At 51.2% G+C, this 230,686-nt stretch carries 225 protein-coding genes, 3 tRNA genes, 1 other RNA gene, 1 pseudogene and 1 riboswitch (1 of these 231 running past the window's edge); of the genes and pseudogenes, 131 read left to right on the forward strand and 99 right to left on the reverse strand.

Features of this window, described 5'->3' with window-relative positions; all coding sequences use genetic code 11:
• Positions 1–269: 269 nt before the first annotated feature.
• The 4 genes from GEOB_RS19390 to GEOB_RS13185 all read left to right on the forward strand — a co-directional run bounded on the left by GEOB_RS19390 (position 270) and on the right by GEOB_RS13185 (position 5,504).
• Positions 270–728 (forward strand): hypothetical protein, encoded by a 459-nt coding sequence (locus GEOB_RS19390; RefSeq protein WP_049764376.1) that lies wholly within the window; start codon positions 270–272, stop codon positions 726–728.
• A 52-nt stretch (positions 729–780) separates the two neighbouring features.
• Positions 781–2,100, forward strand: coding sequence for a cohesin domain-containing protein (locus tag GEOB_RS13175; RefSeq protein WP_012647735.1), 1,320 nt, complete (start codon positions 781–783; stop codon positions 2,098–2,100).
• A 219-nt stretch (positions 2,101–2,319) separates the two neighbouring features.
• Complete coding sequence (locus GEOB_RS13180) at positions 2,320–4,863, forward strand: bifunctional aconitate hydratase 2/2-methylisocitrate dehydratase (RefSeq protein ID WP_012647736.1); 2,544 nt, start codon at positions 2,320–2,322, stop codon at positions 4,861–4,863.
• Positions 4,864–5,099: 236 nt separating this feature from the next.
• Positions 5,100–5,504 carry a hypothetical protein gene (locus GEOB_RS13185; RefSeq protein WP_230198942.1) on the forward strand — a complete coding sequence of 135 codons (405 nt, stop codon included), beginning with the start codon at positions 5,100–5,102 and terminating at the stop codon, positions 5,502–5,504.
• Positions 5,505–5,522: 18 nt separating this feature from the next.
• Here the strand turns inward: GEOB_RS13185 and GEOB_RS13190 are convergent, their stop codons facing one another.
• Both GEOB_RS13190 and GEOB_RS13195 read right to left on the reverse strand, forming a co-directional pair.
• Positions 5,523–6,593: a type IV pilus twitching motility protein PilT gene (locus GEOB_RS13190; protein WP_012647738.1), complete on the reverse strand. Its 1,071-nt coding sequence runs from the start codon at positions 6,591–6,593 to the stop codon at positions 5,523–5,525.
• A 38-nt stretch (positions 6,594–6,631) separates the two neighbouring features.
• A complete protein-coding gene (locus tag GEOB_RS13195) occupies positions 6,632–8,389 on the reverse strand; it encodes a DUF4388 domain-containing protein (RefSeq protein ID WP_012647739.1) in 1,758 nt (585 codons plus the stop codon).
• Between the two features lie 232 nt (positions 8,390–8,621).
• Between GEOB_RS13195 and aspS the strand changes: the two genes are divergently transcribed.
• From aspS to GEOB_RS13300, 21 genes and pseudogenes are all read left to right on the forward strand, one after another.
• On the forward strand, positions 8,622–10,403 hold the full coding sequence (gene aspS / locus GEOB_RS13200) for an aspartate--tRNA ligase (protein WP_012647740.1): 1,782 nt from the start codon (positions 8,622–8,624) through the stop codon (positions 10,401–10,403).
• Positions 10,404–10,409: 6 nt separating this feature from the next.
• Complete coding sequence (locus GEOB_RS13205; protein ID WP_230198943.1) at positions 10,410–11,126, forward strand: LysM peptidoglycan-binding domain-containing protein; 717 nt, start codon at positions 10,410–10,412, stop codon at positions 11,124–11,126.
• A 287-nt stretch (positions 11,127–11,413) separates the two neighbouring features.
• Positions 11,414–13,645, forward strand: coding sequence for an NADP-dependent isocitrate dehydrogenase (locus GEOB_RS13210; RefSeq protein ID WP_012647742.1), 2,232 nt, complete (start codon positions 11,414–11,416; stop codon positions 13,643–13,645).
• 40 nt (positions 13,646–13,685) lie between these two features.
• A complete protein-coding gene (gene mdh, locus GEOB_RS13215) occupies positions 13,686–14,642 on the forward strand; it encodes a malate dehydrogenase (RefSeq protein WP_012647743.1) in 957 nt (318 codons plus the stop codon).
• Positions 14,643–14,849: 207 nt separating this feature from the next.
• On the forward strand, positions 14,850–15,044 hold the full coding sequence (locus GEOB_RS13220; protein WP_011939078.1) for a 4Fe-4S binding protein: 195 nt from the start codon (positions 14,850–14,852) through the stop codon (positions 15,042–15,044).
• A 23-nt stretch (positions 15,045–15,067) separates the two neighbouring features.
• The gene (locus tag GEOB_RS13225) at positions 15,068–16,201 is read left to right on the forward strand and encodes a 2-oxoacid:acceptor oxidoreductase subunit alpha (protein ID WP_012647744.1); all 1,134 of its coding nucleotides are present in this window, start codon (positions 15,068–15,070) and stop codon (positions 16,199–16,201) included.
• A gap of 2 nt (positions 16,202–16,203) precedes the next feature.
• On the forward strand, positions 16,204–17,022 hold the full coding sequence (locus GEOB_RS13230) for a 2-oxoacid:ferredoxin oxidoreductase subunit beta (protein WP_012647745.1): 819 nt from the start codon (positions 16,204–16,206) through the stop codon (positions 17,020–17,022).
• Positions 17,023–17,046: 24 nt separating this feature from the next.
• The gene (locus GEOB_RS13235; RefSeq protein WP_012647746.1) at positions 17,047–17,592 is read left to right on the forward strand and encodes a 2-oxoacid:acceptor oxidoreductase family protein; all 546 of its coding nucleotides are present in this window, start codon (positions 17,047–17,049) and stop codon (positions 17,590–17,592) included.
• Positions 17,593–18,123: 531 nt separating this feature from the next.
• Positions 18,124–18,255, forward strand: a pseudogene (locus tag GEOB_RS20610) (2-oxoacid:ferredoxin oxidoreductase subunit gamma); the annotation flags it as partial.
• A 356-nt stretch (positions 18,256–18,611) separates the two neighbouring features.
• Positions 18,612–19,580, forward strand: a complete 969-nt coding sequence (locus GEOB_RS13245; protein ID WP_230198944.1) for an HD-GYP domain-containing protein — start codon at positions 18,612–18,614, stop codon at positions 19,578–19,580.
• 79 nt (positions 19,581–19,659) lie between these two features.
• Positions 19,660–20,613 (forward strand): hypothetical protein, encoded by a 954-nt coding sequence (locus GEOB_RS13250; RefSeq protein WP_012647749.1) that lies wholly within the window; start codon positions 19,660–19,662, stop codon positions 20,611–20,613.
• Between the two features lie 26 nt (positions 20,614–20,639).
• Positions 20,640–21,371: a hypothetical protein gene (locus GEOB_RS13255; protein WP_012647750.1), complete on the forward strand. Its 732-nt coding sequence runs from the start codon at positions 20,640–20,642 to the stop codon at positions 21,369–21,371.
• 129 nt (positions 21,372–21,500) lie between these two features.
• On the forward strand, positions 21,501–21,971 hold the full coding sequence (locus tag GEOB_RS13260; RefSeq protein WP_012647751.1) for a deoxycytidylate deaminase: 471 nt from the start codon (positions 21,501–21,503) through the stop codon (positions 21,969–21,971).
• The gene (gene nrdR / locus GEOB_RS13265; protein ID WP_012647752.1) at positions 21,968–22,420 is read left to right on the forward strand and encodes a transcriptional regulator NrdR; all 453 of its coding nucleotides are present in this window, start codon (positions 21,968–21,970) and stop codon (positions 22,418–22,420) included. The genes GEOB_RS13260 and nrdR overlap by 4 nt, the downstream gene beginning before the upstream one ends.
• A complete protein-coding gene (gene ribD / locus GEOB_RS13270) occupies positions 22,417–23,523 on the forward strand; it encodes a bifunctional diaminohydroxyphosphoribosylaminopyrimidine deaminase/5-amino-6-(5-phosphoribosylamino)uracil reductase RibD (RefSeq protein ID WP_012647753.1) in 1,107 nt (368 codons plus the stop codon). The genes nrdR and ribD overlap by 4 nt, the downstream gene beginning before the upstream one ends.
• On the forward strand, positions 23,508–24,155 hold the full coding sequence (locus GEOB_RS13275; RefSeq protein ID WP_012647754.1) for a riboflavin synthase: 648 nt from the start codon (positions 23,508–23,510) through the stop codon (positions 24,153–24,155). Before ribD ends, GEOB_RS13275 begins: the two co-directional genes overlap by 16 nt.
• Positions 24,156–24,217: 62 nt before the next feature.
• Positions 24,218–25,420: a bifunctional 3,4-dihydroxy-2-butanone-4-phosphate synthase/GTP cyclohydrolase II gene (locus GEOB_RS13280; protein WP_012647755.1), complete on the forward strand. Its 1,203-nt coding sequence runs from the start codon at positions 24,218–24,220 to the stop codon at positions 25,418–25,420.
• Positions 25,421–25,439: 19 nt separating this feature from the next.
• Positions 25,440–25,907 (forward strand): 6,7-dimethyl-8-ribityllumazine synthase, encoded by a 468-nt coding sequence (gene ribH / locus GEOB_RS13285; protein WP_012647756.1) that lies wholly within the window; start codon positions 25,440–25,442, stop codon positions 25,905–25,907.
• Positions 25,907–26,344 carry a transcription antitermination factor NusB gene (gene nusB, locus GEOB_RS13290; RefSeq protein WP_012647757.1) on the forward strand — a complete coding sequence of 146 codons (438 nt, stop codon included), beginning with the start codon at positions 25,907–25,909 and terminating at the stop codon, positions 26,342–26,344. The genes ribH and nusB overlap by 1 nt, the downstream gene beginning before the upstream one ends.
• Before the next feature lie 39 nt (positions 26,345–26,383).
• Positions 26,384–27,694: a homoserine dehydrogenase gene (locus tag GEOB_RS13295; protein ID WP_012647758.1), complete on the forward strand. Its 1,311-nt coding sequence runs from the start codon at positions 26,384–26,386 to the stop codon at positions 27,692–27,694.
• A 173-nt stretch (positions 27,695–27,867) separates the two neighbouring features.
• Positions 27,868–28,254 carry a hypothetical protein gene (locus tag GEOB_RS13300; protein WP_012647759.1) on the forward strand — a complete coding sequence of 129 codons (387 nt, stop codon included), beginning with the start codon at positions 27,868–27,870 and terminating at the stop codon, positions 28,252–28,254.
• Here GEOB_RS13300 and yrfG read toward each other — a convergent pair.
• The 7 genes from yrfG to GEOB_RS13335 form a co-directional block, all read right to left on the reverse strand.
• Entirely contained in the window at positions 28,247–28,960 is a 714-nt protein-coding gene (yrfG, locus tag GEOB_RS13305) for a GMP/IMP nucleotidase (protein WP_012647760.1), read from the reverse strand. The two genes, GEOB_RS13300 and yrfG, sit on opposite strands and share 8 nt — an antisense overlap.
• Before the next feature lie 108 nt (positions 28,961–29,068).
• A complete protein-coding gene (thrC, locus tag GEOB_RS13310) occupies positions 29,069–30,451 on the reverse strand; it encodes a threonine synthase (protein WP_012647761.1) in 1,383 nt (460 codons plus the stop codon).
• Positions 30,452–30,564: 113 nt separating this feature from the next.
• On the reverse strand, positions 30,565–31,491 hold the full coding sequence (locus GEOB_RS13315; protein WP_012647762.1) for a tetratricopeptide repeat protein: 927 nt from the start codon (positions 31,489–31,491) through the stop codon (positions 30,565–30,567).
• Entirely contained in the window at positions 31,484–32,458 is a 975-nt protein-coding gene (locus GEOB_RS13320) for an MlaD family protein (protein WP_012647763.1), read from the reverse strand. Before GEOB_RS13320 ends, GEOB_RS13315 begins: the two co-directional genes overlap by 8 nt.
• Positions 32,455–33,030, reverse strand: a complete 576-nt coding sequence (locus GEOB_RS13325) for a P-loop NTPase family protein (protein WP_230198945.1) — start codon at positions 33,028–33,030, stop codon at positions 32,455–32,457. The genes GEOB_RS13320 and GEOB_RS13325 overlap by 4 nt, the downstream gene beginning before the upstream one ends.
• Positions 33,031–33,138: 108 nt before the next feature.
• Positions 33,139–33,912 carry an ABC transporter permease gene (locus tag GEOB_RS13330; protein WP_012647765.1) on the reverse strand — a complete coding sequence of 258 codons (774 nt, stop codon included), beginning with the start codon at positions 33,910–33,912 and terminating at the stop codon, positions 33,139–33,141.
• Between the two features lie 15 nt (positions 33,913–33,927).
• A complete protein-coding gene (locus tag GEOB_RS13335) occupies positions 33,928–34,683 on the reverse strand; it encodes a 3',5'-cyclic-nucleotide phosphodiesterase (RefSeq protein WP_012647766.1) in 756 nt (251 codons plus the stop codon).
• A 303-nt stretch (positions 34,684–34,986) separates the two neighbouring features.
• Here GEOB_RS13335 and rimP point away from each other — a divergent pair, with 303 nt between their 5' ends.
• The 15 genes from rimP to GEOB_RS13410 all read left to right on the forward strand — a co-directional run bounded on the left by rimP (position 34,987) and on the right by GEOB_RS13410 (position 55,709).
• Positions 34,987–35,466, forward strand: a complete 480-nt coding sequence (gene rimP, locus GEOB_RS13340) for a ribosome maturation factor RimP (RefSeq protein WP_012647767.1) — start codon at positions 34,987–34,989, stop codon at positions 35,464–35,466.
• 46 nt (positions 35,467–35,512) lie between these two features.
• Positions 35,513–36,655, forward strand: coding sequence for a transcription termination factor NusA (nusA, locus tag GEOB_RS13345; protein ID WP_012647768.1), 1,143 nt, complete (start codon positions 35,513–35,515; stop codon positions 36,653–36,655).
• Positions 36,652–37,263, forward strand: coding sequence for a DUF448 domain-containing protein (locus tag GEOB_RS13350; RefSeq protein WP_230198946.1), 612 nt, complete (start codon positions 36,652–36,654; stop codon positions 37,261–37,263). The genes nusA and GEOB_RS13350 overlap by 4 nt, the downstream gene beginning before the upstream one ends.
• Before the next feature lie 3 nt (positions 37,264–37,266).
• On the forward strand, positions 37,267–39,993 hold the full coding sequence (gene infB, locus GEOB_RS13355) for a translation initiation factor IF-2 (protein ID WP_012647770.1): 2,727 nt from the start codon (positions 37,267–37,269) through the stop codon (positions 39,991–39,993).
• A gap of 34 nt (positions 39,994–40,027) precedes the next feature.
• Complete coding sequence (locus GEOB_RS13360) at positions 40,028–40,399, forward strand: ribosome-binding factor A (RefSeq protein WP_012647771.1); 372 nt, start codon at positions 40,028–40,030, stop codon at positions 40,397–40,399.
• On the forward strand, positions 40,380–41,336 hold the full coding sequence (locus tag GEOB_RS13365; protein ID WP_041267150.1) for a DHH family phosphoesterase: 957 nt from the start codon (positions 40,380–40,382) through the stop codon (positions 41,334–41,336). Before GEOB_RS13360 ends, GEOB_RS13365 begins: the two co-directional genes overlap by 20 nt.
• Positions 41,336–42,292: a tRNA pseudouridine(55) synthase TruB gene (gene truB / locus GEOB_RS13370; protein WP_154650578.1), complete on the forward strand. Its 957-nt coding sequence runs from the start codon at positions 41,336–41,338 to the stop codon at positions 42,290–42,292. The genes GEOB_RS13365 and truB overlap by 1 nt, the downstream gene beginning before the upstream one ends.
• 68 nt (positions 42,293–42,360) lie before the next feature.
• The gene (gene rpsO / locus GEOB_RS13375) at positions 42,361–42,627 is read left to right on the forward strand and encodes a 30S ribosomal protein S15 (RefSeq protein ID WP_012647774.1); all 267 of its coding nucleotides are present in this window, start codon (positions 42,361–42,363) and stop codon (positions 42,625–42,627) included.
• Between the two features lie 198 nt (positions 42,628–42,825).
• Positions 42,826–44,916, forward strand: a complete 2,091-nt coding sequence (gene pnp, locus GEOB_RS13380) for a polyribonucleotide nucleotidyltransferase (protein WP_012647775.1) — start codon at positions 42,826–42,828, stop codon at positions 44,914–44,916.
• A 39-nt stretch (positions 44,917–44,955) separates the two neighbouring features.
• Positions 44,956–46,212 (forward strand): M16 family metallopeptidase, encoded by a 1,257-nt coding sequence (locus tag GEOB_RS13385; RefSeq protein ID WP_012647776.1) that lies wholly within the window; start codon positions 44,956–44,958, stop codon positions 46,210–46,212.
• Positions 46,213–46,218: 6 nt separating this feature from the next.
• Positions 46,219–46,668: a dUTP diphosphatase gene (dut, locus tag GEOB_RS13390; protein ID WP_012647777.1), complete on the forward strand. Its 450-nt coding sequence runs from the start codon at positions 46,219–46,221 to the stop codon at positions 46,666–46,668.
• Between the two features lie 129 nt (positions 46,669–46,797).
• The gene (locus GEOB_RS13395) at positions 46,798–47,901 is read left to right on the forward strand and encodes an aminopeptidase (RefSeq protein ID WP_012647778.1); all 1,104 of its coding nucleotides are present in this window, start codon (positions 46,798–46,800) and stop codon (positions 47,899–47,901) included.
• Positions 47,901–48,509 carry an L-threonylcarbamoyladenylate synthase gene (locus GEOB_RS13400; protein WP_012647779.1) on the forward strand — a complete coding sequence of 203 codons (609 nt, stop codon included), beginning with the start codon at positions 47,901–47,903 and terminating at the stop codon, positions 48,507–48,509. The genes GEOB_RS13395 and GEOB_RS13400 overlap by 1 nt, the downstream gene beginning before the upstream one ends.
• Positions 48,510–48,520: 11 nt before the next feature.
• Positions 48,521–48,874 carry a hypothetical protein gene (locus tag GEOB_RS13405; RefSeq protein WP_012647780.1) on the forward strand — a complete coding sequence of 118 codons (354 nt, stop codon included), beginning with the start codon at positions 48,521–48,523 and terminating at the stop codon, positions 48,872–48,874.
• Between the two features lie 520 nt (positions 48,875–49,394).
• Positions 49,395–55,709, forward strand: a complete 6,315-nt coding sequence (locus GEOB_RS13410; RefSeq protein ID WP_012647782.1) for a cadherin-like beta sandwich domain-containing protein — start codon at positions 49,395–49,397, stop codon at positions 55,707–55,709.
• Positions 55,710–56,032: 323 nt separating this feature from the next.
• On the opposite strand, the gene GEOB_RS13415 is transcribed toward GEOB_RS13410, so the two are convergent.
• Complete coding sequence (locus GEOB_RS13415; RefSeq protein ID WP_012647783.1) at positions 56,033–56,383, reverse strand: hypothetical protein; 351 nt, start codon at positions 56,381–56,383, stop codon at positions 56,033–56,035.
• A gap of 323 nt (positions 56,384–56,706) precedes the next feature.
• On the opposite strand from GEOB_RS13415, the gene GEOB_RS13425 reads away from it, so the two are divergent.
• The 17 genes from GEOB_RS13425 (at position 56,707) to GEOB_RS13505 (ending at position 70,641) form a co-directional block, all read left to right on the forward strand.
• Positions 56,707–57,165 (forward strand): NfeD family protein, encoded by a 459-nt coding sequence (locus GEOB_RS13425; RefSeq protein WP_012647784.1) that lies wholly within the window; start codon positions 56,707–56,709, stop codon positions 57,163–57,165.
• On the forward strand, positions 57,165–58,016 hold the full coding sequence (locus GEOB_RS13430) for an SPFH domain-containing protein (protein ID WP_012647785.1): 852 nt from the start codon (positions 57,165–57,167) through the stop codon (positions 58,014–58,016). Before GEOB_RS13425 ends, GEOB_RS13430 begins: the two co-directional genes overlap by 1 nt.
• A gap of 165 nt (positions 58,017–58,181) precedes the next feature.
• The gene (locus GEOB_RS13435; RefSeq protein ID WP_012647786.1) at positions 58,182–59,162 is read left to right on the forward strand and encodes a TIR domain-containing protein; all 981 of its coding nucleotides are present in this window, start codon (positions 58,182–58,184) and stop codon (positions 59,160–59,162) included.
• Entirely contained in the window at positions 59,159–59,791 is a 633-nt protein-coding gene (locus GEOB_RS19395; protein ID WP_012647787.1) for a hypothetical protein, read from the forward strand. The genes GEOB_RS13435 and GEOB_RS19395 overlap by 4 nt, the downstream gene beginning before the upstream one ends.
• A 25-nt stretch (positions 59,792–59,816) precedes the next feature.
• Positions 59,817–60,704: a hypothetical protein gene (locus tag GEOB_RS13445; RefSeq protein WP_012647788.1), complete on the forward strand. Its 888-nt coding sequence runs from the start codon at positions 59,817–59,819 to the stop codon at positions 60,702–60,704.
• Positions 60,704–62,221: a serine protease gene (locus GEOB_RS13450; RefSeq protein WP_012647789.1), complete on the forward strand. Its 1,518-nt coding sequence runs from the start codon at positions 60,704–60,706 to the stop codon at positions 62,219–62,221. Before GEOB_RS13445 ends, GEOB_RS13450 begins: the two co-directional genes overlap by 1 nt.
• A gap of 67 nt (positions 62,222–62,288) precedes the next feature.
• Positions 62,289–62,810, forward strand: coding sequence for a TIR domain-containing protein (locus GEOB_RS13455; protein WP_012647790.1), 522 nt, complete (start codon positions 62,289–62,291; stop codon positions 62,808–62,810).
• A gap of 79 nt (positions 62,811–62,889) precedes the next feature.
• Positions 62,890–63,501, forward strand: coding sequence for a TIR domain-containing protein (locus tag GEOB_RS13460; RefSeq protein WP_012647791.1), 612 nt, complete (start codon positions 62,890–62,892; stop codon positions 63,499–63,501).
• Positions 63,502–63,539: 38 nt separating this feature from the next.
• Positions 63,540–64,757: a carbohydrate kinase family protein gene (locus GEOB_RS13465; RefSeq protein ID WP_230198947.1), complete on the forward strand. Its 1,218-nt coding sequence runs from the start codon at positions 63,540–63,542 to the stop codon at positions 64,755–64,757.
• A gap of 13 nt (positions 64,758–64,770) precedes the next feature.
• The gene (locus GEOB_RS13470) at positions 64,771–66,174 is read left to right on the forward strand and encodes a toll/interleukin-1 receptor domain-containing protein (RefSeq protein WP_012647793.1); all 1,404 of its coding nucleotides are present in this window, start codon (positions 64,771–64,773) and stop codon (positions 66,172–66,174) included.
• Complete coding sequence (locus GEOB_RS13475; protein ID WP_012647794.1) at positions 66,171–66,875, forward strand: 8-oxoguanine DNA glycosylase; 705 nt, start codon at positions 66,171–66,173, stop codon at positions 66,873–66,875. The genes GEOB_RS13470 and GEOB_RS13475 overlap by 4 nt, the downstream gene beginning before the upstream one ends.
• Entirely contained in the window at positions 66,872–67,462 is a 591-nt protein-coding gene (locus tag GEOB_RS13480) for a 7-cyano-7-deazaguanine synthase (protein ID WP_012647795.1), read from the forward strand. Before GEOB_RS13475 ends, GEOB_RS13480 begins: the two co-directional genes overlap by 4 nt.
• A 1-nt stretch (position 67,463) precedes the next feature.
• Positions 67,464–67,928: a TIR domain-containing protein gene (locus tag GEOB_RS13485; protein ID WP_012647796.1), complete on the forward strand. Its 465-nt coding sequence runs from the start codon at positions 67,464–67,466 to the stop codon at positions 67,926–67,928.
• Positions 67,928–68,515: a hypothetical protein gene (locus GEOB_RS13490; protein WP_012647797.1), complete on the forward strand. Its 588-nt coding sequence runs from the start codon at positions 67,928–67,930 to the stop codon at positions 68,513–68,515. Before GEOB_RS13485 ends, GEOB_RS13490 begins: the two co-directional genes overlap by 1 nt.
• A gap of 117 nt (positions 68,516–68,632) precedes the next feature.
• A complete protein-coding gene (locus tag GEOB_RS13495; protein ID WP_012647798.1) occupies positions 68,633–69,484 on the forward strand; it encodes a hypothetical protein in 852 nt (283 codons plus the stop codon).
• A gap of 129 nt (positions 69,485–69,613) precedes the next feature.
• Positions 69,614–70,216 (forward strand): hypothetical protein, encoded by a 603-nt coding sequence (locus GEOB_RS13500; RefSeq protein ID WP_012647799.1) that lies wholly within the window; start codon positions 69,614–69,616, stop codon positions 70,214–70,216.
• A 128-nt stretch (positions 70,217–70,344) separates the two neighbouring features.
• Positions 70,345–70,641, forward strand: a complete 297-nt coding sequence (locus tag GEOB_RS13505) for a DUF167 domain-containing protein (protein WP_012647800.1) — start codon at positions 70,345–70,347, stop codon at positions 70,639–70,641.
• A gap of 109 nt (positions 70,642–70,750) precedes the next feature.
• Here the strand turns inward: GEOB_RS13505 and GEOB_RS13510 are convergent, their stop codons facing one another.
• Both GEOB_RS13510 and GEOB_RS13515 read right to left on the reverse strand, forming a co-directional pair.
• A complete protein-coding gene (locus GEOB_RS13510; RefSeq protein ID WP_012647801.1) occupies positions 70,751–71,056 on the reverse strand; it encodes a HigA family addiction module antitoxin in 306 nt (101 codons plus the stop codon).
• Between the two features lie 10 nt (positions 71,057–71,066).
• A complete protein-coding gene (locus GEOB_RS13515; protein ID WP_012647802.1) occupies positions 71,067–71,348 on the reverse strand; it encodes a type II toxin-antitoxin system RelE/ParE family toxin in 282 nt (93 codons plus the stop codon).
• Positions 71,349–71,425: 77 nt separating this feature from the next.
• Between GEOB_RS13515 and GEOB_RS13520 the strand changes: the two genes are divergently transcribed.
• From GEOB_RS13520 to GEOB_RS20470, 3 genes are all read left to right on the forward strand, one after another.
• Entirely contained in the window at positions 71,426–72,256 is an 831-nt protein-coding gene (locus GEOB_RS13520; RefSeq protein ID WP_012647803.1) for a hypothetical protein, read from the forward strand.
• A gap of 40 nt (positions 72,257–72,296) precedes the next feature.
• A complete protein-coding gene (locus tag GEOB_RS19970; RefSeq protein ID WP_012647804.1) occupies positions 72,297–72,815 on the forward strand; it encodes a hypothetical protein in 519 nt (172 codons plus the stop codon).
• Between the two features lie 212 nt (positions 72,816–73,027).
• The gene (locus tag GEOB_RS20470) at positions 73,028–73,174 is read left to right on the forward strand and encodes a hypothetical protein (protein ID WP_230198948.1); all 147 of its coding nucleotides are present in this window, start codon (positions 73,028–73,030) and stop codon (positions 73,172–73,174) included.
• Between the two features lie 149 nt (positions 73,175–73,323).
• Here GEOB_RS20470 and GEOB_RS13530 read toward each other — a convergent pair whose 3' ends face one another.
• The 6 genes from GEOB_RS13530 to GEOB_RS13555 form a co-directional block, all read right to left on the reverse strand.
• The gene (locus GEOB_RS13530; protein ID WP_012647806.1) at positions 73,324–74,238 is read right to left on the reverse strand and encodes a transporter; all 915 of its coding nucleotides are present in this window, start codon (positions 74,236–74,238) and stop codon (positions 73,324–73,326) included.
• A 109-nt stretch (positions 74,239–74,347) separates the two neighbouring features.
• The gene (locus GEOB_RS13535) at positions 74,348–75,097 is read right to left on the reverse strand and encodes a cytochrome c biogenesis CcdA family protein (protein WP_012647807.1); all 750 of its coding nucleotides are present in this window, start codon (positions 75,095–75,097) and stop codon (positions 74,348–74,350) included.
• A gap of 13 nt (positions 75,098–75,110) precedes the next feature.
• A complete protein-coding gene (locus GEOB_RS13540) occupies positions 75,111–75,617 on the reverse strand; it encodes a TlpA disulfide reductase family protein (RefSeq protein ID WP_012647808.1) in 507 nt (168 codons plus the stop codon).
• Between the two features lie 96 nt (positions 75,618–75,713).
• A complete protein-coding gene (locus tag GEOB_RS13545) occupies positions 75,714–77,501 on the reverse strand; it encodes an aryl-sulfate sulfotransferase (protein ID WP_230198949.1) in 1,788 nt (595 codons plus the stop codon).
• Positions 77,502–77,650: 149 nt separating this feature from the next.
• Entirely contained in the window at positions 77,651–78,364 is a 714-nt protein-coding gene (dsbI, locus tag GEOB_RS13550; protein ID WP_012647810.1) for a protein-disulfide oxidoreductase DsbI, read from the reverse strand.
• Positions 78,365–78,376: 12 nt separating this feature from the next.
• Positions 78,377–79,042: a thiol:disulfide interchange protein DsbA/DsbL gene (locus tag GEOB_RS13555; RefSeq protein ID WP_012647811.1), complete on the reverse strand. Its 666-nt coding sequence runs from the start codon at positions 79,040–79,042 to the stop codon at positions 78,377–78,379.
• Positions 79,043–79,760: 718 nt separating this feature from the next.
• Here GEOB_RS13555 and GEOB_RS13560 point away from each other — a divergent pair.
• The 3 genes from GEOB_RS13560 (at position 79,761) to GEOB_RS13570 (ending at position 82,725) form a co-directional block, all read left to right on the forward strand.
• Positions 79,761–81,491, forward strand: a complete 1,731-nt coding sequence (locus tag GEOB_RS13560) for a sensor histidine kinase (protein ID WP_012647812.1) — start codon at positions 79,761–79,763, stop codon at positions 81,489–81,491.
• Entirely contained in the window at positions 81,491–82,150 is a 660-nt protein-coding gene (locus tag GEOB_RS13565) for a response regulator (RefSeq protein WP_012647813.1), read from the forward strand. Before GEOB_RS13560 ends, GEOB_RS13565 begins: the two co-directional genes overlap by 1 nt.
• 275 nt (positions 82,151–82,425) lie before the next feature.
• Positions 82,426–82,725: a DUF167 domain-containing protein gene (locus GEOB_RS13570; protein WP_012647814.1), complete on the forward strand. Its 300-nt coding sequence runs from the start codon at positions 82,426–82,428 to the stop codon at positions 82,723–82,725.
• Between the two features lie 111 nt (positions 82,726–82,836).
• On the opposite strand, the gene GEOB_RS13575 is transcribed toward GEOB_RS13570, so the two are convergent.
• On the reverse strand, positions 82,837–83,178 hold the full coding sequence (locus GEOB_RS13575; RefSeq protein WP_012647815.1) for a hypothetical protein: 342 nt from the start codon (positions 83,176–83,178) through the stop codon (positions 82,837–82,839).
• Positions 83,178–83,714 carry a DUF1579 domain-containing protein gene (locus GEOB_RS13580; RefSeq protein WP_012647816.1) on the reverse strand — a complete coding sequence of 179 codons (537 nt, stop codon included), beginning with the start codon at positions 83,712–83,714 and terminating at the stop codon, positions 83,178–83,180. Before GEOB_RS13580 ends, GEOB_RS13575 begins: the two co-directional genes overlap by 1 nt.
• A gap of 464 nt (positions 83,715–84,178) precedes the next feature.
• On the opposite strand from GEOB_RS13580, the gene GEOB_RS13585 reads away from it, so the two are divergent.
• The 8 genes from GEOB_RS13585 (at position 84,179) to GEOB_RS13620 (ending at position 91,062) form a co-directional block, all read left to right on the forward strand.
• A complete protein-coding gene (locus GEOB_RS13585; protein ID WP_012647817.1) occupies positions 84,179–84,730 on the forward strand; it encodes a hypothetical protein in 552 nt (183 codons plus the stop codon).
• A complete protein-coding gene (locus tag GEOB_RS13590) occupies positions 84,718–85,329 on the forward strand; it encodes a hypothetical protein (protein ID WP_012647818.1) in 612 nt (203 codons plus the stop codon). Before GEOB_RS13585 ends, GEOB_RS13590 begins: the two co-directional genes overlap by 13 nt.
• 5 nt (positions 85,330–85,334) lie before the next feature.
• On the forward strand, positions 85,335–86,378 hold the full coding sequence (locus GEOB_RS13595; protein WP_012647819.1) for a hypothetical protein: 1,044 nt from the start codon (positions 85,335–85,337) through the stop codon (positions 86,376–86,378).
• 143 nt (positions 86,379–86,521) lie between these two features.
• Entirely contained in the window at positions 86,522–87,145 is a 624-nt protein-coding gene (gene pssA / locus GEOB_RS13600) for a CDP-diacylglycerol--serine O-phosphatidyltransferase (RefSeq protein WP_012647820.1), read from the forward strand.
• A gap of 170 nt (positions 87,146–87,315) precedes the next feature.
• Positions 87,316–87,588 (forward strand): hypothetical protein, encoded by a 273-nt coding sequence (locus GEOB_RS13605; RefSeq protein WP_012647821.1) that lies wholly within the window; start codon positions 87,316–87,318, stop codon positions 87,586–87,588.
• Between the two features lie 87 nt (positions 87,589–87,675).
• Positions 87,676–88,548: an AIM24 family protein gene (locus GEOB_RS13610; RefSeq protein ID WP_083767152.1), complete on the forward strand. Its 873-nt coding sequence runs from the start codon at positions 87,676–87,678 to the stop codon at positions 88,546–88,548.
• Between the two features lie 152 nt (positions 88,549–88,700).
• Positions 88,701–89,078, forward strand: a complete 378-nt coding sequence (locus GEOB_RS13615; RefSeq protein ID WP_041267152.1) for a hypothetical protein — start codon at positions 88,701–88,703, stop codon at positions 89,076–89,078.
• Between the two features lie 139 nt (positions 89,079–89,217).
• Positions 89,218–91,062 (forward strand): carbon starvation CstA family protein, encoded by a 1,845-nt coding sequence (locus GEOB_RS13620; protein ID WP_012647823.1) that lies wholly within the window; start codon positions 89,218–89,220, stop codon positions 91,060–91,062.
• Positions 91,063–91,246: 184 nt separating this feature from the next.
• Here the strand turns inward: GEOB_RS13620 and GEOB_RS13625 are convergent, their stop codons facing one another.
• Positions 91,247–92,587: a DEAD/DEAH box helicase gene (locus GEOB_RS13625; protein WP_012647824.1), complete on the reverse strand. Its 1,341-nt coding sequence runs from the start codon at positions 92,585–92,587 to the stop codon at positions 91,247–91,249.
• 197 nt (positions 92,588–92,784) lie between these two features.
• Between GEOB_RS13625 and GEOB_RS13630 the strand changes: the two genes are divergently transcribed.
• Entirely contained in the window at positions 92,785–93,138 is a 354-nt protein-coding gene (locus GEOB_RS13630; RefSeq protein ID WP_012647825.1) for a hypothetical protein, read from the forward strand.
• 97 nt (positions 93,139–93,235) lie between these two features.
• On the opposite strand, the gene GEOB_RS13635 is transcribed toward GEOB_RS13630, so the two are convergent.
• Both GEOB_RS13635 and GEOB_RS13640 read right to left on the reverse strand, forming a co-directional pair.
• Positions 93,236–93,907 carry a C40 family peptidase gene (locus GEOB_RS13635; protein ID WP_012647826.1) on the reverse strand — a complete coding sequence of 224 codons (672 nt, stop codon included), beginning with the start codon at positions 93,905–93,907 and terminating at the stop codon, positions 93,236–93,238.
• Between the two features lie 109 nt (positions 93,908–94,016).
• A riboswitch (cyclic di-GMP riboswitch) is annotated at positions 94,017–94,092 on the reverse strand.
• Positions 94,093–94,296: 204 nt separating this feature from the next.
• Positions 94,297–95,037, reverse strand: coding sequence for a type 1 glutamine amidotransferase domain-containing protein (locus tag GEOB_RS13640; protein ID WP_012647827.1), 741 nt, complete (start codon positions 95,035–95,037; stop codon positions 94,297–94,299).
• Positions 95,038–95,276: 239 nt separating this feature from the next.
• Between GEOB_RS13640 and GEOB_RS13645 the strand changes: the two genes are divergently transcribed.
• The 5 genes from GEOB_RS13645 (at position 95,277) to GEOB_RS13665 (ending at position 100,762) form a co-directional block, all read left to right on the forward strand.
• The gene (locus tag GEOB_RS13645; RefSeq protein WP_012647828.1) at positions 95,277–96,626 is read left to right on the forward strand and encodes an alpha/beta hydrolase family protein; all 1,350 of its coding nucleotides are present in this window, start codon (positions 95,277–95,279) and stop codon (positions 96,624–96,626) included.
• 117 nt (positions 96,627–96,743) lie between these two features.
• Positions 96,744–97,211, forward strand: a complete 468-nt coding sequence (locus tag GEOB_RS13650; protein WP_012647829.1) for a DUF3015 family protein — start codon at positions 96,744–96,746, stop codon at positions 97,209–97,211.
• Positions 97,212–97,393: 182 nt separating this feature from the next.
• Positions 97,394–99,202: an Lnb N-terminal periplasmic domain-containing protein gene (locus GEOB_RS13655; RefSeq protein WP_012647830.1), complete on the forward strand. Its 1,809-nt coding sequence runs from the start codon at positions 97,394–97,396 to the stop codon at positions 99,200–99,202.
• Positions 99,203–99,406: 204 nt separating this feature from the next.
• Complete coding sequence (locus tag GEOB_RS13660; RefSeq protein WP_012647832.1) at positions 99,407–100,237, forward strand: FkbM family methyltransferase; 831 nt, start codon at positions 99,407–99,409, stop codon at positions 100,235–100,237.
• A 60-nt stretch (positions 100,238–100,297) separates the two neighbouring features.
• Positions 100,298–100,762 (forward strand): YaiI/YqxD family protein, encoded by a 465-nt coding sequence (locus tag GEOB_RS13665; protein ID WP_041267153.1) that lies wholly within the window; start codon positions 100,298–100,300, stop codon positions 100,760–100,762.
• Positions 100,763–101,085: 323 nt separating this feature from the next.
• Here the strand turns inward: GEOB_RS13665 and GEOB_RS13670 are convergent, their stop codons facing one another.
• Positions 101,086–102,069, reverse strand: coding sequence for a serine/threonine protein kinase (locus tag GEOB_RS13670; RefSeq protein WP_012647834.1), 984 nt, complete (start codon positions 102,067–102,069; stop codon positions 101,086–101,088).
• 371 nt (positions 102,070–102,440) lie between these two features.
• On the opposite strand from GEOB_RS13670, the gene GEOB_RS13675 reads away from it, so the two are divergent.
• A complete protein-coding gene (locus GEOB_RS13675; RefSeq protein WP_195892550.1) occupies positions 102,441–103,514 on the forward strand; it encodes a mechanosensitive ion channel family protein in 1,074 nt (357 codons plus the stop codon).
• A gap of 47 nt (positions 103,515–103,561) precedes the next feature.
• Here the strand turns inward: GEOB_RS13675 and GEOB_RS13680 are convergent, their stop codons facing one another.
• Both GEOB_RS13680 and GEOB_RS13685 read right to left on the reverse strand, forming a co-directional pair.
• Positions 103,562–103,699, reverse strand: a complete 138-nt coding sequence (locus GEOB_RS13680; RefSeq protein WP_012647836.1) for an entericidin A/B family lipoprotein — start codon at positions 103,697–103,699, stop codon at positions 103,562–103,564.
• A 104-nt stretch (positions 103,700–103,803) separates the two neighbouring features.
• A complete protein-coding gene (locus GEOB_RS13685; protein ID WP_085950221.1) occupies positions 103,804–104,415 on the reverse strand; it encodes a thermonuclease family protein in 612 nt (203 codons plus the stop codon).
• A gap of 441 nt (positions 104,416–104,856) precedes the next feature.
• Between GEOB_RS13685 and mutS the strand changes: the two genes are divergently transcribed.
• The 8 genes from mutS to GEOB_RS13725 all read left to right on the forward strand — a co-directional run bounded on the left by mutS (position 104,857) and on the right by GEOB_RS13725 (position 116,659).
• A complete protein-coding gene (gene mutS / locus GEOB_RS13690) occupies positions 104,857–107,469 on the forward strand; it encodes a DNA mismatch repair protein MutS (RefSeq protein WP_012647838.1) in 2,613 nt (870 codons plus the stop codon).
• Positions 107,470–107,473: 4 nt separating this feature from the next.
• Positions 107,474–108,871, forward strand: a complete 1,398-nt coding sequence (locus tag GEOB_RS13695) for an N-acetylmuramoyl-L-alanine amidase (protein WP_012647839.1) — start codon at positions 107,474–107,476, stop codon at positions 108,869–108,871.
• Between the two features lie 42 nt (positions 108,872–108,913).
• Positions 108,914–111,607, forward strand: a complete 2,694-nt coding sequence (gene glnD / locus GEOB_RS13700; protein WP_012647840.1) for a [protein-PII] uridylyltransferase — start codon at positions 108,914–108,916, stop codon at positions 111,605–111,607.
• Positions 111,604–112,491, forward strand: coding sequence for a site-specific tyrosine recombinase XerD (gene xerD / locus GEOB_RS13705; protein ID WP_012647841.1), 888 nt, complete (start codon positions 111,604–111,606; stop codon positions 112,489–112,491). The genes glnD and xerD overlap by 4 nt, the downstream gene beginning before the upstream one ends.
• A 42-nt stretch (positions 112,492–112,533) precedes the next feature.
• Positions 112,534–113,736 (forward strand): cofactor-independent phosphoglycerate mutase, encoded by a 1,203-nt coding sequence (locus tag GEOB_RS13710; RefSeq protein ID WP_012647842.1) that lies wholly within the window; start codon positions 112,534–112,536, stop codon positions 113,734–113,736.
• A 104-nt stretch (positions 113,737–113,840) separates the two neighbouring features.
• The gene (locus tag GEOB_RS13715; protein WP_012647843.1) at positions 113,841–114,782 is read left to right on the forward strand and encodes a class 1 fructose-bisphosphatase; all 942 of its coding nucleotides are present in this window, start codon (positions 113,841–113,843) and stop codon (positions 114,780–114,782) included.
• A gap of 19 nt (positions 114,783–114,801) precedes the next feature.
• The gene (locus GEOB_RS13720; protein WP_012647844.1) at positions 114,802–115,077 is read left to right on the forward strand and encodes a hypothetical protein; all 276 of its coding nucleotides are present in this window, start codon (positions 114,802–114,804) and stop codon (positions 115,075–115,077) included.
• A gap of 130 nt (positions 115,078–115,207) precedes the next feature.
• Positions 115,208–116,659 (forward strand): sigma-54-dependent transcriptional regulator, encoded by a 1,452-nt coding sequence (locus GEOB_RS13725; RefSeq protein ID WP_012647845.1) that lies wholly within the window; start codon positions 115,208–115,210, stop codon positions 116,657–116,659.
• 95 nt (positions 116,660–116,754) lie between these two features.
• On the opposite strand, the gene GEOB_RS13730 is transcribed toward GEOB_RS13725, so the two are convergent.
• Both GEOB_RS13730 and GEOB_RS13735 read right to left on the reverse strand, forming a co-directional pair.
• Complete coding sequence (locus tag GEOB_RS13730) at positions 116,755–117,801, reverse strand: response regulator (protein WP_012647846.1); 1,047 nt, start codon at positions 117,799–117,801, stop codon at positions 116,755–116,757.
• A complete protein-coding gene (locus GEOB_RS13735) occupies positions 117,798–119,744 on the reverse strand; it encodes a response regulator (RefSeq protein WP_012647847.1) in 1,947 nt (648 codons plus the stop codon). The genes GEOB_RS13730 and GEOB_RS13735 overlap by 4 nt, the downstream gene beginning before the upstream one ends.
• A 382-nt stretch (positions 119,745–120,126) precedes the next feature.
• Here GEOB_RS13735 and GEOB_RS13740 point away from each other — a divergent pair, with 382 nt between their 5' ends.
• The 5 genes from GEOB_RS13740 (at position 120,127) to GEOB_RS13760 (ending at position 126,252) form a co-directional block, all read left to right on the forward strand.
• Positions 120,127–121,170 carry an efflux RND transporter periplasmic adaptor subunit gene (locus GEOB_RS13740; RefSeq protein ID WP_230198950.1) on the forward strand — a complete coding sequence of 348 codons (1,044 nt, stop codon included), beginning with the start codon at positions 120,127–120,129 and terminating at the stop codon, positions 121,168–121,170.
• Between the two features lie 50 nt (positions 121,171–121,220).
• Positions 121,221–124,337 carry an efflux RND transporter permease subunit gene (locus GEOB_RS13745; RefSeq protein WP_012647849.1) on the forward strand — a complete coding sequence of 1,039 codons (3,117 nt, stop codon included), beginning with the start codon at positions 121,221–121,223 and terminating at the stop codon, positions 124,335–124,337.
• A gap of 15 nt (positions 124,338–124,352) precedes the next feature.
• Complete coding sequence (gene fliK, locus GEOB_RS13750) at positions 124,353–125,381, forward strand: flagellar hook-length control protein FliK (protein ID WP_230198951.1); 1,029 nt, start codon at positions 124,353–124,355, stop codon at positions 125,379–125,381.
• Positions 125,378–125,698, forward strand: a complete 321-nt coding sequence (locus GEOB_RS13755) for an EscU/YscU/HrcU family type III secretion system export apparatus switch protein (protein WP_012647851.1) — start codon at positions 125,378–125,380, stop codon at positions 125,696–125,698. Before fliK ends, GEOB_RS13755 begins: the two co-directional genes overlap by 4 nt.
• A 110-nt stretch (positions 125,699–125,808) precedes the next feature.
• Positions 125,809–126,252, forward strand: coding sequence for a tetratricopeptide repeat protein (locus GEOB_RS13760; protein ID WP_012647852.1), 444 nt, complete (start codon positions 125,809–125,811; stop codon positions 126,250–126,252).
• A 16-nt stretch (positions 126,253–126,268) separates the two neighbouring features.
• On the opposite strand, the gene purN is transcribed toward GEOB_RS13760, so the two are convergent.
• Together purN and purM are read right to left on the reverse strand one after the other, a co-directional pair.
• A complete protein-coding gene (gene purN, locus GEOB_RS13765) occupies positions 126,269–126,883 on the reverse strand; it encodes a phosphoribosylglycinamide formyltransferase (protein WP_012647853.1) in 615 nt (204 codons plus the stop codon).
• Positions 126,884–126,891: 8 nt separating this feature from the next.
• Positions 126,892–127,938, reverse strand: coding sequence for a phosphoribosylformylglycinamidine cyclo-ligase (gene purM / locus GEOB_RS13770; protein WP_012647854.1), 1,047 nt, complete (start codon positions 127,936–127,938; stop codon positions 126,892–126,894).
• 119 nt (positions 127,939–128,057) lie between these two features.
• On the opposite strand from purM, the gene rimI reads away from it, so the two are divergent.
• The 4 genes from rimI to GEOB_RS13790 all read left to right on the forward strand — a co-directional run bounded on the left by rimI (position 128,058) and on the right by GEOB_RS13790 (position 131,416).
• Entirely contained in the window at positions 128,058–128,513 is a 456-nt protein-coding gene (gene rimI / locus GEOB_RS13775; protein WP_012647855.1) for a ribosomal protein S18-alanine N-acetyltransferase, read from the forward strand.
• A gap of 19 nt (positions 128,514–128,532) precedes the next feature.
• On the forward strand, positions 128,533–129,348 hold the full coding sequence (locus GEOB_RS13780) for a dihydroorotate dehydrogenase electron transfer subunit (protein ID WP_012647856.1): 816 nt from the start codon (positions 128,533–128,535) through the stop codon (positions 129,346–129,348).
• A 33-nt stretch (positions 129,349–129,381) separates the two neighbouring features.
• Positions 129,382–130,299 (forward strand): dihydroorotate dehydrogenase, encoded by a 918-nt coding sequence (locus tag GEOB_RS13785; protein WP_012647857.1) that lies wholly within the window; start codon positions 129,382–129,384, stop codon positions 130,297–130,299.
• 73 nt (positions 130,300–130,372) lie between these two features.
• The gene (locus GEOB_RS13790; RefSeq protein ID WP_012647858.1) at positions 130,373–131,416 is read left to right on the forward strand and encodes a KamA family radical SAM protein; all 1,044 of its coding nucleotides are present in this window, start codon (positions 130,373–130,375) and stop codon (positions 131,414–131,416) included.
• Here GEOB_RS13790 and epmA read toward each other — a convergent pair.
• The 3 genes from epmA to infA all read right to left on the reverse strand — a co-directional run bounded on the left by epmA (position 131,411) and on the right by infA (position 133,232).
• On the reverse strand, positions 131,411–132,334 hold the full coding sequence (gene epmA / locus GEOB_RS13795) for an EF-P lysine aminoacylase EpmA (protein WP_012647859.1): 924 nt from the start codon (positions 132,332–132,334) through the stop codon (positions 131,411–131,413). The two genes, GEOB_RS13790 and epmA, sit on opposite strands and share 6 nt — an antisense overlap.
• A gap of 4 nt (positions 132,335–132,338) precedes the next feature.
• Positions 132,339–132,902, reverse strand: a complete 564-nt coding sequence (gene efp, locus GEOB_RS13800) for an elongation factor P (protein ID WP_012647860.1) — start codon at positions 132,900–132,902, stop codon at positions 132,339–132,341.
• 111 nt (positions 132,903–133,013) lie between these two features.
• Positions 133,014–133,232: a translation initiation factor IF-1 gene (infA, locus tag GEOB_RS13805; protein ID WP_012647861.1), complete on the reverse strand. Its 219-nt coding sequence runs from the start codon at positions 133,230–133,232 to the stop codon at positions 133,014–133,016.
• Positions 133,233–133,506: 274 nt separating this feature from the next.
• On the opposite strand from infA, the gene GEOB_RS13810 reads away from it, so the two are divergent.
• The 20 genes from GEOB_RS13810 (at position 133,507) to GEOB_RS13905 (ending at position 153,313) form a co-directional block, all read left to right on the forward strand.
• On the forward strand, positions 133,507–133,818 hold the full coding sequence (locus tag GEOB_RS13810) for a hypothetical protein (protein ID WP_230198952.1): 312 nt from the start codon (positions 133,507–133,509) through the stop codon (positions 133,816–133,818).
• Entirely contained in the window at positions 133,806–135,119 is a 1,314-nt protein-coding gene (gene rlmD / locus GEOB_RS13815; protein WP_012647863.1) for a 23S rRNA (uracil(1939)-C(5))-methyltransferase RlmD, read from the forward strand. Before GEOB_RS13810 ends, rlmD begins: the two co-directional genes overlap by 13 nt.
• Positions 135,120–135,135: 16 nt before the next feature.
• Positions 135,136–136,161 (forward strand): tetratricopeptide repeat protein, encoded by a 1,026-nt coding sequence (locus GEOB_RS13820; protein ID WP_012647864.1) that lies wholly within the window; start codon positions 135,136–135,138, stop codon positions 136,159–136,161.
• Between the two features lie 37 nt (positions 136,162–136,198).
• Positions 136,199–136,474 (forward strand): HU family DNA-binding protein, encoded by a 276-nt coding sequence (locus tag GEOB_RS13825; protein ID WP_012647865.1) that lies wholly within the window; start codon positions 136,199–136,201, stop codon positions 136,472–136,474.
• Between the two features lie 64 nt (positions 136,475–136,538).
• A complete protein-coding gene (locus tag GEOB_RS13830; RefSeq protein WP_012647866.1) occupies positions 136,539–138,131 on the forward strand; it encodes an OmpA family protein in 1,593 nt (530 codons plus the stop codon).
• A gap of 81 nt (positions 138,132–138,212) precedes the next feature.
• Positions 138,213–138,557, forward strand: a complete 345-nt coding sequence (locus tag GEOB_RS13835) for a hypothetical protein (protein ID WP_154650498.1) — start codon at positions 138,213–138,215, stop codon at positions 138,555–138,557.
• Between the two features lie 33 nt (positions 138,558–138,590).
• Positions 138,591–139,226, forward strand: coding sequence for a hypothetical protein (locus GEOB_RS13840; protein WP_012647868.1), 636 nt, complete (start codon positions 138,591–138,593; stop codon positions 139,224–139,226).
• A gap of 21 nt (positions 139,227–139,247) precedes the next feature.
• Positions 139,248–140,933 carry a Na/Pi cotransporter family protein gene (locus GEOB_RS13845; protein ID WP_012647869.1) on the forward strand — a complete coding sequence of 562 codons (1,686 nt, stop codon included), beginning with the start codon at positions 139,248–139,250 and terminating at the stop codon, positions 140,931–140,933.
• The gene (locus tag GEOB_RS13850; RefSeq protein WP_012647870.1) at positions 140,930–141,835 is read left to right on the forward strand and encodes a Ppx/GppA phosphatase family protein; all 906 of its coding nucleotides are present in this window, start codon (positions 140,930–140,932) and stop codon (positions 141,833–141,835) included. The genes GEOB_RS13845 and GEOB_RS13850 overlap by 4 nt, the downstream gene beginning before the upstream one ends.
• Positions 141,836–142,080: 245 nt before the next feature.
• A complete protein-coding gene (gene iorA, locus GEOB_RS13855; protein ID WP_012647871.1) occupies positions 142,081–143,835 on the forward strand; it encodes an indolepyruvate ferredoxin oxidoreductase subunit alpha in 1,755 nt (584 codons plus the stop codon).
• On the forward strand, positions 143,832–144,413 hold the full coding sequence (locus GEOB_RS13860; protein ID WP_012647872.1) for an indolepyruvate oxidoreductase subunit beta: 582 nt from the start codon (positions 143,832–143,834) through the stop codon (positions 144,411–144,413). Before iorA ends, GEOB_RS13860 begins: the two co-directional genes overlap by 4 nt.
• 35 nt (positions 144,414–144,448) lie before the next feature.
• Positions 144,449–145,753, forward strand: coding sequence for a phenylacetate--CoA ligase family protein (locus GEOB_RS13865; RefSeq protein ID WP_012647873.1), 1,305 nt, complete (start codon positions 144,449–144,451; stop codon positions 145,751–145,753).
• Between the two features lie 49 nt (positions 145,754–145,802).
• Positions 145,803–146,234 carry an ACT domain-containing protein gene (locus GEOB_RS13870; protein WP_012647874.1) on the forward strand — a complete coding sequence of 144 codons (432 nt, stop codon included), beginning with the start codon at positions 145,803–145,805 and terminating at the stop codon, positions 146,232–146,234.
• A gap of 18 nt (positions 146,235–146,252) precedes the next feature.
• Positions 146,253–147,392, forward strand: coding sequence for an ABC transporter substrate-binding protein (locus GEOB_RS13875; protein WP_012647875.1), 1,140 nt, complete (start codon positions 146,253–146,255; stop codon positions 147,390–147,392).
• A gap of 35 nt (positions 147,393–147,427) precedes the next feature.
• Complete coding sequence (locus GEOB_RS13880) at positions 147,428–148,567, forward strand: ABC transporter substrate-binding protein (protein ID WP_012647876.1); 1,140 nt, start codon at positions 147,428–147,430, stop codon at positions 148,565–148,567.
• An 85-nt stretch (positions 148,568–148,652) separates the two neighbouring features.
• Positions 148,653–149,534, forward strand: a complete 882-nt coding sequence (locus tag GEOB_RS13885) for a branched-chain amino acid ABC transporter permease (RefSeq protein WP_041267154.1) — start codon at positions 148,653–148,655, stop codon at positions 149,532–149,534.
• Position 149,535: 1 nt separating this feature from the next.
• On the forward strand, positions 149,536–150,498 hold the full coding sequence (locus GEOB_RS13890) for a branched-chain amino acid ABC transporter permease (protein ID WP_012647878.1): 963 nt from the start codon (positions 149,536–149,538) through the stop codon (positions 150,496–150,498).
• The gene (locus tag GEOB_RS13895) at positions 150,491–151,246 is read left to right on the forward strand and encodes an ABC transporter ATP-binding protein (protein ID WP_012647879.1); all 756 of its coding nucleotides are present in this window, start codon (positions 150,491–150,493) and stop codon (positions 151,244–151,246) included. Before GEOB_RS13890 ends, GEOB_RS13895 begins: the two co-directional genes overlap by 8 nt.
• Positions 151,247–151,990, forward strand: a complete 744-nt coding sequence (locus tag GEOB_RS13900) for an ABC transporter ATP-binding protein (protein ID WP_012647880.1) — start codon at positions 151,247–151,249, stop codon at positions 151,988–151,990. It begins immediately after the preceding gene.
• A gap of 18 nt (positions 151,991–152,008) precedes the next feature.
• Positions 152,009–153,313, forward strand: coding sequence for a phenylacetate--CoA ligase family protein (locus tag GEOB_RS13905; protein WP_012647881.1), 1,305 nt, complete (start codon positions 152,009–152,011; stop codon positions 153,311–153,313).
• A 532-nt stretch (positions 153,314–153,845) separates the two neighbouring features.
• On the opposite strand, the gene GEOB_RS13910 is transcribed toward GEOB_RS13905, so the two are convergent.
• The 17 genes from GEOB_RS13910 to GEOB_RS13990 form a co-directional block, all read right to left on the reverse strand.
• A complete protein-coding gene (locus GEOB_RS13910) occupies positions 153,846–154,538 on the reverse strand; it encodes a carbonic anhydrase (protein ID WP_012647884.1) in 693 nt (230 codons plus the stop codon).
• Between the two features lie 147 nt (positions 154,539–154,685).
• Complete coding sequence (gene vapC / locus GEOB_RS13915) at positions 154,686–155,123, reverse strand: type II toxin-antitoxin system VapC family toxin (protein WP_230198953.1); 438 nt, start codon at positions 155,121–155,123, stop codon at positions 154,686–154,688.
• Complete coding sequence (locus GEOB_RS13920) at positions 155,083–155,292, reverse strand: hypothetical protein (RefSeq protein WP_012647886.1); 210 nt, start codon at positions 155,290–155,292, stop codon at positions 155,083–155,085. The genes vapC and GEOB_RS13920 overlap by 41 nt, the downstream gene beginning before the upstream one ends.
• A gap of 75 nt (positions 155,293–155,367) precedes the next feature.
• Positions 155,368–156,159, reverse strand: coding sequence for a hypothetical protein (locus GEOB_RS13925; RefSeq protein ID WP_012647887.1), 792 nt, complete (start codon positions 156,157–156,159; stop codon positions 155,368–155,370).
• Between the two features lie 9 nt (positions 156,160–156,168).
• Entirely contained in the window at positions 156,169–157,020 is an 852-nt protein-coding gene (locus GEOB_RS13930; RefSeq protein WP_230198954.1) for an HNH endonuclease, read from the reverse strand.
• 177 nt (positions 157,021–157,197) lie between these two features.
• Complete coding sequence (locus GEOB_RS19400) at positions 157,198–157,848, reverse strand: DCL family protein (RefSeq protein WP_012647889.1); 651 nt, start codon at positions 157,846–157,848, stop codon at positions 157,198–157,200.
• Positions 157,849–157,996: 148 nt separating this feature from the next.
• Positions 157,997–160,450, reverse strand: coding sequence for a DEAD/DEAH box helicase (locus GEOB_RS13940; RefSeq protein WP_012647890.1), 2,454 nt, complete (start codon positions 160,448–160,450; stop codon positions 157,997–157,999).
• A 4-nt stretch (positions 160,451–160,454) separates the two neighbouring features.
• Positions 160,455–161,228 carry a hypothetical protein gene (locus GEOB_RS13945; protein ID WP_012647891.1) on the reverse strand — a complete coding sequence of 258 codons (774 nt, stop codon included), beginning with the start codon at positions 161,226–161,228 and terminating at the stop codon, positions 160,455–160,457.
• Entirely contained in the window at positions 161,189–161,602 is a 414-nt protein-coding gene (locus GEOB_RS13950; RefSeq protein ID WP_085950222.1) for a L,D-transpeptidase, read from the reverse strand. The genes GEOB_RS13945 and GEOB_RS13950 overlap by 40 nt, the downstream gene beginning before the upstream one ends.
• Before the next feature lie 415 nt (positions 161,603–162,017).
• The gene (locus GEOB_RS13955; protein WP_327049832.1) at positions 162,018–162,248 is read right to left on the reverse strand and encodes a L,D-transpeptidase family protein; all 231 of its coding nucleotides are present in this window, start codon (positions 162,246–162,248) and stop codon (positions 162,018–162,020) included.
• Between the two features lie 72 nt (positions 162,249–162,320).
• The gene (locus tag GEOB_RS13960) at positions 162,321–163,070 is read right to left on the reverse strand and encodes a hypothetical protein (RefSeq protein ID WP_012647892.1); all 750 of its coding nucleotides are present in this window, start codon (positions 163,068–163,070) and stop codon (positions 162,321–162,323) included.
• A 169-nt stretch (positions 163,071–163,239) separates the two neighbouring features.
• The gene (locus GEOB_RS13965) at positions 163,240–163,764 is read right to left on the reverse strand and encodes a L,D-transpeptidase family protein (protein WP_012647893.1); all 525 of its coding nucleotides are present in this window, start codon (positions 163,762–163,764) and stop codon (positions 163,240–163,242) included.
• Between the two features lie 336 nt (positions 163,765–164,100).
• On the reverse strand, positions 164,101–164,394 hold the full coding sequence (locus GEOB_RS13970) for a nucleotidyltransferase family protein (RefSeq protein ID WP_012647894.1): 294 nt from the start codon (positions 164,392–164,394) through the stop codon (positions 164,101–164,103).
• A 134-nt stretch (positions 164,395–164,528) separates the two neighbouring features.
• On the reverse strand, positions 164,529–164,798 hold the full coding sequence (locus GEOB_RS13975) for a BrnA antitoxin family protein (RefSeq protein ID WP_012647895.1): 270 nt from the start codon (positions 164,796–164,798) through the stop codon (positions 164,529–164,531).
• Positions 164,782–165,066 carry a BrnT family toxin gene (locus GEOB_RS13980; protein ID WP_012647896.1) on the reverse strand — a complete coding sequence of 95 codons (285 nt, stop codon included), beginning with the start codon at positions 165,064–165,066 and terminating at the stop codon, positions 164,782–164,784. The genes GEOB_RS13975 and GEOB_RS13980 overlap by 17 nt, the downstream gene beginning before the upstream one ends.
• A gap of 60 nt (positions 165,067–165,126) precedes the next feature.
• On the reverse strand, positions 165,127–165,846 hold the full coding sequence (locus GEOB_RS13985; protein ID WP_230198956.1) for an RES family NAD+ phosphorylase: 720 nt from the start codon (positions 165,844–165,846) through the stop codon (positions 165,127–165,129).
• Complete coding sequence (locus GEOB_RS13990) at positions 165,806–166,192, reverse strand: XRE family transcriptional regulator (RefSeq protein ID WP_012647898.1); 387 nt, start codon at positions 166,190–166,192, stop codon at positions 165,806–165,808. The genes GEOB_RS13985 and GEOB_RS13990 overlap by 41 nt, the downstream gene beginning before the upstream one ends.
• A gap of 100 nt (positions 166,193–166,292) precedes the next feature.
• On the opposite strand from GEOB_RS13990, the gene GEOB_RS20175 reads away from it, so the two are divergent.
• Complete coding sequence (locus GEOB_RS20175; protein ID WP_154650499.1) at positions 166,293–166,451, forward strand: hypothetical protein; 159 nt, start codon at positions 166,293–166,295, stop codon at positions 166,449–166,451.
• Between the two features lie 415 nt (positions 166,452–166,866).
• Here the strand turns inward: GEOB_RS20175 and GEOB_RS14000 are convergent, their stop codons facing one another.
• The 13 genes from GEOB_RS14000 to GEOB_RS14060 all read right to left on the reverse strand — a co-directional run bounded on the left by GEOB_RS14000 (position 166,867) and on the right by GEOB_RS14060 (position 178,018).
• On the reverse strand, positions 166,867–167,472 hold the full coding sequence (locus tag GEOB_RS14000) for a PEP-CTERM sorting domain-containing protein (RefSeq protein ID WP_012647899.1): 606 nt from the start codon (positions 167,470–167,472) through the stop codon (positions 166,867–166,869).
• Positions 167,473–167,800: 328 nt separating this feature from the next.
• A complete protein-coding gene (locus GEOB_RS19825) occupies positions 167,801–167,974 on the reverse strand; it encodes a 6-carboxytetrahydropterin synthase (RefSeq protein WP_012647900.1) in 174 nt (57 codons plus the stop codon).
• Entirely contained in the window at positions 167,971–168,762 is a 792-nt protein-coding gene (locus GEOB_RS14005; protein ID WP_230198957.1) for an HD-GYP domain-containing protein, read from the reverse strand. The genes GEOB_RS19825 and GEOB_RS14005 overlap by 4 nt, the downstream gene beginning before the upstream one ends.
• Before the next feature lie 374 nt (positions 168,763–169,136).
• Entirely contained in the window at positions 169,137–169,547 is a 411-nt protein-coding gene (locus GEOB_RS14010; RefSeq protein WP_012647902.1) for a (deoxy)nucleoside triphosphate pyrophosphohydrolase, read from the reverse strand.
• Positions 169,548–169,728: 181 nt separating this feature from the next.
• Positions 169,729–170,448, reverse strand: coding sequence for a creatininase family protein (locus tag GEOB_RS14015; protein WP_012647903.1), 720 nt, complete (start codon positions 170,446–170,448; stop codon positions 169,729–169,731).
• 10 nt (positions 170,449–170,458) lie between these two features.
• A complete protein-coding gene (locus tag GEOB_RS14020) occupies positions 170,459–171,208 on the reverse strand; it encodes a 7-carboxy-7-deazaguanine synthase QueE (protein WP_012647904.1) in 750 nt (249 codons plus the stop codon).
• Positions 171,201–171,569: a 6-carboxytetrahydropterin synthase QueD gene (gene queD, locus GEOB_RS14025; RefSeq protein ID WP_012647905.1), complete on the reverse strand. Its 369-nt coding sequence runs from the start codon at positions 171,567–171,569 to the stop codon at positions 171,201–171,203. Before queD ends, GEOB_RS14020 begins: the two co-directional genes overlap by 8 nt.
• A gap of 109 nt (positions 171,570–171,678) precedes the next feature.
• A complete protein-coding gene (locus tag GEOB_RS19405; protein WP_012647906.1) occupies positions 171,679–173,616 on the reverse strand; it encodes an ATP-binding protein in 1,938 nt (645 codons plus the stop codon).
• Positions 173,617–173,807: 191 nt separating this feature from the next.
• Positions 173,808–174,839: an ABC transporter substrate-binding protein gene (locus GEOB_RS14035; RefSeq protein WP_012647907.1), complete on the reverse strand. Its 1,032-nt coding sequence runs from the start codon at positions 174,837–174,839 to the stop codon at positions 173,808–173,810.
• A gap of 221 nt (positions 174,840–175,060) precedes the next feature.
• Entirely contained in the window at positions 175,061–176,224 is a 1,164-nt protein-coding gene (locus tag GEOB_RS14040; protein WP_012647908.1) for a Na+/H+ antiporter NhaA, read from the reverse strand.
• A gap of 410 nt (positions 176,225–176,634) precedes the next feature.
• A tRNA-Cys gene (locus GEOB_RS14050) sits at positions 176,635–176,709 on the reverse strand.
• A 108-nt stretch (positions 176,710–176,817) separates the two neighbouring features.
• Positions 176,818–177,411 carry a CDP-diacylglycerol--glycerol-3-phosphate 3-phosphatidyltransferase gene (gene pgsA, locus GEOB_RS14055; protein ID WP_012647910.1) on the reverse strand — a complete coding sequence of 198 codons (594 nt, stop codon included), beginning with the start codon at positions 177,409–177,411 and terminating at the stop codon, positions 176,818–176,820.
• 10 nt (positions 177,412–177,421) lie between these two features.
• Positions 177,422–178,018 carry a lytic transglycosylase domain-containing protein gene (locus GEOB_RS14060; RefSeq protein ID WP_012647911.1) on the reverse strand — a complete coding sequence of 199 codons (597 nt, stop codon included), beginning with the start codon at positions 178,016–178,018 and terminating at the stop codon, positions 177,422–177,424.
• 195 nt (positions 178,019–178,213) lie between these two features.
• On the opposite strand from GEOB_RS14060, the gene nadB reads away from it, so the two are divergent.
• From nadB to GEOB_RS14075, 3 genes are read left to right on the forward strand one after another with little or no spacing between them, the layout of a single operon-like run.
• Complete coding sequence (gene nadB, locus GEOB_RS14065; protein WP_012647912.1) at positions 178,214–179,809, forward strand: L-aspartate oxidase; 1,596 nt, start codon at positions 178,214–178,216, stop codon at positions 179,807–179,809.
• Positions 179,810–179,832: 23 nt separating this feature from the next.
• On the forward strand, positions 179,833–180,132 hold the full coding sequence (locus GEOB_RS14070) for a chorismate mutase (RefSeq protein ID WP_012647913.1): 300 nt from the start codon (positions 179,833–179,835) through the stop codon (positions 180,130–180,132).
• The gene (locus GEOB_RS14075; RefSeq protein ID WP_012647914.1) at positions 180,126–180,335 is read left to right on the forward strand and encodes a hypothetical protein; all 210 of its coding nucleotides are present in this window, start codon (positions 180,126–180,128) and stop codon (positions 180,333–180,335) included. The genes GEOB_RS14070 and GEOB_RS14075 overlap by 7 nt, the downstream gene beginning before the upstream one ends.
• 128 nt (positions 180,336–180,463) lie before the next feature.
• On the opposite strand, the gene GEOB_RS14080 is transcribed toward GEOB_RS14075, so the two are convergent.
• Positions 180,464–180,539 (reverse strand) — tRNA-Ala (locus GEOB_RS14080).
• A 109-nt stretch (positions 180,540–180,648) separates the two neighbouring features.
• On the opposite strand from GEOB_RS14080, the gene GEOB_RS14085 reads away from it, so the two are divergent.
• A tRNA-Leu gene (locus GEOB_RS14085) sits at positions 180,649–180,735 on the forward strand.
• Between the two features lie 56 nt (positions 180,736–180,791).
• Here the strand turns inward: GEOB_RS14085 and GEOB_RS14090 are convergent.
• The gene (locus GEOB_RS14090; protein WP_012647915.1) at positions 180,792–182,765 is read right to left on the reverse strand and encodes an AsmA family protein; all 1,974 of its coding nucleotides are present in this window, start codon (positions 182,763–182,765) and stop codon (positions 180,792–180,794) included.
• A 127-nt stretch (positions 182,766–182,892) separates the two neighbouring features.
• On the reverse strand, positions 182,893–184,110 hold the full coding sequence (locus tag GEOB_RS14095; RefSeq protein WP_012647916.1) for a glycosyltransferase: 1,218 nt from the start codon (positions 184,108–184,110) through the stop codon (positions 182,893–182,895).
• 418 nt (positions 184,111–184,528) lie between these two features.
• Here GEOB_RS14095 and GEOB_RS14100 point away from each other — a divergent pair, with 418 nt between their 5' ends.
• The 7 genes from GEOB_RS14100 (at position 184,529) to GEOB_RS14130 (ending at position 188,708) form a co-directional block, all read left to right on the forward strand.
• Positions 184,529–185,176 carry a hypothetical protein gene (locus tag GEOB_RS14100; protein ID WP_012647917.1) on the forward strand — a complete coding sequence of 216 codons (648 nt, stop codon included), beginning with the start codon at positions 184,529–184,531 and terminating at the stop codon, positions 185,174–185,176.
• Positions 185,177–185,389: 213 nt separating this feature from the next.
• Positions 185,390–185,596: a GSU3473 family protein gene (locus GEOB_RS14105; RefSeq protein ID WP_012647918.1), complete on the forward strand. Its 207-nt coding sequence runs from the start codon at positions 185,390–185,392 to the stop codon at positions 185,594–185,596.
• Positions 185,597–185,879: 283 nt separating this feature from the next.
• Positions 185,880–186,737: a zinc metalloprotease HtpX gene (gene htpX, locus GEOB_RS14110; RefSeq protein WP_012647919.1), complete on the forward strand. Its 858-nt coding sequence runs from the start codon at positions 185,880–185,882 to the stop codon at positions 186,735–186,737.
• Positions 186,731–186,955, forward strand: a complete 225-nt coding sequence (locus GEOB_RS14115) for a PGPGW domain-containing protein (protein ID WP_012647920.1) — start codon at positions 186,731–186,733, stop codon at positions 186,953–186,955. Before htpX ends, GEOB_RS14115 begins: the two co-directional genes overlap by 7 nt.
• A 219-nt stretch (positions 186,956–187,174) precedes the next feature.
• Positions 187,175–187,477, forward strand: a complete 303-nt coding sequence (locus GEOB_RS14120) for a TFIIB-type zinc ribbon-containing protein (RefSeq protein ID WP_012647921.1) — start codon at positions 187,175–187,177, stop codon at positions 187,475–187,477.
• A gap of 43 nt (positions 187,478–187,520) precedes the next feature.
• Positions 187,521–187,745, forward strand: a complete 225-nt coding sequence (locus GEOB_RS14125; protein WP_012647922.1) for a ribbon-helix-helix protein, CopG family — start codon at positions 187,521–187,523, stop codon at positions 187,743–187,745.
• Between the two features lie 15 nt (positions 187,746–187,760).
• The gene (locus tag GEOB_RS14130; RefSeq protein ID WP_012647923.1) at positions 187,761–188,708 is read left to right on the forward strand and encodes a Tim44 domain-containing protein; all 948 of its coding nucleotides are present in this window, start codon (positions 187,761–187,763) and stop codon (positions 188,706–188,708) included.
• Between the two features lie 77 nt (positions 188,709–188,785).
• On the opposite strand, the gene GEOB_RS14135 is transcribed toward GEOB_RS14130, so the two are convergent.
• From GEOB_RS14135 to GEOB_RS14150, 4 genes are all read right to left on the reverse strand, one after another.
• Positions 188,786–189,064: a peptidylprolyl isomerase gene (locus GEOB_RS14135; protein ID WP_012647924.1), complete on the reverse strand. Its 279-nt coding sequence runs from the start codon at positions 189,062–189,064 to the stop codon at positions 188,786–188,788.
• Between the two features lie 108 nt (positions 189,065–189,172).
• On the reverse strand, positions 189,173–189,871 hold the full coding sequence (locus GEOB_RS14140) for a spermidine synthase (protein ID WP_012647925.1): 699 nt from the start codon (positions 189,869–189,871) through the stop codon (positions 189,173–189,175).
• 88 nt (positions 189,872–189,959) lie between these two features.
• Entirely contained in the window at positions 189,960–190,430 is a 471-nt protein-coding gene (locus tag GEOB_RS14145; RefSeq protein WP_012647926.1) for an SRPBCC family protein, read from the reverse strand.
• An 84-nt stretch (positions 190,431–190,514) separates the two neighbouring features.
• The gene (locus GEOB_RS14150) at positions 190,515–191,819 is read right to left on the reverse strand and encodes an aminotransferase class I/II-fold pyridoxal phosphate-dependent enzyme (protein WP_012647927.1); all 1,305 of its coding nucleotides are present in this window, start codon (positions 191,817–191,819) and stop codon (positions 190,515–190,517) included.
• 517 nt (positions 191,820–192,336) lie between these two features.
• On the opposite strand from GEOB_RS14150, the gene GEOB_RS14155 reads away from it, so the two are divergent.
• On the forward strand, positions 192,337–193,632 hold the full coding sequence (locus tag GEOB_RS14155) for an L-lactate MFS transporter (protein ID WP_012647928.1): 1,296 nt from the start codon (positions 192,337–192,339) through the stop codon (positions 193,630–193,632).
• A 333-nt stretch (positions 193,633–193,965) separates the two neighbouring features.
• Entirely contained in the window at positions 193,966–195,141 is a 1,176-nt protein-coding gene (locus GEOB_RS14160; RefSeq protein ID WP_012647929.1) for a Tad domain-containing protein, read from the forward strand.
• Positions 195,142–195,221: 80 nt separating this feature from the next.
• On the opposite strand, the gene GEOB_RS14165 is transcribed toward GEOB_RS14160, so the two are convergent.
• The 26 genes from GEOB_RS14165 to GEOB_RS14285 all read right to left on the reverse strand — a co-directional run bounded on the left by GEOB_RS14165 (position 195,222) and on the right by GEOB_RS14285 (position 222,388).
• On the reverse strand, positions 195,222–195,623 hold the full coding sequence (locus GEOB_RS14165) for a type II toxin-antitoxin system PemK/MazF family toxin (RefSeq protein WP_012647930.1): 402 nt from the start codon (positions 195,621–195,623) through the stop codon (positions 195,222–195,224).
• Complete coding sequence (locus GEOB_RS14170) at positions 195,617–195,874, reverse strand: AbrB/MazE/SpoVT family DNA-binding domain-containing protein (RefSeq protein WP_012647931.1); 258 nt, start codon at positions 195,872–195,874, stop codon at positions 195,617–195,619. Before GEOB_RS14170 ends, GEOB_RS14165 begins: the two co-directional genes overlap by 7 nt.
• 121 nt (positions 195,875–195,995) lie before the next feature.
• Complete coding sequence (locus GEOB_RS14175) at positions 195,996–196,364, reverse strand: helix-turn-helix transcriptional regulator (protein WP_230198958.1); 369 nt, start codon at positions 196,362–196,364, stop codon at positions 195,996–195,998.
• A gap of 55 nt (positions 196,365–196,419) precedes the next feature.
• Positions 196,420–196,644, reverse strand: coding sequence for a helix-turn-helix domain-containing transcriptional regulator (locus tag GEOB_RS14180; RefSeq protein WP_230198959.1), 225 nt, complete (start codon positions 196,642–196,644; stop codon positions 196,420–196,422).
• Between the two features lie 547 nt (positions 196,645–197,191).
• Positions 197,192–197,548, reverse strand: a complete 357-nt coding sequence (locus tag GEOB_RS14185; protein ID WP_012647933.1) for a hypothetical protein — start codon at positions 197,546–197,548, stop codon at positions 197,192–197,194.
• A 369-nt stretch (positions 197,549–197,917) separates the two neighbouring features.
• Positions 197,918–198,736: an AbiJ-NTD4 domain-containing protein gene (locus GEOB_RS14190; RefSeq protein WP_012647934.1), complete on the reverse strand. Its 819-nt coding sequence runs from the start codon at positions 198,734–198,736 to the stop codon at positions 197,918–197,920.
• A 21-nt stretch (positions 198,737–198,757) separates the two neighbouring features.
• On the reverse strand, positions 198,758–199,627 hold the full coding sequence (locus GEOB_RS14195) for a GIY-YIG nuclease family protein (protein WP_012647935.1): 870 nt from the start codon (positions 199,625–199,627) through the stop codon (positions 198,758–198,760).
• 9 nt (positions 199,628–199,636) lie between these two features.
• Positions 199,637–200,257 carry a hypothetical protein gene (locus tag GEOB_RS14200; RefSeq protein ID WP_012647936.1) on the reverse strand — a complete coding sequence of 207 codons (621 nt, stop codon included), beginning with the start codon at positions 200,255–200,257 and terminating at the stop codon, positions 199,637–199,639.
• 134 nt (positions 200,258–200,391) lie between these two features.
• Positions 200,392–201,453 carry an HNH endonuclease signature motif containing protein gene (locus GEOB_RS14205; protein WP_012647937.1) on the reverse strand — a complete coding sequence of 354 codons (1,062 nt, stop codon included), beginning with the start codon at positions 201,451–201,453 and terminating at the stop codon, positions 200,392–200,394.
• Positions 201,446–203,170, reverse strand: a complete 1,725-nt coding sequence (locus GEOB_RS14210) for an AAA family ATPase (protein WP_012647938.1) — start codon at positions 203,168–203,170, stop codon at positions 201,446–201,448. Before GEOB_RS14210 ends, GEOB_RS14205 begins: the two co-directional genes overlap by 8 nt.
• On the reverse strand, positions 203,170–205,104 hold the full coding sequence (locus GEOB_RS14215; RefSeq protein WP_012647939.1) for a restriction endonuclease subunit S: 1,935 nt from the start codon (positions 205,102–205,104) through the stop codon (positions 203,170–203,172). Before GEOB_RS14215 ends, GEOB_RS14210 begins: the two co-directional genes overlap by 1 nt.
• Entirely contained in the window at positions 205,101–207,557 is a 2,457-nt protein-coding gene (locus tag GEOB_RS14220) for a type I restriction-modification system subunit M (protein ID WP_012647940.1), read from the reverse strand. The genes GEOB_RS14215 and GEOB_RS14220 overlap by 4 nt, the downstream gene beginning before the upstream one ends.
• A gap of 18 nt (positions 207,558–207,575) precedes the next feature.
• Entirely contained in the window at positions 207,576–210,302 is a 2,727-nt protein-coding gene (locus GEOB_RS14225) for a type I restriction endonuclease subunit R (protein ID WP_012647941.1), read from the reverse strand.
• 42 nt (positions 210,303–210,344) lie between these two features.
• Positions 210,345–211,040 carry a DUF2726 domain-containing protein gene (locus GEOB_RS20480; RefSeq protein WP_327049833.1) on the reverse strand — a complete coding sequence of 232 codons (696 nt, stop codon included), beginning with the start codon at positions 211,038–211,040 and terminating at the stop codon, positions 210,345–210,347.
• Between the two features lie 82 nt (positions 211,041–211,122).
• A complete protein-coding gene (locus tag GEOB_RS14235; protein ID WP_012647943.1) occupies positions 211,123–211,953 on the reverse strand; it encodes a nucleotidyl transferase AbiEii/AbiGii toxin family protein in 831 nt (276 codons plus the stop codon).
• On the reverse strand, positions 211,950–212,732 hold the full coding sequence (locus GEOB_RS14240) for a type IV toxin-antitoxin system AbiEi family antitoxin (protein WP_012647944.1): 783 nt from the start codon (positions 212,730–212,732) through the stop codon (positions 211,950–211,952). Before GEOB_RS14240 ends, GEOB_RS14235 begins: the two co-directional genes overlap by 4 nt.
• A 362-nt stretch (positions 212,733–213,094) precedes the next feature.
• Positions 213,095–213,447, reverse strand: a transfer-messenger RNA (tmRNA) gene (gene ssrA / locus GEOB_RS19830).
• Between the two features lie 82 nt (positions 213,448–213,529).
• Positions 213,530–213,985 carry an SsrA-binding protein SmpB gene (smpB, locus tag GEOB_RS14245; protein WP_012647945.1) on the reverse strand — a complete coding sequence of 152 codons (456 nt, stop codon included), beginning with the start codon at positions 213,983–213,985 and terminating at the stop codon, positions 213,530–213,532.
• Between the two features lie 50 nt (positions 213,986–214,035).
• Positions 214,036–214,548 (reverse strand): ComEA family DNA-binding protein, encoded by a 513-nt coding sequence (locus GEOB_RS14250; protein ID WP_012647946.1) that lies wholly within the window; start codon positions 214,546–214,548, stop codon positions 214,036–214,038.
• An 11-nt stretch (positions 214,549–214,559) separates the two neighbouring features.
• Positions 214,560–215,795 carry an amidohydrolase family protein gene (locus tag GEOB_RS14255; RefSeq protein WP_012647947.1) on the reverse strand — a complete coding sequence of 412 codons (1,236 nt, stop codon included), beginning with the start codon at positions 215,793–215,795 and terminating at the stop codon, positions 214,560–214,562.
• 46 nt (positions 215,796–215,841) lie between these two features.
• Positions 215,842–216,690 carry a pantoate--beta-alanine ligase gene (gene panC, locus GEOB_RS14260; protein WP_012647948.1) on the reverse strand — a complete coding sequence of 283 codons (849 nt, stop codon included), beginning with the start codon at positions 216,688–216,690 and terminating at the stop codon, positions 215,842–215,844.
• On the reverse strand, positions 216,690–217,493 hold the full coding sequence (gene panB / locus GEOB_RS14265; RefSeq protein WP_012647949.1) for a 3-methyl-2-oxobutanoate hydroxymethyltransferase: 804 nt from the start codon (positions 217,491–217,493) through the stop codon (positions 216,690–216,692). The genes panC and panB overlap by 1 nt, the downstream gene beginning before the upstream one ends.
• A gap of 258 nt (positions 217,494–217,751) precedes the next feature.
• Positions 217,752–219,731, reverse strand: a complete 1,980-nt coding sequence (locus GEOB_RS14270) for a methyl-accepting chemotaxis protein (protein WP_012647950.1) — start codon at positions 219,729–219,731, stop codon at positions 217,752–217,754.
• 95 nt (positions 219,732–219,826) lie between these two features.
• Positions 219,827–220,912, reverse strand: coding sequence for a 6-phosphofructokinase (locus tag GEOB_RS14275; protein ID WP_012647951.1), 1,086 nt, complete (start codon positions 220,910–220,912; stop codon positions 219,827–219,829).
• A gap of 25 nt (positions 220,913–220,937) precedes the next feature.
• Positions 220,938–221,894: an ROK family protein gene (locus GEOB_RS14280; protein WP_012647952.1), complete on the reverse strand. Its 957-nt coding sequence runs from the start codon at positions 221,892–221,894 to the stop codon at positions 220,938–220,940.
• The gene (locus tag GEOB_RS14285) at positions 221,891–222,388 is read right to left on the reverse strand and encodes an HIT family protein (protein WP_012647953.1); all 498 of its coding nucleotides are present in this window, start codon (positions 222,386–222,388) and stop codon (positions 221,891–221,893) included. The genes GEOB_RS14280 and GEOB_RS14285 overlap by 4 nt, the downstream gene beginning before the upstream one ends.
• 251 nt (positions 222,389–222,639) lie before the next feature.
• On the opposite strand from GEOB_RS14285, the gene GEOB_RS14290 reads away from it, so the two are divergent.
• Both GEOB_RS14290 and GEOB_RS19410 read left to right on the forward strand, forming a co-directional pair.
• Entirely contained in the window at positions 222,640–224,892 is a 2,253-nt protein-coding gene (locus tag GEOB_RS14290; protein ID WP_012647954.1) for an NADP-dependent malic enzyme, read from the forward strand.
• Between the two features lie 132 nt (positions 224,893–225,024).
• A complete protein-coding gene (locus GEOB_RS19410) occupies positions 225,025–225,738 on the forward strand; it encodes an energy transducer TonB (RefSeq protein ID WP_012647955.1) in 714 nt (237 codons plus the stop codon).
• On the opposite strand, the gene GEOB_RS14300 is transcribed toward GEOB_RS19410, so the two are convergent.
• The 3 genes from GEOB_RS14300 to GEOB_RS14310 form a co-directional block, all read right to left on the reverse strand.
• On the reverse strand, positions 225,724–228,087 hold the full coding sequence (locus GEOB_RS14300) for a tetratricopeptide repeat protein (RefSeq protein WP_041267158.1): 2,364 nt from the start codon (positions 228,085–228,087) through the stop codon (positions 225,724–225,726). The genes GEOB_RS19410 and GEOB_RS14300 overlap by 15 nt on opposite strands.
• Before the next feature lie 98 nt (positions 228,088–228,185).
• Positions 228,186–230,093, reverse strand: coding sequence for a transglutaminase family protein (locus GEOB_RS14305; RefSeq protein ID WP_012647957.1), 1,908 nt, complete (start codon positions 230,091–230,093; stop codon positions 228,186–228,188).
• Positions 230,080–230,686, reverse strand: partial view of a DUF58 domain-containing protein gene (locus GEOB_RS14310; RefSeq protein WP_012647958.1) — the 3' portion only. Its footprint extends 224 nt past the window's final position; 607 of the gene's 831 nt are visible here — the last part of the coding sequence; its start codon lies beyond the right edge, outside the window; the stop codon is at positions 230,080–230,082. Before GEOB_RS14310 ends, GEOB_RS14305 begins: the two co-directional genes overlap by 14 nt.

Genomic DNA, 230,686 nt, shown 5'->3' on the forward strand with positions numbered 1-230,686 from the left:
CCAGCCCCAGTCCCAGTCCTAGTCCCAGTCCTAGTCCTAGTCCTAGTCCTAGCCCCGGTCCTGCTGTAACTGCTTCCAAAGGTATCGGCCTTGCGAACAATGCCGACACTATTACCATAACAACCACCTTTACGGGAACTGTTCCGGCGGATGGTACAGTTGTCAATTTCTCGGTCACTCCTGCGACTGCAATACTGGGAAACACTACTGCAACTACGACTAACGGTGTTGCAACGACAACAGTCAAATCTGCAACGGCCGGAGCAGTTGTGATTACTGCTGTCTCTGGCGCCGCAACGGCTAACACTACTGTTAAATTTATAGCCCAACCGACCGCCATGGATGTTTTCATTGCTTTAAACCCAGCTGTAAGCGGGCTGGCAAGTCTGCAATTTTCTCTGGTCAACGGTTCAGGAGCAACTTTCAGCTCTGGTTCCGAGAGTGCCGTCAATGGGGCGACAGGGTCCCTTATTGTTGCCAACCAGGCTTCCGGCAGTGACACCACGGTGATTGCCCTGATCAGCGCCGCCGGTTTCAATACCGGGACTACGCCCATCATCAAACTTTCCTATGGTATAACTTCGGGTCTGCCGGGCATGCAGGTGAGTTCTTCAGGGATTTCGGCGACCAGGCTGGCCAATCCAGCTGATCCGTTGAGTGGTGTGCCCTTGGCTCTTACTCCGCAGAATTTCGTAGTCACCATCAAATATAACACAGACACGTTTTGAAACTGACTGAAGGGGCCTTTTCGCCCCTTCAGTATTAAAGGAGAAGCTTTACATGAAATTATTTGATTCTGTAGTGATGTTTATGCTTAGTCTCTTTTTCGCTGCATCCGCTTTCGCCGCTGCAAATGTGTCAATGGTCTCAGATGACGGCAAATCATGGACTCTGCAGGCAAGCGATTTCGAAAACATTAGCGGAATTGATCTCACCATCACCTACGACCCTTCCATCCTCAGCAATCCCAATGTCACGCAGGGCTCCTTTGTTGCCGGCTCAATGATGGTTCCTAATGCTGATGTCGCAGGAGTTGTTCGTATCGGGATTGTTACAGCCAAGCCCCTGACCGGCTCCGGGCCGATAGCTACAGTGACTTTTCAACGTAAGGCCAGCGGTTCAGCCAAGCTCAAGCTTGCAGCGAAAATTGTCAACAAAGATCTTGCTCCTACACCGGTAATTCCCGTGAGCCCCACGGATTCAGAGGCAGAAGCTACCGATACTTCTTCAGGCAGAAAAGCCAACCAGCAAGTACAGACGCCTCAACAATCTGGAAATCAGTCACAATCTAACGGCTCATCCACAGTTGTAGTTGGAGGTCATGTCACCCTGCCGTCCGACATGACAGCGTCAACCGAGGAGAAAAAAGCTCAGCAGACAACGCCCGAATACAGGGAAGAGCAGCAACGCGAAGCACCTTCCGTTCACAGACCAACGTCTGCACCTGAGGCTAAGCAGGAGGCGGAGGCAAAAGCATCTGCGCTCAAGATCGAGCCACCAGAGAATATCCTTGGTCGGTTCAACGGATACAAGGGGGAGATGACAAGCAAGGCTTTGATCCAGTTGTTCGCCGTGGATGAAAAGGCCACAGTTAAACAGGACCCGCCCATACTTTTGGCTGATGGCAAGGCAAATCTCAAATTAACCGTACGAAACCCGCAAGGTAAACATGCTCCCAATTTTGCACTGAAGAAGGCCAAGCTGGTGAGTCTGAAGGTAGCTTCCAACAACACCTGGGTTGTGGTGGCCAAGCCTGAAAAAGGGGTATATGACGCATCCATAACCATGCTTGTTGATGATACCGCAGTTGAAATGCCCTTGACTGTTGCGCCAAAGGTAGACATTGACCTTGACAAATCCGGGAAGATCGATGACAACGACTTCAAGATCTTCCTTAAGGACCGCGGCAGCAACAAAGCGCCTAAACATGACCTGGATAAGGATGGTCGCCGTAACCATATTGATGATTATATATTTACCGCCAACTTTCTCGTGCTCAATCAAATAGCAAACGAAAAACCAATGGCAGGCAAGGTTCCGGTGGAAACCAAACAGAAGTCTGATACTGTCCGGGGGAGCAGTAAACCCCAGGCAAAATAAAAATTTATCTTTTATATGAAAGAAGTGCCTTTTTAAGGTCGGCTTGTTTTTCCGAAAGCCGGCCTTTTTTGTCCATTGGACAACATTTCAATAATTGACAAAACAGCTTAAAAATTGTATACAGTATGCCATTTGATCGTCGGCATCTGCAGTGTTCTTAAGAGTTTCTACGTATTGTCTGTAAAAAAGACGACAATAAAATAACCGGAGGATTGAAAAATGATCGAAGCCTATCTGGCCCATGAAGCCGAACGTAAAGCGCAAGGCATTCCTGCGTTGCCGCTGAATCCTGAGCAGACAACAGGGTTGTGCAAGTTGCTGGAAAACCCGCCCGCAGGCAAGGAAGAATTTCTCCTCAACCTCCTGAAAGAGCGTGTTTCTCCTGGTGTTGATCCTGCAGCAGAAGTTAAAGCGGCCTTTCTGGCAGAGATTGTCAAAGGTTCCAAGAAATCCCCGCTGGTGAGCCGCAAGGAAGCAGTGCAGATACTGGGTACCATGATGGGTGGGTACAACGTCACTCCTCTCATCGAAGCCCTTGGCGATGCAGAGCTTGCTGACGTAGCCGCAACTGCTCTCTCGGGCATGACTCTCGTTTACGACGGCTTTGACAAGGTGGTTGCACTTTCCAAATCCAATGCTGCGGCCAAAAAAGTACTCGAGTCCTGGGCCAATGCGGAGTGGTTCACCAAGCGTCCGGGGGTTCCCGAGACCATAAAGGTCAAGGTTTTCAAGGTGGAAGGGGAGATCAATACCGACGACTTTTCTCCTGCCGGTGATGCCTGGAGCCGTCCCGATATCCCGCTCCATGCTCTGGCAATGGGCAAGACCCGCTTTCCGAACCGCCTTAAGGACATCGCCGCATGGCGTGCTGCCGGCAATCAGGTAGCCTTCATCGGCGACGTCGTCGGTACCGGTTCTTCCCGTAAATCCGCCTGTAACTCCGTCCTTTGGCACATCGGTAACGATATTCCTGCTGTCCCCAATAAGAAGACCGGCGGTGTCATCATCGGCGGCGTCATCGCTCCGATTTTTTTCAATACCGCCCAGGATTCCGGGGCACTGCCTCTGAAAGCAGATGTAACCAAGATGAATGACGGTGACGTCATAACCATAAACACCAAAAAAGGTGAGATTTCAAACGAGAAGGGTGAAGTTATCTCCACCTTCAAAATTGCACCCAATACCCTGGCTGATGAATTCCGTGCCGGTGGTCGCATTCCTCTGATCATCGGTCGTGCTGTTACCGATAAAGCCCGTGCCGCCCTCGGCCTTGGCGCTACCGATATCTTTACCCTTCCTGTTAATCCCGAGCCCAAGGCTGGCCAGGGCTACTCCCTGGCACAGAAGATGGTTGGCAAGGCCTGTGGCGTTACCGGAGTTCTTCCGGGAACAGCCTGCGAGCCAAAGATGACAACGGTCGGCTCCCAGGACACAACCGGACCTATGACCGCCGACGAACTGAAGGAACTAGCCTGTCTCAAGTTCCTCTCACCCATGTTCATGCAGTCTTTCTGTCACACTGCCGCCTATCCCAAGCCTGCTGACGTTAAGATGCACAAGAACCTGCCCAATTTCATCACCGACCGCTGCGGCGTGCCCCTCAAGCCGGGCGACGGGGTCATCCATTCCTGGCTGAACCGCCTGCTTCTTCCTGATACTGTCGGTACCGGCGGTGATTCACATACCCGTTTCCCGATCGGCATCAGTTTCCCGGCCGGTTCCGGTCTGGTGGCATTTGCCGGCGCCATGGGCTTCATGCCGCTTGATATGCCAGAGTCTGTGCTGGTGCGGTTCAAGGGCAAGCTGAACCCAGGCATAACCCTGCGCGATGCGGTCAATGCCATTCCCTACTGGGCCATAAAGCAGGGCAAACTCACTGTGCCGAAGAAAAACAAGATCAATATCTTCAATGGCCGTATTCTTGAGATGGAAGGTTTGCCTGAATTGACCGTTGAACAAGCTTTCGAGCTTACTGATGCTGCTGCCGAAAGAAGCGCCGCGGCAGGCTGCATCCAGCTCTCCAAAGAGTCTGTTGCAACCTATCTCCGTTCCAACGTGGCACTGATGAAAAAGATGATCAAGGATGGCTATCAGGACGCAAAGACGCTGCAGAACCGGATTGATGCTGTCAATGCCTGGTTGGCCAAGCCCGAGCTGCTTGAAGCTGACAAAAATGCCGTTGAGACCGGTGCCTATGCCGATGTAATCGAGATCGATCTGGCCCAGATCACCGAGCCGATCCTGGCTTGCCCCAATGATCCCGATGATGTCAAGCTTCTCTCCGAAGTGGCTGGTACGCCGATTCAGGATGTGTTCCTCGGTTCCTGTATGACCAACATCGGTCATTTCCGTGCAGCTGCTGAGATATGGCGCGGACTGAAGTTTAACCCCAATGTTCGTACCTGGATCTGTCCTCCTACCCGGATGGATCAAGCTCAGCTCAAAGACGAAGCTTACTTCTCGGTCTACAGCGCCTTTGGCGCCCGGATTGAGATAGCCGGCTGTTCCCTCTGCATGGGTAACCAGGCTCGCGTTCCCGATGGAGTCAATATGTTCTCCACCTCGACACGCAATTTCGATGACAGGATCGGGGATGGCGCCAAGGTATTCCTGGGCTCCGCCGAACTTGGTGCGGTAGCTGCCACAATGGGTAAACTGCCTACCGTTGCAGAGTTCATGGCTGCCTACAAGGAAAAGGTTGAGCCTAAGAAAGATGTAATTTACAAGTACCTGCAGTTTGATGAGATGCCTGAATACAAATAGTCACTCTGCATAATAAGCCACAAAAAACCCTTCGCCTGAATTTCGGTCGAAGGGTTTTTTTGTAGGTGTTGCGAGTGGTTCGGAAGAAATGTCAACTGAGTAAAGGGTGCTATAATAATGATAAACAAATAATGTAGAGGAGGATTGAAATGCTTTCTGATACCTATCGTATTTCCATTAATGCTCAAGCGGACACTGTCTGGAACTTGCTGCCAAGCTTGCTGGAGAGGCCAGATATGTATATTCACAAAATAGATTCGATGAAAACGATCGAAAAATCCCAGGATATCCTTGTCCGGGAGATGTCGTGGCGAGGAACGCTGTTCAGGGAAACGGCAACCTTTGACTCAAACAGCAGGAGTATCAGGCATGTGTTGCAGGAACATCCCCTTTACCAGGGAAGGTATGGCACCAGTATCGTGCCGACTTCTGTTCAGAACCCCATGTCACCTGTGGAACTTCAGATTTACCTGGAGCTGGAGCGAAGATCGTTCAAGGTAGAAAGAATGGTGCAGACTGAAGCAGAGCTGGCTGCAGACATAGAAAAGGTGCTGAAGTCTTTAAAAGTAATGGCTGAGGAACGGGAACATGAACTGGAGGGTAGGGGGCAACACCTCAGCGAGGGTGTGACACATCGTTGAGGTGTTGTTTTGTTTGTTCTAGCTGGTATACATGAACTTGCGTTCCAGATCCATGGAATGTGACAGTCGTTTGGCATCTTCCAGCGTTATGAGATCCTGTTCATACATCTGCAACAGATGCTGATCCAGTGTCTGCATATGGTACTGGGTCTGTCCATTCTCAATGTGCTTTTCAATCTCATCGAGCCGCCCTTCGCGGATACAGGCCTGTATGGTCGTAGTGGAACGCATTATCTCAACCACAGGGAAAATGTTATCTCCTGTTTTGTCTTTGACAAGCCGTAACGAAACGGTAGCGACGAGGATGTCTGCCAATCGCTGGCGGATGATCTCCTGGGCATCGGGTGGGAAATGTCCGACAATTCGGTTTATGGTGGAAACTGCGCTCTGGGTGTGCAGGGTAGACAGGACCAAATGCCCGGTTTCTGCCGTTTTTATGCAGGCATCGATAGTCTCCTTGTCACGCATCTCTCCAACCATTATCACATCCGGATCCATTCTAAGGGCTGATTTGAGTGCAGAGTTAAAGCTATCCGTGTCAATCCCCACTTCTCTCTGAATGATGCAGCTTTTTTGTGAAGTAAAGAGAAATTCAATCGGATCTTCAATGGTAATGATATTGTGGTTGAAATTTTCATTTAGGAATCTCAACATCGAGGCAAGGGTGGTTGACTTTCCGTTACCGGTAGGGCCGGTGACCAGGATCAATCCATTGGGAGCAGTCGCTATTTCCGAAAGAACAGTCGGTAGGTGCAATTCCGAAAATGTGCCGATATTAGGCGGGATGACACGCATGACGACACCGAAATTGCCCCTCTGGCGGAATAAGCTAACCCTGAAACGACCGCCGCTGGATAAGGAGTATGATGCATCGAATTCACGCAAATCGGCGTTGAATTCACGACCATTATGCTCCATCACTGTTTTGGCGATAAAAAGGGTGTCATCTGCCGAAAGGTTGGGCATCTTAGCTCGGATCAGCTGCCCTCTTGCCCTGAAAAACGGGGGATTGTCCACTTCGAAATGGAGGTCGGATACCTTCTTCTGAAAGGCGATTTCTAATATCTGGTGTAAAGTTCTCGCGTCCATAATAAGCCCTTTTCGTTGAAATGTATTTTTATCTATTGCTATTGAGCTTGTTTTTCAAGTTTTTTTCGCATCAGAATATTATCAAAAATAAGGCTTGCATGTTTTGACAGAGAGGCGATCATATCTGTCGGAGCCGGTGTTGCGGCCTTGGCGCCAAAATCGGCGTAGGTAAGGGCGATGACACGGCCAAAACTCACTATGGGCACGACCAGTACCCTTGTTTCGGCTGGTGGGCCGATTTCTTCGTATAGAGATATCAATGCCTCATCCTCACCATGTTCAAAGGATATCTTTAAGTCATCTATGGCTTTCTGGAAAACGGAGATGGGCGCAAGCGAAACTTTAAAACGCAATGGAGCCGTTGCCCCGGTGCTTTTGTCGGATCTTATGCCAATACCGCGTTCAGCTATCAATTCTCCGTTGGCAACAATAAAAGTTATCGATCGTTCAAAAATTTCCGAGATAAATTTAAGCAGGGCAAATGAGAGGTCAGGTATCTCCTGGGCGATTCCCAAATCATGTATGCACCTGTTAAAAGCATCAAGTGGGATATTTGCATCGGATGAAAAAGAATTTTTCTGCATGTAAGAGCGGAAGGACTCTGTGAAATTAATGCTTCCTTCTGCGAAACCGACTTTGGATTTATTTATATCCGGTTTGGGGAATATGGTGCGAACACCATCTTTCAGAGCCGCCAAAGAGGAATTTATGTCACCTGACACCAGTTTTATCACAGACAATGTCTTGTAAGCTGTAAGCTTCGAGTTTATGAGTCGTGAGTATTTCTCATCAGTTCCAAAACTATCTATTATCAGAACAGGTGAGGCCTTTTTGGCTAGAGTCTGATCGATGATAGGGTCAAGATCAGTTTCATTGTCGGTTGTAAAAACTGCCAATTCATCAGCCTTGCAGGCAGCTGACAACAGGTTCGTGATCAGCCTGTCGCAGCTGAATATTATAACGACAGGTCCGGGGATTCGGGGCGAGCCTGGATCTTTTTTGGGTGCGTTTCCGCACAAATCAACCATGTATGAAACAAGCTTTTGTTGTTGGTCTGCCGGTACGTCAAGAAGTTCTTCCTTCAGTCTCTGGCGCAAGTCTTCAGCCGGATCGAAAAATTTTACCCCTGTAAATACCTCAGGGATTTTTTTATCAAGGCTATCCAGATCATCCAGGCCAAGATCGCTTGCCGAGATCAGAGGAGCGTCGCTTTCACATTCAAGAAAACCGGGTTGTTCCGCATCACTCGTAACAAATGTAGGTTCATTCAACGTCCCGTCACGTTTTTTCTCATCGTAGATGCGGAGTGCGTCCATGAGAATGCTTTGGGTGTTAAGGTTCAGGGTTTCTTTCAGCGTATCGGGAAAATACCTATATTCGTCAGAAACTGTCAACTTGTCGATTTCCAGTTCAAATGTACCGGTGGTCCAAGTCAAAACATCGACGATAGTCATCTCTATCAACATCTCCAGCCCTTTGAAAGCTGTGTCCCTGTTGATCAGACCATTTTCTATCAGTGTGGCAATTAAAGGCTTGCGGTTGTTACCAGCATTCTTCTGTTCCTGCAGAGCGTTTTCCAACTGCGCGGCACTGATGGCATTCAGGTCCACCAGTATCTGGCCAACTTGTATGCTGTTGTTATGGTGATTTGCACTGACAATGTAGCCTTCATTGAAGACAATCTGACTCTGGCCCCGTTTGCTTTTCAGCCCAAGGGTGCCGGATTTCTTGGTAGAGTGAAGCAGTTGAATCAAATCGACAATGGGGAGATGTTCAAGATCGCCGACAAAGGACATGCAGCACCTTCACTTTCTGTAGATTTTGAATTTTCCTTCCATACTTCCCTTTGGGACTGGGATTATAACCAAAATTTTCCAGAAAATCCTCAAATATTATTATTTGAAAGACCAGACCAGTGTTTTTTTGAAACTTTTATTGTTTTCATGGCTTTAATCCTTGAAGCGTTAAAGCTTTTTGAGTATAATTTGCAGGTTTTTTTAACTGAGACAGGACAGGGGGATTCTTTAAATGATAGATTTTCTGGGCGATTGGAAGAGAACACACTACTGCGGTACTCTGACTGCAGATGATACAGGAAAAGAAGTTGTCTTGATGGGATGGGCTCATCGGCGCAGGGATCATGGCGGACTGATTTTCGTTGACTTGCGCGATCGAGAAGGTTTGGCGCAGATAGTTTTCGATCCTGATAACAGTGCTGAAGCTCATCACAAAGCCGAAGCCATTCGCAATGAATATGTCGTTGCTGTGAAAGGCAAGGTTATCCCCAGGCCCCAAGGGACTGTAAACACTAATCTTCGGACCGGAGCTGTTGAAATACTTGTATCGGCATGCAAGATCCTCAGTCGCTCCAAGGCACTTCCATTCACCCTGGACGATTATGTCGATGTGGCTGAAAACCTGCGCCTTAAACATCGATATCTTGACCTGCGCCGTCCTGTCTTGCAGGATAATCTCATCCTACGCTCCAAAGTGGCTCAGGTTACGCGCCAATATCTGACCGGCAATGGGTTCCTTGAACTTGAAACCCCCTTTCTCACCAAATCGACCCCTGAAGGTGCCCGGGATTTTCTCGTTCCATCACGCATCAACCGCGGCGAGTTCTATGCGTTGCCGCAATCGCCTCAACTGTTTAAGCAAATTTTGATGATCTCCGGCTTTGATCGCTATTTTCAAATTGTCCGTTGTTTCAGGGACGAAGATCTTCGTGCCGACCGACAGCCGGAGTTTACCCAGATCGACTGCGAAATGTCGTTTATAGACCGTGAAGATATCATCACGGTTATGGAAGGGCTTATTGCCCGCATCTTCGCCGATGTGAAAGATATGTCGGTAAGCCTTCCCATCAAGCGCATGACCTATGCCGAATCAATCAACCGTTTCGGCGTTGACAATCCGGACCTTCGTTTCGGTCTCGAACTGGTTGAACTCTCCGATATTGTCAAGGGCTCAGGGTTTAAGGTCTTTGCCGATGTGGTCGCCGGCGGCGGAATTGTCAAAGGACTCAATGCGAAGGGCTGTGGTGGCATGTCCCGCAAGGAGATCGATGATCTCACTGAATTCGTGAAAATTTACGGGGCTAAAGGTCTGGCCTATGTAAAAGTGACCGAAGATGGCTGGCAATCCCCTATAACCAAGTTCTTTACCGGTGAAGAAATATCGGCAATGACAAAAACTTTTGCCGCTGAACAGGGAGACCTGCTCCTGTTCGTTGCTGACAAGCCCAAGGTAGTCAATGATTCGCTGGGGAAATTGCGAAATCAGCTGGCTAAAATTCTTGGTCTGTTGGACAAGAATACCTTTAACTTTGTCTGGATTACCGATTTCCCCCTTCTTGAATGGGACGAGGAGGAGAAGCGGTGGGCCGCTGTGCATCACCCCTTTACCGCCCCTATGGATGAAGACCTGGAATATGTTGAAAACGACCCGGGACGTTGCCGTGCCAAGGCTTACGATCTCGTATTGAACGGAAACGAAATTGGTGGAGGAAGCATAAGAATCCATCAGGAAAAAGTTCAATCTCTCATGTTCAAGATGCTTGGCCTTAGCGAAGAGGATGCAAAAGCAAAATTTGGATTCCTTCTTGATGCCTTGGAGTATGGTACACCTCCCCATGGGGGAATTGCTTTTGGTCTTGACCGCTTGATCATGCTGCTCACTGGCAGCGATTCCATCAGGGATGTAATTGCTTTTCCAAAGACTCAAAAAGGAGCCTGTCTCATGTCGGAGGCACCTTCTCCGGTGGATTTGAAACAATTGAGAGAACTGGGTTTGAAAACGACCGGCAAATGAAGGTAAATGATGTACCGTTTTCATCTAATAAAGTATCTGCAGACTCTCATGCTCATCTGCCTGTTCGCCGGGTGTTCAACCCCGGCTCCGGTATGGAGGCAGGATGCCCTCAGCCTCTTGGAAAGGGTCAGGATTCATGACGGGCAGAAGATTCTTCCCGCAGAATACAAGAGTATTGAGGATCTTGTTTTGAGAGGCGATGCCCTGGTGAGGAAAGAGGAGATCGAGGCGGCCGACAAGCTATTTCTACTCGCCTGGTCAAAGGCGAATCTCCTCGAAAAAAACCTCCTGCTGGAAAAACGAAGGCTATCCGAGGAGAAACTGCGCAAGGAACAGGCAGAGCGTCTTGAAGCTGATCGCAAGCGAGCCATGGAAGAAGAGAGTCGTAAGCAGGCGGAGCAAAAAATAGCGGAAGAAAAAGCCGCCCGAGCAGCAGAGACACGCAGGCTTGCAGAAAAAACCGAAAGAACCAAACAGACCAGAGAAAGGCAATCCCCCGCATATCACACTGTCAAAAGAGGGGAGAGCCTACCGTTTATAGCTTCACAGCCTGAGGTTTACAATGATCGGAATCTTTGGCCTCTTCTCTACCGCGCAAACCGTGATCAGATCAGTAATCCTAAGCATCTATGGCCTGGGCAGGTGTTGCGTATCCCTCGAAACCCAAGTCGAGATGATATTGCAGAGGCAAGGAAATATGCCCAGGATCGGCCTCTTCATTAGTTTACTTCCCCTGTAGCCACCGATGATTCCTTAAAGATGCAGGTGTCTTAAAAGTCGTAAATTACACCGTTTTCCCCTATATTTTTCCTTGACACTGAAATCGCTTTTGTATACTGTATACAAAATTTCTCGTGACTATAATGATATTTGTCTAATTTGATCTGCTGAGTGATAATTTTCCCGCGATGTATGCTTCTGGCTCAAATTTTCAACTACGGCGTCAAAGCATGAACTGCATTATTTTCCATTATAGCCTCCGGCGATGGCATAAAAACTAAGGAGAGAATATGACAACAGAAACAGCAAAGATTATCTGGTCGAAAATTGATGAAGCCCCCGCACTGGCAACATACTCTTTACTGCCGATCGTAAATGCTTTCACCAAGGCAGCTGGTGTTGTAGTTGAAACCAGAGATATATCCGTTGCCGGCCGAATTATCGCAAACTTTCCTGATTATCTGACCGAGAGCCAGAGAATGCCGGATTATTTGGCTGAACTGGGCGAGCTCACCCAGAAGCCTGAAGCGAATATTATTAAGCTGCCGAATGTTAGCGCTTCTATTCCCCAGTTAAAAGCCGCTATCAAGGAATTGCAGGAGCAGGGTTACAAGCTCCCGGATTATCCTGAGGAGCCGAAAAACGATGCCGAAAAAGAGTTGCATGCACGTTACGCTAAATGTCTTGGAAGTGCTGTAAACCCTGTTTTGAGAGAGGGTAACTCCGACAGAAGATCGGCACGCGCGGTAAAGGAATATGCAAAGAAGCACCCGCACAAAATGGGAGCATGGACCCCTGAGTCAAAGACGCATGTATCGCACATGGACTGCTGCGATTTCTTCCACAATGAAAAGTCCATTACCCTGGAGAAAGCCGGTAACGTAAAGATCGAGCTCGTCGATAAGGCCGGCAAGGTCACTGTTCTGAAAGAGAAGCTCTCACTCCAGGCGGGTGAGGTGTTTGACGGCACGTTCATGAGCGTGCGTGCCCTGCGCAAGTTCATTGAGGAGCAGATCGAAGACGCCAAGGCAAAGGGTATTCTGTTCTCTGTTCACCTCAAAGCTACGATGATGAAGATCTCTGATCCCATCATGTTCGGTCACTTCGTCTCCGTCTACTTTAAGGACGTTTTCGAAAAACATGCCGCTACCTTCAAGGATCTTGGAGTCAATCCGGACCTGGGACTGGGCGACCTTTACCTGAAACTCCAGAAACTGCCAGACGCTAAGCGCGCCGAGATCGAAGCTGACATCAAGGCTGTTTACGCTAAGAGACCACCACTGGCGATGGTTGATTCTGACAAAGGGATCACTAACCTGCATGCCAGCAATGACATCATTATCGATGCTTCCATGCCGGTTGTTATCCGTGATTCCGGCGGCATGTGGGGCCCCGATGGGAAGCTGCACGATGTAAAATGTGTGATCCCCGATACGTCTTATTCGGAGTGGTATCAGGTCTGCATCGATTTCTGCAAGAAAAACGGCCAATTCGATCCGACTACCATGGGCAGTGTCTCCAACGTCGGCCTCATGGCGCAGAAAGCTGAGGAATATGGCTCCCACGACAAGACATTCAAAGTCTCGGCCAACGGAACGGTACGCGTAGTTGACGAATCAGGCGCTGTGCTGATGCAGCATGATGTGGAAGAGGGCGATATCTGGCGCGGATGTCAGGCCAAAGACCTGCCAATTCAGGACTGGGTAAAGCTTGCGGTGAGAAGGGCACGGGCGACCGGTGCTCCTGCTGTCTTCTGGCTGGACAAGAACAGGGCACACGACGCCCAGATGATCGAAAAGGTGAACAAGTATCTGAAAAATAATGATACCAATGGCCTGGATATTCGCATCATGGGGCCAGTCGATGCAATGCTTTTCACCTGTCAGAGAGCAAAAGAAGGTAAAGATACCATCACAGTAACCGGCAACGCACTGAGGGACTACCTGACCGATCTCTTCCCGATCCTGGAACTTGGCACCAGTGCAAAGATGCTCTCCATCGTGCCGCTTTTGGCAGGTGGTGGGCTTTTCGAGACTGGCGCAGGCGGCTCGGCACCCAAGCATGTTCAGCAGTTTATTCAGGAGGGGTACCTGCGCTGGGATTCCCTGGGTGAATTTCTTGCTCTAGCCGTTTCTCTGGAGCATCTGGCTGCAACCTTTAAAAATGAAAAAGCTCAATTGCTTGCTGACACCCTTGACCAGGCAAACACCAAGTTCCTCGAAAACAACAAGAACCCGGCACGCAAAGTTGGTCAGATAGACAACAGGGGAAGCCACTTCTACCTCGCCATGTATTGGGCTGAGGCGTTGGCCGAACAGACTAAGGACAAGGACCTTGCGACGCGTTTTGCCAAGGTCGCTCAGCAGCTTAAGGATAACGAGGTGAAGATCAACGAGGAGCTGATCGGCGCCCAGGGAAAACCTCAGAATATCGGTGGCTACTATATGCCGGACCCGGTAAAAACGGAAAAGGCAATGCGGCCCAGTGCTACTTTGAATGCAATAGTGGACTCTATAGCATAAGGTGCAGTAATAAACCCTAAAACTACTCAAGGAGGAAATCATGGCAAGAAAGAAAATTGCATTAATTGGTGGTGGGCAGATTGGTGGCGTGTTGGCTCAGCTTTCAGCCCTGCGTGAGTTGGGCGACGTGGTTCTTTTCGATATCGTCGAAGGCCTGCCACAAGGCAAGACCCTGGATATCGCTGAGGCATCACCTGTCGATAACTTTGATGCAGCTCTTACTGGAGCAAACGATTATGCAGACATCAAAGGCGCAGACATCGTCATCGTCACTGCCGGTCTTCCCCGTAAACCAGGCATGAGCCGTGATGACCTCATTGCTACCAATGCTAAAATCATGCAGTCCGTTTCTGAAGGCATCAAGCAGTATGCACCCAACTCCTTCGTCATCGTCATCTCCAATCCCCTTGACGCCATGGTCACCCTCTGCCAGAAAATTACCGGTTTCCCCTCCAGCCGTGTCATGGGTATGGCCGGAGTTCTCGACTCCGCCCGCTTTGCTGCTTTCATCGCTTGGGAACTGGGCGTATCTGTAAAAGACGTCAACGCAATGGTTCTTGGTGGCCATGGAGATACAATGGTCCCCATCATCCGCTACGCCAACGTAAACGGCGTTCCGGTCATGGAATTGATTGAGCGCAAGTACAATGGCGACAAAGCCAAGGCCAAGGAAGTCATGGCTGCTCTTGTCAAGCGTACCCAGGGTGCAGGCGGCGAAGTTGTCGGTCTGCTCAAGACTGGTAGCGCTTTCTACTCACCTGCTTCCAGTGCCATTGCCATGGCTGAAGCCATCCTCCGTGACCAGAAGCGTCTTCTCCCGGTATGCGCACTACTGAATGGTGAGTTCGGTGTCAAAGGATACTATGTTGGCGTACCTTGCATTCTCGGCGCCAATGGCATCGAGAAAATTGTCGAATTCTCTCTGGATGCGGAAGAGCAGGCCATGTTCGACAATTCGGTTGCAGCAGTCAAAGAACTCGTCGACAGCATGAAATAATAAGTTTTAAGGGATGTAAGCTGGGAAAGAAGGGCAACAACAGCTGCCCTTCTTTTCTTTTTTTAGCGTCCCGAAAAGACCATAAAACGTTGTTACATGGCTGAAGAGGGTTAGTAAACAACTCTTTCTTGCTTTTTGTATACAGTATGTGCTATACAAGCACAGTTTTGCCTGAAAAGGCATATTCCAGCAAAGGAGTGTACGTAGATGGATAAGAAGCTTCCGACAATTGAGATCATCGAGAAGTACTGCAAGGGATGTCACATCTGTGTCGAGTTCTGCCCGACCAAAGTTCTCGAAATGAAGGGCTTTGTGGCGTCGGTTAAAAATCTTGAAGCCTGCATTAAATGCATGCAGTGTGAACTGAGATGTCCGGATTTCGCAATTAAAGTCACCGCTTAATAATCAATCAGGAGGTAGAGAAAGTGGCAAAGAAAGTTGCTTTTATGCAGGGTAACGAAGCTGGCGCCCAAGGCGCACTTTATGCCGGCTGCAAGTTTTTCGCCGGTTACCCGATTACTCCGTCAACCGAGGTTGCGGAGGTTATGTCGGCAGAGCTGCCTAAGATAGGTGGAAAATTCATTCAAATGGAAGATGAGATTGGTGCAATGGCTGCGGTCATCGGTGGTTCACTCGCCGGCTCCAAGGCTCTTACTGCTACTTCCGGCCCTGGCTTGTCATTGAAACAGGAGCTGATCGGCTATGCCTGCATCGCTGAGACACCTGTTGTCATTTTTAACGTTATGCGTGGCGGCCCTTCAACAGGTATGCCGACAGGCCCGAGCCAATCGGACGTCATGTCTGCCAAATGGGGAACCCACGGTGACCATCCGGCCATCTGCCTTGTTCCTGCGTCGGTTCAGGAGATATTTGAAGAAACCGTCCGTGCCTTCAACCTTGCTGAAAAATATCGTACTCCTGTCATGATTATGCCTGATGAAATCGTTGCCCATATGAGGGAAAGAATCGTTTTCCCCGAGCCGGGCGAACTCAAAGTTATCGACCGCACTGCTCCTTCCGTTTCCCCTGATCAATATAAACCTTACGATACCAAATTCGGCGATGTTCCTCCCTTGGCTGCTTTCGGCTCCGCCTATCGCTTCCATGTGACCGGCCTCAATAAAGCAGAAGACGGCTTCCCCACCACCAAGGCTGCTCTTGTTCAGGCCGAAGAAGAGCGTCAAGTGCGTAAGGTGGATGCAAACATCGACGATATCGTCACCTTCGAAGAATACATGCTTGACGATGCCGAAGTTGCCATTGTCGCTTTCGGTTCCACTTCACGTTCCGCACGTTTTGCAGTTAACGAAGCTCGCAAGGCCGGTATCAAGGTGGGCTTGTTCAGAATCAAGACCTTCTGGCCATTCCCTGACAAGCAGATTAAAGCACTTGCTTCAAAGGTAAAAGCAATCATAACACCCGAGATGAACCTTGGCATGTGCACAGTGGAGGTTCAGCGTTGTGCCGAAGGCAAGGCACCGGTTCACGGCATTTTCCGCGTAGATGGAGAGCCGATCAACCCTGGTCAGATCCTCGATAAGATCAAGGAGGTTAAGTAAAAATGGCTTTTGATTATGATAAATATATCCGTCCCGGCAAACTGCCGCATATCTGGTGCCCGGGCTGCGGCCACGGCATAATTATGAAAGGGCTGATCCGGGCCATAGATACTCTTGGCCTTGAAAAGAACAACACTGCTATCGTTTCAGGTATCGGTTGCGCTTCCCGGCTTCCCGGTTATTTGGATTTCTGTACGTTGCATACTGCCCATGGGCGTGCTGCAGCTTTCGCTACAGGCGTAAAAATGGCCAAACCAGAGATGAACGTCATAGTAGTCGGCGGTGATGGCGACGGTACTGCCATCGGCGGCAACCACTTCATCCATGCCTGCCGTAGAAACATCGACATGACCTACATCATCATGAACAACAACATCTACGGCATGACCGGTGGTCAATTCTCTCCCTGTACGCCTACCGGCGCCAAGGCTTCCACAACTCCTTATGGAAACCCTGACCCTGCATTCGACATAGCCAAGCTTGCTATCGGCGCAGGTGCTACTTTTGTTGCCCGTGGCACTGCCTACCATGCGACCCAGATCGACAAGCTCATTGCTGAAGCAGTTCAGCATAAAGGCTTCTCTGTCGTCGAAATCCTTGACGACTGTCCGACTACTTACGGTCGTCGTAACAAGTTCAAGTCCGTCATTGAAATGATGAACAGATTGAAGGACATCGCCGTTCCCATCAAAGCTGCCGAGAAAATGACCCCTGAGCAGCTCCAGGGCAAGATTCTTACCGGCGTGCTTTACAAGGAAGAAAAGCCGGAATACACAACCGAGTATGCAAAGGTTATCGATCGCGCCAAGGGCGGCAAGTAATTAAATCCTAAAGGAGAAAGTCAGATGTCACAAAGATATGAAATCAGATTCTCCGGGGCAGGCGGACAGGGTTTGATCCTTGCCGGAGTTATCATGGCTGAAGCCGCCTCGATATATGATGGAAAGCAGGCTGTTCAGTCCCAGAGCTATGGCCCCGAGGCTCGCGGTGGTGCATCCAAGTCCGAGGTTATCGTTTCGGACTCCCTTATCGACTATCCCAAGGCCACTGTTGTTGATGCGCTTCTGGCACTGACACAGGAAGCCTGCGACAAGTATTCCCATGACCTTAAAGAAGGCGGTGTGCTGCTTATAGACTCCGACCTGGTTACGAGACAGCCCAAGGGCAACTTCAAGGTGGTTTCATTTCCCATCATCAATACGGCGAAGAATGACGTTGGCCGTGAGATCGTTGCCAACATAGTAGCGCTTGGCGCGATGGTGGCACTGACCGGGGTCGTCACCAAGGAAAGTGCAGAGAAGGCAGTTCTTGCCCGTGTTCCCGAGGCATTTGTGGACCTGAACAAGAAAGCTTTCCAGATGGGTTATGACAAGGCTATTGCCGCAAAATAATCCAGTTTTGTATCAGCTGAAAAAAAGCCCGATATTGTCATCGGGCTTTTTTTTTATCTTGAAAGACATACAATGTAGGATGACAGAGATTTTTCAGTCTGGAACATGAACATCTATTAGTAGGAATACTTATGTCTGACAATCTTTGTGAAATGTCCTTACAGCAGACATTGTCTTTATTACACCTCACGGACCTCGCGTTGCGCGATATCTGCTGCAAAAGATTTACCCGCGACACTCTTTACCAGGAAGTGTTGGGCAAAGTTCTAGGCGGGAAAGGCAGACGGGGGCCGGCCAGCATCTTTCTGGTTTTTCAGGATGCGAGCGGCGTTCTTCAACCCGGCCGTGTTTTTCACATGAAAGACGGTTCTTTGGTGGAGAGGTCTGATGAAATAGCTCTAGATCCGTTGTCCGGGTATGCTGTCAATCTGCTTGAAGCTCAGTCCCAGGAGGAAGTAGTTTTAGTCAACTGGGCGGACAGCTACGAGAGCATCGAAGACTTCCAGTCCTATTTCCATCCGGCAGTTAAAAATTTTATTTACCGGGGTCGTCACCAAGGAAAGTGCAGAGAAGGCAGTTCTTGCCCGTGTTCCCGAGGCATTTGTGGACCTGAACAAGAAAGCTTTCCAGATGGGTTATGACAAGGCTATTGCCGCAAAATAATCCAGTTTTGTATCAGCTGAAAAAAAGCCCGATATTGTCATCGGGCTTTTTTTTTATCTTGAAAGACATACAATGTAGGATGACAGAGATTTTTCAGTCTGGAACATGAACATCTATTAGTAGGAATACTTATGTCTGACAATCTTTGTGAAATGTCCTTACAGCAGACATTGTCTTTATTACACCTCACGGACCTCGCGTTGCGCGATATCTGCTGCAAAAGATTTACCCGCGACACTCTTTACCAGGAAGTGTTGGGCAAAGTTCTAGGCGGGAAAGGCAGACGGGGGCCGGCCAGCATCTTTCTGGTTTTTCAGGATGCGAGCGGCGTTCTTCAACCCGGCCGTGTTTTTCACATGAAAGACGGTTCTTTGGTGGAGAGGTCTGATGAAATAGCTCTAGATCCGTTGTCCGGGTATGCTGTCAATCTGCTTGAAGCTCAGTCCCAGGAGGAAGTAGTTTTAGTCAACTGGGCGGACAGCTACGAGAGCATCGAAGACTTCCAGTCCTATTTCCATCCGGCAGTTAAAAATTTTATTTCTTCTCCAATTATCAACTTCATTATTTGCCGCATAAGCGGCGAGGTGCCGGGTGCCATTGTTGCTATCAACTACCCTGGAAAGGCGACTACTTACGACGCAGAGGTTCTCAAAAGCATGGCAGTGGTGATCGGCTCATTGCAGACCATATCGGATGAGGTACAGGAGACAGAGAAGGCATTCAGATACACAATAGAGGCCCTTGCCAGAGCCTGCGAAGCTGCCGAGGAAGATACGGGGAAACATATCCAGAGGGTGAACCGGTATGCCGGTGCCCTTGCTGCCAACATGGGACTTCCCAACGATTTTGTGGAAACGGTTTCCTTTTCGGCGCAGATGCATGATGTGGGGAAAATCAAGATTCCGGCTTCCATTTTACTTAAAAATGGGCCTCTTGATGATGCGGAAACAGCGCTAATCCGCATGCACCCGGTCTATGGCCGGCAGATTTTAGGTGACTCGCCCAGGCTACAGGTGGCACGGGATATTGCCATTTCCCATCATGAAAACTGGGATGGCAGCGGTTATCCAAATCGCCTTGCTGGCGAGAATATCCCGCTGGCTGGAAGAATCGTCAAGTTAGCCGATGTTTATGATGCCCTTAGATCAAACAGAAGCTACAAGACCCCTCTCACCCATCAGGCCACCCTGTCCATTTTCCGCAATGGTGATGAAAGGATCAACCCGGAGAAACACTTTGATCCTGTGCTTCTCGGGGTATTTTTCAAGATCGAGCATATCTTTGACAAGATTTATGAGAGCTTCAACGTTAATCCTGCCAATTGATACTTTTATTTCCACCCATTTTGACATATAGTATCAACATTTTATTTCCCGGATATTCCTGCCGAAGAAGGAGCCTCGGATGTTTCTCTTGCCAAAGGGAAATCCATTGTATGAAAACGTTGCTGCTGCCAAAGTCAAGCTGCCGGAAATACTGGACAAGCTGAAAAACGGCGGTTTCACTGGATATCTCAACTTTGTTTTTCCATCTTCAAACATGATTCTTTTCTTTGAGGGGGGAAAACTTATCAGCACCATGTGTGAGCAGGGCAATACCAGATTGTCGGGCTTTGAGGCCTTAGCGGCATTGTGCAGTCATATTTTCGCTGGGGGCGGCAGCCTTTCCGTCTACAGGCTCTCCCGTGACCTGGTTATGGGACTGCACGCACTGTTGCACGGCGAAGTTCTATACAAAGGGCAGGAACTGAAACTGATCGATGTGAAGGGGCTCCTTGAAAAGATGAGGGCGCAACAGCTCAACGGCTGCCTGAGAATTTACACCGAGGACAGGTCGGCTCTCATTTTTTACAAGGAGGGGGCACCACTGGGTTTTTTCCATGATGGATCCAATGATATAGAGACCTCCGCCACCGAATCACAGAAGATTGCCGGGTTACCGGGGGCAAAGGTAGACATTCTTTCCACAAAAAGCGCAGACGAGTTGATGCTCCTTGACCTACTCGAAATGGTCAATATCGATAAAATATGGGAATCGACCAAAATCCGCCATGAGGCTCAGCTGCAGCAGCAAAACAAGGAAGCCCGTGAGCGGGACAACAGGCAACAGGATGCGAAACTGCTGGAACTGGAGGAAGATCTGAAAGAAGTCGCCGCAGCCTACCTGGGCAAAATGGGGCGGACTCTGATCGATAAGGAACTTGCGGACTGCGGCGGCAGAAGGGGCCTGCTTGATGCAGATCAGGTGGCAAAGTTCCTGGCAGGGGTGGAAAAATCATCGAAGCTGCTTACCAGTCTTTCCAAGTTGAAGGAGATGACCGATCTTTTGCGGAAGGAAATCAGCCGTCTTTCCATTTAATGTGACGTTTTGCAGGAGGAGCAGCAATGGATTTATTTTCTAATGTCAGTACCATTTCACTGATCCAGACCGTTTTCTGGTTTCTGGCAGGCATCATCAGTTTTTACTTCAGTATCGGCAACGCCCGCATCTGGACCAGCATTTCCCTTGGGTTTTTTCTGATCTTCATCAGTCAGGCATACATGCTCGCCCCTTGGAGTGATTATCCTCGGCTGGCTGCCATTCATTATATAATCGGCACCGTCTCCATAATGGTCATGACCCATGGCTTTCAGGAATACTATGTTTTCAGCCGGACGCTGGAGGTGGGGGGGAGCAAGGCCATGGTATACTTGACCTGTCTGGCCGTCATCCTGCTTTCGGCCGCATTCGTCTTTATAAACCCGGAACCCACCTACAACATTCTGCGTAACATACGCATGATCGAAAATGCCAACTGGGTCTTTCTCTCTCTCATAAATATCGACATGATCAGAAAGATATATCTGCAGGTTCGGGACTCCGTCATAGCCAACGGCTTTATTGCCTTCGGCATCGTCTTTGTCTGCATTTTTCTCTGGAAAGGATCGGAGCTTTACCTGCAGGTGTTCTGCTGGGATAATGACTGGCACCTGTTCATGCAAAGCATCGGTGCCTATCACAACATAGACTATCCGGGTCGAGTCAACTTCTCGTTACTGGTTAACCAGGCTGCAGGCCTTCTATCGGGTCTTTCTGTGGGAGGAACCTTCATCTATCTGCTAAGGCTGTTGCGCTGATAACGTTTCTGCAATTGGCTTTCCTCGGAAAAGCGTCATTATCGGCGCTTTTCTTTTTCATATGCAGACCGCCTGTCCTTGACCTCTCACTTCATATCAGTTATCTTATCAACCTCAACGGAGCTATTTATGAGCCGTCCCAGCTGGGATGAATATTTTATGGGGATTACCCACCTGGTTGCCAAAAGATCGACCTGTCTGCGCCGTCAGGTTGGGGCCATTATCGTCAAAGACAAGAACATTCTGGCAACCGGTTATAATGGAGCTCCGTCAGGTGTTTCACATTGTTTGGACGTGGGGTGTTTGCGGGAGAAGCTAGGTATTCCGTCCGGGGAACGCCACGAGCTTTGCCGGGGCCTGCACGCCGAGCAGAATGCCATAATACAGGCGGCAAAGCACGGCACTGGTATCGAAGGGTCAACTTTGTACTGCACGACCATGCCATGTATCATCTGCTCCAAGATGATCATCAATGCCGGGATCAAGCGGATTGTCTTCGAAATGGGATACCCTGACCAGCTGGCCGAAGAAATGATCAGGGAGTCGGGGATCATCGTGGACAGCTTTCAGAAAAGGGACTCTGAGCAGGAGGAACGATGAAGTGTCCATTTTGTGCCTTTGCCGACAGCAAGGTGGTCGATTCCCGTCCTGATAAGGAAGGTTCGACAATCCGCAGAAGGCGGGAATGCGAATCGTGCAGCAAAAGGTTTACGACCCATGAACGGGTAGAAGAGATACTTCCGCTGGTGATCAAGAAGGATGGCCGCCGCGAGCCGTTCGACAGGATGAAGCTGGTGGCCGGCGTCATGAAGGCATGCGAGAAGAGACCGGTGTCGGTGGAAACAATCGAGCGGCTCATTGACCGCCTTGAAGTACAGATGCAGGAGAGCGGAGAAAAGGAAATTCCCAGCAAATCCCTGGGGGAATGGGTGATGACGGAACTTCATGCAATCGATCAGGTAGCCTATGTGCGTTTTGCCTCGGTCTATCGCTCCTTCAAGGACATAACCGAATTCATGTCCGAATTGCAGGAACTGTTGAAGAAGTGACGGACTTTGCCGAAAACATGATGAAACGTGCCGTGTCCCTGGCGCGGAAAGGTGTGGGAAAAACCGCACCCAATCCGGCTGTGGGCTGTGTAATCGTCAAGGATGGCGCAATAGTAGGTGAGGGGTGGCATAGGAAGGCAGGTACACCCCATGCCGAAATTCATGCCTTGAGGCAGGCAGGGGCTTTGGCAGAAGGTGCCGATGTCTTTGTCACGCTTGAGCCTTGCTCCCACTTCGGCAAGACCCCGCCGTGCGCCGACGCCCTTATCGCCGCCAAGGTTGCCCGCGTTTATGTGGGTATGGTCGATCCGAACCCGAGGGTTTGCGGCAAGGGAATTTCAAAGCTGCGTGCTGCCGGTATTCAGGTGGAGGCGCCGCTGTTGGAAGAAAAATGCCGCGCCCTTAACGAACCCTTCATCAAGCATGTGACTACCGGACTTCCCTTTGTCATTTTGAAAACCGCCATGACCATGGATGGGAAGATTGCCACTGCCGGGATGGACTCAAAATGGGTAACGTCTGAAAAGTCACGACGATATGTTCATAAACTTCGATCAGAACTTGATGTTATCATGGTGGGTGTGGGAACCATCATCAAAGATGATCCTCTTCTGACTTCCAGGATCCCAGGCGGCAGAAATCCCCTTCGGGTTGTTGTCGATTCAAAGCTGAGAATTCCTCCGGACGCTCATGTTTTGCATTGCGATTCCACTGCAAAGACTGTCGTTGCCACCATCTCTTCAGATGAGGCACAGGTCTCCCGCTTGGCAGGTTTGGGCGCTGAAGTGCTTTCTTGCGGCGAAGATGGCGATCGGGTCGACCTGTGCTGCCTGATGGCGAAGCTGGGAAAACGAGGGGTGCAGTCAGTCCTTTTGGAGGGAGGGGCTGAACTGGCCGGCGAGGCACTCCGCAAGGGCATCATTGATAAGTGCATGTTCTTTTATGCCCCCAAACTGGTTGCCGGCGACGGGCTCGGGCCATTTGCAGGCAATGGGGCAGGTAAAATGGCTGATGCGCTCAAGCTTCAATGGGTGACCGTGACGAAAATCGGTGTCGATATCCTGGTGCAGGGGTATCCGGAGAAGATATGTTTACAGGGTTGATTGAAGAGATCGGTACGGTTGCAGGGATGGAGATGAAAAGCAATGCGGGTATCTTGAGCGTTTCCGCCGCATTTCCATCTGACCGGATCGCCATAGGCGATTCTATCGCTGTAAATGGAGCTTGTCTGACGGTCGTCGGCAAAGGAGCCGGCACCTTTTCCTTTGATGTTTCGCCGGAAACAGTTAACAGAACCTCTCTAAAGGAACTGAAAAAAGGGACGCCGGTAAACCTGGAACGTGCTCTTGCCGTTTCGGGACGGCTTGACGGCCACCTGGTTTCAGGCCACGTGGATTGTCTGGCCGTGGTCCGTGATCGACGCACTGTTTCGGGCAACACCGTCTTTTTCTTCCGCATGCCGGCAGAATATCTCAGATATGTGGCGGCAAAAGGCTCCATTGCCATCGATGGCGTAAGTCTGACCGTAAATACCGTCGATGATGACGGTTTTTCAGTGAACATCATTCCCCATACCCTCGCAAAGACCACTCTTGCTGGGAAAAAGGCCGGCGATGTTGTCAATATAGAAACGGACATACTGGCTAAATATGTGGAACGGCTGTTGAGGCATCGCGACAGGGGGGACAGCACTGGCATCACATTGGAACTGCTTGCAAAAAGCGGCTTTATGTGACATAAGGTTATGCTGTCCGATATAATGTCGTTTTATTACTTTGAAAGAAGGAAGGTTTGGTTATGACCGTAGCAAAGATAGAGGATGCCATCGAGGATATCAGGCAGGGAAAGATGGTTATTCTGGTTGACGATGAAGACCGGGAAAATGAAGGTGACTTGACCATGGCGGCTGAAAAGGTCACGCCTGAAGCTATCAACTTCATGGCCAAATACGGCCGTGGCTTGATCTGCCTGACCCTGACCGGGGACAAATGCGATCAGCTAAATCTACCGCCCATGGTTTCCACCAATACCTCCTCATTCGGCACAGCCTTCACTGTCTCCATAGAGGCGAAGAAGGGGGTCACCACCGGGATTTCCGCCGCTGATCGTGCCCATACCATACTAACGGCGGTTGCTGATGATGCATCGGCCGATGACCTGGCCAGACCGGGCCATGTTTTCCCCTTGCGTGCAAAGGCTGGCGGCGTTCTTGTCAGGGCAGGGCAGACTGAGGGCTCTGTTGATTTGGCCAGGCTGGCCGGGCTTAAACATGCAGGGGTCATCTGCGAGATAATGAATGATGACGGGACCATGTCCCGAATGCCCGAACTGAAAAAATTCGCCAAGGAACACGGTATCAAGGTCTGCACCATTGCCGACCTGGTTGCATACCGGCTGAAACACGAATCGCTGGTGCGCAGGGCTGCCGAGGTAAGGCTTCCCAGCCAACTTGGTGAATTCAGTGCCATTGCCTTCGAAAATGACATCGACAAACTGGAACATCTTGCCCTGGTCAAAGGGGAGATTCGCGGTGACGAGCCTGTGTTGGTCCGTGTCCACTCCGAATGCCTTACCGGAGATGTCTTCGCCAGCATCCGTTGCGATTGTGCCGAACAGCTGCATCGTGCCATGGAAATGGTCGAAGCTGAAGGAAAAGGGGTTGTCCTCTACATGCGCCAGGAAGGGCGTGGCATAGGCCTGATCAACAAGCTCAAAGCCTATGCACTCCAGGATCAGGGAAAGGATACCGTAGAGGCCAATCTTGCTCTTGGCTTCAAGGCCGACCTGCGCGATTATGGCATTGGCGCCCAGATTCTCGTCAACCTCGGGATTAAAAATATCAGGCTGATGACCAACAATCCTAAGAAAATAGTCGGCCTCGAAGGATACGGTATCAACATCGTTGAGCGGGTACCCATAGAGATTGCCCCTTCCATGAGCAACAAGAAGTATCTGAAGACAAAAAGGGAAAAAATGGGGCACCTGCTGGAAAACATCTGAGATTAAAACGGAGGGAGTCATGCCTAAATTTATAGAAGGAAAATTGGATGCCAAGGGCCTTCGCTTCGGCATCATTGTCGGACGTTTCAACAGCTTCATAGGTGAGCGGCTTCTGGAAGGTGCGCTGGACGCCCTGATCCGCCATGGGGCTGACGACAAAAACATAGAGGTTGCCCGGGTCCCCGGTGCCTTTGAAATTCCCCTGGCCACCAAGAAAATGGCTGCAACTGGCAAATACGACGCCATCATTTGCCTCGGCGCAGTCATCCGTGGGGCAACACCACACTTTGATTATGTGGCTGCCGAGGTTTCCAAGGGTGTTGCCCATGTCTCACTGGACAGCGGCGTTCCGGTCGCCTTCGGCGTTCTTACCACCGACACAATCGAGCAGGCCGTGGAGAGGGCAGGTACCAAGGCCGGCAACAAGGGCTTCGATTCAGCCATGACGGCAATTGAAACGGCCAATCTGTTCAAGGGGATAAAGTAGTGAGCAGCAGAAGAGAAGGGCGTGAGCTTGCCCTGCAGGCACTTTATTCATCCGATGCGGAATCCCTCGGCGGAACTTTTGCTCTGAAGAAGATCATGGATAATTTTGCCGATGGTTCGGAACCCTCCCTGGATGTCCATGGACGATCCTTTACCTTTGCCACCGAACTGGTCAATGGGGTACTCTCCAACAGCGAGGCGATCGACCGCAAAATCGAAGAGAAATCCAAGAACTGGTCCATAGCCAGAATGGCGAAAGTGGACCTGAATATCCTGCGGCTTGCCGTATTCGAGCTTTTTTACCGGCCGGATATACCGAAGAACGTTACCATCAACGAAGCGATTGAAGTGGCGAAAAAATTCGGTGCCGAAGACTCACCAGCCTTTATCAACGGCATACTTGATGAAATAGCGTCATCGTTGCCCGACAAGGAATGACGTGCAGTGGCAAGATATGTTATCTGTTAGCGAGGGAATATGAACGAGATCAAGATTGGTCTGATCGGCTTCGGCACCATTGGTGCTGGTGTCGTCAAATTGCTGGATAAAAATGGCAGCCTTCTGGAGGAAAAACTCGGAACAAGACTCTTCCTGAAAAAGATCGCCGATCTGGACATCAGTACCGATCGTGGCGTGGAGGTGGAGCCTGGAGTTCTCACTACCAATGTGGACGAGGTCCTGTGTGATCCGGAAATAGCCATAGTCATCGAATTGATCGGCGGTTACGAACCTGCCCGCAGTTTTGTCCTCAAGGCCATTGCCAACGGCAAGCATATCGTCACCGCTAACAAGGCTCTTCTTGCAGTACACGGCGAGGAGATATACGCCGCTGCCGAAAAGAAAGGAGTAGAGGTCCTTTTCGAGGCTGCAGTAGGAGGCGGAATACCAGTCCTCTCTTCCATCAGGGGAAACCTGGCCGGCAACAATTTCAGCACCGTGCTCGGTATTCTCAACGGCACTTGCAATTACATCCTCACCAGAATGACACAGGAAGGGGCCGACTTCGCCGAAGTACTGAAAAACGCCCAGCAGCTGGGCTATGCAGAGGCTGATCCCACCTTTGATGTGGAAGGGATCGATACCGCCCATAAGCTGTGCCTTCTCCTTTCCCTTTGTTTCGGCACCAGGGTTGATCTGAAAGAGGTCTCCACTGAGGGAATAAGCTCCATTGCAGCGGTCGATATCAATTTTGCCAGGGACTTCGGCTACAAGATCAAGCTGCTGGCCATCGGCAAGCGTGATGGTGAACGCATCGAGGCCAGGGTACATCCGACAATGATTCCGGTAAATTATCCCTTGGCGGATGTGAACGGTGTCTTCAACGGCATCAGGTTGTCAGGTGACTTCGTGGGCCCGGTTATGTTCTACGGGCGCGGTGCCGGGATGGAACCCACTGCCAGCGCAGTAATCGGCGATGTGGCAGATATCGCCCGAAACCTTGTGGCAGGAATCTCCAGACGCTCAGCTCCTCTGGGTTTTGGTGACGACAAGGTGAAGAACCTTACCATAAAGCCCATGGGAGAGATCACCAGCAAATATTACATCCGTTTCAATGCATTTGACAGACCGGGGGTTCTGGCCAAGATTTCGGGGGCGCTGGGTGACAATAACATCAGCATCGAGTCCATGATGCAGACGGCGCGGAGCACCAATTGCACCGTACCTATCGTCATCATGACCCATGAAGCCCGGGAAATGGATATACGCAAGGCGCTTTCAGTGATCGACACCTTTGACGTTATCAAAGAAAAGAGCAACGTCATCAGAATAGAGGATAACCTGGAATAGGTCATCTTCCATTTGGATTGCACCCCAATCGCCTGTTCGGCCACCTGCCGACGGGCGGTTTTTTTTTGTGCTTAAAGAAGGCAAAGAATGCCAGCCTTGAGGATGGAAAGATGGCTGTTAAGATTAATAATAACAACTTGTGACCAAAGGCGATACCTCAAAGGAGGTTAACAATGCTACTTAACGCGGGTTTTTTCAATCGTTTTCGTGCAAACAAACGGAAAAGGGCAGATATAGAGCCGAACAGCGACAAGCCACTTAATTTCAACCGGGATCAACTGCCTAATATCAAAGGAAAACTAAGGCATTTAAACATGGAGCGAGGCCTGGACATGGCGATGACTTCCACAGCGCTCATGTTGCTGGGGAGTGGTCTGGGCTTCCTGATGACGCGCAGATACAGGCTGGCATCTTTTTTGGGTGTCGCTTTTATCGTCCAGCAAGTTTTGGAAAACCGTCGGATCGACCGTCATGACCCCAACGAGATCGAGTTTGAACGTCGCGCCTTGAAATTAGAGAGGGGAGATTTCGGCAAGCTGGAGGTGATTCCGTTCAAATAAAATCAGGCGGCAACATCTTTATCTTTGCCAGATCCACCCCCGTAGAACCTTCCTTGGGGATCAGCTGGCTGAAATAGTGAATGGATGAGAAGTTGGCAGAGGGTTTCGGTGTGAGGGCGGAACTGAAACGGCTTACGTAGATCAGATATTTGATGCCGTACTGGGCCGCTGTGGACAAGTTTGTCTCGCTGTCTTCACCAAGTAGCGTCCTTTCAGGATCGTAGCTGATGCGGGAGGCCAACGCAGGCCAGAAAGCCGCATCTTCCTTGGGCAGGCCAAGATCGTGGGCGGAAATGATGCCGTCAAAGTAGGAGCCGATGCGGGTTTTTCTCATCTTCAGGGTCAAAGTTTTGCTGTGGGCATTGGTCACCAGGTAAATGGCCTTGCGCTGCTGTCTGAGATAAAGCAGGAACTCGACGACAAAGGGGTGGACGGCGATAAGATGATCCACCTCTTCCTTCAGCAGCGGTATATCCAGACCTAGCTGTTCGGTCCAGTAATCCAGGTCGGTCCAGTTGAGGGTGTTTTCCTGGGAGCGGAAACGGCTGATTAGCATGGCCTTGGCATCTTTCAGCGCAATACCGTGCTTGTCGGCATAACGTCTCGGCACATGTTCCAGCCAGAAATGATCGTCGAAATGGCGGTCCAGGAGGGTTCCGTCCATATCCAGCAGGACCGTATCTATGTCTTTCCAGTTCAGTACCATGGATTGTCTGGTTACCTTAAGTCAATATCTTGTTTTAAATAACACCATTAAAGAATTGGAAATGAAAAACCCCGCCTGGAAAGACGGGGTTCTCTTGTCATTACTTATTTAAAGAGCCTTCTCAGCCACGTAGTTCTGTATTGTTGCCCGGTCCGCAGGCATAACTTCGCAACGGGTCGGCAGCTGTTCTATCCCTTCCAGGGAGCCTGGCAGGGGAGGGCGATTGCCGGTGGCCTTTTCTACTGCTTCGGCAAATTTGGCCGGGTGGGCCGTAGCCAGGCATACTACTGTGCTGCCTGCGGCGCAATCCTGAGCGGCCTTGACCCCGACCGCGGTATGGGGATCCAGGATATAGGAAGTTTCCAAGTGAAATGCGGCAATGGTTTCAAGGGTTTCCTCTTCGTTGACAGAGCGGGAAGCAAAGTCTTTGCGCACCCTCTCCAATTCTTCGGCAGTAAAGGTCATCCTGCCTGTTGCGGCAAATTGACTGAAACATTCGCGGACCCGGGCAGGGCTTTCATCGAACAGGTAGTAAAGGTAGCGCTCGAAGTTGGATGCCACCTGAATGTCCATGGATGGAGAGACCGTCTGGACTACCGATCCTTTGGAGTAGTCGCCATCATTGATGAAACGGGTAAGAATGTTGTTCTCATTGGTTGCCAGCAGCAGTTTTGCTATGGGGAGTCCCATACGTTTTGCCACATATCCGGCAAAGATATCGCCGAAATTGCCGGTGGGAACGGAAAAAACCACCGGGCTTTCCTGGGAATCGGTTACCCGGAACCATGCGTAGAAATAGTAGACGACCTGGGCCAGGACCCGTGCCCAGTTAATGGAGTTAACGGCGCCCAAGGCATACTGTTCCTTGAAGGGAAGGTCGTTGAACAGGTCCTTGACAATATTCTGGCAGTCATCGAAGGTGCCATTGACCGCGATGTTGAAGACATTTGCGTCAAGAACGGTGGTCATTTGCCGCGCCTGAATGGGAGAAGTCTTGCCGTATGGGTGGAGGATGAAGATATTGATGTTTTCCTTGCCCCTGACGCCATAGATGGCAGCGCTTCCCGTATCGCCGGAGGTGGCACCGACGATGTTCATTTTTCTGCCGCTCTCTTTCAGCAGATATTCGAAAAGGTTGCCGAGAAGCTGAAGGGCAACATCCTTGAAGGCCAGGGTAGGTCCATGGAAAAGCTCCAGGATATGGACGCCGTTTTTGGCTACGACCGGGGTGATTTCTTCGTGGGCGAAGCTGTCATATGATTTATCGATGAGGTTTTTCAGGTCGGCGGCGGGAATATCGTCCACAAAGCGGGAGATTACCTGAAATGCCAGTTCACGGTAGGGGAGAGAACGCCATGCAGAAAGGGTTCCGTCGTCTATGACCGGAAAACGTTCAGGTAGAAGGAGGCCGCCATCTGTGGCAAGGCCCATCATTACAGCGTCTTTGAAGCCAACCGGGGCGATATTTCCCCTGGTGCTGATGTATTTCATGGTCTTGTTCTCTCTGTGGAAATTGATTGTGTAGCCATTGAATCCAGGCATCTTAGCAGGTAAGAGGCGAAAAGTGAAGGGTTGCAAGGCCGTTTTTATTCCTGTGGCCGAAATTATTGTTTTTCTGTCTCCTTGAGCAGTGATTCCCGCTCTTCCATGAGCTGCCGGAATTTCTTATGGTTACCCATCTTGTCATGGAGCCTGGCCATGAGGAGCAGGTCTTCTGCCGCCGCTTGCCGATCTCCATCGTTCATGCTTACGCTCTGGGCACGTCCGTAGAAGGAGATGGCTTCTGCATTACTATTCGTATAAGCATAAACATCGGCAATACCACGCAGATCAGCGGCGATTTTTCGACTTTTGCCGAGAGTCTTGTCCAGTTGGAGAGCCTTGCCAAAAGCATCAAGAGCTTCAGTGGTGCGTTTACTGTTTGAATGAAGAATGCCCAAAAGGCGTAGCGCATTCGCCTCTTCTTCTGTCTGGCTGTTATTTCTACTTAAAATAAGCGCCTTATCAGCCTGCTCTTTTGCCGCATCATGCTGTTTTCCCAAGTACAGTATCCTGGCAAGCAGGTTGGTTGCCGCCGTTGTCTTGCTGCCAGTTGCTGCCGCAATTGACTTTGCTGCCCATTCCTGTGCGCCGGCCAGGTTCTTCAACTGGAGTTCGACGCTACTTTTTTCGAAGGCTACTTCAGAAAAGATATCTGATTTAGGCGTTACCAGTTCCAGTGCCTGATTTACTGCTTTCAGGGCCGAGTCTGCATCTCCCGTGTGGCGATTGACCCTGGAGATGTTCACCAGTGCCACTAACTTGCCTTCCGTATTATCGACGGACCCGTTTATTCTCAGTGATTCACTAAACTCTTCCAGGGCCAGCTCGTGGTTTCCCCGGGCCTCGGCCTTGATCCCTCGCAGGTTGTGATTGACAGCCTCCAGCTGAGGCCCTGACAGACGCGGCAGGTCCTTACTGCAACCGGGACCGATAAATACCAAGAGTAAAAGCACGATATAACAGAAGGTGAATATTCTGGGGCTAATCATGGCTGTCACCTGGGACAAACTGACGTTGATCCGCAGCCGGGACGTGATTTTTAAATGGCCACATATCCTTAACGGCATTCAGCACCGTATCTGCCCCCTCCATGACGTCTTCAGCCTTGTTTATCAGCTTCGGAACCCTCGGCATGGCTTTTTCCGATGTTTTCTGCAACTGCAGCGTGGTCTTTTCCAGATGATCCATGCTTGCATCGACCTTTTGCAGTAATGGGGGAAGGCTTTTTTCCAAATTGGCCATTGACCTGTCCACCTTTTCCAGGGTAGGACCCAGGGCTGAAACCTTGGCGTTGGTATTGTTCAGAACATCGACTCCGCTTTTGGTCAGGGAGCTGACATTATCCCTGGAGGAGACGAGCAGGTCGTCCACCTTTTCCCTGGTATCCTGCAACTGCTGAGTCAGCAGCTTTATATTGCCCAGCGACTGCTTGATATCACCATTGGGATCATTGATATAGCTGATGATTTCCTTGACCTCAATCAACACCGGCTTGACCTCTTCGGCTATATCATTGGCAACTTCTTCCAGGCCTTTGCTTTTTTCAAAATTTATCGTATCGCCGTTCTTGAGGACCATTGCCTTGGCGGAACCTGCTGTTACCTCGATGATGCTGTCACCAACCAGCCCTTCCTTTACCAGTCTTGCACTGGAATCGCTCTTGATCCATTTTTGATATTTCTTGTTAACCTCTATCTCGATATCAACCATAGCCTGTTCGTTGAGGTTTATGCTTTTGATGCGCCCTATCCTGAACCCCGAAAGTTTCACGGGCATTCCTTTGGCGAAGCCGGTGCCCTTTCCAGTAGTAAACTTCAGCTTGTACTTGGGGGTGAGAAGGTCCTTGTCGGCCCCAATGAACAGTACGACTGCCAATGCGCCTACTATGGCAATAGCTGCAAACAGCCCGATCTTCTTTTCCAGATGTTTGAAACGGACATCTTCTTCTTTTATCATGAGAGCAGTCCCTGATTTATGTGGATGACCCTGGCAGCCTTCATCATGGGAAGGATATCAGGGCTGGATGAGATGAAAAGGGAGGTTCTCCCGTCTTTTTCCCCATGGAATTCCATGGCTGTATTTATATAAAGACGTCTTTCCTCATGGTTAAGCCCCAGAAGTGGGGATTCATAGACCATCAGTTCAGGATCCATGAGCATGGCCCTGGCAAAACCTGCCATTTTTTTATGATGGAACGGCGTGTGACCGGGCAGTTGCATCAACTTTCCCGGATAACCCACCCTTTTCAGAGCAGAACTACCAATCTTTTCAATCTCGGCGTCGTTCAGTCTGGTCATGTATGAAAGGGGCAGGGTGACGTTTTCCCATATTTTCAGATTCGAGATGAGACCACCGTTGGCATAGACAAGGCCGATCCGTTTTCGAAATTCATACAGCTTGTTCCCGGTCAAGGAAGACGGGGTGTTGCCGAAGACGGAAAATTCTCCCCGGTCCGGATCGATGAAACCAAGGATCAGCCTTGCCAGCCAGGCATCAACTTCTTCCTTGGCAGTGATGATGACGGTCATGGATCCTTTTGTTACTGAAAAAGAGACATCATACAGCAGGTCGCTCCACGCGATCTTCTCAGCTTTTATTATCTCAGGCACATTGTCCATAATTGATGTATTTGCACTTTATAAAAGAGATATCAGCGTTATGACACCATCAAGCACGAATACGAGAAAGAGACTCTGCATGACCCCCTTAGTCGCCGCCTGGGGAATCTGTGTCGCACTTTTCCCTACGCCGAGTCCGTGTCTGCAACAGGCGGCAGAGAGAAAAAGACCGAAAAACAGGCTCTTGATGAAAGACATCCCCAGCTCTTTGATGGTCAGTATTGAGAATATGCTCTGGGCGAATTTGTCGAAAGGGACATGCCAGCCGATTGCAGCGACAATAAAACCTCCCAATATGGCGGCAATCTCAAAATAGATCGTCAGTATTACTACAGATGTGGTTACGCCGATGATCCTGGGCATTATAAGGTAACGGTCAGCAGGAATCCCCAGGGATTCGATGCTTTCAATCTCATTGTTGATCTTCATGTAGCCAAGTTCTGTGGCGATAGCAGTGCCACTTCTGGCAATGATAATGATGGCCGTCAACACAGGGCCCAGCTCTCTGATAATCACCCACACCAGAACGCGTCCGGTCAGTGTCTCGTTCGCCCCGACCAGGCTGATTATCTGGGTGATGATGACAATGCCGATCGTTACCGAGATGATGACAATAACTTTCAACGATTCAAGGCCGGTGAAATAAATCTGTTTTCGCAGTACAGCCATGATCGGACGTCTGCCCTGTTTAAAGGAGAGGAACAAGTTCCTGAAGGCCTGGATGATGGTTTCAACAAGTCCCATCCCGGTCAGCAGCAGTTTCAGTATCCATTTGCCAAGGGCTGTGATCATCGGTGGGGCACGCTGTCAGAATTCATAGATATTGCCGTCACGCAGCAGCTCGATCTGTTCCACGCCCAGATCGTCAAGTTCGGATGCTATTTTGTCGTAGTGCTGTGGTTTCGGGTGGGTGATCAGGATGCGTGGCGGCAGATTTTTGATCTTCTTAAGTTCTGTGGCAAGCAGGGCTGGCGTGAGATGTCTGGTCAGAAGCGCCAGCTTTTCCATTTCATTGGGAAAGGATACTTCGACAATAAGAGCTGAAATGTTGTCTGTGAAATCCCAGAGCCTGTCCGTGGGGCCGGTATCACCGGTATATATGATGGACTTGTTACCTTTGCGGACAATGTATCCCACCGCAGGTACGGTGTGATTGACTTCGACCGCCATGATCTTGTACCCGCCGACTTCCAGCTCCACCTCCGGAACAATCGGGTTGTATCGTATGACCGGATGGGTGGACGGAATCTTGCTGAAATCGGGCCAGATCACATCGTTGAGAAGGTGTGTACTCAGTGATTCAATGGTTTCCCTGATGCCGTGAATAGTCAGGCTCTTGTTGAGTTCCTTGATGACGATGTTGTCGGCAAGCATGGGGATGCCACGGATATGGTCCAGATGAGCGTGGGTAATGAATATCCGTGCAATCGCCCATTGTTCATGTTCTGAAAGCACTGCGCCAATGGTGCCTGCATCGAGCAACAGGCTGTCATCCACCAGAAATGCCGAGGGGTGAAAATGGGGGAACTCAGCCCCGGCACAACCCAGTACACGTAATTTCATGCGATTTCCTCAGTACTTCCGTATTGGCGAGTGGGCTTGTTTGCCTTTAATTCATGTGCTGCAATTCATACTCGCCCTATGTTATATCTTTTGACTAATGAAAACCAGCAGTTTCTATCAAATACTACCGTGAAACGCTTTTTCGTCAATGCAAGCAGAAGACCGTTGGGAAGAGGAGTTATGCGATAAAATTTTCTAAAATAAATGCTTGCCTTTTGGCCATCTGCATGATAAAGAGAAGATCACAAGTAAATGTTCACTGAAAGTGAGCTCCTCCGGCTCACTTTTTTTTATGGGAAAATTATGGCAAAAGTCGATGTGGTCTCCCGGGTAACCGAACTTGCAGAACAGGTGCTGTCCTCTCTGGGCATGGAACTTGTCGAGCTTGAATATAAGCACGAGGGAAGAGAACTGGTGCTGCGGCTTTTTATCGACAAGGAGGGGGGAGTTACCCTCGACGACTGCGAATCGGTCAGCCGGGATTTGTCACAAATTCTCGAAGTAGAAGATATCATCACCGGTCATTATCGTTTTGAAGTGTCTTCCCCCGGTCTGGATCGCCCCCTGAAAAAGGGTTCAGATTACGAGAAATACGCGGGTAGGCTGGTAAAGATAAGAACTTTCGAAGCCCTGGCCGACGATGCAGGTAACAAGCGAAAAACCTTTCTCGGCGAACTGAAAGGCCTCAAGGAGGGACAGGTGCATATTGCCCTGAAGGAAGGACAAAGTGCCGTCATCCCCCTGGATAAAATTGCCAAAGCCAATCTGGAATTCGAATTCTGATTCAGTGAAATAATCTATATCAAGCAGGTATTAAGGAGATAGAAACGTGGAAACGAACTTCAACCTCAAGCATACTATCGATCAGATCGTAAAAGAAAAGGGGATTGATAAAGATGTGGTGCTGGAGGCTCTTGAGCAGGCTGTTCTGACCGCTGCCAACAAAAAATTCCGCAACACCCGTGACCTTGAGGCCCATTACAATCCCGAGATCGGTGAAGTGGAATTGTTCGAGTTTGTGACCGTTGTTGATGAGGTGCAGGATTCCTATAAGGAGATCGACCTTGACGAGGCGCGGGAGATCGACCCTGAAGTGGAAGTAGGGGACTCTCTCGGGATGAAGATGGATGCCAGCGGTTTCAGCCGTATCGCTGCCCAGACTGCTAAGCAGGTCATTATCCAGAAGGTGCGTGAAGCGGAACGGGAGACTATCTTCAATGAATTTCAGGAGCGCCAGGGAGAGGTTATCAATGGCGTGGTCCGTCGTTTTGAAAAGGGGGATCTGGTGGTGGATCTAGGTCGCGCCGAGGCACTGCTTTCGCATAAGGAGCAGGCTCCGCGGGAGGTATATCGTCAAGGGGACCGCGTCAAGGCACTCATTACCGAGATCAGAATGACCACCAAAGGGCCGCAGATTCTTCTTTCCCGTACCCATCCAATGATGCTGGCCAAATTGTTCGAGGCTGAGGTGCCGGAAATTGCAGAGGGGATCGTCGAGGTAAAGAATGTTGTCAGGGAACCGGGCAGCCGGGCGAAGATAGCAGTCTATTCCCACGATTCGGATGTGGATCCGGTTGGCGCCTGTGTAGGTATGCGCGGCAGCAGGGTGCAGAATGTGGTGTCCGAACTTCGTGGAGAAAAGATCGATATAATTCCCTGGTCCGAGGATGTGGCACGTTTTGCCTGTAATGCCCTGGCTCCGGCAGTCGTTTCCAAGGTCTACGTGGATGAAGACAATCGGGCCATGGAGATAGTCGTTGCCGACGACCAGTTGTCACTTGCCATTGGCAAGCGGGGACAGAATGTGCGCCTGGCGGCAAAGCTTACCGGCTGGAGGATCGACATAAAGAGCGAGACCCGCGTAGCCGAAGCCGAACTGCTGCAGTTTGCCTCCTACGACGGCACCGAAGAAGAGGCCGTTGAAGAAGAAACCCCTGAGGAGATTGCTCCTACCGAAGAATCGGAGGAGTGATAATCAGAAGTCTGCCCATGGTTGAAACCGGTCCGGAAAGAACCTGCATTTTTTGCAGGACCACCAGAGGCAAACAAGAGTTGCTTCGCTTTGTTCTGTCGCCGGACCGTCTGCTGGTTCCCGACCTTTTGGCCAAGCTTCCCGGTCGGGGTGCTTACACCTGCATGGCCGTATCCTGTGTGAAGGGTGCTGCTGAAAAAAAACAATTCAGCCGCGCATTCAAGGGGGAGGTCAGGGGGGGCGATGCTGCAGGGCTGGTGAATCAGCTCAGGACCAGGATGGAGGAGCGGATAGCTTCCTACCTCTCACTGGCTAACAAGGCTGGCAAGGTTTCTTCTGGAACGGATATGGTTCTGGAGCGGATGAAAGACCGCCTGCCCGGCTTTCTTTTCATCGCCTCGGACATCTCCGCGGATATTGGACAGAAGGTAAAAACCCAGGCTGAAAGAAACGGGGTTGAATACTGCACCCTTTTTGATAAAGAGAAGTTAGGTGCATTGATCGGCAAGGAAATGAGAGTTGTAGTGGCAATCCAGGTGGGCGGTTTCATTGGCCCACTCAAGCAGGAGACAGCAAAGTTGAGGAACTTCTTCGAGGAGGGACGATAGTAGATGAGTAAAACCCGTGTATACGAGCTGGCACAGCAAATGGGCATCGATAATAAGGAACTGATGGCGAAGTTGGCTGCGGTAGGTGTGGAAGTGAAAAACCACATGGCAGCCATTGATGATGCCGACATTAAGAAGCTGAGTGCCCCGGCTACTGTCAAGGAAGTCTCCCAGGAAGAAGTTCGTGTCAAGCCCACCCTGATCCGTCGCCGGGCCAAGGTTGTGGAAGCTGTTGCCGAAGAACCTCCCGTCGAGCCAAAGGCGGAACCTGCACCGGCAGAAGTGACCACTGAGAAAGTTGCCGAAAAAGCCAGGGTAGAGGAAGCTCCTGCTCCTGAGGCTCCTGTACAGGCTGCAGAACCTGTCAAGATCGCAACAGAGGAGGCGGTACCGGAGAGGGCCACTGCAAACAAGGCGAAGATCCTTGGCAGGGTGGAAATTCCCGGATTGACCCAGAGGGCGAAACCACCGGTGCAACGTGAAGCCCAGCCGACTGCACGGGTCGTTGAAAGGCCAGAAGCACGGCCCTCTGCCGAAAGACCAGCCCCTGGCCAGCGGCCCGAAGGCCAGAGACCCGGGCAACGACCGGAAGGCGGATATCGTCCCGCCGGACCGCGGCCTGCAGGTCAGCGACCGGAGGGACCGAGACCTGGCTACACCGAACGACCTGTCACCCGTGGCCCTGAAAGACCCGGGCAAGCCCGTGGACCTGAGAGGCCGGCTCCTGTCGTGCCATTGGAAATGCCACCCGCTGGTGAAGACAGGAGAAAAGGGCGCAAAGGGAAAGAAGTCGCCGGCGCCGGTAAAAAAGGTCCTGCAGGTGCCGCTGTACCCAAGCGCAAGGAAGAATTCAAAAAAACCGAGCTGTTCGAAAAACATGAGAGGGTCTTCGAACCGGGGCCCAGGGGAAAAGGTAAGAAGAGGCAGGCCGAAAAGATCCAGATCGGCAAGAAGACGGAGATTACTGTTCCAAAGGCCATCAAGAGGATCATCAAAATATCTGAGACCATCACCGTCGGCGAGCTCGCCAAACGTATGGGAATCAAGGCCAATGATCTTATCCGCGCCCTGATGAAGATGGGGGTCATGGCCACCATCAACCATGCCCTTGACTTTGACACTGCCACCATCCTTGCCACCGATTTCGGTTATGAGATCGAAAATGTGGCCTTGGACATAGATGAAATTCTCGAGTCGACGCCTGATACTCCGGAGAGCCTGGTCAAGAGGCCGCCCGTGGTTACCATCATGGGTCACGTCGACCACGGCAAGACATCACTTCTGGATGCTATCCGTCAGACCAACGTCATCGCCGGCGAGGCCGGGGGCATCACCCAGCATATCGGCGCCTACGATGTTACCCTCAATGGCCGCAAAATAACCTTCCTCGATACTCCGGGTCACGAGGCATTTACCGCCATGCGTGCCCGTGGAGCCAAGGTTACCGACATCGTCATCCTGGTCGTTGCGGCGGACGACGGGGTCATGCCCCAGACCAGAGAGGCTGTCAATCACTCCAAGGCTGCAGGCGTTCCCATAATTGTTGCCGTCAACAAGATCGACAAGCCGGAAGCCAAACCGGAACGGGTCAAACAGGAACTGATGGAACTTGGGCTCGTCTCCGAGGAGTGGGGTGGAGAAACCATTTTTGTCGATGTATCCGCCAAGAAGAGGGTAAATCTTCCCACATTGCTGGAGATGGTACTGCTTCAGGCCGACGTGCTGGAGCTGAAGGCCAACGAAGATAAGGCCGCCCGTGGAACCATCGTTGAAGCCAAGCTGGATAAGGGGCGTGGCCCGGTGGCAACCGTACTGGTTCAGGAAGGTACCCTCAAGGTGGGTGATTACTTTGTTGCCGGTATTCATTTCGGCAGGGTACGGGCCATGCAGAACGACCGCGCCGAAAAAGTGCTCTCAGCAGGTCCCTCAATGCCGGTGGAAGTGATCGGCTTTACCGGCGTACCCGATGCCGGCGATGTTTTTGTGGCCCTGGCCGATGAAAAGCAGGCCAAGGAGATCGCCAGCCTCCGCCAGCAGAAGGTCCGGGAAACCGAGCTTGCCAAACACAGCAAGCTGTCTCTGGAACAGCTCTACGAAAAAATCCAGATGGGCGAGGTCAAGGATCTCAATACCATCGTCAAGGGTGACGTCCAGGGGTCGGTGGAAGCTGTATCAGAATCCCTGCGCAAACTTTCCACCGATGCCATCCGTCTCAATGTCATTCACGCTTCGGTCGGCGCCATTACCGAGACCGATGTCAACCTGGCAACGGCAAGCAACGCCATCATCCTCGGCTTCAACGTCCGACCCGAGGTCAAGGCACAGGCACTTGCAGAGAAGGAAGGGGTCGATATCCGCCTCTATAACATCATCTATGATGCCGTGGATGATATCAAAAAGGCCATGGAAGGCCTGCTTGAGCCGACCCTGAGGGAAAAATTCCTTGGCCGCGCCGAGGTCAGGGAAACCTTCTCAGTGCCTAAACACGGCACCGTTGCCGGTTCTTATGTCCTGGACGGTAAAATGATCAGAAATTCCCAAGTCCGCCTGCTTCGTGACAACGTGGTGGTTTTCGAAGGGAAAATGGGCAGCCTGCGCCGCTTCAAGGACGATGTTAAAGAGGTTGCCTCGGGCTACGAATGCGGCATTTCCATCGAAAACTACAATGATATCAAGGTGGGCGACATCATAGAATCCTTCGAGATGGAGAAGGTTGCCACCAAGCTCTGAGAGATTCACCAGAGACAAACAGAGGAGTTCAAGGTTGTTCAAACGTTCTGAAAAAGTAGCAGAAGCGGTCCATGAGCTGGTCTCCGAGTTGCTGGTCAAGGGACTCAAAGACCCGAGGATCGGCTTTGTCACTATTACCGGGGTGAAGGTGACCGATGACATGCACCTTGCCACCATATACTTTACGGTAATCGGCAGCGATGAAGAAAAGAAGGCTACTGAGCAGGGGCTGAACAGCGCCCGGGGCTTTATCCGCAAGGAGATGGGAAAAAGCTTCCGCATGCGCTATGTCCCGGACATTGTCTTCAAATACGATGCATCAGTGGAATATGGCTCACGCATTGAATCGATACTCAAGGAAATCGGCTCACCGGAACACGATGATAATGATAAAGAGAATAGCTGAAGAAATTGCAGCCCTGAATTCGTTCCTCATTACCACCCATGAAAGTCCCGATGGCGACGCCGTCGGTTCAAGTCTGGCCCTGGCTCGCTATTTAACCTGCCTCGGCAAGGATGTAACCGTTTATCTCTGCGATCCGGTGCCCGATGTCTACCAGTTCCTGCCAATGGCCGAAAGGGTCGTCCAGGAGCTTCCCGACCGTTCATTCGACGCCTGCTTTGTCCTGGACGTGGGTGAATTCAGGCGTGCCGGCAAAGCCATTACCGATTGCCGGACCATCGGCAAGTTCATCAACATTGATCATCACCTTAACTGTGAAGATTTCGGCGAAATCAATTATGTGGACACGACTGCCTGTGCAACCGGTGCCCTTGTCTACCGCATCATAGAAGCGGCAGGTCACGAGATGGATTACGATATCGCTCTCTGCATCTATACTGCAGTAATTACCGATACCGGTTCCTTCCGTTACTCCAATGCCAATCCTGAAGCCTTTGCCATTGCTGCCAAAATGGTTGAAAAGGGAATCAATGCCTGGGATGTGGCTGAAAAGCTCTATGAGAGTCAGCCACAGAACCGCCTGCAACTTCTTGCCATGGCACTGGCCACCCTGTCGTTTTCACCTTTTGGCGATTATGCATCCATCGCCGTCACCCTGGACATGTACCAAAAATGCAATGCCAATGCCGAGCTGACCGACGGCTTCGTCAACTATCCCCGCTCGATCAAGGGGGTCGAGGTGGCCATCTTCTTCCGGGAGATCAGAGACGGGCTGTTCAAGGTCGGCTTCCGTTCCAAGGGCAAGGTGGATGTTTCGGCTCTTGCCGCTGCCTTTTCCGGCGGGGGACACCACAACGCTGCCGGTTGCACCATTGAAGGTTCGCTGCCAGTCGTCAAAGAGAAGGTGTTCACCCTTCTTGAAAAATTCCTTCGCAAATGATCGATGGCTTTATCGTAGTTGACAAGCCAATCGGCGTGACATCCCACGACGTGGTCGGCATGGTGCGCCGGATGGCCGGACAGAAGAAGGTCGGTCATACCGGCACCCTCGATCCTTTCGCCACGGGTGTACTACCGGTGGCCCTTGGTGAAGGTACCAAGGCCATTACCTTTCTGGACGAAGGGGTCAAGGAGTACCAGGCGGTGATGATGCTGGGTACAGCTACCGATACCCAGGATTGCACCGGTAACGTTACCAGCAGCAGTGACTGTTCGGCCATAACAGAACAGGCCGTCGCGGAAGTATGTCTTTCCATGGTCGGTAAGCAGAGCCAGCTGCCCCCCATGTTCTCCGCCCTGAAAAAAAATGGCGTTCCCCTGTACAAACTGGCCAGGCAGGGAACAGAGGTGGAACGTGAGGCTAGGGGAATAGAAATATTTTCCCTGGTCATTGACCGGATGAATCTCCCCCAGGTGAGTTTCACCGTCAGGTGTTCCCGCGGTACCTATGTGAGGACCCTGGCCCACGATATCGGTCTGAAGCTTGGTTGCGGCGCTCACCTGGTGCAACTTCGCCGAACCACGAGCGGCCCGTTTACCATTCAGGATGCCGTTACTCCCGATCTTCTGCAGGAGCGTCTTAAACTGGGCGTAAATGCTGTGGGACTGGTCTCTCCCTATGCCGCTCTTGCCCATTTACCAGACCTTGTTTTATCGGAAAAGGGTGCAGCCAGGGTGATGTGCGGCATTGCCCCTGCAGATAACGATTTTCTGACGATCCCCGACGAAATAGGCCATGGTCAACTGGTCCGGCTGTCCATCGGCGGGGGGCTTTTGGCAGTAGCCGAGGCAGTACTTCCGCCAGGCACCGGGGAACAGTTGTCTTTTAGGCTTTCCAGGGTATTTAATCTTGATAATTCCTTTACAGATCAAAGGGTTTGTGGTAATAGTATCTAGCTTAATCCTATATGTTGCTTGTAAATCAAGCTAAAATCCTAATCTCAAAGACAAAGGGGGTGTAGTAAATGTTGGCAACGGACAAGAAACAGGAAATCATAGGTGCGTACAAACTCCATGACAGCGATACCGGGTCTCCGGAGGTTCAGATAGCAATCCTCACCGAGCGCATCACCTATCTGACTGAGCACTTCAAGACCCACAAAAAGGATCACCACAGCCGTCGTGGGCTTCTGAAGATCGTCGGTCAAAGAAGGGGACTGCTTGATTACCTCAAGAAGAAAGATGTGGAAAGATACAGAAGCATTATTGAAAAGCTTGGTATAAGAAGGTAAGAGAAGGCAGTATACCTCTTCCGGGGTATATTGCCTTTATTTTTTCTCTCAAAATGGGCTGTAATGGCCCTTTTATTTTGTTGGGGGCGTGGATAAACAAGTCATTGACCGGTTGTGAAAAACATCCGCAGCGGTTTTCAATGACTTCTTTATCGGCGGCCCCAACAGTCAACGAAAAGGCTAGGAGACCGAACGAAAATGGAAACTAAAGTACAGGTTGAATGTGGTGGAAGAACCATCACCATAGAAACAGGCAAGATGGCCAAACAGGCCAGTGGCGCCGTGGTTGTCAGCAGCGGCGATACCAGGGTTTTGGTGACAGCAGTTGCCACCAAAACTGCCAAGGAAGGGCAGGATTTCTTTCCCCTTACCGTCAATTACCAGGAAAAAGCATATGCCGGGGGCAAGATTCCCGGCGGGTTCTTCAAACGTGAAGCGCGTCCTTCAGACAACGAGACCCTGACCTGCAGGCTCATCGACCGTCCGATCCGACCGCTCTTTCCGGATAATTTCCTCAATGACACCCAGATCATGGCCACGGTCATCTCTGCCGACAAGGACAATGATCCGGGTATTCTCTCCATGGTTGGCGCTTCCGCTGCCCTGATGGTTTCGGACATCCCCTTCCAGGGGCCGATCGCCGGGGTGAAGGTGGGCAGGATCGACGGCCGTTTCGTCGCCAATCCTGGTTTCGAGGAGATGGAGAAGAGCGACATAGAAATAGTTGTGGCAGCAAGCAAAGACGCCATCATCATGGTTGAAGGAAGCGCAGCAGAGGTTTCGGAAGAGGATATGCTGGAGGCCATTTTCTTCGGTCACGCAGCCATTCAGGGTCTTTTGGCCGCCCAGGTGGAACTGGCCGAAAAAGCCGGCGTTGCCAAGCGTGAGGTTCTTCCCCCGGTTGTAAACGAAGCGCTGAAAGCCAAGGTAAAGGAACTGGCCTATTCCCGCATGAAAGAAGCCGTGAGGATCAAATCCAAGGTTGAGCGGCACAATACGATAGATACCATCACCGGAGAGGTTCTGACTGCCCTGGCCGAAGAATTCGAAGGTGCTGCAAAAGAAATCAAGGGTTTCCTTGGCGATTTCGAATACGATCTTGTGCGTGAGCACATCATCAAGGACGGCGAGCGCATCGACGGTCGGGACACCAAGACCATCCGCCAGATAACCACCGAGGTCGGCTTGCTTCCCAGAGCCCATGGTTCGGCCCTTTTCACCAGAGGAGAGACACAGGCCCTGGTTGTGGCTACGCTTGGTACATCCATCGACGAGCAGCGCATCGACTCCCTGTTCGGCGAGAGCAAGAAGCGCTTCCTCCTCCACTATAACTTCCCGCCGTTCTCCGTTGGTGAGACCAGCTTCCGTCTCGCTCCGGGGCGCAGGGAAATCGGCCACGGCATGTTGGCCGAACGGGCTCTTGCCAGGGTAGTGCCCAAGCATGAGAGCTTCCCTTACACCATCAGGATCGTTTCCGACATTCTGGAGAGCAACGGCTCTTCATCCATGGCCTCCGTCTGTGGTGGCTCCATGTCCATGATGGATGCCGGCATCCCCATCAAGGCTCCTGTTGCCGGCATTGCCATGGGCCTCATCAAGGAAGGTGACGACTTCGCCATTCTTTCCGACATTCTCGGTGACGAGGATCATCTGGGGGACATGGATTTCAAGGTTGCCGGAACTTCAACCGGTGTTACCGCCCTGCAGATGGACATCAAGATCGGCGGCGTCACTCGCGAGATAATGGGCGTTGCCCTCAAGCAGGCCCATGAAGGACGTCTGCATATCCTGAGCAAAATGGCCGAAACCATCGGTACCTCCAAGGCCGAGCTTTCCACCTTCGCACCGCGCATCACCACCATCTATGTGAAGACCGACAAGATCCGCGACGTCATCGGTTCCGGTGGCAAAAACATCCGCGGCATAACCGAGGCCACCGGCGTCACCATCGACATCGACGACACCGGCAAGATCAATATCGCCAGTACCGATAAGGCTGCCTGCGACATGGCTATCAAAATGATCAGGGATCTGACCGCCGAGGCCGAAGAAGGCAAGCTCTACATGGGCCTGGTGAAAAAAGTCATGGAATTCGGCGCCTTTGTCGAGATATTCCCCGGCACCGACGGCCTGGTTCACATCTCCGAGCTGGATACGGAGCGAGTCAAGAACGTCACCGACGTCCTCAAGGAAGGGGACAAGGTACTGGTGAAATGCATCGGCATTGACAAACAGGGTAAGATCAAACTGTCCCGGAAAGAAGCATTGGGCGCCAGCCTGCCCGAGTAGCGGCTGGTAATTTCCCGATTACGGTGTATAGTTCTTACCATGATAAAAAAAACCACCCTTAAAAACGGCGTACGTGTCATTTCAGAGGCACTGCCTAACCTAAGCTCAGTATCGATCGGAATCTGGGTCGCCAACGGCTCCCGCCATGAACGGCGGGAGTCGAACGGCGTCGCCCACTTCATAGAGCATCTCCTGTTCAAGGGAACAACCAACCGCACCGCCCTCGACATCGCCCGGGAAATAGACTCGGTCGGGGGCATCCTCAATGCCTTCACCAGCCGCGAATATGTCTGCTACTATGCAAAAGTGCTGGACCGGTTTCTGCCCAAGGCGGTGGACATCCTTGCCGACATCTTCACCAATTCCATCTTCGATCCCGAAGAGATCGAAAAAGAACGGAAGGTCATCCTCCAGGAAATAAACATGGTGGAGGACAACCCCGAGGATTTGGTCCACGATCTTTTCCACCAGAAATTCTGGAAACACCACCCCCTCGGCATGTCCATCCTGGGAGACCAGCAATCGGTATCCGGTCTGACACGGGAAAAGATCATCGGCTTCAAGGACCGCATGTACCGGGCTGAAGACATCATTATCGCTGCCGCCGGCAATGTGGATCACCAGGAACTGCTGGCTCTGCTGGAGAAAAATCTCCCCCGGATTGCCACCGGCAACGGCCGGGAAACTTCGACCGAACCGGTGCATAAAAAGCGCATCGAGACAGTGGAGCGGGACCTGGAACAGGTGCATATGTGTCTTGGTATCCGCGGCCTGCCCCAGAATCACCCCCGGCGTTTCGACGCCTTCGTCATGAATACCATCCTCGGCGGCAGCATGAGTTCCCGCCTCTTTCAAGAGGTGAGGGAGAAACGCGGCCTTGCCTACTCCATATACTCTTACATGGCTTCCCATGCCGATACCGGCTCCCTGGTCATCTACGCCGGGTCGGGACCGGGCCACTACCGCGAGGTGATGGAACTGTCCCTTGGGGAGCTGAAACGGCTGAAAAGGGAACCGGTGCCCCAGGTGGAGCTGGATGCGGCCAGAGAGCAGCTTAAAGGCAACATGATCCTTTCCCTGGAAAGCAGCGACAATCGCATGTCCAAGCTGGCCAAGAACGAGATCTATTTTGGCCAATATCAGCCCCTCGACGCCATCATCGCAGGCTTCGACTTGGTCACCACCGACTCCATCATGGAGATTGCAGGTCAACTACTGGACGACGATTACCTGACACTAGTGATGCTGGGCAAGGTGGAAGGCGGCCACACCTTTTCGAACATTACCCTTCAATAATTATCCATGAATTCAATTAACGTAAAAATCAAACGCATCAGGCCTGAAAAAGGCAATCCGCTTCCCCGGTACATGACTGCCCATGCCGCAGGAGTGGATCTTTGCGCCGACCTGGACCAGGAGCTGGTGCTTGAACCGGGGGAGAGAACCCTGGTCCCCACCGGCATTGCCATCGAGCTGCCGGAAGGTTATGAAGCGCAGATCAGGCCCCGTAGCGGCCTGGCCCTGAAACACGGCATTTCCCTTGTCAATTCGCCTGGCACCATCGATGCCGATTATCGTGGGGAGATCGGGGTGATTGTCATCAACCACGGCAATGAGCCGTTCGTCATCAGCAACAACGAACGGATTGCACAGATGGTCTTCGCACCCTTTACCCGTGCCGTCTTTCAGGATGTCGCCGAACTTGGAGAGACAGCGCGGGGAGAAGGCGGCTTTGGCCACACCGGTAGATGATACCTCCCTCAATCTTCCCTGCTGCCGTAGGGGGAAGCGATCGTAAGCGAGCAGGGGGGAAGTAGGTCGTTCCGGCAAACAAGCATCGTTTTCGGATGGAAAATAGATAACTGGCAGTCGGGAGGTCATATGAAAGACACGCGCGTCAGGCAATTGGCCGAGGTGCTGGTAAATTATTCGACCAAGGTAAAGAAGGGGGACGTGGTCCTCATCTCGGCGACGGGAATGGAGTCGATTCCCCTGGTCAAGGAGCTTTATGCCCTCTGTCTGGAGAAGGGGGCCAAATATGTGGAATACGAGTTCAACGTTCCCGATATCAACCGCTATTTCTACAACAATGCCACAGACGAACAGCTCGCCTATTTTCCCGAGCACAAGCTGGACCAGATGAAGAAGGCTGATGTTTACATCGGCCTCTCCGCTGCTGACAACTCCATGGTCATGGCCAAGGCCGACCAGAAGAAGATGATAGCCTGGTCCAAGCTGGTGCGCCCCATCGTCGACTGGCGGGTAAAGAATACCAGGTGGGTCATCACCCGTTACCCCACCCACGGCGCCGCCCAGGAAGCCAAGATGAGCCTGGACGAGTATGAAGATTATCTCTTTGCTGCCTGCTGCATCGACTGGCATGCCGAATCCCTGAAGCAGGACAAGCTGAAAAAGCTGGTGGATGCCGCCGACAAGGTGCGCATCAAGGCTTCCGATACGGATCTTTTCTTCAGCATCAAGGGACTGCCAGGCATCAAGTGCGACGGCCGCTACAACATCCCCGACGGTGAGGTCTATACCGCCCCGATAAAAACCTCCGTTGAAGGATACATCACCTACAACTGCCCCACCGTATACCAGGGCAAGGAATTCAACGATATCCGCCTGGAATTCAGCAAGGGGCAGATCGTCAAGGCCACCTCCCGCGGGATGGACAAGGAGTTGAACGGCGTCCTGGACACCGACGAGGGTGCCCGCTACGTGGGAGAGTTTGCCATCGGCGTCAATCCCAACATCCGCGTCCCAATGCGCAACATCCTTTTCGACGAGAAGATCTTCGGTTCCATCCATTTCACCCCCGGCCAATGCTACGACGAGTGCGACAACGGCAACCGTTCGGCCGTCCATTGGGACATGGTCAAGATCCTGACCGGAGACGGCGAGCTGTGGTTCGATGATAAATTGATCCAGAAGGATGGCCGTTTCGTTCACCCGGACCTGCTGGAACTCAACCCTGGTGACTGATGCTACTGGAAATCAACCCACAGAACCCCCAACCACGGCTTCTCGCCCAGGCTGTAGAAATCCTCGAAAAAGGCGGGGTAGTGGCTTACCCCACCGACACCACCTACGGCATCGGCTGCAGCATCTTCAACAAGAAGGGCATCGAACGCATTTACGCCATCAAACAGCGTGACAGGAAAAAGCCCTTCTCCTTCATCTGCGCCGACCTCTCCGATATCGCCCATTACGCCCGGGTGAGCAACTACGCCTTCAAGGTCATGAAACGGTTCCTGCCAGGGCCATACACCTTCATTCTCGACGCCACCAGCGTTGTTCCCGACCTGTGCATGACCAAGCAGAAAACCGTCGGTATCCGCATTCCCGCCAACAAGATCTGTCTTGCCATAACCAAGCTCCTGGGGCATCCCATCATCACCACCAGCGCCAACCTGTCCGGGGAAGACCCCATCGGAGATCCCTTCCAGGTAGAAAATACCCTGGGAAAACTGATCGACCTGACGGTGGACGGCGGGGTACTGACAGCGGATGTGAGTTCGGTGGTGAGCCTGATCGGCGACCGCCCGGAGGTTCTGCGTAAAGGGGTCGGGGACGTGAGCTGGTGCGAGTGAGGCTCTGCTGAATGCGCAAGAGAACGGTCAGGCTCGGACTTAACTACATCCTTGTCGCCATGGTGCTGATCACCATCGCCACCTTTTTCCACGAGGAACTGGCCTGGCTCTTTATGCTGTCGCCGGTGGGGGAAACAGAGCTTGCCCTGACCGGGCTGGTGGTGGGCTGGATGTTCGGCGGGGTGGGGGTAGTGATCGCTGCCGTCGGTTTCCTGCAGAGTGCGACGCGGGAGGCGGATGTGCAACTGAGGCCGATCATCATCGTCCTAGCGGCAGTACTGGCCATCTTCATGATGCTTTTCTACACCTCCCTCATCAAACCGGAGGAGCCAAGGCTACGGCCGGGCGAAACTATCACCATTTAATCCCATCCTTATAGGGCGCTTTTTCGTCCAGGCGAATGTCATCCCCTTGCTCACTTTACTGGGTAGACAGGATTGCTTGAGCCTTGCATGGCGACCTCCTCGTGACGTTATTCACCAACCTGCTATTGCCCCCTGTTTATCTGATATTTTTGAAACATTTTCTCCGTAGCTCATTAATTCACAGTATTTAAGATCCGTCCGCCTTTTCCATGACCTTTTTAGGGGTATCTGTTTCTCTGACTTCGAGACCTCAAAAAATAAGGTATTTTAACATAATTTATATATCATTATACTTAATTAAAAATTATGGTTGACACACTTGATATATTTAGTTAAAAAAAGTTGTCATAATTTACATTAATCTTGTGGGGCAGGTGTGCATCTTTTAAATGATCCCTTCCGCGTTTTACTCTGGCATAACCTCCGGTATACATATCAATCCTCACTTAAAAAAGAGGCGTTTCTTGTCCCGTAATGATCCGGGCATGGAGCTAATTTAGTATTTCAAGAAGGAGTCTTCATGGGAAAAAGAATTATCAAACGGATTCATGGGATGGGAGTTGCTTCCAAACTGGGCCTGGTGATGGTTCTGACTGTGTTGGTCAGCGTATTTATGTACCAGGGACTTTTTAAGCCGAACGGAATTTCAGCTACTCCCACCATAAGCAACGCTTGGACCAATGTCTACTCCACTGCGGCATCTACCGCCGCGGTGGATGTAACTTCATCGTCATTTTCAGTCAATACTGGAAATACCAACAGACTCTTGCTGGTGGCGGTTCAATTTGAGACCTCTGCAGCGACGACTCTTGTTTCACCACCCACCATCAGCTATGGCGGGGTTAATCTTACGCAAATACAGAACACCTTCGCCTTCAGCGGTCGTTCTCATGCCTATATGGGGTATCTGAGGAGCTCGCAGATACCAGCAGGTCTAAACGCCGTGCGTGTGCAGGCCAGCACCGGAAACAGCAACACCTTTCAGGGGGTGCAGATCGCGGTAGCCTCCTACTTTGATATTGATCAGACCAACCCCATCAACGATAGTTCTCAGTCGGCAACTGCCAGCGCTTCGGTTACCTTTGGCAGCCAGGTGGATTATGTGGCCAATGGCATTACCGTGTTCTGTGCCACCAATGGTGGCTCACCTGCTACCTTAACCTCCCCCACAGGATTTACCGGACAAAGCGGTGCCACATCCACGGCAAGTGGCTCGTCCGGTTTCGTTGCATCATCTGCGGTTCATGCTGCTCCTGGCAGTTATGCCGGCACGACCAGCGTTTCCTTCGGCGGAACCACTTCAACCAGGTCAGCCCTTGTGGTCGCTTCTCTTCGTCCGGCGACAGTCTTGTCCAATAATGCCGATCTGGGCAGCATGACTATTTCGGCGGGGGAACTGACGCCGGCTTTCAGCAGTACTGTTACTTCCTATACGGCGGCAGTCACTAATGGGACAAGTTCCATAACCGTAACCCCGACACTGGCAGATGCAAATGCAGAAGTTACAGTCAATGGAGTCGAGGTTGCCAGTGGAACTGCTTCTTCTCCCATTTCGCTGGCTGTGGGTGACAACACCATTTCGATACGGGTTACGGCGCAGGATGAGGTCACGACCAAAACTTACACCATAGTGGTAAATCGTGCCGCGACCGGTGGCGGAGGTTCAAATGTCACCTATCATACCCGTGGTCTGACTTCGATAGATCTAATCGCCCATGGAGCAACCAATGTCGTTGCAGAAGGAGATTCCCTTAACGGTGGTATCTCTTACAACTTTACAGTCGCCACCAATCAATACCGGGCCATAACCAGCACCACAGCCCCATCCGGCACCTATCGAAATCGTCTGCGCTATGGTGCCGACTGGAGTGGAACAACAGAGGTGTTGCGTTCATATACGTCCAAATACTCTTCTGCCATGACCATCGGTGCCAATGCGACAACACGTATGTGTGTTTATAACAGGGGCACTGTCAACAACTGTACCGGTTACGCAGAAATCTATGAGTACAATGACAACTCTGGAATAGTCGGTGCCAGGAAAGGCATTACGCCCGTCAGCGCTACTTTCTCCGGCTCGACTGCTGTAAACATTGACCTTACTTTCAATAATGCGGCATTTCCGGTCAGTAGCGGTAACAGAGTGGTAGTGTATTATTACCTCACTGCCAATACCTCCGATCCCTGCATTCTCTATGGTGCCGCATATAATGCCAGTACGCCGGCCGGGACAACCTATTTCACACTCACTGAGTCTGCAGGCGGCGGCTCTTCCACCAATGCCAACCTCAGCAATCTGGCGCTGTCTTCCGGTACGCTCACACCCGCATTTGCCAGCAGCACCACATCCTACACGGCATCCGTTGCCAATACTGTGACCTCGATTACCGTTACGCCGACCGAGGAGGATACAACCGCTACCACCACCGTTAACGGCGTTCCTGTGGAAAGCGGCACCGCTTCCGGGCCCATCAGCCTGGCGGTAGAGAGCAACACTGTTACTGTTGTAGTCACCGCCCAGGATGGGGTCACAAAAAAGACCTACACGGTGGTTGTCACCAGGGCGCCGTCGACCAACGCCAACCTGAGCAATCTGACCCTTTCGACAGGTACGCTGACCCCGGCCTTCGCCAGCGGCACAATCTCCTATACTGCCTCAGTTACCAATTCCACCACTTCCCTGACGGTGACTCCTACTGCACAGGACACTACGGCAACCATCAAGGTTAATGGCATTACCGTTGCCAGCGGTGTGGCCTCGGCGGCTATCCCCTTGGCAGTTGGAAGCAATACGATCAATACTGTGGTCACCGCCCAGGATGGCTCAACTACCACAACCTACACGGTGGTTGTCACCAGGGCGCCATCGACCAATGCCAACCTGAGCAGCCTGACTCTCTCGAACGGCACACTCATTCCGGCCTTTGCCAGCGGCACAACCTACTACACTGCATCGGTCACCAACGGGACAACTTCAGTCACCGTAACGCCCACTGTACAGGACAGCACAGCAACAGTAACCATCAATGGGGTCAGTGTTGCCAGCGGCACCCCTTCGGGTGCAATCCCCTTGTCCGTTGGCAGCAATACCATTAACACCGTAGTCACCGCCCAGGATGGCTCAACTACCAAGACCTACACGGTGGTTGTCACCAGGGCGCCGTCCACCAACGCCAACCTGAGCAATTTGGCCCTTTCGGCAGGCACCCTGACCCCGGCCTTCGCCAGCGGCACGACGTCCTATGCAGCCTCGGTCAGCAATGCCACTTCTACCATCACCGTAACACCCACCGTTCAGGATGCCACAGCCACCATCACCGTCAATGGGGTGGCCGTGACCAGCGGTACTGCATCGGTGCCTTTTGCTCTGGTCGTTGGCGCCAACACCCTCAATACCGTCGTTACCGCCCAGGATGGCGCCACCACCAAGATCTACACGGTGATGGTTACCAGGGCCGCATCGACCAACGCCAACCTGAATAATTTTGCCCTTTCGTCAGGCACCCTGAGTCCGGCCTTTGCCAGCGGCACGACGTCCTATACTGCCTCGGTCAGCAATGCCACCTCTACCATCACCGTTACGCCCACAGCCCAGGATTCTACTGCCACCATAAAGGTAAATGGGGTAGCAGTGACCAGCGGGACCGCATCGGTGCCCTTTGCCCTTGTGGTCGGTGCCAATACCCTGAATACCGTCGTCACCGCCCAGGATGGCACCACCACCAAGACTTATACGGTTGTCGTAACCCGGGCCCCGTCCACCAATACCAACCTGAGCAACCTGGTTCTCTCCGCGGGCACCCTTTCCCCATCCTTCGCCAGCGGTACGACGTCCTATACCGCTTCCGTCACCAATGCCACATCGAGCATAACCGTTACCCCCACAGTCCAGGACACCACTGCCACCATCAAGGTAAACGGAGCGACTGTCGCCAGCGGTAGTGCCTCTGGTGCCATTACCCTGACGGTGGGGAGCAACACTATCGACACCCAGGTAACCGCTCAGGACGGGACCACCATCAAGACCTATACGGTCGTGGTTACACGGGCAGCCCCAGTCATCAACAGTACAACCGCTTCAGCTCTGACATTTTCCGCCGTCACCCGGTCTTCCATTACCGTTACCGCCCCCTATTCGGGGGATGCCGATAACGACAACAGTTGCGTCATCCGCTGGGGAACCTCCTCCGGAAGCTATCCCAATGTGGCCACTGCCACCAAGACAGGCAGCGCCTATGTGGCAACCATCTCGTCCGGGCTGCAACCGCTAACGCCTTACTTCTTCCAGGCGACCTTCACCGATAGCGATGGTGTAAGCGGCAGCCCGGTCTCCGGCACGCAATCAACCGCAGCTAACGGCGCAACCAGCCCGCTCATGCACAATGGGGCCAACCTGGGCACCAAGTACAATGGTGGCAACTGGGGCGTCGATTACACCTGTGCCACCTGTCACAGCAGGGTTCCCACCAGCAATATAAAGAAGGTGATGACTCTCATCAGTGGCAGGACGGTCTCATTTCTCCAGATGACCGGCGCCACCAACAGTTTCGGAAATGACGGCAGACCGCGCCTCGGGAAATCGACCAACGTCTGCGAGGTATGCCATACACAAACCATCTTCCATCGCTACAGTTCCAATCCTGGTGTTGATCCGCTGCCCGGTGGATACGCCCACAAAAACCGGCTCGATTGTACGACCTGCCATCCCCACAATAAAGGATTTGCCGGTTCCGGCTGCGATGGATGTCACGGCAACCCGCCGACTACGGCCAATATAGACAACAGCAACAATACGGGCATGGTCTGGAGCCCGGAGCCTACCGGCGCTACCAACCCTGTCGGCCCCGGAGGTCACTCCGTCCATGAATCTCGCGGAATCAAATGCGATGCATGTCATAACGGCAACACCATGTCGGATGTCAGCTATACCATTCAGATGGGCTTTAACATCAACGGCACAAACTGGACAGGATTTCCGGGAAGCGCGGCCTTTGGCACTTTCTCCGCGCGCACTCCTACCAATAACAAATACAGCTTTGTCAACAGCAACCCTGGCACAATGGTTCGTCAGTCGCCTAGTGGTCGCAATTCCTGTAACGTCTATTGCCACGGCAACTGGGCCGGAGCAAACGGCAACTTGACTGCCTCCTGGGAGGGAGGCAGTGCCCAGGCCCAATGCGGTGCCTGTCACAGGGCGACGGCCGGCAATCCTCCCACCAATGGCAGCCACCTGGCCCATGCCGGCGCTTCGCCTAACCTGAGGCTTGGCTGCGACAAGTGCCATGGCACCCATACCAACAACACCCATGCGAATGGTACCGTAACCTGGGACCTTACGTCGATTTCAACTTCCGCCAGATATAACGGCGCATTGAGCGGCAGCACCAATGCCATCGCGCCGAGCAGTTCCTATCAGACCTGCAGCAACCTCTACTGCCACAGTACCGTTCAGCCCAACGGAGGAACCGGCAACCCGGCATCATACTTTACGCCAAAATGGGGCGATTCAGCCACCGTCAGCGGTTGCGGTGCCTGTCATACCGATATGCAGGCCAGCGGCACCGGCAACCATCTCAAGCACACTGCCAAATACAGCTGCACGATCTGCCATAATGCCGCCGGTGACAATTCCACCAAGCATGCCGACAACTATATCGATGTTGCCTTCAGCGGCGCCGGTACCGGCACGTCCTATACCCAGGCACGTACCCTTGCCGGATCCGATGGCTACGGCACCTGCTCGACCATCAGTTGCCATGGTTCCGGAGCATCTTCAACCGCCTGGGGCAATACCCTCAACTGTGGTGGATGTCACCTTATTGCCAATCTGAAGGGTGCCCACGGCAAGCATATCAACACTGCCGCCTTGCCCACCCTTTACAACTACACGGCCAACCGCAGCACCACCATCGGCTATAATTTCGGCTGCTCAAACTGCCATCCTTTGGATGTTCTGACCAAGCACGTCGATGGATACATCGATGTGACCCTCAATGCCACCAACACCGGCAACGGCGGAAGCGTCGGTTACCTGCGGTCCCGCAACTCAGCCACCGCCGACGGCCTTGCTCCAAGCAAGGGAGCATCGGGCATATATGGCACCAGCGGCGCCTCCGTTCGCTGTTCCGCCTCCTACTGTCACAGTAATGCCTATGCGGGCAATCAGAAGTTCATCGATTCACCCGACTGGTACGGGTCCTACACCGGCACCGACAAGTGCGCCATGTGCCATGGCAACTCGCCGAACGCCAACGACCCCACCAATCAGCCCGGTTCACCGGCCCATTACAGCAAGAACTTCCTGGGCTTCGCCAATATCAGTAGCGGCCATGTCATCGGTATTCACGCCAAAAACATCTTTACCGGCAGGTTCGGTCTAGCCGCTGTCGGCAATACCGCTGTCGGCAGTCACGGGAACGCATCCACCTCATCGACGATCAACTGTAACATGTGCCACTACAGCACCGTTACCACCTATGCCAACGACAAGAACAAGGCGTGTGCCCCATGCCATTCCTCCACTCCCAAAAATCCGGCGGAGCTCATTGCCGACAAGACCTTCCATATCAATGGCAAGGTGGACGTGGCATTTGCCCCCATCAGGGTCAAATCAAAGGCCCAGATCCGCGGCGCCGATTACAACAGTTCTCTCTGGTCGCGGCAGGTGGGTTACAAGGTTTCCGGTGCCTATGACGTGGCATTCAAGACCTTCACCACTGCCACCCAATGGAACGAAACGACTAAGACCTGCTCCAATATCGCCTGCCACAACGGAGCCAGCGTCAAGTGGGGTGATACGGGCGGCGTGACCAACTGTGCCTCTTGCCACTTCTAGCTGGATGATCCACGTAAAAGAAAAAGGCCTCTTCCCCAGCGGGAGAGGCCTCAGATTGCTGACAAAGTCACAATATGTAAGGCTGATCAAAAAGTCCCAGGTGCAAGGCGCCCGAAACCTGAGGAGTGAGGCGTACTTAACGGTACGCCGCAGCGACGAAGGGTAAGGGCAACGCCGCAGATGGGGCTTTTTCATCAGACTCAGGCCTCTTCCCGAGCGGGAGAGGCCTTTTCTTTATTGAGCTGAGTATTGAAAATGCAAAGTACTACAGCATAAAGAAGTTCCGATTCAACTCCTCTTTTGTCCCTTGCCAGAGCATGCTTTCAATGGTCCGCCACGTATCTATCGATTAACTCTTCAATCATCTCACCGATGGTGGTCCGTCTGTGGGCCGCCGCGATCTTCAGCTTCAGGTGCAGGTCCTGGCGGATATTTGCCGTCAGGCGCACATCACCTTCAGGAACCAGCCCCGATACCGCCTTTACGGTTGGCGCCTTCACCGCTCTTTTCACCGGTTTAGCAACCGGCTGCCTCTGCTTCTTTACCACCTGGTTTTGGGCCTTCTCAATTGCCTTCCTTACCGGAGCCGCTTTCTCCGCAGCCTTTTTTACCGGTGCCGGTTTGTTGATCTTCGGTATCTCGAAAAGCCCCATCTGGTTTTCCATGTCGTCCATATGTTCCTCTGTTGCATCGGCAGTATTATTTGCGAGCAGGAAATATATCAACAAATACTTACCTGTTCAAGTAATTGTGCCGCGTGAAGCAGGTTTTTTGTGACGACAAGGCCTCTTTCCGGATGGGAAGGGGCCTTGTCGTTGGCAGAAAACATGATTAATAAAAGAATTATAAATTTTAATGTATTGAACCGGAGGCAGTATAGGCATATATTCACCCGAAATCTCAATTATCTTAATGATATATTTGTTGTAAAATTTTTTTACACTGTAAAAATTTTTTACACTATTACTTCACCCTTTAAAAAAACGGGAGGTTTTTAGTGAATATATTGTGGTGGCATTGGCTGGTGCTCGGTCTGGTTCTCATCGGTCTTGAGCTGGTCGTTCCCTCCTTCACCATCATCTGGTTCGGCCTTGGCGCGATCCTGGTCAGCATCTTCCTGGCTATTTATCCTACCTTTTCCCTTCCTCTGCAGATACTCACATGGAGCGTCGCCTCCATCGTCTTTACCTTCGTCTGGTTCCGTTTTTTCAATCCCCGCACCAGTAAGACCTTTTCCGGCTCCGCCAAAGGGACCGTCCTTGGTGAAACCGGTCTCGTTATCCGTGGCGCCGAGCCGTACACCAAGGGCACGGTCAAGTTTCAGCTGCCGCTTCTGGGGGCCGATGAATGGCCCTGCATGGCCGATGAACCCCTGGAGATCGGGGATCGGGTCAAGGTGGTGAATGTGGAAGGGCATGTGATGAAGGTGACAAAACTCAAAAAAGGAGAAAGCTGATGAATCCAGGTACCGTTGTCTTGGCTGTTCTGTTTGCCCTGGTGGTAATAACCGTCTTCATGGGGGTGCGGCTTGTCCCCCAAGGGTACGAATTCGTCGTCCAGCGCCTCGGCAAGTACCACACGACCCTCAAGCCGGGTCTCAATTTCATCATCCCCTACGTGGATATCGTCGCCTACCGCCTGACCACCAAGGACATTGCCCTGGAAATCGGCGCACAGGAGGCGATTACCAAGGACAACGCCGTCATCGTCGCCAATGCCATCGCTTTTATCAAGGTCATCGATCCGGTGAAAGCGGTCTATGGCATCAGCAACTACGAGTATGCCATTCAGAACCTGGTCATGACCTCGCTTCGGGCCATCATCGGCGAGATGGAACTGGACAAGGCGCTCTCCTCCCGGGACATCATCAAGGCCCGTCTCAAGGAGATCATTTCCGATGACGTCACCGACTGGGGAATCCTGGTCAAATCGGTTGAAATCCAGGATATCAAGCCTTCCGATTCCATGCAAAAGGCCATGGAGCAGCAGGCCACGGCCGAGCGGCTGAAAAGGGCGATGATCCTGGAGGCGGAAGGGAAGAAGGAAGCAGTGATCAGGGAGGCCGAGGGCAAGCTGGAGGCAGCAAAGCTGGAAGCGGAGGCGCAGGTCACTCTGGCCGAGGCGTCGGCCAAGGCAATTCAGGATATTGCCGGGGCAGTGGGGGAGAAGGAGCTGCCGGCGCTGTTCCTCCTTGGGGATCGTTATGTGAATGCCATTCAAAAATTGTCTGTGTCTGCCAATGCGAAGACGTTTGTGTTGCCGGCGGATATTCTGCAAGCCGTCAAAGGGATTGCGGGAAGATCTTAGAAGGATAAAGGGTGAAACTATCTGCTTCATATTTTTTGAACTCGCTGCTTCTGTTCAAATATTTTGAAACATTTTGTTTGAAGGTCTCAGGGTGCGGAATATGTGGATGTCCCTAATTTTTCCAGCATGGGTGATGCTGCAGCCACATCGAGTCAGGAGTGAAAGATGAAAGTTTTTCTGTCACATGCTTCATCCGAAAAAAAGATGGCGAAGACTTTGCGGAGAAAGTTAGAGGTTGCCGGGCACGAGGTATCAACTTCAGATTCAATGGAGCAAGGAGATGACATTACCTCAGCCATTGGTAAGTTGATTGAGCGTGCGGAAGCCTTCGTCATTATTGTTTCCCCTAAAGGTCTCGGTAATGAACGGCTGATGTGGGAGTGGAGAACGGTACTGGAAAATTCGTGGAAGGAGCAGGGGAGACCAATCTTCGGGGTCCTCGTGGGTAATGTGGTTCCGCCACCGTTCCTAATGGGGAGGCAGCTTGTAACGATTTCCTCCCTGGATGATATCGATACTGCCGCTGAACAACTTCTGGGGCGCCTTCAAGGAAATCCGATTGACGAAATGGTCGTTGAAGATCTTAAGGCGAGAGGCAGGGAGATCATTTCTCATTTATCGAGCGAGATCCAAAAATTCGAGCCAAGCCCGGAACAACTAGAAAAGCAGCGGAAACGGCTTCAAGAAAAGATTCATGAACTTTCGGCTGCACCGGCCAGTGGGGACCTCGCACGGCTGAACCTGAAGCTGGTCAATGTGATCAAGACATTGGCCGAGAAAGGGCTGCAGGTAGATGGTGCAATTCCGTTAATGACTAAGTCGCTTGAAATAATGGAACAGCTTCAGAATACTTCCCCGGAGCAACGGGCTGCGCTACGGACGAGGATTGCGCGGGAAATGGAAAAGGCAGGTGATTTCCAAGGTGCGCTTGAGCAAGCGTGTCGAGCGCTGCAGGTTTGTGTAGAAGAACTTGATAAGAAAGGCCCTGCTGATACGGAGTGTGACGATAACGTTCCGGCCCTGGGATCCCTTCTTGAGCGGATCAAGGAGACTGTCGGGGAGGAAAATGTCCGTGCGGGCCGTTCCCTTGTCTCTTCATTAATTAGCAGAGCAGCAGACGGCAAAAGCAGGGGGGGGCAACAATGAGTTACAAATTCCCTCATCCTGAGCTTCCCAATCCCGACAGTGAGAAATCGATTTTTATCAATTGTCCCTACGACTCCGAATATGAGCCCTTTTTCGATGCCATCATCTTTTCGGTAGTTGCATCTGGCTTCATCCCGCGAAGCGCCAAGGAATCCGAAATGATTGCTGTCAGTCGAATTGAAAGAATTCTGCATGCTTTATACACGTCCAAGTATTCCATCCACGACTTATCGAAATGTCGGTATGAAGGAAACCAAATGCTGGCTCGTTTCAACATGCCGTTGGAACTGGGTCTGGCGATGTCTCGGAGATATCCGGGGGATGGGAAGATCCTGCATAACTGGTTGGTTCTCGTTCCCACTGACGCCCCTTACAGCAAATTCGTCTCCGATCTGTCCGGTTTCGATCTGAAGCAGTATCCTGGAAATGAAACTGAATTGATGAGAGCTCTGTTGGCCTGGTTGATGGTCCTTCCTGGAGCCCTACCCAGGATCTGCCCAACCCCCGTCATAGAGAATTTTTTGGATTTCAAAGTCCAGAAGAAAAAACTCAAGGAGGAGTGGGGTGATGATGTACCGTGGAAATTGCTTGTCGAAGCTGCAAAGGCAACGATTCCTGACTTTGCGTAAACCTTAATCCAGAGGAGGAGCTAAAATGTCACAACAAGTGCACGTAACATTTATTCACGGCCTTGCCAACAAACCTGCACCAAAAGAGCTTGAGCGGATATGGCTGAATGCCCTTTCTGCCCCTGTGGTTGGTGATCCAGGTTTTGATCTTGGAGCTGTCGGCGTAACTGCTTCCTTTGTATATTGGGCTGACCTTTTCTATGACAAGCCAATAGCCGCATCGGATTATGAAGCTGCAGCCAACCGCGCGGAGGAGCTTGATGCAGCAGTGAAACAGGATGTTAAACCGGGATGGGAAGCGAGCCTTATGCTGAAGTTGGCTGATGGAAATCAAGCGCTCAAGGATGCCCCGGTCGACGAAAGTACGGATGGATATGAACGGATACCGATCCCTTGGTTCATCAAAGAGCGTATGATGGAGCATTTCGTTCGGGAGGCCCACGACTATCTGTTCAACACGAACGGTATTAGAGACATCATCCGTCGTCGTGTTTTGGATGATTTTGCAAAGGTAGCGCCAGGGACACGCCATGTGTTGGTCGGGCATAGCCAGGGGACCTTCATAGGGTATGACGTCCTAACTGACGTGATGGATTGCAAGGAAATCGAAGGCTTCATGACCCTCGGAAGCCCGCTGGGGCTTGATGAAGTACAGGACAAACTTAACTGGTCCTGCAAAAACGGCTTTCCGTCAAAGTTGAAGGGGGACTGGGTGAACGTTTATGATCCGTTTGATGTGATCTCTCGACCCGATCCGGCGCTGGCCAATGACTTCAAAAAGAATGGTACAGAAGCTGTGATCGATGTTAAGGAAGAGAATTGGGGCACGTGGCGCCACTCGGCAACGAAATACTTCAAGGGACCTAAGCTTCGCGCGCAGTTACGTCGGCTGTGCAAACGGGAGGGTGCCTGATGGAGCCGGCGTGTTTCCTGAAAGAGCTTAGGACTGCGGTAGATGAATTCAGGCACACTGATGTTGGTACTCTTCTTGATCAGGTGAACCTAGACGACTTCGACGGTGGACAAATTAAAAAGACGCTTACGATCCTTCGTCGCAAGCGGTTGTTCCCCGAGTTGGAGGCAACAACCAAGAAGCTCATTGCCTGCGGGAAAGAAACTCCTCTGGTTCGACGCCTGCAGGTTCAAGCTCTTATTGACCAGAACATGATCGAGGAGTCTTTAGGTATATTGCAGGCTCTCCCGACGGAGCACCGTAACGATCCTCGTGAGGGACCTGAGCTCTGCGGTTTATCTGGTCGGGCATTCAAGCAGCTTTATGTGAATGGCGCGGGACGGGACAATTTGGGGAAAGCGATCCGTGAGTATAAGTCCTGTTGGACTAATCGTATGGGTGACTATCGCTGGCATGGTATCAATCTTGTTGCCCTCTTGGCACGAGCAGAACTGGATGGGATTGACATACCGGGGGGACCGAATAGAGAATTGATTGCCAGAGAAATTCTCGGAGAAATCGACGATCTTGGGCAGAATGCTACCATCTGGGACCATGCTACTGCCATGGAAGCCTCCGTCGCGTTACTGGACACTGATGGGGCTCTCAGATGGGCAAAGGATTACGTTCGACACCCATGTGTCGACGCCTTTGAATTGGGAAGCACACTCCGGCAGATGAAGGAGGTTTGGAGGCTTTCAGGTACGGAACTCGGCAATAAACTCCTCCCTGTACTCGAATATGAATTTCTTCAGAGACAGGGCGCAGAGTTACAGGTAACATCTCTGGCTGTAGCGGACATCGGCGGGTTTCAGGCGGTCTATGGAAATGAAGCTGCCGTACCGATAGCATGGCTGGACAACATGTTTGAGAGATGCAAGGCGGTGGGACGGGTCATTCGAACCGGAACCGGTGAGGCGATCGGGAGCGGCTTTCTTGTAAGAGGATCTGAACTGTGTCTGGGTTGGGGAGATGCGCCGGTCTTTGTTACAAATGCGCATGTGGTCAGCGACCGATCAGAAGACAATGCGCCGCTTCGATCGGGGGATGGATCGGTTGAATTTACCCGTATCTATGGGCGACCGAGGGTAGAACTCGGAAATATCCTCCATACCTCTGCCAAAGACGAGCTAGACGTAACAGTGTTGCAGGTTAATCCTCCTTTGGGCACCTCAGTACTCAGCCCATCGTTTTATCCGCCGGTGGTTCCTGGCGAGGGACAGGCACCGCAGCGTATATACGTTATTGGACATCCTGGAGGACGGGAACTTGAAGTTACCCTCTACGACAATAGCCTAGTAGCCTGTTCTGACAACCGTTTCGTGCACTACCGCAGCCCGACAGAAGGAGGGCACTCAGGATCTCCTGTTTTTACGAGGGAATGGAAAGCTATCGCTGTTCATCATCGGAATAGACAGGAGTTACAGGTAAACGAAGGCGTGTTATTTGGGCCAATCTGTGATGTTCTGAAGATTTAGTTTTCTGATATTGCACCGTCTAACAATCCCAGAATAGGATTTGCATTGTTACAAGGAGATGTCATTTATGGGACTGCCAAGAACGTTCGTAGGATTCAGCAGCACTGATATCAATTATTACCGGCTGATGCAAGCGTGGAAGGCACATGAGCATATCGATTTTGATTTCGCCGATTGCCAACTTAATTCAGAAATCAATTCAGAGGATGAGACTTACATAAAGCGAAAATGCCGGGAGCGCATCAATCTGGCGGGCAAATACGCGATGCTCATTGGCGAGGATACGCGCTATAAGTATAAATATGTCAAGTGGGAGGCTGAAGTTGCAATCGAAAAGGGCTGCACGATTATCGGGGTGAACCTTGATGGGTGGAGGCGAATCAATGAAGAAACCTGTCCTCCTATTCTAAGAAACAGAGGGGTAATGTTTGTTCCCTTTTCGCCGAAGATTGTTGCACATGCTCTTGACCATGCGCAGCTTCATGATGATAAGAATTGGGAATTCAAGGACAATGTCTATACACAGTTAGGATATGTACTCGACGGAAACCGCGCTGAGCTGCCACCCAGGCCATTTCCATTTCGGTAATCTGTCATTCCGACTTGTTAAACGAGAGTGAATGGTGGAACTGTAAAGTTTACTTGATAATAAATTACGGGAGCGGCTAATGGCCTTATTTCGTGAGTCAACAGTAAGAGATTATGCCCAAAGAGCTTTGTCTGCTGACAGAATCCGGCGAAATGCATATTCTCTGAGGAAATCAGAAGCCCTGATTTTGGAGTCCATAACTGCGGCTGTGTATGCGGATCATTTTGACATGTTCCTGTCGCATACTATTCGAGATGCTGAGATAATTTTGGGGATGAAGGAGCTATTTGCGGAAATGGGTTACAAAGTTTACATCGACTGGATAGATGATCCGCAATTAGACAGGAGAAGTGTCAATAGAAATACTGCTGATAAAATCAGATCGAGAATGCAGCAATGCAACTCCCTGTTTTTCGTAACAACGCAGAGTTCACTTGATTCGAAATGGATGCCGTGGGAATGCGGATACTTTGACGGTATCAAAAGCAAGGTTGCAATTGTTCCAGTTGTTCAATACTCAAGCGATGAAAAATATCGCGGTCAAGAGTATCTCGGGCTGTATCCTTACTGTGAGAAATCACCAAGTAAGGGCGGTAAAGAGTTATTGTACGTGTTTGAAGATGCTAAGAAGTACCTTCCATATGATGAATGGGTTAAGCAGTCAGAGCCAATAAAATGGTATGAAATTTAAGTGGGACCGATTACGCAAACCAGATTGAACAGGCGAGCTTGATCAGAATTACATTAAAAAAGTACGTAACTAAGGAATTAACAGAGAGGAAAATGCGCATAGCTGGCGGTTTCTACAGAGAAAATTGTTGCTTGCCTGCCTGGAATGCAGCATTTGGTTCCGGTGGTCGGGCTGCTGCAGCTATATCTAGGCTTTCTCCGGGGACTGTTCTTCATACATATTGTGAAGAGTCGGAAGACGTGCATATTCATGCGCTTAAGAAGCTTGGCGTGGATGTTCGCGTGAATTCGCGACCTACAAGTATTGTCTTCGCGTATTTTCATCCGCTGTCTCGACCCCACATTCAACCACCACCAGACATGCTCACCCTGCAACATATAATTACTATCAGCGATGAAGCCGTGTTGCGTTTTGGGTTTTTGGAGGGTGATGCAATAGTTGATGCAGATCGAGCCGTTTATGACCCCCAGACGTGGCGGAATCCGGCACCATTCAGGGCAAATGGCTCCCGTGCGAACGAGTTGGCTATTGTTCTTAACGAGCTGGAACTCAAATCCGCGACCGGCTATCAAGCTGAGCTCTCTCTGGCGGCACATCAATTAATTGAAGATCAGCAGGCAGAGCTTGTTGTTGTGAAGCGCGGAATCTGGGGTGCAACGGTTTACGAGCGGTCGGGGATAGTCACATTAATTCCCGCATATAGATCATCGCGAGTGTTTAAGATCGGTACAGGTGACGTGTTTAGCGCAATTTTCGCCCACTACTGGGCAGAGAAAAGACTGTCTGCCGCGGAGGCTGCCGATTTAGCGTCTCGGGCTGTTGCACAATACTGCAACAGCGGCCAGTTACCAATTGATCCTGCCGAATTGGGTCAGTTTGCACCCATTCACTGCGGAACGGCAGGGACGGTTCTACTTTTGGGGGTGGCTGGTAGTCTTGGCCAGCGATACACAATGGAAGAAGCCCGTTTTGTCTTGAAAGGACTCGGCGTGGAGGTTTGCTGTCCTGTTCTGGATGGTGAATTGAGCTATTCAGCCTGTGCCGCGCTCATTCTTGCAGAGGGTGCAGATGCGGAGATTATCAGGAGCATTGAAAGCGAACCATTGCCAGGTTTACCCATGGTTGTATTGCAGGAAAAAGGTGTGCGATGTGATGAACTATTGAAAGTCCCTGCTTTAGAGAAAGCTTCAATTGTCGATGATTTTACAACGGCGATGTATACGGTGACATGGGCCGCATTAGAAACTGATAGCTGAGGAAATCACACAGATGGCAGACATATATATTGTGTATGCTAAAGAGAACAAAAAAATAGCAATAATGCTATTTGAACTGTTGTCTCAGCAATGGGATGTCTGGATAGACAAAAAAATAGTCGGTTCCTTTCGTCAGGCAATAGAAAAGGAATTACCAGGCTCTGGATGTGTTGTCGCAGTAAACTCCATGGCAGCACGCGTGAAGGCTACCTATGCTGCAGAGTTGCAGATTGCAGAAAACTACAAAGTTCCCATGATACCTGTAAGACTTGATGATTCTGATCTTCCTTACCCATTCGGCGAAAACAGTCATGTTGACATGCAAGACTGGACAGGCGAGGCTGATCACAGCGGAATTATGGAATTAAAGTGTAAATTGGCATCTGTTGTACCGCCTAGGGTACCTCCTCAACGTCCCAATGCGATAGCTGGCGGAAAAATTCCTTTACCCAATTTATTCATGTCAGTTTCTTCATTTGAAACACAAATATCACCTGCCGGAGCAGTCAGCGTACTACGGACATTTGAATCAAAAACTATTTTAGTTTCAGCCTATGATTTGGTGCCAAGATATAAGAAAGACCCTCAAGGCATTATAGATGAGTTGAAAGAGTATCAAGATAATGGCGGTTTTATATTGCTGGACTCTGGAAGCTATGAACAGACACGTTTTTCAAAAGGAAATTGGCAAAAACAAAAATTATGGAATGTGCTTCACAAAGTGCCGCATGATTGGGCTTTCTGCTTTGACATATTGAAACCGAAACACAAGCCAGAAATGGCAATTAGCGAAATAATCGAGGCTGTAGAAAGAGAAAAAGAGTATACCAAGAGCGCTGTACTGCCCATTGTCCATGCTCCAAAATTAAAATATGGCGGTTACAAGCTAACACATTTCCCTAAGATAATCTGTGAAATTTCAGAAAAACTTCAACCGCCGTTGATAGCAGTACCTGAACGAGAATTAGGGGAGGGAATCGTTGCCAGGGCAATGGCCATACAGAGCATTAGAAAAGAACTCGATAAATTGCCATTCTACCAACCCCTCCATATTCTAGGAACAGGCAATCCATGGAGCATACCTGTTTTTGTTGCTGCAGGCGCTGACTCATTTGATGGCCTTGAGTGGTGCAGAATGGTGGTAGATCGTGATGTGCATCGACTTCACCATTTTCAGCATTTTGATTATTTCGTTTGCCAAAAGGGGAAAGCTGAATCACAGATTGTAAAGACAGCTCTTGATGGTAATGATTTTCAAGCAAAAGTTGTTTTCCATAACCTTGATTATTACTCTTCATTCATGGTTGAAATGAGACAATATTTAGCTGAAAATGATCTTCAGTCATTTATGGTTGGAATAATGGGGAGCCAGGCAGTAAAGCAATTAAAACAAGAAATTAAAGGGTTGTTTAGATGAATACTTCTAGCAATAGATTGAAAAATGCCGTTGCTGCTATCTGTCCTGACATCCGTGATCGCGTAAGTAAAGCTGTAATTCCTACAGATGAGAAACGCCTCTGGTGGGAGTTATCTTCATGCATCCTGAGCAGCCAAGTCCCATATCCCCTTTCTACTGCTGCTGCGAATGCAATCAACAATGATGGCATTTTACATGACAAGTGCGTAAGTGCTACGAAACGAGCCAAGCGTTTGGAGGAGCTTTTGATCACTCCCGTAGAGGTTGATGGCAAACAACGAGCATATCGCTTTCCTGTTGCACGAGCGCGTCAGTTGGCTGCTGCACATAGTGTGGTGATGGATAGTAAATGCACACTTCGTGAGCTCGTTAAGAGTTTCGCAACTGCCACTGAAGCCAGATGTTGGTTTGTGAAGCATGTGCCGGGTATCGGTCCGAAGCAGGCAAGCATGTTCCTGAGAAATGCCGGGGTTAGTTATGATCTGGCAATTCTGGATCGGCATGTGCTGAATTATATGACGAAGCTCGGAATGTATTCCGGTGATAACTATTCGATCTCCAGCCTTGCACAATATCGCCGCCATGAGGTTGAGCTGAAAAAACATGCTGAAGAGTTGGATTGTCAGGTCGGATTTCTTGATTGGGCTATTTGGATTGTGATGCGTGTTGCCAATCGTGTCCCGGAGGTTGCCACTGTATGAGCATCGTGACCTTGGTTTCCGGTGGACTTGATTCTACGTTGATTGCCAAACTCGCCCAAGAAGAGGGCCTTATCCAGCATCCGCTATTTGTCGATTATGGTCAGAGGGCTCGCGATCAGGAACTGGCTGCCTGCCGCCGTGGCATGAGCGAACTTGGTTTGCCGGAACCAAGGGTGGCTGATCTATCCGGTTTTGGGGCGCTTATACACTCAGGCCTTACTGATTCGTCACTTGATATAGTCAAGGATGCCTTTACGCCGGGTCGTAATATGCTGTTTCTCCTCATTGCAGCAGCGTATGCGGTTCAGGTAAAAGCAGACGCAATTTCAATAGGGCTTCTTCACGAAAGTACCAGCCTATTTCCTGATCAAACCAGTGCATTTCTACGTGATGCCGAAGTACTCATCAGACGTTGCATGAACAGGGATATCAAGCTGCTCGCTCCGCTTGCCTCATTCCTCAAAACAGATGTAGTTGCCCTTGCGAAGTTGAAAAGGATTGGCGCTACCTATTCTTGCCACACAGGGAATGAGGAAACATGCGGTACATGCATAGCTTGTCGGGAATTTGAGACGGTGGAGGTTTAAGATGGGTGGCAACGGTGGTGGCGGTTGGAGCAGCCTTGGCGATTTACGGGCACTGGAGGAAAAGGCTAAAGCTGCACTTCAGGGCGGAAAGCGAAATGTGTTTATCAGCTTTGCCACAGAAGACATGGACGAGGTCAACCTCCTGCGTGCTCAGGCTAAGAATGAGAATAGTGATATTGAGTTTAACGATCATTCTGTGCAGGAACCGTACGAAAGCGACCGGGCCGAATATATACGGCGCAAAATCACAGAGAGAATTAACCGAACTTCGACAACAGTTGTTTACCTCTCGCAAAATACAGCACAGAGTAAATGGGTTAGGTGGGAAGTCGAGAAAAGTTTGGAGTTGGACAAAAGAGTTATTGCAGTGCATGCAGGGGATAAATTTACCGGAGACAAACCCTCGTGGTTTTCTGAAGGCATTAAAGTAGTATCTTGGTCCAAGCTTGCTGGTGAGTTGACGTAATGGTTATAGCGAAGTGTCGTGTCACGCCTGCTATTGCTGCTCTTGCTGGTCGCCGGATTGATGTCTCGGATGCAACTATTCCTCGATTTCCACTACTTGAGGTTCAACATGTGTATAACAAGCTCCTTTATCGCTTCCGCCGAGAGAATATTCAACATCTTGTCTGCTCTGCAGCATGTGGCGCAGACATCCTTGCACTAGAAGCAGCGAGGGAATTGGCAATTCCAGCGACAGTTGTCCTTCCCTTCTCGCCTGATATCTTTCGAGAAGTTTCCGTTACCGATCGACCAGGGGCATGGGGCAAGCGGTTTGATCATCTTGTGCAGGAAGCCAGTGATCGAGGCCGCCTTATAGACCTTCAACTTGAGGTCAGTGACGAGAACGCATTCACTGTAACCAATCACCGGATAATTGAATCTGTACTAGACCTTAGGTTTACTCGAAAGTTGGCATTTGTTGTATGGGACGGGCGGTCGCGTGGAGAAGGTGATTCTACGGCTGAATTTCTCAAAATAGCTTTGTCGCACGGACTGGAGAAAAGATGTGTTATGACAACAGGAAAGAGCTGCAGTGAAATAGTAGAATGATAAGTGGTGCCAGAATGATAAGCGGTGCCAGGCTTGCAATTGTGCAACTAGCCCTTGTAACGTGACTTCATAGGCGCTCCAAGACAAACGCAGAGAAAGCACCAAAAAATCATCGCTATGACAGAACTATTCTCCCCACCCCATGACAGGGTAACCCTGCGCAACAGCTTACGCGAAGCCATCGGCAAGACGAGGCGCGATGCCGCGATTTTCGCCGTTCTTACGGTGATCCTGACACCGATCTTCTTAGCCGGCGCAACCGTTGTCCTCATATTTGCCCTGGCCTTTGTCGATCTGCCGCTGGTCGATAATCTCGGCTATGAACGATCTATTGTGACAGGGGTCAACCTTGCACTGGCCTTCATGGCGGCTTCATATTTTCTTAAGCCCAAGGAACCTTATCAGCGGCACAAAAGCGATGAAGCGTGGCTGATGATTGCACTGGCCTTGTACTGTGCTCTGTTCCTCTTGTCCTACGGCACGAGCCTGTCCCATTCGCATCCCATCGGCTTCTGGTCATTGTACCTGGGGATAGCTCTGACCATGCTTGGGTGTATCGGCCATGCATACGAACCACAGGAAGACTATTACCTGGGATGGCTTTCTGGGCCGGTCCTCGTTGATAATCCATTTACTATTCAGGACGATATTGATCGAGCCCATGTGTCTCTGGGCTTCGCGGTAGCTCTGGCCAATCTGGTTTTGACATCCTACGATGAAATTTTCGGCAGCAAATGGCTTTGGCAGGGGCTAAAGGAGTCAGAAATATCGGCTTCTGTAGAATTTCTGGAAGCACTGGCAATCAACGATGGCAGCCGTGCCCGGTCTGTAGTGGCAAAAGTCGGCAAAACTTCCTCCCTCGGGATGATCCGCGCCCTGGTGAAGCTGGAGATGATCAGGATCAATAAAGGCGTGGTGCGGCTCAGCTTGAAGGGAAGGGAATTTGTCGGTGTTAAGGCCTTTGGGTAGCCTTTGAACGTGAATACTGGCGATTCTGGTGGACCGATGAACAGGGAAAGTCCCTCAGGCGTCCCTGGATCAACTCAATGTGGCACCATTTGGGGATACACAACATGATAAAGAAGGGGTAGACCGGCCATGTTCAAGCGCTTCATTGCCATCAGCGTAATAATCACCCTCATAAGCGGCTGTTCTTCAGCCTATTATGTTCATTTCGACTCCACTCCAGTCGGTGCCACCGTGCAGTTTGCTGGCTCCACCTGTACAACTCCCTGCAAACTGCCACTGGCAAATACAGATGTGCAACTGGCTCAGGTTTCTTTTGCTGGCCGGGAGCCGAAGTTAGTTCGCGTCGAGGGGGCGCCGAGCGTGTCTGCGAGGGTAGGGCATGGAGTCTCTTCTGCCACCGCGACCACCTTGGGATACCTGGCTATACCGCTACTGGCGGTCGGCGGCTTCGGGCTTATTCTCTTTTCGGGTAATGAGACAGATGGCTTTTACAATAGTGATTATCAATACGACCGTGGTGGTTTCTACATCACCATGGGCGCCCTGGTGTCTGGCGCCACGCTCATGTGGGCATCCAAGAGCATGAAGGATTTCTCTGCCGATTTATATGAGCGGCAGGATGTCTACGTGGCTCTGGATCTGCCGGAAGCGAAGCGAGAAGATAAGCACAAACCCACACTTTCCGTTGATGATTTTATCGGTCACCGACCATTTCCTGTCACCGGTCGCTGAACAAAACCATGATTGGCAAAGGGAGAATCAAGGGGCAGCCCTCGATATGGGACAAAGCAAGACGATTGTAGCGTCTTGAACCAGCCTCAAAACGAACTGGACTGCTTAAGGCTGGACACCGGAGAAACATGAAACAGTTTTGTTTCTGGGATGGCGATACGCTGGTGCTCAATATTCTCGGCACTCCAAATGCCAAACGGGACGCCATCGGCAAGGTGAAGGGACACCAGCTTTGTGTCAGTGTGACGGCGGTTCCCCGTGCCGGGCGGGCGACCGACCATATGGTTCGGTTTCTGGCTGAAGAATTTGGCGTCTCCGTCAGCGACATTCAGGTTGTGTTCGGGCGGATGAATGTCAACAAGCAGCTGCGGATCAAGGCGCCCAAACGGTTGCCCTTAGTCATCGGGCAGCAAGAATTATGCTAGTTTCAGCCAAGGAGGGTGGGGGATTCCGGGGACAGCGTACGCAACTTCGGCTTCCGGTGAGAAGGCTTTCGGTCACCTTTGCAGATTTACAGGTGGTTAAGTAGCCTCGCTAAGCTGCATTTCTGAGAGGTTTCACTTCTTGCTCGATTCGCTCAGCCAAAGTGATTTCAGCACATTCGAGATCGTATTGGGCTTGAAGATTCATCCAGCTTTGGGCGTCTGTGCCGAAGAACCGGGCAAGGCGCAAGGCGGTGTCGGCAGTGATGGCCCGTTTGCCGGCGCAGATTTCATCGATACGGCGTTGGGGTACGCCGATGGACTTGGCAAGCCTATAGCGGGTAACGTTTAGCGGCTTTAGAAAGTCTTCAAGGAGAATTTCTCCAGGATGTACCGGGGGAAGATCGCGTTTTATCATAGAAGCTCCTTTAGTGGTAATCGACGATTTCGACGTCCGTTGCATTTCCGTCTTGCCAGGTAAAACAGATGCGCCATTGGTCGTTGATTCGGATGCTCCACTGGCCGGTGCGGCTCCCTGAAAGTTGCTCAAGCCTGTTGCCTGGTGGTACGCGGAGAAAATCCAGGGTAGTGGCGCCATGAATCTGTTTTAGCTTCCGTTGGGCGATACGCTGCACATCCTGTGGCAGCTTTCCGGAAAAGCGGCCGTGAAAAAGCTTTTCAGTCTCTTTACAGGCAAACGTCTTGATCATGGGAAAATAGTACTGGGAGACGTTAGTATTGTCAAGCGGTAGTATGTTAAAGAAAAACACCAAAGAGTAGCAACTTCATGCCCAACCTCACCAAACACAAAATCAACTTCACCGAACGCTTCAAACGCCGCCATGCCCTACGGTTCCACATGTCACTGATCCTGCTGGCCACCTTCAGTTCCGGCCTCTTGGCGACCAAGCTCATGCTGGTGCTGGATATGACCAACGTCATGTGGCGCTACCCGCTGGCGGTGGTGTTCGCCTATGGTGTGTTCTTCGCTTCAGTCAAGATCTGGCTGCATTACATATCACCCAGCGCCGCGGCAAAAAAAGCCCATGACAGCCATGTGGATGCGGTTGACCTGCTGCCGGACTTGCCCATATCCGGTGGTGGGAGTCCAAACATTACACCTGCCTTTGAAGGGGGTGGGGGAGAGTTCTCCGGCGCCGGTGCATCGGGAACCTTCGAGGTAGACGGCTTGCTTGCCGATACCGGCAGCAGTCCCATTATGGACGGTGGTGTCGATACGGGCAGCGGCATAGGAAATGTGGTCGGCGACGCGGCGGGAGACGTCGTCGGGGCAGCATTGGGGGATGAAGGGGGCTGCCTGGTTGCGGTCATCCTGGGTGTGCTTGCGGCGATGCTGGCGGTGCTTGTGGGGACAGGGGCCTATCTCGTCTACGAAGCGCCCTTCATCCTCTCTGAAGCGGCATTCGAGTTCATCCTGGCGGCAAGCCTTTTGCGCGGGACCAAGCGCATGAACAGCGGCGACTGGTGGGGGAGTGTCTTCAAAACGACCAGCATCCCCTTTTTAGCCACCCTGGCACTGGCATTTCTTGCCGGTTACCTGATGCACCGGTATTTTCCGGGCGTAACCAAAATATCCGAACTGGTATTACTTTGGTAATTACGGACTCTGTTTAACGTTAGTCACAGGAGTATACGCTATGAAATACCTGTTCCTCAAAATCTGCCTATTCTGTCTATTCCTCCTGCTTTTCACTGGATGCGCCATCGGCGTACCCCAAAACCGCGACGAATTCGTCGCCATGTACAGCGAAAGCGGCATTTTCACTGCGGCGGATCATTACACCATCAACCAGCCGGCGAAGGCTGTCATTGCCGACGTGAAGGAATATTCCCAGAAGTGCCTCAACGTGCAGGTGTACGACTCGCCCAACTATGCCTTAAGGGAGACAGGCGGGAAGACCACGTACCGGCCGAAGATCGAAACGGTCCGGAAGAATGTGTTCTCGCTCTCGGTGCAGGAGGAATACAACGATCACCACATCTCTGGCTCGCCCAAAGACGGCCTTTTCACTCTGGTGGCCGAAATCACCCCGGCAGGAAAGGGGAAAACAAAGCTCGATATTTACCACCCACGAGGTTCCAAGACTGCCGATCCCCTGAAAGACTGGGCTGAAGGGAAAAAGGGAAGCTGCCCCAACCTGCGGCGAGGGTACTGATAACCAAGGCCCTGGAGGGTGTCGGCGAAGGCAAGCGCCTGAAGGCCATCGGTGACGGTGAGGCTTCGAAGATCGCCGCCATCGGCGAGGCAACCGCCCAGGCGTACAACAAACAGCAGGAGGCAATCGGCGAAGAGGCCATAAAGCAGATCAAGATCGTTGAGCTGATTTCTGCCGCCATAGAAAACGGCCACATCAAGGTTGTTCCCGATGTGATGGTGGCCGGCGGCGGCAGCGCTGCCGACGGGCTAATGGGGATGCTGACCAAGCTGCTGCCGGGGTTGGACCTGAACCTGCTGGCGAAAAAACCTGCCACTGCCGTGGCGCCGGAGGTGCGGGCGGAGATCGATGTGGTTTAAATGCGGTTGACCACGGAAGGATTATAAAAGGAACAGAATAAGGGGGCAGGCTGGTTTTCTATCAGTCACATTAAAAACCAGCCTGTCCCCTATCTTTTTCTGAATTTCCCCCCTCAAATAACAAATCATCACAGGATTCTCCTTTTGTTCTAGAAAAGGTCAAATGTCTTGCTCAGTTTCAACTCGATCCGGAAACCTTCAGAGGGGGTATTGGCCTCAAACCAGCGAGCCATGGGGAACATGGCCGCCAATCCTGCCGCGAATCCAGCCGGCCTGTACTTGAACGCCACCTTCGGCCCGGCATACCATTCATTCTTCGAATCTTTCTGGCTTTTGCCGTTCTTCTCGCTCTGGTCATTCCAGTCGAACTGCGATTCTGCCCCCATGTCGAAATAATTGTTTATGGCGTAGCCCCAGGCGGTCGTGCTCCGGACGTACATGGGTTTACGGTAGTCATGAGCTCCTTCGGTAAAGGTGTAGACATGGACCTCCTGGTCGATACGGTGCGAGCCTGTCGAGTAGGTAAGACCGATGGCGCCGCCGGTGCCCCAGGCACCGTTGCCGACGAAGTCGACGCTTTTGTTGCTGACATCCGTCGTCGGCACCACCAGGCCAACATCTACCGCCAGATCAAACGGTGCACCCTTCGCCTGATTCATGAGCACCTTGTGCAGGGCGATGGCGGTATCACCAATCCAGCCAAGATGATTCCTTTCGCCGTTGACGTTGTTTTTTTTGTAAACGTCGTAGATGGGGGTCGCAGTGCGTATGTCGAGCCCCTCCGTGATGCCGTAGCGCAGTTTCACCACCCCGACATTTTTACTTAGCTTGACCGCTTCGCTTACTTCACTCCCCCCCTTGCGGACACCGTCGGTCTCACAGTACTGGTAATTTAGGAGGACACCGAGCTTTCCTACCGGAAAACCGGTACCGGCAGGACCGAAGGCGGAGATGGCCGGGCCGAAGGGCTGGGGGACGGCAGGGGCATCAGCACCCCAGGTAGGGCCCGTGCAGGTGAAAAGGGCCGCGAGGGAAAGCGGGATGATATGCTTGTTAAATTTCATTGGCTTACTCCTTGGAACTGGGTCCCATTGTGTTGCTATCGAACTGCCGTGAATGAACTGTTATTCCTGCTGACATGGCACCAGTGTGGTTAGAGGTACTGTAGGTGATTCAGGCTCCCGCGGGGAGCAACTGATAGAGCAAAGTCGTCAAGTTGTTGAAGAGACCGAAAAAAAGGAGGATGCCTACGGCCATCAGCAGAAGGCCTGTAAAGAATTCCATCTTCCGGATGTGCGACTTGAAGCGTTTGAAAAAATCGAGAAAACTGTGGAACAGCAAGCCGGAGATGATAAACGGTATCCCAAGTCCTGCCGCATAGCTGCCGAGCAACAGCATGCTCTTTGCGGTCGAACCCGACGTGCCGGCCGCCATGGCGAGGATGGCCCCGAGGATCGGGCCGATGCAGGGGGTCCAACCGGCGGCAAAGGCAATCCCCACGAGGAAGGTACCCGCCAGGCCGCGCGGTTTGTTCTGAATGTGGATCCTTTTGTCCCCCAGCAGGAGCCCGAAGTGGAACAGCCCTGACATATGGATGCCGAAGAGGAAGATCAGCAGGCCGCCGGCCCGCTGCAGCCAGACCAGCCCGTCCTTCATGACCGACTGGAAGGTGGAGGAGGCGACCCCGGCAAGAGCCCCCATGCCGACGAAAACTGCGGAGAATCCCAGGACGAAGGTCAGGGAGTGGGCGAGAACGACCAGACGCACCTTCGCTCCCGGGTGTGCCTCCTGCAACTGCCCGAATGAGAGTCCGGTGATGTAGGTGATGTAGGAGGGAATGAGGGGGAGCACGCAGGGGGAGAAGAAGGAGAGGAATCCCGCCGAGAAGGCGATCCAGAAGGTGATTTCGGGGCCTAAGGTCATGACGGAATCTCCACTAAAGTGATTTCAGGTAGCTGACAACCTTGGGGGCATCCCATTCAATCCCGCCGGTCACTCGCTGCCGTATGATTCCCTTGCGGTCGACGATGAAGGTATCCGGGAGACGATTGGCACCGTACCTCTGCTGCACCTGGCCCGCCGCATCACTGAGAAAGTCGAACGAGACGGGAGCCCGGCGATACTTTTCAGGGATGCGTTTCTCGATGTTGACTGCCAGGATCACCAAGTCCCCCTTGGGAAAGGACCTGAGCAGCCGGTCCATGGAGGGCATTTCATCGCGGCAGTAGGGGCACCAGGATGCCCAGAAGTTCACGAGGACGATCTTGCCGCGGTACTGGGACAGGCTTTTGCTTTCCCCCTTCAGGGTTGGCAGCCTGAAGTCAGGGGCCGGCGAGCCTACCCGCACCAGTCCGACATCATCCTGCGCCTGGCTCGGAGTTGCCACGGCGAGAACCGTGAGGGTGAAAAGGCAGGCGCAGATGGAGCGGAGCAATCGGTTCATGTCACAACCTCTCTTTGTGCGGTTTCGGTGCTGTGGAATCGTACAGCGCCTCAGGCTGAAGGAGGTCCTTCAGCCTGAGGCTTTTTGGTAAGACTGTTACTTGGTGAAGGCCTTATCCACGCTGAACGGCATAGCCTGGTAGCCGGTGGTATCCTTGAGCTGGATCTCAACCGCCGGCTCTTTGGAGCCGTAGTTGAATTCCATGATGTAGGGGTTGGGGTCGCTCTTGAATGCGCCGGTGGCGATGTCGAAATCAGCGCCGGCCGTCGCCGAGTAGACAAAGACGGAGTCCTTGTCGGTCTGGTATTCGGTGAGCGAGGTGACTGGGCTGTACCAGCCGTTGCCGCGCTCCTTGCCGAACTCCCAGAGCTGCTCGATGGTCATTTTCTTCTGGTCGATCTTGTAGATGACGGCGCGGGAGTACTTCATGCTCGGCAGGGCCGGTTGCTCCATGCCGCGGCTGTCGCCGTTGTCGAAGACGCTCAGGTAGAGGATGTTGCCCTTGGACTTGCTGTCGATCTTGAAGGCGGTGTGCTGCGTCCAGCTCCAGTCGAAACCACCCTCGTCGTTCTCGTAGCCGGGGCACTTGGAGCCGCCGGCCTCGCATACGATCTTGTTCCCCTTGGAGTCCACCGGGGTCAGGAACTTGCCCTGGTATTCCTTCTTCCAACCTTCGGGGCTTCCCAGGATCCACTTGACCTGCTTGTCCCGGCCGATCTTGACCACGGCCGACTGGTGGCGGGAGCTGATGATGATGGAATCGTCCTCGGCGTCATGGTCGACGCTGTTCACGTGCGCCCAGTTCCGGCCCGGTCCGACGCCGACGATGTCGCCGAACTTGTCGCTCGCGTCCTGCTTGGCCAGCTCCTCCGCGGTCATGGTGTGGCCCGCCTTGCTGGCGTCGATGTTGAGGCAAACCGCACCCTGGTCGAGCACCTTCATGTTGATGTCGCGGTAGGGATCGAGGATTTCGAAGAGGCGCCACTCGTCCTTCACTAGGCCGGAGCTCGGTTCGACCTCGATGATCACGTCGCGCACGGTTCGGACGTTTCTGCCGTCGGGCCGCTTCAGGTTGGAGCTCGCCACGCGGAGGAAATAGTTGCCGTTGGGGGAGTTGTCGATGGAGTGGGAGACGTCGTTGTAACCGGCGGGAAGCTCGCGGTTGAAGACCTCTTTCCCCATGATGTCGTACTTCACGTAGCGCTGACCGAAGCCCCAGCTCATGGCGCCGTCATCGTTCTGCTTGAAGCCCATCATGACGCCGGCGTTGTAGATCGACTTCAGGTCGTAGATGGTGTCGACTTTCATGTACCAGCGGACTTCGCCCTTAGTGTCGACGATGAAGTTCTGCGGGTAGTAGTTCCACTCGAGGGCGCCGCCCATCGGGTTGTTCCAAACCGCCCTGGTCCCTTTGCCTGCCTTGTGCAGGAAGTTGTTGACGAAATAGAGTCGGTCGCTGTACTTCTTGTCGACCTTCTTGACCTCAGCACTTGAGAAGAGGGCGGCCTTCAGCGTCTTGGTGGCGTTCGGCTCGGAATACACCGGGGGGGCGTAGAGGGTGTAGCTTTCCTTGACCTGCTCCCACTTGCCGTTGAAGAGCTTCGAGTATTGGACATCGACGGTGTTTACGTAGTCTGCGTAGAGGCCGAACACCGGGATGCCGCCGTGGGTCAGAAGATGCTTGTTGGCGACCCGGTATTTGATTTCCTGCCCGTCCTTTTTCGGGACGATCCGCACCGTTACGTCCTTGATGACGTACCCGCCGTTTTTGATGACTGCGGTCAGGGGGGCGATGTCGTAGGGGTTCATGACAACCTCGCCGAGTTTACCCTGGACCTGATAGTCGACATGCGGGCCGCTGGCTCCACCGATGGCCAAGGCCATGGTCGGGACTGCAGCTCCGAGCATCGCAGAGCACAACACGATCCGCGCCACTCTTCCGGTTTTCACTAGTACTGCTTTTGGACTATTCATACCTTTCTCCTTTTGATTGTGTGCGGCGAGATGCCGCCCCTTTCGTCTAAATTCTTTCACTAGGCCTTGTGCAAATTTCCGGTGCAGGCAGAACTTTCTGTGTGTGTTACAGAATGGCGCTTGCGCCACAGGGTAACGATCCAGCAGGCTGCCGCCACGACCAGGAACAGGAGCACGACACCGAAGGTGATCACGGTGCACTGGGCCATGTTCATGAAATGGGAGGGAGGCCAGAGATACCACCCTTCGGAATAGAAGTCGGTGATGGCCTTCTGCAGGTTGCTCAGTTGGGCTCCGTCAGGAATGATCGGGTTGTCGTAGCCGCAGTCTCCAGTCGGCTTGAACCATTCCGGAGACCACTTGTCCAGGGGAAGGTGGAAGGGAAAGGTGGGCTCCGGGGAGCACCCCTGCACGCCGAAGATGTCGTCGCTGTGGGCGGCGTGATGGATCTTGTTGAGCTTGATGCTGTAGAGGACACCTTTGAAGCTTCCCCAGATGGCGAACAGGTAGCCGACGATCTTCAAGCCTGGGTTTGAGGGCTTGATGGCCGCGACGACGCCGCCGAAGGCCATGGCGAAGAAGGCCAGCCTGATGTAGACGCACTGCTCGCAGGGTCTCATGTAGAGCCAAATCTGGAATACGGAGTGAGCCAGGATGACCATGAACAGGCTGAGCACCGCCATGAATACCCAGAGAAACCGCTTGTCCTGCCATTGGCTGATGGTTTGTATCGGTTCTGACCTGAAGCTGCTGATCATTTCTGAGAGTTTCACGACATATCTCCTTTATTTGGTCTTCAGCTCGTTGATAAGCTTCAGCATGCCGTCTATGGAGGTGATGCTCTTGGTCATGATGAGGTACTTGCCGTTGATGACGAAGCCGGGAACGCCCTGGACCTTGGCAACATCATAGGACTGGTCCCACTCTTTCAGCAGCGCCTTGACCTTGGGGTCGTTCTTCGCTTTGTCAAAATCGGCCTTCGTCATGCCGACGGCGTCGAGACCGGTCTTCAGGTAGGCGTCGGGGCCCGCATCCCAGCGCTCTCTCTTGTCGTGGTAGGCGGTGTAGTAGGCCATCTTCGCCTTTTTCAGCAGGGATTTTTCGGTGTAAAGGTCACGGTCGGAGAGGCCGGCCTTCTGATCCTTGAGCAGCAGTACGGCAAAGAGTTCGCTTCCCTGGACGCCGTACTTGCCCTTGGTCTTAAGGTGGAAGGGGCGGAACTTGAGATCGCTCGGCAGCTTGGGAACCAGGTTCGGAGTGATTTTTTTATCGTACTTGTAGCAGAAGGGGCAGTCGTAGCTGAACACCTTGATCAGGGTCCCCTGGGCGTTTGGGATCGGTTTTGCCAGCTTGACGTAGTCGGTACCTTCGGTGAAGGCGAAGCTGGTACCGGCAAGAAGAGCTACCAGTGCGAAACTCTTGGCGATTGTTTTTGCGAATTTGAAAGACATGATCATTCTCCTTGATAGTGATTTAGATATTGTTGGTTCTACAGATCCTGGCCTCGTGGTGATGTGTCGTCTCGGGATGTTGAATGTTCCTCCTTTCTTGCCGATTGCTAGGGTTGGTGAAAGTGCTGCTTGTTGTTAGACAACCAAAATGAACCTAAATAAAGGATTTTATTTTTTAGAATTATAAAAATGTAAATTGGTTTACATTTGTTGTTATATTTGCTTTTTGGTTTATTTAACAAAACCAAAATTGATGTGTCAAGGTTTTTTTATAAGTTTTGTGCGCGTGCCACCGACAGGCGTTCGACTGCGTCTTCTGCCGGCGCGGGACGGTAACCGGACGACCTGCGCATCTTTGCAGAGCCTTGCCATGGCGATCCTTTCTGCGTGGATGGAATCAGGATAACTAAGAGTCTTTGAACAGCGGGTTGTACCGATAGAGCTTTAAAGGATAAATTTGCCCAGATTGAACCAACACCCAAAACGGGTTATGCGATGATCGTAAATGCTTTGAAATGGAGAGGTTTGAAGAGAGGGAATAGGGAGGAACAGTAATTACGGAGAAGAAATTTTATTTTGGTTTACACTTATTGTTATTATGAAGTAAACTAAACTAACTAGCTTTGACACTATGTATACGGCCCGAACCATGCACCTCTGGCAATGCCTGGAGCACCGGTTCGACTTACGAGGAACTACCCCGAAGAGGGACCGCCCCATGAGAAAATTTCTCGAAGCGAACAAAAACCGCATCGTCATTGTCACCTATATTCTGCTCTTCTGCATGTTCTGCTTCTTTTCGCTGATGGACCTGCACAAGAGGACATCCGATTACGCCTACTTCGCCAACAAGATCAACAGTTTCATCAAGAATGCCCACGACAGCGAGTCGGAGTACCTTTCCTCGAGGCTGGCCAACTATGTTAGTGCCGTTGCTCAAGAGAAGGACTTTGCCCGGCTGCTGGAAAGCAGTGATACGGAAGCCCTGCAGAAGGCCGCCGAACCGGCTTTCCAGGATTTCGGAAAACGGTATGTTCCGGTCATCTCGGTCCTGATTTATGACCGCAACGGAAAACTCAGATACCACATGATACCTCCATCCATCCCCCACGACCCGGAACGATTCAGGCCGAATGTGAGCAAAGAGGTCTTCACCACGAAAAAATATACCTATGGGTATGAAACCAATATTGTCCCCCTATACTTCTGCACGGTCCTTCCGGTTAGGGACAGTCTTTCAAATGTAGTCGGGACGATAGAAATAGGTGTTGACCTGTCCTTTTTCCACTACAATCTCAAATGGTTTTTGAAGGATGTGAAGACAGCTATTTTTTCCAAAGGTAAGCTCATAGAAAACCAAGGCGCTTACAAAACAGATTCTGCAGAGTACGTGTACGATTACTACAGAAAGCTTAAGGCCAATGACATCCAGTTTTTCAATCAGTTCAAAGACAGAATCGATTTCAAACGGACAAAAAACGACATACAACTAGGGGAGAGATATTACCTGGTGAGCACATCGCAGGTACTCCGCGACAATGGAGGTCGCGAAGTTGGGAAATATTTGGTCGCCTATGACATGACCGAACTGCGGAGCCGTCACTGGGGCTATTTCTACGTCTGGCTGCTGTTCTTTGCCATAACCGCTTCTGTCATGCTGTTTATTAACCTGGTCGGGTTCAGAAAGTACGAGCGTATCATCACCAATCAGGATAAGATGTTGGCCCAGCGCTCAAAGCAGTGCGCCCTCGGGGAAATGCTGGGGCATATAGGACACCAATGGCGGCAACCGCTCTACAACCTGTCGCTGATCGTTCAGAATATCGGGCTGCAGAACCAGCTCGGTAAACTGGACGACACACTGCTCAACAACCAGATCACCCAGGCGAACCAGAACATTCAGTACATGTCCAACATCATCGATGACTGGCGCTCTTTGCTGATGTCCGGCAGCAGTCGAACGGTGATCGAGCTTCAGGCATCTGTTGAGCGCGCCATTGCGATGGTGGCACCGGTCATGGAACAGAGCCGGATCACCATTGAAAACCGGATCACCTCGCAGGTGCATACCATGGGGTTCGTCAACGACTTGGTGCAGGTAACCATCAATGTGCTATTGAACGCCCGGGATCAACTCTCCCTGATTACCGGTGAGCGAGTTGTCCTCCTCTCCTGCCAGGAAGATATCGATTCTCTCGTAACCGTTACCTTTCAGGACAACGGTGGCGGGATACCCAATCATCTGCTGAGACGAATTTTCGAGCCTTATGTCACCACCAAGGACAAGGCGGACGGCACAGGCCTCGGACTCTATCTCTGCCGTCAGATAGTCGAAAATCTCGACCAGGGCCGGGTCTGGGCGGAAAACAGATCCTTTGTACTGCTGGGGAAAGAGCAGTATGGGGCATGTATCTGTCTGCAATTTGCCAAAATACCAAAGGAGGAATAATGAACGTCAATGCGTTGCAGGATATGACCATACTTTTCGTCGACGACGAGGAGATTGCGCAGGAGCAGATGAAGCTGGTACTGAGCAGTTTCTGCAAAAACACCATCTGTGTTGGCAGCACCGAACAGGCCCTGCATGCACTGGAAGAGCATCACCCTGATATAGTCCTCACCGATATCCGGATGCCCGGCTTGTCCGGCATTGAACTGCTCACTGCCATAAAACAAAAGGATCCGGCAGTCGCCGTTGTCATGGTCTCGGCCCACTCCGAGCCCGACTACCTGCTGGATGCGTTTCGCCACAAGGCTGACGGCTACCTTTTGAAACCGTTCAACTTCCACGAGATGCTCGAGCTCCTTTCCGATATAGCGACTCAGAAGGTAGCCGCAAATCGGGAAACGAAACAGGGAGCTGGCAAAAGTGATTTTCTGCTGAAAATTCTCGATACGCTAGGAGGAAGACGGGCCGAGATCATCGAGTACGTCATCAACCACCTGGATGCTGACAACATGTTCAATGGCACCTATGACGAAGTGGCCGAGGCGCTCGGCGCCAGCAAGCCCACCGTCGTCGCCACATTTCAGATCATGCTGGAAAAGAACGTGCTGACCCGGATCAAGTACGGGACGTACCGGATGAACATGGATGGTTCAGCTTGAATTGCTCGTCAAAACTCGTACCACGGGTAAGGCCGTGGTGCCGGTAAGGCCGTGGTGCCAGGCTTGCAATTGTGCAATCGGGTAAGGCCGTGGTGCCAGGCTTGCAATTGTGCAATTAGCCCTTGTATCGTGACTTTATTGGAGTTCCAGGGCAAACGGGAGAGGATAAGGTCTTGGACCAGCCCCAACTGCCACTCAAAGAGAAAACTAAGGGGCAATTTAATATGAGGTGGACCCCAAGGTGGACCGTACTTGAGACTTAACACCGGAGAAATATGAAGAAACAGTTTTGTGTCTGGGATGGCGATACGCTGGTGCTTAATATTCTTGGCACTCCCAATGCCAAGCGGGATGCCATCGGCAAGGTGAAGGGGCATCAGCTTTGTGTCAGTGTGACGGCGGTTCCCCGTGCCGGGCGGGCGACCGACCATATGGTGCGGTTTCTGGCCGAAGAGTTTGGCGTCTCCGTCAGCGATATTCAGGTTGTGTCCGGGCGGATGAATGTCAACAAACAGCTGCGGATCAAGGCGCCCAAACGGCTGCCATCAGTCATCGGGCAGCAGGAGTTATGCTAGTAAGAGTTCAAGGGCTTGCAAGCTGTTCGCCGCCTTGGCGTTTAGGCAAAGATCCAGCGGCTTTCCGGTCAGTGACGGCAAGGCCGCCTGATGCACCTTTTTCAGGTAGCCCTACCTGTCATCACCACTTTCCTTGGACCCCGTCTCGATAAGCCTCTTGGTCAGTACTACCATGCCTATTTGCTGCGACCATTCCGAGATGACATTACTGACCACGGTTCCCCATTTGCTTTCCGGATCGACCTTAAGAAAGGCAACTATCCAGCCCAATCCGGTGAGGATGAGAAACAGGGTCAGCGAGTGTTCGTGCAGCAACTCCAGTAGATGGTTTTTATACTTTTTGCGGGGGTTGACCTTCCCCCCTTTACAGCGCCAGGATGCCTCCGGCCACCAGACTAAGGGAGTGGCGTCCCAGAATGGCTGATGCGAGTGTGAATATTTCCCGCCGGCCATCACTTTTTCCGTGAGTATACGCCTTCCATCATCTTCATTTCTTTGCCGCCGGTGCCGGTGCTGAACATCTGCATCGCCCAGGTGTCGTTATCGACTACCCTGGTTACCGAACGCCAATTCATTGGTCCTTGTATAGGATCGTTGTAGCTGCTTGTCTGGATAATGCTTCGTTCATCTTCCCCCAAATCCCCTTCGAAGAGGTAGATACCGGTGCCCATGGTATCCATCCAGGTGGAGACGAATTTTTTGCTGTTGTTATCATAGCCCATGAAACCGATGCCGTTGAATGGGCTTTCCATCATCTTACCCCTGAACTCCTGCTGCAGAAAGCGCCCGTCGAGAACCATCTTCTGCTCGCAGATGCCCACTGATTCCACAGGGGGCTGATCCGGCTCCATCCATGATTTTATCCGGGCATCCCAGCTTCCTTCCATCCTGGCCAGGAGTCGATGCGGGGCACCCGGCGTTGCCAGCTTCTTATAGGTTTCCATCATTGTCTGCATATCCATCCCGCCTTGTTTCGCTTCTGCGGCCATAGGAACCTCCTTGAAGAATAGCTGCCTGACATGGGGTGGGGCAGCGGTTGGACGAATGGCAGTTATATCTCTTTAACAATTCTATCGGAAATGGTCGGTATCTCAAGGAAGGTGGCAGGAGAGGGAGCAATATGTTAATGAATTAAAGGTTTTTAGTGTTAATCCCGTTGAATCCGCCTTGCTGTTGCCTTATAGTGCCAAAAGTTAATTAAGATACCCATAGAGTGGGGTTCCAATTAAATGCCCAGTTCAACTTGCGATTTTTACTGTGAGAAAATTTTTAATGGCTTGATTGATGTCCCGATTTATCCCATGTGGTGTTGACCTCCTACGCTGAAATCTTCGGCAGCACATGGTTATGTGCAGTAGTTGAGACGAAACAGCCGGGGAGTCTCATGCCGATGGCTGACCCCTCTGTTTCGCGCCCTGACCCAGAATCCACAGATTCAATATCGGAGGGCTGGATGGCAGCAGAAACTGAAACAAAATCATGCTCGATCTGTGCAGAGACAATTCACAGGAATGCACGGAAATGCAAGGTCTGCGGCTGTTATCAGACATTTTTCGCCCGTGCCATGGATGTTGCGAGTTCATCCTTCGGCGTCATTGCCGTCATTGTTTCGGTGTGCACGACGCTGTATGTGACCTTTGTTACCTATGCCTCCATTTCCGGCAGAATAAAGATGTTCTGCAGGCTGGTAGATGATAGCTCCATAGCGATTAATGCCGGCAAAACTGGCAATATTCCCGCAACCATAGAAAAGGTTACCATGCGGGTCATATCCGGAGGGAGCAGTACCGAACCTAAGGAACTTGCCAGGAAAGAGAAATCGACATTTCCGGTTGTCACACCCAGAACCTATTCCACGTACATCTACCAGAATGAAGCCAGTGATGTGCCTACGGCATTCGATCCGGGCGGGGATAGCGGATGCAAATACGAGATTACGGTGCTGTTTCGGGATCTGACCGATAATGACACGACTCTGAAGGAGACGTTGCCATGCATAAAATAATTGTCGCTCTGCTGCTGCTCTGCATAGGGACTCCTGCTGTCGCGACAGGGGAGGATCCACCTCGCCTGAAAATTACCGTTTTCAGGTATATAGGCATGAATGAGAGGGAGAACTCTTACAACGACCTTGTGATGAGACGGCTCAAAGAAAAAGTGGACGATATCAAGCGGGAGTTTGCCGATTCATCGTATATCAAGGGGCTCTTCGTCGAACGGGGCATCCGTGAACCCAGGAGTTATGAAGAATTTGTCGATCAAGCCAAGGCTCTGCAGGCATTCACCGGAGCCATGGACCAAAGCCGCCTCCATACGACTATCTACCTTTGCAAGTTGCGGGGAAGTCTTCCCAGGGAAAAGGTAACCATTTCGACGAAAATTGCCATGGCTGAATACCAGGAACTTCGAGATCTCTACAAAATGGTCACCCTCTATGCTCTTGCGATGGATGCCAAACGGCTGCACAAGACCGCCGAGGCAATCCGATTCCTGCAGAAGGCTAACAGTCTGAGCTATGGGAGAAATGTAAGCAAAGGTGACGACACTGCCATGTTGATAAGGGCCATAAAAACCGAATTGAAGAATCTCAGCGGGAAGGGGTGACCGTGATGTTGATACGTCTTGTTTTGGCTCTGATGGTTTTGCATCTCATTTCCGGCAATGCAGCTGCCGAAAAGTTTCGGCTTCTGCTCCCTCCCTTCTCCGGCGATCCGGTAGGCAAAAACGTCTCATCCTTTCTTAACATCGAGATACTGAAGTCCTTTCGGATAAACACTCTGGAAAAAGGCCGCTCAATCAGGCGTGCCACCATTAATCATAAGGATCTCGTGCTTTCGAATCATTCTAGTGCTGAAGGGGCGGGGCGGAAGACAAAATCGGATATGGTGTACTGGGGAAAGGCTTTCAAATATGGTGACGGTGTTATCGTTGAAAGTTCACTGACCATTCCTGCGGACAAGCTGCCGAAAGGTTCGTTCTGGGTAGTCAAAAGCCCAAAGGCGAAGGCACAGCTTTCTATCGACTTACCGAACCGCTACTATGAGTTCAAACCATTCCTTTTGGACAGAAAGATCTACAAAGAGTACACCGATGTCTCCCAGGCTGTCGTCTACGCCGACCGTACTTTCAGGAATCCTGTCGGAAAGGTTGGCCCGGTGTTCAGGGCCATATCCATGGAGTATGAATCCATAAAGGTGAAGTATCAGGGAAAAGAAGGGTACATCAAATACCCGGCCATATCAGAAAAACCCGAGGGCACCATTAACTTCATCAACGGGATTATCAGGGTCTTGCGTGGCGATCGGGTCCGCGGGAAACAGAGCCTGCTGAAGGTTCTAGACGCTCAAGATGTTTCCCGTGAGGTACAGGAAGATACCCGGTTGTTTCTTGGGTATCTTGCTGTCGCAACAAAGGACTATGCCCAAGGGAATAAGTATCTGCGAGAGGCTTATGACATAAACCCGTATTCTGTAACGGTTGTCAAATACTACCTGACAGGTCTTATAGCAGCTTCACTGTCACCTGATGGGACGCCAAATATAGATGTTGTCGAGCAGGTCGCCGGTTTATTGAAGCAGAACGAAAAGTTATTCGAACCGGGTGATCGGTGGCTTGCTGCATGTCAGAAGATTCTTGAGGCTGGGAAGCAATAGTTGCTCTATGCTTCCCCTTCGACGCTAGCACGTTGGAGAGGATTATCAAAAGCAAAGCTATAGGATTACCTTTAAGTCACGGGGTCGGTCTTGCCTTTGTTTATGGGTAATTAAGCAGATCGGAATACGGGAGAGAAACAGTGATGAATCTTGACAAAAATAAGCCATTCTCGATGATCCGGGATTTCCATCTTGCCGATTGGTTTACACTCGCAAACGCTGCCTGTGGCATGTCGGCTTTGTTTGCCATGATGACATACCTGCAAACGGCGAGTGTCAGGCATATCTACTTTGCTTGCGGATCGGTCCTTGCCGCTGTCGTCTTCGATGTTTTGGATGGACGAATTGCCCGCTGGCGGCAGAAGAGCTCGGCTATGGGCCGAGATCTCGATTCTCTCGCCGACATTGTCTCTTTTGGCGTAGCCCCAGCTGTGATTGCATACGGTTGTGGCATGCAGGGGCTGCATGATCGTGTTGTCCTGACCATATTCGTCGCCTGCGGAGTATCTCGTTTAGCCCGCTTCAATGTCACGGCCGAAGCGCTGTCTGAAGGCGGGGACAAGGTGAAGTATTTTGAAGGAACTCCCATTCCAACGTCGCTGTTGCTGGTCATTATGATGTGGATGGCTGCTTCGCAGGGCGCTTTGCACGAATCCCTCTGGTTCGGAGAGGTCATGCTTGCCGGATTCACACTTCACCCGATTGTCCTGTTTTTCGCGCTTTCCGGCTCACTCATGGTGAGCCGGATACGGTTCCCAAAGCTCTGACGTGCACCTCTACCCGCCCTCCGCCGTTGGCCTTGGTCGGCTGTTTGCATCACCTTTTCCGGCGATAAAACCCGTCACATCCGGGCCATGGTTGAAATGAATCTGAAGCCTTTGATGGTTCTGAGGACAGTACTTAGGACAGTACTACAAAATTTATAGGAGCAAATATTATGATCTTCTCAATTAGCTGTATTCGTGACATTGTCGGTTATCGCATTGATGTGCAGGTTAAGGCTGAGGGATCAGAAGCAATTACTCTGGTTAGTACCAGTTACGAAGGTTCTTCGTTGGCTGACGACCAATTATCTCCACCAGAAGTTCAGTATCAACGCATTTTTTCACAGGTTGGCGGATATACGCCGGGAGTGGAACGCACGGTTAAGGTAACAGCGACCACCGATGCCGGCAAACAAAAAACAGCAAGTAAAAGGTGGCAAGATTAGCCATTATTCAGGAAGTAACGCAGGGGAACAGGTATACCAATGATGGTTTATAGTTGCCCTCGCGCAATCACTCATAAGGAGATACCCATGCTGTTCACCTGCAACCACTGCGGTTTTTCCCGGGAATTCCCCGATTCTTATGCCGGCAAGTCTGGCAAATGCCCCCAATGCAAAGAGGCCGTCACTTTGCCGCCGCTTGCCGCCGCTTCAACCGATCCCGCACCAGCCGTCCAGGCAGCACCTGCGCCGGTAGCCGCCGCGACCCAGACCCAGGGGCGCTACTCATTGGCGGAATTCGTCAAGAAGTCGGCCCAGAAAGACCGCAAGGAGGGGGTCTTCGAACTGGAGAGCCCGCAGATGCTGGAGATTAACCTGAATGGCATGGTCTGGACGAAGATGGGTTCCATGGTGGCCTACAACGGTTCCATCAAGTTCACCCGCGAAGGGGTTCTGAACGGCGGCCTCGGCAACCTGTTGAAGAAATCGGTGAGCGGAGAGGGTGCCAAACTCACTAAGGCGGAGGGGAAGGGGGCGCTCTACCTTGCCGACAGCGGCAAGAAGATCTCCATCATCCATCTGCAGGGGGAATCCCTTGTGGTCAACGGCAACGACCTGCTCGCCTTTGAAAGCAGCATCAGTTCCGATGTTACCATGGTCAAATCCCTGGCAGGGGCCATGGCCGGGGGCCTTTTCAACGTTACCCTGAGCGGCAACGGTTTGATCGCCATTACTACCCATCACGACCCTCTCACCTTACAGGTCGCCCCCAACAAACCTGTCTTTACCGATCCCAACGCCACCGTGGCCTGGTCCGGCAGCCTCAAACCGGAGTTTAAGACCGACACATCGCTGAAGACCTTCATCGGTCGGGGAAGCGGCGAGTCTTTGCAGATGAAGTTTCAGGGGGTGGGCTTTGTCGTGGTGCAGCCTTTCGAGGAAGTGACCATGCAGCATGCATAGCTATGAGCCGGTTTAAGGGCGGGTGACCGGCGAACCATCAATAGGAGGTTCAATTGACAAGAAAACTTTAGGTCTGATCCAGATTCCCCGAACGTACCATTGAGCATGACCTCACGCTTCTGGAGCGGTTTCAGGAGTTCTCGGCGGAACTGTTGCGGGTTGACCTTATCGGAATATCCGCCATTGGATTTGTCGTTGCCCGAATTGTTTTTCCTGAAAAAGACTCCCGTTCTGTGGTCATTCCTCAAACTCCCAAGTGGCTATTGATCGCTGCATTGATTTCTTTAGGACTCTCAGCGGCAGCGGCGCTTGCCCACAGGTATTACTCGGCTGACAGCATGTCATGGCATCTTCAGGCCATGCGGCGGTATGAGCGAAGTGCCGAAACTGACATTGCGACAGTCAATGCCGAATTTAAAGCACGCCACAGACAGTTTACCATTTCGAAGTATTCAATAGCTTTTTCTGCTATCGCCCTCGGCCTCGGCGCAGCACTTCTCATTGCCGCAATTATCTTCTCGCTTGTCTGAAAAGAGGAGGCCCCAATCGGCCATTAAGCACATTCGCGGTTTTTACGACGAGATTTTATCTTGCACCGAGTCACAAAGAGTAGCAATTTATGGCAGATCTGAAGTTTAGAAGTGATCCCATCAAAGAGGGGACTGGTTTATGAGTGTCATTTATCTGCTGGTATCCGCTCTCTGCGTCCTAGCCCTGGCCTACCGTTACTATTCGGCCTTCATTGCCGCGAAGGTGTTGATGCTGGACGACCGCAATGTTACGCCCGCCGTTAGCTGCAATGACGGCAAGGACTATGTGCCGACCAACAAGTGGGTTGTTTTCGGCCACCATTTTGCGGCCATCGCGGGGGCCGGGCCGCTGATCGGGCCCACACTGGCAGCCCAGTATGGTTGGGGGCCCGGATTTTTCTGGATTCTGCTGGGATCTGTTTTTGCCGGCTGCGTCCACGACATGGTCATCCTCTTTGCCTCGATCCGCCATCAGGGGCAGTCCCTGTCGGTGATCGCGAAAAGGGATGTGAGCAGGCTGACCGGCATCACCACCGCCTTCGTCACCCTGTTTATCATTATCGTTGCCTTGGCCGGACTGGCCGTGGCCGTCGCCAACGCCCTTTACAACAACCCCTGGGGCGTATTCACCATCGGCATGACCATTCCCATAGCCATGGTGGTGGGGGTCTACATGTTCAAGGTCAGGCCCGGAGCGATCCTGTCGGGGACGGTCTTCGGCGTGATCGCCGTCCTTGCCGCCGTCTATTTCGGGGCGCCCCTTGCCCAATCCTCCATCGCCCCCTGGTTCACCTTCAGCAAGGAGAGCCTTTCCATCATCCTGCCGGTCTACGGTTTCTGCGCCGCGGCGCTGCCCGTATGGCTTTTGCTGGCACCGCGGGATTATCTCAGCACCTATATGAAGATCGCCGTTATCGGCGGGTTGGCACTGGGGCTTCTCCTCGTCAACCCCACCGTGCAGATGCCCTTTGTCACCCGGTTCATCAGCGGCAGCGGCCCGATCATCCCCGGCCCGGTCTGGCCTTATGTATTCATCACCATCGCCTGTGGCGCCATTTCCGGGTTCCATGCCCTGATCGGTTCCGGCACCACCCCGAAAATGCTGGAAAAGGAAACGGAGGTGCGCATGGTCTCCTACGGCGCCATGCTTACCGAAGCCTTCATCGGCCTGATGGCGCTCCTGGCTGCGGTGACACTGGTTCCCAATGATTACTTTGCCATCAACACTTCTTCGGCGGCCTTTGCCAAGCTCAACATGCCGGTGAAAAACCTCCCCGAGTTGTGCAGCCTGGTGGGGCTGGATGTTGCCCACCGTCCCGGCGGAGCCATCTCCCTGGCTGTAAGCACGGCGTACATCTTCTCCAGTATTGGTGAAGGTCTGCAGCACACCATGAAGTACTGGTTCCAGTTCATCATCATGTTCGAGGCGCTCTTCATCCTGACCACAATCGACGCGGGAACCCGGGTGGCGCGGTACATCCTGCAGGATATCCTGGGGCATCTCCATGCCCCGTTCAAACAGACCAACTGGATACCGGGTGTCATCCTGACGAGCGGTGCCGTCTCCTTTGCCTGGGGGTATATCCTCTACACCGGTGATGTATCCTCCATCTGGCCCATGTTCGGGGTAACGAACCAGACGCTGGCAGCGCTGGCGCTGGCTATCGGGACGACGATCATACTCCGTATTTCTGCCAAGAAGCATTATGCGCTTATCACGGCCCTGCCCTGTGCCTTCATCACGGTGACGACCTTTGCGGCAGGGTTCATGAACATCAAGCTCTACCTGGCCAAAGGGATGATGCTCAATACGGTTCTCAGCATCGTCATCATTGCCCTGGTGACAGTCATCATCGTGGACAATGTGCGCGTCTGGCTGACGCTCCTCAAGACGGCTAAGCCGGTCGGCATGAATGACGAGCGGGAGAAAATATACTGTCCGGTCGTTTCCCCTCACGCACCTGATGATCTGCCCCTTGCGTGAGAAAAAGGCACTATACAAGGTGCTGCCGCTTCGGCTTGGCGCTTTCAGAAAAATATTCGGCAACTCGATCGTACTGCGCAAGACACTGCCCGAGCTCAAAAATAGCCTCTTTTTCTTTTCTTGCGGGCATACTTGGCGGGCCTGAGTGCCCCCTGTCTCATTTGCTCCCTTTCCTTTTTAACTCCTACCGCTCCCTGCTTCGCCGCCGACCGAGCTTGGGAGCGGGGCGCTCTATGGCGGCCTTTTTCCGGCTGAGAGAAGAGGCTTTCGATGGAGACTTCGACTCCTTTGCCGGAGATTTCGCCTGCTTCGCCGGTATTGCCTCTCTCTTCCTGGCCTTTGATGGTCCCTTGTCCGACTTGATTTTGTTGGCGCCACTCCGTTTGACTGCATACTGGGGAAATTCCGCCAGCGTTTGGAGCGGAATGGCATACTTGAGGAGCTTCTCAATTGCCTTCAGCAGCGGTTGTTCTTCATGGCTCACCAGCGAAAGGGCTATCCCTTCTTTTCCGGCCCGGCCGGTACGGCCGATGCGATGCACATAGTCTTCCGGAACCTGGGGAAGGTCGTAGTTTACCACATGGGGCAGCTGCTCGATGTCGAGCCCGCGGGCTGCCACGTCGGTTGCTACCAACACGCGAAATTCGCCACGCCTGAATTCGGCCAGGGTGCGGTTCCGAATGGACTGGCTCTTGTTGCTGTGGATGGCGGCAGCCTTTATTCCATCATAGAGCAATTCTTCGGTCAGTTTATCTGCGCCGTAGCGGGTGCGGGCAAAGACCAGTACCTGGTTCCATTTCCCCCTGCTGATGAGAAACGAAAGCATCTCCCGCTTGCGGCTCTTTTCAACCTGATAGATCGCCTGGGTCACAGCGTCGGCAGCGATATTGCTGCGCGCTACCTCTATGCGCCGCGGCTTGTTGAGCAGTTCGTCGGCAAGCTGCTTGATGCTTTGGGAATAGGTGGCCGAAAAGAGCAGCGTCTGGCGTTTCACCGGCAGATACTCTGCCACTTTCTGGATGGCGTCGATGAATCCAAGATCGAGCATCCGGTCGGCCTCGTCAAGGACCAGGAACTTGATCCGGGAAAGGTTTACCGTCCCCCGCTCCGCATGATCCAGCAGTCGCCCGGGCGTGGCGACGACAATATCGACTCCTCGGTGCAGCCTCTCGATCTGGGCCTGAATATTTACTCCGCCATAGATCATGGTGGAGCGAAGCGACAGGCGCCGGGCGTAGTTGTTCATCTGTTCGCTGACCTGGGCAGCCAACTCGCGGGTTGGAACCAGAACCAGGGCGCGTGGCCGACGACGCTTTTCCGGGGGAATGTTTTCGCCCAGCATTTGTACGATCGGCAAGGCAAAGGCAGCTGTTTTGCCGGTGCCGGTCTGGGCGCCGGCAAGCAGGTCGCATCCCTCAAAGATAACCGGGATCGCTTGTGTTTGGATGGGGGTCGGCATGGTGTACCCCTGGCTGGCAATGGCAGTCAACAGTTCGACGCGCAGGCCGAGAGAATCAAAGGACATGTATCGTACTCCTGAATGTAAGCGTGGCAGCTTGACTGGGAAAACAAAAACCACAGGCAGAACCTGTGGTTCGAAAGTATTTCATGTATAGCACGTCATCCCCTGTGGCGACAATGTCTTTCATGGCCAGATTTATTTGGGTGGGTTTGAATTCATCCAGCCACAGTGGTATTCTTTTTTCAGATATCGAGGTGACAATGAATGGCATCATTTTCGTTTACAACGCCGACAGCGGCCTTTTCAACACCCTCACCGACATTGCCCATAAGGTGTTTTCACCAGAAACCTATTCATGCAACCTCTGCGCAATTACCTACGGCAACTTCGGCATGCGACAGGAGTGGAAGGAATTCCTGGAGACGCTGGAGATACCCATGCAGTTTCTCCACCGCGACGAGTTCCATGAGCGTTACGGGATGCAGGGACTGGCACTGCCGGCGGTGCTGTTGCAGGAAGGGGAACAGCTTCGCCTGCTTGTTTCGGCAGACGAAATTGGCCGATGTGCCGATATGGCGGATCTGAAGGGGCTGTTGCAGGAAAAATTGAAGTAGTACATGTTGATTCGAGAGAGGACAGGCTGTCTTATCTCAGGTAAGAATGCAGCCTGTCCTTTTCAATATTTGCGGCGCTAAACCGGTGCGCTCAGCATCAAACGTCAACCAGCTCCTTTTCCAACTCCTCCGTCCCCGCAACCTCCCAAAGGTTTCCTCCTCCATCTGACGGAATGCGGCGAGCTCCAAGGAAGCGGGAGAGGAAATAGGGGGTATCTACTCTGGAAATCATCACTCTCCCACCTTCGGAAGAGGCGTGAATCATCAGTTCGTTGCCGATATAGATCCCGACATGGGAAGGGAAGCCTGCATATGTACGATAAAAGAGAAGGTCACCCTTCTGCAGCTCTCCGGGTGCCACATCTTTCCCAAGTGCATACTGCTCTCGCGCCGTTCGCGGCAGCGACAGACTTTGAGATGCAAATACCTTTCTCACGAAAGCGGAGCAATCGATACCGGCATAGCTGCTTCCTCCGAAACGGTACCTGATCCCGAGGAGACCGAAAGCCTTTTGCAGCACTGCGTTTTCCTGGGGTTCCAATTCCGATACGAGATATTGTTCTTCCAAATGCAAGGGACGCTGACGGGAATCATTGTGTGAAATCTTTCTGGATGGCTGCTTCATTTTGACAGCAACAGCTTTTTTCTTGCTGGCGGCTGCTACTTTTTTCTCCTTGATGCGGGCAGCTTCACTGTTGGACACTACAACCAGAAACGAAAAAACCATGAACAGGGAGAAGAGCAGAAGCAAGCGATGACGAATCGACATGGTGCAACACCTCCATTTGTTATTCCAGCGGCCAGAACTCTTTAATCACCTCCTTGCCCGCTTTTCAATCCGCTGTAAAAAAGAAAGCCGGGTGCCGGAAATGTGATATTTCGGCAGCCCGGCTGTCTACAGGAGACCCATGGGTTTTCCGCCCCATTCTCGCGAATGGTTTAGTATTGTCGTCTATCGTGAAAATTTTTAATCTATGTGCAAGATGAATTCCCTCTTTTTCGAATTACAGATAATTTACTGAGATTACTTAATTTTTTTCCTGTCATTTTTCGACCTGAGATATCTTTGATAGACAAACAGCTACCTAATAGGTCCCATCTCTGACAAAAAATGTCACAAATGAGGAGCCATTAGAGCCATTAGAAGTGTTTTCAATCTCACATCCCTGCATGCCTGGGCTGCGCTTTTCTGCGACTCATGGCTACTGCGCCAATGGCGATGGCTCCGATACCCAGAGCAGTACGAACTGTCGGAGTCGGCATCCACTTCATGGCTGTGAGCATGGCCTTGGGCGGCTCATTCCGCTGGGGCGCCGAAGCTGCATGAGCAGGCGCCCGCTCTGCATAGGGGGCGGCACCGGAGAATGCATCTATAATCGCCGGAACAAAATCCATCAAGTCTTGCGGGCCTCTGCTGGTAATAAGGTTACCGTCGCGGACCACGGCTTGATCGAGCCAGATCGCTCCTGCATTTACCACGTCATCGCGAATACCTGGCCACGAAGTTATGGTCCGACCCCGCAGCATACCTGCCGATGCCAGTACCCATGCCCCATGACAAATGGTGGCAATGGGCTTGCCGGATACATCGAATGAATGGACGAACTCTCTTGCTTCCGCAGACTGGCGAAGCAGGTCAGGATTGATGAAGCCGCCGGGGATGAATATACCCTCATAGTTCTTGGGATCGGCCTCTTGCACAGTCATGGTTACCTGAACCTTTCCGGCAGGCTCATGCATGTTCACACCTCTGATACGACCTGGCCTGAGCGAAACTACATCTACCGTTGCCCCTGCAAGCCGGAGCGCTTTCAGGGGGACCTCCAGTTCCACCTTTTCAAAGCCATCTGCGGCAAGTAATGCGATGCGATGGCCATCAAGCCTGGTGCTTTCGATCATGGTAACCTCCTTTTGTGGGTATCACTTAAATTTTCTTTCACCATTTAAACATGTCAAGGGATCGCCAATATATCTGCCCAGCGTCAAGCATTCGCAACCACACATTCTTTAGCAGGAAGGCCCTCTTGTCAGTCCTTGCATGCATGTTAGTATTTATTTACAAAACTGTCATTATGTGGAATAAAGACAGTTCCCACCAGGCGGCCTGTAATAATCACTTTTGCGGATGGAGGTTTAAAATGGAACTTGCAGGATTAAAGCGCGCCTTCCGTAAAGCCGTCGTCGCAGCTGCTTTACTTATCACAGGTTGCGGTTCCAATGCCTCACCCCAACAAGCCACTTCAGCAGCTGTAAACATAGACCCTGCCGCACTTATTGCCACCATCACCGCCAGCCTCCAGCAGTCCACTGCAAGAGAGCTTGCCGGCTGGGAATGGAGCAGGTTCGTCAGCAGTTTCGGCTCCCTGTTGACCGGCAAGAAGTTCAATCTGCAGTTGCAAAAGGTTACCTATTCATCGACTGGCGCCAACGGATCAACCCAGACCCTGACCGGTCTGCTCATCCTGCCGGTGGGGAGCGATGGGACCAAGCCGGCAGTGCCTATTCTCATGTACCAGCACGGAACCGAGACCTTTCGTCAATTTTCCCCATCCCAGTTCCTGGCCCATCAGGATCGGCCGGCAGATTATCCTGAAGTCATGGTGGCTGCGTCCATCGCGGCCAACGGGTATGCTGTTGCCATGGCCGATTATGAGGGTATGGGGGACAATACAAGCCTTCAGCCTTACCTGGTGGGAACGCCACTGGCCACGCAAGTGATCGATATGCTGAAGGCGAGCCGGGACATTATTGCTTCCATAAATTCCACCTGCGCCTGGAATAATCAACTGTTCCTGCTTGGCTATTCCGAAGGTGGTTATGTAACCATGACCACGGCCAGGGAGCTGCAGCTGCGCCATGCCGGGGAGTTTACCATCACTGCCTCCGCTCCGCTCTCAGGCCCCTATGATGTTTCCGGTGTCATGCGCGGCGTCATGTTGTCGGATAACCCATTCAAGGCTCCTTTTTTCCTCCCGTTTGTTCTGACCGCCTATAACTATGCATATGGAGGAAGGACAGAGCTGTTCAGCCCGGCTGTGTCGATGAAGCCGCCGTTCAGTACCACCTTGCCACCGCTGTTTGCGGGCACGACCGAATCGGACAGGATTAACGAGGCAATGGGGATGAGCTACAACCCGGTGCAGCTTATCGTGCCGAAAAGTATTCTGACGCAGCAGTTCATGGATCACCTGGGTAACGTCAGCAGCCCGGTGGTAACAATTCTTGTCGAAAACGATGCATACCGCGGGTGGGCTCCCACATCGCCCATGCGCCTTATCCACCATCCTAACGATGAGTTGGTGCCTTTTGCCAATTCCCAAGTGGCTTTCAATGCTTTCAGTACTGCCGGTGCTAAAAGTGTTGTATCGCTGATGCCGGAAGCAGCTGTTGTGGATGTATCCGGCAATCCTGTACAGACAGTGCATTTTGGCGCTGCCTTCCCGGAATTGAGCGATGGCTGGAAATTCCTCGATGGTTTCAAGAAGTGACATCTTGGATAAATTTGACAAACCCCATTACGCCAGTATTATTTCCACTGACATTTCTGACCTGTTATTCGCATCCCTCCCTTCGGGAGAGGGAATTTTACTTCTAAGGAGGCACATATGAAAAAGGTTCTGTTGTTATTGGCTTTAACCATTGCCCTGACAGGCAGTGCATTCGCAGGCCAGGCTGCCCAGAACACCGGTTGCGGCCTGGGGACCTTGCTCTGGCAAAACAAGGCCGATAACTCCATCCTGTTCCAGGCATTCCAGGCTACCACGAACGGATCGTTCGGCAATCAGACCTTCGGCATTTCCTCCGGCACCTTGGACTGTCAGCAACCCTCCAAATTCGTCCAGAACGAGAAGCTCATGCACTTTGTCCAGTCCAATATGGACAATCTGGCTAAAGATATGGCCATGGGGAAAGGTGAGACCCTGGACACCTTTGCCGAAATGCTCGGTGTCGCTCCGTGGCAGCAGGCTTCCTTTAACACAAAGGTCCAGGCCAACTTCGGCAAGATATTCACTTCTGAAAAAGTTGTCCTGGCAGAGGTGATCGACAATACCATCACCGTCATGAACAACTGACCAGCCAAATCAATTGAAGCAAAGGTAGACAGCATGTTGTCTACCTTTGCTTGTCTTAGCGGATATGAATAGTGATCTTTTCTTTACCTTTCCCCCCTCTGTCGCTGCTACTTTCACTCCTCTTAAGTATTTCTGTTTGCCCCATATTCTCGGCGCAGGCCAAGGCTGAAACTGAGCCGCACATGGATAGCATATTGGTGCGGGCTGGCCAGCTCAAGCTTGACGAGGAACGAACGTGGGAGGTGCTGCTCCACTATACCAAAACCTATGGGGGAGGGTATAAAAGCAGGATCGATGATGGGAAGTTTTTCCTGGCCCCGAACGGCAGGACCGACAAAAAGGCCGAACTTGAAGCTACCGTGAAAAGCTTTTTCAAAACTGCCAAGGACGGAGAGCATACCGCTTGCCGTTTTCCGGCACGTTACGAGTGGCTCAAAGAAAAACTGTGGATTGATCCGGCACAGCTGCCGGCGTTTACCTGTTCTGAAAAGGATAAGATCTTCAAGGAAGTGGGTGCAAAATCGGCGGTGCTGGTCTTTCCCGTGGGCCATATCAACAGCCCGGCATCCATGTTCGGCCATACCCTGTTGCGCATTGACGGCAGCAGTCAAAGCAACCTTGTATCATATGCTGCGAATTATGCTGCCATTACCACCGACAGCAATGGCCTGGTCTATGCCTGGAAAGGGCTGTTCGGCCTGTACCAGGGCTTTTACTCCATAAATCCATATTACCTGAAGGTGAAGGAGTACAACGACCTTGAACACCGTGACATGTGGGAATACCGACTGAAATTATCCGAAGATGAGGTCAGGCGGATGCTGAACCACATCTGGGAGCTGCAGAATATCCATTCACCCTATTATTTCTTTGACGAGAACTGTTCTTACAATCTGCTTTTCCTCATCGAGTCGGCCCGCCCGGAACTGCACCTGACAGACAGGGCAGGTATTTTTGTCCTGCCAACCAATACCATCAATATTGCCATGGAAAAGGGACTCCTGGAGAGTGCCCGTTATCGGCCCTCCCAAGGCACGAGGATCAGAAAGATTCTCTCCCTCCTGGACCGGGCGGACCAGCAGTTGGCATTCAATATGGCCATGGGAACAAAAACCCCGGAGGTTCTGAGGGGAGTTGATCGAGCGGACGTGATAAAGATCAAGGTACTGGATCTGGCCGCCGAGTTCGTTCAGTTCAGGCTGTCGAGGGAAGAAATAGACAAGACTGCTTATTCCGGGCTGTACCTGAAGATTCTGGCGGAGAGAAGTCGCCTGGGAGCGGCTCCCGACGATTTGTACAAGCTGCGTGAGCCATCGACGCCAGAAACAGGTCATCGAACTACCAGGGTATCAGTGGGGGGAGGGATACGAAAGGGTGAGCCATACGGCGAGGTCAGGCTTCAACCGGAGTTTCACGCTCTGCTCGATCCTGACCAGGGATACCTCAGGGGGGCGCAGATCAAGTTTCTGGACACTGCTTTAAAATACAATTTTTCCACGGATAAGCTGCAGCTCAGGTACCTTCACGTCATCGACATCTTCTCCATCGCTCCCAGAGACGTCTTTTTCAAGCCAAAGTCCTGGAAGGTCAATGCCGGACTGGAAAGGGAAGCCATGGCAAGCGGAGAGGACCACCTCATTGGCCGGCTCAATACCGGCGGTGGCTACGCCTATGATTCACCATTCAACGGCATCATGTACTTGTTTGGTGAAGTAGATATCAACGGGGGTGGTGGAATCAGAGCCGGAGTTACAGTTGGTCCCGGAATCAGCATTGGCGATGTGGAACAGCTGACCGACTGGTGGAAACTTCATCTTTCAGCCAGAGGTTTCATCTATAAAGTCGGAGATGATCGCCATAGCCTCAAGTTTTCCCTCGGGCAAAACTTCCGCCTGAGCAGGAACAACAGTATCAACATCGAATGCTCCCAGGAATTCGTCAACAGTCATTCCATACCAGAAGCCTCAATATTCTGGAATCATTACTTTTGATCAGGTAAGTATGTATCCCGGTACACCGGTCTGTGCGTATACCAACCCCGATTTTCTTCATCAAGCTATACAGGGAAAGAAATTCTTTCTCCAAAATTCACTTTATCAGGTAAAAGTTAGCCTTGAAAAAGGTGTGATTGTCTGTATGATCGAGCTTTAATCAACCTCATGCGGCTCATTACCGCAGTATGCAATGGAGATGGCATGCCTATTAAAACACTTGATCTTAACTATGCGGCTTACGAGCGGAATTTTAATTACAGAATGGGCTTTGACACTGCCTACCACACTCAAAACTTCATCTATAGCAATCTGGTTAATGGGGTCTTCGTCGATCCCCCCATGGTGCAGGTGTTGACCCAGTTCCTGCAGCCGGGAGATACTTTTATGGACATCGGGAGTCATATCGGCTACTACTCCCTGCTCGCCCGGCAAGTTATAGGTGTTTCCGGACGAGTGTTCGCCTTTGAGCCGAATCCAGCTACATTCAGCGTGCTTGTTCTCAACAGCCTGTTGAACAACCTTGGTAATCTACATGCCTTCAACTGTGCTTTAGCCGACCAGCCCGGTATTGCCACCCTTCATATCAACCAATCGGACGAGGGGTTGTCATCTCTCCACAAGCCGGCTGACAGCGGGCTTTCACCAGCAGAACAAAAGAGCGTAATGGTAACGGCCATGACTCTCGATCAGCTCTATGACCTTTATTCCTTTACCCGCGTACAGGTCGTAAAAATAGACGTTGAAGGCTACGAGTGGCAAGTGATTCAAGGTGGTGCCAGGTTTTTTAAAGAGTGTGCACCGCCGTTCATTGTCTTCGAAGTAAACAATATGGACGATTCTCGCGTCAGCGACGACTTTGTCATACGCAACCACTTCCATGCCATGGGCTACCACGCCTATTTGATACGTCCCTGGCCTGCTAATGCCGATAGCGAGGAACAGTTCAGGGATAAAGCGGTGTTGCCTCTGGCCAGCAATGTGAGACTGAATATCGGCTATGGCAATATTCTGCTCAGTAAGCATGTTCTATAGCGGAATTTATAGAAGGCGGGCGCTTGTCACTGAACAGATCGGAAAAAAATGGAACCAACGATGAAAATATGGATCGATGCCGATGCCTGCCCGCGTGTCATCAAGGAGATCGTCTTCAGGGCGTCCGGGAGGTTGAAGATTGCTGTCTGCCTGGTGGCCAACAAGAGCCTGGCAAAGCATGAGACCCGCCTGGTCCGGTGTGTCGTGGTAGGGGAGGGCTTCGACGTTGCCGACGATTACATTGCCGACAATGCTGCTCCTGAAGACCTGGTAATTACGGCGGATATACCCCTTGCGGCCAGAATCGTCGCCAAAGGTGGCGTGGCCCTGGATCCACGGGGAGAGCCCTATACGGAAGACAATGTGGGGGAGCGGCTATCAATGCGCGACCTGATGGCGGAACTCCGTGCTGGAGGGCTCCTGCAGGGAGGTCCCGCCCAGTTCAGCCTGACCGATCGGCAACGATTCGCTTCGTCCTTGGATCGTCTGCTTACCCGGATGGTTCGAGGAGAGAAACCGTTGTGAGATGATTACTTGTGCGGAGGATTGTTACTACCTGGAAGGGGGATCAATGCAACTTTTAAACTATACCCTGAAAAATTTTTTTTAAACAGCCTGTTTTTTAAATTTTTCGGTGTTAAATTAAAATCAGCAGGAAGGAAGTAGAAACTGCATAAAGGAGGATAATCTTATAGACGATACTCCACCAGGCAGGTTAAATAAAAGGCAAGTTGCATAGATCCGGAGTTAATAAGAGCCGGAACAGACCTTGAAAAGGTATCCAAGATTCAGAATAAAAAGAAGCCCACCTAACGCTGGTGGGCTTTTCATTTTGTCGATCCGATATTTTACGGCAACTCCAGCGGCGGTTCTTCAAGGGCCGCCAGTTGTTCGCGCAGCTCCAGAATGTGCTCACCCCAGTAGCGTATGGTGTTGAACCATGGGAAGGTGCGGGGGAAAATGGGGTCTTGCCAGCGGCGCGCAAGCCAGGCGCTGTAATGGAGCATGCGCAGAGCACGCAGGGCGCCGATCAGCCGCAGCTCTGCCGGATTGAAGTCGCAGAACTCGTTGTATCCTTCGATAAGGGCCGCCATCTGGGCCGTCTGGCGCGGCCGCTCGCCTGAGAGCATCATCCACAGATCCTGCACCGCCGGAGCCATCCGGCTGTCGTCGAAGTCGACAAAGTGGGGCGCCCCGCCTCTCCAGAGGATATTGCCGCTGTGGCAGTCGCCATGGACGCGGATGGCACGGAAGGGCACTTCTACCATGGTCCGATCGATGGACGTCAATAATTGCTCAGTCAGGGCAGTGTAGCTGTCACGGTACTCTTCTGGAATGAATTTATTACTGAGGAAAGCCACACTGGCATGCCCAAAGCTTTGGCTATCCAGGGCGGGCCGATGCTGAAAACTGCGAATTGCGCCAATGCGATGGATTCTGCCCAGCAACCGTCCCAGGATAAGCAGGTTGTCCAGGTTATCGAACTCAGGTGCATGGCCTCCCTGGCGCGGATACAGGGCGAAGCGAAAGCCGTCGTAGTGGAAGAGGCTTTCACCGCCAGTATTTGTATATGGGGCGACTACCGGCAGTTCATGTTCGGCCAGTTCGAAACAGAAGGTGTGCTCTTCGATGATCTGGCTGTCGCTCCAGCGGCCGGGGCGGTAGAACTTGGCAATTATGGGCTCGCCGTCTTCGATCCCCACCTGGTAAACACGGTTCTCGTAGCTGTTCAGGGCCAGGGTGCGGCAATCGCAGCGATAGCCCTGGCTTTCGACGGCGTCCATTATGAAGGTGGGGGTGAGGGTGTGAAACGGGTGTGGGCTTGCAGTCATTGGTTCTCGCTCCAAGCGTTTAATGGTCCGGATGAGCCACCATACCATCATTTTCCGCCGGAACCAAGGGGAAGCGCCGTCATGTTTGCCAACATACGTTCATACTGGAGAAGAAGTACCGCCCATTTGCCTGGTTCCTTTGGGTCACCGGGATTGTTAATTTGTTTTTATTTAATATAATAATATCGCTCCCCGGTGATCAATTTGCATGGACAGGGGGAATGATGTCCAGGTTACGGTATGCTGGCATGTCAGCACTGTGGATTACGGCAGTGGCAATTTTTTTTGGTGCCATCTGCGTCTGCCCGTCTGTCTCTGCCGGCGGATCGTCAACCGGTAACTCTCCACCGGCAGGGGGTCCTGTTGCGGGTATGCCTGATTGGTTGACCGATGGCAATATACTCTTCACGCTGCTTCTTGGTGCAACCCTTTTCTCCTATAGCCTGATAATTGCTGCAATCATAGCAGGTCTGCTCCTTTATCTCCTCATCTTCTATTTTCTTCACAGGGCGGAAAAGTACGGCTGGATCTTCTCCGATCGGCGGATGGTCGACCGGCTTGTTGCTCCAGCCCGTGTCATGCTGCCGTTGTTATGCGTCATCATCATATCTCCCTATCTGATGTTCCAGGTCAAAATAAATGAGTTTCTCCAGCATCTGTTCGAGATCTCACTGATCGCCTCCTGTACCTGGCTGCTCATGAGCCTGGTTCTGGGACTTCAGGATGTCATTCTCAGCAGGTATGATCTGATGGTGCATGACAACCTGAAGGCCCGAGTCGTTCATACCCAGGTGAACGTTCTAGTCAAGATTGTACTTGTTGTCTTTCTCATTCTGGCTTTTGCCTTGGCACTGACCACTTTCGAGCAGATCAGGCGCATTGGTATCAGCATCCTTGCCTCCGCGGGCATTATCGGTGTGATTGCCGGCATCGGGGCACAGAGATCCATAGCCCACATTTTCGCCGGAATCCAGATAGCGTTATCCCAGCCGATCCGGATAGACGATGTGGTCATTGTCGAGGGGGAATGGGGAATAATTGAAGAAATCACCCTTACCTATGTGGTGGTAAGGATCTGGGACTTGCGGCACCTGGTTGTGCCCATCACCTATTTTCTCGAAAAACCTTTTCAGAACTGGACGCGTGCCACCGCTCAATTGCTGGGAACTGTCCTGATTTATGCCGATTATACGGTACCGGTAGAAGAACTCCGGGCAGAGCTGAAACATATCCTCGACAAGACGCCGAAATGGAACGGACAAGCATGGGCGCTGCATGTAACCGATGCTAAAGAGCGCTCACTTGAACTGCGGGCTTTGGTCAGCGCCGACAACGCAGGAAACCTCTGGGAGCTGCGCTGCCATGTGCGCGAAAAGCTGGTTGAGTTCATGACGAAAAAACACCCGAAAAGTCTGCCTCGTTTCAGGGCAGACTTGGGGAGCTAGCGCCAAGGTTGTGGAATTGAGGTGACTTGTAATGCACAGGTGCTGGTTCAGTCTCCCGTGGCCCTCTCAAGTGCTCTTCCACCACTCTTGATATCCTCTCCAGCCCCTTGAACGGTATGACAGCCGGTCAGTGCCCACACGCACGTAAGGATTATGACAACAGTTCCCATGATTTTCTGTGCCATTAATTTCTCCTTTTTGCTAATTATTAAATATGGCTAATACAAAATAAACCACAAAAAAAAGTCCCCGTCAATGGCGAGGACTTTGTCAACATGCGGGCCTTTCCCTAGGCGGCAGCAGCGGCGGATGGACTTTCATACCTCTTGCCTGGTTGCAGAGAGCCAATAAGCAGCGCTTCCTTCATCTTCCACAGCTTTATGAACTCCCAGGGAGGTTGGGGATTATCCTGTTTCCATAGTCCGCGGCGCTCTCCCCTGGCCTGTTCTTCGGCTTTCCCGTACTCAGTAGCCAGAATTCCCTTTGAACGGGACTGATGAGCCCAGGCCAAACCTTCCCGTACCATTTCCAGCCCGATATTTCGCTTGTCCAGCCGTATTATTCCCATCTGTTTTTCTGAACGACCTTCATTTCCGATTATCTCGACCTTTACCTTTTGGTTTTGCAGTTTGCCCTTTAGAGCCTGAAATGCTTCTTCCCCGAAAAGTTGTCCCGGTCTCTTCAACATTCCCGTTTGCGCATCTCTTTTCTCCTTTTTAGGAGAATCAATCCCGTAAAGGTGAATCTTTATCTTTTCGCCGGAGGGAATAGTGACCGCAACGGTGTCGCCGCTAAAGACATCGGAGACAATACCTTCCAGCACTGGCTCTTTTGCCGGGGCAGGGGAAGCAGCACAGATTGCCAGTAAACAGAGGCAGACCTTTTTCAAAAAATGTCGCATATTTTGTATTACCTCGGAGAGGTTGTTGAAAAACGTCATGAGGAGGTCGCCATGCAAGACTCAAGCGAGCGGCACCGCAGCAGAGCTACCTTTTAGGCCCCGCGGGTCCGCAATAGTTTTTTCAACAACCTGCTACACGGGATTTGCCTTGGAACAATGACAACTGGATGACTCTATTCCTCATTAGAAAAATTGGCAACAATTTTTTGAAGTCCCGCACCTTCTTTGTCGGATGCCGATAAAGCTTTTGTTGATACATGATTGCATATAACTGCGGGCAGGTAAGTATTTACTTCGATAAGTCCATACGGCGCTCTTTCACATTATCTGTTCTCATTTCAAAGACCGGGAATTCCCGTAGGTATGGTTTGGTTTTCATTTTACAACGATCCCCGTTTTTGCTAGGATGTGAGCCGCAATCCAGCTGTAAAAAAGGTTTCCATGTCTCAAATCACCCCCATGATGCGGCAGTATCTGGAAATAAAGGCCGACTACCCCGACGCGGTCCTTTTTTTTCGCCTTGGCGACTTCTACGAGATGTTTCTGGACGATGCCGTCAAGGCATCGCGTATTCTGGACATCACCCTGACCTCCCGCAACAAGAACTCCGATGGCGCCGACGTCCCCCTGTGCGGCATTCCCTATCATTCAGCCGGTCCATACATAACGAAACTCATCGAAGCTGGCGAAAAGGTAGCCATTTGCGAGCAGGTTGAGGACCCCAAGAGCGCCAAGGGGATCGTCCGCCGCGAAGTGGTGAAGGTGATAACACCCGGTCTGGTTGTGGATGGTTCCAGCTTGTCCCCCAAGGACAACAATTACCTCTTGTCCATCCACAACGATGACGGCAACCGCTGGGGGCTTTCTTACCTGGATCTCTCCACCGGAGAATTCCGACTCACCGAACTGGATAGCCTTGATGCAGTCGTTGCCGAGATTGCCTGCGTCGGCCCCAGGGAGATCCTGCTGCCGTCATTTTTTCGCGATAACGGCAAAATGAAGGAACTGGCCCGTGCCACTGCTGGTCTGGTAGTTACCCACGTGGAAGACTGGGTGTATGACCATGAATATTGTCGGCGGCTTCTGGCCGGTCATTTCGCCGGTGCCTCACCGTCGTCCCTGGGATGTGACGGCCTGGTGAGCGGTCTGTATGCAGTGGGTGCGGTCCTCCATTACCTTCAGGAAACCCAGAAAGGAAAAGCGGCCCATGTCACTTCAATCAAGGCCTATACCAACGCCGAGCATCTGCTCCTGGACGAGGCTACCCGAAGAAACCTGGAGTTGACTGCCACCCTTGCCGAAGGAAAACGCAAGGGTTCTTTGCTCGGGCTCATGGACAGGACAACGACGGCCATGGGGGGGAGAAAGATAAAGCAGTGGATTAATTATCCATTAGTAACTAATCGAGGTATAACGGATCGGCAGGATGCGGTTGAGGCTTTGCTGCAAGACGCTGGCTCCCGTGCCGAGATTGCCGCCCTTTTAAATGGCGTCTATGATCTTGAAAGGTTGAACGGGCGGATAAGCCTGGCCAGTGCCGGGGCCAAGGATCTGGTAGCCATGAAGGATTCACTGGCTAGAATTCCTGCAATCAAGGAGGTGCTTGTCGCATTTTCTTCCAATCTGCTGGCAGGGCTGAACGAGGGCCTGAATCCATTGCCTGAGCTGATAGAGCTGATCGAGCGGGGTATCGTCGAAAACCCTCCCTTCGTACTGCGTGAGGGAGGTATCATCGCCGACGGTTACAACGCCGAACTGGATGAGCTGAGGGCCATCAGTCGTGAAGGGAAGGGCTTTATCGCCAGACTTGAGGCCCAGGAAAAAAAGCGCACCGGCATCAGTTCCCTGAAAATACGCTACAACAAGGTCTTTGGTTATTACATCGAGGTCACCAGGACCAACCTTGATTCCATTCCTGCCGATTACATCCGCAAGCAGACCCTTGCCAATGCGGAGCGGTATATAACGCCCGAGTTGAAAGAGTATGAAGACAAGGTCCTGGGGGCGGAAGACCGGATCCGTGATCTTGAATTTTCCCTCTTTCAGGAGATCAGGGAGGCTGCGGCCGGTCATGGGAACCTCATCGCCCGTACCGCCGATTGCCTGGCAACGGTGGACGTGCTTGTATCCCTGGCAGAGCTGGCCCATGAGAACAACTACTGCCGGCCAAAGGTGGATGACGGTACCAACCTGGCCATCGTTGATGGGCGGCACCCGGTCATAGAGGCCCTTAACCAGGGAGAGCGTTTCGTCCCCAACGACACACTGCTGGACAATGACGAAAACCAGATCATCGTCATCACCGGACCCAACATGGCAGGCAAATCCACCTTCATGCGTCAGGTGGCCCTGATCGTCCTCATGGCCCACATGGGAAGCTTCGTGCCTGCGACAGAAGCACGAATAGGAATGGTTGACCGCATTTTTACCAGGGTCGGCGCTTCAGACAACCTGGCCCGCGGCCAGTCCACGTTCATGGTGGAAATGATGGAGGCGGCCAATATTCTGCGTAACGCCACGCCGAAAAGCCTGGTGATACTTGACGAGATCGGCCGTGGTACTTCCACCTTCGACGGGGTTTCCATAGCCTGGGCCGTGGCCGAATATCTTCACGATAATGGAGAGCATGCGGCAAAGACCCTCTTTGCCACCCATTACCATGAGTTGACCGAACTGTCGGTGACACGGAGGCGGATCAAAAACTTCAATATTGCGGTAAAGGAGTGGAACGAGCAGATCATCTTCCTGCGCAAGATCGTACCTGGTGGCGCTTCCCATTCATACGGCATTCAGGTGGCGAGACTGGCGGGGCTTCCCCTGGAAGTTATTGAGCGGGCAAAGGAGATACTGGTCAATCTCGAAAAAGGGGAGTATGCCGAAGAAGGTATTCCTCGTATTGCCCGGGAGAAAAAGGCCACTGTACCTACTTCCCAGCTTTCACTGTTTCAAAACACCGAAGACCTGCTGCGCAAGAGGTTGCTATCTATTGATGTGGCGACACTGACTCCTCTTGAAGCGCTTAACCTGCTGGACGAACTTAAAAGGATGGCATGAAAAAATGCGAAGGATTCTGATTTTTTCCTGGATAACGATAGTTGCAGTTTTCTTCTTTTCCACAATACCTTCACGGGCAGAAGAGGGTACCACCGCCAAAACGGCTAAGCATGCCAAAAAAGCCAGCAAAAAAGTGAATGCAAAGCTGAAAGAAAAGCAGAAAGAAAAGAAAAAGTCAGGCAAGAAGGACTCTGGCAAGAAGAAAGGCTCTGGCAAGAAGAAGACCAAACAGGAGACTGCCGCACACAAGCCTGTCGTTACCAAGGCTGAAGAGCCGGAACCGGCTGCAGTGGTCACTGAAATCCGCCACTGGTCCAATCCTGACTATACCCGTATTGCCGTCACCCTCGATCGGGAAGCCAGATTTGAGTATCACAAGATTCCCGCCACCGGTGACGCGGGCGCACCGCGGGTTTACATCGACATCACGGATGCCCGTCTGGACCCCGGCGTCAAGGATCACCCCATCGGAGACGGACTGCTGAAGACAGCTCGCGTTGCCCAGTACAAAGCCGATGTGGTCCGGGTAGTTCTGGATCTGGACAGCATCAAGGACTACAAGATCTTCACCTTTTCCAATCCTTTTCGCATTATTATCGATGTTAAGGGTGATCGCAAACCGGAAATCTCGGCCATAAAAGAGACCATTCAGGAAGCGCCTCCCATGGCCGAGGCAGCGAAGGTTTCGGCTGTGGAAGAAAAAAATCTTCCGGCAAAGAAGGGGAAACCGGGCAAAATCCGCAGGATCGTGGTCGATCCCGGACACGGCGGCCATGACCCGGGTGCTGTCGGTGCCGGTGGTACCAGGGAAAAGGACGTCGTGCTGCAGATCGGGCTGAAGCTCGCCCAAAAGTTGAAGGAGGAGCTTGGACTTGACGTTGTCATGACCCGTTCCACCGATGTTTTCATCGAGCTGCAGGAGCGCACCGCCATCGCCAACAAGGTCGGAGCCGACCTCTTCGTTTCGGTGCATGCCAATGCCTCCTTGAATCGAAATGCAAGTGGCATGGAAACTTACTATTTAAACCTGGCCAAGACAGAAAAGGCTGCCCAGCTTGCAGCCAAGGAAAACGGCACCTCACTTGAAAAAGTAAGCCTGCTTCAAGCTGTGCTCTTCGACCTGATGGCCAACTATAAACTGAACGATTCGGCTCACCTTGCAGACGAGGTGCAGAAGGCTGCCTATGGGAAAGCCAACGGCTTGTTCCCCATGAAGAATCTGGGGGTAAAGCAAGGTCCCTTTTATGTTCTGGTGGGGGCAACGATGCCGAGCATCTTGGTGGAGGCCGCTTTCCTCAGCAACGAGCGGGAAGAGGAACGCCTGAAGGATGCACGCTATCAGGAAACAGTGGCCGAAGGAATAATGGCAGGAATCAAAGGCTACATCTCAAGCCTCAAATAAATAAGCACGGCGTATTTATCCAATACAATCCTGCGGGGCGCAATGGAATATCAAATCGATCATTATTTTCCGGAAATGGGCAAAAAGGGCCACGGCTCATTCGAGGAGATGCGTCCGGTTCTACTGTCGGCAAGCAAGGAGTATCTCGGCTATTATCGCGAACAGATAAAGGAACGGCATCGTGCCGGAGAGTCCGGCGAATGGGTGGTAAAAGCAATTACCGCCATGACCGATACCCTTATCCGCAAGCTTTTTCTCAGCATCACCAACTGGCTGGACAACTATAAACAGGCCAGGGAGCAACTTACCCTGGTTGCTGTGGGCGGTTACGGCCGTGGCGAGCTCAATCCCTATTCTGACATAGATCTGATGTTCCTCCACGGGGGCAAGGATCCCCAGAGAATCGAAGATATCGCCCAGAAGCTTCTTTATTTTCTCTGGGACATGCGCCTCGATGTTGGATATTCGGTGCGCACCCTCAACGATTGCATTGAGATGTCCAATGCTGATACCACCGTCAAAACAGCTATGCTCGACGGCCGCTTCATAATCGGCAGCAGGTTGCTTTTCCAGGCTTTTCAAAAAACGATGCTGACCCAGATACTGGCCAAGAGAAGCGATGCCTTTATCAGGGAGAAACTGGACGAGCTGAAGAAACGTCGTGATAAATATGGGTCGAGCATTTACATTCTTGAGCCCAACATCAAGGAAGGGGAGGGATGTCTGCGGGATCTGCATACGGCAATCTGGGTCGCGAAGATCAAGTACAAGATCGATGATCCCCGTGAGCTGATCGTCAAGGGGGTGCTGTCCGAAGAAGAACTTGCCGTTTACAACGCTTCGCTCTCCTATCTGTGGCGGATACGGAATGAAATGCATTATCTCGCCGGGCGCAAGAACGATCAGCTGACCTTCGACAGCCAGACCAACCTTGCCCAGTTCTTCGGCTACAAGGACCGGGGAAAGGTCTTGGCGGTAGAAGATTTCATGCGCGATTTTTATCTCCATGCAACAAGGGTCGAGCATTTTTCATCTCTGGTAATAACAAAGTGTGCATTGCGTGAGGATGGCCCACTCAAGATACTGGGCTACTTCACCCGCCGCCCCGTGGGAGAAGGCTTCTATGTGCTGAAAGGAGAGTTGGTGATCCCCGATGAGACGATCATCGAAAAGGACCCGGCCCGCCTGATGAAGCTTTTCGAATACGCCCAGAAGCACAGCGTATCCCTGAACATCAAGGTAAAGGCATTGGTAAGGAGAAGCCTGGACCTGGTTAATGACAAATTCCGCCGTTCGAAAGATGTTAACAGCTCATTTTTTGCCATCCTTCGCTCGGAAAAGGGGGTTGCTGAAACACTGAAACTGATGCACCACCTGGAGTTTCTCAACGTGTTCCTCCCGGAATTCGAGAGGATCTACTGCAAGGTTCAGCACGACATCTACCACATTTATACGGTTGATATCCATTCCCTGTTCTGCGTTGAGGAGATTGTAAAACTTTGGAGAGGCGAGCACCGGGAGGATCTGCCGCTGCTTACACAGCTTGCCTGCGAAGTGGACAAGCGGGAGTTGCTTCTTCTTGCCGTGCTGCTCCACGATGTGGGCAAGGGGGAAGGTGGAGGCCATGCGGAAAAGGGGGCTGACCTGTCCCGGACCATTGCCCGCCGTATGGGGCTCAGCAAGGAGGACAGCGAACGTCTCGATTTTCTGATCAGAAACCACCTGCTTTTCGCCCATATTGCCCAGCGACGTGACCTGCACGACGAGAAGATGATCATCGAGTTTGCCCGACAGATGGGTAAGAGCGAAAACCTGAAAATGCTCTATCTCCTGACCTATGCCGATATAAAGGGAGTGGGGCCCGAGGTTTGGACCGAATGGAAGGCCCTGCTTCTGCAGGAACTGTATGAAAAGGCTTTCCAGGTTCTGGAGCGTGGTGACTTCGAGTTTGAGGCCAGCAGTGAACGGGTGAAGAAGGTCAAGCGGCAGGTTCTTGAAATCATAGATGACGAATATCCTGCTACTGTCGTAAAAGATGAACTCAAAGCGCTTACGACGAGGCATGTCCTTTCCAATGCTCCCCCGGTAATTGCCGACCACGTGCGAATTCTCCTGCAACTTGAAGAAAAACCGCTGGTGCTGAAAGTATCCCATGAAATAGACAGGGGGTTTTCCAGCTTCACCATCTGCACCTTTGATACCCCAGGCCTCTTTTCCATGATAACGGGGGTTATGGCGGCAAACGGCATGAACATTCTCGGAGCGCACATCCTGACCAATCTCAACGGCAAGGTGCTGGACGTGCTGCAGGTCAATTCTCCCCAAGGCTTTGTCATAACAGATGAGGCGCGCTGGCAGAGGGTTGAGGACGACATGCGCCAGGTTCTTGAAGGTAAGACAAAGATCGCTGCCCTGGTTAAAAAACGGCACCGGGCCGCCTTCCTTGCTGAAAAGGCAAAACCGAAGTTTCCCACCAGGGTCGAGATCGACAACGAGGTTTCCGCGGATTACACGGTTATCGACATCTATACCCACGATAAGGTGGGACTCCTCTACAGGATCACCAGCGCCTTGAGCGAACTGGGGCTCTATATCGGTGTCTCCAAGGTTTCCACCAAGGTTGACCAGGTTGCGGACGTATTTTACGTGAAGGACATTTTCGGCCAGAAGATCCTGGATCAGGACAAACTGGAAGAGATCCGCGGCCGGCTGCTCCAGAGCATAGATGAGGCATGAACGAATATCTTGACCTCTTTCTCAACTACCTTCAGGTGGAGAAGGGTTTGACAAAAAACACCCTTGAGGCCTATAGTCGTGATCTTAGCGTCTATCTTGATTTTCTTGCAGGCCAGGGACGCCTGGATCTGGACCACATAACGGCCATGGATGTGATTGAACACCTTGCAGGTCTGAAGGAGAGGGGACTTTCCCCCAGAAGTCGGGCCAGGGCCCTTTCTGCTGTTAAAATGTTTCACCGTTTCCTGATGGTGGAAAACCATTGCCCGAATAATCCTGCTGTCATTATCGAAGCACCAAGGAGCCTGAACAGGCTGCCTGACGTACTGTCGGGGCGAGAGGTCGAACTGCTGCTTGATTCTGCTCGCTCTGCGGACTTAAATGATGTAAGGGACCTGGCCATGCTTGAGGTACTCTATGCCACCGGCCTCCGCGTTTCGGAACTGGTGGCGCTGAAGCTTCGGGATGTCAATCTGGACGCCGGCTATCTTCTTACCATGGGCAAAGGGGAAAAGGAGCGTCTGGTTCCGTTGGGAGAAACTGCACGGCTTGCCACAGCCGAATATCTACGCTCTGCCAGGGTAAAAGCCGATCGAAAAGGAGACTGCGAGATCCTTTTTATCAGCAGGCTGGGTGACGGGATGACCCGCCAGGCTTTTTGGAACATCATCAAGAAACGTGCTGCCGCCGCCGGCATCAGGAAAAGCATCTCGCCCCACAGTCTGAGACACTCCTTTGCCACCCATCTGCTGGAAAACGGGGCTGATCTGCGCAGTGTGCAGATCATGCTGGGCCATGCGGATCTGTCTTCTACACAGATATACACACATGTGACCAGAGAGAGGTTAAAGCAGCTCCACCAGGATATACACCCAAGAGGTTAGCTTTTTTGTAATGCATTAATTCTATTAACGAAAGGAAGTTCCATGAAGTACATTGTCTTGCTCGGCGACGGCATGTCCGACGAAAAGGTCGGGGAACTGGGGGGGAAAACTCCACTGCAGGCGGCTAAGACGCCGAATATGGATTTCATGGCAAAGCGCGGCAGGTTGGGGCTTGCCAGAACAGTTCCAGATGGTTTGCCGCCAGGTAGCGACGTGGCAAATCTTTCCGTTTTCGGTTACGATCCTGCAAGTTGTTACACCGGCAGGTCGCCGCTGGAAGCTGCGAGCATGGGGGTTGAGCTGGGAAAGGATGATGTGGCTTTCCGGGTTAATCTGATCAACCTTCAACCCCACGCCGGCAAGCTTTACATGCGCGACTATTCGGCAGGGCACATTTCCACCGATGACGGCAGAGAACTGATCGCGGCGCTGCAGGAGAATCTGGACAGCGATGAGTTCCAGTTCTATCCCGGGGTGGGCTATCGCCATCTCATGGTCTGGCGAAAGGGAAAGGACAAGATTTCTGCCACCCCTCCCCACGATATCACCGGCAAGGAAATTCTTGAATTTCTGCCCCATGGAGAAGGGGCTGAGCAGCTTATCAACCTGATGAACTCTTCCCAACTGGTTTTCTTCAACCATCCCCAGTATAAGCGGCGTCTGGAGAAAGGCGAAATGCCGGCCAACTCCATCTGGCTCTGGGGACACGGCAAATCTCCAAAAATGGCCACCTTCGCCGATAAATTCGGCCTCAGTGGCGCCGTCATCTCGGCAGTGGATTTGATCAAGGGGATCGGGGTCTATGCAGGCCTCGACATTATCAATGTGCCGGGAGCGACCGGTTACATAGATACCAACTACAAAGGAAAGGCCGATGCTGCTTTGCAGGCTCTGCAAGAGCACGATTATGTTTATCTTCACGTTGAGGCCCCCGATGAGGCCTCACATTCAGGTAACCTGCAGGATAAGGTAAAGGCCATCGAGCAGTTCGACTCACTGGTGGTGGGCCCGGTCATGGAAGGAATCCATCAGTTCGGTCAGTATCGGATTCTCTGTGCACCGGACCATCCGACCCCGGTCAGCCTGATGACCCATACTTCCGACCCGGTTCCTTTTATTCTCTATGGGGGTGAAAAGAAGGTCAATGACGGCGTGGCTGGCTATGACGAGGAATCTGCAGCTGCCACAGGCCTTTTTGTCGAAGAGGGCTTCAGATTGATGAATATGATGATGGCTAAAGCCTGATTCAGGACATAAAGGCGGCTTTTTTCGCCAGGCATTTTTCTTGATTTGCACTATTGTTTGAGCTAAGCTTACAAAAATTTAATTTCATTTAAGGGGGCAACAAAATGTTAAGCGAGCCGGGGAAGTCAAAATTTCAAATCGATCTGCGTCGTCATCTGCGCAGTCAGAATATCTGTGACAAGCTTGTACACCTCATCTGCGAAATTGCCGAGGCAAGCAAGTATGTGATTAATGCGGTTCGTACCGGCGATCTGGGTGTTGCCGGTACCTCCAACCTTTACGGTGAAGAGCAGCTGGCTCTGGATGTACTGTCCGACCGGATCATGAGAAAGCGGCTCATTCATTCCGGAGTGGTCTGCAACATAGCCTCCGAGGAGATGGATGAGATCTATCAGGTTACAACAGATTCCGACGGCCTTTATTCGGTTGCCTACGATCCCCTTGACGGCTCTTCTCTGGTGGATGTCAATCTGGCCGTAGGCACCATCGTTTCCATCTTCAAGGGAGACAACCTCCTGCAGGAAGGACGCAAGCAGGTAGCTGCCATGTATATCCTTTACGGACCCCGCGTCTCACTGGTATACTCCGTAGGTGACGGTGTACATGAGTTCACCATGAACCAGTTGATGGAGTATAACCTGACCAGGGAAAACGTCCGCATGCAGCGTGACGGCAATATTTACTCGCCCGGAGGACTGCGCAACAAGTACAACGAGGGGGATGAGAAGTTCATCCGTTACCTTGAGGCAAAAGGGTGCAAGCTGCGCTATTCCGGCGGATTCGTGCCCGACATCAACCAGGTTCTGATGAAAGGGAAGGGGCTTTTCATGTACCCGGCGCTGAACGGTTCACCCAATGGGAAACTGCGCCTTCTGTTCGAGCTCAATCCCATGGCCTTTCTTATTGAACATGCAGGGGGGGCTGCAACAAACGGCAAAACTCCCATACTGGACCTGAAGCCGGAAAGCCTGGACCAGCGAGCACCAATTTATATCGGGTGTGTGGAAGACGTAAATCGCGCCATGGAGTACGTGGACAAAGCATAATGATTCAACGGAGTAAATTATGGAAGATGTACAAAATCAACGGAGACTTTGCACGGAAATACAGCTTTTTGACCTGTGTGACAGGGATACCTGTTCGCACCGTGATGGGCGCTACTGCACCAAAGGAGACATCCTCGCAAAATTCGAAGCAATAAAGGAAGAGGACGAGCGCTCCCCCGAACAGTTCATGGCCGAAGAACTTGATGATACTGAAGGCGCCGGTGACATGGGCTATGATGAATCATTCGGCGTCGATGAATACGGGGATGATGAACCTGACGAAGACGATCTGTAATTGCACCATCAATAACCACCATCAAAAAGCCGCTTTGCAAAAGGCGGCTTTTTTTATGGATCAACGTCAACTGCTAAAGGAGTGCTTTTTGCAGCCGATACGTATTCCATAGAAAGAGGAGATCCAACCCATGACAGCAAAACTGCTTATTCTTGATGACGACCCAGATATTCTCCTGATGCTGAAAACTGTTTTTCATGGCGAGGAAATGGAGGTAATGCTTGAGAGCGAAAGCGATGCCGCTCTCAAGCTTATACTGACCGAACGTCCGAATGTGGCCATTTTCGATATAAGCATGCCAGGCAAATCGGGCTTTCAGGTTTTGCAGGAGGCGAAAAAAATTGACCCCGGGCTGTCAATTATCATGACCACCGGCCACAAGACTACCCAGAATGCAATAGAAGCCATGAAATTTGGCGCTTACGATTATGTAACGAAACCTTTCGATACCAATAAACTTAGATCATCCGTGCAAAAGGCTTTGGAATGCAATCTGCTCAACAGGAAGGTGAGATACACCAAAGACACCAATCAGCTCAAACTTGAAGAAGACGCAGATGACATCATGATCGGTTCCTCTGCGGAAATGATCGAGATCTGGAAGATGGTTGGCAAGGTTGCCGATTCCGATGCCACGGTTCTGATTCAGGGTGAAAGCGGGACGGGCAAGGAGCTTCTGGCCCGGGCCATCTATGACAATTCCCGGCGAAAAAATCGTCCGTTTCTGGCAGTCAATTGTGCGGCATTGCCGGAAGCTCTGCTGGAATCGGAACTCTTTGGCCATGAGAAAGGTGCCTTCACCGATGCCCATGCCAGAAGAATCGGCAAATTCGAGCAGTGCAACGGCGGTACCATCTTTCTTGACGAAATAGGGGAGATGAGCCTGGCCAACCAAGGTAAGCTTTTACGGGTGCTGGAATGCCAGGAGTTCGAGAGAGTCGGAGGCAACGATACTATCCGCGTCGATGTGCGCATCATTGCCGCCACCAACAGGAGCCTGGTGACCTCGGTCAAGGAAAAGACCTTCAGAATGGATCTCTTTTACCGGTTACGGGTTGTCAATTTTTTTCTTCCTCCCCTGAAAGACCGGGCAGAAGATATTCCGCTGCTCATTGACCTGTTCGTCAAGAAATTCTCCCGCAAATACGGAAAAACCATCAGGCGCGTCGCGCCGGAAACAACGGACCTGCTGCTGAAACACCCCTGGGAGGGAAATATCAGGGAGTTGAAGAATGTCATCAATTCGGCGACGGTATTCTGCAAGAGCGACGTGCTGATGCCGGAAGATCTGGAATCATTTCTCACCGCAAAAGCCGGATTCAAGGAAGTGGACCTGGACTGTGCCGGAGATGATTACTACGAGGTATTCTGGAAGATGCTGGAGCCGGTTTTCGACGGGATCTGCCTCAAGAACAAGGGGACCATTTATGAAAGCGTCAACATGGGATTGGAAAAGGCCCTGATCCATATGGCCATGGAAAAGAGCAACAATAACCAGGTCTTCGCTGCGAAACTGCTGGGAATCAGCAGAAACACCCTCCGCGATCGGTTGGAAAGGTACAAGAGCGGGGCAAACGAATAAGCTTCAATTCATAGGTAACTTTGCACACTCATTTGATTCTCGCCGGGGGGAATGCCTCGTCATTGGCTGATCTGGTGTTTACAGATGAAAACTACTTAAGAAAAAAATTTTCCTGCCGCAGCCTCCCATTCCTTTTTATCGATTTGCAAGAAGATATCCACGAGTTCGGGATCGAACTGAAAGCCTCTGCATTTGACGACTTCATCGACAACTGCCTGGAAAGGCAGAGCTTTTCTGTAAGGCCGGTCTGAGGTCATGGCATCCAGGGTGTCGATCAGACCGAAAATGCGGGCGCTGACAGGTATGTCCTTCCCCTTGAGGCCATTGGGATAACCATTCCCGTCAAAGCGTTCATGGTGGCAGAGCACCAGTTCGGCTGCCCCTTTGAAGTATCTGATTCCCTTCAGAATATCGTGTCCCACTTGCGGGTGCCGCCTCATCAGTTCCCACTCTTCAACATCCAGTTTCCCCGGTTTCAGCAGAATATTGTCGGAAATACCTATTTTGCCTATGTCATGGAGCAGTGCTCCCTTTGCCATGGCAGTTGAATCCTCCTTGTCTATGCCAAGTTTTTGCGCCATGAGGAGGGTATATGTCATGACCCTTTCTGAATGGGAACCGACTTCTTTTTCCCGTGCGTCCAGCGCCCGTATGAGCGCCGTCAGTGTATGCTCATAGGCAAGGTTCACCTCACCCATTGCTTCTCTGATTACCTCTGTCTGTTCACGGACCTTTAGTTCGAGATTTGACTGATACTCCCTGTTGTCTTTTATCAGGCGGCGCTTTTCCGAGATATTCCGCACCGTCAAGAGCACCCTGTCCAGATTGAATGGTTTGGTGATGTAGTCCTCGGCGCCCAAATGTATGCAGGATAGAGCCGTATCCATGTCGTTAAGCGCCGTTATCATGAGGACGCTGATGTCAGGCTTGACTTTCCTGGCGTCCTTCAACAGCTCCACACCCGACCTGCCGGGCATCATGATATCGAGAAACGCAATTTCTATGGGTTGGCTTTCCAGTACGTTCAGGCCTTCAACGGCATTACTCGCCTGGTGGCAGTAATAACCTTCCTTACCCAGGGTTGCGCAAAGCAGGTCCCTGATCATTTCCTCATCATCGGCAATGAGTATGTGTTCTTTCATCTGTCCGCTCCTAGCTCAGTAATTCTATCCTCTAAATTTGCAAGTGTACGGGCTATTTTCGTCACCAGCGCCCCGTTGGTAAATGGTTTGGCTATAAAGGGAGTGCCATTTTCCAGGATCTTCTCGAAGTTGACCTTGTCATCGGTGTGTCCGGACATGAATATGACTTTCAACGCGGAATTTTTTTGGGTTAATGCCTCGGCCAGTTTCGGCCCGTTCATGAACGGCATCACCACATCCGATAAAAGAAGATCTATTTCATTCCCGCGCTGATCGAAAATTTCCAGGGCTTCAAGGGGATCGGTCGTCCCAATGATATTGAAGCCTTTATTTTTCAATGTATGCGTGACCAGGTTCAATACTCCCGGTTCATCTTCGACCACGAGTATGGTGTGGCTTCCCTCGGCAGGTACTTCTGGTACAAGTTTCACCGGCGTATTCTGCTGCTTTAACCTGGGCAGGTAAATCCGGAAGGTGGTGCCTTTTTCCAACTCACTGGCCACGTCAATATAGCCGCCATTCTGCTTGACGATACCATAAACCGTGGCAAGCCCCAGACCTGTACCGCGTCCCATTTCCTTTGTAGTGAAAAAAGGCTCGAATAGCCGGCTTTTTACTTCTTCTGTCATGCCGGTACCATTGTCGGTAACGGCGAGCATGACATAGCCTCCCATGACGGAACCAGGGTGTGTCGATGCGAAAGACTGGTCAATTTCAGCATTCGTCGTTGCAATGCTCATCATACCACCGTCTTTCATGGCATCCCCCGCATTGACAACCAGGTTCATGACGATCTGCTCCACCTGTCCCGGATCAATCTTGATCAGGTCGATATCCTCGGCCAGAGATGTCTCCAGATAAATATGCTCACCGACAACCCTGTGGAGCATTTTTTCTATGCCACGTATCTGATCATTGAGATTCAACATCCTGGGGGCCAGAATCTGTCTGCGGCTGAAGGTCAGCAGCTGCCGTGTCAGGTCTGCGGCACGGTCTCCTGCCTTCAAGATTTGTTCAGCCTCCTGATGCTGTGGGCTTTCCCGGTCCAGGGACCGGAGCAATAGAGTGCTGTAACCATTGATAATGGTGAGAAGATTGTTGAAATCATGGGCTATGCCGCCGGCAAGCTGGCCCAATGCTTCCATTTTCTGTGCCTGTCGCAACTGTTCGAATGCTTTTTTCCTCTCGGTTATGTCCAGAAGGGTGCCTATAATGGCAGGTCTGCCGTTGAGCTCGGTTTTCGTCCCGTGCATTTCCAGCTGCAGATCTTTGCCGCACTTACCCTGTCCCCTGAAATAACAGGGGGGACCCTTGTCGGAATAACCCAGTATTGTCTCGCAGATTTCAGAGACAGCCTGCCGGTCTTCATCAATAACCAGATCGAGAAGCGCTCTGCCGTCGACCAGTTCGCTCTGCTGAAAATTGAAAATCTCCGCAAATTTGGGATTCACATAGGAAAAAATCCCGTCCTGCAGGAGGTATATGCCCACAAGTGACTGCTCTACCAGGCTTTTAAAGCGCGCTTCGGTGGCATGAAGGGCTGCTTCGGCTTTACGTCTTTTATCTCGATCCGATGCTTCCTTAAGCTCCCGTTTTATAGCCGGTATGAGACGGCTGAGGTTTCCCTTGACCAGATAGTCGTGGGCGCCGGCTCTCATTGCTTCAACGGCAAGCTCCTCGCCCATCTGACCTGAAACCATGATGAACGGGAGATCCCGATTCTGCTGATGAAGGATGCTTATAGCCGCAAGTCCACTGAACTCCGGCATGACGTAGTCGGAAACAACCACATCCCATTTACCCTTTTCAATGGCGGAAAGCATTGCCTCTTCCGTTTCGACACGCTCCATTGCCGGACTGAATTCCTTTTTCAGTTCCCTGACGAGTAGGACGGCATCTTCAGGAGAATCATCGATAATAAGTATTCGGAGCGGCGGCTTCATGATCACCTGCTTGAAAAGTTGACAATCAGTGTTCTTATCGGGCTGCAGCAGGAATATGTTAACAAATTGTTTGCAGTTGCGGCAATATGAAGAAGTTTAGTGCCTGTTGTTTCGCAAGCCACTGATTTTTCAGCACAAATTGCCTTGACGCAAGTACGGCCACAGCGAATATGGATAATAGCGGGAGAACTAGTTTAATAAATCCGATAAATATGCTAAAAAGCAAATGACCTGAAATCATTGCTGGAGGACCCGGGTGTTCAAATCTACCCATAAGCGTAATTGTTATATAAGCTTTCGATTAATATTGTTTCTGCTTTTGCTCAACTTTCTGTTGACCGGCTGTGCCAAGAAAAAGGAAAAACCCAAAGGAAAGCCTCCAGTGCCGGTTGCCGTAGCCACCGTCCAACAGAAGACTGTGCCCATAACCGTCAATGCCGTCGGCAATGTGGAACCCTTTAACAGCGTACCGGTCAAGGCACAGGTCAACGGGATTATTTCCAGGGTTCATTTCCGTGAGGGACAGGATGTGCAGAAGGGAGACCTCCTTTTTACCATAGACCCCGGAACTTACCGTGCCGCGTTGAAACAGGCGGAGGCAAACCTGGCCCGGGACCTGGCGCTGGCCAGGAACGCTGAGGAACAGGCAGGACGTTATGCAGCGCTGGTGAAAGATGGAATCGTCACCCAGGAACAATATGACCAGCTAAAAACTAATGCAGAAGCCTTTTCCGCAGCGGTGGCTGCAGACAGGGCTGCTGTGGAAAATGCCAGAATACAGTTATCCTACTGTTATATCCGTTCACCTATCCCCGGCCGTACCGGCAGTCTGCTGGTAAATGTGGGCTCTCTCGTCAAAGGCAACGATACTGCTGCTCTGGTTACCATCAACCAGATATCTCCCATTTATGTCAGTTTTACCGTTCCTGAAAAACAGCTTGCTGCCATCAATACACAAGTAGCTGGTGGCAGTATGATTGTGGAGGCACTGGTGCCCAATGATGCGCAGGGAAGTTTGCGCGGTGTCGTCAGCTTTCTCGACAATACCGTCGACACGACCACCGGCACCATTCGTCTCAAAGGCACTTTTCCCAATGGCGACAGACGTCTGTGGCCCGGGCAGTTCGTTAATGTATCGCTTATCCTTGGCACCAGGCCAAACGCCATTGTAATTCCTGCCGCCGCTGTGCAGACCTCCCAGCAGGGTCAATTCGTCTTTGTAATCGGTGCCGATAAAAAAGCGGAGCTGAGACCCATATCTCCCAGCATTAGTGACAAGGGCCTGGTAGTGATCGACCATGGGCTGCGTCCTGGAGAAGTAGTCGTTACCGATGGGGTGATGAGACTGACCCCTGGCGCTCAGATTGAAATCAAAAAAGGGGGACCGGGAAAGCTGCAGCCGTCTTCACCAATGGGACAAAAATAGCTTTCTCAACCCGAGTTACCCGCAAATAACAGTTTCAGGTCAAAGGTGCCATGCACATCTCTGAACTCTTCATAAAACGTCCGGTCATGACATCGCTGATCATGCTGGCTGTCATGGTTTTCGGCCTTTTTGCCTATCGTCTTCTGCCGGTCAATGACCTGCCGCGCATCGATTACCCCACCATCCAAGTTACCGCAAACCTGTCCGGGGCAAGCCCTGAGACCATGGCCAGTGCCGTAGCCACACCGTTGGAAAGGCAGTTTTCCACCATCTCCGGATTGGATTCCATGAGTTCCACCAACGGCCAGGGTGTTTCCATCATTGTTCTTAAGTTCGACCTGGACCGGGATATCGATGCTGCTGCCCTGGACGTGCAGGCGGCAATCTCCAAGGCCGCCCGTCAACTGCCACAGGACATGCCCAATCCACCGTCGTTCCAGAAAGTTAATCCTGCCGACCAGGCCGTGCTCTATCTGGCGCTGAGTTCACAGACCCTTCCATTGTCGGCGGTCAATGAGTATGCGGACACGATTATCGCCCCACGGATTTCCATGATCAGCGGTGTTGCCCAGGTACAGGTCAACGGTTCGCAAAAATATGCCGTTCGGGTACAGCTGGACCCCAATGCCATAACTTCCTTGAAAATAGGCCTGGACGAGGTTGCTGCCGCACTTGACAGGTGGAACGTCAATCTGCCCACCGGGGGCCTGCAGGGGGAACGTCAGGCATTCACCATTCAGGCCACAGGACAGTTATACAATGCTGAGGCTTTTAAGTCGCTCATTGTTGCCTACCGCGGCAACTCCCCCGTCAGGCTTTCAGACATAGCCACAGTTTCGGATAGTGTTGAAAACGATAAAGTCGCTGCCTGGTACAACACCAAGGGAAAATCCACCCGGGCCATCATTCTGGCCGTCCAGCGCCAGCCGGGGACCAATACCATTGAAGTCGTCGACAGCATCAAGAAGCAGATTCCCAGCTTTCGCAGCCAGATTCCCGCTTCGGTACAGCTCGATGTTTTTTTCGACCGCACGGTTACCATCAGGGAATCGGTTGCCGATGTGAAGTTCACCCTGCTGTTGACTATCGCCCTGGTTATCCTGGTCATATTTCTCTTTCTGCGCAATCTCTCCGCTACGGTCATCCCCAGTCTTGCCCTGCCGCTGTCCATCATCGGCACCTTTGCCGCCATGTACGCCTTCGGTTTTTCCGTCAACAACATCACGCTGATGGCACTTACCCTGTCGGTGGGCTTCGTTGTCGATGATGCCATCGTCATGCTGGAAAACATCGTCCGCCACATGGAGCATGGCGAGAATCCCCACGAAGCGGCATTACGCGGCTCTCGGGAAATAGGTTTCACCATTATTTCCATGACCATTTCCCTGGTGGCGGTCTTTATACCGGTGCTGTTCATGTCGGGGATGCTGGGCAGGATGCTCCATGAATTTGCCGTCACCATTACCGTCGCCATTCTTATCTCCGGCCTGGTGTCCCTTTCCCTTACCCCCATGCTCTGCAGTCGCTTTCTCAAACCGCCGGCAGAGGTTCGGCACGGAAAGTTCTACAACTTCATGGAGCGTTTTTTTCAGGGAATGCTTGATCTGTACCGGCTGACCTTGTCCAGGGTTTTAAGGTACCGGCGCACGACGATGCTGATAACTCTGGTGATGACTGCCATCACCATCTGGCTTTTTATGATAATGCCCATGGGGCTGTTGCCATCCGATGACATCGGTGCCATCTCGGCTCCCACAGAGGGTGCCCAGGGCGTGTCATTCGAGGAGATGAAACGGCACCAGCAGGAACTGGCAAAGATTGTCCTGCAGGAGCCGAATATAGAGGCTTTCATGTCCACAGTGGGGGCCAGCGGCTCCCGCGTCGGTTCCAACAGCGGTTTCATGTTCATAAAGCTGAAGCCGCGCCATGAGAGAAACCTGAACGCGGACCAGATCATCCAGAAACTGCGGCCGAAGGTGATGGGCATTCCGGGCATCACCATGTTCATGAACAATCTCCCACCGATCCGTCTCGAAGCGACATCATCCAAGTTACAGTATCAGTTCGTTCTGCAGAGTCCGGATACGGAGGATCTCTACCAGAACGCCTCTGCATTCGAGACGAAGCTGCGCGGGCTGCCCATGCTTCAGGAGGTGACCAGCGACCTGCAGTTGAAAAACCCGCAGATCAATCTGCAACTGGATCGTGACCGGGCTGCGGCCTTGGGGATAACTGCAGAACGCATCGAAGACACCCTTTTTTCCGCATACGGAAGCCGTCAGGTTTCCACCATCTATTCGCCGACAAATCAGTACAGGGTAATCATGGAACTGGCTCCCCAATATCAGTCTGATCCGGCAGCCCTGTCCATGCTCTATGTGAGGTCCAATGCCGGACAACTGGTGCCGCTTTCCTCCCTGGCAACTCTGACTACGGGGGTGGGGCCACTGTCGGTCAATCATCTGGGGCAGATAACCTCAGTCACAGTCTCTTTCAACATCAAACCCGGAACTCCATTGGGTGATGCGGTGGCAGCCGTGGAAAACGAAGCAAAATCGCTGCCTGCGTCCATTACCACCGGTTTCCAGGGAACAGCGCAGGTTTACCAGGCTTCTACCAAAGGACTGGCCCTTCTGCTGATCATGGCCATTTTAGTCATTTATATCGTTCTGGGAATCCTGTACGAGAGCTACATCCATCCGCTGACCATTCTTTCAGGGCTACCCTCCGCCGGTTTCGGCGCCTTGATCACGCTTCTCATCTTCGGCAAGGACCTGAACCTGTATTCATTTGTCGGGATCATCATGTTGGTGGGAATCGTCAAGAAAAACGCCATCATGATGATCGATTTCGCCCTGGAGGCGCAGCGGAATCAGGGCTTGAGCCCCCTCGACGCCATCTATGAAGGTTGTCTCGTCCGTTTTCGGCCGATCATGATGACCACCATGGCGGCGCTGATGGGCACATTGCCCATTGCCATGGGTTTCGGTGCCGGCGCAGAATCCAGACGGCCTTTGGGGCTGGCAGTTGTCGGCGGGCTTCTCGTTTCCCAGCTCCTGACCCTCTTCATTACGCCGGTCGTCTACTATTACATGGACCGTTTTCAGCAGTTTCTCCGCAGCAGGGCAGGGAAGAAAGGGCCGATCTCTGAAACAAATGTGCCATGAACCGGCAAGGAGCTGATGATGCTTATCAATGACGAGATTCAGAAACAACTTCTCCAATTGTTCGCCAAGTCTTCCAACTTGCCTAAAGTTGAGGCAGAACAGCAATCGGCCTCCCAGCTGCAACTGACACCCGGGCAGCAGGTCCAGGCCGAGGTTGTGGCAAAACTCCCCAATCATCTCTTTCTGGCCCGCATTGCCGGTGAACTCTTCAAGATGGAACTTCCCCTGAACGTGCAACCGGGCGAGACCATGCACATGACCTTCGTCAGTGCCGAACCTCGCATTACCTTCGAGTTGGCGAGGGCCGATAACGGGAAGGTTCCGGTAACTATCAGCACCACCGGAAAGTGGCTCAGCTCTCTGATGAACAGTGTGATTGCCCAGGAAAGTAGCAGCTCCCAATCCCTGTCACCGATATTGAATGGACCGCCGACAGATACCGAGCTCTTTGCAGTCAGGCTTAAGGAGGCCATGACATTGGGCGGCCTGTTCTATGAATCCCATTTGGCCGAGTGGGCGCGGGGGGATCGCCAGATCGCCCAACTCCTGGTAGAACCCCAGGGAAAGCTGTCCCGAAGGCTTGTGAATCCTGATCCAGACTTGCTGCAGAAAGGAAATGAAGGAAACGGCATCTTGCCCAAGAGCATTGCCGAGGAAGCGACAGCTTCTAAACCAGCTGCCGGCTTTATTGCAGACCCTCAGACCCTTCCTATTATCAAGGATCAGTTGGCAACCCTCAATTCAGGTGTGCTCATCTGGAATGGTCAGGCCTGGCCGGAACAAAAGGTGGAAATCTCGGTGCGGGAACGTGAAGCTGACGGTTCAAGTCCGCAGGAAAGGGAGTGGGAAACGTCTCTTCGGCTGCAGCTGCCTGCCCTTGGTGAAATTTCTGCCACACTGCACCTTTCTGGAGCCGGTCTGAATATAGTTCTGCAGACTGATGACGCCAGGACTGCGGCGATTCTCTTGAAAGGGCTTCCTGTATTGAAAGAGCGGGTGGATGAAGCGGGAATTAACTTGACCGAGATGGTGATAAAAAGATGAAAAAGGCGGAGAATGACCTGAAAAAAGCTGTGGCCTTGGCATATAACCCGGCTGGAGATTATGCGCCGAGGGTGGTGGCGAAAGGCTGTGGTGTAACTGCAGAAGCAATTATCGCATTGGCAAGGGAAAACGGTGTTTACGTCCATGAATCGCCCGATCTGGTGAATCTGCTGCTCAAGGTGGACCAGGATCGCTATATCCCCCCTGAACTGTATCGCGCAGTAGCTGAATTGCTCGCATGGCTCTATCAGCTGGAACAAACTTCCGCTACGCCTTCCGGCAATGCTGGTAGAGAGGAAAATAAGTCTGGAGAATAAATTTAAAGGTTGAATTTAATAGTAAAAAAAACTTTAATAGCGGATATCTTTTCGAAGAACCGGCTGTCAAGCGGTTGTTCGTGATGTGATGTATCAAGGAGGGTTGGACGATGTCTTCCACAGAACCGGAAAAACTGTTTGCACGGGGCCTGGCTGCCTTCAAGAGTGATGACACTCTGTCGGCTCTGGTCCTTTTTGAAAAAGCCTGCCAGCTTGATTACAATCCCGGCTTTGTCTCCTATCTGGCCTTTTGCCTGGCAAAAGAGCGCGGGCAATACAAAAAGGCAATAGCCCTCTGTAAGGAATCCTTGGAGAAAGAACCTGCCAACCAGGCCCATTACCTCAACCTGGGCAGGATTCATGTGTTGATGGGCAATAAGCCCGATGCCATTCTGGCATTCAGGGAAGGGCTTTCCTACGGCAACTGTCCTGAGCTTTCAGACCATCTTGAAAGACTTGGCGCGCGCAAGAAACCTTTCATTCCGTTTCTGAAAAGGAACCATCCCATCAACAAGTTTATCGGCATTATTCTGGGCAAGCTGGGACTGAGATAGTTCAGGCGGGCAGGTCCTACTTCAAATACATGACTTTTCTTCCATCAACTTTCAAGCGACCCTCTGCGAAGAGCCTGATGGCTTCAGGGAAAATTCGATGTTCTTCCATCTGGATCCTTGCAGAAAGGGTGTCCTCGCTGTCGTTTTCCTCCACCGAAACAGTGGCCTGCATGATGATCGGCCCGGTATCGGTGCCTGCATCGACAAAATGAACGGTGCACCCGGTTACCTTTACTCCATACTCTAGGGCCTGTCGTTGGGCATGCAGGCCGGGAAAGGCCGGTAAAAGGGCCGGATGGATGTTCATGATGGCGTTGGGGAATGCCTCAATGAATCCAGGGGTGATGATGCGCATGAATCCCGCCAGGACCACCAGTTCTATGCCGTGAGACTGTAAGACCTTAACCAGCTCTGCGTCATAAGCAGTTCTGCCGTTGAAATCGGTGTGTTTCAGGCAGATTGCCGTTATTCCATGGCGGCGGGCTCTTTCAAGTGCATAAGCTTTTTCATTATTACTGATGACGCAGGATATGACTGCCGGGAGGGAACCGTCCTGGCAACGGTCAATGATCGACTGCAGGTTAGTACCGCTACCGGATACAAGTACTCCTATTTTAAGCCGTTTCCCCATTGGATGTCCTATACCATTTCGACACATTCGGTTCCGGCATCGCACTTGGCGATTTCACCGATTACAAAGGCAGTTTCGTTCAGACCGGAAAGCCTGATCAGGATCTCTTCCACTTCCTTTTCAGGGACGGAGAGAACCATGCCGATTCCGCAGTTGAAGGTTCTGAACATTTCCTGTTCTTCAATGTTACCGGCATTCTGGATCAGTTTAAATATTTCCGGAACCTGCCAGGTTGTTTTGTCGACCACTGCCTTGCAACCATTCGGCAGTATTCTAGGTATGTTCTCCAGCAATCCACCGCCGGTTATGTGGGCAATACCGTGGATGGTGAAATCCCTAAGCAGGTTGAGTATGGATTTGACATAGATACGGGTTGGGGTGAGAAGCTCATCGGCAACGGATTTGTCAAGGCCGGGGATGGTGTCGTTGATACCGAGTCCCATCACATCCATAATCACTTTACGGGCGAGGGAATAGCCGTTACTGTGCAGACCGCTGGAGGCAAGACCGATCAGTTTGTCGCCGACAGTGATGGACGAGCCGTCGATAATCTTGTCGCGCTCGACAACGCCCACGGTGAAGCCTGCCATATCATATTCATCACCTGCGTAGAATCCGGGCATTTCGGCAGTTTCGCCCCCTATAAGGGCACAACCGGCTTGAAGACAGCCTTCTGCAACTCCCTTTATAATCGCAGCGCCTTTTCCGGGATACAGTTTGGCTGTGGCAAGGTAATCCAGGAAGAACAGCGGTTCTGCACCCTGAACGATGATATCGTTGACGCACATTGCCACGAGATCGATGCCGATGGTGTCGTGACGGTCGGCGAGAAAGGCTATTTTGAGTTTTGTCCCCACTCCATCCGTGCCCGATACGAGCACAGGGTTTTTGTATTTGCCGGAACTGAGGGAAAAGAGCCCGCCGAACCCACCGATATCGGCAAGGACTTCCGGTCTTGAGGTGGCCTTAACGAGTGGCTTGATCAATTTGACGAAGGTATTTCCGGCATCTATGTCTACACCGGCGTCTTTGTATGTAATCCTGGCTTTGCTCAAAACATTCCTCCCTTTAAATGGAACGAAAAATCTAAACCATCGGAAGGTAAATGTCAAATTCAAACTGGCCACCAAAAAAGGGTTTACATTGAAACCCTCTTTGCTTATGATGCCCGTAGATGGACAACCGGCTTGAAGAAATAACAATCTGCCCCATGTCTGAATCTGATCTTGATGGCGTTCTCGCCATCGAGATCAATTCATTCCCCCGTCCCTGGACAAGGACTCATTTTCTTGCCGAGCTTGAAGCCCCGCACTCTTTTCCCCTGGTGGCACTGGACGCTGAGAACAATGTCATGGGTTACATCTGTCCAATGCTTGTGCTGGACGAGGGGCACATTCTTGACGTTGCTGTACACAGCAATTACCGCGGCAAAGGGGTTGGCAGAATGCTGGTGGAAAGGGTGCTGTACGACTGCAGCGAAAAAGGTGCGGAATTCGTCTCCCTCGAAGTGAGGCTGTCCAATGAATCCGCCATAGGCCTCTACCGGCAGCTCGGTTTCGTGGAAACCGGTCGCAGGAAAGCCTATTACGAGAACGGCGAGGATGCTCTACTGATGGAATATATTTATTAACGGAAAAGGCAGGTCTTGCATGCAATTCAAATCCATGGTCATATCAAATGTTGAAGTCTCCCCTGCTTATTTCAGGATGAGAATGACGGCTCCTCCGGCCATTGTCGAAGCCATACCGGGCCAATTTGTCATGGTCAGGGTGCGCGACGCCATTGATCCCCTTCTCAGGAGGCCCTTCGGCATTTTCGACCTGGGTACCTTCCCGACGGAATACACCGATTGCGGCAGACAGACCTTCTGTGAAATTCTTTACAAAGTTGTGGGCAAGGGAACGGAGATGCTTTCTTCCCTTCATCATGGCGATCATCTGGACATTCTTGCCCCACTGGGAAAGGGATTTGCTGTCGGCGATCCTGCAGACGAAAAGATTTTGGTCGGTGGCGGAGTCGGTCTTGCCCCCCTTTACTACCTGGCAAAGGAACTGGCAAAGAATTCCAGGGTCCGGCTTTTTGCAGGAGGAAGAAACAAGGAGGATATCCTCTGCATCACCGAATTTGAGCGGCTTGGGGTGGAGACGTATGTTTCCACCGATGACGGTACCTTGGGGGCGAGTGGCCTTGTCACCGAAGTTCTGGAAAAACACCTGGCAGAGGATACTGGCAGAAAAAGCCTTTTCGCTTGCGGGCCGTTTCCCATGCTTAAGGCTGTGGCCGGGATCGCCGGCCGTCATGACCTGGAGTGCCAGGTGTCTTTAGAGGCGTATATGGCATGTGGTGTAGGTGCCTGCCTGGGATGTGTCATAAAAGGCAAAAACCACTCCGATCAGACCCCTGATTTTCGCTGCGTGTGTAAGGATGGGCCGGTATTCTTTTACCAGGACTTGAAGTGGGATTAAAAAACTGCTGATGACTGTATCGAAGGAGATGTGATGGCAAAACCCGACCTGTCGGTTGAAATTTCAGGCATCAAGCTGCGCAACCCGGTAATGACTGCATCAGGCACCTTTGGTTATGGGAAGGAGTTTTCCGACTACCTTGACCTGGAGAAGATCGGTGCCATCATCACCAAGGGTTTGTCCCTCCGCCCTAAAGCGGGTAATCCGACTCCGCGCATTGTTGAGACCCCTGGCGGTATGCTCAATGCCATCGGCCTGCAGAATGTCGGGATCGATGCTTTCATTGGGGAGAAACTGCCCTTTTTGCGCACCGTTGATACGCCGGTGATTGTCAATCTCTATGGCAATACCCTGGAAGAATACGGGGAACTGGCGGAGAAACTCGACAGGTTGCCGGAGGTTGCCGGGCTTGAGGTAAATATTTCCTGTCCCAACGTGAAGCAGGGAGGGATTGTTTTCGGAACCGATCCCAATGCCGCCGCCGAAGTGGTCGGGCTGGTTCGCAGATCCACCTCGAAACCACTGATCATAAAGCTTTCGCCAAATGTGACCGATGTTGTCCGCATGGCCGATGCATGCGTCAATGCGGGCGCCGATGCGTTGTCCCTGATAAACACTCTTACGGGGATGGCCATTGATCTGCAGAAGCGTCGCCCGATTCTTGCCAATATAACCGGGGGACTTTCCGGTCCTGCGATCAAACCGGTGGCATTAAGGATGGTCTGGCAGGTATCGCAGGCTATGGCTGTTCCCATCATCGGCATCGGTGGTATAATGTCGGCAACGGATGCCCTTGAATTCATGCTTGCCGGAGCGACTGCAGTCCAGGTGGGCACGGCAAATTTTCTTGATCCCTCGGCAGCCCAGACCATTGCTGCCGGCATCGAAGATTACCTGGCAAAGAACGGTATTTCAGACGTCAAGGAGTTGATCGGAGCTTTGAAAATCTGACCTCATCTAGAGCAGGATACCCGAAAGGCGGAGAATGATTTCCCCGCCTTTTTTCTTTTCAAGGAATAAACGCATGAACCGTTGGCAAAAAAATCTGAAAACCTGTGTTACCGCACCGGATGAATTGTCACCACTTTTCAATCTGGATACTGAGGACATCGCACAGGTGGCGAAACGCTATCCCATGAGGATAACACGCTATTACCTGGGGTTGATAGAGAGGCCCGGCGACGCCATCTGGCGCCAATGTATACCGGACCCCCTTGAATTTGAGGATCAAGCCCAGATGGAAGACCCCCTCGATGAAGAACTGCTCAGCCCGGTACCCGGATTGATACATCGTTATCCGGATCGTGTTGTGTGGCTAGTTTCCTCTGTCTGTGCAGTTTATTGCCGTTTCTGCATGCGCAAACGGCGGGTTGGGTGTACAGAAGCCACAGAAACCGGCACGCGGCAGGCGGTACTTGCATATATAGCCAATCATCCGGAAATCAGGGATGTAATATTGTCCGGAGGGGATCCGTTTCTCCTGGAGGACGATGTCCTGGAGGAAATACTGTCTGGCCTGAGACAGATTCACCATGTGGAGATCATCAGGATCGGCACGAGAACAACGGTTACCTTGCCGGAAAGGATTACCACCGGTCTCTGCCGAATGCTGAAAAAATTTCATCCGATTTATGTAAATACCCATTTCAACCACCCAAAAGAGATCACCGCCGCATCAGCTCGGGCATGTGCCAGGCTTGCCGATGCCGGTATCCCACTGGGGAACCAGACCGTGCTTCTGAAGGGAATCAATGACGACCCACAGGTGATGAAGCGGCTCATGCAGCTTTTGCTGAAAATCAGGGTCAAGCCTTACTATCTCCATCAGATGGATCTGGTCAGAGGAACGGCGCACTTCCGAACAAGCATAGACCGGGGCCTACAGATTATGGAAGGGCTTCGGGGACATACTTCGGGGCTTGCATCGCCATATTATGCAATAGACCTGGAGGGAGGGAAGGGGAAAGTGCCGCTTTTGCCGGAATATGTAAGGCGGGATGATGACAGTCTCCTGATCAGGAGTTATCGAGGTGAAGTGGTTAGGTACCGGGACGTGGAAAAATCATAGGTCCTCGGGGGTAAAAGACACTACTCCGTCGATTTCCTGAACGTCGAGAAGAAGCATGACAAGCCTGTCAACACCCAGTGCGATGCCGGCGGCCGGCCCCATCCCAGACAATTCATCAAGAAATCTGTCCGGCAACGGATAGGCCGTTTTACCCATTGAAGCCCTGAATTCGCCTTCTTTTGCGAACCTTTCCCTTTGTTCCTGGCTGTCGTTCAGCTCGGAAAAGCCGTTTGCCAGCTCGATTCCTCCCATATACAGCTCAAAGCGCTCTGCCAGTTTCCCGTTTTCCTTTTTCAGGCGGGCAAGAGCTCCTCGTGCAGCCGGGTAATCATAGATAAAAGTAGGGCGGTTAATACCAAGATTAGGTTCTATATCGTTAACCATCAGTTCATCGAAAAGGTCTTTTTCCTCAGCTTCTTCCACAGACATGGCAGTATAACGGAGAAAAGCCTCCTCAACGGTAATCTTTTCCCAGGGAGCTTCCAGTTCAATGGTCTTGCCCAGATAGGATATGCCGGCGTTTTTGTGTATAGCACATGATAGAAACCGCACCAAGGCCTCGCAGTCATCCATCAGATCACGGTAGTCGGACTCGAGTCTGTACCACTCCAGCATGGTAAACTCAGGAAGGTGCCGTTTCCCGCGTTCTCCGTCTCTCCAGCAACGGCATATCTGGAAGATGCGCTCGTAACCCGCAGCCAGCATCCGCTTCATGCAAAGCTCCGGAGATGTCTGGAGAAACCAGTTTCCTGAAGGAACGGCATCGATATGGGATTCGGGCGCAGGAGCTGGAATGCGAAGGGGGGTATCCACTTCAAGATACCCCCCTTCGTTAAAAAACTGCCTGATTTTCTGAATTATAAGACTTCTGCCCTTGAGTGCTTCTTTACGATTGGCCAAGGACCTGTTTTGCACCATCCAGTTATCCTTTTACCCTGGTCGAGTACTCTCCGGTGCGGGTATCTATGGTTATAAGCTCCCCTTCTTCGATGAAGGGGGGAACACGCAAGGTATAACCGGTCTCTACCGTTGCCGGTTTGGAATCACTGCCAGAGGTGTCTCCTTTGGCCCATGGATCTGTCTGAACAACACGCAGATTGACAAAATTGGGAACATCGACACCAATCGCCTTGTCCTTAAAAAGAAGTACATCGACCGGGAGATTGTCGATCAGGTAATTTTTAGCATCTCCGAGAGCGTTCTCATCCACATGGAACTGTTCGAAGGATTGATTATCCATAAAGCAGTAATGATCATCTTCCTTGTAGAGGTATTGCATCTTGCGGTCTTCAAGGCTGGCAGGTTCGAAGGTTTCACCGGAACGATATGTTCTGTCAAGTATAGTGCCGTTAATCATATTGCGCATTTTTGTACGATAAAGGGCTTGTCCCTTGCCGGGTTTGGCAAAATCGAACGCGATGACGATATATGGATCGCCGTCGAGGGTAATTTTCAATCCTTTTCTCAGGTCCGCGACTGTGTACATTTTTGCTTCCTCTATTCCAATTTAAATGGAGTTTCGCCTTACAAAGGCAACTTATGACCGGCACGTTATAACGCAGAGGTTATTTAAAGATGATTCGATTTTGATGGTGGGTTATTTTGCTCGATAGGTTATACGGCCCCTGCTCAAATCATATGGGGATAGTTCGACGGTAACCTTGTCGCCGGGAAGGATCTTGATGAAATACTTGCGCATTTTGCCGGAAATATGGGCGAGGACGATATGGTCGTTTTCCAATTTCACTTTGAACATTGCATTTGGCAGTGGTTCAATGACAGTTCCTTCAACTTCTATGGCTTCTTCTTTACTCATCTCAGCTCCTTAAGATCCCGTTTTCAACCGCAAATTATACGAGATGCCGCAACCAATTGCAACCATTGTTTTCTTTTTCATGTCAACCCGCCACGACAAGCTCTGCGATAAATGCCTTTACAAAACAATAAAAACCATATTATTAGTAACTTACACATAATTATAAAAGGGACGTACTTGCATGCACAACTGTTGTCAGGAGAAGCTTTTCCAGAATGAAACCTTGAGCATCACCTGTCGAGACCTTTCGCATCGATATTTTGGAGATTTTCATGTGGTTTCTCTTGAAATTAAATGCGAAATGGATATACTGCCTCGTCATTTTAAAAACGTATCTATTCCCGAAGAAATCAAGTCCGCCATCGGCGAAAAAATTACTATCCTCAGGAAAATACAGCAAATGGGGGTTCCCTCGGCACGAGTAAACCAGGTGAAAGATGAAATTATTCACAACTTCAAACGAAATTCACTTCCCTATTTTACCTCGTCTTCCTTCCCTGCAAAGGCCATATTGTCTGAAATTCGTAAATCGAGAAAATCCGATCATATTTCTGCTGCAACCATTGAATTTCTATGCGCCAAGTAGAAGTCGCCATTGAAAAGCTCGCCAATGGCGGTGCCGGCTTCGGCCGTTGTGACGGGAAGGCCTTCTTTGTACCCTTTACGGCTCCCGGGGATGTTGCCCGCGTTCGCATCACCTGTGAAAAAAAGTCCTATGCCGAGGGCGAACTGATCGAACTGGTAAGTTCTTCTGCACTAAGGGTAAAACCACCGTGCCCTGTCTTCGGCATATGCGGCGGATGCAACTGGCAGCATGTGGAGTATTCAAGCCAGATCATGGAAAAAACCCTGATATTTGCCGACCTGTTATGGCGGGCGGCGCGTATTTCGCCGGAAACCGTTTTGCCGCTTTTGCGGGCGCCAGAACCCTATGGATACAGGTCGAGGGTGCAGTTAAAGGTAAATTACCAGGGAGGGAAGACCCGCTTGGGTTTTTACCGGCCGAAATCCCATCAAGTGGTAGATATTCCAGGACATTGCGCCATTACCCACAAAAGCATCAATGATACTCTGGAAAGTCTGCGCTTGCTAATGGAAGGGTGTCCTGATCCAGGTAACATAAGCCAGATCGACATAGCCAGGGGGGATGACGAAAGCATCAGTGTCATTGTCAACCATGCAGGTGCTTCTGTCGCTGAAGTCTCGGAGTATCTCCTGCAGCACAGGGAAATCTCTGACTTGATCGGTTCCATGTTTATCAGACATAAAAACAGCACAACCAGTATTTTCGGCGCTGAGCATCTTTCGTACAGAATCAGTGGAAATACGCTGCCAGGTGGGTCTGAAAAGACGCTATTCTTCAGCAAAGATGCATTTTCTCAGATAAATTACCAACAAAATATGCAGTTGATTCGTGTCGTCTCGGATTTCGCCGCCCTGACCGGCAAGGAAAAGGTTCTCGATCTTTATTGCGGTAATGGTAACTTTTCCATACCTCTGGCTGATAAGGCAGCACACGTAACGGGTTTTGAAGGATATGAGCCTTCCATTGCCGATGCCAGAAAGAATGCTGAGTGGAATGGTGTGACGAATATTTCCTTTCATTGCAGCGATTCAGCGGCCGCTGTCAAAAAACTTGCTGCCGCCAGAGAGACTTTTGATGTGGTTGTGCTTGATCCCCCTAGAAATGGTGCAGCAGAAGTGATGCACCACATCCAGGCACTCAATGCCGACAGAATTATCTACGTTTCATGCGATCCGGCGACCCTCGCCCGTGATTTGGGTATTTTGAAAAAAAACGGTTTCCAGGTGATAAATATCCAGGGTGTCGACATGTTTCCCCAGACATACCACTTGGAAAGTGTCACACTACTGACAAAAAGTTGACCAGAACGGGAGATATATGTTCAGTCTTTTCAAAAAGGATTATCGGCATCATCTGGCAAAAGGGGAGAAGTATTTACAACAGGGACGGTATGTGGACGCAAAATTTTCCTTCCATAAGGCGTTGGAAACAGTGGATAAGTCCAGCGGCGAAGGAAAAAGTAACGAGGCCTGGTTGCTGACAAAATTGTCAGACATTAATAACGCCCTAGCCGCGATGAATCTCAAGGAAGCAGAGTATGCAGTAAATTGCGGGAATCGTGGAAAAGCTGACGAACATCTGCAGATCGTCATGGAACTGGCAGAAGACGTAACCCTTAGGGAAAAGGCTGAAAAACTGTCGGCTAATTTAGTTAGCCGAAATGATATTCATAACTTAAGCAATAATAATAATGCCTGTTCCAGCTGCAAAGGGTCTCATGTTCAAACAGCTGAAAGCATGGCAAGCAGCTTTCATGCTGATTCACATCTATCCATGGAGGAGAAATTCGATCTCCTGACCAGCACGTTACCTGCGCCTCTTCCTGAACGTTACGCCTCTTTGGGAAAGGAATTTGCATACTGCTACCTGTCCATTAATGACGGAGAAGATGACAAAGCATTGCCGATACTGGAACAACTTCTGCATCATACTGAAGATGATATCCTGTATTATGAGCTAGCCTTAATAAAGTTCAGGCAGAATGATTTCACCAGCTGTGAACAATATCTGAAAAGAGCCATTGCAATAAACTCGCAAAACCCGTTATGCTATCTGGCACTTGTTCAACTGAAGATCGAGTCTGGTAGCTTTGCCGATGCCATACCTCTGTTGGAACATATGATAATGTCCAACCTTCTTTCAGGACAGGCACAGATCATTCTCGGTGATGTCTATGCCATGCTCGGTGAAGATGTAAAAGCTTCCGAAATTTTTTCTGTGGCACTATCCTTGCCCGGTATCTCACGTGAGGCAGCCGAAAGGCTGGTGCCTTTACTCTTAAAGCAGGACAGGGTGCCAGAAGCCGAATACATCAAAAAACAATTTCTTAAGAAATGCTGTTGAATATTTTGTTACATCAATTCTGGTGGAGGCTGTGAATATGAACAAATCTGAATTAATTGAGGCTCTGGCCGCTAAAAAAGGTTTGTCCTACAAAAAAGCTGAGGAGATAATAAACTCCATTTTTGAATCCATGACCAATGCGCTTTTGACTGGTGACAGAATTGAGATCAGGGGATTTGGCAGTTTTGTCGTCAAGTCTTACCAATCCTATATGGGAAGAAATCCAAAAACTGGCGAATCCATAGCCGTCAAATCGAAAAAACTGCCATTCTTCAAGGTCGGTAAAGAACTCAAGGAAAAGGTTTCCGGCTGACTTTGTTGTTTCGGTTTTTAATTGCTGACAGCATTTAAAATATGGTTATTACTGTGTTAATTACATGAGAGTCTTCCTTCTAATTTTTATTTTATCTTTAGTCTCTGCCCAGGCTTTGGCCAATCCCACGCAAACAGGTGTCACAGGGCTTATCAACGTTCCAACCGCTGATACCCTAGATGCCGGTAATATTTGCGTCGGTGTGTGGGGAAATGTCGGTAAAGCAGCAGGCAAAGACTTTGCAATTATGCCTGCTACGATCACTCTCGGTATAGGCTCATTCTGGGAAATTTACGGAACATACCCGAACCTGCTGTTCAATGGTCAAGAAAGCAGGTCAGGTAGGGGAACCGCTGACATCGGCTCCAAAATCAGATTTTTCGGCAAGCGCAATTCAAATATTAAACTTGCCGGCGACGTATTTTTACAGAGACATGTTTCCGAAGATATGACCATAGATGGCGCCACCGATATCGGCGGAAGGCTTATTGCGTCATTGAAAATGGATCCTGTGAGTTTCCATCTCAACGGCGGCTACCTGTCAACCGATGCTGGTGAAAAGGAATATATCTATGGTGGCGGAGTTGAATATCTTCTTACTCCAAAAACCAAACTGACCCTGGAATTAACAGGAAAGGGTTCGGCTCCTGTCGAAGCACTTGCCGGTTTGCAATATTATCTATCACCGCATCTTACTTTGAATTTGGCAGGTGGAGGGGGCATTACAGCCGGTAGCCCCGACTGGCGAGCAATTGTAGGTTTCAGCACTTGTCAGGGGGTTGGTAATTATATCAAAACAATACCGACAATTGCTTCCGAGGAAGAGGAAAAAGATAAAAAAGCCCAGGTGGTCAGGCCGGTTAAAATAATGCCAATCAGTTCCTTGATCAAGACGGCATTGCCAGCTGTACCGGTTAGCAAACTGGAAGTACCTGTTGACCCTGATAAGGAAGAAATCGTTATAAAACCCTTCGGCCAGATAGTAATTCCTGCGCAACCGGTTGCTCCTCCTGTCGTTTTACCTCTGATGTCCCGTGAGCCTAAAGTGCAGCCGGTACAACCGAAAGTCCAGCCGAAGGTTCAGCCAGTAGTACAACCCAAGGTTCAGGAACCTAAAATAACCAAGCTGGAAACTGAAATAACGGTAGAACCTAAAAAGGAAATTCCCGCGAATCTTAATCCCATAGAGGAATCATCAGCTGAAGGCGTTTCGCCACTTTACGGAATTGAGACCAGGGGGGACAGCCTGGAAATATCTACCGCCAAGGCTGCACCCATTGCGACCAAGATGCTGGTTTATCGCAAATTCCGCTTTGCCGACATCATGTTCGAATTCGGCCAGGCGGATTTATCCAACGAGGTTAAAAAATCCCTGTCCGAGGTGGCAGAACAGGCGCGTGCTGACAAGCATTGGACCTATATGCGCATTGACGGCCATACCGACAGTATCGGCTCAACTGGCTACAATATGGACCTTTCCGTTAAACGGGCAATAGCCATAGCCAGCTATTTGATCATCAAAGAGGGCATCGATCCTTCGAAGGTATTTATTAAAGGGCTTGGCAAATCAAAACTGATAGGTGACAACAGCACCACCGAGGGACGAAGGTTGAACCGGCGTTTCGAGATTCTTTTCCTGGTGCCGAAGGGTAAATAAATGAGAAGTCTCTTTTTTATCTGCTTCCTACTGATAATAAGTAGTCATGGGCTGGTTTTTGCTGAAGAGGATAACAGTTTCTTGGAAGACTCCCTGTTGGTCGGAGAAGCAGTCGTAAAATCGGAATCTTTCAAGAAAGACAAAAATGCCATGCGCCGCGTGGATGCCATGGTCCCTCTTTTAAGAAAACTGGGTAAGGGAAAGGTTGTGAGGATTGAGGGAAGCTTCGCTCCAAGCCTGAACAGGGCTGAAAAAGTCACAAAATCACTGAACCTTGCCAAGGAAGTGGAACAGTATCTTCGTCAGAAGCACAAGCTACCCCTTGACTTGTACATAGCCACTCAGGATGATATTGTTGATAAGCATTCACGAAAATCTGTACGGATCCTGGTTTTTCAGACGGAATTCAGCGAGGCCAGATTATAAAAATTGCACCCGAATTTCAAAGGGAGAAATACCATGAAACAGTCTTTATTTTCCTTTGTCATATGCATGCTCCTTATAACAGGTTGTTCTCACAAGGTAGTGCCTGTACCGGTAGAGTCGGGTGTAATTGATTCAAAACAGCTCGCCCAAACCATTGCCAGGGAAAATATCTCCATAACTGCGGGCAGCGCCGAGTCACATCTTTATAGTTATAACCTTGACGGCGCCGTATCCGCTTTTTCCCTTGTCATAGACAATCTGGGCAGTGGTGAAGTGGCTGTCGATCCGGGTATGTTCCTGCTGGTTGATGACGAGGGAAACCAGTATTTCCCCCTAACCCCGGAGAAGGTAAAGGAGATTATCTCAAGAGACTCCTATTATCTTATCCCCTATCCATATGTGGGTTTTTATTATCTCGAAGATTATGAAAAATCCTCCTTTTACAACACATTTACCTCTGAAAAACCTTATTATTATGAGGTCTATCCCCAGGATATCTACACCAAAGCCTTGGCTGGCGGAACACTGATTCCCAAGGCCAAGATGTCGGGGCTGGTCTACTTCAAAATCAACCTGAATGGCAAAAAAGGTGTGAAATTACTTGTATATAAGTCAGGAACATCTAAATCCGCTCCAGCCGATTTTACCTTTCCCTTCAAAATCGAGTAACACAGCCGGAGAACAGCTTCCATGCCTGTTTCCTTCCTGATGGAGGCACTAGGCGGTCTTGGGCTCTTCATACTCGGTATGAAGTTCATGTCCGAAGGACTGCAGAAACTGGCCGGTGAAAAGCTCAGGCAGGTCCTGGAAAAAATTACCGGCAATCGCCTTACCGCCGCCCTTACAGGGAGTGCATTGGCCTCTCTGCTCCAGTCTGGCAGTACCGCATCCATCATCGTCATAGGATTCGTCAATGCCGGACTGATATCATTGTATCAAGCCCTGGCAGTCCTTCTCGGTACCGGCTTGGGCACTACCATCGCTATCCAGTTCATTGCCTTCAAAATTTCCTTTTTCGCCTTGCCGATAATTTTTGTCGGGGTCATCTTAAGGTGCTTCAGCAGCAGAAGGCGCTGGGTTAATGCCGGAACTCTGCTTTTGGGTGCAGGTCTGGTTTTTTTCGGCCTCCATCTTATGGAAAACGGTTTTGCTCCTTTAAAAAACAATACCCTCATCCACGGACTGGGTCAGCACTTTCTTGCCTGGCGATTGCCGGCCATGTTGCTGGGAGCTGTTCTCTCGTTCTTAATGCAGTCCAGCAGTGCTGCAATAGGCATTGTCATTGCCGTCGCCAGCAGTGGTCTGATAGGTTTCGACACTGCAGTGGCCATGGTCATCGGCGAATCACTCGGAAGTTCCCTTATCGCAGCTATTGCCTCTATAAATGGTACTCTGACGGCAAAGAGAACCGCCCTTATCTACATCATCGTCAACCTGATTGCCATCAGCCTCGCCATGATCGTCTTTCCTCTCTTTCTTCAACTGGTCAGGTCCTTTTCTCCAGGGGAGGCTGACCTCACCGTACGCGGTATTCAAACCCTGAATGTTTCTCCGCTCGCTTCCGAAACAAAGCCTTTTATTGCCAGACATCTGGCCAATGCCCATACTATTTTCACTGTTTTCTCAGTCTTCTTGTTTCTGCCGTTGGTGGGTTTTTTTGCCAGATCGGCGTCAATCATCGTTCCCGGCAGGGAAGGTGAAGGGGACATGGATCCCCGTCCGCGATTTCTTGACCATAGGGTAGTAAATACCCCAACCATTGCTCTTTTACAGGCAAAAAACGAGATCAAAAGAATGGCCCAGGTTGCCGGTACCATGTTTTTGGAAATGGCAGAGCAGTTCAACAGTTTCAATGTCCGCACTGCCAGCCGCCTCAAACAGAAGGAAGAACTTCTCGATATACTGCAACGGGACATTTCAGCATTTCTTATCACCCTTTCACGGCAACAACTCTCCACGGAAAATGCCATGGAAATACCTGCCCTGCTTCAGCTCATCAATGATCTTGAACATCTGGGGGATCAGGTTGAAGCTATCATGGAGTATATGCGACGGAAAAAAGAGGACAAACTCAGATTCTCAGGTGCGGCCATGTCCGAGATCAGAACCTTGTCAGCTCTTGTCTCACAGGTGGTAACGGTGGCAGTAGGTTCACTTGATACCCTACCGATATCCTCGGATAGGGATGATCTGGAAAAGGTCATGGCTGAGATCGAATCTACACTGGCAACGCTACACCTGAGTCACATAAAAAGACTTCACAGTGGCAAATGCAGTGTCATAGCAGGTCTGCTTTTCTCCGATATCATCGCCTCCTTTGAGAAAATTGCACAGATTGCATACAACACGATCAAAACAAGCAGGGACTTGAAATGACAGAACTTAAAGCATCAATTGATCTTGGAACAAACACCGCTCGTCTGCTGATCGGCTTCAAGGAAGATGAACATACAATCAGGCAGGTACTCCTGAAACGGCAGATTACCAGACTCGGGGGAGGCTTTACCCGTGAAAGCGGAATTTCACCAGAAGCTGAAGCCAGATCTCTTGCCGCCATGCAGGAGTTCGCTGGCGAAATCCTGCGCCACAACGTCGGCAAAATCCGTGCTGTTGCCACCAGCGCCGTCCGGGATGCGACTAACGGAGCTGAATTTTGCCGCAAGGTCTTTGATGAAACGGGTATACAGCTTCAGGTCATTTCCGGTGAACAGGAGGCTCTTTTTACCCTGCGCGGCGTACTGGCTGGCCTTGATAACAAAAAAGGGAAGTTCCTCGTTTTCGACGTGGGTGGTGGCAGCACCGAATATACCCTTGCTGAAGACAGCTTGCCGGTTTTCACCCGGAGCCTTCCCTTGGGTGTGGTGCGACTTACCGAAGGAAAATCCGGCCCTGAGGCAATGACGGAGAAGATCCGCCGTGAACTGGCTGCACTGGGTGGAGAAATGAACAGATCGGCAGTAGACTTGGGCGGGACTATTCTGGTGGGCACCGCCGGCACGGCGACCACCCTGGCAGCAATCCATATGGAGATGACGGATTATGATTACCGGCTGGTCAACAACCATACCATGGCACTGGCAGACATAGAGAAAATCCATGCTCGCCTTCTTCCACTATCGCCGGAAGAGCGGCTGAAGGTGAAAGGGCTGGAAAAGGGGAGGGAAGACCTGATTGTGGCCGGGACCCTGATAACGATCAACACCATGAAACACTTCGGTTTCAACAGTCTCAAAATCAGCGATTTCGGGCAGCTGGAAGGGTTGTTGCTCGAGGATTAAAAGGGCCTTGTTGGCTCATATGCAGTTATTGCCGTAAAAGCACATCTTGACGATAAATCCCCTTCGTTCGGTTCAAGTCGGCTCCCCCAGAAGACTAATCTGAAACATTTCATCGTCAACCTGCTACACAGCCGATTCGGTGTAACCCCGTTCTACAAACAGATTGACTATGCCTGCTTCTTTCTGTATATTTTTGGCTCTTTACGGGGCTCGATCCCCTTATTTTATTTGAAAAAAGGTGTCTAATGAAGGAAATTCTTTCCGGCAACGAGGCAATTGCCCGCGGTGCCTTCGAAGCAGGGGTAAGGGTAGCCAGTGCTTATCCGGGCACCCCTTCCACAGAAATACTTGAAAACATCGTGCAGTATAAAAACATCGATGCGTCTTGGGCGCCAAACGAGAAAGTTGCATTAGAGGTGGGTATCGGCGCCTCTTTTGGCGGTGGCAGGGCACTGGTCACCATGAAACATGTGGGCGTCAATGTTGCCGCAGACCCGCTCTTCACTTTTTCCTACACCGGTGTCAATGGCGGGCTTGTCCTGGTCAGTGCGGACGACCCTGAAATGCATTCTTCCCAGAATGAACAGGATAATCGTAATTATGCCAGGTTTGCCAAGGTGCCCATGCTGGAGCCGTCAGATTCCCAGGAGTGCAAGGACTTCACCCGGCTGGCTTTCGACATATCCGAACAGTTTGACACCCCGGTCATGCTGCGCACCACCACCCGTACTTCCCATGGCAAATCAATTGTAACTCTGGAAGAGCCTGTTACCGGTTTGCCCATTCCAAAACTGACCAGGAACGCTGCTAAATTCGTCATGCTTCCCGGCAACGCCAAGGTCCGTCATCCGTTTATCGAAGAGAGGACTCTCAAGCTCAAAGAGTACGGGAAAAATCTTCCCATCAACCGCGTGGAAATTAGGGATACTGCCATCGGCGTTATCACATCGGGCGTCCCCTACCAGTATGTGCGCGAAGTATTGCCAGAGGCCTCGGTGCTGAAGCTTGGCATGGTCTACCCCCTGCCGGACCAATTGATCCGCGAATTTGCGGCAAAGGTCGATAAGCTCTATGTGGTCGAGGAACTCGATCCATTCATGGAAGAACAGATAAAGGCTCTCGGCATCACTGTCCTCGGCAAGGAAATCATTCCTGTCTGTGGTGAACTGACCCCAGGCATCCTGCGCAAAGCCTTCAATTTGCCCGAGCCGGAAAAAAACATCGTAGAGAAGCTGCCGGGGCGGCCTCCCAACATGTGTCCGGGGTGTCCCCATCGTGGCGTCTTCTATACCCTCAATCAACTGAAAGCTTATGTCACCGGGGATATAGGCTGCTACACCCTTGGCTTCCTGCCCCCCCTTTCCGCCATGGACACCTGCGTCTGCATGGGGGCCAGCATCGGCAATGCCACCGGCATCACCAAGGTTCTCTCCCCGGAGGAACAGAAAAAAATCGTGGCTGTCATCGGCGATTCAACCTTTCTCCATTCGGGCATAACAGGTCTGCTGGACATGGTTTACAACAAGGCGCCCGCCACGGTCATCATCCTCGACAATCGCATTACCGCCATGACCGGCAGACAGGAAAATCCCGCCTCCGGCTATACCCTCATGGGCGAAGAAACCTTTCAGGTCGATCTGCCCCAGTTGGTAAGCGCTTTGGGGGTAAAAAATATCAGAACCCTTGATCCACTAGATCTTGCCGAAACAAAAAAGGTCCTGCAGGAAGAGATGGACAGAGCTGAGCCATCGGTAATCATCACCCAAAGGCCATGCGTGCTCATCAAGAGGGAAGGGGTCTTCAAGAGAGGAAATACTTTCGAAGTGGACCTGGAGCTCTGCACGGGGTGCCGGGCCTGCCTGAAGCTCGGCTGTCCTGCTATCATCTGGCAGGCGGAGGGGGAGAAAAAAGGGAAGGCAACCATTGATCCACAGCTCTGCACGGGCTGCACCATCTGTGAGCAGGTCTGCAAATTCAACGCAATCGGGGCAAAAAAATGAGCGGCAAGATTACCAATATACTCATGGTAGGTGTGGGCGGACAGGGAACCCTTCTCGCCTCTGAAATACTCTCCGAAGTTCTCAAGGAGGCGGGTTTCGACGTGAAGAAAAGCGAGATCCACGGCATGTCCCAGCGAGGCGGCAGTGTCGTTTCTCACGTGCGCTTCGGTAATGAAGTCAATTCACCGATAATTCCCGAAGGAGAGGCCGACATTCTGCTCGGTTTCGAACTGCTCGAATCCTATCGCTACCTGCCTTTGTTGAAAAAAGGATGCAAGCTGGTCGTCAATGATCTGAAAATAAACCCTTCCATCGTTTCCACCGGGGGAGAAGCCTACCCTGAAGGGCTGGAAGAGAAGATCCGGCAGCGTTTTCCCGACTGCATTCTTCTTGACGGTCTGAAGCTTGCCACCTCTGCCGGCAATGCCAAAACTGCAAACACTGTGTTGATCGGTGCCCTCTCTAAACGCCTGGATATAGATGAAAAATACTGGCTTGCAGCCATTGGAAAAATGGTTCCCCCCAAAGCTGTAGAAATAAACCGGAAGGCATTTTACCTCGGCAGGGAAGCAGCTTGACCACTTGCCGCAGTAATATTAAAGGGGTTTCTGCCATGTTCAATGAAGAATTTGAAACTCTTCCCAGACCGGCGCTGGAAGCACTGCAGCTTAAACGTTTGCAGACTATGCTGGAGCGCATCTATGCCAATGTTCCCTTTTATAAAAATGCCCTGGACAAGGCAGGAGTAAAACCGGGACAGATAACGTCATTGGCCGACCTGCAGCGACTCCCCTTCACCTACAAGCAGGATATGCGGGACAGTTATCCCTATGGCCTCTTTGCCGCAAAAATGGAAGACATTGTTCGCATTCATGCCTCTTCCGGCACCACCGGCAAACCGACAGTGGTTGGCTATACCCGCAAGGATATCGAGACATGGTCCGAACTGATGGCCCGTTCCTTCGCAGCTGCCGGCGTCCACAGGGGTGACATCATCCATAACTCCTATGGTTACGGCCTCTTCACCGGCGGTCTCGGTGCCCATTACGGCGCAGAGAGGCTGGGAGCCTCGGTTATTCCCATGTCGGGGGGAAATACCAAAAAGCAGATCATGATCATGAAAGATTTCGGTTCGACTGTCCTGACTTGTACACCCTCATATTCCTTGTTTATGGCCGAATCGGCAGTGGAGGAGGATGTGGATTTCAGGAATCTCAGTCTGCGGGTCGGCATTTTCGGTGCCGAACCATGGTCAGACTCCATGCGCAAGGAGATCGAGGGCAAGCTGAACCTGTCTGCCATAGACATATACGGACTGTCGGAAATCATGGGGCCGGGCGTCGCCATAGAATGCCAGCAGGCAAAGCAGGGGCTGCATATCTGGGAAGATCACTTCATTCCGGAGATTATCGATCCCATAACAGGAGAGGTGCTTCCTCCAGGCACAAAGGGGGAACTGGTCATAACGACCATCACCAAGGAAGGCATCCCGCTCTTGCGCTACCGGACCAGGGACATTACCAGTATCACCTTCGAGCCATGTGTTTGTGGCAGAACCCATGCACGGATCGCCAGGATGAGCGGCCGGAGCGATGACATGCTCATCATCCGCGGCGTGAATGTCTTCCCGTCCCAGATTGAGTCGATCCTCATGGGAATCGAGGGGGTCGAACCCCATTACGTGCTGATCGTCGAGCGTAAGGGAAACCTGGATGTCCTGGAAGTGCAGGTGGAGGTTGGAGAAAACCTCTTTTCCGATGAAGTCAAACACCTTCAGGCTCTTTCCCATTCCATCGAAAAAGAGATCAAGGATATGCTGGGCGTAAGCTGCAAGGTGCGGCTGGTTGAGCCGAAAACCATCGCCCGTAGCGAAGGCAAAGCGAAACGGGTTATCGACAACAGGACCATGGGGAACTGAAACTGTTCAGATGGTTGCAGACCAAAAAATCCATTTACCGGAGGTATCGATGCAGGTAGAACAGATCTCCATTTTCATTGAAAACAAGTCTGGTCGTCTGGCAGAGGTGACAAGGATCCTTGGGGAAAACGACATCAATATCCGCACACTCTCCCTTGCCGACACCTCGGATTTCGGGATTCTGCGGCTCATCGTAAATGATCGGGAAAAGGCATGCGGTGTGCTTAAGAGCAATGGCTTTACCGTCAATAGGACGGAGGTGGTAGCCGTGGAGGTCCCCGATCGTCCCGGAGGCCTCTCTGCAATTCTCCAGGCCCTGGACAGGGAATCCATCAACGTGGAATACATGTATGCCTTCGTGGAGCGATGCGGTGAAAATGCGGTCATGATTTTCCGTTTCGACGAAACGGCAAAGGCTATCGAAACCCTTCTGAATAATAATTTCAACATCCTGCCCGGTGAGCGGCTCTACAGCATGTAACCCCATTAAGGAGCAAGCATGAAAAAGATCGTTTCGTATGCAATAGCAATGGTGACGTGCTTTTCTGTAAGCACGGCAACGGCAGCACCTTTCGTCCGCATCGGTGCATTATTCTCCGTTACCGGTCCTGCTTCCTTTCTTGGGGAACCTGAGAAAAACACACTGGAGATGCTGGTCAAGGAAATCAACGAAAATGGGGGGATCAACGGCACCAAACTGGAGGCCGTTATTTATGATACCGGTGGTGACGCCACCAAGGCAAAGCAGCTGGTCAACAAACTGATCAAGAATGACAAGGTGTCGGTCATCATCGGACCAAGCACCACCGGCGAATCCATGGCCATTATCGACGACGTGGAAAGAGCGGGTATTCCGCTTATTTCCTGTGCTGCGGGACTAAAGATTACCGAGCCGGTGAAGAAGTGGGTTTTTAAAACTCCTGCCAACGATCATGTTGCCGCTGAAAAGATCATGAACTACATGGCGAAGCAGAAGCAGAAATCCTTCGCCCTGCTGACGGTAACCGACGGTTTTGGCCAGTCGGGCCGGGAACAGATCAAGGCTCTGGCCAGGCAGAAAGGGCTGAAGATTGTTGCCGATGAAGTTTACGGGCCGAAAGATACTGATATGACGGCACAGCTGACCAAGATCAGGGGGCTGAAGCCCGACGCCATCATCTGCTGGGGGACCAATCCAGGGCCGGCAGTGATTACCAAGAACATCAAGCAACTGGGGATCAAGACTCCCATCTACATGAGTCATGGTGTGGCATCAAAGAAATATATCCAGTTGGCTGGCGCCGATGCCGCAGAAGGTGTAATGCTGCCAGCCGGCAAACTGGCCATCTATGATGTTCTGCCAAAAACCGACGCCCAGTACAAACTGCTGAAATCCTATGACAGTTCTTACAAAAAGGCTTACGGTACCGAAGCTTCCACATTCGGTGGCTATGCCTATGATGCTTTTCTTCTGCTGACCCAGGCCATTAAGAAGTCAGGAACTACCCCGGAGCAGATCCGCAACGGTATAGAGCAGGCCCGCAAACTGGTCAGCATCTCCGGAGTCTTCAACATGTCGCCCACAAACCACAATGGTCTTGATCTCTCCGCATTTGAAATGGTCAGGGTAACCAAAGGTGACTGGGTGGTCATCAAGTAATCTGAAGTTTTGAAATAATATTATCGGGGGGTCATATGCGGCACAGATTATTGCCATTTATTTCTGCAGCAACCTTGATACTGTCCAGCGTAACAGCCTTTGCGGCGCCAACCATAAAAATCGGCGCACTTTTTTCCGTTACCGGCCCGGCTGCTTTCCTTGGCGAACCAGAGCGCAATACTGCCGTAATGGTTGTTGATCAAATCAACAAGGCAGGGGGCATCAAGGGCAAGAAGCTTGAGCTGGTGGTTTACGACACCGGCGGTGACGCAACGAAAGCCAAACAGCTGGTCAACAAGCTGATCAAGAATGACAAAGTCTCGGCAATCATCGGCCCCAGTACTACCGGTGAATCCATGGCAATCATCAATGACGTGGAAAAGGCAGGTATACCTCTGATTTCCTGTTCAGCAGGAATAAAAATTACCGAGCCTGCCAAAAAGTGGGTCTTCAAGACTGCCCAGAATGATTCCCTTGCCGTGGCCAGGATATACGACTACCTGCAGAAGCACAAGCTGACCAAGGTAGCCATCCTCACCGTTTCCGACGGTTTCGGCCAGTCCGGCCGCGAGCAGCTTAAGGCCCAGGCTGCCAGGTATGGCATCTCCGTTATTTCCGATGATACTTACGGACCGAAAGATACCGACATGTCGGCACAACTGACGAAGGTCAGAGGCTCCAAGGCCCAGGCGCTCATTTGCTGGGGGACCAATCCCGGGCCGGCGGTTGTTGCCAAGAATGCACGCCAGCTGGGCATCAAAATTCCCCTATTCATGAGTCATGGGGTCTCCTCGAAGAAATTCATTCAACTGGCGGGGGATGCAGCCGAAGGGATCAAGCTGCCGTCAGGTAAGGTTATAGTTGCCGATGTGCTGCCCGCCTCAGATCCTCAGAAGAAATCCCTCCTGTCCTTCGTCAACGACTATAAGAGGCAATTCAAAGCTGAAGGCGACCATTTTGGCGGTCATGCCTGGGATGCGGTCATGCTCCTGAAAGGGGCCATCGAGAGGGGAGGGGATGCTCCTGCAGGTATCCGCAACCAACTGGAAAAGACCAGGCAGTTCCATGGCATTGGCGGTACCTTTACCTTTACGCCCAAGGACCATGCCGGTCTGGGCAAAGATGCCTTTGTTCTGGTGGAAGTTAAAAACAGGGACTGGGTCCTCGTCAAATAAAGACAACCGGGCAGCACTTGCCCTGAATTAATCCACAGAGAGACACGGCTTACGTGTCTCTCTGTGCGTATGGATGCCGAGGTAAATGCAGTTGGAACAGATCTTACAGTATTCTCTCTCAGGCCTTGCCACCGGAGCTATCTATGCATTGATCGGCATCGGTTTCTCCATCATCTACAACGCCACCGGCATCATCAACTTTGCCCAGGGTGAGTTCGTCATGCTGGGCGGTATCCTGACCTTCTTTTTTTTGGACATCCTCCAGTTCCCCCTCTGGGGCGCTGTCCCCATGGCGGTGGCCGGTGCAACGCTGTGCGGACTTCTTTTCGAACGGCTGGCCATCCGTCCGCTTGCCAAGGCATCACCCATCAACCTTGTCATCATCACCATCGGCGGCAGCATCCTTATCAGGGGGCTGGCCATGCTCGTCTGGGGGAAAGACACCCATTCAGTTCCCTCTTTTTCCGGAGACGACCCCATCAGCATCGGCAGTGCCACATTGCTTCCCCAGCACCTGTGGATCATAGGCATTACCCTGGTGGTAATCTGCCTGAACAAATATTTCTTCTACCATACCATCAGCGGCAAGGCCATGCGGGCCTGTGCCTACAACCCACGCGCAGCCGGCCTTGTCGGCATCGACGTGAAACGGATGGTGCTCCTGTCGTTCGTTATCAGCTCCGCCATGGGGTCCATGGCCGGCATCATCATCGCCCCGCTGACCATGACAGCCTATGATGTGGGGGTAATGCTCGGGCTCAAGGGCTTCTGTGCCGCGATCATCGGCGGTATGAGCACCGGGATGTCCGTAGTTGTCGGCGGGCTCCTGCTCGGGGTGCTGGAATCCCTCGGAGCGGGCATGATTTCGTCCGGTTACAAGGATGCCATTGCCTTCATCATCCTGCTCCTCATTCTCTTCATCCGCCCCCAGGGGCTGTTCGGCAAAGCCGAGACGGAACGGGTGTGACGTGAAGAACTCTCTTATTAAATATGCAGCCTTTGTCGCGATTATTCTCGTCATCCCATTTCTGATGAAAGAGAGTTACCTGATCAATGTCATGGTCTTCGTTGGCATCAACACCATGCTTGCCGTGGCTTTGAACCTGCTGCTCGGCTATGCCGGCCAGATATCCCTCGGGCACGCGGCCTTTTTCGGCCTTGGCGCCTACAGCTCCGGTGTGCTCACCGCTACCCACGGCATGAATCCGTGGCTGGTGATGTTTGCAGCTGCCGCAGTTGTCGGTATGCTGGCATTTCTCATAGGATTCCCCATCCTGAAGCTGAAAGGGCACTATCTGGCCATGGCCACCCTCGGCTTCGGCATCATCCTCTATATCGTCTTCAACGAGACTGTCGACATAACAGGCGGCCCATCAGGCTTGTCCGGCATACCAAACCTTCAATTGGGACAGATGACCTTCGATTCCGACATGAAAAATTACTACCTGATCTGGGTCTTTGCCCTGTTGGTCATGCTCTTCGCCGTAAATCTCACCAATTCACGCATAGGGCGCTCCCTCAGGGCAATCCATGATTCGGAGATCGCCGCCCGCGTCATGGGGGTCAATGCACGACTGCTCAAGGTCCAGATATTTGCCCTTTCCGCCGTCATTTCCTCTCTGGCCGGCAGTCTTTACGCCCACACCATGGCCTTTGTCGCACCGGCTTCTTTCGGCTTCAACTTTTCGGTGGAGCTTCTGACCATGGTAGTCATCGGCGGCCTCGGCAGTGTTTACGGCTCTTTTCTGGGGGCTGCTCTCCTTACGTTGCTGCCCGAATTCCTCCGCTTTCTCCACGATTACGATATTGTTTTTTACGGCCTGCTCCTCATGCTGATGATAATGTTCATGCCGGGAGGCCTGGTACGGGGCATACCGGCACTGTTTCGCCGGGTATCGAGCCGGAGAAGGGAAAGGTCGGCCGATGCTTGAGATTCGGGGCATAAAGCAGGTTTTCGGAGGCGTTACCGCTCTGGATGATGTCTCCTTTACCATGCACCGTGGAGATATCACCGGTGTCATCGGTCCCAACGGAGCTGGGAAAACGACCCTCTTCAACATCATCACCGGCATCTACACCCGTACTGCCGGTGCGGTTATTCTTGACGACCATGATATTTCCGACCTGCCGGCGGAGCGGCTGGCAGGGCTTGGCATGGTTCGCACCTTTCAGAATATCGAACTGTTCGCAAAGATGACCGTGCTGGAAAATGTCATGGTCGGCCTCCATAGTCGCAGCAAATGCGGCATGCTTTCCTGTGCGTTGAGAATGCCCTGGGCTGTTGCCGAAGAACGCAGGATCCGCAGCGAGGCCATGGGGTGGCTGGAATTTGCCGGCATAGCAGAACTGGCCCAAGTTGAAGCGGGCAATCTGCCCTTCGGCAAGGGGCGCCTTTTGGAACTGGCCAGGGCCATGGCCTGTGAACCGCGAATATTGTTGATGGACGAGCCTGCTGCAGGCCTGAACAGCCAGGAAACCCTGGGACTCGCCAAGCTGATCAGGGCTATCCGGGACAAGGGAGTTTCGGTAGTTCTTGTCGAACACGACATGGAACTGGTGATGGATATCTGTGACCGTATCGTCGTCCTCAACCTTGGCAAGAAACTGGCAGAAGGGACTCCCCGTGAAATACAGGAAAATGCCGAGGTCATCTCTGCCTACCTGGGAGAGGATCTTTAGATGCTGCGACTGAAGAACATAAATACCTATTACGGCAAAGTCCACGCCCTGAAAAATGTCTCCATACATCTGGGACAAGGGGAAATCGTAACTCTGATAGGGGCAAACGGAGCAGGGAAGACCACTATTCTCAATACCATTTCCGGTGTAACTCCCGCTGCAGGAGGGGAGATCCTCTTTGAAAAAGAGCCGGTCCAGGCCCTTTCGCCTGACCGTATCGTTCGTCTCGGCATTGCCCAGGTACCCGAAGGGCGCCAGGTTTTCAAACCGCTGTCCGTTGAGGATAACCTGGACTTGGGGGCATACCTCAGGCACCGGCAGAGAGAGGCGAAAAGCCGGATTCGGCAAGACAAACAGGAAATATTTACACTTTTCCCGCGACTTGAGGAACGCCGTAAACAACCTGCAGGCACCCTGTCCGGAGGGGAACAGCAGATGCTGGCCATCGGCCGGGCGATGATGACCCGCCCGAAGCTGATGCTCCTGGACGAACCGTCCATGGGACTGGCTCCACTGGTTGTCCAGGAGATTTTCCGGGTCATTGACAATCTGCGTCGCCAGCACGGCACGACCATACTGCTGGTGGAACAGAATGCAAAGGCCGCGCTTAATCTTGCCGACCGTGGCTATGTTCTCGAAACGGGTAAAGTGATACTTGAAGGATTGTCTTCGAACTTGTTGGAAAACAAGGATGTTCAGCGTGCGTATCTGGGCAGGGAAAAGAAAGAACTTTGGGAAAAGTAATATCTTGGCGAGGGAATTATGGAACTGATCTGGGACCAGACGTACGAATGCATGGAACGGGAAGAAATCCAACAGCTGCAGCTGGAGAGGTTGCAGGCAACTTTGAATCGCGCCTACAAGAACGTGACCTGTTATCGCAACAAGTTCAATGAACTGGGGATCGTACCCGAAGACATCCAGTCCCTGTTGGACCTTACCAAACTTCCTTTCACCACCAAGGAAGATCTGAGGCTCAATTATCCCTACGGCATGTTTGCCGTGCCGCTTCGGGAGGTGGTGCGCATTCATTCTTCTTCGGGCACGACCGGCAAACCCACCGTGGTCGGCTATACAAAACATGATCTGAAGACCTGGTCCGGACTGGTAGCCCGGTTCATGACTGCTGCCGGCGTAACCCATGACGACGTGGTGCAGATCGCCTTCGGCTACGGGCTTTTTACCGGTGCCTTCGGTCTCCACTACGGTTCCGAGACCATCGGCGCCAGCGTCATCCCCATGAGCTCGGGCAATACGGAAAAACAGATCATGATCATGCAGGATTACAAATCCACCGCACTGGTCTGTACGCCCACCTATGCCATTACCCTGGCCGACAAGATGGAGAGGATGGGGATAGACCCAAAGAACCTCTCATTAAAAGTCGGATTGTTTGGTGGCGAGCCATGGTCCGAAAGCATGCGCAAGGAAATCGAAACCCGGCTTTGTCTGAGCGCCACCGACAACTATGGACTTTCCGAGGTCATCGGCCCGGGTGTCGCCGGCGAATGTTCCTGTAAGTGTGGCATGCATATCTTCGAGGACGCGTTCATTCCAGAGATCATAGATCCGGAAACCTGCCAGGTGCTTCCTCCAGGCAGTGTCGGCGAACTGGTTCTGACCACGCTTACCAAGGAAGCGTTGCCCATGATCCGCTACCGTACCAGGGATATTACCTCGCTGGATTACAGCAAATGCGACTGCGGCAGGACCCTGGTGCGGATGAAAAAAACCATGGGGCGCAGCGACGACATGCTCATTATCAAAGGGGTCAACGTTTTCCCGTCCCAGATCGAGGAAGTCCTCTTTGCCATCGAGGGCTGCGAACCCCATTACCAGTTGGTGGTCGACCGGATCGGCGCCATGGATGAACTCGAGGTGCGCATCGAGGTTACAGAGAATATCTTCTTCGATGAGATGAAAAAGCAGCGGGCCTTCCTGGAAATGGTAGAGAAAAAGATTGCCTCCATGCTCGGTGTCGGGGCAACTGTCAAACTTGTCGAGCCGAACAGCATTCCCAGACAGGAAGGCAAGGCCAGCCGGGTCATTGATAAACGTAAGATTTAGGCCCGTCGCGGCTTTACAGGGCAAAGCTCCAAATTTGACTTTTGAGCCGTCTTTGAATGTCCGGCAAGGCAGAAGCCTTCCTGCATTACGCAGTTATGGACCTGATCACCTTGATATGGGTAGGCTGCAAATTCATGTCATCAACGAGAGACACCGACAGCGACCGTTATCCGGAAAATCGCAGCCATGCCTGATGTCTCAATACTGACTTGGACAGATCCAGGCGCATGTTAACCTCAGGCTTGAATGTCGCTGTCAAACGGCCGGAGCTATCACGGGATGAAGAAGATATTAATAGCGTCCGATAAGATATATTATGTAAAGTACGAGGTCGGGTTGCGGGTATTTGTGCGAGAATAGCCTCATAATCCAGAATTAGCGGAGTTGTGCGTCTTTGCCGTTACACGCAAGACCTTGCGCAATATCGATACCCAATGCAATGTAGCTTGTCCATGTTGACCTACCTGTATGGAAAAAGCCCGTCAAGAAAAGTCTGACGGGCTTCGTGGGCTGTACAGAGCTGAAAAATAAGTTATTTCAGCAGTGTTACCTTGCCATCATCCAGGTCATATTTGGCGCCGACGATCTTGACCTTGCCCTCTGCAACCAAATGCCTGATAACTTTCGACTGCTTGGTCAATGCAGCAGAAACCAGGTTCACATTATCGTCTATGGCCATTTCCACCACCTCAGGTTTTGCTTTGCCCGTTGATTCTTTCTTAGCCAGCTTCACTGCCGGGGCGATGGAGCGGATTATCGAGCCCAGATTCCCTTCAGGCTTGCCTTTGGCTTCGACCGCAGCCGTTACTGCGCCACAACGCTCATGGCCGAGAACCATGATCAGCGGGGAACCCAGGTGTTCGGCTCCGTATTCGATGCTTCCCAGAATAGCCGGATCGGCGATGTTTCCTGCAACGCGGATGACGAATATCTCACCGAGACCCTTGTCGAATATTATCTCTGGCGGAACGCGCGAATCGGAGCAGGAAAGGATGATGGCATACGGCTTCTGATGTTTGGCGAGACTTTCGCGGGTGGTAAGGTCACAGAGCTTCTGACCACTCATCTGATTGGAGACATAGCGCTGATTGCCATCCAGCAGGCTTTTCAAGGCTTCATCGGCGCTCATGCCGGCTTGTGTGCCGCTGGCAAGTGCAACCGCTGCAGTAATTACAAGTGTTAAAACCGAGAGCCAGACAACATTCTTCAACTTCCTAGGCAACATATGGGGTTTCCTCCTGAAAAATTTTTCAAAAAAGTACCACCTTCATCTTTAAAAGGGAAACATTTTAATTGTTTAAACATAAGAGTGTGGCGATCACCAGATGGAATCCAGGTCGTCGGTGGTATTATCTGGCCTGCCATGGTGATTTCACTTCCGGCCTGGAATTAGATAGAGTGAAATTTTAGCTGCCTTTTTGACTATTTCGAAATGAGCATCCAGTGTGGCCAACGGGACACCGGCCTGTGCAGTAGCGGCGGCAATGAAGCAGTCGGCAAGACCGATGGTATGTCCCGAGCGGCGTAGATTGAAAGAGAGTCGCCCGGCTGCAGCCCATAATTCCGGGGTTTCCGGCAGGAATTCGAAGACATGCGGGAAATCGGCAAGCACGGCAAGCTCTTTGTCAGATTTTGCCCCCTGCATAAGTTCGGCAAGGATGATCCCGGTGCAGCAAACCTGTTCTTCGTCGATCAACCGCGTCACCACGCTAAAGCAGGGCTCTTGCTTGCGGAAGAACTCGATCCAGGCGGAAGTATCGACGAGAACCTTAGCCAAGGCGGTGGTCTCCATGTCGCAGTTCATCAGCATCCGCGATAAACTCCATCTTCCCGGCCATGGCCTTTATACGGGCCGCCTTGCGCAGGCGTATCTCATCCCTGACAGCGGTAAGAACAGCTTCAGTCTTGGTCTTGGCATCCACCAAAGACATGAGCTCGGTCAAAAGGTCCTGTGGGAGTGTGACGGTTGCACGTGCCATAAGGGTCTCCTTTATTTCACACAAGTTATTATACCTATTGTGTGCTTCAAGCCAACACAAAAAATCACATGTTGCTCATGGTAATTTGATCTTACCTTTTGCGCAGGCATTGTTTTCGGCGATTTCCATCCGGGCGATGTTTGCCAGCGGGAAGATCAAGACTCCCCTCCCCTTTTGATACAAAGCACAGTGGGTGGCGGAGGTCTGGATCAGGTGGCCCGAGTAGGTGTCGAAGCTCTTTGATGGGTTGGTGACGAGGAGGGTCGCGCGGGAAGTGAAAGGCTTGGTGCTGGGTTTGCCGGAGAGGATTTCTTTGTAGTTTTGTTTGGCAATGGCCTTACCCTGCTCGCTTGCCCATTGGGACGTTTTAGCAACCACTAGTACCATTAACACTGACGCGGCAACGGTAAGTATGAGCAGATAAAGCCTGTTAATAATCCTTTCTATGGTATCGCTGAAATGAAAATGCTCAGAAGCCTTAGGTTTTAACCATTCAACAAACATCTGAGCAAGTTTTTCCAGTTTTTGCCTCACCCGTCTAAGGCAGCAAACCATTGCTAATAAAATTAACGCAGTAACTAAATAGAAAAGAGTCACTACGTAATCCATCAGGACATTTACAAACACCAGCAGATAGGCAATAACACCGTTAATGACCGACTGTTCCTTAGACAAAGAGAACATGTCTTCGGACAAACCCCAGTATGAGTTGTAACCATCGCAATACGTACGCCCATAATAGGAGAGCAGTCCGGTCATAAGAGCAATTGCCAGCGCTAGGATTGAGGCATAATCCTTCCAGTCTAGCTTGGTCTTGGTTGATTGCGGGGTTGTAGCTGTATTTTCAGGACCAAATTTCTGTTCCATTCCATCTCCCTAAAGCCGCCAATCGCGGCGATGTTCTGCAAGATATTCCTGTGCCGGCCACAGGTTATTGTCTTTCGGCCCGATGATGCCGCGTCCGCTGAGCGTCAGCAGGAACCCCGGCGCGTTCGGCTGTGCAGAAATATGTCGGGAGGTAATGACTTCATAGCCGTCAGAGACTCCCATCATCCCATTGTCGAATGCCCAGTGACAAAGCCTGCACAGCGCCATGCCGTTGCGGATATCATCATTATTGCTTTTGCTCCAAGGAACAATATGAGCTGCCTCAACTGCGGTATATTGCTCGGGGGTGATGATCCTGACACCGCACAGGGCGCAGCGATGGTCATAGGTGGTGACCACCAGTCGCCGAAAGCCTTGATCTCGCGCGATGGGGCGGTAGTTATCCGCCTCGATTATCTCCTTGACCAGCGGCAAATGTGATTTCTCCTCCAGAATCCGGCTGTAATCATAGGCTTCGCGATTGATGACAGACTGCTCCCGCAGTTGCGCCTGTGCTTCGGGTGAGAAGCAGGAAAGGAGCAGTGCTTCCCTCAGCGCCTCCCTTCCCTCACCTGTCTGCATCACACCGAACAACTCTTCGTCCAACCGCACACCCAGAGCGTACTTGCGGAGGTAGCTGACGGAGGACGTGTTGTTGATGATGGCGGGGGTTATGGTTTTATCCGGCAGGGGGACCAATTCCCAGAACGACTCGCGATCCAGGCGAGAAAACGGAAAGGCGATGCTGCTGGTCTGGCCAAGAGGGACGACGCGACGCCAGTAGAGGTTGAACAGTTCGTTTAGCTCGACCAGATCGCCGGTGACGTCGATGAATGGTGAGGTGATGACGCCACGATGCACTAGGTCCAGCACGGCCAGAAGTAGGATTGGCTTGTGCGGGGCCTTGCGCTTGGTGGCTTCGGTCCAGGTTGGGCCGGGGGCGCGGTTGAGGGAGGTGAAAAATTTGATAAAGAGAGCAATATTCATTGGAGGTTTTCTAACTCAAGTGTATTGTCTCCCGAAAGTCCCAATAGGAGGTTACCGTATGTATTTTTTACATATCCTGAAATGGGTTGCATTGGTCTTGTGGAACTTCTTGAAGTCGGCCTCCATGTTCGGATCTGTGAAATGAACCACATCCTGCATATCAGCTCCATGAGAAATAAGGCCTGGACTTATCACTATCTTATACTGACTTATAAATTCTGCGACAATGTCTTTGAACTTCGGCATGAAGTGCTGATACTCTGCTTCCTCGCTGGTAATCAAGTCTCCAGTTTCGCTACAAGCCAACTTTCCCCCACTTTTTTTAAAGGCTTCATTTTTTTGATATATTAGTTCATCAGAAACTGCGTGCCTGCAGGCTCTGTAAAAAAGTTGTTCTGTAGTTGGAGGATTTGCTTTTATGCAACTGATATATGAAAACTCCGTTGGCACATTGTCAGCTCGCATTATGAAAAAACAAGGTGTGTGGTATTCAGGTGATGTGCCCCTGTAAAAATATTTAATTCCTTCGCCAATTTTGTATTCTGCTTCAGGATGGCGTTGAAGTAACTCAGAAAGCAATCTTGTGTCATCTGAATTTAACACTTGCCCATCACTATACGTGTTGAGCATGTCTTTGAAGAATTCCATAGCTGCTTTCTGAGTTCTAAAATATTTACTTGTAAGCTCAACCGATTTTGCCATATTTTTACTCCTCTCAAATGCTACAGTAGAAGGCTTGATTTGTTTAGCTATATGACGAGGTCCTGGGTTATCGGCGGTTGGTGCTCAAGCTTGTTGAGCATCATCACGTTTAACATGATCTTGAGAAATATGGCAACCGGATCGTGCGTCAACCTATAAATCGCCTAATTTCAAATCTGTAGAAATCATTAACTGTCTGGAGAAACTCGTCTAGCGCTGGTGTAGCTCGTAGGTTATTGAATTCGTCGAACTCAAGATTGTTTAGCTGTCCGTCCTCTTCTAGCCTCGAAACCATTCCCACACTCAAGCCGTATTTTGTCAATCGAATCTTCTTCTCATCATTAGTTCCATATATGTATAGGTTGTACTCATCCGTGGAAATAAGGTGGTAATCAAACAGCATCACTATGAACTTGTTGATCTTGAAACTTACGAAATCGTCCTCCATTTTGAGCTTAACCACGGCCAAATTGACGAGTTGTCTATCATTCTTGATCGCAAGGTCGACATAGGTGTTGTTGGAAGGACTGAGATAGGATGCCGTTTCGTAAGGCTCCTCTCCGTATGATTTGCCAAAATACATCTTGCTGTTGTTTGAGTTCACTTTCTGCTTGAAATACTGGATCTGCGAGTTGATGTTCTCGTTCAGCGCCTTCTTTTGCGCTATCAGTATATGGGACTCGTAGTAGTTTCTGGTTTCGGCGTGCGACAGACGTTTGATCTCAGCGTCACTTATGCTGTCAATCTCTCGCAAGAAAAGATACTCAATCTTCTCCATCATGGGTGCGGCCGTCCACCATTCTGGGGGGCATGAAGCGAGGGTAGGTGATTCTGCAATAATCCGACGTACTACTTCGTCGGGATCAGAGTAGAATTCAATAATCCCAGATTGGATTAGATATGCCTTTATTTCATCATCCATCGTCTGTGGCGTATCTGTTAAAAAACGCTCGTTTTCCTGCACCATGGTCACTTTTTCAAGGTACTTCTCTTTGGATTCAACCGGCATGGAGAGTGCTTCTATATCAAATGCTTCAAGCATTGGGTTCTTAATCTCATCATCAAAAACGCGGCTTCTGAGGAGAGCTATCTTGTTCTCCATTTTGCTCTTAGCGCTATTGTGTTCCTCGTTATTTACAAAGTGAACCTTTGGTAGGAGCCGCTCTAACCTGTTTCCCTTTTGCCCGAATATAGTGTTGAGCCTGTTGACACGGCCAATTAGATTCATGAGTTCCTTGCCGCGAAGAGAGTAAGTGTTGAATATGAAGAGTGTATCGATTGGGAAATTCATGCCTTCAAGAATAACTGAATTTGCAACGACATATTTGAGCTCAGGCAGATCTTTATATTTGAACTCAAGATATTCTTTCACAAGGTCAGGAAGCTTTCCATGTAGATAAACGACACCATGCTTTAAGTGTTCGATGGCGTAAAAATCAGGGTGGACTTCATTAGTTAAAATCCGAGCCAACTCACTAACCTTATCAGTGGGCTCGATCTGGGGCACCATTTCGCAGAGTTCACCTGCGAGCCGTTCAACCTTTACTGGCCGGTAGTTATACAAGAAGTTTTTCTCTCCAGAGTTTGCTAGAACATAGTCCTTTATTTCTACGCCCTCGCGCAGTTTATAAGTACTGCCCAGAAATCTATTGTACTGATGTACCTCCTTGTTAAGTCGCAATTCATATATCTCTGGTTCCTTAACGTTAAATCTGATTACATGTGAAGATATGTTCTGGTCTGGGGCCAATCGAAGACTGTTGGCATCGTTGAGAAGAGGAGAGAGGTAGATCACACGACTACTTGGATTCAATACGCGGTTCTTAGCTATGACGCGAGAAAGGAGAATGCTTCTGCTGTTCCCCTTGAGAAGATTATGAGCCTCGTCAACAAAGACTATATCGAAGCAGGTATTATGCTTGGCGAGCAGACGTAATGCGCGTTCTTGGGTGAATACGGCAATAAACGAATCCTCCCCGTCATACATTTCGTCATGAATTATCAGCTTTCGTTGTAGATTTGCCTTCCTGATCATCTGAAAAGTCTGGATCAGTAGTGACTTTGTTGGAACTAAGATAACGATTCTGCTTGGGATGGTACCTAATCGCTTGATTTGATCTACAATGAGTGAACTTTTACCAAAGGACGTAGGCGCCAAGTAGCAAGACTCTTGAGCGTTCTCATTCAGGAAAGAGGAGCTTGCGATGAACTGTTCAAGAGTGAGTATGTCATCGCTTTCATTGCGGAACCTGTCAAGCTTGATATCCCCAAGGCAAGTAATAATGAGATTACTGTCGTAAAGACCATTGGTGAGTATAGCTTTGGCTATTGGATAGAATCCAAAGTTTACAGCGAAGTCGTATAGGGGGGCGTAATCAGCATATTGTAGAGAGTACTTCAAAATTATGTAATAGGCGAGGTCTGCGTATGAGGTATAACGCCGGTCCTGTTGGTAGCGTCTTATAAATAGCATGGCGGCAGCAAGAATATACGCTCGATCACCTGGCTTAAGGCTTTCGCCAACAGTTAGTTGTGCGAAGACATCGCGGAATCGCTCCTCCTTCCCAAGACTGGTCATCGTTTTCTTTTCGGCGCTCTGCATATGCCTAGCCCTCCAGGTATTTCCAGAACAAGTCAGTTGACGCCTTGTTAACGCATATTATTTGGATTTTGCTGAAGCTAAAGCTTTTCATCAGTTGCTCAAGCTTTGGGGCTAGGTCACCGACGTCGATATCGGACCACTCTCCTTCAAGAAACAGCGTTGAACCAGGAATGATATTGAATGAGGCTATGTCCTGACGTGTACCAAGAGTGAACGCCCTAGCCAGAGCTTTCAGATTCTGCCGGATACTTTCGGCTGTACCCACATCTACAAGACTGGCGTGGTTATATGCATTCTGCCAGGGATTGTTTGCTGGGTTACCAGAAATCTTGTCTTTCAGATCAGAGTAGGCCAATGAGACCTTTGACTCATGCGACGCATTCGCCGTCGCCATGGAGCCAGATTTGCTTTCGTAAATCCAAGCCTCTTCTTTAAGGGAGTAATATCCATCAAAGCCCTTCTTAATAGAACCTTCCTCGAGATTTAGAAACAGGAACTCTTGCTTGAAGCCAATCTCTGTCAAATAAAGGTGCCCGAAAAATTCTGCAATCGCCCCCATCTCTGTTGTAGAGCCCTTTTTAGGAAGTAAGAATGCTATAAGACGCTGCTTAATTGTAGGTATGTCTGTATCTGTTGCACCTTCGCAGATGGAGACGATACTCGCGTCAATGCGGGAAGTTATGTCGTCGTTCAGTGTGGGGATGTTGATGAAATGAAGATAATTGCCGTTACCCAAATTTATGCGCTCGAAATCGAAGACATTGCCCTGAAAAGACATTTTCTGTTCTCCTGGGTTCTCATGGCGCACAACCGCTGCACTGAAATCTTTTGAATTTTACCTATAAAAAATCCCCAGCCCTGTGGGAAGCGCAACAAGGAGAACTTGGAGTCGATGGTATAGATGCCTTCCGGTGTCCTGCAATTTCCTTCTTCGGTTTTCTTGCCTTGAGGATTCCGCCCCAGTGCTACCTCATAGGACTTGAGCGGTTTCCCCTGCCGGAAGAGTGTCAGCCTGCGAGGCCCCTTCTCGATCAGGATCCTGTCAGCAACCACGCCAGCGGCGAGAGGCTTGCTCTCTGGCTTCCCGAAAATCCAGATCACAGCCACTGAAGCGATGATTATCGCGATAAATGCGAGCAATAGCTTTTTCACATCATAGAAAATTAGGGACACTTCCCCATTTTTACTAATTGCTTTTTACGTGCGCCCTTGCCCTATCCGTAACTCCTACGGCACTATCTCCACAACCATGTAGCGAAATCCGGGGACACAATACGCATTTCCTGGCAACAGCTAGTTCAACCCATCCCCAGCTGCCCTGCGTCTTCTCAGATTCCCCTTACGGCACTATCTCCACAACCACCCCATCCGGCACCACCCGCCAAATCTCCTCAATCTCCTGGTTCGTAACCGCAACACATCCCAGCGTCCAATCCCTTATCATGTGCAGCTTGCCGACAAAACCGAGGGCATTGGGCAGGCCGGGGAAATATCCGGGACAGATTTATTTTCTTCTAATATAAAATAGATTGCTTCCCTACAAGAGCGCCTGCGATTCTCTGTCCCCTCATGGCACTATCTCCACAACCACCCCATCAGGAACAACCCGCCAGATCTCCTCAATCTCCGGATTCGTCACGGCAACGCACCCCAGCGTCCAATCCCTTATCAGGTGAAGCTTACCGACAAAGCCGAGGGCATTGGGCAGGCCGTGGATCATCACATCACCACCTGGTGAAACGCCCCGTGCCTTGGCCTGGGCGACATCCGACGGGCTGGAGTGGGATAACAGGGACAGGCTGCTTTTTTATTTCTCTTTCTAAAGCAGCCTGTCGCTCTTAATTATTCTTTTAGATCCCGATTTCCGTTATTAAAAGCTTAACGCTCGCCACGCAATGCTGCCATCAGCGTATTTAGCGCATATCTCCAGGCTATCTTTTACCCCTGCTGCACCGCTCGTGTACCATAGGGTTCCAAGAGTATCTGTGGTACATGCAGGTTGTACGGCAACCGTGGGGGTGAGGGGGGGATTTTGGCTAAGGTCTGTGCTGGTGGCAATAGCTTTATTTATTTGAAGACCTCCGCGGAATTGTACAGTAGTTGATGGATCAACATTGGATTGTTTGATTCTCATTACCATTACCGGTCTGATGATATTGCTGGAGATCAGACTATTACACTGGTTGAAAACCCTGAATCCACCGTCGCCTGACCCGAACATAGAGGAACATCCATTAGCTGATTTCGGAATCCAATTTGTTCCGTCAAAGGCAGTCCCTGATGAAACAAAGACATTGTTGGAGCCAGCGGAAGTTATATATCCGCCATTATCCTCGCCGTTATAGGATAAATGGATACTTGAGTCCTTGGCATGCAAAGTATCATCAGGGTTCGATATGTCCAGTGTGTAACCGGTAGGTCTAGCATTTGGACCTTTAGGGAGATTGATACTTACATATCCAAAAAAATCGGGCCCATGTGTTTCGTTTGATTGAATGTTACCGTTCTCAACTATGGTTTCAGCACCTGCGGAGCCAAGGAAGCATATGCTGATACACGCAAAACTTGCCACTAGTCCTTTTACTTTCTTTACTACTTTCCACAACTCTCTTTCTTGCATCCTGTTCCTCCTGTTTTTTGGGTATAGGCCAAAGGCCATTCATGCATCCCCCCAATAACTGATAAAAACGGGGGTGTAACTTAAAAATCCGGGACAGATCTATTTTCTTCTAATACAAATTATTGAGATAATACTTCCCTACAAAAGCGCCAGCGCTATGCCTGCCTCTTCATGGCACTATCTCCACAACCACCCCATCAGGCACAACCCGCCAAATCTCCTCAATATCCGGATTCGTCACCGCAACGCACCCCAGCGTCCAATCCCTTATCAGATGCACTTTGCCGACAAAACCGAGGGCGTTGGGCAGGCCGTGGATCATCACATCACCACCCGGCGATACGCTACGTGCCTTGGCTTGGGCGACATCTGCTGAACTTGGATAGGAAATATGGAGGGCTCGATGATACCTGCTGCTCTGCTTGCGGCGGTCGATGGTATAGATTCCCTCCGGTGTCCTGCAATCGCCTTCTTCGGTTTTCTTGCCTTGCGGATTCCGTCCCAGGGCTACCTCATAGGTCTTGAGCCGTTTCCCCTGCCTGAAGAGTGTCAGCCTGCGAGGCCCCTTCTCGATCAGGACCCTATCAGCAACCACACCAGCGGGAAGAGGCTTGCTCTCTGGCTTACCGAGCATCCAGATCACAGCCACTGAACCGATGATTATCAATACAAATGCGAGCAATAGCTTTTTCACATCAGTCTCTTCTGTTCAAAGACCTTCAGATTTACAAATTAATGAGCTCTTTTCTACTCCTCCAGCCGCACAAATTCAATAAAAAAATCGCAGAGTTAGCTGTAAAATTTTTTTACAGGTGTAAAAAATTTTACACATCGGCAAAAATGGCTGGAATTTAACGAGGTTAGAAAGGGCAGGAAAAGAGTGAAGAAAAAGGCAAGGGAGAAATTCGAAGGGTGAAGAGTGAAAAAAATCTGCGGATGGAGTTATTTCACTTCTTGCTGGCGTTGTTTCTGGTGTTCTTGACTGCGGAGTTCAAGGGGTTGGCGCAGTATTTCGGATACCAGCTCGACATCAAACATAGATCGCTTCCCGATCAATACGGCTCTTGAGAAATGCGTTCATTCGGTCGCGGTAATGTACGACGTCAACATGTTCGTGCAGGGCTTCCTCTAGAGTCTCCTTGACATGAACGAGGGTGTATAGGTTCGGGTCTTTCATCTTGACGACCACATCCACATCGCTCGTCCCTGTCGTCTGCTCGCGGGCTACCGAACCGAAAATCCCAAGTTCTGTAATGCCATAGCAGTCAAGGAGCTCCTGTTTTAGCCTGCTTAGAACAGCAAGCGCATCATCCCTAAGTATCATATGACGCCCCCAAATCAGCGAACACTTTTCGAAGTCCACTAATACAATATTTGCATTAGTGGAGCAAGGCGAAGTTAGAGCATTTCGATCTGCCGTCGCGTGAGTGATTGTTTGACGCAGCCTCTCAACAACTCTCAGGCTGCCCTCTTCCGCTGGTGCTCCATAGCAGACCTAAGAATCCTGTTGATCCTGGTCTGATAGCCCTTTCCCCCCTGCTTCAGCCAGTCAAGCACGTCGGCATCCAGACGAATAGTAACGATCTCTTTTACCGGCCGGTAAAAACGCCCGACGACGGCGCTGCTCCAGTCAGTGTTCTCCGGAATCTCGGAAGTGTCAATCTCTTCATCGGATATTGCGGCAAGGACCGCCAATTCATCAGCCAACTTTTTATCTGCCTTCTTCATATCGTTGCCTCTCTTTCTTCGTTGCCTTGCGGGCGGAAATGATGCGGATCATCTCGTCATCATCCTGCTCGACGAAGGAATGAGCCACCAGCAGCACGACCACGTTGCCCACCAAGCCCAACGTCTGCCAGCGTTCCTCTCCGTTTTCGATCCGGTCGAGAACGCTAAGGTGAAAAGGGTCATCGAAAACAAGGCTGGCTAGTTCAAAACTTACCTTGTGCTTAATCTTGTTGCTGGTATTTTTGTTTTCGTCCCAGACAAGCTGCACGTGTACTCCCAATCGTTTACATAATTGTATTTACAGTTATGTAAAAGTCAACCAGTTATTTTACCCCCACTCCCCGGTCCGAAACGAAAACCCCTCCCCCATCTCCCGCCGCCAGATTGCTTCATCACGGGTCACAATCAACTGCCAGGTCTGGGTGACCGGGTCGTGGTGGTTCGAGGCGAAGGCCCGTGGGGTCAAGAGTGCTGCACACCACGCCGGGTCGGGATCGCGAACGGAGCGGTAGAAGATCGCTTCGATACCTGCCTCGCGGGCAAGGTGCGCCAGGGCCTGGGTGCCGGTGTAGTCCTTGGGGTGGGTCCAGATGGCTGCATCCTGGTTGAAAGGGTGGGATTGGAGATCGATGGCGGTGGCGTCAATGGTGACACTGAAGGCAGTATGGGCCGCTGGGCCCAGGCGACGGAGGCCGGTGGTTTCCTGGAGGAATTTCCAGCGCCAGTAGCCTATTTCGGCGGCGGCGGTGCGGATGGTTTCGGCCCCGTAGAAGACGCCGGGATCGGTGGGTGCGCGGAAGCGTGAACCTGGTAAAAAGGGTAGATAACGGAAGGGTGCGGCCAGGAGGTAATCAAGTATAGCCGCGTCACGGGGCAATGGAGGCTTGCTCTCTTCCAGGATCTGTTCGAGGATGTCCTGCTCGGCCAGGGTGTCGACCAGTTTCATGGTCGAGGCCATATGCTGGGCCTCCACCATGCGCCAGACCGATTCCGATCGGCGATGGGAATTAGACGAGACCGCGTCTGGCGTCCAGGTAATAGATGACACGGACCAGGCCCTCCGTTGAGGTGATGAGCTCGATGGGCTTGCGGCCGGCAAGGGCCAGGTTGTCGCTGTTCATCCAGCTGCGCACATCGGTGGCAACTCCGCCGACGATGGCATCGAGGGAGCGGAAGAGCCTGAGCAGCAGCACGGCGAATTCCCATTCTTTCTTTTCACTGGAAAGCTGATAGGTGCCGGCAAAAAGGCGGGATACGGAGGCTTTGCTCAACCCCAGGACATGGGCAAGCCTGGCCTGGGATAAGCCAAGTCGTTCGGCGGCATTGATCACCGCCTTGGATAGGACCGCTTCACGTGTGTGGGCTTCGGGTACTGTAACAGCTGCTTGGGCCATGGTTCCTCCCTTATGTTATTTCTGTAGAAATAATATCATTATATTATTGCTCAAGCAACTTTTTTATATAAACTAACCCTCCCTCCTCACCCTCACTATTATGGTAATACAAAACCACCGGCACATCCGCCGCGGCCCAATCGAGCGTCAGAAGTTCATCGGTCTTGAGCCAGACCACCGCGGCATGCTCATGGAGGAAGATTTCACCCGAATTTATCGTGCAGACGAAGGGATAGAGGTAACGGTGCAATCGGCATAGCTCTATAATCCGACAATTCAATAAAAAATCACAGTGTTAAGTAGTTTCCGTCCGGAAACGGTTCTTTTTCGCCCTGGCGGTGTCAATCTGCGGGATAGCTTGTGCGGCGTACCGATGTACGCCTCCGCGCAATCCCTTGATTTCCTTGCCAGGACAAAAAATCCCTCGTCTCCAAATCGGAAACTGTTAGTGTCTCATCGGAGTTTCCGGATGGCCACTAAGTAAAAATAAATTTATACACTTCGCGAAAAAGATATCAGCCCTGCAGAAAGCAAAAAACCGCCCGACAGCATTCTGCTGGCAAGGCGGCTTTCGCGTTATCAACTATTTTGGGTGACCAGGTTAGGCAGTTTTCTTTCAGCGTTAAATACTCCGACAGGTGACAGTATTTTCGACGCAAAAGAATGCCGGGCTTTTACGACTTGGCTCTCTTTCTCACGAATCCCAACCCGGCCAAACCGGCACCAACCAAAAGACAAGTGGCCGGTTCGGGAACCGGGGTCGTGGCCGAAGACTCGGTAACGCCGTTGCAGAACATGACGATTTCGCCGGTAAGTTTCCCGTCGCTGTAAAGACTGTAATCCAGATAATCACCCAAATTTATGGATGAAAGAGTCTTGCTGTAGTTGTAAAAAGTGCCGAATGGCTCGGGGAGGTAGATATACCCTTCGTTGTAGCCCTTATCGCCAAAGGGGGTATAGTCTTCGCCGGTGCCTTCGATGTTCGCCAGGTCGCCGAAGATGTTCCCCGAAACGTACCTGGCATAATAGCTGCGGCTGGCATCGAAAGTGCCACCGGGAAAACGGTAGGTGCTCACATCACGATTATAATCAATGTAAAAGATTGCGTTATAGAGTTCTCCGGTCCCATACGCCGTACCATCTTTGTATCGATTCAGCTCCCCTGCAAAACTGAGGTAAGTGGGATTCTCGTGAAGCCCTAAGGGAATGGCCTGCGCCAGACCGGGCAATAGCAGTGAGATTGCCAGGAGGGAAAGAACAGTCAACCTTTTTAAAATCATGGACACGCTCCTTTTAAGGAAGATGATTTGTCAGATTAACTATTATTCATATTTTATGCCAATGCAGAAGTTGCTGAAAAAGTATGAGTTTTCATCACGTCTGTTAGTGTAAATGTTAGCACCTCTGACACTTCAGACAAGAGTAACCTTGTTTAATATTCATCAACCTGCCTATCTTTCTGCACAAAACCAACGCTTAGGCTTAAAGAGACCGCTGAATTGCCCTCAACGGCGAGCGACCAATCCAACTAACCTCATGAGCCGCGCCTGCCAGCACCATACATACTTACCTGTCCCCATATTTGCTGCCTTACCTGTTGACGCGTAGTCAAAGCAAAAAAAAAGCAGCCATGAAGGCCACCCTTGATTCCGTCTTTATGTCATAAATTTCGGTGATCAGCTCCTCGCCTGTATCGGACAGGTGGCCGTGGAGATTTTCACAGTCTTCATGGTAGTGCATCAGGCAATGGGCTGCGGCAAAAGATGTACTGAACCAGGTCATGATGGCCAGGCCATCTTCCGAGCAACATCAACATCCGGCATTGGAAACGACGCAGGTATTCCGGCGTAGGACAGTGCCACATGTACCCTTCCATGACAGAATGTGTTCCTGAATGTCTCGACTACGTCCGGGTCAAACTGTAAGCCCGAACAACGTTCGATCTCAGCCATTGCCAGTTCCGGAGTGGTCCCCGGGCGGTAAGGCCGATTCTGGATGATCGCAGAATAGGTGTCCGCCACGGCGACAATGCGTGCGCCGATCGGTATCGCCGCTCCCCTTAACCCAGCGGGATAACCGCCCCCGTCATATCGTTCATGGTGGCAGCGGATGATATCGGCTATTCCGCCGGTGGTAGCGCAAAGCCCAACAGGAGCGACGATTTGGGCGCCAATGACGGGATGGCACCGCATTTCCAACTGCTCTTCAGTGCTGAGTGGCCCTTCTTTCTTCAGTACTGCGTCAGTGACGCCAATCTTGCCGATGTCATGGAGATGTCCGGCAATATGGATCAGGTTGCACTCGTGGTCATCTAGCCCCAGGTTCCGGGCGATCAGCAGACTGAGTTCAGCGACATGCTCGGAATGAAGAGCTGTGTTCGGGTCACGGGCATCAATGGCCCTGCCGAGAGATTCTGCCATCTGGTGAAGAAACGTAAGTCCACAGCCATGGATAGAGGCGGTCGGCAAATCTCCTGAAGCACGCAGCAGCGATGTAGTTGCGGTCAGCATCTCACCCCCGCTCTCTGCAGAAATCTGCTGCCCACGTTCATACAATCGAGATTCAATCATGCTTCCCCACTTGAGTAATAATGATAGTAATTATCATTATCAAACCACCTCAGGGCTGTCAACGAAATTTAGCGGGACTTGTTTTTTCATTAGCATCATTTGTGAACTGGCGCTCAAGCAAGATGTTTCCACGCAATAAAAAAGGGATTAGCTTGTTTCCATCCGGAAAAGGTTCTTTTCTGCCCTTGCGGCGTCAATCTGCGGGCTTACTTGTGCGACGTACCGATGTACGCCTCCGCGCACCCTTGATTTCCTTGCCAGAACAAAAAAATCCCCTCTTTCCGAATCGGAAACCACTAGGTTCTCATCCGGAGTTTCCGGATGGAAACTAGCTTGAATAGATGGAAGGGAAGTCCTGCTGCAGATCTAAGGAGTCAGTCTGGGATGACGGTGGTCAGATACATAGCCACTACCGGCACATCGGCCGCAGCCCAATCTAGCGTCGGAAGTTCATCTGCCTTGAGCCAGACCACCGCGGCATGCTCATGGAGGATAATTTCTCCCGAATGGATAGTACAGACGAAGGGGTATAGGGTAACTGTGCAATCGGTATAGCCGTGGGTGACGGGGGAAAGTGCTCGGCTGACCGTCACACCTATGTTTAGCTCCTCCATCAACTCCCGCTGCAGACATTCCTCAGCAGATTCCCCCGTATCGATCTTACCGCCGGGGAATTCCCATTTGTGGGGCAGGCTCATTGTTGCGCTGCGCTGAGCGGCAAGCACCAGGCTACCGCGCTCGATAATGGCGCAGGTGACGTGAATATGTTTTTTTGAAATAATCATAACCGAACCATTGCCTAAGGATGGAAAACAGCGCTGCGGATAAAATAAAAACCAGGTAAATTTAGCCTCACATACTTACCTACCCCGGTATTGCCCGGCTTACCAGTGGGAAATAGCAATAAAAACAGAAAAGACGGCTTGTTATGGCCGTCTTTCATTCCATTGTAATTCATTGTGCTTGTTAATCCTCCAATGCCTCCAGCGCCCTGGCCAGCTCAACCACCTTGGTCGCCACCAGTGCTTCCAACTTTGCTCCTTTTTCGGCGGTTGCCTTGGTTGGGTCGCCCCAGACGCCATTCTGCCAGTATTGCCGCTTGTTGCGCACCAGAATACCCGGAGGGAACGTGGGGAATTCCCGTTCCCCCGTTCCGGTGACAAGCTGGGGATGGGAATGCATGATCCGGGAAGTCTCGATCTCGCCGGCGTGGGCATCGCCGGCCGTTTCGATCAGCCCTCTCCCCTCTTCCTTGGCCAGATCATATTCGGTAACCACGGCCATCTTTATGTCATAAATTTCGGCGATCAGCTCCTCGCCTGCATCTTGCAGAGCCATTTTATGGGAGCCGCCGGCGTGGCCGGTGAGGACGATGAAGTTTTTCAGGCCGTGGGAGTGGAGGGACCGGACAATATCCTTGAGAAAGGATTTGAGGGTGGCGGTGGAAATGGAGATGGTTCCCGGATGGCGGGCCGTGGAACGGCAGCACCCATAATGGACCGGCGGGGCGACAAAGAGGGGAATGAGTTCCGCAGCCCGTTTGCCAACTTCATATGCCTGGATGGTGTCGGTGGAAAGGGGCAGGTGATAGCCATGCTCCTCAACGGAACCGAAGGGGATGTAGACCGTTTGGGTCCGCTTCAATCCCTCTTCGAAGTCCCCCATCGTCATGTTTTCGATGATCATGTAAAAATCCCTATAACTGACCGATGAATTTGTGGGTCTGGGGAATTATCCGTACTTCCTGCAGATACCGATTTGCCGTCTCCTGCATCTCCAGCATGCGGATCGCGGAGAGGTTCACCCTGCCCTTCAGGTCGGTAAATGGCTGAAGGATGAGTGGAATCCGGCTGTCGATTGCGGCCACGAGCTCTGCAGTCCTGATGATCTCCCAATCTTCCGTATCGGTCCCGATCACTGTCTTTACATAGGTTTTTTTCGATGCGGCGAGGCGAAGAAACTCCTCGTGGGCCTGCCACAGATCAGTGTAGCCGGAGGTTGAAGGGAGCTTGATGTCCATGCTAACGTAATCCACATGGTCCAGGAGTTGGGCGAGTTGGCCATGAAGAATGCCGTTGGTTTCAAGATATATGGGAAGATAGTGCCGCAGGGCCGGCAGCAGTTCCTGCAGCAGTTGATGACACAGCAGCGGCTCACCGCCGGTGATGCTTATGGAATGATGAATGCCGGGCCAGCCTCGCTGCCAGCCGCTGACAAGATTCACCAGGCGATCGACAGGGACGGGATTTTCAACCTGAAAAAAGTCACGGCGGCCGGGCGTGCTTTCCAATTGGCAGTATTGGGTGCGATCAGGCTCTGTGTCGCAGTAACTGCAGGTGAGATTGCATCCGCTGAAACGAATGAAAACCTGGCGCAGTCCTACCAGCAGTCCTTCGCCCTGGATGGAGGAAAAGACCTCGATGAGGTCGGCACTGCTTTTATTCATAATAGCTGGCGCTGGCGAAATCCGATTCCCAGACCGTTACTTCTGTCAGGCCGATGTTGTCACTGTTGAATTTCTTGGCCAGTTCCTGGAAAAGATAACGGGCGATGTTTTCAGAAGATGGGGAGCTCTCGATAAAGGGGGGAAGTTCGTTGAGATATTTGTGATCCAGGGTTTTGAGCAGAGCATTGGTTTCGCTTTTCAGGACCTTGAAGTCGATGCCCAGCCCGGACTTGTCCAGCTCCCTGGCCGTAACTGTCACTTCCACCTTCCAGTTGTGGCCGTGGAGATTTTCACAGTCCCCCTGGTAGTGGATAAGGCAATGGGCTGCGGCAAAAGATGTTTCAATTCTCAGTTTATACATGACGGCATCCTTTTGAACTAAATTTCGAGGAATATTACCACGATTTGCCGGGGATTGCCAGCAGGTTCCCCATAAGCAAAAGGGGGCAGCTCCACCTCGCAGGTAGTGTCTACTTCTTTATGAAACCCATGATCACTTCCTTGCCTTTCTGCAGATCCAGAGGTTTGGTAAGGTATCCATCCATTCCTGCTGCATAACATCTTTCCTCGTCCTCGCGGTAAGCATGGGCTGTCATGGCGATAATCGGAATATGGCCGCCAACCGCCTCCTCCTTTTGGCGTATGATCCTGGTAGCAGTAATGCCGTCCATCCGGGGCATCTGTACATCCATGATGATCAGATCATAGTGCCCTTTTTCCCACATTTCTACCGCCTCCTGTCCGGTCTTGGCCAGATCCATTTCCAGGCCGAACAATTCAAGAATCTGTTTCAGGAGTTCGCCCGCTAAAGCATCGTCTTCTGCAGCAAGAATCTGTGGAATAGTGCCTGTTTCGTTAATTGGTGGTGCAGCCTCCCAAAATGGCGGCGTTTCATGCCTGCTGTCGTCTCTTCCTTCACCCTCCACGGCTAACGGCACGGTGAAAAAGAAGGTACTCCCCTCCCCTTCTCTGCTGTCAAAGGCGATGCGCCCCCCCATCATTTCCACAATCTGGCTGCTGATGGCGAGACCGAGGCCGGTGCCGCCATACCTGCGCCTATCGGAACTGTCGACCTGACTGAAAGAGCGGAAGAGCAAATGTTTCTTGTCAGCTGGAATACCGATGCCGGTGTCGTTTATGGTGAAAGTTATCTCCGTTTCTCCGGTAGCCGTTTTGTTGCCAGTTACAGCCTTAACCTCTACTCTCCCATGGTCGGTAAATTTAACAGCATTACCGATCAGATTGAGAAGGACCTGTCTCAGCCGCACCTGGTCCCCTTTCACGACATCGGGGACATCCGGTGCAATTGACAGGGTCAGATGGAGACCTTTGCCCTGGGCTTCGGAGGAAAAATAATCGACCGCGTCGGAAAGACATTTACGCAAGGAAAACGGTTGCTCGTGTATCTGTAATTTACCCGCTTCGATTTTCGACAGGTCGAGAATGTCGCTGATGATCTGTAGAAGCAAATCGCCTGATTTGGTGGCCTTTAACAGCAATTCCCGTTGTTTCTTCTCCAGCTGGCCGGCATGACCGGAAAGCAGCAACTGGAGAACGCCAAGAATGCCATTCATGGGAGTACGCAGTTCATGGCTCATGTTGGCCAGAAATTGGCTTTTGGCGCGGTTGCCCTCTTCGGCGGCCTGCCGGGACTGCTCAAGTTCCAGGTACGTGCTGGCCAGTTTCGCTGTCATAGCGTCGAAGGCGCACGAAAACTCGGCAAATTCGTCATCACCTTGAATAGCAATGCGGTGATCAAGGTTCCCGTCACCAACGACCGAGGCGCCGGCCGACAGCCTTCCCATGCGGTTGGCCATGATCCGGGCCATATTCCATGAATTGAAAACCCCTACGGCAGTGGCTATTATCACTATGCAGAGGATGCCGACTCCGGCCAGGTTGAGGGTGAACAGCAGGCGCCTGTCTGCTGACTCGTGCAGCCTGCGTGCCTCTAAAACCATTTCATATAACGTCATGACTAATTGGGTTGTCAATCGGCTTTCGATCTGCCGGTGCAGGTCATACGGTTTTTCATCGGCGTTCTTTTTTTCACGATTTTCCACCACGGCAGAAAATAATCTTTCCGATGACTCATGGTTGTGAATCATTTTCCCGATGGTTCTTGTATCGTTGCTATCCTTGAAGGTGCCTGAGGCAGTTTTCAAAAGTCTGCCCAGCTGTTCATGCTTGGCAAACCACTGTATCTTTGACCTCTCATTGCCGATCCGCAGATAGTCCTCTCTGAAAGTACTCCCTTCAAAAGCCTCATTGACTATCTCGCTGGCTATGTGGGATTGTTTTATGGCACGATCCACGTGGTACAACGCCACCGAAAGCATGGAGATGACCATCAGACCCGCCATTGCCGAAGCAATTGCAACCAGTTGCAGTTTTCTTTTAACTTGCATGCCCCATCTATCCTATCAGTTTCCATCCGGAAACTCCGGATGAGAAACTAGTGGTTTCCGATTCGGAAAGAGGGGATTTTGTTCTGGCAAGGAAACCAAGGGCTTGCGCGGAGACGTACATCGGTACGTCGCACAAGTAAGCCCGCAGATTGACGCCGCCAGGGCAGAAAAGAACCCTTTCCGGATGAAAACTATCTAAGTATCATTAACCTTTCCGGTTTGACCGACTGCATGCCATCATAGTAGATGAAGTTAAGGTAATTGGGCATTTGCCGCTTCTTAACCAAACCGTTGGCCATAGCCCATTGGGATTCATCTTCCAGAGCGAGCAGCAGTGACTGGTCCAGGGTGACCTGGAATGAGTATGCAGGCCAAAACTGGCGCAGTACTTCCCGGTCAAGGTGGCAGAAATCCGCCACTATCTTTTGCGCCGCTACCGGATCCCGGATAGCGAATTCCTCGGCTTTGACCAGGGCACGGATAACTTTTGCCACTTGTTCCGGGTTATGGCGAATAAAGTCGTGGGTGGCAATAATGTTAAAGGTCAGCCGATGGATGTCTTCATCTTTAAATGAAACACCCCGGTCACCCATTTTTTGTTGGGCGTAGAAGAGGAATGGTTGCCAGGTAGAGATGGCATCCACAGTGCCATTGGCTAAGGCATCGACCATTTCCTCCGGCTTCAGGTCGACGACCTTCACATCGGCGATTGATATGCCATGGGCAATCAGAAAGGCATCCATGAAAAAATGGCCTGAGGTGCCCAAGGTGGCGCCTATGCTTCTGCCCTTGAGATCGTCATACTTAATGATTCCCCGGTCTTTTCTGGCAACAATGGCATGTGCCTCAGAGGAGGTCAGAATAGTGGCGACGATGGATATCTTTTTACCGTTCAGCACGGCAAACGTGAAGGGTGTTTCGGCGACCACGGCAAAATCGGCACTACCATCCATAACTGCCTGTAGAGCAGGTTTTCCATAGGGGTATACCTGCGGCGTCACAAGCAATCCCTCCTGCAGATAAAAACCTTGCTGCTGTGCAATTTGGGCAAGAGCTGTGAAGGGCAAGGTCGGAATCGCGATGGTAACATTTTTAAGGGGGAGTGTTTTCTGCTGCAGGTGGGCTCGCACAATGAAAAATACGCAACCTGCCGTCACGGCAAACATAATAACTACCCAAGTGAGGTGGTGTCTAATGGATGGAGCAACGTTTCGGTTCTTCATCTCCCTGCTCCACTTTATTTATATTTTAAAAATCGGATAATTAACATTTATAGGTATAAAGTTCAATTACTATTTTGCTCTATCCAACTCCATCTGCAAGGCTGGCAGGCAAGGCTGTAAAGATTTTTTACAGGAAGCTGAACGTGGTAGGCGCATAAACAAAAGGGCTACTTTAATCAAACCTTCGTATCATAGAAATACGCTCCCCCCTCCGACCTATTTCATTGCCTTTTACTTATCTTGAGAAGCTTGGCGCCGAGTACCGCAGGAACTGCGATGCCAATACTCAAGAGTGCTCCCATTTTGGCTCCATTAGTTAAAGCTGGATCAGTAAAGGCCTCACCCGCAATAAATAGAGACACAGTGAACCCTATTGCCGCGATACACCCTACCAGCAAAGTTTCCTTTGCCCCCATGCCGTGAGGCCTGTGCCAGCCAAGCTGATGGGCGACACTGCTGAATAAAGATATGCCTGCAACTTTACCAATCAGCAGGCCAAGTAGTACCAGTATGGTCGGTACCCCCATATGTGAAATCTCTACACCAGCATTCACCAGTCCGAACATGAACATGCCGAAGTCAACGAAAAGCCGCCAATCATGAACAAACTTGTCGAGCGTAGAATGCTCCCACGCATCTTCTTCAAACATATGCACGGTTTCCTTCTTTTCGTGAGGCATGAAAGGAACTATAAAAGCAAGAGCAAGTGCCGGGTGAAGATTACCCAGATACAGGCCTGTCCAGACGACCAATCCGCCCGTGATCAAGTATGGCCAGTATGGTTTCACCCTGGCGGACCTAAGGCCCCAGGCGAACAGCATTCCGAGAGGAATAAGCAGAAGCATTAACGGTTCCGGTGGATGATGGGGGTTTGGATAGAATATGGCGATTATCAGGAGGCCGATGGCATCATCAGCAATGGCCAATAGCAGCAGAAATGCTACAGCCGGATGATTGCGCCCGAAAACAGTCCGAGCCACCAGCCAAGCCAAGGCTATATCCGTAGCTGTAGGAATTCCCCACCCGTTTCTCAATGCAGAGGAGCCAAACAGCATGTTGAGTGTCAAATAGACTGCTGCAGGGCCTACAACACCCCCAATGGTCGCTATAATGGCATTCAGAGCCTTTCTGGGCGGATTCAAATCGCCGCCGGGCAGACAGCTTTCGGTGATCTCGGCGGCAGCAATGCCAAAGAACAGCACCATAAATAAATCATTTGTGAGGAAGTGAAGATTGACGCCCCCGACGATGGGCGTATGAATCAACCATTCATAAGATTTATGATCGAGGTTTGCCCAGGCAAGGGCAACCGACACCCCCATGAGCAGAGGGATGGAAAATTCCCGCAGCAAGTTGATGTGCTTGTTTTTTTTAAGGTTGTACATTTATTCGCTCGATTCTTGGCTGGTTATCTGCACAACCCGGCTAGCCCGGCAAATCCTGCACCGAGAAAACAGTCCCTTTAACTCTACCACGCAAAGTGCTACCACAATAGGCCAATGTGCCACCGCCACCCTTGACCCAAGACGGTCTGCCTTGTACCGCTGGACCGGCTCCTTCAGATTTGCCGCCATTTATCCTCCTGGAAACAAAAAACCGCTTCCGTAGTTAATGGAAAGCGGCGTCTTCATCTTATAAAGCTATCATTACACAGCCTCTACGACAAATAAGTCGTTATTAATTACGTCATCCGCCCCTTAAGGTCAACAGGTTTCTCCTCCTCGCAAGATGTTCCCATAAATGTTCTACGAATAGAAAAAGGGATTAGCTTGAATAGCTAACCCCTTGTTTTTATTGGAGGCGGCGAGCGGATTTGAACCGCTGAATAAAGGTTTTGCAGACCTCTGCCTTACCACTTGGCTACGCCGCCGTATTTGATGTGGACCGGTAAAGCAAGAACGTCTTATACATGGTTTTGATCACAGTGTCAACGAATAAATCAGATCTCTGCCATGGAAGGTATTCGGAATAAAAACCCTCATTTAGCAATTACCCGGGAGAATTTCACCAAATAGTCCACACCAGACCAAATGGTTATGATGGTGGCAATCCAGAGATAAAACATGCCGATATTGTGCATATTGACCGTCAGGATCGGCAGGTCTATGGCGAAAAACCAATGGTATTCATAGTGGAGCAGCAGTCCCAAAATGGCAACGATCTGAAAAATTGTCTTGAATTTGCCAAGATTGCTTGCCGGAATTACAAGCCCTTCGGTTGATGCGACACCTCGCAGACCGGTAATTATTATTTCACGCCCAAGAATGACAAGCACCATCCAGGCAGGCACCCGGTTGTAGGGAAGCAGCATGATAAGCGCGGCCATGACGATGAGTTTGTCGGCGATGGGATCGAGAAACTTGCCGAAGACCGTCTCTATACCCATGCGCCGTGCCAGATAGCCGTCCAGCCAGTCGGTGATCGAGGCAATGGCGAAAAGCGCAGCGGCCCAGAAACCGGCCTCTCTGGAAGGAGAGAGCAATAGTATCACCAGAAGTGGTATGGCAGCTATGCGGAGAAGGGTCAAAATGTTCGGCAGGTTAAGGATGGAGTCTTTTGCAGTGGTGGGCATGTAGAAACCTTTATTCGTAATTCTTTTTATAATTTAGTACCTTTGTCACGTAATTGCGTGTTTCCTGGTAGGGAGGAATCCCTCCGTACTTTGCCACCCTGTTCAGACCGGAGTTATATGCTGCCAGGGCAAGGGCTTCATCCCCTTTAAAGGTATCCAGGAGGAATCGCAAATATTTTACTCCACCCCGGATATTGTCGGCGGGATCGAAGGAATTGGCAACTTTCAATCCCTGTGCGGTCTTAGGCATCAGCTGCATTAATCCCTGGGCACCCTTGGAGGAGACAGCCGTGGGATTATAGCCCGATTCGGCATGAATCACTGCTTTTACCAGCGCCTTGTCCACGCCATATTTGATTGAGCATTCATTGATGATAGGTTCGAACTCCTCGGGGTTCCGGGCGCAGCCGGCCAGCCTGAAAGTCGTGCGCAACCGTTTGTCCTTCTTCAGATCCCGCATGAAGATCTTGAAACGCTTATCGGTGGGGGCATCGGTGAAGTGAAGTACCCCTTCTTCATCCTCATATTTGTAGATATCTGCAAAAACAGGCATGGCCATGGATGGGACAACCAGGAAGGCAACGACCCACAGTGACAGCTTGTTCATTTATTTCCACCCTCTTTTCACAAGCAGCTCAAATCATCATTAATGTTTATAGAACATAAGCAATGATAATTCAAGCATTAATCTGCCTACGCTATCCGTTAACACCCTAAAATACCTTGACAAAATGGAAGTGGGGGTAAATAATCCTGTGGTTTTCGGCAAACACAGTACTGCCGGAACAGGGAGGAGATTAGCATGAAACTAGAAAATGATTTTCTGGTAATCGGCAGTGGTATTGCAGGTCTGTCCTTTGCTCTTCAGGCAGCGGCCCATGGCAAGGTCGCCATAGTCACCAAAAGGGACATATCGGAATCTGCTACCAATTATGCCCAAGGAGGTATCGCCACCGTATCTTCCAAAGATGACACCTTTGATGCCCATGTGGAAGACACGCTGGTTGCCGGTGCAGGCATCTGCCACGAGGATGTGGTAAGGATGGTTGTGGAAGAAGGCCCGGCGGTGATCAGTAGCCTTATCGACTGGGGGGTTAAATTCACCACCAGCGGCGATACCTATGACCTGACCCGTGAGGGGGGGCACAGCCAGAGGCGAATCCTTCACGCTGAAGATATAACCGGTCGCGAGATCCAGAGGGCGTTGGTGGCTGCTGCCAGGGCCAATGAAAATATCACCATTTATGAAAACCATATCGGCATCGATCTGATCACTGAATCGAAGATCCTGCGCAAGCGGATCAAACCCAATCGCTGTATTGGCGCCCATGTCCTGGATATAGCCAGCGGCCAGGTGAAAACTTTCAAGGCGAAGATCACTCTTTTGGCAACTGGCGGTGCCGGCAAGGTATATCTGTATACCTGTAACCCCGATGTGGCAACGGGAGACGGTGTCGCCATGGCCTATCGCGCCGGTGCAACCATAGCCAATATGGAGTTCATGCAGTTCCACCCCACTACCCTCTACCATCCCAATGCAAAATCATTTCTCATATCAGAAGCTGTCAGGGGTGAAGGCGCCATTCTTCGCCGTCGTGACGGCACAGCCTTCATGGAGAAATACCACCATCTGAAGGATCTGGCGCCACGGGATATCGTGGCACGTGCCATTGACAACGAGATGAAAACCTATGGGGACGACTGTGTATTTCTCGACATCACCCACAAAGACCCGGAGTATGTCAGGAACCGTTTCCCCAATATCTACCAGACCTGCCTCGAATACGGGTTGGATATGACCAAGGAGGGGCTGCCTGTGGTGCCGGCCGCTCATTATCTCTGCGGAGGTGTTGCCGTTGATACCAACGCTGAAACCGACATCCAGCACCTCTATGCCATTGGTGAAGTGGCATTTACAGGTTTGCACGGCGCCAACCGTCTGGCCAGTAATTCTCTTCTCGAAGCTGCTGTCTATGCGGGCCGTGCCTATGCCCATGCCGTGCAGCAGCTGAAAGCCCATGATTTCCGGTTTCCAGAGATCCCCGTCTGGGATTCCGGCACTGCCACCAACAGCGACGAAATGGTGGTCGTCTCCCAGAACTGGGACGAAATCCGCCGCTTCATGTGGAACTATGTGGGCATAGTGCGGTCCGACAAACGTCTGGAAAGGGCCATGCACCGGATCAAACTGATCCAGGAAGAAATTGAAGACTACTACTGGAACTTCATTGTAACTTCTGATCTCATCGAACTGCGCAATATTACCACGGTCGCAGAACTGATCGTAAGATGTGCCCGGCAACGCAAGGAATCCAGGGGGCTGCATTACAACATCGATTATGCCGACCGGGACGATATCCACTGGAAAAAAGACACCTTCGTCAAAAAGCAATTCTGAAAGTCTTATCCTCAGGGAGCTCTATGCAGATAGATGATTACAGGGAAAAAATTGACCAGTTGGACAGCGAACTGCTGCGGATATTCAATGAACGGGCCGGTCTGGCCCTGAAGATCGGTGAGATCAAAAAAGGGCTTGCCCTCCCCGTCTATGATCCCTCCCGAGAGAAAAAGATCTTCCAGCGAATGAAAGCAGAAAACCCCGGACCTTTGGACGATCAGGCCATTGTCAGGCTGTTCGAGAGGGTAATAGACGAATCGCGCCGTCTGGAAAGGCTGATGACGCGGCAACAGATTCTGTCCGAGGAGAATGATCGATGCTGATAATCATGAAGAAAAGTGCCGATGAATCGGCCCAGGTACATATCAAGGAGTATTTGATCAACAGGAACTTCGACATCCACCAGTCAACCGGCGCAAACCGCGTCATCATCGGCGTAATAGGCGACACCGAAAAACTGGAACCGGCCGATCTGGAAGCGATGCCGGGAGTACTTCAGGTAATCAGGATCAACAAGGAAGAATGATTCAGTGACTGTTAAAACGGCTAAGTCATGAATAGCAAAGGGGCTGATGGATACCATCGCCCCTTTTAATTTGCTTGCCTGGATAAACGAAAAGGGCCTACGTTCGCACGTAAACCCCCTGTTTTTTTTGGTGGAGCTGAACAGGATCGAACTGTCGACCTCTTGAATGCCATTCAAGCGCTCTCCCAACTGAGCTACAGCCCCATTCAAGAATCCCTTTTATAGCAAACCGGTCTTCAGGTGTCAATCTTTTTTTTCAATTTTTATGCTTGACCGTTCTGCACTCATTGGCTATAATCCACGGACAATTTCTGCCGGAGTGGTGAAATTGGTAGACGCACTGGACTCAAAATCCAGCGGGAGCAATCCCATGCCGGTTCGACCCCGGCCTCCGGCACCATTTTCAACAAAGTTAAAAAGCCCTGTAACCCAGGGCTTTTCTTTTTGATAAGCGCATTATTTCCCCAAAATTCCCCGCAGACCCTTCTCCAGAAGTTCCTTTTCCGGGCGCTGAGATTCACCTTCCTTTTTCTTCAGAAGTTTCTCCTGAATGGTCTGCTCAAGCTTCTCCCTCCCTTTCTGCTTCAATTGCTGGCGGACACCGGAAACGTCGAGTTGGAACCGAGGGGAGGAAAAGGTTCCCTTGACCTTGAGGGGCAGGACACCCCATCCTTTTTCATCGGTAATCATCTTGCCCAGTTCACCTCTCGTTATCCTGCTGGTCAGCTGAGGTGCAAGGCGTGTTTCCAGGGACAGATCGAGACTTGAGTCGAGTCCGGCGGTTCCTTTCGGTGTGATATGCACATCACGACCGGTGACGTTGCTATCGACAACCACTTTGCCGTTGACTATTTTGAAACTGCCGGCGAATTTTTCGAACTGCACAACCCGCAACTGTTCGAGGTCCAGGAACTGTGCCAGACTCTGAACCAGTCCTGATCCCGTTAGTTTGCCTTGTGAGATATTGTAGGTGCCCTGACCATTGATGTTTTTCTTTATAGCTGCAGTTTGGGTTCCCTTGCCTGCCAGTTGTGCATTAAGGGAAAGGGTGCCGAAAACAGTTCCCGCAGCTTTAGGGGCAAAGGCGGCAACGAGTGAATCCGCCTTTACCCCTTGAATTGCCAGGGTTGTTGAATAGGTAAAACCCTTTTGTCCAAGGTCGACTCGCGCCGTATCGCTGAAAGAGCCACCAGCGACCTTGCCTTTCAGTTCATCGATATTCAGGATGTTGTCAGCGAGCCTGTATCTGAGGACCAGACCGGCAACCGGCAACCCCTTGTAGGATGTCTGCCCCAGTTGGAACGTGCCGGTGGCTCGAACCGGAATTTTCAGCGGGCCGGGTTCAGGCTTCTCCCCTTCAGCAGCAGTTGCTTTTTTGCTCTTTTTCAAAAACGGTTCCAGGTCAAAGCGTTCAGCACTAACGGAACTGGTGACGGACAATGGCTTGCCAAGCAGATTCGAGACGGTGAACTTTATATCCAGCTTGTTGGCGCCCATGGCTAATGTCAGGTCTTGGGAGGAAAGTTGACTCCCCTTTAGCACAAGTAATCCTGATAGTGATGGCCGTTGCCCGGAGGTTGTGAAAGCGACATTGTTAAGTTTCACCTCCCCCGCCTTAAGCAGTTCTTTCGGCGCCGAAACAGGCCCTGCCAGGTGTAATCGTACATTTACCGCACCCGAAGGATCAAGGGCTCTGATCTTTGCCGTCAGCTGCGGAGGGAGTCCGGCGGCCAGCTTCTTGATATCGGCCTCCTTGATGGTGATGACGACATCGATTGCCGGTTTCTTCCCCACATCGGCAGCTTTTCCATCCATCTCCATGGATGCACCAGGCACCATGGCCTTTACCCTTAAGGGGAACTGCTTATCCATGGCTATGTCGCTGGCATTAACTTCAACGCCCGTGATATCGTATATAAACGGCTGATCTGTCTTTTTGCTCCGATCTTCGTAGTGGACCGCACCTTTGAGCAATGCCACTCGGGATATCAGCAGATTGATTCCCTCTTTTGTCGTTTGTGGCGCGGGAGCGGGTTCTTTTTTTGCCATTAGATCGGAATAGTTGAAAGTGCCATCGGGCAAACGGATCACCCTGATCTTAGGCGTATCGAGCACCACCTGGTCCACCACCACCCTTCCCGTCAATAACGGCCAGAACCGGTATTTCAGCTTAACCTGTTCGGCCTGTACGAAGGGATCCGCTCCTGTTTTTTCCATTACGGTCAGCTTCTTCAGGACAATGCCGGAAAAAATGCTGACACTGACCTCCCCCAGCTGAACCTGGCGCTGCAGCTTCTTTTCGGCCAAGGGCAACACGGTCTTCCTGACCCCTTCGGGGGTGACTAGCAATTTTACCAGGACGGCAATAACCAGGAACAGCACGGCAATGGCCGCAAAGATAATACCTGTGATCTTGAGAGTTTTTTTCACGACGATCTCCCTTTCCGGCTATCTGGCGAAGACAGAAGAGTATCAGACAACCTGTGGCTTTTAAAATTGTAGCAGTTCCCCCGATTATTTCAGTGACCGGCAGGGTGGAGACAGGGTTCCTGCCAAGCTAAGAGATAAGGCTGAAGTTGCTCCGAAAGGATGAAAAAAGATCCAGGTACTGCTCCACCAAGCGGGAAAGCAGGAAACTTTTCAATACACTGTCCCGCGCCTTCCTTCCCATCTCCTCGCGCAACCGATCATCCTTCAAAAGCTGGACGATACGCGCTGCAGCCTCCTCAGGTGACGAGACAAGGAAGCCGTTTACGTTATCGTCGATCTGGTGCGGAATGCCACCTACCCTGCCACCGATGACTGGAGTTCCTTTCAGCATTGCCTCAGCCACAGTCAGACCGAATCCCTCCCGCAAAGATTTTTGCAATACAACGGCTGCCCTCCTCTGCAGTGCATTCACCAGTGCCGAGTCCTGGGAGCTGAGAATCAGCAGGCGCTCTTCCTGGCACTTAAGTAAAGATTCGTATATCTGCGCACCCTCGGGATCGTCGGTGGCCATGCTGCCAAGGAGGACCAGGGTGCATGGCATCTCTTTTCTCGCAATCTTGAATGCCTGAATCACACCTTCGGGGTCTTTCCAGCGGTCGAACCTGGATATCTGTACAAGTATGGGCAGATCCACCGGAATATTGTAATGGCTAAGACGCTCGTCGATTTCAGGATCGCTCAACTCGCGGTTCTTCTGGGAAAACGGGTCAATGGCCGGCATAAAGAAAACCTGTGGCGTATTCAGCTTTTGCCGGTATTCAGGCAAGGACATGATTACCGCATCGTACATCTGAATGTAATTCTGCAGATATTCCCACAATTGGGGATGGGGATCATGCAATTGCAGGTGGCAGCGCCATATCCAGGGACCACGCTTTCGATTATGGGCCACGATCGGCAAAGGCTGTGGATCATGAACGACCACCATGTCATGATTTAGATGCATCCTGATGGCGTTTTCGTGGATTACCTCTTCAAACACCTGGACTTTTCTCCGGGTGAAGTGGTAATCGCTCCCTTGCAGGGCATTGTGCATCTTCTTGGTAATGGCAAAGAAGTCGGGCGAACCGGAAATTACACGCCAGCCGGTTTTGATGCCCAGACTGTTCATCAGGAGCGTGAGGGAAGAGAGAATTTCCGAGACGCCTCCTCCGTAAAAGGTGGAATTTATGTGGACGATGTGCAGGTCGTTCAGGCGATGGGCCTTGCTGAGAATTCGATCCACGGCTTCACTGCCGATCAATGGTTCATAATTGTGTATGTTCGCGATCTTGTGAAACTCCATGGTCAGCCCCCGAGAGGTGCGGTGTGGAATCACACAGGCGTCTCTTCCTGAATTCAGCGTCTCACCCACGCAAAGCGATCCATTATTTTATATTAAGTATATGGCGAATCGTTCCGACCGCATTATATAGTGAATGTTTTCATAAGGAATGCTGCTTTTATTCCATCCGTTATCTTGAGCTGGCAGGCAAGGATATTACACAAATACGTCGGTAAGTAAGTATATCGATTCCATGGTAGCATTGTATTTTCAATTGCTTATCCTTTGTATTATATGGTAATAACACACTGTCATGTGATGCTTGAGGTTCTAACGCTGATCCGCCTAATCTGCAATGAGACTTAAGATTGCTTTTGCTTTTTCTCGATTCTGGTAACATGTTTTGAGAAGTGGTCTGTTATCCATAGAGGAGGGATAGATGAAAAGGTTATTGCTGGCACCAATTTTGGTGCTGATTTTAATTACCATGACCGGTTGCGGTGATGATCATCGCAACGAACCTCAATTGTTCTTCACGCAAATCCTTAGTAATGCGGCACTCGACGGGGACATTGAGCGTAATCCGGCTGCAGGGACATTGACAATTACCCAGGGAAACACCGAGAGTGTCTTTGTCGGAGTAGATCCTGTGACTGGGACAGAATTTCGAGCTTTTCTCGATTTTTCACTGACAGGCGCCGGTGGCGTTCCCCTTAATGCGATAATAAATTCGGCAACTCTGAACATCTCCATAAACAACCTCGACCCCAGAACCGCCACCATCCCCATCCGTATCGACCTTATTTCCTTCGCTCCGCCAACACTGTTGGGAGACGACTTCGATCGCACACTGCAACCGGCCCTGGCAACCACCACCATTCAGCCCCCTATAGGTCCTGCTGATTTCGGGCAAAATGTGGCCATCGACATTACCTCTTTGATGGTTGAAGCACAACGCCTCGGCCTGCCGACCCTCCAACTGCGCCTTTTGCCGGACTCTCCAATTCTAGGACTTGTGGAGATCAATGACACAACCGGCGTCAATCGGGGAATCCTTGCCCCTCTTCTGGAAGTTGAATACTTCTGAAATGCTGTAAATCCTTCTTTCAGCGAGCAAAAAAGCCAGTACAACGATAAGTTGATATATTGATGAACAGGTAAGGATAATTTACAAACGAAATTTCTTTTAGATTAAGAGATTACAGGAAATATAAAGATATTAATTCTGCACTTGCATATTGGAAAAAATGCTGTAAGATTATAAACATTTAATTTTAAGCCATTGATCCGGGGGGGACACATGGCCAGGATGGTAAACGTAATTTTCATTGACGGGGCCATTGAACCGGTTCCGCCATCCCTGCTCAAGGAACTGATAAGCTTGCGGGAGATAAGAGCTTTCGAGAGAACAGAAGGCTGGGTATATATCGGACAGGCCCCTATCAGAAGAAAACTTAAACCCATTAAAGGGCCTGGCCAGCGTTCCTACGACATATATCTGGAGTGACGAAACTCGCACTACCCTACTCCGCCGATTCATTACATCTAAGATGGAAAAAAATGTCAAACCAGTTGACAAACCCAAGTCGAACGATTATCCTTCATCCAAGCAATAAAGGGGAGTAGTTATCGGCCACCGAAAAGGCCGACCCGGATTCCGTCAATACGGCCACGAGCCCGGAACCGGGGCAGATTTCTGTCAACAAGACCTTTATCCAGGGCATTCAAGCCGGGGGTAAAGGTCTTTTTTATTACCCCCGGCGATAAACCACATCGTCGGAGGTAAAGCGATGAATCGACTCAAAACGACCCTTCTCCTCTCTCTTCTCACCGTGCTGATGGTGCTGATGGGCAGCGCCATCGGCGGCAAGACCGGAATGGTCTTCGCCTTCTTCATGGCTGTCGCCATGAACTTCTTCTCCTACTGGTTTTCCGACAAGATTGTCCTGAAAATGTATGGCGCCCAGGAAATCGGCGAGCATGACCATCCTGCATTTTATGGGCTGGTCCGCAGGTTGGCGCTCCAGGCAGGGCTCCCCATGCCGCGGGTCTTTGTCGTCCCGTCGGAGAGCCCAAACGCCTTTGCCACCGGGCGAAATCCTTCCCATGCTGCCGTTGCCGCGACAGAAGGCATTTTACGCATTCTTTCTCCCGATGAACTTGAAGGGGTCATGGCCCATGAGCTGGCCCATGTTCAGAACCGGGATATTCTCGTTTCTACCATTGCAGCAACCTTCGCCGGCGCCATTTCCATGATTGGCAACATGCTCCAGTGGGGAGCAATCATGGGTGGCGGGCGAAGTGACGACGAAGAAGGCTCAGGAGGTCTCATCGGCTCGTTGGTAATGGCTATCATCGCTCCCATTGCCGCCATGCTGATCCAAATGGCTGTGTCCCGTTCGCGGGAATACCTGGCCGATGAAACCGGTGCCCGCATTTGCGGTCGTCCACTGGCATTGGCGAACGCCCTGCGCAAGCTGCACAACGCTTCCCACATGATACCAATGCAAGAGGCGTCCCCGGCGTCAGCGCATCTTTTCATCGTCAACCCGCTTACTGGCGGCTCGCTGATGAACCTATTCTCCACCCATCCCCCCATGGAGGAACGTATAGCCAGACTGGAAGGACTGGCGAGGAACAGATGGTAGAATGGACCCTGAGGAATGTGAAGCGGCTGATAATAGCCGTCACCGGTTTTATCGTCATGGCAGTAGGCATTGCCATGATAGTGCTCCCCGGCCCGGCGGTCATCGTCATCCCAATCGGGCTGGGGATACTGGCGACGGAATTTGTCTGGGCCAGAACGTTCCTGAAACATGCCAAAGAGCGAATGGCCCGTTTTAGAAAAAAAGCCGAGATCAGCTAGAGTGTTTTATCTAGTTTCCATCCGGAAACTCCGGATGAGAAACTATGGTTTCCGATTCGGAAAGAGGGGGGTTTTTGTTCTGGCAAGGAGATCAAGGGCTTGCGCGGAGACGTACATCGGTACGTCGCACAAGTAAGCCCGCAGATTGACGCCGCCAGGGCAGAAAAGAACCCTTTCCGGATGGAAACTATCTAAATCTATTAAAGAAGGAGAACCGAGATGAAATGTCCCGTCTGCACCAATGTGAATCTGCTGCTGGCCGAACGCCAGGGAGTGGAAATAGATTACTGTCCCACCTGCCGTGGTGTTTGGCTTGACCGGGGAGAGCTGGACAAAATACTCGATCGTGTCGGTCAGGTACCCATGGAACAACCAGTCCCAGAGTCCTACCGTCAACCGCCACCACAGCCGGTGCATCACATGAACCATGGCCATAATTACCATGGAGAGCACAAAGGTTACGGTCACAGCCGGCCACACAAGAAGAAATCCCTGCTGTCCGAGATCTTCGACTTCGATTGATGATACGCAAGAATCAGTTAAAACAACAGGAAAGGAGAAATAAATGTCCCATTATCAGAAGCAAGACCGTGGCGAATCGAGGAAAATGCAGAAAAGAAGAAGGGATGATAGTGCCCTGACCAACGTGGTTTCCTTGCGCATCAGCGATCAGGAGAAACGGGTCCTGGAGAAAATCACCAGGTCAAGCTCGAAGAATGTTTCCGAAATAGTGCGCGAGGCCATTGAATTATGGTTGGCAAAGCGCAAAAAGCTGTGTCTCGATAACTGAAAAAAGGAGCCGTGAATGAAGAAAAATATTGCTAGAGTATTTGCCATCGTGGCAGCCGTTATGTTCATGAGTATCGCCGTGCTGGAATCGAATGCTGAAGCCAGGGCCGGCGGCGGCCGCTCTTCCGGCTACCGTGGCTCACGCAGCTATTCCCAACCTAATACATCTTACTCACAGCCATCCCAATCGCGGCAGCAGTACAATACCGCCCCAAATGCGATGCAACAACGCCCCGGCGGCGGTTTTCTCAGAGGTATGGCCGGCGGAATCATGGGAGGCTTGCTCGGCGGCATGCTCTTCAGCAGTCTTGGTTTTGCAGGTGGCGGCAATATGGGCGGAGGAGGTATCGGAATCCTGGAAATCCTGCTTTTAGCAGGTATCGGCTACATGATTTACCGCTTCGTCAAAAAAAAGCGTGAAGCCAGCCTGGCCACACCGTATGGGCAGACTGGCTATCAGGCTGGTACGGTAACCTCCTTTCCCAGCGGATACAACAGCAGTTTGCCGGTGGCGGATACTGTGGATTCCGGAATAGCCAACATCCGCAGCATGGATGCCTCCTTCGACGAGCAGCGCTTCAAGGATTCGGTGATGGATACCTTCTTCCGCATTCAGGGGGCATGGATGAACCGCGATCTGGCTCCGGTTTCCATTCTCCTTACCGAAGAGATGAAGAATATATTGCAGGAGGATGTCAGCCGCTTGCTTCGTGACAGGCAGGTAAACCGCCTGGAGAATATCGCCGTCCGCAGTGTGGAGATTGCCGAGGCATGGCAGGAGTCGGGACAGGACTTCATAACTGCTTCCATTTATGCCAATCTGCTTGACTATACCACTGACGATGCAACCGGAGCTGTCGTCTCGGGAAACCGAACCGAGCCGGTGAAGTTCGAGGAATACTGGACCTTCACCAGACCGGTGGGCGCTAATGCCTGGCGCCTTTCAGCTATCGATCAGAAGTAGTAAACTACAGCTGCATGTGGGGCGCCCTTGATGGGCGCTCCATTGATACAAAACGTAAGTAAATATACAGCGAGAGGCTACCAGCGCTTGGTAATTTCGATGAGATGGTAGCCGAAGTCTGTTTTCACCGGTCCCAGCACCTTGTTCAGGTCGCCTGAAAAGACCACTTGGTCGAACTCGGGAACCATCTGCCCTTGAGCGAAAGTCCCCAGATCGCCGCCCCTCATCCTTGAAGGGCAAGCAGAATTAAGCTTCGCAGTCTCGGCAAAATCGGCGCCGTTCTCAATCTCTGTTTTCAGCTTCAGGCATTCTTCTTCTGTGTCTACTAGGATGTGGCGTGCGTTAGCGCAAGGCATGGGAGAACTCCTTATTGGTTGATATGGACGGCGGCGCCCTTGATGAAAGAAGGCCGCCCATGGCTAATATATGTGTAAAAAAGGTTGTTTTGCAAGAGCAGTTTAAGATTACCTCTTTGCCACCCCAACGGGCTGTGGCTTTGCCACGAACACCACATGCCGAAGCCCTCCCCTCCCCGGTCGTTCGCTTTTCACTGAAAACCCACCATCCCGGAGCCGCTTGTCGAATCCAGCATCGTAGTTTTCGCCCCATATGGCAAATACACCATGGGGCTTGAGGGCCTGGCGCGTATTGTCAATTGCCTTGCTGCCATAGAGGGGATCGTCACGTTTATGGGAACGATAATGTGGCCCTTTATAGAGATCAAGGACTATGGCATCGAACCCTTCTTCCTCTCCGCCCCTCCTTGATCTGCGGATGACATGGGCGACGTCGGCTATCTCGACTGCCACCCTGGGGTCATTGACGGCCGAATCTGTAAGCCTCGCCAACGGTCCCCGGCACCACTGCAAAACAACCGGATTCAGCTCGGCTACGACCACCCGAGCGCTGGCAGGCAGAGTATCGAGAACAGCTCTGAGGGTATAGCCCATGCCAAGTCCTCCCACCAGAACACGCGGTCTGTCACTGATCTGCAAGTGTTCGCAGGCCAGACGACCGAGGGCGAGCTCTGAGCGATTGGCTCTGCTGTTCATCAGCACCAGCCCCCCAACAGTAATGAGAAAATCTCCTTCGCCACGACGACGAAGCTGCAAGACCCCTTCGTCTGTGGAAATACTTTCAATAACTATCCAGGGTTGGGACATGCTTTAACCTCGTGTGCAAGGGAATTGATAACCGGGAACACAATAGCACAATGGTGCTGACTGGCCTTAGTGCTCTCTGTAAAAGAAGTTACTTGATGCCCTGTTTCTGGAGAAGTATGGATCTGACTGCTTGCTGACGGTAGATAAAGATCCGTTCCAGCTGTTTGCGGACTATTGGGTAGGCAGCCTCCCCCATGGGGGCGACGGGAAGGCGAAAGCGGACGTCATCATCGATAATGGTAGTGCCATTGGGCCCGTCACGGAAGCTATGCTTGTGGATCCATAGCCGGTAGGGGCCTTCCACCTGCTCATCGACGAAGAAATCGGGAGGCGACCAGGCAATGATCCTGCTTTTCCAGCTGAATGGCACTCCGAACAGCTTTAAGCGGTAGGCTATCTCCGCCCCCTCTTTCATTTCCAGGGGCAGTTTGGAGAGTATTACGAATTCCAGCTCGGGAGGGGTTATGGTCCCCAGATTGGCGGCCTCTGCGAAAAACTCGAAGACGCAGGACCGAGGAAATTCCAGTGTCTGTGAGTAATGTAAAGTGTGTTCTGGCATATACGCTTTAGTTGTCCTCAATATTAGAAAAACCCCGCCTGAAAAAGACGAGGTTTTTCTAATAGAAGATTATTGGCTTTTCGGTCAGGCCAGATCCTGGACTGCTTTGAAGATGATATCAAATAGTTCGGGAATGTCCTTTTCGGCAATGCACGAAAATGCAATGCGCAGGTCGGTTTTACCAATGGAAATGGCGCCTACCCCGTATTTGTCCAGCAGGTGCTGGCGCAGTTTCTCCGCATCAACGGTTTTCAGTTTAAGGCACATGAAATAGCCGGAATTGAAGGGATAGTAGTCCCAAGCCTTATCATACTTGCCGCTGTTAAGCACCTCCTTGGTTTTGAGGGCTCTCCCCTTGAGCACCTGGAACTTTTCTTCCTTTTGCTCGAGGAATTTGGGCGAACGCAGCGCCTCGATGACGAACGTCTGGGAAGGGTGCGGACAGTTTGAGATGCGGGCGCGGATAATCCCCATGGCTTTCTTCTCGAGGGCGGTCATGACCGGTGCGTTCTCATATTCGTTGCCGTCGGCAAAGGTTATGAAGCCGGTACGGAACCCCCAAACGAACTCCTCTTTAGTTGCACCGTCGAGCTTTATGGTCAGGATGCGAGGATGGAGGTTGGCAAGCTTGCCAAACAATGACTCTTTGAGACTGTCTTCATAGAAAAGCCCGAAGTAAGCATCATCTGTAATGGCAACAATATTACAACCCGACTCAGCAACCTCCTTTATGGCGGCTACCAGGGCATCTCCCTCCGCAACGGTCGGCGTGTAGCCGCTCGGGTTGTTTGGGAAGTTAAGAAGAACTACAGCCTTGCCTTTCTCTGCTGCCGTATTCTTGAGGACAGCTTTGAACGCATCGATATCATAGCCGCCAGTGGCAGTGAAGGTAGGATATTTCTGAACAATTGCACCGCAGCAGGTTCCGAAGGTCAGGTTATAGTTACCCCAGAGCATGTCAGGAAGGATCAGGTGGTCTCCCTTGTCAATGAACATATCTGCGACAATGGAGAGACCATGGGTCAGGGCATTGGTGACAATGGGATTGCTAAAGTGTTTGCCCTGTTGGCTGGGATTTTCCCGCAGCATCTTCTCACGCCAAAGAGAGCGCAACTCGGGTTTTCCTGCGGGAGGTGCATAGGGATAGATTTCTTTAGGATCAAAGCCGGACAATTTATCCTGAATGCATTGCAGGTACATGGGGCCACCGTTTTCGGTGGCGATGCCGATAGTCGCATTGAACTTGTGTGCTTTTTCCTTGGCTTCAGCCGATTGGGTCAGAATCCCTTTCGGGAAGAAGAGGTTTTTCCCCAGATCAGACAGCATCTCCAAAACGTGCGGACTGTGCTGGGAAAGCAGATCGTTTAATTCACTAGCAAGTGGGTTCATTCTTTCTCCTCCGGACTATTTTGAAATGGCTACAACAAATCAAGATCGTTCAAATTAAATTCAGCGGCAAACTTCTTGGATAATACTTGAAAGAAGTAAACCCTGCAATAGTTCTTAAGCCATCGACTAAAAAATTATCCACCATCCCAGTGGTGTTCAGGGGCATGAATAATAAAAAAGGGAACGGCGGCTATTGGTAGACTACTTGAGCATCATACTTTTATTAGTTTTACTTTTGCAAAAGAGCACAGCCGCTTTTGCATTTTTGCAAAAGTTCCTTTGTCGGGCCAAAGCCTTGTTCCGTATACATTTATGACGCTTGGTCCAATCCCGGTCGACCAAAAGAATTTGCATTTCTACAAAAAAGATGTTTTTCAACTCTTCCATCCTTTGGAGTATCTACCCATAACATGCTGGAATTACGACTTAAAAATTAATCAAACACGATTATATTCCTCTGGCATGTATGTTGCTCCCTTTTTCAGTAAATCCAGTCAAAAAACTAAGGAGGTGACACATGTCACAAACATCGACTAACAAGGGTTGGCAGGTTACTATGGCCGGTCTGGGCATCAACCTGGCACTCGGCGTGCTGTACGCTTGGAGTATTTTCAAGGGAGCAATAAAGGCATCCATCGAACAAGGTGGGCCAGATGCTTTCCAGTGGAGTCTCTCCTCCATAAACGATCCATATGCTCTTTGCTGTCTCGTGTTTGCCTTTGCCATGATTGTCGCCGGCAAGTGCCAGGACAAACTTGGCCCCGCGCGCACCGCACTGATCGGTGGGCTTTTTGTCGGCAGCGGTTTTACCCTGATGTCATTCTCCAACAGCTATGCTGCCTGGGTAATCGGCTTCGGAGTGCTGGCTGGTACTGGTTTCGGTTTTGGCTACGCTGCAGCTACTCCTCCTGCTCTTAAATGGTTTTCTTCAACAAAAACCGGGGTCATCGCAGGCACGGTCGTGGCCGGTTTCGGTCTTGCTCCGGTCTATATTGCACCGCTTTCAAGCTTCCTTTTGGGCACTTATGGAATACAGAAGTCGATGCTGTTCCTGGGCATCGGCTTTACGGTTGCGGTCTGTGGGCTCTCTTTCCTGCTGATTAACCCGCCGCAAGGATATGTGCCTGCCGAGCCGGCCAAAAAAGATGACGGCAAGCCTGCCGCCAAGGCAGTCTACAACGCAAATATCAGCGAAATGATGCGGTCACCCAAGTTCTATCTCCTCTGGATGAACTTCTTTATCGGTTCGGGTGCTGGCCTCATGGTTATCGGCAGCGTTGCCGGTCTGGCCAAGAAGAGCATGGGACCGATGGCATTTGTTGCCGTTGCCATCATGGCAATCGGTAACGCCAGTGGCCGGGTTATTGCCGGCATCCTTTCGGACAAGATCGGCCGCAAAGCCACCCTGACAATAATGCTTGGCTTCCAGGCCGTTATGATGTTTGCAGCTATCCCGGTGGTAGGTTCCGGCAGCGCCAGTCTCCTGGTCGTGCTCGCTACCTTCATCGGTTTCAACTACGGCAGCAACCTCTGCCTCTTCCCTTCCTTTGCGAAGGATTACTGGGGCTTCAAGAACTACGGCCTCAATTATGGGGTTCTTTTTACCGCGTGGGGCGTGGGCGGATTCGTCATGGGTCGTGTTTCCGAAATGCTTAACGCCGTTCCCGGCGGTCTGAATAAATCATTCATTCTTGCAGGCGTCCTTTGTGCCACCGGCACAATACTGACCATCTTCCTCCGCGAGAAGAAGAAGGTCGAGGTTTCGGCTCCTGTTATCATGGGCGAACCGGTTGCAGTGAAAGAAGACTACTAGTGTCACGTGCGGCTAATTCTTTCCTGACAATTTCAGGTCTTTTGGCCCCCGGCTGTGTTGCGGCTCCTCGGTTTAGGCCCTGCTAAGCCTGCGTCGCCGCGCCTTGCCGGGAACCAAAATCCCTCGAAATTCTTGCAGAGAACTAACCGCACGGGACATTAGGTTTCGCACTTTAATGGCAGAATATCAATGATAGATCAGGGTCATGCAGCACGGCGTGGCCCTAATCTATTTCAAAATGTGAAAATATGGGTATAATCCGTTGGCAAACAATAGGAGCAGATTGGACGAATAACGGCAAATTTCTCCCCTGATTTGTGCGAGGTTGCAGTAATGGACGATCAAGAAGAACAGGGAATGGATACCACCTACGTCGGGATCATGCTGGTGGTCTTTCTTGTAATTGCAGGTCTGGCAATAAATATAGGCTATATGTATGTCAGCGAAGACGACCTGCATAATGCAGCGGAGTTATCCGCTCTTGCCGGCGCCCAGGCAATCGGGCAGCAGATGCAGCTTTCGGCCAGGACCGGTACCGGGAAACTGAAAGAAACAATCTACGATCAGGTGCAACCTGCCGCAAGGGCCGCGGCTATCGATCACGTTTCAGGACACCACCAAGCGTCAGCCTTAATAGAAATACGCAACAGCAATATCAATCGGCTCACCACCGAGAATGACCTTACAATGGGGTTCTGGAATATTAGCTCCCGGACCTACACTCCCGGCGGGACACCGGTCAATGCTGTTCAAGTCAGGACTCGACGCACAGCCGAAAGCGAATCTGCCGGTCTCGGTACCCTGGGAAGCATTCTGTCCAAAATCTCCGGCTCTCAAAAGCTGAATTACACCCCGGAGGCAGTGGCCGCCATTCCAGCCCTGGCAGACGCAAATTTTTCCGTCTGTGTCGATGCCTGTGGCACGGAATGTACTTATCCCAACATCTGCACTATTCAGGAAAGGAAGCTGAGCCCGGATTCATCCGATCCGAGGATGGATTCTCCCACCAAGAGCCGCTACGCTTACACATCTCTGTCGTATCCCCCAGGAGACACAATGAGTCTGTCAAATCTGATCTGCATGGGGATGCCTCCCAAGGAGGTATGCGGAAAGGAGATTTACACCATCCGGGACAGGGACGACAATGCACTGCGGGATATGGAATCGGTGATGTACAATCCGAACATGAACAAGGCTAACAAGGATTACGACAAGGCAACCGGCGCTTTGCAAGGATGGTGGGTCATTGCCCCGGTGACCGATTGCCTACCGGCCACGCAGGAAAATAGTCACGAACGTCACAGGGTGACAAAGTATGCCTTGATCAGAATCAGCAGGATATGTGTAACGGGAACCACCGGTTGCTCCCAAAACGATACTGCTTTTGATGCGCCGGCAGCTCAATGCCGCGAGGATAACGGCCTGTATATCGACCGCATTTCGTGCCTCGGTTGTGGAAGTCCTACCATGACTCAATTCCCGGGGCTGCATCCGGTTCTGGTAAAATAGCAACCGACATCAGCTTTTGGTGTTTGAGTTATCATGGTTGTCCCTGATCTAAACCACCAACTCCTCATTCATCTCACTCATCACCGCGCCAACTGCATAATCTGGTTGAGCCGGGCGCAGCATTCGGCAAACAGGTGGTCATCAAGGCGCTTGAGCGGGTGCGGCGCTCCATTGCGGATGCGCCAGTCAAAGGACTTGGGCTGGTGACAAAGGACATAGCTTGTTTTGCCGGTTTTTTTACCCTTGGCAAGACCGATGGCAACGGCAAAGGGGTTGTCGGAATTATATTCCGCGGTGGTCATGGGAAGACCGATTACCAATGATGTCCGCTCGTTGAACGTCTGTGGCGAGATAACCAGAAACGGGTGAATGTCCCGCATTTCGTTGCCTGCCTGCGGGTTGCAGTTTATCCAGATGATATCCTGCCGGTCCGGAACCCACGGCTGCTTGCCGCCCGGCACCATTTTGAGCGGCTTTACCATTTTTCCGCGCCCAACGGTTCGACGGTCATTACTTCGCCGCCATGTTTTGCGGGATCAAACAGAGCAAGCCGCTGCTCAAGAGTCAGTTCCAACCCGTCAACCGGCGTGATGGTCACGGTGCCGTCATCGACGGAAACACGCACCATCTGATCGGGATGTAAATGAGCGGCTTTCGCCACATTTGCCGGCAAGCGAACCCCCAGATTGTTGCCCCATTTTTTTATGCCAAGAACGGCTTCAACATGTGCCATGATCAATCCTCCTGAGTATGTTTAAACACAGTATAAACATACAGCCGCCATCCGTCAATCATTCTTCTTTCACGCCTGAAGCTCATTTTTAAAGGACAAGAAAGCAGCCGGCCGCTCTACGTTACGCTGCCGATAACCCATCATCTGCAACGATCAGCATTTCCAGGTCGACTTTGAGGGTGCGGGCTATCTTATGCAGGAGTGTTACGGAAGATTTTCGTTTTCCAGATTCGATCTGGGAGATGGCGGCTGCGGTTACGCCGCACGCTTTTGCCAGGTCGGCCGCCGACAGGCGGCGGTATTCCCTCCAGACGCGAATTGGGTTCTCGCCATCCAGCAGGCGATCGACCACCTCCGAGGGAATGACTTCTTCCTCTCCGGCGGCAAGGGCTTTAGTTGCCGAATCGAAGGCCCTCACGTCGGCCGGCATTTCCGCATCCGCCAGCAGGCTCCGGTATTCATCATAAGGTATGACGGCATATTCTTGCAATCCTGACCCGAAAGGTCCCCCCAAAGATTCTACCCTACCTTTTTCCCTTCGGCATTTATACGGCCGTAACGGTTGTGTCAATCCTCACGTGCATGGCCTTTTTAATGGTGGCGAAGATGGCTGCCAGGTTCTCCATTGTCGGGTTTCCGGAAGCGGAAAGCATGCGATGGAGGCTTTTGCTCGGTTTGTGAACCTCTTCGGCCATGCGCTCGAAGCCGACCGTCGCGTTGATCAGGTCGCGCAAGATCAGTTTTGCAGTCGCGGAGTCACCATCCAGCAAAAGCTCAATTGCCTCGTTGAGCAGCGCTTTGGCAAAATCAGGGTCTTGTTCCGCCCTCTTCTTGATAGTCTCTTTAAAGTCTCGTCAGAGCCATATATTACCTTCCTTATAATGCTTTCGCCCAGGCATTTATGATGTTTGAAATTCTTCCTGGCCGTCCTTTTCCGCCTTGATCTGTTGTCGTTCGGCTTCTTCCTTAACCCGCTGCGCTTTCTCTATTTCCTACTGTTTACGCTCAATCTCTCGCTGTTGTTCACACTGTTGTCTCTGGATTTATTCCTTTCACACGGCAAGGATGATCGTTACACGTCTTCTTCGAAGAAATCAGAATCCGCCTTCTTTATCTCATAGACTGTCTCAACTGACACTCCGACACCATGATCGATCATATACTTGGCTAACTGCCCGTCTATTATACGGGACGGCTACATCAATTTTAAATGCCCCCGCAGCTTTTCCAGGGACCTCCCGAAAGTAAAAGTTGTTTATCTCATTTGCTACAAGCTGCATAACATTACCTCTACCGTATGAAATAAGACTACTTGTTTCATTCACTGTTAAGCCCAGCCGCCACATTCCTAAAGGAGGTTAACGCCGCTTCCAGGTGCTCGATTATTTCTGTTGCAAGGACGTCAGGCGGTGGCAGCTCATCCAAGTTATCCAGACTATCGTCCTTTAGCCAGAAGATATCGAGGCTGGCCTTGTCACGGGCAATGAGCTCATCATAGGTGAAATACTTGAAGCGCTCAGCTTCCTTGCGTTCGTGCCTATTCTCCGGGTTGTAACAGGTAATGAAGTCTTTTAGATCATCCTCTTTCAGTGTTCTGGTTTTCAGCGTGAAGTGCTTGTTTGTGCGGAGGTCATAAAACCAAATTCCATTGGTGTGTATTGACGACCGACTCACCCCGGATGTCAATATACTTTTCAGGACGATAATGGACGATAGATGAACAAAAAGCCCTGATTTCTCAGGGCTTTTTGTACTGCTCCGGTCCTTACCGGACCTTTAATTGGGGGTGGCGACTATAGAACTGGCTGCCTAAGTGATTGTATAATAATAATTTTTGTTATGCCATATTGAACGACTACCCCCAAATATACCCCCAACGTTTGTCCTTAACCTCTTTCCCTTTCGTAAAAAATAGCGCTCCTCATGGCAGGATTTGATTGTTCTGCATGCTGAGATGTCGCGTCCGGATGATTTTGCCATATAGCAGTAGAGCCTTGACTGCTTCACGGTAGTAAGGTGCCAATGGCGTACAGTATGGGAATTTTATTTTCCCAGCGGTACCTGTTGATTCTTCTTTGCCAAATATGATGCAATGGCGCAAGACATTCCTACTATGAGTTCTGCTTCGTCAAAAGAAGGATTGCTAGTTTCCCGTAGATGACGTGCGTTTTCGGAAGCGAATCCCCAAGCCTTTGAAACAGCATCATCAAGAGGGCGTGGAATCAGCCCAGCATATCGCTTCATAATATCACCGAGAGTGGCCTTCTTATCGCCACAGGCCTCTCTTGCAACACACTCCATTGCGGCCATTGAATGCTGAATTGCTCCAGTAATATCAGGCACAGGACGTCGCGATAGATCGTGAAGTGACTCTTTCAACTCGTTTTTAGCCACAAAGAAGCCTGATCCTTGAAGCTGTTCAACGGCATTGTGAAATGTCTGCTCAAAGGTAGCGGGACCTCTTATCTCAATACCTGCTTCTGTAAGTTTCCAACCAATCCCATTTTCGATGAAGTATTCATTCATTTCATACTGAAATTTCTCGGGTGCATATGAAAAAGGTGTCTCGTTCATACATTGCGCGATTCCCTCGATTACATCATAAACGCGAAACCACTCACAATTGTCTATCAACTCACGAACTTCCCTGTCAATATTCGGGTATTCAGACCAGTTGCTCGTGTCGGGTCTCTTTCTGAGGATGCCGCACAAAAGAGAACGAAGGTTTGAGGGACCAAAACCGCATTGATATGCAACTTGGATTACGACACCACGCAGTTCATGGGGGGCATCTTCTCGAACTGTGATTTCAGCCTCGGAAGCCTGACGATAACCAAATCTTTTTGAGAACAAATCACTCATGACTTCACCTTCAATTCCTGATTACGCTGCTCCGTTGCCTTCGGCAGCCTTCTCTTGAATCTGCTTCAACGTCTCCCCTTTGCTGTTCTTCCACTCAATTCTGCCGTTAGCACTTCTCCCAAGAGCAACACCTGCAGCGGTTGAAGGAGAGTTAAAAAAGTAGTCTTGAGTAAATTCTAAAACATCTCCTTTTTCGGTAAGCACCCCGGTCTCTCGCAATTCACGCCTAAGAACAGACATATAGTGATGGATTGAAGGTACTTCCGCCTTCACTGCCTGCGACCCTTCTTTAATATTGAATCCTTCGGGAGATTCATAGCCAGTGGCCTTTATCCCTTTCGATTCTAATGTCAGTAGCTGGTGTTTCCCTACGTTCGTTGACTCGACTCTCTGGAAGGCACTGAGGCCGACCAAAGGAAAGATGCTGAGCATGTCCTCCAAAAAACTTTCCACATCTGCAACTTCTGCTTCGGAAAGGGAAGGATTCTGTGGCTCATTGAGATTGTCGAAAAATGACCTCTTAGCTTCCCGCGCTATACGAACTAGCTGTGCTTCCAGATGCTGCACATGCGCCTTGTTCAGCGATCGATCTTTCGAGACGAAAAACATGGCCCAAGTCCAAAAGTCTTTTTTCGAAAAATGTTGCTCAAGTCGCCCCTTAACAGGATCTCCTTCACCAATGTAAATCCTTGGCAGCTCACCCTCTTCTGATGGTCCTACCAGCACATATACGCCCGTTTCCTGAAATTCATCTCTTTTCTTGATGTCGGGGAGTAATGAGCGTGGAAAAACAACGCCTCGCCCAGTCCAGTTTGACTTGTCAACAATGCGAAGCCCGTCAGGTTGGCCATAAGGCAGGAATATCTTGATCGAAAATGGTCTTTCTGGCATTTCGCCTCCTTAGATCATCAACATTTCAAATGGTGCAGTTTTTATAACTTTAGTCTGATATGCAATATGGTCCTTACTAGCAGCAAAATACACCAGGGAGGTTTTTGTTGCATCTTCCCTCAGAATCACCCGAACTCCCAGATCTGGCTTCGATGGCACCAGTGCTATACCCCCTAGCCCGGCGCTTTTTGCGCCTATCATCAAGCCAGGATCAATCACCATACCATGTAAGGTTTCACCAGTAGCCAGAACCCAGTTCAGCCAGTCCATCTCACTTGAACTCATGGGTCCAATGCTTGCTTTTGCTTCTTCTTCAACTACCTTATCACCCTTTATAACCTGAGCAAGGGCGACCATAAGAGCATTAGTACGGACCCTCTCGTCCCGTTCTTCGCTCGACTCCTGATATGGCTTTTTCAATGTAACGCGGATGCCACTGTCCCAGGCAAGCCAGAGGATTAGACCTTTTAGCCGGGCCAATTCATCAGCGTCAGCCAAATCTTCAGATGGGTAGATAATAGAATTTGGTGCCTCGAAAAGATTCCTCGCGATACCCGAGGCAGTCTTCGCTCCACTTGTTGCGATGGTGGCAGCAACAGTTCCATTCGGACTTACTGCATCAAAAGTCAAAATAGCCACCGGACGTCAAAAGAATCCTTTCTCGATAAAACGGCATGCCGAACTGCTTCTGCATCCATTCACGACGGACCCAATCTTCGACTTCTAATTGCACCCTTGTGTCAGCCACTCACAACCTCCACATTTTATGTCGTAAGCTCCGTCAGCAATGCTTCAAGCTTTGCTGGCTCCTGCATGATGGTTAATGTCAGATTTCTGATAATATTATTTGCTTCAGGGGGATTTTCGTCAGCAATTTTTAGCTGCAGCTCCTGCAGCTCAGAACCAATATCAACAGTTGTTGCTTGAATTGAGCCTCTACGTATCTGTCCTCGAAGACTGTTTTTATAAGAACGTGTTTGCATTTTGAATTCAGATGTCCAGCGACTGGAAAGGTTGATCAACCGATCGAGCCTCTTAACTCGTTCAGTGTGCTCAACTGCCGTTGGCATTATCTTAATCTGCGTCATCTGGTGACGTGGCTCAAAACATCCATGGGCTGAACGGAACACCGGGTGAAACCATTCATCAAACGCATTCCCTGCATTATCCCAAACGGGTTTTTCTCCTTTATTTGCTCGTTTATTACAATCATGGCAAATGGGGATAAGATTGTGTGATGCTGTAGATAGCCCCGGGAAGTGTTTCTTCGCAATCCAGTGGTCTACTTCTGGAGATACGAATGGACCATCGCACAATATGCATGATCTTTCACCATGTTCAGCTTTAAATGCATCAGCAAACGATTGCCTGTTAACACCTCCTGCTGCAACAGGATCTCCATTTTGATCAAAAGGTACGCCCTCCCCTAGCCCTTTATTGTAAAACTCTATCAAAAGCTCTTTAACTGCGTTCCAACCATCATCACTACAAACCGGTTTAATTGGCCAAGCTGGAGGAGGATTCTGAAACTGATTTGCCGTATTGTTACTCGCATCCAACCAACAAACTAAGCTGTTTTTTTCCGTCACCGACAGAGCCGCGATTGTTATTGCTCTGGAAAGCAAAGTCTTTTCTTTATGTTCTTTATTAAGAAATGCGACCAACCAATCACCAACAATAGGGCTTGCATGCAAGGCACGCAAATTAGCTGCAGTGACATCCGCTGCAACACGAGTTGCCTCGCACAACCAAAGGATGAGACTTGTTTGAAGAGAATGACAAGCGTCAAGTGCTGGCTGGCAAACGAGAGTAATCGTTCTAAGCATTGCGTTTCCTCTCGTTCAGCAGTGTCCTCAATTCAGTACGGTAAAAGCCAGGGCCAACTTTCGAAATAAAGGTTTCAAGCTCTTCGGTCGTCATTGCTGCCCATTCCTTATTGTCCAACCATTCTTGAGCGCGTTTTCCCACACTATCAGGTGAATCAAATATCCGCATCATAACTTCACCTGGATCGGCACCAAAAGTGGGTGAACTAAGAGTAATACGCTGCACATTGTAATCCTGCTTTTCAAGTAAAATGATTTCTTCACTAAACACGTCGGTCAAAACAATTGCAGAATGAGTGGAAATCAGCACATCATTGGCGGTATTGCCTATGGCTTCGTCGATTATGTCAACGATTTCACGCTTCCACTTGTCATTAAAATGCGTTTCCGGCTCGTCAAGCAACAATAGAGCATCCTGTTGCCCATCCAGTAGATGAAACAGCGCCATGCGTCCCAGCACCATCTGCTCGCCATCCGAGAGTTCTTCGTAGCGCAGCACGCCTATGTCCTGTCCATCATTATCGGTGCCTGGTTCCGGCACAGGCCGGATTCGAAGGCGCAAGAGTACATCGTCGAACAAGCCAGACTGATTCAGCTCCAGCAGGCGAGTGAATAACTCGAAAGGCGTAACATCTGCACCGCCAAGCAGGGCCAACAGCGCTTCCCCTTGGGTCGCGCAGGTGACAAGGGCATCGGTCGCAACGCGTGTGGCCAGCTCCTGCGCACTGAAGGTGCCTTTCAGGTCAAATAACAGAGTACGACGGGTTTCTATAGGATGAGGTTCCGCAATAACCTCCCCGGCGCACAGCCACCAGTCATGGGCCGTCTCGCACAATTTTCGATCCCAGCTGTTTGCTTGTAAATGGCTGCGAAACCCCACCGAGACCAGATGGTGCCAACTTCCTCGTTCCAGCAAGTTTTGTAACGCTGCATCTTGTTGGGCGCTCCCTTTAAGTGCGTGAGGCAATGCCACCGCCAGAAGTGCACACTTGAGCAACGTGGCATCAAGCAGAATTGGACGGCGAAAGGAATCAACCTCTCTGGCAGCCGTTTCCCTATCAGATCGCTCTATGCCGCCCGTCTCCTTCCGAGCTGCTTCTATCGCTAACTCTTGAGCTTTTGTCCAGCCAGCAGGCCGTTCATCAGCAAGGCTCTCTTCCATGTCCTCCAGCAAGCCTTGCGCATCCTGGTTACGGTTCCATACGGAAAGCCAAGGACGCAACTCTCCCGTGGTATAAGCTAATACAGCCGAGGGAAGTGCTATGAGCGGCGGCGTAGTATTACGCAAAGGCCAATGTCCTGGCTTAATTAAAGCGGAAAAACCCGGAACACTAGGCATTCCTTCAAGCTCTAAATGCTCAACGCATGTTTCAAATACTTCTTGACCGTTCTGATCATCGAAGACGAAAGATTCGTGGAGCCATAGGCTCGCCTTGCTTCTAGTACCGGGGCAGTGTAACAAAAGGGTGCGGTGGGTTTTTGAACCCCGTATCCCCAGCTCATATATCAAGCTGACTGGGAAAGGCGGCACTCGTAGATCGGACAGCGCCAAAAACACCTCGGCAACAGCGCGAAGCAGGTTAGATTTTCCGCTACCATTGAGACCTACCACAAAACGAATAGCACAATTACGCCCGAGAGGTGAGCCGCTGGCAAAGCAGACGTTTATGTCCGAGATTGGCGGATAATTTTGGAGATGCAGATAGCGTAGGCGCATTACACCTCCTCCAATTGTACTTGATCTACACTCACACCTAGACGTTCGGCAATGTCGTAAACCAGATCATCCAGGTTGCTGTAGTGCTTACCTCGGTCAACTACTAAATGAGTGCAGTCTTTGTCATTATCATCACGAAGTTCCGTCACCTGGAACATTCCACCGGCACCGGCATGCTCTGAGGTTTCGTAATCTACCCCAACTGTGAAATAGTACGAGGTCATACCTGATGATAATGCCTTACGTAAGGTAGCGACATCGGCCAGACGTGTGTACTCCGCTTCACGCAGCGGGCGGAATGCTTTGAGGTATTCGCGCTCCCCGGATTCAAGATTTTGCTTAGGCAGAGTAACTTTGGCAATTAGGCCCAGAGCGGATAGCTGACTCAAAGTACGGCGGATACGATTATTTAAGGCGGGTCCAAAATTTTGCAGGCGCTCCATCACTTCATCGTCATCGCAAAAATGAGTGAACTCGTCAGGGTCCTCGACCAGAAGTGGCAGTTGATCGTTTTGCTCATAATAAGCTTTAAAGGTGGACAAAACCTGGCGCTGGAACTCGCTCAATTCGCCCAATAGCCAATGGCGGGCTGAGCGTTCTGAATCCACGTCTGGAGGTAGGCTAGGCTTAGGTTCAGCGGCGGGGCTGCGGGTTTTTGCACCGCGAGCGTTTAGCAACTGATCGCGACATATTGTGGCTGTGGTAATCTCTGAGGCATGCATCCCCCGCCACTGAGCTGTCAATTCACCCGAAAATGCTTCTCCCACCACAGCGCGTATAACTTCATCGATCTTGCTTGCAGATTTCACAATTTCGCTTGTCCAGGCGCGAACTTGCTTGATTTGAACTGCGAACGCTTCTTGGATTTCCAGGGGAGGAACCGGAATTTTTATGGATTGGATGTTCGGAGCATTTATGTTTGGCTGTGCTACACTGCGAACAGCCTTCTTCAGCATCTGCTGAACGTACGGTGTTGCGAAAAGCGCGCGAACATACTCAGGCTGGACTGAATCAGCTAATCCGAACTCGATCAGATAAGCTCCCGCCACACACCGCCCCTCCTGTCCATCAAACAGTGCAAACGGCCCAATAGTACCACTCCGACTGACGACCAATGTTCCGGGCTTTAATGCGTGCTCTTGGATTTGTCCTTCCGTAAGAGCTAATTTTGGTGCTTCCCACCACCGGATTGTTCCATCATTGTTCATATCCGTCGTCCGAAGGATATGTATGCCCGAGTCACTATACTGCTGGTCCGGAAAACGTGGACCGTATTTGCTATAAGTGGTGTGCTTACCAAACGGTTCCATAGGCCAGGCGGAAGAAGCCCCAGCGATACCAAAGTGCTGCTCAAAAAGTGCCTTGGCAAGCTCAGCTGAAAGTTTAAGTACCTGTTCCTTCTGACTTCTTAAATCCTGTGCCTGCCGCAGCACATCAATAATGCGGTGCTGTTCGGGGAGAGTGGGGAGAGATAGTTTGAACGAAGCAATCGCCTTGCTCTCTATTCCAGCCTGACTGACCCACCGCTTGGCCCGAGTCTTGGAGTAACCTATCGCCCATAGTTGGTGTAGATAAAAGGCTAAATACTCAGGCGTTACCAATTCGGGATGCGGGCGAAGACGCGTCATATGATTGGAAAAGACGTATTCGCCTTCCTGATTAAACACTGCAGTCTTGCCTACCCACTCTTCACTGTTGGTGTTGTTGAAGACGACATCGCCCATCATCAACTTGTATCGTGCTGTCTCCTTGGCACTGGCCGATATGTGCTTGATGCCTTCGAGCGTTATTTTTCCGTCTGGAGTGACATTGTGAGTGCGAATCTGCGGGGTTGTGCCGTCATCTTCTTCGCCAGGTTTTTGCGCAAATCCTGGCTGCAGATCAAGTAAGACATTTCCAACTGTCGCAACTCTCCAGCTTTCCGGCAACCTCATTCCCGCCCCTCCACCATCGCCAGAAGCTTGTCCAGCCCGCTAATGATCCGCTGCTCGTTGGTCTTCAGCTCACCAATTAACTGCACAACACTCTTGTCGCTTTTGAGTTGCGTAAAATCAAACGGTTTGTACTGCCCGGCGGATAGGTTCCATTCGCGGGCTTCGATGCAGTCGGGATCGAGCAGGTCGTCTTTGAGTGCGCCTTTGTCATCGTAGAGTCCCGCTGCCAGCATCGCCTCGACGTAGGCGGGCCGCACCACGCCGTCGGCGGCGTGGGAGCCAGTCAGTTGGCCGTCTTCGGATTTCCATTCTTCATTTTGTGCCCAGGCACGCACCGGCACTACCCAGTGCTTGGTAGCTTTCAACACGCGGGTCTGGTCAACCGCCGGGCTGCGTAGCATGACATCGAAGCCGTCTAGTTTGGCGACTTCACGGGCGATGGCGGCCATTTCAGCAGCCAGATCAGCTATGGGCTCCTGCTCGGGCAGCGAGGCCATGGTTTCCGGATTAAGCGACTCATCAAAGGTCAGGGCGGTGCTCAGCGCTTCTTTGACCAGTTCCTTCCACATTGGCAAGGCCGGCCCGTCTTCCGGCTCAAAAAACCTGTGCATATCGCGTGCAGCGCGGTTGAAGTCCTGTTGCGGTACCCGTATGGCTTTCAGCCATTCGGTCTGTGCCTTCTCGGTGGTGATCGCCTTCTTGGCTGCCTTGGCTTTGGCCCACTTCCGGCAGAGCGGTTGCAGAATCGGCGTGAAGAACCGGCAGGCTAACCCGGCCAGTGCTTGAAGTGCTGCTTCCCGTATCTGCTCTTCGGCATCCCGAGGAATGGCCGGTAGCTCGGGAAACAGCTCATGAATCCCCCAGACCTGTCCATCCCACATACTGGTATCAGGCAACTCGGCGAATGCTTCACCTGCCGGGGTGAGTTTGTCGGCTGTGTCGCGCAGCAGTGCCAGACGCCAGCGTTCAGGGTGAAAGCTGGGCTGCAGCAGGGTCTTTTCATAACGCTGCGCACCTTCCCGGCCATGACTCAGCCAGGCTTTGAATTTCTCCAGCGCATCCCACAGGTCATTACGTTGCCCCGGCTGCTCGTTTCGTTTTGCATTCAGTGAATAGCCATCTTCTTCCACTTCATAGAACCAGACGTATTCGGTTCGTGGTGCTGTTGTACCGGTGAAAGTTTGCTTGTCGTCGCGTCGGGTCTCTTTACGGAAGATAAGGATGGAGGTCTTGACACCGGTATAGGGCTGGAACACACCACCCGGTAGCGAGATGACCCCTTCAACCACATGCTCAGTCAATAGCTCACGGCGCAGTCGCACATGGGCATCGGTGTTGCCGAACAACACCCCCTCGGGAATAATGACGGCACAGCGCCCGCCAACCTGCAGCAGATCGAGCATCAGCCAGAGGAAAAGCAGTTCACTCTTGTTGGTGATAGCGTCTTCCTTCTTCTTGCCCCTCTCTGCGGCACGAGGGAATATTTTGCTGTCCTTCTCCAGATCGTTGCTGTCCACCGTGCCAGTGAAGGGAGGATTGGCAAGGACAAAGTCATACGTTTCGGACTCCATCAACCTGGCAAGTTCAGGCTTGCCATCTCGTTTACTCAGGGAGTCACCTTGCAGAAGATGTGGGTCTGTCAAGTCGTGAAGTATCAGATTCATCCAACCGATGCGAGCCATGGTACGGTCATTATCAAGACCTACGAAGTTGGCACCGTGATGAATTGCAGCATATTGCTCTGATGTTGCAGCAGCCCCGTCAGTGCGGTGGGGTGTACCGTCCCACTCCAACACAAGATTCTCCTGCGCCGAGTACTTGCGCATCAGATACTGCTGGGTACTGAAGAGAAAACCGCCGGTTCCAGCAGCTGGGTCAATCACGCGCTGGCTTGGTTCAGGATCAAGCAGCTCCACCATGAATCGGATCAGATGACGCGGAGTACGAAACTGGCCATTCTTACCCGCCGTGGCAACTTCACTGAGCAGATACTCGAACGTGTCACCCATGATGTCCTGGGCAGCGGAGCCTTCACCCGCACGAGCGAAGAGCTGATCGACAGCGTCGATAGCATCGGATAGTACCTTGCCTTTGCTGGGGTCGAGCTGAAAATAAGCGTCTGCCATGCGGTTGTTTAGGCTGGCCAGTTCGCTCGGCTCATCGGATTCTGGTTTAAAATGTTTGTCCAGCTCTCGTAACCAAGGGAATACCACATTGATGAGATGGCTCGGATTGGTTTTCTCCTGGCGGATGTAGCCCCATTTGCACGTCTCATTGTCTGCGTAGATGGAGGGCAGACCACGCTGCTGACGCTTGAGGTCAATATCTTCGAGCCGCTTGAGAAACAACAGGTAGGTAATCTGCTCGACTGCGACTAAAGGGTTGGTGAGCCCGGCGGCCCAGAAACGATTCCAGAGTTCATCAACTTTTTTCTTGATGTACGGAGCGATCATTCAGTTTGTCCTTTTGAGTTAAGCAACCTCATCCAATAGTTGATGGGTAAGGTCGATAAGTTCTTCGATGTCTTGCGAGGGAAATAGTGATTCAACGCGGCCAACGCGCGAAAGCGGCGGCTCACTGAGCGCTGCTCTTGTGATACGGCCATGGCGGAGTACCGCTGCTTTGACGGCCCGTAGAAAGTTCAGTTGGTTAGCCCGCAGATAGCCATGCTCGGCAATAAATGCTTCAAATGCAGCATTAATGCGTTCTTCGCGGTTCGGCAGATGGGCGCCTTCACAAAGAATGTGACGGAGACAATCTGTAAGGGAGGCGGTAGGGGTTTCGAATGCTTTACGAAGAGTCTCTTCTGTTACAAACAAGTCTGCTTGGTTCAGCGTTTGGCTAATACCCTCCAGTTCCTCATCTGACAGGAATTCGCCCTGTTTGAGTTTAGCTAGCTCTGGAAGCTGCTCGGCAAGACGATGTACCAGCGCCTCGACCTGTTCACGATAACTTTCGGCAAAGGCCCCTTCTCCAGTAGGTCCGTAAATAATCCAGCTGCGCTGTGTAATGCTATCAGGCAAGTTGATTTCTATGGTCTGCCCCGGTGTGGAAGTTCGGTAGCGCATTAATGGAGCGAATGTTGTTTGTAATGAAATTAGACGGGGCATGTCCAAGTGCTGCCAGAAACCTATTGAACAGACCCAGGCACGCTGCTCAGCAACACGCTGTACGTCGGGGATGTTATCGGCCAGACTGGTAATAGTTTCTTGAATGCGTTCTCTGATTTTCGCTTGCTCCCCGTCGTCTCCTTTAAGCCAGGCAACGGTTAGGCGTTCGCACCAAACGCAAAATTGAAGCTCATCTAAACCCGCTAAGGGTGCAAGACGCATCAATGGAGCAATTGATTTAGAGAAATGATCCAACATGCTTTGACTCGGCGCAGGCCATTGCTGCGCCAGTGCATCAAGCTCGTCCCAATGCGGGCGGACATTTATGCTTTGCCTGGGCAAGGATTGCAGCATGGTGAGCAACTCGTCGATAGCAGGTTGGGTGTCTTGTTGCTGGGCGTGTAGTAGTTGCCATTTTTCGAGCCGCAATCGAAACAGACGAACGGGCAACGGTTCGCTGGGGTGGTCAATCTCACCATCAGGTTTGAGTTTGAAGTAGGCGAAGTTTTTCCAGTGGTCTATGATTAGGAAGTCCTTCTTGATTTCCCCCGTTGCCTTGTCGGCATGTAGTCGCGTGCCGCGCCCGATCATTTGCCAGAACTTGACCTTGCTGAATACCGGCTTGGCAAAAACCAGATTCTGGATTGCAGGAATATCGACACCGGTATCAAGCATGTCGACTGAGATTGCGACTCGCGGCATACTTTTGAATTTGAAATCATCTAGCGTTGCATCTGCCCGTTCCATGTGGCTGTCGATCATTTCAGCCATCCCTTGGCGTTGCAGCTCGGGATAGAGGCGGTTGAAACTTTCATAGAGGCGCTTTGCATGGGCGTGGCTGACTGCAAAGATGATTGACTTGTGGGGTAAACCACGTATGTCTTTACGGCTCTTATCCATGAACTCTCGCACCATGGCGTCGTTGGTGGCTTGGTTAATGATGCTTTTTTCGATGTCACTTCCCTCGAAGTTTAGCTCGTCCAGCTCCACCCCTTGATCACGGGCCATTTGCTTCAGAGGCTCCGGCAGAGTATCACCCTGAATACCTCTAAGCTGAAAGTTGGTTTGCGCATCCAGCACACGATAGTTCACCAGGTTATTATCGGCGATGGCCTGTTCGTAGCTGTAGTAATAGCTAGGTGTACCGTCGCCACAATCGAACAACGCGAAGGTGTTGTGATCAATATAGTCGGTAGGAGTCGCAGTAAGGCCAAGCTGGATTGCATCGAAATGGTCAAATATAGCCTTATAGCGCTGATAGATGGAGCGGTGACTTTCATCGGCAATTATCAAGTCATAGTACCCTACGGATAGGCGTGAATAGACCTGCATCATGCTGGGATAAGTGGCAAATTGGATGCGCGCACCAGAAGTCTCTCCACCTTCGATTCGAGCAAGACTCTCGTTCGGCAGATGGGATTTGAACTCTGCCATCGCCTGACGAACCAACTCTCTGCGGTCAGCAAGAAATAGAACACGTTGCACACGCTTTGCACGCAGTAATGTGTCCACCAGTGCAATAGTAGTCCTGGTCTTACCAGTTCCGGTTGCCATCACCAACAGAAACTTGCGCTTGGCAGCATCCACACCTTCTGTTACACGGCGGATAGCTTCGTTCTGATAGTCGCGGCCGGCAATAGTCGGACTGATCGTTATGTCATGAAGCGGCTGTGCGTATTTACGCTGATGTTGGAGGCGTTCAAGGTCATCACGGGTATAGAAACCGGCAATCTTTCTGGGAGGGTATCGATCACGATCCCAGAAATGAATTTCTTTGCCATTGGTTAGGAATATGAATGGGTCATGGCTAAATTGGCTTTTGATTTGGTCGGCGTAATCAGCGGCCTGCCTCTTGCCGGCAAGTGCATCACGGCCAGTCCGTTTCGCTTCGACAATCGCTATTGGCTTACCGTCCCTGCCAAGCAAAGCATAGTCAGCAAAGCCGTGCTGTCCATGCCATTTCGGGTCATCCTCAGCGACACGAATTAAAAATTCTTCCACCACAGCACGCGACTTAACACCCCAGCCAGCTCTGGCAAGCTGCTGGTCAATCATCTCTTGGCGGGTTTGGGATTCATTACGTGTCATAAGCCATCCCTGCCTAGCATAAAACTCAATCTATTAACACTTTCATTCAACATCTATTGCCACTATGTGACGACATCCTGGATACATTGAACACGCCCAGAATAACTTCCCCGCGTGCGCCCCATTCTTTGCCTGCCGCTTAACCATAATAGCTTCACATTTCGGACACACAGGCACAGCAACTTCAGCTTGTACAGAGGCTCGTTCAGTGACTGCTATAGGCACAGGTTGCACAGGAGCAAGCTCGACTTTAGCCTGGCCAGGCGCAGTTGACTGAGGCGTAAGTTTAAACACCTCCGCTAGCTTTGCCCGAACCTCCTGCACCACATATCCCTTCTTTGCCGGGAAATGAACAACTGGAATCTTCGCACCGGCCAAGGCTTGATCAAGGAAGGCATCCCGCCCTGCCCTATCCTCACGCCCATGGGACTGGTCATCCAGTTCCACCACCCCAATTACAGCAAGATCTGCAGCCGAACAAATGACAAAGTCCACATGCTTCTGATTGATCTTGTTCATCGCTGTAGTGGCCTTGCTCTTTGACAGCCCCTTAGCAGGCTTCACCAGATCACCCAGTCGGACCTTTACAAAAACCCGGTACGTTCCATCAAGGGCCTGCTCCAGTACGCCGAAAAAGGAACGTTCAGCGGGCGTTAATAGCGGCTCTTTTGCAGCAAAAGCAAGCCTCTCAGTACTTGAAGGCTTTTTCGCCTTCAGAGCAGCAAGGACTCCAATAATAACAAGGAAAACGGATTCGTGTCAGGCTTGCAAGATTGCAAGTTGGAAGAGTGCATGGCCCTCGGGGTTGGCCGGGGTTTCGCTATCTTGACCAATCGATCAGGCGCTCTCCCGTCTTTACCCATGCATCCCCCGGCATCAATGGTGCTAACGACTCCAACACGTACTGCGCCGCAGCCCGGTGGTTCCAATTTGTCCCGGTCGTCAGCAATGGAGCCATGTCATCGAGAAAGCGCCGATCACTCAGCTTCTCGAACAGGTTCATCTCAAACTCGGCCCGTGATACCGGATGCCCTTCGTGCTCCAGATACTTTACGAAGCATGACACCACGGCCTCTGGGCTGACGTTAAGGGCTGATGCAGCATGCCAGAGGTCGAACAAGTCTCGACCTTTCTTCCGCTGATAAAGCGCACGAAGCTTGGTTCCAAGCAGTTCATCAATCCCATAGGTAGAGATTGAAGCAGTGCCGCTGTGCCAGCGGGAGACCATCTGGAACTGAAGTTTCTGGTAGCCTAAGAAGGTGAAGTGCTCACGGGAGTTGATCTCCACCTTCAGTCTTAGCGGCAAGCCTTCCTCAGAATCCACCCGCCAAATCAACGTCACCCGGCCTTCAGACTGCTTCCGCTTCGGAACTCCCAGCCATATATTCAACTTTTCCTGCACCGCATCCATGATAGGCCCGATTGGACCGGCCTTAATCTGCACCAGATCAATATCCTCAGAATACCGTGCTGGCGGCAGGTGCAATTTAAATAGTGCGGTGCCGCCACGGAAGGCCAGATTTTCAGCGAGAAGCGGATGGCTGTACAGCTCAACAAGAGCCCGAGAGATTATCAAATCCTGCTCGACCTGGGAAAGCTGCGGCCATGGAGCATGGGTCCGCCATGCGGTGATGTAGTCGAGAGGGATCATAGTTCCGGCTCTACCTTTTCATTCGGTAACAACCGCCAACGGGACTCTTGCCGTATATTTTTTGAAGGTTGCGACGGAGAGAGCGGCACCGGCACCGCATCCTTTTGAGTTATATATTCTGCCAGGCCTTTAGCCAGCTCGCGCTCGCCCACCAATTCCAACAGGTAGCCCAGACGTTGAGACCACGATATGGGAGAAAGATCAGCAATGGAGACAAGTTTTGCAGGGTCCATTTTCTCGGCCAGTTCGGACAGGACCGTAGCAACATTGTCCAATCCCCCCGCATGGTGCGGGTATCCGGCAAGATCAAAAGCGGTAACTTCCGGAGTGGAAACCCTTAGATACCCTCGGGGGGTTTTGAAATCCTGGGTAGGCATGCCAGCGACATTTTTCCGTCCGATAAAATCGACCCGAACGCCGCCGCAGGTAATTCCCGTCCTGGTGCGCGGCACTATAACTTGAAAGGATTGAGGGCGATGATGGGCAGCACCGTGATGTTCGGCAGCGGTGAGAAGTCCGGCATAATACAGCTCACCAAGATGAGACATCAGTGCCGGGATGAATTGGTTGGCGGGAAGACAGCCAAGTTTTCGATGTTCCGGGGTAACGATCACGTAGAACCCTCGAAACGGCATGGCTATTTCTCCCTTATGCCGTGCGCGGCGTAAGGCAGCACGGGTCGCGATGACGTTAGAGCCTAAAAATTGAGAGGCTTCCACGCCACTGAAGCAGTATATTCCCTGTGCGAGCAAGTGGTCAAGATACTGAGCAATAGCCATGATGCTTAAATACAGCAAACAAACAAGAAAAGCAACGAAATTTGTTGCTTTTCAAAATTGAGTAATTGGCGCTCAATGCCTCCCCACTAGAATTATTCGAAGGCCCACGCCGTGTACCAACTGGTGGCTTGAGTTATGGTTTCATCTTCAACCGACGCTTGGCTATCTTTCCCTGGCTATATTTGAACGTCAATACTATCAACAACAAGAGGCTGCATGAGTCAATTGGTGTCCACTATTGACGACCGACTCACCCCGGATGTCAATATACTTTTCAGGACGATAATGGACGATAGATGAACAAAAAGCCCTGATTTCTCAGGGCTTTTTTGTACTGCTCCGGTCCTTACCGGACCTTTAATTGGTGGAGGTGGCGGGAATCGAACCCGCGTCCGAAGATCGTACACGAAAGGCGTCTACATGCTTATACCAGTTTTTGTTTTAGCCCCCGAGAACTCCACTGGCCGGGATTTGTCAGGTTCGATCCTGCTTTAATTTCGCTTCGGGACCACAGGCACTTCCCTCGGCTATCCCACTGAAATGACGATCTATCCTGCCCCATGGGAGAGGGAAGGTAGATCGTTAGCAGGTTATTAAGCTGCTAAAGCGTAATCGTAATTATCGGCGCTTAATGCGTCCCGGATTGTTTTACGAGCCACCCGGACCTCGGCATGCAACCTTTGCTTATTACCCCCGTCGAAACCTTTACACCCCCTTGAAAAAGTTCTAGGTTCGAAGTTCTATGTTCTGGGTTAAGGCTGAAAACCTCGAACTTCGAACCTCGAACTTCGAACGGGTTATCTGTTCCGTTCTTTAAGCGCTACTGCCACATCGCGGCGCATATCTTTTTTCTTCATGTCCTCTCGTTTGTCATAGAGCTTCTTGCCTTTGGCCATACCCAGCTCTACCTTTACCAGGCCGGTTTTGAAGTACAGCCGAAGAGGGACCACCGAATAGCCCTGTTCCCTGATCTTGCCGAAAAGCTTGCCTATTTCCTTTTTGTGGAGAAGCAGCTTGCGCATCCGGTCCGGATCATGATTTTCCCGGTTGCCGAAATCGTATGGAGAGATATGCAGGTTATGCAGAAATGCTTCGCCATTCTTGATCAGGGCAAAGGAATCATTGAGGTTGGCTTTGCCATTTCGCAGGGATTTAACTTCGGTTCCCTTGAGTACCATGCCAGCCTCGAATTTTTCCTCGATGAAATAATCGTGATAGGCTTTTTTATTGTTACAGATCAACTTTTCAGACATGAAGCTATGGTAGCAAATCCAGCAAATAGTGCAAGGAAAAAGGACAGAATTTATCTTCTTTGGGTTTTAACCACCGTCAGCCATTCAGAGAGCTCGCGCATCCGTTTCCCATTGATACCTGGCACCAGCAGCAGGTCTTCAACTGAAGTAAACGGCCTGTTCTTGCGGAAATTTATGATTGAACGCGCTTCCCCGGCGGACATGCCGGGAAGTCCAAGCAGAACCGGTTTGGTAATAGTGTTGAGATCAATGCGGACCTGCAGGTTGTTCTCTCCCGTCAGTGTCAGATGGCCTTTTATTGTTTCAAAAACCCGCGGTTTAATACCTTTTACTGAGGTGATGTCCTTAATGGCTGAAAAACGGCCCAGTTGTTCTCTTTCCTTGATTATGTGAAAACCTATAACGTTACCTATGCCCGGCAGTCTTGCAAAATCCGCTGCGGACGCCGTATTGATGTTAAGCTTTCCTTGGTAGGTGCGCAAGACTTTGGCCGATGCAACATGAGTAAATGACAAAACAACAAGGACAATAAGGGCTGACATCAGGCTGCGATAACATGACATAACATTGCCTCTCAATTTACGTGGTTGCCGGAGATATAGATTTGATCTATACGGGCTTCCTCAATGATCAGGCGGTGCAGATCCTTTTCCGCCATTGAATCCTCAACTTCCAGCACAAGGAAATCGGCCCGTTTGCCCACTTCGAGGGAACCGAATTCCTCGTCGATCCCCAGGACTTTGGCTCCGCCAAGTGTTGCCATAGCCAAAAGTTCATCATGCCGAAAAACACCGGGGAACTCATTGAGAATAAAACGCATCTCATCCCAAAGCGAAAGGGAATCATTGCTGGCAAGGGAGTCGGTGCCGATCGCCATGGGTATGTCCAGCTTCTTGAACAGATGTAGCGGCGCTTTACCCACGGTAAGCCTGTCATTGCTGCGCGGACAGATAACAACATTTACTCCTCGTTTTTTCAGTATCTCTCCATCGGCAGGCGTGATGTGCACACAGTGGACGGCAATGGTGGATTGATCCAGAACGCCAATGGAATCGAGGTATGCCGTAGACGTAGTCCTTTGAGGCTTCGGCAGGTAAGCTTCCCAATGTATATGGGGATAGAGCAATTCGGCAATCCTGCCTGTCGAATCATGCATGAATGAGGCTTCTTCGGATGACTCGGACAGGTGCGTCATTATTGGTAAGGACAAGCTGGTTGCAAGTTCCTTGATTTCCCTGAAAAAAGAAGGTGACAGGGTGTGTGGTGCGTGAGGCGATATGCCGAAACGGGTGTGACCTGATCGGATGACAACTTTCAACTTTTCCTTCAGCTCAGCACATAGAGCAGGTTCCTGGCCGATAGCCTCAAGAAAGACAATATTTTTAGTCGGTGTTTCGTCATATATTGGCAAAAGTCGCCGATCAGTGAGAATATCGGCTGATGCAACGGTACCCGATTCCAGAGATTTGCGCAGTCCTTCCTTCAGGGATAGTTCAAGTTCTTCAGGCTGAAGACCGCGCTTGATCTTTATTACCTGAATGACCCAGTCCACATAAGTACGCGGCGAATAGTCCAGATCCTTGCGCAGTTTCCATGAAGGGAAATGGGTCAGCTCCAGATGGGTATGGGCATTCACCAAACCTGGCATGATGACACCCTTGGGAAAATCGGTGACTGGAGCGTCATAATCAAATCGCAGACGCTCGACCGGCCCCACATCCCTGATTCGGCCATTTTCCACCAGGATGCCCCCGTGTGCAATGGGAGAGGAAGATATGGGCATTACGGTTGAAGCGGCGAAGATTCTCATGGCATCCTCTGAAAGGCAAAATTTATTGCTGCCTTTCTGCTCATTGTTATTCCTCCCCTAAAACCCTATTGTCAATGAGCCGTGTCTTTCCAATTTTAACAGCCAATGCTACCACTGTCTGTTCATCTGCCGTATCCACTGCCGCCAGGTTCAAACCATGGCGAAATTCCACATAATCAATTGCCGCACATCTCTCCTTGCTGATCATATCGAGAACAAGGTTTTTGAGAGCTGCCACTGATCGTTCTCCTTTGCAGAAGGCAGTTCTTACCGCGTTCAGGGAATTGGACAAACAGAGGGCGCTTACACGTTCCGCCGGCGACAGGTAAGAGTTGCGGGAACTCATTGCCAGACCATCCGCTTCACGGACGATGGGCATGCCAATCACCTCAACAGGCATATTAAGGTCGGCGACCATCTGCCTGATCACTGCCAATTGCTGATAGTCCTTCTGACCAAACAACGCAACATGCGGTGATACGATGTTAAAAAACTTGGCCACCACAGTAGTCACGCCGCGGAAGTGACCGGGCCGGTTTGCTCCGCACAGTGGCAGTGTCAACTCTTCCACGTTTACATAGGTCTGGTAATCGGCGGGATACATATCCGCAGCCCTGGGAGCAAAGATCAAATCCACTCCGGCTGCTTCTGCAATCCGCATGTCGTTTTCCATATCCCGTGGATAGCTGTCAAAATCCTCTCCCACGCCGAATTGGGTGGGATTAACAAAGATGCTGGCCACCAGCAAATCGGCACGTTTTTGCCCTTCCACCATAAGAGAAGCATGTCCCTGATGAAGGTAGCCCATGGTGGGTACCAGGGCAATCCGCTTGCCGTTCGCCCTGGCAGCCTGTGCAATACTCTGCATTTCATCTATGCATTGAATGAGTTCCATCAGTTGAATGAGTTTCCTTCCGTCGGGAATGCGCCCTCTTTTACCTCCTGGATATAGCTCGATATGGCTTGAGCTATGACAGGCTTCAGGTCGGCGTAGCGCTTGACGAATTTCGGGGCATACTTTTCACAAAGACCGAGGATATCGTGTATTACCAATACCTGGCCGTCACAGGACGGTCCGGCACCAATTCCTATCGTGGGAATGCCCGATTCGCTGGTAATTCTGGCAGCCAGCGCCGCCGGAATACCTTCCAGGACAACGGCAAAGGCGCCGGCTGACTCTACAGCGCGGGCATCGGCAAGGAGTTTTTCCGCCTGTTCATTGTTTCTTCCCTGAACGCGGTAGCCTCCCATACGGTGCAGAGACTGGGGAGTAAGTCCAATGTGCGCCACTACCGGGATATCCATGGAGGTGATGGCTTCGATTACCGGGGCCACATTCACCCCTCCCTCGATCTTTACCGCGGCTGCCCCTCCCTCTTTTATCAGACGACCAGCGTTCAGTCTGGCTGATACCATATCGGTCTGGTAGGAAAGAAACGGCATATCCGCCACCACCAGCGCCTTCGGCTGAGCTCTTACCACTGCCCGGGTGTGGTAGATCATATCTTCCATAGTCACGGGAAGAGTATTGTCATAACCTGCATAGACGACACCAACAGAGTCACCGATAAGGATCATATCGATGCCGCAGTCATCCATTATTCTTGCGGTTGGATAATCGTAGCAGGTGAGCATAGATATCTTCTCGCCCTCTGCTTTCATTTTCTGGATATCCAGTATGGTCGTGGCTTTCTTCAAAGGTTCCTCCAATAATAAAAGCGCCCACTGGCTAAGGGGGCGCTGGTATGAATCTACAAGAGAAAGTTATCTCTTTTCAGCTATTGCCTCCCGTCCCGGTTCTGTTGAATCCTGGCGGTATGTTCGTTGTCAGAGGAGATTTGTCGGATCCGCACAAATGTTACGGCCCATCTCACTGTAATTGTCAATATTAGTACCAGAATACCGAATTAAAGTCTACCATTTTTTAACAGTGTTTGAAAATGCGGTTTTCCCGGCTCAACTGGCTATGGACTTGATTACTTCCAACTCGCTCACTACTGCACGGCTGTCTTCCTGCCTCTTTTCCAGGTCGTCGAAGACGCCAACTATCAGTCCTCCCACGGCATCCACCGATGTTTTGATTTCGCTTCCTTCAGAAGCCTGTTTTACCGTTGCTGTAACCATCTCTTCTGTCATTTCCTTAATGGATTCGATGGCCTTGCCGATATTTCTTGTTGCCTTCGCCTGCTCCTTGGAGGCATTGAATATCTGGGAGGTCATGGTGCTCACATCTTCAATGGAGCGGGTAACCAGCTGTACGCTCTGTGCCTGCTCTTCGGTAGCAATCTTGATCTGCTCGGTCATCTCCATGGCACGTTTGGAACTGTCCTCAATCATGCCCAACGCAGCACCTGTTTCTTTCCCCAGCTTGACCCCTTTCTGTACCAGCTCCTTGGTCATGGTCACATTGCCGGCCGCAATGCGCGATTCTTGCATGATCTCTTCGATAATAGAGGTAATTTCTCCAGTGGATTGACCGGTCTGCAGCGAAAGGTTTCTTATTTCATCGGCTACTACGCCGAAACTTTTGCCGTAATCTCCAGCCTGGGCAGCAATAATCGAGGCATTCAACGCCAAAAGATTCGTCCGTTTCGTTATTTCATTGATGACACTTACTATGTTGTCGATCCGGCTGCTGTTCTCACTCAGGCGTTTAATCCCCTCGTAGGACAGATCTACAGCCTTTTGTATCTCAGCCAGAGAGGTGATTGTTTCGGAAACGACAACTCTTATCTTGTCGCTATGAGCCTTGACCTGGCTTGAGACATTGTGGGAAACAACGGTATTGGATTCCACCTGCTTGATCGTTCTGGAAATTTCCTCCATTGCCGAAACGGATTTGTCCACACTTTCAGCGAGAAAATCCAGGTTTTTCGTAATCTGTTCAGTGGCAACCGATATTTCTGTTACAGCGGCGCTTGTTTCGTCCACGGAAGCCAATACGCTTTCAGACGCAGATGAAATGTGGGTGGCGCTATCGGCAATTGTCCCAGCAGAAGCCTTGAGACGATTTACATTACGGGAACAGGTATCCCGATTATTGAGAAGCTCGGAGAAAGTCTTACCCAGTTGCAGCGTCAGGGTATCGATGGCCTGCAGGAGGTTTATCCGGGTGATGGCGGAGGCAGCCTGATCGGCAAAAAGTTTGATTGTGTCGGAATCCGTATCATTCAAGGTCCGTTGGCTGAACCTGTTATCAATGCCGAAAACGCCCCAGGATTCGCCTTTGACAACAATGGGACAGAGAACGAAGCTACGCGACCGAAGGGGATGAATGGTATCGTAAGGGGATTTGAGATGAAAATCGGATGGATACTTGGTAATATCATCGACCAAATAAAGTTTCTTTTCGGAAAAACATTTGAATATGACACCACTCCTGCCATCAAGAGGCAAGGAAACATTTGTGCGGTCGAAATTATCGGAACCAGTTGCCGCAGCAAAACGGAGTTCCTTTCTCTCCTCATCGACCATAAGAAGATTGACACGATCATAACCCAGAATGTCGTGTAATCCTTCGGCGCACAGAGAAAGAACTTCCTGAATGTTTATGGTTTTCTGAATCCGGCTGCTAATGTGGTGAAAATTTTTGATGTTGTTGTCAAGGACTTTGTAGCGGTTCTCGAAAATTTCCTTTTGAGAAGCCACCTCCTTATGCAGGGCATCCAGTTCCACCGCCCTTTCATGGAGTTCATCACCGGCCTTGCCTATGAAAAATCCTACCACTGCCAGAACCAGCGCCGTGCCGATCCCCATATACAGATAAAGAGCAAAATGGTAATTGCTTTTTACAACATCGGTGACGATCTGGGAAAGAAGAGAAACCTCTTTGTCACGCAGAAAAATAAGGCGGATGGCAGTCCAACCTATTGGTGCACCGACACCGAGAATAAACCCTAAAAAGGCGTATAGCCTGCTTCGCTTGATTTTGTCCATTAAAGCTGCACCCTCCAAAACAATGCCATCGCCAGGGTTCAAAGAATTCCACAGCAGTTTAGGGTACTTGATCGGCTATTGTCAATTGTTAATCATCACCTGCCAAGCATTATCCCCAAATTTACGGCAGATTTCACCATTTCACCATCGGGATCCACAACTTTAAGCTGTTTGATCGCCTTTTCAATGGCTACATTGCCAATATCCCTTCCTTTGAGACATACCATCGTGCCGAACTCATTCCGGTCAACAAGTTCCACAGCCTTGACTCCGAAACGGCTTCCCAGACACCTGTCAAAGGTGGATGGTGATCCGCCGCGCTGCAGGTGACCGAGCACCATAACCCGTACATCCATGTCCAGGTTCGCGGCTAGCTCGTTCGCCACGAATTCTCCGACGCCGCCCAAACGCTCAATGGCATGAGTAGCATCGGCGCTGTTTTTTACAACTCTCATGCCCCCCGCAGGAAAGGCCCCTTCAGCTGCCACAATAATACTGAAACGGCTGCCGTTGTTACGCCTTTTTTCTATGGCCAGGCAGATTTTCCGGATGTCGAAAGGGATTTCAGGTATGAGGATGACATCTGCACCTCCGGCTATACCTGATTCCAAAGCTATCCAGCCGGCATATCTTCCCATGACCTCCATTATCATCACCCGGTGATGGCTCTCTGCAGTGGAATGCAGTTTGTCCAGTGCATCGGTTGCCGTTTCAAGGGCAGTATTGTAACCGAAGGTCACATCCGTTTCCATCAGGTCGTTATCGATGGTTTTCGGTACACCGACAATGGGCACACCCTTGTTCATCAAATCCATTGCGATCTTAAAGGAGCCTTCACCGCCGATAACGACCAGAGCCCCTATGCCAAGAGATTTTATTCGTTCAACAACTTCATTGGAAGAATCAACATATTCGATCTTGCCCCCCTTTTCAACCGGACGGGCGAAGGGGTTACCCCTGTTGGAAGTTCCGAGAATGGTCCCTCCACGGGGGAGGATACCGCGCACATCATCGATGGATAACTGACGACATCTGCCGGTCAGCAATCCGTCGAAACCGTCCTCAATACCGACTACTTCCCAGCCGTGTTGAATGATGGCTGCTTTAACGACGCCTCTGATGACTGCATTAAGCCCTGGACAGTCTCCACCGCCGGTAAGTACGCCAATCCGTTTTTTCATGGATGCTCCTCCTGAATAGAATGCATTAAATGGAAGCCATTGCCATTGCTGCGGCGCCGAGAATGCCGGCATCATCACCCAGCTCGCTTTTGATCACTTTGAGTCTCCGTGCCGGAATGGGAAAAGCTCTGGCAACAATCTCCCTGCGCATGGGTTGGGCAATGAGGTCAAAGCTTGCCGCCACCCCACCACCGAGAATGATGCCGTCCAAGTTCAAAAGATTTGCCACCAAAGCCGAGGCAATACCAAGATAACGACCTGCCTGCTCGAATATTGACCGGGCCAGTGAATCTCCTTTAGCGGCCGCCTCGGCGATGATGGCGCTGGTAATCTCCGCGGGGGGGATGTGCGCGAGACAGCTGCTGCCCCCCCGATGCAATGCATCCATAGTGGCTGATACTATGGCGCTTGCCGATGAATACTGTTCCAGGCAGCCGTGGTTGCCACACCTGCACAGCCTGCCTTCAGGTTCAACTGTTGCATGACCAAATTCAGCAGCCACGCCGTCAACTCCCGTCCACAGTCCATCATTCAGCACAAGGCCACTACCGACGCCTGTGCCAAGGGTAAGCATGAGGAATGATGCCATACCTTTGCCGGCGCCGAAACACTTCTCACCCCATGCCCAGGCATTGGCGTCGTTGACAACGATCGTTGGCAGCCCAGTGGCTTGGCAAATCAGCTGGCGGAGGTTGAGTCCCTCCAGGGGCTGCAGGTTAACCGAGGAGTACACCAGCCCCTCATTGGAAATCAAGCCTGGGACTCCGACTCCGATGCCAACAACCTGCCAGCCTTCAGCCGTGCCTTTTTTTTTCAGATAATCAAGGCTTGAGTAAAGGCGGGCAAGAAAGTCGTCCCGTCCCCTGTTTATTTCCGTCGATTGCCGCTCTTTGAATAAAAGCCTCCCTGCTTGATCAACCAGGCAAAATCTTAGATTTGTCCCACCCACATCAATGGCAATGCAAATCTTTTCTTTTGTCATAATTCGACCTTTCCGGCCGCAGTAAATCCTGCCAGCAGCCTGTCATAGGTGGTCAGGAGGTTTTCTGGCATTACCCGCAAATCAGATATCACCGTCATGAAATTGGTGTCACCGTTCCACCTGGGGACCAGGTGAATGTGAAGATGATCGTCAATCCCGGCGCCGGCTGCGTGCCCCAGGTTGAGCCCCACGTTGTAGCCTTGGGGAGATGCCTCTTTTTCCACAACGTTGCGAGACAGTTGCAACACCTTGAACAGGTCAAGCATCTCCTCGTCACTCAGTGAATTCATATCGGCCGTATGTCGCAACGGGGCAACCATGAGATGACCATTTGTATATGGGTACCTGTTCAGCATCACCAGTGACAGTTTGGTTCGGTAGAGTATGAGCCTGTCGCGGTCAATGGCTTCGTCAGGTCCAATGCACAACACGCACCCCTCAGACTTTGAATTTTCAATGTATTCCATGCGCCATGGAGCCCAAAGCCGTTCCATATGTCACCGTCCTTGAATGTAATCATTTGAATTATTACTAAATACCTTGATTTTACAATCTTTGCCATTACTATTTCGTTCCAATAAAATCATTTTATATTTTACCTATATTAAATTCTTGACAACTAATAACCAAAGTGCTTAATGTAGGCATCTGCTGGCCACACAACGTTTTTCTAAAACTATGTTAGAATTTTAGAGAAGACAAATTTTAAATTAAAGTAAAAGGATAGCCACCAAAGGAGGGCCGTATGACAAAAAAAATGGATGCATTAGAGTATCATTCCACCGGTCGCAAAGGGAAAATAGAAGTCATTTCTTCAAAACCCTGTCTCACGTCACGTGATCTTTCTCTGGCCTACTCACCGGGGGTCGCTGAACCCTGTCTTGAAATAGAAAAGAACCCGGAAGACGCCTTCAAATACACTGCCAAGGGCAATCTGGTCGCCGTAATCTCAAATGGAACCGCCGTCCTTGGCCTCGGCAACATTGGCGCACTTGCCGGCAAGCCGGTTATGGAAGGGAAAGGTGTTCTTTTCAAGCGTTTCGCCGACATAGATGTTTTCGACCTGGAGATCAATTCGGAAAACCCCGAAGAAGTGATTAAGGTCTGTCAACTTCTGGAACCGACCTTCGGCGGCATAAATCTGGAGGATATAAAGGCACCGGAATGTTTTTATATCGAAGAAGAGCTGAAAAAAACGATGAACATACCGGTTTTCCACGATGATCAGCATGGCACAGCGATCATTTCATCGGCGGCACTGATCAACGCTCTTACATTAGTGAACAAAAAGATCGAGGATATAAAAATTGTCGTCAATGGCGCCGGTGCTTCCGCCAACGCCTGTGCAAACCTGGCCATTTCCCTTGGAGTCAGGCGGGAAAACCTGATCATGTGCGACACAAAAGGTGTTATTTATAAAGGTCGTACCGAAGGGATGAACAAGTATAAGGAAAGATTTGCCGTCGATACATCTCTTCGCACTCTTGAAGAGGCGGCCAGTGGTGCCGACGTCCTCTTCGGTCTCTCGTCCAAAGGGGCATTTACCCCCGAAATGGTACGCAAAATGGCCACTAATCCTATCATTTTCGCCATGGCCAATCCCGACCCGGAAATAACCCCCGAAGAAGCTCATGCCGTGCGCGGCGACATCATCATCGCCACCGGCCGATCCGACTATCCCAACCAAGTAAATAACGTTCTCGGCTTCCCTTTCATCTTTCGTGGCGCCCTTGATGTGAGGGCCACCACCATCAATGAAGAAATGAAAAAAGCTGCCGTTGCGGCTCTCGCCGATCTGGCAAGAGAGGAGTGCCCGGATTCTGTCTGCCGAGCTTATGGCAATGTCAAGTTTGCCTTTGGTCGTGACTATATCATTCCCAAGCCATTCGACCCAAGAGCACTGCTACGAGTCGCCCCGGCCGTTGCAAAAGCGGCCATGGATTCAGGCGTTGCCAGGCAGCCCATACCTGATATGGATAAATATGTCGAACATCTGGAATCCCTGCAAGGAAAAGCCAAGGAAACACTGCGCATGATCATCAACAAGGCGAAGTGCGATCCAAAACGTATCGCCTTCCCTGAAGGTGACAACGAAAAAATACTCAGGGCGGCGCAGCTTGTGGTGGAGGAGGGTATTGCCTCACCTCTTTTGATAGGCAACCGTTCGAAGATTCTGCAAAAAATGGAAGAGATGAACATAGATTCAAATGGCCTTACTATCATCGATCCCGATGAATATGAGAAGACAGAAAGCTATGCCCAGGAACTTTACCGGCTGCGTCAGCGTAAAGGTTTGACCCTTTCGGAAGCACGCCGCATCATGAGAAGAAAGTCCCGCACCCACTTCGGCTGTATGATGGTAAGGATGGGTGATGCCGACACACTTCTTTCCGGAATCGATACCCATTATCCGGAAACAATCAGGCCTGCCCTTGAAGTCATCGGTAAGCAGCCCGGGCTTAGCAGCGTCCACGGCCTCTACATGATGGTATTCAAGAAAGGCATATTCTTCATGTCCGACACCACCGTAGAAATTGATCCAAATGCGGAAGAATTGGCTGAAACCGCCATCCTGGCAGCAGATAAAGTGCGCATGTTGGACATTGAGCCTAAACTGGCCATGCTCTCCTTTTCCAACTTCGGCTCGGTTCAGCATCCCGATGCCCTTAAGGTAAAAAAGGCAGTGGAGATCGTCAAAGAGAAGGTCCCCGGCCTTGAAATCGAAGGTGAAATGCAGGCCGATACTGCTGTAGTTCCCGAACTGCTTGAAAACTACCAGTTCAGCGCCCTCAAGGGTCCGGCAAATGTTCTCATATTCCCCGACCTGAACTCCGGGAATATCTGTTATAAACTCCTTCATCGACTGGGGGGAGCTGAAGCAATCGGTCCCATACTCATGGGTATGGACAAGCCGGTACACGTATTGCAGCGGGGCGATGATGTAACCGATATTCTCAACATGGCAGCCATCGCCGTGGTTGACGCCCAGAATTCATAACAGAAGCTACATCAACCTCTGCAAAAAAGGCCGCCCCCGATGGTGGCCTTTTTTTCTTTGCAGTTGTCAATTTTGTCTCGAATCTGCTATATTTCCCAAGTTTTTTAGCAATAACCATGGAGGTCAAAACTAATGGCTCAGGCACTGGAGGTAATGCCTTCATCCCTTCAGCCCCGCGGGCATCAAGCTTTCCGCCTGACGGTTGTCCTGTCTATTCTCTTGCACCTGACAGTTTTTGCAGGCTTGACAGGCAGCAAAAACGGCAGGGTCGGGAAAAAAAACATCGCTTTCATGGATATGACCATGTCTTATCCTGCAGCCAGACCTGAAACATCCGCTTCTGTTTTCAGAAATCCACACTCTGCCATTCCCCAACAAATACCCGCGAGAGCGATTTCTGACCCGTCTGAGCTGAGCAACATGCAGGAAAAAATAGAGAAGAACCTGCAAGCATCCGGCAGCGCCAGTGCCATACAACAGGTTTCAGTCGGGCTGGGGGCAACGCGGGGTTATTTCCGCAGCCTCGGTGATGGAGAAACCCTCCGAGAGGACATACAGGCATACTACTTTGAGTTACTGCAGAACATCAACGAGAAGTGGTGGCTTGATAAAGACATAGACAGGATGGGAATCAAGGAGGTGGTGATGAATATCGTCATCGCCAGAGATGGGACTATCGTTGCAAAAGAGCTTGTGCACAGTTCGGGTAATACAGGTTATGACAAGGCAGTACTGAAGGCTCTGGACGGTGCCGGATCTCTTCCCCCCCTGCCAGAGACCTACAATGGCGATTTTTTTCTCGCCCCCATCCGTCTGGTTGCCCCCTTGAATTTATTGGCTTCCTGATTCCGAAGTTTCCACCAACTCTTCAAGTTCTTCATAGTCAAGCTCCATCAGCTCAAGGGAATCCGGTTCTCCCTCCAATGAAGCTATCTTCGAAGCCACTCCGGGAAAATCCGGATTAACTTTTTTCACTTCTTTGTAAATATCAAGAGCTTCACTGGGCCGACCAGATGTTTCACAAAGCAAAGCCAGCTCATACTTAAGTCCAAGCATATCTTCGTCAGTTGCCTCTTCCAGTGACATCGCCTCAAGCAGCATCTTTTCAGCCTGTTCAAAATCATTTTTCTCCCGATAGCAGGCAGCCTGGAGGGAAGCGCAGTCCAACTTTCTTTTGGGGCTGGCAGAAGCACGCCTGAACTCCCCAATGGCATCATCATAAAGCCCCATTTCCTTATATGCAATGCCAAGATCGAAATGGGTTTCAGCATCGCCCTGGTTGGTCTGGTCATCCCTTTCAGTCAGCATCCCGTCCCAGGAATATTTTGCAGCTTTGACGCTGACAGCCGGTTCTTCCGCCAGAGTGAGAGACTCCTCGAATTCGTCGAAAAGCTGATCGATTCCTTTGCAAATGTCGATGTCAAATTTGTCTTGTTCGCCATCTGGCAGCTCATCCTCAATATCCAGCAAAGAAAGCTCGGGTAGATCTTCGGCTTCTTCCGGCAGCAGAACAAGATGCTCGTGCTCCGCGAGATCGGTCGAGTCCAGCTCAAGCAGGTTTCCAGCCTCAGACACACTATGCAGTTCTTCAGGTTCCGCAAGCTCCTCTGCAAGCTCCAGTGACAGGGATTCAGCATCATCGACAACTTCGCAGATTTCTGCTGCAAGCTCCATTTCCGGCTCATCAAGGACCACATCCACTGCGGAAAATTCTTCTTCAGCAAGGTTCAGTGTTTCCGCTTCAGTTTTCCCATCGAACGGAACTTCTTCAGACAACAAGACATCTTCGTCAATTGCCAGCACATCTTGATCAGAGTGATCAATCTCTTCTGCCGCAGGCGTTAAATCTTCTTCTCCGGGCAATACTTCTTCCCCAGCTGAAAGTATATCGTCCTCAGATGGCAGGGCATCCTCTTCCAGAGCTGCCAACTCGGCAGCAACATCTTCCCCGTCATCTATGGAAAGATAGATATCCTCTTCCCAATCTCCCCCGCATTCAATTTCAGAAGCTTCAGCAGTTTCGACAAAATCGGAAAATTCTGCCGGTCCAGCGGGCATGCTTTCAATCCCCGGATTTTCCAAGCACCCGATTGCAGATTCGGCTGCCTCTTCTTCCAGGGAAAAAGTTTCCTCAGGCTTAGGTTCAACCCGTTGAATGCTATTTTCCAGCAAGGTCAGCTTTTCCGCCTCGCCACTTTGTTGGTAGAGTTCCTTTAGTCCTGTAACGATCCTTTCATCGTCTGACCATTCCCGAAGAGCCGTGTACAGGGCTTCCAGTGTGCCGAAAGCAGACTGCGCCAGAAAGAAGCCAGAGTGTTTGCCTAACAGTTCTACCCCTTCCGCATATTTTTGTTCCGCCATGGCAGAACGGATAATTCCTTCACGGGCAAATAACTCGTCGGGAAAGAGGCGTATTATCAGGTCATAGGTGAGCCTCAGTTTTTCATGGTCTTCCTTGATCTGGTAAGCCTGGGTGAGCAGTTTCCACAGGGGGAGGTTCGTGCTGTCCTGCTTTATCAATCCGCTTAATTTGCCAATGGCATTATCCACATCTGATTTCACCAGTACGGCAAGGTCTTCGACTGAAAGCTTCGCACGATCAGGGAAAAGATTGGCAATTCTTGCTTCCATCTTCTCGGCAGCAGATTGATTGCCGGTGGTCTTCAGCAGGTTTGTCAGTCTCGTATATGCATCAAAGGCAGCGTCCGGCTCTCTCCTGGCAAAGAGAAGCTCAGCGTGTTTTTGGCAGGTGGCAAGATTTTCAGGATCCAGCTCCAGCATTTTTTCGACTGTCTTGACGGCATCGGCCAGTTGGGAGTTCTTCTCGAAGAAATTGACGGCGGTCCTGTATTCGTCGAGGGCATTACCGGTCAGTCCCTGTTTGCCGTTAAGTGCAGCCAGGATGACGGTTATCTTGATATTATCGGGAGTAAGCTTCTGTATCTGCTTGTAGACGGCTATTGCCTTGAGATAATAGCCATTGTCATCGTAGAATTTGCCTATAACCTCATATTCCGTTACGGCCTCATCATTGCGCCCGGAACGAACCAGAAGCTCTGCAAGCCGCTGCCTGTGGCGGGTATCCTTGGGATCTAGTGCTACAACCTGTTGATAGTCCTTGATCGCTCGATCAAGCTGTCCCTTAAGGATAAATTTCTGTGCACTTTCCAGAAGTTTTTCTCTATTTGAAGCCAAAGAAGCACCTTCACCGTTAAAGTAGATATTACCGGTAGTCAAATTAGTTCAAACCCTGCGGCATGTCAAGGCTTATGAAGCCTAAACCTTTGGAATACTTATCCTTGGCGGTCCTTTTCGAGCAGAGAGAGAATATGCTCCAGCTGCTTGATTTGTTGAACCGTCAATGGCTGTTCATGGTATACAGCTTCCCCGTAAATTGAAGCAAAATGCTGCACCAACCGGTCTCCGGTCTCTTCAGCCAACTCATATAAACCAACGGTACCTGGTTCTTTGGTGAGCGGATATTGCTTGCCGACAATCCTGAGAAAGTCGGAAAGGAGCCTTTCTTCCCTGGTTTTGACTCGCTTTGTGCTAATCAATCGGGCAAAGACAACAGCTGCCACAACTACCAGCAAAACAACAAAAATTTTCAAGTCAGCTATCTTCAGTTGTTTCAGGTTGCGACTGGCTGCACCAGCCAATGAAATCTGGCTCTCAAGATCGTAGGTAATGACTGCCCTGTTCCAGTAGTAACCAAAAAGGTCCAGGTAGGCTTGCAATTTTCGCATCATACCCTGGCTGCCCGCATCACTGCTGCGTACGGTATTCACCGCCCAGCGGGTCGGATCGACCGTTACCCATCCCTCCCCTGCCAGGTATACCTCCAGCCAGACATGGGCCATGTCTTCAGTTACCGTGTAATAGCGGCCAATGGGGTTATACTCGCCACCAAGATACCCTCCCACCAGGCGTGTTGGCACTTTTGCCAGCCTCAGCAAAGTTGCTGCAGAAACTGCAAAAAGCTCGCAATTTCCACTGCGTTTGTCAAAGAGAAAGGTGTCGATTGAAGATGAACCGGTCGGTAAATCGCTGGTGAGATAAATGAAGCTTTTTTTCCTGTAAAAGTCTTCCAAGCGGGAAAGTAACTGACGATGGTCCCGGTCTTGTCGCCTCAAGTCACGTGCCAGGTTCTTCATACGCGGAGATATGCCTGTCGGAAGCTTGAGGTAGAATTTTTGGTGTACCCCCCCGACAACACCGATCCTGTCGCCCATGATGGATTCGACACTATAGCTGATGCGCCTTTGCGACTGATAGGGTTTGTAGAAAACCAGATCTCCGGACGCGATGGTCCTGGTTCCTGACAGCTGCCGGGGGATGTTTAACGTGATCAGGTACCTGTTTTGGGAAGGTTCAGGATAAATGGTCTGCCGTATAGTTGGTCCAGCTTTAATTCTGGAAACTTCACCGGCCGGAGGTTCAGTTCTGCTCCAGGTATTACCTGCGACCTGATTCAGGACGATGCCGCGCCAGTACAGCTGACTCTGTTCTACTCGGCTGCTTTCGGCCCGGAAGGCTACTATTTTGGCTGCGGCAGTGGAAGCAGTACCAGGTTCTATTTTATCACTGAAACCGGTGACCTTGGCAGATGGCTTCTGAACCAAATGCCACAGCGGATACTGTGTCCTAGGGAGTATAAGAAAGAAAAAAGCCGTCAGAGGGATGATAGCCAAAGACATTAGCAGGGAAGAGGTCAATATCTTTTTCATCCCCGGGCAGCTGATATTCATTTGGGGGTCCTTCCCGTGAAAAGTCAACAGCACCATGGAAACCGTGATCAGCACCAACTGAACGAGCAGGTAAACAAGGAAAACAGCATCCAGACTATAGAGCGAAGAAGCGGCAAGTGCTATCAGGGCAAGCACGAAAACCTGCAGATGATTTCTTCCACTCTTCTCACTGATGAGCCTTACCCCGAGCAGTAGAATGATGGCATTCGCCGCTGGGGAAAGCACGTTGTCTCTACTGAACTGCACCATATAGAATGCAAAAAAAAGGATAGAAACCAGGGTGGTAATAGATGCTGCCGGATATCGGTTCCGGTAATCGGCAAGGATCCCTGCAGCAAAGGCAGCCAAAAAGAGAAATCTGGGGGCTGGCTCAATGTACGGGAAAAGAGGTATGAACCCGAGCAGGGCTATGCAGAAGGTAAGAAAAAGAAGGGGGATCCTAATTCTGATCATAGAGCGCCAACTCCGTCAGCAAGCGGAGCCTGTGTGATTTTGAGGCCTTCGGCTTTATTATCCTGTCACTGATCCTGAGGCCGACAGGGCGGTTGTCACGGATAAGACGGTTAATGAGAAATACTGCAGAGGAAAGGCGCGCCTCCAGGGTCGAACCTGGTAACAGGCGAGGGTCGAGGATCACAGGCTCTCCCCCCCCAGCGCTCATCTCTTTGACCTTTAACAGCGGGTGCTTTGCCGAGAGGCGCCAATGGATCATTTTAAGTGGATCGCCACCGGCATAATCCTTGATCCTGTTCACCTCTCCCTCCATCCCTCTGCTCAGCGGCAAAGGATCGGTGTTCGGTTGACCTTGTTCGGCTGCAGTTGCAAAAGAGGCATGGATGGGGGCTGGAAACACTATGAATTCATCTTCGAGGCGTAGACGGTTGCATCGGACGAAGAAATTGACCGGAAAAGGGGAAAATACCAGCGCCTCTCCCATGGGTTGTAGCCCCCTATGGGTGAATTTGACGACGACGGAATCTGTTTCGGTGGAAGAGCTGCTTATGTAGTTGAAATCCGTAGACTTGCCACAGACCATGATCTGCAGG

The organism is Geotalea daltonii FRC-32 (genome assembly GCF_000022265.1).
In the GTDB taxonomy this organism is placed as follows: Bacteria; Desulfobacterota; Desulfuromonadia; order Geobacterales; family Geobacteraceae; genus Geotalea; species Geotalea daltonii.

What these genes read in the sequence shown, in the direction of transcription:
- GEOB_RS13175 (WP_012647735.1), top strand. Translation starts at nt 781, where the DNA reads ATGAAATTATTTGATTCTGTAGTGATGTTTATGCTTAGTCTCTTTTTC.
- GEOB_RS13335 (WP_012647766.1), bottom strand. Translation starts at nt 34,683, where the DNA reads ATGAAATTACGTGTACTGGGTTGTGCCGGGGCTGAGTTCCCCCATTTT.
- GEOB_RS13480 (WP_012647795.1), top strand. Translation starts at nt 66,872, where the DNA reads ATGAGCATCGTGACCTTGGTTTCCGGTGGACTTGATTCTACGTTGATT.
- GEOB_RS13235 (WP_012647746.1), top strand. Translation starts at nt 17,047, where the DNA reads ATGTCACAAAGATATGAAATCAGATTCTCCGGGGCAGGCGGACAGGGT.
- GEOB_RS13460 (WP_012647791.1), top strand. Translation starts at nt 62,890, where the DNA reads ATGGCCTTATTTCGTGAGTCAACAGTAAGAGATTATGCCCAAAGAGCT.
- GEOB_RS13845 (WP_012647869.1), top strand. Translation starts at nt 139,248, where the DNA reads ATGCCTGTTTCCTTCCTGATGGAGGCACTAGGCGGTCTTGGGCTCTTC.
- GEOB_RS14195 (WP_012647935.1), bottom strand. Translation starts at nt 199,627, where the DNA reads ATGCCAGAAAGACCATTTTCGATCAAGATATTCCTGCCTTATGGCCAA.
- GEOB_RS14290 (WP_012647954.1), top strand. Translation starts at nt 222,640, where the DNA reads ATGACAAAAAAAATGGATGCATTAGAGTATCATTCCACCGGTCGCAAA.
- GEOB_RS13730 (WP_012647846.1), bottom strand. Translation starts at nt 117,801, where the DNA reads ATGAAAGAACACATACTCATTGCCGATGATGAGGAAATGATCAGGGAC.
- GEOB_RS14155 (WP_012647928.1), top strand. Translation starts at nt 192,337, where the DNA reads ATGTCACAAACATCGACTAACAAGGGTTGGCAGGTTACTATGGCCGGT.
- queD (WP_012647905.1), bottom strand. Translation starts at nt 171,569, where the DNA reads ATGTATAAACTGAGAATTGAAACATCTTTTGCCGCAGCCCATTGCCTT.
- GEOB_RS13655 (WP_012647830.1), top strand. Translation starts at nt 97,394, where the DNA reads ATGGATAGCATATTGGTGCGGGCTGGCCAGCTCAAGCTTGACGAGGAA.
- GEOB_RS13695 (WP_012647839.1), top strand. Translation starts at nt 107,474, where the DNA reads ATGCGAAGGATTCTGATTTTTTCCTGGATAACGATAGTTGCAGTTTTC.
- GEOB_RS13300 (WP_012647759.1), top strand. Translation starts at nt 27,868, where the DNA reads ATGCTACTTAACGCGGGTTTTTTCAATCGTTTTCGTGCAAACAAACGG.
- efp (WP_012647860.1), bottom strand. Translation starts at nt 132,902, where the DNA reads ATGTACACAGTCGCGGACCTGAGAAAAGGATTGAAAATTACCCTCGAC.
- GEOB_RS13230 (WP_012647745.1), top strand. Translation starts at nt 16,204, where the DNA reads ATGGCTTTTGATTATGATAAATATATCCGTCCCGGCAAACTGCCGCAT.
- GEOB_RS13185 (WP_230198942.1), top strand. Translation starts at nt 5,100, where the DNA reads ATGTATATTCACAAAATAGATTCGATGAAAACGATCGAAAAATCCCAG.
- iorA (WP_012647871.1), top strand. Translation starts at nt 142,081, where the DNA reads ATGAAGGAAATTCTTTCCGGCAACGAGGCAATTGCCCGCGGTGCCTTC.
- GEOB_RS13190 (WP_012647738.1), bottom strand. Translation starts at nt 6,593, where the DNA reads ATGGACGCGAGAACTTTACACCAGATATTAGAAATCGCCTTTCAGAAG.
- GEOB_RS14220 (WP_012647940.1), bottom strand. Translation starts at nt 207,557, where the DNA reads ATGATCGCTCCGTACATCAAGAAAAAAGTTGATGAACTCTGGAATCGT.
- GEOB_RS13640 (WP_012647827.1), bottom strand. Translation starts at nt 95,037, where the DNA reads ATGATCGAAAGCACCAGGCTTGATGGCCATCGCATCGCATTACTTGCC.
- GEOB_RS13500 (WP_012647799.1), top strand. Translation starts at nt 69,614, where the DNA reads ATGTTCAAGCGCTTCATTGCCATCAGCGTAATAATCACCCTCATAAGC.
- GEOB_RS13325 (WP_230198945.1), bottom strand. Translation starts at nt 33,030, where the DNA reads ATGACCGTCATCATCACTGCCAAGGAAGAAGTTGATGCCTGGCTGGCA.
- GEOB_RS13625 (WP_012647824.1), bottom strand. Translation starts at nt 92,587, where the DNA reads ATGTCCTTTGATTCTCTCGGCCTGCGCGTCGAACTGTTGACTGCCATT.
- GEOB_RS13680 (WP_012647836.1), bottom strand. Translation starts at nt 103,699, where the DNA reads ATGGCACAGAAAATCATGGGAACTGTTGTCATAATCCTTACGTGCGTG.
- GEOB_RS13455 (WP_012647790.1), top strand. Translation starts at nt 62,289, where the DNA reads ATGGGACTGCCAAGAACGTTCGTAGGATTCAGCAGCACTGATATCAAT.
- GEOB_RS14095 (WP_012647916.1), bottom strand. Translation starts at nt 184,110, where the DNA reads ATGGAGTTTCACAAGATCGCGAACATACACAATTATGAACCATTGATC.
- GEOB_RS14115 (WP_012647920.1), top strand. Translation starts at nt 186,731, where the DNA reads ATGGTAGAATGGACCCTGAGGAATGTGAAGCGGCTGATAATAGCCGTC.
- fliK (WP_230198951.1), top strand. Translation starts at nt 124,353, where the DNA reads ATGATGCTTATCAATGACGAGATTCAGAAACAACTTCTCCAATTGTTC.
- GEOB_RS13540 (WP_012647808.1), bottom strand. Translation starts at nt 75,617, where the DNA reads ATGAACCGATTGCTCCGCTCCATCTGCGCCTGCCTTTTCACCCTCACG.
- GEOB_RS13665 (WP_041267153.1), top strand. Translation starts at nt 100,298, where the DNA reads ATGAAAATATGGATCGATGCCGATGCCTGCCCGCGTGTCATCAAGGAG.
- GEOB_RS13830 (WP_012647866.1), top strand. Translation starts at nt 136,539, where the DNA reads ATGAGAGTCTTCCTTCTAATTTTTATTTTATCTTTAGTCTCTGCCCAG.
- GEOB_RS14210 (WP_012647938.1), bottom strand. Translation starts at nt 203,170, where the DNA reads ATGCGCCTACGCTATCTGCATCTCCAAAATTATCCGCCAATCTCGGAC.
- htpX (WP_012647919.1), top strand. Translation starts at nt 185,880, where the DNA reads ATGAATCGACTCAAAACGACCCTTCTCCTCTCTCTTCTCACCGTGCTG.
- GEOB_RS13220 (WP_011939078.1), top strand. Translation starts at nt 14,850, where the DNA reads ATGGATAAGAAGCTTCCGACAATTGAGATCATCGAGAAGTACTGCAAG.
- GEOB_RS14240 (WP_012647944.1), bottom strand. Translation starts at nt 212,732, where the DNA reads ATGGCTATTGCTCAGTATCTTGACCACTTGCTCGCACAGGGAATATAC.
- GEOB_RS14130 (WP_012647923.1), top strand. Translation starts at nt 187,761, where the DNA reads ATGAAGAAAAATATTGCTAGAGTATTTGCCATCGTGGCAGCCGTTATG.
- GEOB_RS13870 (WP_012647874.1), top strand. Translation starts at nt 145,803, where the DNA reads ATGCAGGTAGAACAGATCTCCATTTTCATTGAAAACAAGTCTGGTCGT.
- GEOB_RS13975 (WP_012647895.1), bottom strand. Translation starts at nt 164,798, where the DNA reads ATGAAGAAGGCAGATAAAAAGTTGGCTGATGAATTGGCGGTCCTTGCC.
- GEOB_RS14275 (WP_012647951.1), bottom strand. Translation starts at nt 220,912, where the DNA reads ATGAAAAAACGGATTGGCGTACTTACCGGCGGTGGAGACTGTCCAGGG.
- GEOB_RS13865 (WP_012647873.1), top strand. Translation starts at nt 144,449, where the DNA reads ATGTTCAATGAAGAATTTGAAACTCTTCCCAGACCGGCGCTGGAAGCA.
- GEOB_RS14010 (WP_012647902.1), bottom strand. Translation starts at nt 169,547, where the DNA reads ATGATTATTTCAAAAAAACATATTCACGTCACCTGCGCCATTATCGAG.
- GEOB_RS13605 (WP_012647821.1), top strand. Translation starts at nt 87,316, where the DNA reads ATGATCTTCTCAATTAGCTGTATTCGTGACATTGTCGGTTATCGCATT.
- GEOB_RS14020 (WP_012647904.1), bottom strand. Translation starts at nt 171,208, where the DNA reads ATGAATAAAAGCAGTGCCGACCTCATCGAGGTCTTTTCCTCCATCCAG.
- GEOB_RS13620 (WP_012647823.1), top strand. Translation starts at nt 89,218, where the DNA reads ATGAGTGTCATTTATCTGCTGGTATCCGCTCTCTGCGTCCTAGCCCTG.
- GEOB_RS13435 (WP_012647786.1), top strand. Translation starts at nt 58,182, where the DNA reads ATGAAAGTTTTTCTGTCACATGCTTCATCCGAAAAAAAGATGGCGAAG.
- GEOB_RS14225 (WP_012647941.1), bottom strand. Translation starts at nt 210,302, where the DNA reads ATGACACGTAATGAATCCCAAACCCGCCAAGAGATGATTGACCAGCAG.
- GEOB_RS13820 (WP_012647864.1), top strand. Translation starts at nt 135,136, where the DNA reads ATGTTCAGTCTTTTCAAAAAGGATTATCGGCATCATCTGGCAAAAGGG.
- GEOB_RS13925 (WP_012647887.1), bottom strand. Translation starts at nt 156,159, where the DNA reads ATGGAACAGAAATTTGGTCCTGAAAATACAGCTACAACCCCGCAATCA.
- GEOB_RS13515 (WP_012647802.1), bottom strand. Translation starts at nt 71,348, where the DNA reads ATGATCAAGACGTTTGCCTGTAAAGAGACTGAAAAGCTTTTTCACGGC.
- GEOB_RS19405 (WP_012647906.1), bottom strand. Translation starts at nt 173,616, where the DNA reads ATGCAAGTTAAAAGAAAACTGCAACTGGTTGCAATTGCTTCGGCAATG.
- pssA (WP_012647820.1), top strand. Translation starts at nt 86,522, where the DNA reads ATGAATCTTGACAAAAATAAGCCATTCTCGATGATCCGGGATTTCCAT.
- GEOB_RS13580 (WP_012647816.1), bottom strand. Translation starts at nt 83,714, where the DNA reads ATGGCCGCAGAAGCGAAACAAGGCGGGATGGATATGCAGACAATGATG.
- GEOB_RS13195 (WP_012647739.1), bottom strand. Translation starts at nt 8,389, where the DNA reads ATGTCCTTTGTCGGCGATCTTGAACATCTCCCCATTGTCGATTTGATT.
- GEOB_RS13555 (WP_012647811.1), bottom strand. Translation starts at nt 79,042, where the DNA reads ATGTCTTTCAAATTCGCAAAAACAATCGCCAAGAGTTTCGCACTGGTA.
- GEOB_RS13295 (WP_012647758.1), top strand. Translation starts at nt 26,384, where the DNA reads ATGAACGAGATCAAGATTGGTCTGATCGGCTTCGGCACCATTGGTGCT.
- thrC (WP_012647761.1), bottom strand. Translation starts at nt 30,451, where the DNA reads ATGAAATACATCAGCACCAGGGGAAATATCGCCCCGGTTGGCTTCAAA.
- GEOB_RS14105 (WP_012647918.1), top strand. Translation starts at nt 185,390, where the DNA reads ATGGCCAGGATGGTAAACGTAATTTTCATTGACGGGGCCATTGAACCG.
- GEOB_RS14285 (WP_012647953.1), bottom strand. Translation starts at nt 222,388, where the DNA reads ATGGAACGGCTTTGGGCTCCATGGCGCATGGAATACATTGAAAATTCA.
- GEOB_RS13575 (WP_012647815.1), bottom strand. Translation starts at nt 83,178, where the DNA reads ATGGCCGGCGGGAAATATTCACACTCGCATCAGCCATTCTGGGACGCC.
- GEOB_RS14235 (WP_012647943.1), bottom strand. Translation starts at nt 211,953, where the DNA reads ATGATCCCTCTCGACTACATCACCGCATGGCGGACCCATGCTCCATGG.
- GEOB_RS14135 (WP_012647924.1), bottom strand. Translation starts at nt 189,064, where the DNA reads ATGCCTTGCGCTAACGCACGCCACATCCTAGTAGACACAGAAGAAGAA.
- GEOB_RS13520 (WP_012647803.1), top strand. Translation starts at nt 71,426, where the DNA reads ATGCCCAACCTCACCAAACACAAAATCAACTTCACCGAACGCTTCAAA.
- mdh (WP_012647743.1), top strand. Translation starts at nt 13,686, where the DNA reads ATGGCAAGAAAGAAAATTGCATTAATTGGTGGTGGGCAGATTGGTGGC.
- GEOB_RS13385 (WP_012647776.1), top strand. Translation starts at nt 44,956, where the DNA reads ATGATAAAAAAAACCACCCTTAAAAACGGCGTACGTGTCATTTCAGAG.
- rpsO (WP_012647774.1), top strand. Translation starts at nt 42,361, where the DNA reads ATGTTGGCAACGGACAAGAAACAGGAAATCATAGGTGCGTACAAACTC.
- GEOB_RS13395 (WP_012647778.1), top strand. Translation starts at nt 46,798, where the DNA reads ATGAAAGACACGCGCGTCAGGCAATTGGCCGAGGTGCTGGTAAATTAT.
- GEOB_RS13905 (WP_012647881.1), top strand. Translation starts at nt 152,009, where the DNA reads ATGGAACTGATCTGGGACCAGACGTACGAATGCATGGAACGGGAAGAA.
- rlmD (WP_012647863.1), top strand. Translation starts at nt 133,806, where the DNA reads ATGCGCCAAGTAGAAGTCGCCATTGAAAAGCTCGCCAATGGCGGTGCC.
- nadB (WP_012647912.1), top strand. Translation starts at nt 178,214, where the DNA reads ATGAAACTAGAAAATGATTTTCTGGTAATCGGCAGTGGTATTGCAGGT.
- GEOB_RS14160 (WP_012647929.1), top strand. Translation starts at nt 193,966, where the DNA reads ATGGACGATCAAGAAGAACAGGGAATGGATACCACCTACGTCGGGATC.
- GEOB_RS13565 (WP_012647813.1), top strand. Translation starts at nt 81,491, where the DNA reads ATGAACGTCAATGCGTTGCAGGATATGACCATACTTTTCGTCGACGAC.
- GEOB_RS13450 (WP_012647789.1), top strand. Translation starts at nt 60,704, where the DNA reads ATGGAGCCGGCGTGTTTCCTGAAAGAGCTTAGGACTGCGGTAGATGAA.
- GEOB_RS13790 (WP_012647858.1), top strand. Translation starts at nt 130,373, where the DNA reads ATGAACCGTTGGCAAAAAAATCTGAAAACCTGTGTTACCGCACCGGAT.
- GEOB_RS13410 (WP_012647782.1), top strand. Translation starts at nt 49,395, where the DNA reads ATGGGAAAAAGAATTATCAAACGGATTCATGGGATGGGAGTTGCTTCC.
- GEOB_RS14075 (WP_012647914.1), top strand. Translation starts at nt 180,126, where the DNA reads ATGCTGATAATCATGAAGAAAAGTGCCGATGAATCGGCCCAGGTACAT.
- GEOB_RS13725 (WP_012647845.1), top strand. Translation starts at nt 115,208, where the DNA reads ATGACAGCAAAACTGCTTATTCTTGATGACGACCCAGATATTCTCCTG.
- GEOB_RS14205 (WP_012647937.1), bottom strand. Translation starts at nt 201,453, where the DNA reads ATGCTTAGAACGATTACTCTCGTTTGCCAGCCAGCACTTGACGCTTGT.
- glnD (WP_012647840.1), top strand. Translation starts at nt 108,914, where the DNA reads ATGGAATATCAAATCGATCATTATTTTCCGGAAATGGGCAAAAAGGGC.
- GEOB_RS14070 (WP_012647913.1), top strand. Translation starts at nt 179,833, where the DNA reads ATGCAGATAGATGATTACAGGGAAAAAATTGACCAGTTGGACAGCGAA.
- aspS (WP_012647740.1), top strand. Translation starts at nt 8,622, where the DNA reads ATGATAGATTTTCTGGGCGATTGGAAGAGAACACACTACTGCGGTACT.
- panC (WP_012647948.1), bottom strand. Translation starts at nt 216,690, where the DNA reads ATGGAACTCATTCAATGCATAGATGAAATGCAGAGTATTGCACAGGCT.
- GEOB_RS13900 (WP_012647880.1), top strand. Translation starts at nt 151,247, where the DNA reads ATGCTGCGACTGAAGAACATAAATACCTATTACGGCAAAGTCCACGCC.
- GEOB_RS14040 (WP_012647908.1), bottom strand. Translation starts at nt 176,224, where the DNA reads ATGTACAACCTTAAAAAAAACAAGCACATCAACTTGCTGCGGGAATTT.
- ribH (WP_012647756.1), top strand. Translation starts at nt 25,440, where the DNA reads ATGCCTAAATTTATAGAAGGAAAATTGGATGCCAAGGGCCTTCGCTTC.
- GEOB_RS13255 (WP_012647750.1), top strand. Translation starts at nt 20,640, where the DNA reads ATGGATTTATTTTCTAATGTCAGTACCATTTCACTGATCCAGACCGTT.
- GEOB_RS13780 (WP_012647856.1), top strand. Translation starts at nt 128,533, where the DNA reads ATGCAATTCAAATCCATGGTCATATCAAATGTTGAAGTCTCCCCTGCT.
- GEOB_RS19400 (WP_012647889.1), bottom strand. Translation starts at nt 157,848, where the DNA reads ATGGCAAAATCGGTTGAGCTTACAAGTAAATATTTTAGAACTCAGAAA.
- pnp (WP_012647775.1), top strand. Translation starts at nt 42,826, where the DNA reads ATGGAAACTAAAGTACAGGTTGAATGTGGTGGAAGAACCATCACCATA.
- GEOB_RS13405 (WP_012647780.1), top strand. Translation starts at nt 48,521, where the DNA reads ATGCGCAAGAGAACGGTCAGGCTCGGACTTAACTACATCCTTGTCGCC.
- GEOB_RS13610 (WP_083767152.1), top strand. Translation starts at nt 87,676, where the DNA reads ATGCTGTTCACCTGCAACCACTGCGGTTTTTCCCGGGAATTCCCCGAT.
- dut (WP_012647777.1), top strand. Translation starts at nt 46,219, where the DNA reads ATGAATTCAATTAACGTAAAAATCAAACGCATCAGGCCTGAAAAAGGC.
- GEOB_RS13635 (WP_012647826.1), bottom strand. Translation starts at nt 93,907, where the DNA reads ATGTCGATTCGTCATCGCTTGCTTCTGCTCTTCTCCCTGTTCATGGTT.
- GEOB_RS13210 (WP_012647742.1), top strand. Translation starts at nt 11,414, where the DNA reads ATGACAACAGAAACAGCAAAGATTATCTGGTCGAAAATTGATGAAGCC.
- GEOB_RS14125 (WP_012647922.1), top strand. Translation starts at nt 187,521, where the DNA reads ATGTCCCATTATCAGAAGCAAGACCGTGGCGAATCGAGGAAAATGCAG.
- GEOB_RS13970 (WP_012647894.1), bottom strand. Translation starts at nt 164,394, where the DNA reads ATGATACTTAGGGATGATGCGCTTGCTGTTCTAAGCAGGCTAAAACAG.
- GEOB_RS13850 (WP_012647870.1), top strand. Translation starts at nt 140,930, where the DNA reads ATGACAGAACTTAAAGCATCAATTGATCTTGGAACAAACACCGCTCGT.
- GEOB_RS14150 (WP_012647927.1), bottom strand. Translation starts at nt 191,819, where the DNA reads ATGAACCCACTTGCTAGTGAATTAAACGATCTGCTTTCCCAGCACAGT.
- GEOB_RS13825 (WP_012647865.1), top strand. Translation starts at nt 136,199, where the DNA reads ATGAACAAATCTGAATTAATTGAGGCTCTGGCCGCTAAAAAAGGTTTG.
- GEOB_RS13250 (WP_012647749.1), top strand. Translation starts at nt 19,660, where the DNA reads ATGTTTCTCTTGCCAAAGGGAAATCCATTGTATGAAAACGTTGCTGCT.
- GEOB_RS13715 (WP_012647843.1), top strand. Translation starts at nt 113,841, where the DNA reads ATGTTAAGCGAGCCGGGGAAGTCAAAATTTCAAATCGATCTGCGTCGT.
- infB (WP_012647770.1), top strand. Translation starts at nt 37,267, where the DNA reads ATGAGTAAAACCCGTGTATACGAGCTGGCACAGCAAATGGGCATCGAT.
- GEOB_RS14170 (WP_012647931.1), bottom strand. Translation starts at nt 195,874, where the DNA reads ATGGCACATGTTGAAGCCGTTCTTGGCATAAAAAAATGGGGCAACAAT.
- GEOB_RS13505 (WP_012647800.1), top strand. Translation starts at nt 70,345, where the DNA reads ATGAAACAGTTTTGTTTCTGGGATGGCGATACGCTGGTGCTCAATATT.
- GEOB_RS13275 (WP_012647754.1), top strand. Translation starts at nt 23,508, where the DNA reads ATGTTTACAGGGTTGATTGAAGAGATCGGTACGGTTGCAGGGATGGAG.
- GEOB_RS13585 (WP_012647817.1), top strand. Translation starts at nt 84,179, where the DNA reads ATGGCAGCAGAAACTGAAACAAAATCATGCTCGATCTGTGCAGAGACA.
- GEOB_RS13660 (WP_012647832.1), top strand. Translation starts at nt 99,407, where the DNA reads ATGCCTATTAAAACACTTGATCTTAACTATGCGGCTTACGAGCGGAAT.
- GEOB_RS13365 (WP_041267150.1), top strand. Translation starts at nt 40,380, where the DNA reads ATGATAAAGAGAATAGCTGAAGAAATTGCAGCCCTGAATTCGTTCCTC.
- GEOB_RS13685 (WP_085950221.1), bottom strand. Translation starts at nt 104,415, where the DNA reads ATGCGACATTTTTTGAAAAAGGTCTGCCTCTGTTTACTGGCAATCTGT.
- GEOB_RS13990 (WP_012647898.1), bottom strand. Translation starts at nt 166,192, where the DNA reads ATGGCCCAAGCAGCTGTTACAGTACCCGAAGCCCACACACGTGAAGCG.
- GEOB_RS13320 (WP_012647763.1), bottom strand. Translation starts at nt 32,458, where the DNA reads ATGATAAAAGAAGAAGATGTCCGTTTCAAACATCTGGAAAAGAAGATC.
- rimI (WP_012647855.1), top strand. Translation starts at nt 128,058, where the DNA reads ATGGACAACCGGCTTGAAGAAATAACAATCTGCCCCATGTCTGAATCT.
- GEOB_RS13840 (WP_012647868.1), top strand. Translation starts at nt 138,591, where the DNA reads ATGAAACAGTCTTTATTTTCCTTTGTCATATGCATGCTCCTTATAACA.
- GEOB_RS13245 (WP_230198944.1), top strand. Translation starts at nt 18,612, where the DNA reads ATGAAAGACGGTTCTTTGGTGGAGAGGTCTGATGAAATAGCTCTAGAT.
- GEOB_RS13280 (WP_012647755.1), top strand. Translation starts at nt 24,218, where the DNA reads ATGACCGTAGCAAAGATAGAGGATGCCATCGAGGATATCAGGCAGGGA.
- GEOB_RS14255 (WP_012647947.1), bottom strand. Translation starts at nt 215,795, where the DNA reads ATGAGAATCTTCGCCGCTTCAACCGTAATGCCCATATCTTCCTCTCCC.
- GEOB_RS13570 (WP_012647814.1), top strand. Translation starts at nt 82,426, where the DNA reads ATGAAGAAACAGTTTTGTGTCTGGGATGGCGATACGCTGGTGCTTAAT.
- GEOB_RS13415 (WP_012647783.1), bottom strand. Translation starts at nt 56,383, where the DNA reads ATGGACGACATGGAAAACCAGATGGGGCTTTTCGAGATACCGAAGATC.
- nrdR (WP_012647752.1), top strand. Translation starts at nt 21,968, where the DNA reads ATGAAGTGTCCATTTTGTGCCTTTGCCGACAGCAAGGTGGTCGATTCC.
- GEOB_RS13475 (WP_012647794.1), top strand. Translation starts at nt 66,171, where the DNA reads ATGAATACTTCTAGCAATAGATTGAAAAATGCCGTTGCTGCTATCTGT.
- GEOB_RS13430 (WP_012647785.1), top strand. Translation starts at nt 57,165, where the DNA reads ATGAATCCAGGTACCGTTGTCTTGGCTGTTCTGTTTGCCCTGGTGGTA.
- GEOB_RS13180 (WP_012647736.1), top strand. Translation starts at nt 2,320, where the DNA reads ATGATCGAAGCCTATCTGGCCCATGAAGCCGAACGTAAAGCGCAAGGC.
- GEOB_RS14140 (WP_012647925.1), bottom strand. Translation starts at nt 189,871, where the DNA reads ATGTCCCAACCCTGGATAGTTATTGAAAGTATTTCCACAGACGAAGGG.
- GEOB_RS14000 (WP_012647899.1), bottom strand. Translation starts at nt 167,472, where the DNA reads ATGATTTTAAAAAGGTTGACTGTTCTTTCCCTCCTGGCAATCTCACTG.
- GEOB_RS13745 (WP_012647849.1), top strand. Translation starts at nt 121,221, where the DNA reads ATGCACATCTCTGAACTCTTCATAAAACGTCCGGTCATGACATCGCTG.
- GEOB_RS13785 (WP_012647857.1), top strand. Translation starts at nt 129,382, where the DNA reads ATGGCAAAACCCGACCTGTCGGTTGAAATTTCAGGCATCAAGCTGCGC.
- GEOB_RS13260 (WP_012647751.1), top strand. Translation starts at nt 21,501, where the DNA reads ATGAGCCGTCCCAGCTGGGATGAATATTTTATGGGGATTACCCACCTG.
- GEOB_RS14100 (WP_012647917.1), top strand. Translation starts at nt 184,529, where the DNA reads ATGAAAAGGTTATTGCTGGCACCAATTTTGGTGCTGATTTTAATTACC.
- GEOB_RS13630 (WP_012647825.1), top strand. Translation starts at nt 92,785, where the DNA reads ATGAATGGCATCATTTTCGTTTACAACGCCGACAGCGGCCTTTTCAAC.
- GEOB_RS14120 (WP_012647921.1), top strand. Translation starts at nt 187,175, where the DNA reads ATGAAATGTCCCGTCTGCACCAATGTGAATCTGCTGCTGGCCGAACGC.
- GEOB_RS13875 (WP_012647875.1), top strand. Translation starts at nt 146,253, where the DNA reads ATGAAAAAGATCGTTTCGTATGCAATAGCAATGGTGACGTGCTTTTCT.
- pgsA (WP_012647910.1), bottom strand. Translation starts at nt 177,411, where the DNA reads ATGCCCACCACTGCAAAAGACTCCATCCTTAACCTGCCGAACATTTTG.
- yrfG (WP_012647760.1), bottom strand. Translation starts at nt 28,960, where the DNA reads ATGGTACTGAACTGGAAAGACATAGATACGGTCCTGCTGGATATGGAC.
- GEOB_RS13675 (WP_195892550.1), top strand. Translation starts at nt 102,441, where the DNA reads ATGCCTGATTGGTTGACCGATGGCAATATACTCTTCACGCTGCTTCTT.
- GEOB_RS13315 (WP_012647762.1), bottom strand. Translation starts at nt 31,491, where the DNA reads ATGATTAGCCCCAGAATATTCACCTTCTGTTATATCGTGCTTTTACTC.
- GEOB_RS13860 (WP_012647872.1), top strand. Translation starts at nt 143,832, where the DNA reads ATGAGCGGCAAGATTACCAATATACTCATGGTAGGTGTGGGCGGACAG.
- rimP (WP_012647767.1), top strand. Translation starts at nt 34,987, where the DNA reads ATGGCAAAAGTCGATGTGGTCTCCCGGGTAACCGAACTTGCAGAACAG.
- GEOB_RS14190 (WP_012647934.1), bottom strand. Translation starts at nt 198,736, where the DNA reads ATGAGTGATTTGTTCTCAAAAAGATTTGGTTATCGTCAGGCTTCCGAG.
- GEOB_RS13945 (WP_012647891.1), bottom strand. Translation starts at nt 161,228, where the DNA reads ATGTCTTTTCAGGGCAATGTCTTCGATTTCGAGCGCATAAATTTGGGT.
- GEOB_RS14270 (WP_012647950.1), bottom strand. Translation starts at nt 219,731, where the DNA reads ATGGACAAAATCAAGCGAAGCAGGCTATACGCCTTTTTAGGGTTTATT.
- GEOB_RS19825 (WP_012647900.1), bottom strand. Translation starts at nt 167,974, where the DNA reads ATGACCTGGTTCAGTACATCTTTTGCCGCAGCCCATTGCCTGATGCAC.
- smpB (WP_012647945.1), bottom strand. Translation starts at nt 213,985, where the DNA reads ATGTCTGAAAAGTTGATCTGTAACAATAAAAAAGCCTATCACGATTAT.
- GEOB_RS13650 (WP_012647829.1), top strand. Translation starts at nt 96,744, where the DNA reads ATGAAAAAGGTTCTGTTGTTATTGGCTTTAACCATTGCCCTGACAGGC.
- GEOB_RS13330 (WP_012647765.1), bottom strand. Translation starts at nt 33,912, where the DNA reads ATGATCACAGCCCTTGGCAAATGGATACTGAAACTGCTGCTGACCGGG.
- GEOB_RS20175 (WP_154650499.1), top strand. Translation starts at nt 166,293, where the DNA reads ATGGTAATACAAAACCACCGGCACATCCGCCGCGGCCCAATCGAGCGT.
- GEOB_RS13495 (WP_012647798.1), top strand. Translation starts at nt 68,633, where the DNA reads ATGACAGAACTATTCTCCCCACCCCATGACAGGGTAACCCTGCGCAAC.
- GEOB_RS19395 (WP_012647787.1), top strand. Translation starts at nt 59,159, where the DNA reads ATGAGTTACAAATTCCCTCATCCTGAGCTTCCCAATCCCGACAGTGAG.
- GEOB_RS13510 (WP_012647801.1), bottom strand. Translation starts at nt 71,056, where the DNA reads ATGATAAAACGCGATCTTCCCCCGGTACATCCTGGAGAAATTCTCCTT.
- GEOB_RS13960 (WP_012647892.1), bottom strand. Translation starts at nt 163,070, where the DNA reads ATGCAAGAAAGAGAGTTGTGGAAAGTAGTAAAGAAAGTAAAAGGACTA.
- GEOB_RS13920 (WP_012647886.1), bottom strand. Translation starts at nt 155,292, where the DNA reads ATGGCACGTGCAACCGTCACACTCCCACAGGACCTTTTGACCGAGCTC.
- GEOB_RS14145 (WP_012647926.1), bottom strand. Translation starts at nt 190,430, where the DNA reads ATGCCAGAACACACTTTACATTACTCACAGACACTGGAATTTCCTCGG.
- GEOB_RS13910 (WP_012647884.1), bottom strand. Translation starts at nt 154,538, where the DNA reads ATGTTGCCTAGGAAGTTGAAGAATGTTGTCTGGCTCTCGGTTTTAACA.
- infA (WP_012647861.1), bottom strand. Translation starts at nt 133,232, where the DNA reads ATGAGTAAAGAAGAAGCCATAGAAGTTGAAGGAACTGTCATTGAACCA.
- GEOB_RS14280 (WP_012647952.1), bottom strand. Translation starts at nt 221,894, where the DNA reads ATGACAAAAGAAAAGATTTGCATTGCCATTGATGTGGGTGGGACAAAT.
- GEOB_RS13670 (WP_012647834.1), bottom strand. Translation starts at nt 102,069, where the DNA reads ATGACTGCAAGCCCACACCCGTTTCACACCCTCACCCCCACCTTCATA.
- GEOB_RS13490 (WP_012647797.1), top strand. Translation starts at nt 67,928, where the DNA reads ATGGTTATAGCGAAGTGTCGTGTCACGCCTGCTATTGCTGCTCTTGCT.
- GEOB_RS13590 (WP_012647818.1), top strand. Translation starts at nt 84,718, where the DNA reads ATGCATAAAATAATTGTCGCTCTGCTGCTGCTCTGCATAGGGACTCCT.
- GEOB_RS13205 (WP_230198943.1), top strand. Translation starts at nt 10,410, where the DNA reads ATGATGTACCGTTTTCATCTAATAAAGTATCTGCAGACTCTCATGCTC.
- GEOB_RS14060 (WP_012647911.1), bottom strand. Translation starts at nt 178,018, where the DNA reads ATGAACAAGCTGTCACTGTGGGTCGTTGCCTTCCTGGTTGTCCCATCC.
- GEOB_RS19410 (WP_012647955.1), top strand. Translation starts at nt 225,025, where the DNA reads ATGGCTCAGGCACTGGAGGTAATGCCTTCATCCCTTCAGCCCCGCGGG.
- GEOB_RS13535 (WP_012647807.1), bottom strand. Translation starts at nt 75,097, where the DNA reads ATGACCTTAGGCCCCGAAATCACCTTCTGGATCGCCTTCTCGGCGGGA.
- GEOB_RS13735 (WP_012647847.1), bottom strand. Translation starts at nt 119,744, where the DNA reads ATGAAGCCGCCGCTCCGAATACTTATTATCGATGATTCTCCTGAAGAT.
- GEOB_RS19970 (WP_012647804.1), top strand. Translation starts at nt 72,297, where the DNA reads ATGAAATACCTGTTCCTCAAAATCTGCCTATTCTGTCTATTCCTCCTG.
- purN (WP_012647853.1), bottom strand. Translation starts at nt 126,883, where the DNA reads ATGGGGAAACGGCTTAAAATAGGAGTACTTGTATCCGGTAGCGGTACT.
- GEOB_RS14165 (WP_012647930.1), bottom strand. Translation starts at nt 195,623, where the DNA reads ATGGTAAAGCCGCTCAAAATGGTGCCGGGCGGCAAGCAGCCGTGGGTT.
- mutS (WP_012647838.1), top strand. Translation starts at nt 104,857, where the DNA reads ATGTCTCAAATCACCCCCATGATGCGGCAGTATCTGGAAATAAAGGCC.
- GEOB_RS13530 (WP_012647806.1), bottom strand. Translation starts at nt 74,238, where the DNA reads ATGAAATTTAACAAGCATATCATCCCGCTTTCCCTCGCGGCCCTTTTC.
- vapC (WP_230198953.1), bottom strand. Translation starts at nt 155,123, where the DNA reads ATGCTGATGAACTGCGACATGGAGACCACCGCCTTGGCTAAGGTTCTC.
- GEOB_RS13545 (WP_230198949.1), bottom strand. Translation starts at nt 77,501, where the DNA reads ATGGCCTTGGCCATCGGTGGAGCCAGCGGCCCGCATGTCGACTATCAG.
- GEOB_RS14015 (WP_012647903.1), bottom strand. Translation starts at nt 170,448, where the DNA reads ATGATCATCGAAAACATGACGATGGGGGACTTCGAAGAGGGATTGAAG.
- epmA (WP_012647859.1), bottom strand. Translation starts at nt 132,334, where the DNA reads ATGGTGCAAAACAGGTCCTTGGCCAATCGTAAAGAAGCACTCAAGGGC.
- GEOB_RS14215 (WP_012647939.1), bottom strand. Translation starts at nt 205,104, where the DNA reads ATGAGGTTGCCGGAAAGCTGGAGAGTTGCGACAGTTGGAAATGTCTTA.
- GEOB_RS13940 (WP_012647890.1), bottom strand. Translation starts at nt 160,450, where the DNA reads ATGCAGAGCGCCGAAAAGAAAACGATGACCAGTCTTGGGAAGGAGGAG.
- GEOB_RS13760 (WP_012647852.1), top strand. Translation starts at nt 125,809, where the DNA reads ATGTCTTCCACAGAACCGGAAAAACTGTTTGCACGGGGCCTGGCTGCC.
- GEOB_RS13470 (WP_012647793.1), top strand. Translation starts at nt 64,771, where the DNA reads ATGGCAGACATATATATTGTGTATGCTAAAGAGAACAAAAAAATAGCA.
- GEOB_RS13880 (WP_012647876.1), top strand. Translation starts at nt 147,428, where the DNA reads ATGCGGCACAGATTATTGCCATTTATTTCTGCAGCAACCTTGATACTG.
- GEOB_RS13710 (WP_012647842.1), top strand. Translation starts at nt 112,534, where the DNA reads ATGAAGTACATTGTCTTGCTCGGCGACGGCATGTCCGACGAAAAGGTC.
- GEOB_RS13645 (WP_012647828.1), top strand. Translation starts at nt 95,277, where the DNA reads ATGGAACTTGCAGGATTAAAGCGCGCCTTCCGTAAAGCCGTCGTCGCA.
- GEOB_RS13755 (WP_012647851.1), top strand. Translation starts at nt 125,378, where the DNA reads ATGAAAAAGGCGGAGAATGACCTGAAAAAAGCTGTGGCCTTGGCATAT.
- GEOB_RS13485 (WP_012647796.1), top strand. Translation starts at nt 67,464, where the DNA reads ATGGGTGGCAACGGTGGTGGCGGTTGGAGCAGCCTTGGCGATTTACGG.
- GEOB_RS14250 (WP_012647946.1), bottom strand. Translation starts at nt 214,548, where the DNA reads ATGTCATGTTATCGCAGCCTGATGTCAGCCCTTATTGTCCTTGTTGTT.
- GEOB_RS14035 (WP_012647907.1), bottom strand. Translation starts at nt 174,839, where the DNA reads ATGAAGAACCGAAACGTTGCTCCATCCATTAGACACCACCTCACTTGG.
- GEOB_RS13885 (WP_041267154.1), top strand. Translation starts at nt 148,653, where the DNA reads ATGCAGTTGGAACAGATCTTACAGTATTCTCTCTCAGGCCTTGCCACC.
- GEOB_RS14005 (WP_230198957.1), bottom strand. Translation starts at nt 168,762, where the DNA reads ATGATTGAATCTCGATTGTATGAACGTGGGCAGCAGATTTCTGCAGAG.
- GEOB_RS13895 (WP_012647879.1), top strand. Translation starts at nt 150,491, where the DNA reads ATGCTTGAGATTCGGGGCATAAAGCAGGTTTTCGGAGGCGTTACCGCT.
- GEOB_RS13445 (WP_012647788.1), top strand. Translation starts at nt 59,817, where the DNA reads ATGTCACAACAAGTGCACGTAACATTTATTCACGGCCTTGCCAACAAA.
- GEOB_RS13595 (WP_012647819.1), top strand. Translation starts at nt 85,335, where the DNA reads ATGTTGATACGTCTTGTTTTGGCTCTGATGGTTTTGCATCTCATTTCC.
- GEOB_RS14305 (WP_012647957.1), bottom strand. Translation starts at nt 230,093, where the DNA reads ATGATCAGAATTAGGATCCCCCTTCTTTTTCTTACCTTCTGCATAGCC.
- GEOB_RS13720 (WP_012647844.1), top strand. Translation starts at nt 114,802, where the DNA reads ATGGAAGATGTACAAAATCAACGGAGACTTTGCACGGAAATACAGCTT.
- GEOB_RS13560 (WP_012647812.1), top strand. Translation starts at nt 79,761, where the DNA reads ATGAGAAAATTTCTCGAAGCGAACAAAAACCGCATCGTCATTGTCACC.
- xerD (WP_012647841.1), top strand. Translation starts at nt 111,604, where the DNA reads ATGAACGAATATCTTGACCTCTTTCTCAACTACCTTCAGGTGGAGAAG.
- GEOB_RS13400 (WP_012647779.1), top strand. Translation starts at nt 47,901, where the DNA reads ATGCTACTGGAAATCAACCCACAGAACCCCCAACCACGGCTTCTCGCC.